The sequence below is a fragment of the Aquimarina algiphila genome, from assembly GCF_947494415.1.
GTDB lineage: Bacteria > Bacteroidota > Bacteroidia > Flavobacteriales > Flavobacteriaceae > Aquimarina > Aquimarina algiphila.
In genome coordinates this window covers 1-180,998 of sequence record NZ_CANLVC010000003.1, presented here as the reverse complement: position 1 = coordinate 180,998, position 180,998 = coordinate 1, and the positions used below count along the sequence as shown (strand labels likewise).

Annotated in this window: 157 protein-coding genes, 1 tRNA gene and 1 pseudogene; 54 read left to right on the top strand and 105 right to left on the bottom strand. The window is 32.3% G+C overall.

Translation table 11 applies throughout. The annotated features are described in order from the left end of the window. Positions 1-2,186, bottom strand: a 2,186-nt coding sequence (locus tag PQF96_RS06650; RefSeq protein ID WP_408629604.1) for a beta strand repeat-containing protein, incomplete at its 3' end; no start/stop codon positions are given. 293 nt (positions 2,187-2,479) lie between these two features. Between PQF96_RS06650 and PQF96_RS06645 the strand changes: the two genes are divergently transcribed. Continuing rightward, positions 2,480-2,552, top strand: a tRNA-Gly gene (locus tag PQF96_RS06645). Positions 2,553-2,610: 58 nt separating this feature from the next. On the opposite strand, the gene PQF96_RS06640 is transcribed toward PQF96_RS06645, so the two are convergent. The 4 genes from PQF96_RS06640 to PQF96_RS06625 all read right to left on the bottom strand — a co-directional run bounded on the left by PQF96_RS06640 (position 2,611) and on the right by PQF96_RS06625 (position 7,946). Further along, on the bottom strand, positions 2,611-3,315 hold the full coding sequence (locus PQF96_RS06640; RefSeq protein WP_160114049.1) for a hypothetical protein: 705 nt from the start codon (positions 3,313-3,315) through the stop codon (positions 2,611-2,613). A gap of 207 nt (positions 3,316-3,522) precedes the next feature. Continuing rightward, positions 3,523-4,239 (bottom strand): polyphosphate polymerase domain-containing protein, encoded by a 717-nt coding sequence (locus tag PQF96_RS06635; RefSeq protein WP_160114050.1) that lies wholly within the window; start codon positions 4,237-4,239, stop codon positions 3,523-3,525. Next, complete coding sequence (locus tag PQF96_RS06630; RefSeq protein ID WP_271765497.1) at positions 4,220-7,234, bottom strand: hypothetical protein; 3,015 nt, start codon at positions 7,232-7,234, stop codon at positions 4,220-4,222. Before PQF96_RS06630 ends, PQF96_RS06635 begins: the two co-directional genes overlap by 20 nt. A 34-nt stretch (positions 7,235-7,268) precedes the next feature. Beyond that, a complete protein-coding gene (locus PQF96_RS06625; protein WP_271765496.1) occupies positions 7,269-7,946 on the bottom strand; it encodes a DUF4956 domain-containing protein in 678 nt (225 codons plus the stop codon). A gap of 120 nt (positions 7,947-8,066) precedes the next feature. Between PQF96_RS06625 and PQF96_RS06620 the strand changes: the two genes are divergently transcribed. The 3 genes from PQF96_RS06620 to PQF96_RS06610 all read left to right on the top strand — a co-directional run bounded on the left by PQF96_RS06620 (position 8,067) and on the right by PQF96_RS06610 (position 10,912). After that, positions 8,067-8,942, top strand: coding sequence for a glycosyltransferase family 2 protein (locus PQF96_RS06620; RefSeq protein WP_109434693.1), 876 nt, complete (start codon positions 8,067-8,069; stop codon positions 8,940-8,942). Positions 8,943-9,040: 98 nt separating this feature from the next. Then, positions 9,041-9,883, top strand: coding sequence for a polysaccharide deacetylase family protein (locus tag PQF96_RS06615; RefSeq protein ID WP_143917795.1), 843 nt, complete (start codon positions 9,041-9,043; stop codon positions 9,881-9,883). Positions 9,884-10,066: 183 nt separating this feature from the next. After that, on the top strand, positions 10,067-10,912 hold the full coding sequence (locus PQF96_RS06610) for a GNAT family N-acetyltransferase (RefSeq protein WP_271765495.1): 846 nt from the start codon (positions 10,067-10,069) through the stop codon (positions 10,910-10,912). Between the two features lie 32 nt (positions 10,913-10,944). Here PQF96_RS06610 and PQF96_RS06605 read toward each other — a convergent pair whose 3' ends face one another. From PQF96_RS06605 to pepE, 3 genes are all read right to left on the bottom strand, one after another. Further along, entirely contained in the window at positions 10,945-13,278 is a 2,334-nt protein-coding gene (locus tag PQF96_RS06605) for a tetratricopeptide repeat protein (protein ID WP_271765494.1), read from the bottom strand. A 70-nt stretch (positions 13,279-13,348) separates the two neighbouring features. Next, positions 13,349-14,263 carry a glutaminase gene (locus PQF96_RS06600; protein ID WP_271765493.1) on the bottom strand — a complete coding sequence of 305 codons (915 nt, stop codon included), beginning with the start codon at positions 14,261-14,263 and terminating at the stop codon, positions 13,349-13,351. A 9-nt stretch (positions 14,264-14,272) separates the two neighbouring features. Continuing rightward, positions 14,273-14,980, bottom strand: coding sequence for a dipeptidase PepE (gene pepE, locus PQF96_RS06595; protein WP_109434698.1), 708 nt, complete (start codon positions 14,978-14,980; stop codon positions 14,273-14,275). A 102-nt stretch (positions 14,981-15,082) separates the two neighbouring features. Here pepE and PQF96_RS06590 point away from each other — a divergent pair, with 102 nt between their 5' ends. The 6 genes from PQF96_RS06590 (at position 15,083) to PQF96_RS06565 (ending at position 22,045) form a co-directional block, all read left to right on the top strand. Continuing rightward, a complete protein-coding gene (locus PQF96_RS06590; protein ID WP_109434699.1) occupies positions 15,083-15,877 on the top strand; it encodes a peptidase associated/transthyretin-like domain-containing protein in 795 nt (264 codons plus the stop codon). Positions 15,878-15,982: 105 nt separating this feature from the next. Continuing rightward, positions 15,983-16,741, top strand: a complete 759-nt coding sequence (locus PQF96_RS06585) for a peptidase associated/transthyretin-like domain-containing protein (RefSeq protein ID WP_271765492.1) — start codon at positions 15,983-15,985, stop codon at positions 16,739-16,741. A gap of 198 nt (positions 16,742-16,939) precedes the next feature. Then, positions 16,940-17,452 carry a DUF6702 family protein gene (locus tag PQF96_RS06580; protein ID WP_109434701.1) on the top strand — a complete coding sequence of 171 codons (513 nt, stop codon included), beginning with the start codon at positions 16,940-16,942 and terminating at the stop codon, positions 17,450-17,452. A gap of 63 nt (positions 17,453-17,515) precedes the next feature. Next, entirely contained in the window at positions 17,516-19,828 is a 2,313-nt protein-coding gene (locus PQF96_RS06575; RefSeq protein WP_109434702.1) for a M1 family metallopeptidase, read from the top strand. Between the two features lie 84 nt (positions 19,829-19,912). After that, on the top strand, positions 19,913-20,206 hold the full coding sequence (locus PQF96_RS06570; RefSeq protein WP_109434703.1) for a Sec-independent protein translocase subunit TatA/TatB: 294 nt from the start codon (positions 19,913-19,915) through the stop codon (positions 20,204-20,206). A gap of 339 nt (positions 20,207-20,545) precedes the next feature. After that, positions 20,546-22,045 carry a S8 family peptidase gene (locus PQF96_RS06565; RefSeq protein ID WP_109434704.1) on the top strand — a complete coding sequence of 500 codons (1,500 nt, stop codon included), beginning with the start codon at positions 20,546-20,548 and terminating at the stop codon, positions 22,043-22,045. Positions 22,046-22,130: 85 nt separating this feature from the next. Here the strand turns inward: PQF96_RS06565 and PQF96_RS06560 are convergent, their stop codons facing one another. After that, positions 22,131-22,772 (bottom strand): O-methyltransferase, encoded by a 642-nt coding sequence (locus PQF96_RS06560; RefSeq protein WP_271765491.1) that lies wholly within the window; start codon positions 22,770-22,772, stop codon positions 22,131-22,133. Positions 22,773-23,373: 601 nt separating this feature from the next. Here PQF96_RS06560 and kynU point away from each other — a divergent pair. Then, positions 23,374-24,660: a kynureninase gene (gene kynU / locus PQF96_RS06555; RefSeq protein WP_271765490.1), complete on the top strand. Its 1,287-nt coding sequence runs from the start codon at positions 23,374-23,376 to the stop codon at positions 24,658-24,660. 11 nt (positions 24,661-24,671) lie between these two features. On the opposite strand, the gene PQF96_RS06550 is transcribed toward kynU, so the two are convergent. Further along, positions 24,672-25,520 (bottom strand): AraC family transcriptional regulator, encoded by an 849-nt coding sequence (locus PQF96_RS06550; protein WP_271765489.1) that lies wholly within the window; start codon positions 25,518-25,520, stop codon positions 24,672-24,674. A gap of 134 nt (positions 25,521-25,654) precedes the next feature. Between PQF96_RS06550 and PQF96_RS06545 the strand changes: the two genes are divergently transcribed. The 10 genes from PQF96_RS06545 (at position 25,655) to PQF96_RS06500 (ending at position 46,922) form a co-directional block, all read left to right on the top strand. Then, entirely contained in the window at positions 25,655-26,821 is a 1,167-nt protein-coding gene (locus PQF96_RS06545) for an MFS transporter (protein WP_271765488.1), read from the top strand. 255 nt (positions 26,822-27,076) lie between these two features. Then, the gene (locus PQF96_RS06540; protein WP_271765487.1) at positions 27,077-28,654 is read left to right on the top strand and encodes a solute:sodium symporter family transporter; all 1,578 of its coding nucleotides are present in this window, start codon (positions 27,077-27,079) and stop codon (positions 28,652-28,654) included. A 1-nt stretch (position 28,655) separates the two neighbouring features. Further along, positions 28,656-31,460 carry a helix-turn-helix and ligand-binding sensor domain-containing protein gene (locus PQF96_RS06535; protein WP_271765486.1) on the top strand — a complete coding sequence of 935 codons (2,805 nt, stop codon included), beginning with the start codon at positions 28,656-28,658 and terminating at the stop codon, positions 31,458-31,460. A gap of 253 nt (positions 31,461-31,713) precedes the next feature. Continuing rightward, positions 31,714-34,731, top strand: a complete 3,018-nt coding sequence (locus PQF96_RS06530; protein WP_271765485.1) for a SusC/RagA family TonB-linked outer membrane protein — start codon at positions 31,714-31,716, stop codon at positions 34,729-34,731. A gap of 3 nt (positions 34,732-34,734) precedes the next feature. Beyond that, positions 34,735-36,192, top strand: a complete 1,458-nt coding sequence (locus PQF96_RS06525; RefSeq protein ID WP_271765484.1) for a RagB/SusD family nutrient uptake outer membrane protein — start codon at positions 34,735-34,737, stop codon at positions 36,190-36,192. A 16-nt stretch (positions 36,193-36,208) separates the two neighbouring features. Continuing rightward, positions 36,209-37,855 (top strand): PKD domain-containing protein, encoded by a 1,647-nt coding sequence (locus tag PQF96_RS06520; RefSeq protein ID WP_271765483.1) that lies wholly within the window; start codon positions 36,209-36,211, stop codon positions 37,853-37,855. Between the two features lie 16 nt (positions 37,856-37,871). After that, complete coding sequence (locus PQF96_RS06515) at positions 37,872-39,479, top strand: glycoside hydrolase family 16 protein (RefSeq protein ID WP_271765482.1); 1,608 nt, start codon at positions 37,872-37,874, stop codon at positions 39,477-39,479. 108 nt (positions 39,480-39,587) lie between these two features. Beyond that, positions 39,588-41,909: a beta-glucosidase BglX gene (gene bglX / locus PQF96_RS06510; RefSeq protein WP_271765481.1), complete on the top strand. Its 2,322-nt coding sequence runs from the start codon at positions 39,588-39,590 to the stop codon at positions 41,907-41,909. Positions 41,910-41,914: 5 nt separating this feature from the next. After that, a complete protein-coding gene (locus PQF96_RS06505) occupies positions 41,915-42,667 on the top strand; it encodes a glycoside hydrolase family 16 protein (RefSeq protein WP_109434715.1) in 753 nt (250 codons plus the stop codon). A gap of 319 nt (positions 42,668-42,986) precedes the next feature. Further along, positions 42,987-46,922: a family 16 glycosylhydrolase gene (locus PQF96_RS06500; protein ID WP_271765480.1), complete on the top strand. Its 3,936-nt coding sequence runs from the start codon at positions 42,987-42,989 to the stop codon at positions 46,920-46,922. 78 nt (positions 46,923-47,000) lie between these two features. On the opposite strand, the gene PQF96_RS06495 is transcribed toward PQF96_RS06500, so the two are convergent. From PQF96_RS06495 to PQF96_RS06450, 10 genes are all read right to left on the bottom strand, one after another. Continuing rightward, complete coding sequence (locus PQF96_RS06495; RefSeq protein ID WP_271765479.1) at positions 47,001-47,726, bottom strand: hypothetical protein; 726 nt, start codon at positions 47,724-47,726, stop codon at positions 47,001-47,003. A gap of 90 nt (positions 47,727-47,816) precedes the next feature. Then, entirely contained in the window at positions 47,817-48,185 is a 369-nt protein-coding gene (locus PQF96_RS06490; protein WP_109434718.1) for a cupredoxin domain-containing protein, read from the bottom strand. Positions 48,186-48,295: 110 nt separating this feature from the next. Then, complete coding sequence (locus PQF96_RS06485; protein ID WP_109434719.1) at positions 48,296-48,844, bottom strand: carboxymuconolactone decarboxylase family protein; 549 nt, start codon at positions 48,842-48,844, stop codon at positions 48,296-48,298. A 159-nt stretch (positions 48,845-49,003) separates the two neighbouring features. After that, positions 49,004-49,159, bottom strand: coding sequence for a hypothetical protein (locus tag PQF96_RS06480; protein WP_160114052.1), 156 nt, complete (start codon positions 49,157-49,159; stop codon positions 49,004-49,006). Positions 49,160-49,386: 227 nt separating this feature from the next. After that, on the bottom strand, positions 49,387-49,758 hold the full coding sequence (locus tag PQF96_RS06475) for a DoxX family membrane protein (RefSeq protein WP_143917964.1): 372 nt from the start codon (positions 49,756-49,758) through the stop codon (positions 49,387-49,389). Between the two features lie 48 nt (positions 49,759-49,806). Continuing rightward, on the bottom strand, positions 49,807-50,280 hold the full coding sequence (locus PQF96_RS06470; RefSeq protein ID WP_109434721.1) for a hypothetical protein: 474 nt from the start codon (positions 50,278-50,280) through the stop codon (positions 49,807-49,809). Positions 50,281-50,388: 108 nt separating this feature from the next. Continuing rightward, entirely contained in the window at positions 50,389-51,240 is an 852-nt protein-coding gene (locus PQF96_RS06465; protein ID WP_271765478.1) for a helix-turn-helix domain-containing protein, read from the bottom strand. Between the two features lie 238 nt (positions 51,241-51,478). Continuing rightward, positions 51,479-52,684 carry a carboxypeptidase-like regulatory domain-containing protein gene (locus PQF96_RS06460; RefSeq protein WP_271765477.1) on the bottom strand — a complete coding sequence of 402 codons (1,206 nt, stop codon included), beginning with the start codon at positions 52,682-52,684 and terminating at the stop codon, positions 51,479-51,481. Positions 52,685-52,795: 111 nt separating this feature from the next. After that, positions 52,796-53,842, bottom strand: a complete 1,047-nt coding sequence (locus PQF96_RS06455) for an alpha/beta hydrolase family protein (protein WP_271765476.1) — start codon at positions 53,840-53,842, stop codon at positions 52,796-52,798. Between the two features lie 80 nt (positions 53,843-53,922). Next, a complete protein-coding gene (locus PQF96_RS06450; protein WP_109434725.1) occupies positions 53,923-55,827 on the bottom strand; it encodes a lipoxygenase family protein in 1,905 nt (634 codons plus the stop codon). 674 nt (positions 55,828-56,501) lie between these two features. Here PQF96_RS06450 and PQF96_RS06445 point away from each other — a divergent pair. The 3 genes from PQF96_RS06445 to PQF96_RS06435 all read left to right on the top strand — a co-directional run bounded on the left by PQF96_RS06445 (position 56,502) and on the right by PQF96_RS06435 (position 60,374). Next, positions 56,502-58,679 (top strand): toxin-antitoxin system YwqK family antitoxin, encoded by a 2,178-nt coding sequence (locus PQF96_RS06445; RefSeq protein ID WP_271765475.1) that lies wholly within the window; start codon positions 56,502-56,504, stop codon positions 58,677-58,679. A gap of 72 nt (positions 58,680-58,751) precedes the next feature. After that, positions 58,752-59,795 carry a T9SS type A sorting domain-containing protein gene (locus PQF96_RS06440; protein WP_271765474.1) on the top strand — a complete coding sequence of 348 codons (1,044 nt, stop codon included), beginning with the start codon at positions 58,752-58,754 and terminating at the stop codon, positions 59,793-59,795. Positions 59,796-59,861: 66 nt separating this feature from the next. Beyond that, positions 59,862-60,374 carry a hypothetical protein gene (locus PQF96_RS06435; protein WP_271765473.1) on the top strand — a complete coding sequence of 171 codons (513 nt, stop codon included), beginning with the start codon at positions 59,862-59,864 and terminating at the stop codon, positions 60,372-60,374. 100 nt (positions 60,375-60,474) lie between these two features. On the opposite strand, the gene PQF96_RS06430 is transcribed toward PQF96_RS06435, so the two are convergent. The 7 genes from PQF96_RS06430 to PQF96_RS06400 all read right to left on the bottom strand — a co-directional run bounded on the left by PQF96_RS06430 (position 60,475) and on the right by PQF96_RS06400 (position 66,909). Continuing rightward, positions 60,475-60,879 (bottom strand): hypothetical protein, encoded by a 405-nt coding sequence (locus tag PQF96_RS06430; RefSeq protein ID WP_109434729.1) that lies wholly within the window; start codon positions 60,877-60,879, stop codon positions 60,475-60,477. 820 nt (positions 60,880-61,699) lie between these two features. Next, the gene (locus PQF96_RS06425; protein WP_271765472.1) at positions 61,700-62,203 is read right to left on the bottom strand and encodes a GNAT family N-acetyltransferase; all 504 of its coding nucleotides are present in this window, start codon (positions 62,201-62,203) and stop codon (positions 61,700-61,702) included. Positions 62,204-62,750: 547 nt separating this feature from the next. Next, entirely contained in the window at positions 62,751-62,963 is a 213-nt protein-coding gene (locus PQF96_RS06420; protein ID WP_271765471.1) for a hypothetical protein, read from the bottom strand. Between the two features lie 227 nt (positions 62,964-63,190). After that, positions 63,191-63,385, bottom strand: a complete 195-nt coding sequence (locus PQF96_RS06415) for a hypothetical protein (protein WP_109434732.1) — start codon at positions 63,383-63,385, stop codon at positions 63,191-63,193. A 430-nt stretch (positions 63,386-63,815) separates the two neighbouring features. Then, positions 63,816-64,118 carry a GIY-YIG nuclease family protein gene (locus tag PQF96_RS06410; RefSeq protein ID WP_143917996.1) on the bottom strand — a complete coding sequence of 101 codons (303 nt, stop codon included), beginning with the start codon at positions 64,116-64,118 and terminating at the stop codon, positions 63,816-63,818. A 239-nt stretch (positions 64,119-64,357) separates the two neighbouring features. Next, positions 64,358-66,061 carry a hypothetical protein gene (locus tag PQF96_RS06405; protein ID WP_271765470.1) on the bottom strand — a complete coding sequence of 568 codons (1,704 nt, stop codon included), beginning with the start codon at positions 66,059-66,061 and terminating at the stop codon, positions 64,358-64,360. A gap of 164 nt (positions 66,062-66,225) precedes the next feature. After that, positions 66,226-66,909 (bottom strand): hypothetical protein, encoded by a 684-nt coding sequence (locus tag PQF96_RS06400; RefSeq protein WP_271765469.1) that lies wholly within the window; start codon positions 66,907-66,909, stop codon positions 66,226-66,228. 948 nt (positions 66,910-67,857) lie between these two features. Between PQF96_RS06400 and PQF96_RS06395 the strand changes: the two genes are divergently transcribed. Continuing rightward, positions 67,858-68,073 (top strand): helix-turn-helix domain-containing protein, encoded by a 216-nt coding sequence (locus PQF96_RS06395; protein WP_271765468.1) that lies wholly within the window; start codon positions 67,858-67,860, stop codon positions 68,071-68,073. Between the two features lie 55 nt (positions 68,074-68,128). Here PQF96_RS06395 and PQF96_RS06390 read toward each other — a convergent pair whose 3' ends face one another. The 18 genes from PQF96_RS06390 to PQF96_RS06305 all read right to left on the bottom strand — a co-directional run bounded on the left by PQF96_RS06390 (position 68,129) and on the right by PQF96_RS06305 (position 89,833). Continuing rightward, the gene (locus PQF96_RS06390) at positions 68,129-68,944 is read right to left on the bottom strand and encodes a hypothetical protein (RefSeq protein WP_271765467.1); all 816 of its coding nucleotides are present in this window, start codon (positions 68,942-68,944) and stop codon (positions 68,129-68,131) included. A gap of 229 nt (positions 68,945-69,173) precedes the next feature. After that, positions 69,174-72,860: a YobI family P-loop NTPase gene (locus PQF96_RS06385; RefSeq protein WP_271765466.1), complete on the bottom strand. Its 3,687-nt coding sequence runs from the start codon at positions 72,858-72,860 to the stop codon at positions 69,174-69,176. Between the two features lie 370 nt (positions 72,861-73,230). Further along, positions 73,231-73,977 carry a hypothetical protein gene (locus PQF96_RS06380; protein ID WP_271765465.1) on the bottom strand — a complete coding sequence of 249 codons (747 nt, stop codon included), beginning with the start codon at positions 73,975-73,977 and terminating at the stop codon, positions 73,231-73,233. Positions 73,978-74,260: 283 nt separating this feature from the next. After that, positions 74,261-76,120: an IPT/TIG domain-containing protein gene (locus PQF96_RS06375; RefSeq protein ID WP_271765464.1), complete on the bottom strand. Its 1,860-nt coding sequence runs from the start codon at positions 76,118-76,120 to the stop codon at positions 74,261-74,263. 269 nt (positions 76,121-76,389) lie between these two features. After that, the gene (locus PQF96_RS06370; RefSeq protein ID WP_109434743.1) at positions 76,390-76,659 is read right to left on the bottom strand and encodes a hypothetical protein; all 270 of its coding nucleotides are present in this window, start codon (positions 76,657-76,659) and stop codon (positions 76,390-76,392) included. A gap of 474 nt (positions 76,660-77,133) precedes the next feature. Beyond that, positions 77,134-77,817, bottom strand: coding sequence for a hypothetical protein (locus tag PQF96_RS06365; RefSeq protein WP_271765463.1), 684 nt, complete (start codon positions 77,815-77,817; stop codon positions 77,134-77,136). 18 nt (positions 77,818-77,835) lie between these two features. Further along, the gene (locus PQF96_RS06360) at positions 77,836-78,972 is read right to left on the bottom strand and encodes an ankyrin repeat domain-containing protein (protein WP_109434746.1); all 1,137 of its coding nucleotides are present in this window, start codon (positions 78,970-78,972) and stop codon (positions 77,836-77,838) included. Positions 78,973-79,053: 81 nt separating this feature from the next. Beyond that, entirely contained in the window at positions 79,054-79,428 is a 375-nt protein-coding gene (locus tag PQF96_RS06355) for a hypothetical protein (RefSeq protein ID WP_271765462.1), read from the bottom strand. A gap of 391 nt (positions 79,429-79,819) precedes the next feature. Next, positions 79,820-80,965 carry an NAD-dependent epimerase/dehydratase family protein gene (locus tag PQF96_RS06350; protein WP_271765461.1) on the bottom strand — a complete coding sequence of 382 codons (1,146 nt, stop codon included), beginning with the start codon at positions 80,963-80,965 and terminating at the stop codon, positions 79,820-79,822. A 155-nt stretch (positions 80,966-81,120) separates the two neighbouring features. Further along, positions 81,121-81,372 carry a hypothetical protein gene (locus tag PQF96_RS06345; RefSeq protein WP_271765460.1) on the bottom strand — a complete coding sequence of 84 codons (252 nt, stop codon included), beginning with the start codon at positions 81,370-81,372 and terminating at the stop codon, positions 81,121-81,123. Between the two features lie 61 nt (positions 81,373-81,433). Further along, positions 81,434-83,941, bottom strand: a complete 2,508-nt coding sequence (locus tag PQF96_RS06340) for a glycoside hydrolase family 3 protein (protein ID WP_271765459.1) — start codon at positions 83,939-83,941, stop codon at positions 81,434-81,436. Between the two features lie 305 nt (positions 83,942-84,246). Then, positions 84,247-85,212 (bottom strand): hypothetical protein, encoded by a 966-nt coding sequence (locus tag PQF96_RS06335; RefSeq protein ID WP_271765458.1) that lies wholly within the window; start codon positions 85,210-85,212, stop codon positions 84,247-84,249. 149 nt (positions 85,213-85,361) lie between these two features. Further along, positions 85,362-86,189 (bottom strand): carboxypeptidase-like regulatory domain-containing protein, encoded by an 828-nt coding sequence (locus PQF96_RS06330; protein ID WP_271765457.1) that lies wholly within the window; start codon positions 86,187-86,189, stop codon positions 85,362-85,364. 152 nt (positions 86,190-86,341) lie between these two features. Beyond that, entirely contained in the window at positions 86,342-87,436 is a 1,095-nt protein-coding gene (locus tag PQF96_RS06325) for a serine hydrolase domain-containing protein (RefSeq protein WP_271765456.1), read from the bottom strand. Between the two features lie 62 nt (positions 87,437-87,498). Beyond that, the gene (locus PQF96_RS06320; protein WP_271765455.1) at positions 87,499-88,272 is read right to left on the bottom strand and encodes a hypothetical protein; all 774 of its coding nucleotides are present in this window, start codon (positions 88,270-88,272) and stop codon (positions 87,499-87,501) included. 16 nt (positions 88,273-88,288) lie between these two features. After that, entirely contained in the window at positions 88,289-88,819 is a 531-nt protein-coding gene (locus tag PQF96_RS06315; RefSeq protein WP_271765454.1) for a DUF1572 family protein, read from the bottom strand. Positions 88,820-88,863: 44 nt separating this feature from the next. Continuing rightward, positions 88,864-89,226 carry a hypothetical protein gene (locus PQF96_RS06310; protein ID WP_271765453.1) on the bottom strand — a complete coding sequence of 121 codons (363 nt, stop codon included), beginning with the start codon at positions 89,224-89,226 and terminating at the stop codon, positions 88,864-88,866. Positions 89,227-89,383: 157 nt separating this feature from the next. Continuing rightward, complete coding sequence (locus PQF96_RS06305) at positions 89,384-89,833, bottom strand: GNAT family N-acetyltransferase (protein WP_271765452.1); 450 nt, start codon at positions 89,831-89,833, stop codon at positions 89,384-89,386. A 143-nt stretch (positions 89,834-89,976) separates the two neighbouring features. On the opposite strand from PQF96_RS06305, the gene PQF96_RS06300 reads away from it, so the two are divergent. Then, on the top strand, positions 89,977-90,318 hold the full coding sequence (locus PQF96_RS06300) for a hypothetical protein (protein ID WP_109434758.1): 342 nt from the start codon (positions 89,977-89,979) through the stop codon (positions 90,316-90,318). 138 nt (positions 90,319-90,456) lie between these two features. Here PQF96_RS06300 and PQF96_RS06295 read toward each other — a convergent pair whose 3' ends face one another. Continuing rightward, positions 90,457-90,891 carry a hypothetical protein gene (locus tag PQF96_RS06295; protein WP_271765451.1) on the bottom strand — a complete coding sequence of 145 codons (435 nt, stop codon included), beginning with the start codon at positions 90,889-90,891 and terminating at the stop codon, positions 90,457-90,459. Between the two features lie 491 nt (positions 90,892-91,382). Beyond that, on the bottom strand, positions 91,383-92,132 hold the full coding sequence (locus tag PQF96_RS06290) for a response regulator transcription factor (RefSeq protein WP_271765450.1): 750 nt from the start codon (positions 92,130-92,132) through the stop codon (positions 91,383-91,385). Positions 92,133-92,398: 266 nt separating this feature from the next. Here PQF96_RS06290 and PQF96_RS06285 point away from each other — a divergent pair, with 266 nt between their 5' ends. Both PQF96_RS06285 and PQF96_RS06280 read left to right on the top strand, forming a co-directional pair. After that, positions 92,399-93,205 carry an RNA polymerase sigma factor gene (locus tag PQF96_RS06285; protein WP_109434761.1) on the top strand — a complete coding sequence of 269 codons (807 nt, stop codon included), beginning with the start codon at positions 92,399-92,401 and terminating at the stop codon, positions 93,203-93,205. Position 93,206: 1 nt separating this feature from the next. Then, positions 93,207-93,650 (top strand): hypothetical protein, encoded by a 444-nt coding sequence (locus PQF96_RS06280; protein WP_109434762.1) that lies wholly within the window; start codon positions 93,207-93,209, stop codon positions 93,648-93,650. Positions 93,651-93,694: 44 nt separating this feature from the next. Here the strand turns inward: PQF96_RS06280 and PQF96_RS06275 are convergent, their stop codons facing one another. The 18 genes from PQF96_RS06275 to PQF96_RS06190 form a co-directional block, all read right to left on the bottom strand. Further along, positions 93,695-94,114 (bottom strand): DUF1801 domain-containing protein, encoded by a 420-nt coding sequence (locus PQF96_RS06275; protein ID WP_271765449.1) that lies wholly within the window; start codon positions 94,112-94,114, stop codon positions 93,695-93,697. A 93-nt stretch (positions 94,115-94,207) separates the two neighbouring features. Continuing rightward, entirely contained in the window at positions 94,208-95,344 is a 1,137-nt protein-coding gene (locus tag PQF96_RS06270) for a sterol desaturase family protein (RefSeq protein ID WP_109434764.1), read from the bottom strand. A gap of 162 nt (positions 95,345-95,506) precedes the next feature. Beyond that, entirely contained in the window at positions 95,507-96,136 is a 630-nt protein-coding gene (locus PQF96_RS06265) for a LysE family translocator (RefSeq protein WP_271765448.1), read from the bottom strand. Between the two features lie 146 nt (positions 96,137-96,282). Further along, positions 96,283-97,002, bottom strand: a complete 720-nt coding sequence (locus tag PQF96_RS06260) for a class I SAM-dependent methyltransferase (protein ID WP_271765447.1) — start codon at positions 97,000-97,002, stop codon at positions 96,283-96,285. Between the two features lies 1 nt (position 97,003). Further along, positions 97,004-97,642: a hypothetical protein gene (locus PQF96_RS06255; protein WP_271765446.1), complete on the bottom strand. Its 639-nt coding sequence runs from the start codon at positions 97,640-97,642 to the stop codon at positions 97,004-97,006. A gap of 77 nt (positions 97,643-97,719) precedes the next feature. Further along, a complete protein-coding gene (locus PQF96_RS06250) occupies positions 97,720-98,286 on the bottom strand; it encodes a Crp/Fnr family transcriptional regulator (protein ID WP_271765445.1) in 567 nt (188 codons plus the stop codon). 58 nt (positions 98,287-98,344) lie between these two features. Then, positions 98,345-99,040: a M949_RS01915 family surface polysaccharide biosynthesis protein gene (locus PQF96_RS06245; protein ID WP_271765444.1), complete on the bottom strand. Its 696-nt coding sequence runs from the start codon at positions 99,038-99,040 to the stop codon at positions 98,345-98,347. 27 nt (positions 99,041-99,067) lie between these two features. Then, positions 99,068-99,592 (bottom strand): hypothetical protein, encoded by a 525-nt coding sequence (locus PQF96_RS06240; protein ID WP_143916464.1) that lies wholly within the window; start codon positions 99,590-99,592, stop codon positions 99,068-99,070. Between the two features lie 92 nt (positions 99,593-99,684). Beyond that, positions 99,685-100,374 carry an SGNH/GDSL hydrolase family protein gene (locus tag PQF96_RS06235; protein ID WP_143916463.1) on the bottom strand — a complete coding sequence of 230 codons (690 nt, stop codon included), beginning with the start codon at positions 100,372-100,374 and terminating at the stop codon, positions 99,685-99,687. Positions 100,375-100,384: 10 nt separating this feature from the next. Next, on the bottom strand, positions 100,385-100,822 hold the full coding sequence (locus tag PQF96_RS06230) for a GNAT family N-acetyltransferase (protein WP_271765443.1): 438 nt from the start codon (positions 100,820-100,822) through the stop codon (positions 100,385-100,387). A 50-nt stretch (positions 100,823-100,872) separates the two neighbouring features. Continuing rightward, entirely contained in the window at positions 100,873-101,418 is a 546-nt protein-coding gene (locus tag PQF96_RS06225; RefSeq protein ID WP_109434772.1) for an NADPH-dependent FMN reductase, read from the bottom strand. A 37-nt stretch (positions 101,419-101,455) separates the two neighbouring features. Beyond that, positions 101,456-101,905: a GNAT family N-acetyltransferase gene (locus tag PQF96_RS06220; RefSeq protein WP_271765442.1), complete on the bottom strand. Its 450-nt coding sequence runs from the start codon at positions 101,903-101,905 to the stop codon at positions 101,456-101,458. Positions 101,906-101,934: 29 nt separating this feature from the next. Then, the gene (locus PQF96_RS06215) at positions 101,935-102,471 is read right to left on the bottom strand and encodes a GNAT family N-acetyltransferase (RefSeq protein ID WP_271765441.1); all 537 of its coding nucleotides are present in this window, start codon (positions 102,469-102,471) and stop codon (positions 101,935-101,937) included. A 77-nt stretch (positions 102,472-102,548) separates the two neighbouring features. After that, positions 102,549-102,836, bottom strand: coding sequence for a UBP-type zinc finger domain-containing protein (locus PQF96_RS06210; RefSeq protein ID WP_109434775.1), 288 nt, complete (start codon positions 102,834-102,836; stop codon positions 102,549-102,551). Then, complete coding sequence (locus tag PQF96_RS06205; RefSeq protein WP_271765440.1) at positions 102,833-104,497, bottom strand: response regulator; 1,665 nt, start codon at positions 104,495-104,497, stop codon at positions 102,833-102,835. The genes PQF96_RS06210 and PQF96_RS06205 overlap by 4 nt, the downstream gene beginning before the upstream one ends. A gap of 16 nt (positions 104,498-104,513) precedes the next feature. Next, positions 104,514-105,350, bottom strand: coding sequence for an aldo/keto reductase (locus PQF96_RS06200; RefSeq protein WP_271765439.1), 837 nt, complete (start codon positions 105,348-105,350; stop codon positions 104,514-104,516). A gap of 10 nt (positions 105,351-105,360) precedes the next feature. Next, the gene (locus PQF96_RS06195) at positions 105,361-106,749 is read right to left on the bottom strand and encodes an ATP-binding protein (RefSeq protein WP_109434778.1); all 1,389 of its coding nucleotides are present in this window, start codon (positions 106,747-106,749) and stop codon (positions 105,361-105,363) included. 73 nt (positions 106,750-106,822) lie between these two features. Then, positions 106,823-107,482 (bottom strand): flavin reductase family protein, encoded by a 660-nt coding sequence (locus PQF96_RS06190; RefSeq protein WP_271765438.1) that lies wholly within the window; start codon positions 107,480-107,482, stop codon positions 106,823-106,825. 53 nt (positions 107,483-107,535) lie between these two features. Here PQF96_RS06190 and PQF96_RS06185 point away from each other — a divergent pair, with 53 nt between their 5' ends. Further along, entirely contained in the window at positions 107,536-108,336 is an 801-nt protein-coding gene (locus tag PQF96_RS06185) for a class I SAM-dependent methyltransferase (protein ID WP_271765437.1), read from the top strand. Between the two features lie 208 nt (positions 108,337-108,544). Next, a complete protein-coding gene (locus PQF96_RS06180; RefSeq protein ID WP_109434781.1) occupies positions 108,545-109,909 on the top strand; it encodes an FAD-dependent oxidoreductase in 1,365 nt (454 codons plus the stop codon). Positions 109,910-110,008: 99 nt separating this feature from the next. Here the strand turns inward: PQF96_RS06180 and PQF96_RS06175 are convergent, their stop codons facing one another. The 12 genes from PQF96_RS06175 to PQF96_RS06120 all read right to left on the bottom strand — a co-directional run bounded on the left by PQF96_RS06175 (position 110,009) and on the right by PQF96_RS06120 (position 120,932). Next, positions 110,009-110,200: a hypothetical protein gene (locus PQF96_RS06175; protein WP_109434782.1), complete on the bottom strand. Its 192-nt coding sequence runs from the start codon at positions 110,198-110,200 to the stop codon at positions 110,009-110,011. A 293-nt stretch (positions 110,201-110,493) separates the two neighbouring features. After that, a complete protein-coding gene (locus tag PQF96_RS06170; RefSeq protein WP_271765436.1) occupies positions 110,494-111,858 on the bottom strand; it encodes an aldehyde dehydrogenase in 1,365 nt (454 codons plus the stop codon). Positions 111,859-111,903: 45 nt separating this feature from the next. Next, positions 111,904-112,830: a sterol desaturase family protein gene (locus tag PQF96_RS06165; protein ID WP_143916453.1), complete on the bottom strand. Its 927-nt coding sequence runs from the start codon at positions 112,828-112,830 to the stop codon at positions 111,904-111,906. Positions 112,831-112,948: 118 nt separating this feature from the next. Then, positions 112,949-113,770: a hypothetical protein gene (locus PQF96_RS06160; protein WP_109434785.1), complete on the bottom strand. Its 822-nt coding sequence runs from the start codon at positions 113,768-113,770 to the stop codon at positions 112,949-112,951. A gap of 128 nt (positions 113,771-113,898) precedes the next feature. Further along, entirely contained in the window at positions 113,899-114,324 is a 426-nt protein-coding gene (locus PQF96_RS06155; RefSeq protein WP_109434786.1) for a VOC family protein, read from the bottom strand. Between the two features lie 46 nt (positions 114,325-114,370). Then, positions 114,371-115,327: a YybH family protein gene (locus PQF96_RS06150; protein ID WP_271765435.1), complete on the bottom strand. Its 957-nt coding sequence runs from the start codon at positions 115,325-115,327 to the stop codon at positions 114,371-114,373. A 100-nt stretch (positions 115,328-115,427) separates the two neighbouring features. Then, a complete protein-coding gene (gene rluF, locus PQF96_RS06145) occupies positions 115,428-116,297 on the bottom strand; it encodes a 23S rRNA pseudouridine(2604) synthase RluF (protein WP_271765434.1) in 870 nt (289 codons plus the stop codon). A 64-nt stretch (positions 116,298-116,361) separates the two neighbouring features. Continuing rightward, positions 116,362-117,375 carry an SIMPL domain-containing protein gene (locus PQF96_RS06140; RefSeq protein ID WP_271765433.1) on the bottom strand — a complete coding sequence of 338 codons (1,014 nt, stop codon included), beginning with the start codon at positions 117,373-117,375 and terminating at the stop codon, positions 116,362-116,364. Positions 117,376-117,575: 200 nt separating this feature from the next. Next, positions 117,576-118,415, bottom strand: coding sequence for an alpha/beta hydrolase (locus PQF96_RS06135; protein ID WP_271765432.1), 840 nt, complete (start codon positions 118,413-118,415; stop codon positions 117,576-117,578). Beyond that, a complete protein-coding gene (locus PQF96_RS06130) occupies positions 118,412-118,780 on the bottom strand; it encodes a cupin domain-containing protein (RefSeq protein WP_271765431.1) in 369 nt (122 codons plus the stop codon). The genes PQF96_RS06135 and PQF96_RS06130 overlap by 4 nt, the downstream gene beginning before the upstream one ends. 11 nt (positions 118,781-118,791) lie before the next feature. Continuing rightward, on the bottom strand, positions 118,792-119,358 hold the full coding sequence (locus PQF96_RS06125) for a hypothetical protein (protein ID WP_109434873.1): 567 nt from the start codon (positions 119,356-119,358) through the stop codon (positions 118,792-118,794). 41 nt (positions 119,359-119,399) lie between these two features. Further along, complete coding sequence (locus PQF96_RS06120; RefSeq protein ID WP_271765498.1) at positions 119,400-120,932, bottom strand: helicase HerA-like domain-containing protein; 1,533 nt, start codon at positions 120,930-120,932, stop codon at positions 119,400-119,402. A 111-nt stretch (positions 120,933-121,043) separates the two neighbouring features. Here PQF96_RS06120 and PQF96_RS06115 point away from each other — a divergent pair, with 111 nt between their 5' ends. Together PQF96_RS06115 and PQF96_RS06110 are read left to right on the top strand one after the other, a co-directional pair. Further along, positions 121,044-121,499: a RidA family protein gene (locus tag PQF96_RS06115; RefSeq protein WP_109434793.1), complete on the top strand. Its 456-nt coding sequence runs from the start codon at positions 121,044-121,046 to the stop codon at positions 121,497-121,499. Positions 121,500-121,549: 50 nt separating this feature from the next. Next, the gene (locus PQF96_RS06110) at positions 121,550-122,197 is read left to right on the top strand and encodes a 7-carboxy-7-deazaguanine synthase QueE (RefSeq protein WP_271765430.1); all 648 of its coding nucleotides are present in this window, start codon (positions 121,550-121,552) and stop codon (positions 122,195-122,197) included. A 1,624-nt stretch (positions 122,198-123,821) separates the two neighbouring features. Here PQF96_RS06110 and PQF96_RS06105 read toward each other — a convergent pair. Beyond that, entirely contained in the window at positions 123,822-124,355 is a 534-nt protein-coding gene (locus tag PQF96_RS06105; RefSeq protein WP_109434795.1) for a DUF2911 domain-containing protein, read from the bottom strand. Positions 124,356-124,614: 259 nt separating this feature from the next. Between PQF96_RS06105 and asnB the strand changes: the two genes are divergently transcribed. From asnB to secDF, 7 genes are all read left to right on the top strand, one after another. Next, positions 124,615-126,300 carry an asparagine synthase B gene (asnB, locus tag PQF96_RS06100; RefSeq protein ID WP_271765429.1) on the top strand — a complete coding sequence of 562 codons (1,686 nt, stop codon included), beginning with the start codon at positions 124,615-124,617 and terminating at the stop codon, positions 126,298-126,300. Positions 126,301-126,705: 405 nt separating this feature from the next. Then, positions 126,706-128,646: a DNA topoisomerase (ATP-hydrolyzing) subunit B gene (gene gyrB, locus PQF96_RS06095; RefSeq protein ID WP_109434797.1), complete on the top strand. Its 1,941-nt coding sequence runs from the start codon at positions 126,706-126,708 to the stop codon at positions 128,644-128,646. Positions 128,647-128,756: 110 nt separating this feature from the next. Further along, positions 128,757-129,755, top strand: coding sequence for a DUF6588 family protein (locus tag PQF96_RS06090; RefSeq protein WP_109434798.1), 999 nt, complete (start codon positions 128,757-128,759; stop codon positions 129,753-129,755). 86 nt (positions 129,756-129,841) lie between these two features. Continuing rightward, positions 129,842-130,768 carry a malate dehydrogenase gene (mdh, locus tag PQF96_RS06085; RefSeq protein ID WP_271765428.1) on the top strand — a complete coding sequence of 309 codons (927 nt, stop codon included), beginning with the start codon at positions 129,842-129,844 and terminating at the stop codon, positions 130,766-130,768. Between the two features lie 76 nt (positions 130,769-130,844). Then, positions 130,845-131,780 (top strand): SecDF P1 head subdomain-containing protein, encoded by a 936-nt coding sequence (locus PQF96_RS06080; protein ID WP_271765427.1) that lies wholly within the window; start codon positions 130,845-130,847, stop codon positions 131,778-131,780. Between the two features lie 53 nt (positions 131,781-131,833). Continuing rightward, positions 131,834-132,454: a hypothetical protein gene (locus PQF96_RS06075; protein WP_271765426.1), complete on the top strand. Its 621-nt coding sequence runs from the start codon at positions 131,834-131,836 to the stop codon at positions 132,452-132,454. A gap of 232 nt (positions 132,455-132,686) precedes the next feature. Further along, entirely contained in the window at positions 132,687-135,728 is a 3,042-nt protein-coding gene (gene secDF, locus PQF96_RS06070) for a protein translocase subunit SecDF (RefSeq protein ID WP_109434802.1), read from the top strand. 78 nt (positions 135,729-135,806) lie between these two features. On the opposite strand, the gene PQF96_RS06065 is transcribed toward secDF, so the two are convergent. The 11 genes from PQF96_RS06065 to PQF96_RS06015 all read right to left on the bottom strand — a co-directional run bounded on the left by PQF96_RS06065 (position 135,807) and on the right by PQF96_RS06015 (position 147,464). Continuing rightward, positions 135,807-137,429 carry a tetratricopeptide repeat protein gene (locus PQF96_RS06065; protein ID WP_271765425.1) on the bottom strand — a complete coding sequence of 541 codons (1,623 nt, stop codon included), beginning with the start codon at positions 137,427-137,429 and terminating at the stop codon, positions 135,807-135,809. A gap of 24 nt (positions 137,430-137,453) precedes the next feature. Continuing rightward, positions 137,454-137,951 carry a DUF192 domain-containing protein gene (locus PQF96_RS06060; RefSeq protein WP_271765424.1) on the bottom strand — a complete coding sequence of 166 codons (498 nt, stop codon included), beginning with the start codon at positions 137,949-137,951 and terminating at the stop codon, positions 137,454-137,456. A 186-nt stretch (positions 137,952-138,137) separates the two neighbouring features. Then, a complete protein-coding gene (gene creD, locus PQF96_RS06055; protein WP_109434805.1) occupies positions 138,138-139,493 on the bottom strand; it encodes a cell envelope integrity protein CreD in 1,356 nt (451 codons plus the stop codon). 26 nt (positions 139,494-139,519) lie between these two features. Further along, on the bottom strand, positions 139,520-140,167 hold the full coding sequence (locus PQF96_RS06050; RefSeq protein ID WP_109434806.1) for a DUF1361 domain-containing protein: 648 nt from the start codon (positions 140,165-140,167) through the stop codon (positions 139,520-139,522). Next, positions 140,164-140,481 (bottom strand): hypothetical protein, encoded by a 318-nt coding sequence (locus tag PQF96_RS06045; protein WP_271765423.1) that lies wholly within the window; start codon positions 140,479-140,481, stop codon positions 140,164-140,166. Before PQF96_RS06045 ends, PQF96_RS06050 begins: the two co-directional genes overlap by 4 nt. Positions 140,482-140,533: 52 nt before the next feature. Next, positions 140,534-140,836: a hypothetical protein gene (locus PQF96_RS06040; protein WP_109434808.1), complete on the bottom strand. Its 303-nt coding sequence runs from the start codon at positions 140,834-140,836 to the stop codon at positions 140,534-140,536. Next, a complete protein-coding gene (locus tag PQF96_RS06035) occupies positions 140,833-141,294 on the bottom strand; it encodes a Coq4 family protein (protein ID WP_109434809.1) in 462 nt (153 codons plus the stop codon). The genes PQF96_RS06040 and PQF96_RS06035 overlap by 4 nt, the downstream gene beginning before the upstream one ends. A gap of 53 nt (positions 141,295-141,347) precedes the next feature. Next, positions 141,348-141,641, bottom strand: a complete 294-nt coding sequence (locus PQF96_RS06030; protein WP_109434810.1) for a winged helix-turn-helix domain-containing protein — start codon at positions 141,639-141,641, stop codon at positions 141,348-141,350. A 107-nt stretch (positions 141,642-141,748) separates the two neighbouring features. Next, positions 141,749-142,363: a hypothetical protein gene (locus tag PQF96_RS06025; protein ID WP_109434811.1), complete on the bottom strand. Its 615-nt coding sequence runs from the start codon at positions 142,361-142,363 to the stop codon at positions 141,749-141,751. Between the two features lie 261 nt (positions 142,364-142,624). Further along, positions 142,625-146,443 carry a M48 family metallopeptidase gene (locus PQF96_RS06020; RefSeq protein WP_271765422.1) on the bottom strand — a complete coding sequence of 1,273 codons (3,819 nt, stop codon included), beginning with the start codon at positions 146,441-146,443 and terminating at the stop codon, positions 142,625-142,627. A gap of 223 nt (positions 146,444-146,666) precedes the next feature. Then, on the bottom strand, positions 146,667-147,464 hold the full coding sequence (locus PQF96_RS06015; protein WP_271765421.1) for a tail fiber protein: 798 nt from the start codon (positions 147,462-147,464) through the stop codon (positions 146,667-146,669). 107 nt (positions 147,465-147,571) lie between these two features. Here PQF96_RS06015 and PQF96_RS06010 point away from each other — a divergent pair, with 107 nt between their 5' ends. Continuing rightward, positions 147,572-147,931 (top strand): DUF1801 domain-containing protein, encoded by a 360-nt coding sequence (locus tag PQF96_RS06010; protein WP_271765420.1) that lies wholly within the window; start codon positions 147,572-147,574, stop codon positions 147,929-147,931. A 12-nt stretch (positions 147,932-147,943) separates the two neighbouring features. Here PQF96_RS06010 and kdsA read toward each other — a convergent pair whose 3' ends face one another. Next, the gene (kdsA, locus tag PQF96_RS06005; protein WP_143916436.1) at positions 147,944-148,762 is read right to left on the bottom strand and encodes a 3-deoxy-8-phosphooctulonate synthase; all 819 of its coding nucleotides are present in this window, start codon (positions 148,760-148,762) and stop codon (positions 147,944-147,946) included. 124 nt (positions 148,763-148,886) lie between these two features. Here kdsA and PQF96_RS06000 point away from each other — a divergent pair, with 124 nt between their 5' ends. Next, a complete protein-coding gene (locus PQF96_RS06000) occupies positions 148,887-149,423 on the top strand; it encodes a DUF3575 domain-containing protein (RefSeq protein ID WP_271765419.1) in 537 nt (178 codons plus the stop codon). 155 nt (positions 149,424-149,578) lie between these two features. Then, positions 149,579-151,378: a translational GTPase TypA gene (gene typA, locus PQF96_RS05995; protein ID WP_109434816.1), complete on the top strand. Its 1,800-nt coding sequence runs from the start codon at positions 149,579-149,581 to the stop codon at positions 151,376-151,378. 679 nt (positions 151,379-152,057) lie between these two features. On the opposite strand, the gene PQF96_RS05990 is transcribed toward typA, so the two are convergent. After that, positions 152,058-152,741 carry a cell division ATP-binding protein FtsE gene (locus PQF96_RS05990; RefSeq protein WP_109434817.1) on the bottom strand — a complete coding sequence of 228 codons (684 nt, stop codon included), beginning with the start codon at positions 152,739-152,741 and terminating at the stop codon, positions 152,058-152,060. A 413-nt stretch (positions 152,742-153,154) separates the two neighbouring features. Between PQF96_RS05990 and PQF96_RS05985 the strand changes: the two genes are divergently transcribed. From PQF96_RS05985 to PQF96_RS05955, 7 genes are all read left to right on the top strand, one after another. Then, entirely contained in the window at positions 153,155-156,172 is a 3,018-nt protein-coding gene (locus PQF96_RS05985; RefSeq protein ID WP_271765418.1) for a tetratricopeptide repeat protein, read from the top strand. Between the two features lie 28 nt (positions 156,173-156,200). Continuing rightward, the gene (locus PQF96_RS05980) at positions 156,201-157,982 is read left to right on the top strand and encodes a TonB-dependent receptor (protein ID WP_271765417.1); all 1,782 of its coding nucleotides are present in this window, start codon (positions 156,201-156,203) and stop codon (positions 157,980-157,982) included. A gap of 152 nt (positions 157,983-158,134) precedes the next feature. Further along, positions 158,135-158,947: a M23 family metallopeptidase gene (locus PQF96_RS05975; RefSeq protein ID WP_143916431.1), complete on the top strand. Its 813-nt coding sequence runs from the start codon at positions 158,135-158,137 to the stop codon at positions 158,945-158,947. A gap of 189 nt (positions 158,948-159,136) precedes the next feature. Continuing rightward, positions 159,137-159,439, top strand: a complete 303-nt coding sequence (locus tag PQF96_RS05970) for a hypothetical protein (RefSeq protein WP_109434821.1) — start codon at positions 159,137-159,139, stop codon at positions 159,437-159,439. A gap of 120 nt (positions 159,440-159,559) precedes the next feature. After that, a complete protein-coding gene (locus PQF96_RS05965) occupies positions 159,560-160,477 on the top strand; it encodes a hypothetical protein (protein WP_271765416.1) in 918 nt (305 codons plus the stop codon). A 165-nt stretch (positions 160,478-160,642) separates the two neighbouring features. Beyond that, positions 160,643-160,954, top strand: coding sequence for a hypothetical protein (locus PQF96_RS05960; RefSeq protein WP_271765415.1), 312 nt, complete (start codon positions 160,643-160,645; stop codon positions 160,952-160,954). 165 nt (positions 160,955-161,119) lie between these two features. Beyond that, positions 161,120-162,913 (top strand): DUF885 domain-containing protein, encoded by a 1,794-nt coding sequence (locus PQF96_RS05955; RefSeq protein ID WP_271765414.1) that lies wholly within the window; start codon positions 161,120-161,122, stop codon positions 162,911-162,913. A gap of 59 nt (positions 162,914-162,972) precedes the next feature. Here PQF96_RS05955 and PQF96_RS05950 read toward each other — a convergent pair whose 3' ends face one another. Further along, positions 162,973-163,704: a hypothetical protein gene (locus tag PQF96_RS05950; protein ID WP_271765413.1), complete on the bottom strand. Its 732-nt coding sequence runs from the start codon at positions 163,702-163,704 to the stop codon at positions 162,973-162,975. A 412-nt stretch (positions 163,705-164,116) separates the two neighbouring features. After that, positions 164,117-164,635 (bottom strand): hypothetical protein, encoded by a 519-nt coding sequence (locus PQF96_RS05945; protein ID WP_109434827.1) that lies wholly within the window; start codon positions 164,633-164,635, stop codon positions 164,117-164,119. 201 nt (positions 164,636-164,836) lie between these two features. Here PQF96_RS05945 and PQF96_RS05940 point away from each other — a divergent pair, with 201 nt between their 5' ends. Continuing rightward, on the top strand, positions 164,837-166,462 hold the full coding sequence (locus PQF96_RS05940) for an amidohydrolase (RefSeq protein WP_271765412.1): 1,626 nt from the start codon (positions 164,837-164,839) through the stop codon (positions 166,460-166,462). Between the two features lie 157 nt (positions 166,463-166,619). Here PQF96_RS05940 and PQF96_RS05935 read toward each other — a convergent pair whose 3' ends face one another. Next, positions 166,620-167,630: an SMP-30/gluconolactonase/LRE family protein gene (locus PQF96_RS05935; RefSeq protein WP_271765411.1), complete on the bottom strand. Its 1,011-nt coding sequence runs from the start codon at positions 167,628-167,630 to the stop codon at positions 166,620-166,622. 222 nt (positions 167,631-167,852) lie between these two features. Here PQF96_RS05935 and PQF96_RS05930 point away from each other — a divergent pair, with 222 nt between their 5' ends. Next, entirely contained in the window at positions 167,853-168,869 is a 1,017-nt protein-coding gene (locus PQF96_RS05930) for a sensor histidine kinase (RefSeq protein WP_271765410.1), read from the top strand. Positions 168,870-168,927: 58 nt separating this feature from the next. Beyond that, entirely contained in the window at positions 168,928-169,617 is a 690-nt protein-coding gene (locus tag PQF96_RS05925) for a LytR/AlgR family response regulator transcription factor (RefSeq protein WP_271765409.1), read from the top strand. A gap of 45 nt (positions 169,618-169,662) precedes the next feature. Here the strand turns inward: PQF96_RS05925 and PQF96_RS05920 are convergent, their stop codons facing one another. After that, the gene (locus tag PQF96_RS05920; protein ID WP_235010910.1) at positions 169,663-170,433 is read right to left on the bottom strand and encodes a hypothetical protein; all 771 of its coding nucleotides are present in this window, start codon (positions 170,431-170,433) and stop codon (positions 169,663-169,665) included. 139 nt (positions 170,434-170,572) lie between these two features. Beyond that, positions 170,573-171,286, bottom strand: a complete 714-nt coding sequence (locus tag PQF96_RS05915) for a class I SAM-dependent methyltransferase (protein WP_271765408.1) — start codon at positions 171,284-171,286, stop codon at positions 170,573-170,575. Between the two features lie 61 nt (positions 171,287-171,347). On the opposite strand from PQF96_RS05915, the gene PQF96_RS05910 reads away from it, so the two are divergent. Then, positions 171,348-171,842: a YkgJ family cysteine cluster protein gene (locus PQF96_RS05910; protein WP_109434833.1), complete on the top strand. Its 495-nt coding sequence runs from the start codon at positions 171,348-171,350 to the stop codon at positions 171,840-171,842. 89 nt (positions 171,843-171,931) lie between these two features. Here PQF96_RS05910 and PQF96_RS05905 read toward each other — a convergent pair whose 3' ends face one another. The 9 genes from PQF96_RS05905 to PQF96_RS05865 all read right to left on the bottom strand — a co-directional run bounded on the left by PQF96_RS05905 (position 171,932) and on the right by PQF96_RS05865 (position 178,415). Beyond that, complete coding sequence (locus PQF96_RS05905; RefSeq protein ID WP_109434834.1) at positions 171,932-172,615, bottom strand: Lipl32 family lipoprotein; 684 nt, start codon at positions 172,613-172,615, stop codon at positions 171,932-171,934. A gap of 323 nt (positions 172,616-172,938) precedes the next feature. Next, positions 172,939-174,018 carry a DUF6620 family protein gene (locus tag PQF96_RS05900; protein WP_109434835.1) on the bottom strand — a complete coding sequence of 360 codons (1,080 nt, stop codon included), beginning with the start codon at positions 174,016-174,018 and terminating at the stop codon, positions 172,939-172,941. A 29-nt stretch (positions 174,019-174,047) separates the two neighbouring features. Further along, positions 174,048-175,097, bottom strand: a complete 1,050-nt coding sequence (locus PQF96_RS05895) for an SPFH domain-containing protein (RefSeq protein ID WP_109434836.1) — start codon at positions 175,095-175,097, stop codon at positions 174,048-174,050. A gap of 21 nt (positions 175,098-175,118) precedes the next feature. Next, positions 175,119-175,883 carry a hypothetical protein gene (locus PQF96_RS05890; RefSeq protein WP_271765407.1) on the bottom strand — a complete coding sequence of 255 codons (765 nt, stop codon included), beginning with the start codon at positions 175,881-175,883 and terminating at the stop codon, positions 175,119-175,121. Positions 175,884-175,909: 26 nt separating this feature from the next. Continuing rightward, entirely contained in the window at positions 175,910-176,110 is a 201-nt protein-coding gene (locus PQF96_RS05885) for a hypothetical protein (protein ID WP_109434838.1), read from the bottom strand. 110 nt (positions 176,111-176,220) lie between these two features. Beyond that, positions 176,221-176,904: a Lipl32 family lipoprotein gene (locus tag PQF96_RS05880; protein WP_271765406.1), complete on the bottom strand. Its 684-nt coding sequence runs from the start codon at positions 176,902-176,904 to the stop codon at positions 176,221-176,223. Positions 176,905-176,945: 41 nt separating this feature from the next. Further along, positions 176,946-177,557, bottom strand: a complete 612-nt coding sequence (locus PQF96_RS05875; protein WP_109434840.1) for an SIMPL domain-containing protein — start codon at positions 177,555-177,557, stop codon at positions 176,946-176,948. Positions 177,558-177,584: 27 nt separating this feature from the next. Beyond that, complete coding sequence (locus PQF96_RS05870; protein ID WP_109434841.1) at positions 177,585-177,929, bottom strand: zinc-ribbon domain-containing protein; 345 nt, start codon at positions 177,927-177,929, stop codon at positions 177,585-177,587. Between the two features lie 63 nt (positions 177,930-177,992). Then, positions 177,993-178,415: a hypothetical protein gene (locus tag PQF96_RS05865; RefSeq protein ID WP_109434842.1), complete on the bottom strand. Its 423-nt coding sequence runs from the start codon at positions 178,413-178,415 to the stop codon at positions 177,993-177,995. 465 nt (positions 178,416-178,880) lie between these two features. On the opposite strand from PQF96_RS05865, the pseudogene PQF96_RS05860 reads away from it, so the two are divergent. Further along, positions 178,881-180,998 (top strand): annotated as a pseudogene (locus PQF96_RS05860) (hypothetical protein); the annotation flags it as partial.

Sequence of the window (180,998 nt, the reverse complement as noted above, 5' to 3'; positions counted from 1 at the left end):
CCAGTAGCACCTGTTGGTCCTTGCGCACCTGTATTTCCTGTCGGTCCTTGTGCACCGGTTGCTCCAGTAGCACCTGTTGGTCCTTGCGCTCCTGTTGCTCCAGTAGCACCTGTTGGTCCCTGTGCTCCAGTAGCACCTGTATTTCCTGTTGGTCCTTGCGCTCCGGTTGCTCCAGTAGCACCTGTTGGTCCTTGTGCACCTGTATTTCCTGTTGGTCCTTGCGCTCCTGTTGCTCCAGTAGCACCTGTCGGCCCTTGCGCTCCGGTTGCTCCAGTAGCACCTGTTGGTCCCTGTGCTCCAGTAGCACCTGTATTTCCTGTTGGTCCTTGCGCTCCTGTTGCTCCAGTAGCACCTGTCGGTCCTTGCGCTCCGGTTGCTCCAGTAGCGCCTGTTGGTCCTTGTGCACCGGTTGCTCCAGTAGCACCTGTTGGTCCTTGCGCACCTGTATTACCTGTAGGTCCTTGTGCCCCGGTTGCTCCAGTAGCACCTGTTGGTCCTTGCGCTCCTGTTGCTCCAGTAGCACCTGTTGGTCCTTGCGCTCCTGTTGCTCCAGTAGCACCTGTTGGTCCTTGCGCACCTGTATTACCTGTAGGTCCTTGTGCCCCGGTTGCTCCAGTAGCACCTGTTGGTCCTTGCGCTCCTGTTGCTCCAGTAGCACCTGTTGGTCCTTGCGCTCCTGTATTACCAGTTGGTCCTTGTGCTCCGGTTGCTCCAGTAGCACCTGTTGGTCCTTGTGCACCTGTATTTCCTGTTGGTCCTTGCGCTCCGGTTGCTCCAGTAGCACCAGTTGGTCCCTGTGCACCGGTTGCTCCAGTAGCACCTGTCGGTCCTTGCGCACCTGTATTACCTGTAGGTCCTTGTGCCCCGGTTGCTCCAGTGGCACCTGTTGGTCCTTGTGCACCTGTATTTCCTGTTGGTCCTTGCGCACCTGCATTACCTGTAGGTCCTTGTGCTCCGGTTGCTCCAGTAGCACCTGTTGGTCCTTGCGCACCTGTATTTCCTGTTGGTCCTTGCGCTCCGGTTGCTCCAGTAGCACCAGTTGGCCCTTGTGCTCCAGTAGCACCTGTAGGTCCTTGCACACCTGTATTTCCTGTAGGTCCTTGCGCACCTGTATTACCTGTAGGTCCTTGTGCTCCTGTTGCTCCAGTAGCACCAGTTGCACCTGTTGGTCCTTGCGCACCTGTATTTCCTGTAGGTCCTTGCGCTCCGGTTGCTCCAGTGGCACCTGTTGGTCCTTGTGCACCTGTATTTCCTGTTGGTCCTTGCGCTCCGGTTGCTCCAGTAGCACCTGTCGGCCCTTGCGCACCTGTATTTCCTGTTGGTCCTTGCGCTCCGGTTGCTCCAGTAGCACCAGTTGGTCCCTGTGCACCGGTTGTTCCAGTAGCACCTGTCGGTCCTTGCGCACCTGTATTCCCTGTCGGTCCTTGCGCACCTGTTGGTCCTTGCGCACCTGTATTTCCTGTAGGTCCTTGTGCTCCGGTTGCTCCAGTAGCACCTGTCGGTCCTTGCGCACCTGTATTTCCTGTTGGTCCTTGTGCTCCGGTTGCTCCAGTAGCACCTGTATTTCCTGTCGGTCCTTGTGCACCTGTATTTCCTGTCGGTCCTTGCGCTCCTGTTGCTCCAGTGGCACCTGTCGGTCCTTGCGCACCTGTATTTCCTGTTGGTCCTTGTGCTCCGGTTGCTCCAGTAGCACCTGTCGGTCCTTGCACACCTGTATTTCCTGTTGGTCCCTGTGCTCCTGTTGCTCCAGTAGCACCTGTCGGTCCTTGGGCACCTGTATTTCCTGTTGGTCCTTGCGCTCCGGTTGCTCCAGTTGGTCCCTGTGGTCCAGCCGATAGCAGAGAAGATAGGTCGACGAATCCGCCGTCCTCAAGGGTTAATATGTTTGTTGTTGAATTGAAAGATAATTGTTGATTATCATTGCCTGAACAAAGACTGCTCCAACTATCATTATTATATTGAAAAATACAATTATCAGTGGTGTTGTATACTAATGCTCCGTTGAAAGGAGTAATAGCATTCATTTGCGATGTAGTAACTCTGGTAAGTACAAATGCTTTATCTGCACTTTCTAATTCTAAAATAGAAAATGCATCGATTTGGTTAGGGTTGTCTCCAACCTTAACTTGCGCTTGTGCAGTTACTAAAGATAAAAATAAGATTATCAGGGGTAATTTTATCTTCATATTTTGGTTTTATTTGAGGCTTATAACTTATTCTATATATGGGTTTACCATAGTTTTTTAATATTTACAGAATCCACGAATTAGATTCTAATATAAATATAATTTGATAAACTATTAAAATTCAATTAACTAAGCAAATATACAATTTTTTCGATAAAAAACAATTTTTACCGATAAAACACACGTTTGTTAAGTTATAACCTTTGATTTTTGTTAAAAAATGAATTATTTATTTTAAAAAAAGTATTTAGTTTTTTTTTTCAAAGAAATCTAATACATTTGCCATCGCAAAAGCGGGAGTAGCTCAGTTGGTAGAGCGTCAGCCTTCCAAGCTGAATGTCGCCGGTTCGAACCCGGTCTCCCGCTCAAAAGCCTCACTATTAAGTGAGGCTTTTTTATTTTTATCATATATCTTATCTAGTAATTAATTGGAAAAAAGGGAATTAATGTATTTTGAGCTTTGATGTTTTATTAAAGTATCTATTGCTATAAATTTGTAATTGATTTCGTTTTTATAATTAGAAAGAAGTAGGAGGTGGTTATTCTTATTCATAAACCAAAAGCCATTCCCTAAGAAAATTACTCCATTCTTATCTACATATTCAAATTTTGAAGCTTTTGCTCCCAGATCACCTCCAATCCAAATGATGTTTTTACCAGATTTTTTGATCTGTAATAGTTTTGGATATATTTCGGATTGAAAATTATTTGAATTATGACAGTAATCGCAAATTCCTTTAGGGCCATTACAGACCTGATTAATTTGACTGTCCATTATAGGGTGTTGATCCATAAAAATTAATTTATGAGAAAGGATGACAACATTTTTGGTCCGTAAAGTATTTAAGATATTAAAAAACTCTTTTTTTTGTTTACCAACTATAGAACTTAAACTGTCTTGAGAATTAATCGTTATAAAAGTAGTTTCATCTTTTACATAATAATGAAACTTATTTTTGTTTGTGAATCTCTTAAAATTTTCATTTGATGTATTGTCATGATTGCCAATACTCCACAACGTATTTTTATTTCTTAAGTCAAAGACTTTATCGAGGTGATGTATTATTGAATCTTTAAATGTTGAAACTCCCAAGTCTCCACCTAATAATGTCATATCGTATAGATTCATATTTATATCATAGATTTTCTTAAATATACTGTCATTTGTTTGTAATCTAGTATGTGACAAGTAAATGTAATTTGATCGGGAATTAAGAATTCCTTTTTTTGGGGCAGCACATGTGATGGTAAAAAAAATACATACTAAAGACAAGATGATGGTCAAAAGACATATTTTGGACTTAACTGGTTTGAAAGACCTTTTATTTTTCATAAGTTAAGAATGAATTATCTCAATACCTCTTACGTATTTTGAGTTTTTAGATAATCGAGAGTTAATTTGTTGAGTTATAGCCCTAGATTCATTATCGTATTCCTTATTGTATTTGAGTTCTAAAATAATCTCATTATCAATCAAATGGTAATCATTATAATTATTGGGATTAAAAAAAATCATATTAAAATCCAAAGTAATCCTAAACTTTTCACAAGAGGAAAGAAAATATCGTCTTTCATATGAGTTGGACAGTGTTGGGAATAGACTATGAAGCTTAAAAATCAATTCTTCGTTTTTTGTTTCTTTTAATGCTTCTATGATTTGGGAATTGATCTGATCTATACTTAATGATTCTATATTACTTTCAAAAGAAGGCATTTTAAGAGAAAACTTATCTCCAACTTCTCCAATTTTCTTTTTTATTTCGATGATTGGTGATTTTATTATTGAAGGAGTACTATTGTACCACCGGAGTCTATATTTTTCTCTTATCCCATCTCCAGAAACGTTCTGTTTATAGAATGTATAATTATTATCATCAAAATATATATTATTGACAGCTCTTTTTGAGTAGATTTCTTCAAAACAAAAATTGTTTGTATAAACAATAGTTTGTATTAGATCATTTAGGTCTATATTTTGAAATATAAATTTTCTTTCATATCTCAGATTGTGAAAGAGTGGTTTATGAAAATTTTCACTTACTGCTTTTTCCATATTTTTTACCATACATTTGATCTATTACTTTATTAGATACCGTTTTGACCGGGGCTTTATCTATTAAAAGCTGAGAACCGTTTTCAACAAGGTAGTCTAATTCATTGTTCTTTAATGTTAACATTGAAATATCAATTGATCCTGTTCCATATTCTGATTTTTTTTGAAAAGATGATAATCCTAATTTTGTATTTGATACGTTAACATTTTGCAATGAAATACTCGATAAATCTTTACTTACAATACCAATTTCTCCTTCAGAAACATTGATGTTCATTCCTGTGATTGTACTTGATTCTCCAGCACTTATTGCTTTGTCGGAAGAATTGTTAATTACTATATCTTTTAAGAAAATACTTGAGCCTGATACATCAATACCATCATTTCCGTTGTTTAAAAATGAACTATTTAGAATTTTTCCTTCTACAAAATCTCCATCGAATGCATCTGATAATGTATTTTTAAAAACTGTAGAATCAATTACAAATTTGGATCTAATAATATTTAACCCATCTTCTGATCTATTATTTTGGAAAACTGAGTTAGATATTTCGACAATAGTTTCATTAAAATTTATTGCCCCAGATAGTGTCCATAACTTTGAGGTTGGATTAGAAAGGCTTGTAAAGTGACAATGGTTTAATGTTGATTTCTCTTTAGTGTTTGTAATAAAAATTCCTCCACTAGAATGATTAGATGAAAAAAAATGGATAGGAAAATCCTTTGTTCCTCTACATATGATTGGTGAATATGAAATGATGGATGCTCCATCTGTCATATCTATAGTGACTCCTTTTTCGATAAAAACTTTATGATCTTTTGGAATGATTAAGGTTTTATTTAATTTATACTTACCTCTAGGTATTGTAAGTATGTTGTTTTTTACTTTTATAAACTCAAAATTAGTGTAGTTGGTAACAAATGATTTTTTATAAGTATTAATAATCTCAAGTGTTTCATCTTGATTTGATCCAAAGGGGATGATATCATTTTTTCTAGAAAAGGAAATACCTGGGAACTTATATTTTATTTTTATTTTTTTCACATCTTTAGGGTAGCGAAATCCCCCTTTTTTATTTTTCTTTGAAACGAAGGCGTTATTAAAGGCATCTTTTATGTTAAAAGTAATGAGCTTCTTTTCGTTTGGATGGATAATTGGATCAGAAGAAAAAGCAGAACTTAATCTTTTTCCATCATTATGTTCTAAACTATTGATAATAACAGGGAAATCAGATAGATTGCTAATGTCTATTTGTATTTTTTTTTGGTCAATATTCAGTAAATTAGAAACAATAATATCTGAAGGGTTTATTTGTTTTTTAATAAAATTACTATTGTAATCAAGAATTGAAAGATCTACTGTTGTTTTTAATTCTGTTTTTAAATTTATAAATACCTTATTAAGATCGTTGTCGAATTTATCAATGAAATTTTTAATAAATTTTTCATTACTAATTATTTCAAACTTTTCTAACAGTTTTTGAGTATAAACCATATCTCCTTCAGAAAAGGGATAGTTGGTAATTTGACCAATTCTTGAGCCTGGATGGGAATCAAAGCAAACAGGTTCTAGTTTGTTTGTAACAGGATTAAAATAAATCCTTAGATTATGATCTATTAATCCATGATGTCCTCCAAATAAATTTGATAAGGCCACAAACGTTGTTAATTTATCAATATCAAATACTTCTGAGATTTTTAATTCTCCTTTTTTAAGACCTTCTAAAAGGTTTTTGGCAACATTAAACTGTTTTAATAATACAGGATCTGAAAGTACTCTGGATTCATCAAAAACTTTGATAGGTAAATTTTGTGTTTCCTGTAGTTTTTTGCTCCATGAATTGATGTTTAGTTTTAGGTCGTAAGATTTTTTTCGATCTTCCCAGAGCAAAGATTCTTCAAAAGATAAAATAATACCTTCTCTTCTCCTGTTGTTCTCTATTAATCTTTTATCAAAAGATTCTTCAATAGCCATAATTCCCAAAGGAATTTTTTGTGTATCATCTTTATCTTTAACTTCTATATCTATATTAACAAAATCATACCGCAACCCAATTAAGTCATTATTTTTAATCACTTTTTGGAACAGCCATTCCCACTCATAATTTCTAACTTTTGGATGCTGGATGGAGAATTTGCTCATTCCTCTTATGGTAGTATTGTCATCTTCAAGGATTACTCTGAAAGACCATTTTTTCTCATCATCCAAATGATCTGTCCAATCTCCTTTTAACCTTATTTTAGATTTTACATTTTTAGTCGTATTGTATGAAACTTCAGATGGAACAAAATCATCTTCTTTCTTTATTAAAATTTTACTTTTTAATGCTTCAATTCGCCTTGATTTTATTTTCTCAAAATTCTTTTGAGTTATAGAGATTGTTATTTTTTCTAATGTGTTAGAAACATTCGCAGAGGATAGATTTTCAAAATTGATTCCATTTACTTGATAGGATCTTCCTTGATTACTTGAAAACCTACCTGTATTGAAGAATTTTACCTTATTAGGTTCTAAAAATTCAGGTAATGTTTTATGAGAAAAAACACCTCTGAAAACAAAATAAGTTTCAGTGTTTGTTTTTATTTTAATTGGATTGAAATCGAAGAAATCAATGTTTATGTAATTATACTTCTGTAATTTCAATAATGCCTGTTCATCTTTTGGGAAAATATGTATGAAAAAGGCGTCATTTAATTGCCTATTTGTTAAACTGTCCTTGTATACATAATATAGTTTTGGGACACCTTGATTTTCTTTATAATAAATTGAAAACTCTGGGTTGGAGTGTATTTTGTTAATACCTTTATTGATCATTTCTACTATTTCTTCTTTGTTAAGGGTAGTAGTAGGGATTTCTGTATTGTGTAAGATTTTTTGATTATCAGGTAAAGTATTCTTTTTTTGGAATATTAAACTGACTATAAATAATGCAAAAAATACAATTGGCATTATGATTAAATCAGATTTTTTATTTTGAACCTTTTTGATATTCATAAAAAAACAAGTTTTATCCCGTCAACACTCTATATTATATTTCATTACTTAGAAATGTAACATCAATACTATTGTCTATTTTGGATAGGCTATCATGTATTGCTTTTATCTTCTCAATAGAGGATATATTTATTGAAAAATTAAAGTTGATTTCCTCATTAGCATATTTTATTCTCTTTAGATCAACTTGATTAGAATGTTCAGAAACTATAGTGCTAATTTGATCTGTGATTTTGGATTTATCGTCATTTTTACATTGTAGACGTATGAGTAAGTTTTGAGAAAAAGAGTTGCCTAATTTATTCTTATTTAGTAAAACCACAATCAAAATAAGTATTCCAAAACCGATAACTGTGGGTAACAATTGATTCGCTCCTAATCCTAATCCAATTGAAATAGCAATAAAGAAATAGCCTAGTTCTTCAGGTTCTTTTATGGCCGTTCGAAACCTAATAATAGAGAGTGCGCCTACCAGGCCTAAAGAAAGAGCTAATGACGATTTTACAATTGAAATAATAATAAAAGTAGTTATACCAACTAAAATCAGAACTTTTGATAATTGAGATCTATTGGATATTGCTGTTCCATATCGCACATAAATAATTTTCAGGAAGAAAAGTAATACTCCACAAATAAGTATATTAATTATATAATTTAGAATAGAAAAGTTTTCGTCAAAATTAAGATTTAGCTGATTAATAAGATCATTCATTCTTTTTAAATTTTACTATGCACAAGGTAAAGAAGTTTTGGGAAAAAATGTCTTTTTTATTCTTATGACCAAGACTAAAGATAAATTTAGTATGTTTATATTGTTTTAAAAATATACTCGATGAGTAAGACATTAACCATTGTAATGCCCGTTTATAATGAAGAAGAATCATTAAAAATATTTTTACCCGAGGTTATTGATCATTGTATTAATAATGAGTATTCACTTATTTTAGTTAATGATGGCTCTAAGGATAAGACTGGTGAAATTTTGAAAACACATGCTGCAACTACTTCGATACTTACAGTAATTACTCATAAAGTAAATAAGGGGTATGGAGGTGCTATTAAAAGTGGTATTGAAAAATGCATTACAGATTATGTTATAACCATAGATGCTGATGGTCAACATTATTTAAGTGATGTGGATAATCTGTTTGCAAAAATATTAGAAACAGATGCGGATTTGGTTATTGGGAGTAGAAAAGGACAAATGTCAGCTTCTGCATTTAGGAAGGTGGGTAAAGGAATTATTCGCTTTGTAGCAAAAATGTTAATGAAATTATCAGTTTATGATATCAACTCGGGAATGAAGATTTATGATACAGAATTGGTCAATAAATATCTAAAACTTACTCCGGATACAATGTCTTTTAGTGATATTATCACCTTAACTTTTGTGAGTAATCGACATTTGGTTATTGAAGAACCAATACAAATTAAGAAACGAATGGGAGGGACTAGTACTATTGGTATAAGGACAGCCTTCGAAACCATTATGGAGATTATTAATATCATTATTTTGTTTAATCCAGCAAGGATTTTCTTACCTATTTCAGCCTTTTTTTTTGTATTTGGTGTTTTTTGGGGAGCTAACTTTTTCTTTCAGGGTAAAGGTATTAGTATCGGAGCAAGTACTTTAATTCTTACCGGGTTATTGATTTTTCTTTTAGGGCTAATAGCGGAACAACTATCTGCTCTTAGAAAAAATCAATAATTTATTTCAAAACAGAAATATTTAAAAAATTAACTTTGAATATAACCAAAAATAGTCGAACTATTTTTTTTGAAAAATATGAGTATAATTGACAAATAATGAAGTTTGATAAAAAAGAAAATATTTTTTTGTTTAGTATTGACTTAGAAGATGTTCGTTTGCGTGTTAATGATGGATTAAAATATAAGCCAAGTGTTGAAAAATTAGTAGAACAATATCTTATCTTTTTAAATTTTTATAAGGCAAAAGCTACATTTTTTACTGTTGGAGATATTCCAAAATATTACCCAGATCTTATTAAAACTATTGTTGCCGAAGGACATGAAATTGCATGTCACTCAAACAAGCATATTCCCGTAACAATTCAAAGTAAAGAAGAGTTTAGAATTGATCTACAGCAAAATATGGAAAATTTATATAAAGCTGGAGCAACAGAATTAATAGGATACAGAGCACCAACGTACTCTATTACTAAAGATGTACAATGGGTCTTTGATGTTTTAACAGATTTGGGATTTAAATATTCTAGTTCGGTACTTCCTGCAAAAAACCCTTTATACGGTTGGAAAGAATTTGGTGAAAATCCAAGAAAAATGAATGATGATTTATGGGAGATACCGGTAAGTTTAAGAAAAGGATCATTCTTTAAAGTACCATTTTCTGGAGGTATATATTTTAGGTTTTTACCTTTTTTTTTAATTAAAAATAGTTTTGATTTTCATTATAAACAAAACAGAGCAGTGACTAGTTATTTTCATCCGTATGACATTGATACAGATCAGGAAAAGTTTATGCATCCTGAGATTAATGATAATTGGATTTATAATAGATTAATGTATTTTAACCGAAAGAAAGTATTTCCAAGACTCCATACAATTATGGATCAATATGATTCAAAAATAATCACATACAAAAGTTATATAGAACGTTTACAACAATAAAAATAAGGAGATGAATAGAGAATGATCTCTATTTTTTTTAATAAAGTAAAATTAAAGATTTTAGTATTTTAATAACGAAAAGAAAATAGACTTCTATATAAGCGAAGCATATAGGGATCAAAAAGTGATAGAAGTACAATTAAAAAACTATCAAGAGGATTTGAAATATAATACAGAAAATAGATGAGCTACAATTTTTTGCCTATTCAAACGGACAAGACATCGATTAAGGAAGTTACAGATCTGTTAAGAATTACTTTTCCTCATGCTAAGAAATACACAGAAGCTTTTATTTCTTGGCAATATATTGATAACCCGGTTGGGGAAATGATGGGTTATAATGCATATGCAGGAACCACATTAGCTGCTCATTATGCCTTGATGCCAATAAAAGCCAAAATTTTTGGTAAAGAAGAGAAAGGATTATTATCATTAAATACAGCAACGCATCCTGAACATAGAGGGAAAAGACTATTTCCCAGGCTTGCAAGTGAGAGTTATAAAGATGCAGCTGATAAGGGGTTTAGTTTTGTAATCGGAGTTGCTAATGCTCAAAGCACGCCAGGTTTTTTAAAGAAATTGGATTTTCAACTTATAAGAATGCTTGATGCTAAACTAGGTTGGGGTAAAATTGTACGTACAAAAGAGGATTGTGATCTAGATTATCAAAGAAGTTGGGATGAAGAGACTGTGCAATGGCGTATATCTAATCCAGAATTACGCTACAATATCAAAAATAATAGAATTTCTGCTTCAACAGACCGTTTTGGCATACAGGCAATTCTTAAAGATTTTGATCAAAGCTATAATATTGCTGATAACTCAACGAATACTTTAAATTTAAGGCCTTTTAAACTATGGATAGGTATTGATAATTCAATTCATTGGAAAAAATCTTTTTATTTTGATATTCCTTTAAAAATGAGACCGTCCCCACTTAATTTAATTTTTAAAGACCTTACTGATAAGGGTAGGAAGTTTGATTTTTCCAAAATACAATTTAATGCTTTAGATTTTGATGCTTATTAAATTCTTATCTATTGTTAGTAAGAGACTCTATGTTATTGTTGTATATTTTTTAAAGCTACCTCGAAGTTATTTTTTAAAAGTTGATTGTCGGGATTAAGAGTTAACCCTTTTTTACCAGCTTCAATAGCCTTGTCCCATTTTTTTAAAGCATTATATCCACTACAAATGTTATTATATAATTTATCAGAATTAGGATGTTGTATGATTCCTTCTTCAGCTACTTTTATACATCTTTCAAACAATCCGTTATTGTAGTATAAAACACTTAAATTTAAATAATTAGCTTCGCTGTTATCTTTTTTTAGAAGTTCGATTTGATACTCAATTTTATTTTTTCGATTAAGAATATCATCAAGATTATTTTTTGCTAGTTGGTAATTTGGAGCTAATTGTATTGCTTTCTTACAAGCTTCAATGGCTTTGTCATAATTCCCAAGGATATTATACGCGCTACAAATATTATTGTAAGCTTCGGCATAATTAGGATTTAAAGCTATAGCTTTTTCAGCGATAGATATGGATTTGAGATATTGCTTTTTTTGGTAATATTTAAAACTAAGATTAAAGTACTTTTCGGGTGTGGGATTATTTATGATCTCTTTTTCTTCTATATCAAGCGCGCCATTTTTTTCGACACTTGCTAATAAAAGGGACTGAACTCTTTTATTATTTTTATCTATTTCCAGAGTGTTAGAAGCCATTATGTTTAAATTTTGCCAATCTTCTAACTTCAGATAGTTTTCCATAAGTAACATTCTTGTTTCTATACTCGAAGGAGATAATTCTAGTGACTTAGATAATTTCTCAATGGACTCTTCATTTCTGGACTTTTCCCATAAAAACTTCCCATAATAAAACCATGAATTATAATAATTGCCTCCATATTCTATAGCTTTTTTAAAATGTTCTTCTGCAATTAAACTGTTTCCTTTGATATTATTTAATATTCCTAGATTTATATGTAAAAAGGGATAATAAGGTTCTATTTGTAGGGATTTTTTAAAGTATTCTTCGGCAATGTCATGCTCTCCTGCCTCCATTTTTATAATCCCATAGTTCATTAACCCTCTTGGGTTTTTTGGACTTTTAATAGTGACATCTTTCCATAGACTTTGATCATTATCCCATACTTCATTTCTTAGGTAAGTTGCAAAGGCATAAATAGGTAGTATTGTTAGTATAGGAATAATCAAATATGAAGATCGAAAATGATATTTATTTCTAAGATATTGAAGAAGTAAATTAAATGACCAACCTACACTAAGCGCTAGTCCTATATAAGGAAAAAACATACGATGATCATTCATAACTTCTGCCAGTGGAATAAGACTGGAGGTTGGAGCAAGTGCTATGAAAAACCATAATAATCCAAAACAAATTGGATGATGTTTTTCTTTTCTAGAAGTAATCCATATAATATATACCGCTATGGATAAAAATAACAGACCTATAAAATATTGGTATGACCAAATTGTTTGTAAAGCTTTCCAATCTGTATCTGCACTGAGATTTGTAGGAAGAAAAATACTCATGAAATAATGAAAAATTACAAACGGTTGCGTAATAAGATAATTGAATGTTTCTGATGACCCAGTAGTAAAAGTATCTGGTGTCATCACATGATGGAAAATATATAGAAGTGTACAGAAAATTATTGATGGGATAGATTTTACTATCGCTCTAGCGGTTTTATTAAAAGATTTTGAAGAAAATAAAGTAAAGAAATTTACTTTTTCTTCAAAAAGTAGTACATAACTTAAAAATAAAGGAGCAAACATGATAGCTGTAGGTTTTGCCAAAGCTCCTATAGCTACAGGAATCAAATACAAATAATATTTTTTTGCAATAGAAGAGTATTGATAAATAACAAATGCCAGTACTACAAAAAAAGTGGATTGTAAATCAGACCTCGCAATAATGTAGTTTATGGTTTCTGCCATTACTGGATGTATCATATACCATAATGTTATTCCAGAAGCGACATAGAAATTATAGGTGTTGTCTAGTGATAAGTTGAGTATTCTATGGATAAATAAAAAGATAAGAATACCTTGTAAAAGGAATAGAATAAATGAAGTAAGGTGAAAATAAAACACATTGTATCCGTTACCGAGCCAATAATCAAAGGCTAGAGATGTAGTTACTACAGGTCTGTAGGTTTGATTTTGAGCTAGAGAACTTATGGTGGTTCCGTCTTTAAAAAATGATGGAATATTTTTTAAGTCTCTTATGTTAGGATTTTCGGTAATAGTATGAATATCATCAAAGTGAAAAGAATTATTAAAATGATTGAGATACGTTATTGTAGTGATAACAATCATTACAATACTAAAATAAAGCGTTTTCTTTTTTTTGGATATATTCAAAAATGTAAGTTTTTAGAAGTTCATTATGTATAAAATTACTTGTTTTAGGAAATACTACAAATTTAGCTCTTTAAAAAATTGATAACCCCGTTAAAGTTGTAAGCCTTTCTAAGGCATACATGCCTAGTTCAGAATTTCCTTTAGGGTTAAGAGGAGGACTCCATACCGTGACAGCATATTGCCCTGGATGCACAGCTGCTATTCCTCCACCAACACCACTCTTGCCAGGTAAACCCACTCTAAAACTAAACTCGCCAGCTTCATCATAAAAACCGCAAGTTTGCATAATAGCATTAATACGTTTTACTTTTCTGGGTGATAATATTTGCTCATTATCAGATATTCGTTTACCGCCATTGGCGTACATCATAAACGCAATTGATAATTCTTTACAAGACATTTCTATAGCACATTGGTAAATATAAAAATCGAGTACAACTTCAATATCATTTTTTATGTTGCCAAAAGACTTCATGAGATTAAGTAAAGAAGCGTTACGATAACTATACTTCTTTTCAGATTCAAAAACTTTTGAATTAATTCCAATATTAGAATTTCCTGTTATATTATGTATAAAATCAAGAAAATCCTTTTTTGGATATTTTAATTGTGAAATTAAAATATCAGAAATAACTAGCGCTCCTGCATTGATAAAAGGATTTCTTGGAATTCCGTTTTCATACTCTAATTGTATTAGAGAATTAAAGGGATCTCCAGACGGTTCTACATCAACTCGCTTAAATAATTCATCATCTAATAAAGACATTGCTCTTGTGAGAGCAAATACTTTTGAAATACTTTGGATAGAGAATCGTTCTTCACTATCTCCTAGATTATAATGTCCTGAATTGATACAGTACAGGTGCATCCCAAATTTTTCATACTCTATTTTTGCTAATTCGGGGATATATGAGGCTACTTTTCCAGTTGATTGTATTGAGGAAAGTTCTGATGCTATGGTATTAAGTATATGTTGATATTCCACAATCTGATTTTAGTTTAATTCTGATAATGAGCTTCCAGAAGTTATTTCATATGGTGTTTTATTCTGTTCAAAAACTCTGGCTTTTAGGTTTCCTTCTAAAGTGATATCGTCATTTTTAACTCTCAACCAACTACCCTCACGCAATCCGACGACTGGCTGGGGGTTCAAGTTGTGAAATTCTTTGATTCTTGTTTCTCTGGTTTCTCCTTTATGTGTAGAGTTAGGATCAGGATCAAGATAGTGAGCATTTATATTAAAAGGAAAGATTCCAAGTGTTTTAAGACTGGGGGGATGAACTATAGGCATATCATTAGTGGTTTGCATGGTAAGTCCACAAATATTGCTTCCAGCACTAGTTCCTAAATAAGGCGTCCCTGATTGTATAGCTTCTGTTAAAGGTTTTATTACGTTGTTTCTATAGAGTTGATCTACTAACAAAAAAGTATTTCCTCCTCCTGTAAAAATTCCTTTAGCACTTTTTAATGCTTCATTAGTATCAGAAAACATATGTATGCTAACAATTCTTTTATTTATTTTTTTAAAAATGTTATTAACTCCAATAGTATATTCATCATGCGAAATTCCGCCTGGACGGGCATACGGAATAAAAAGTATTTCTTCAGTGTCTGAGTATAAGTCAGTTAAAGCTTCTTTTAAATACTCCAAAGGTTCGCTTCCGTAAAGTGTGGAAGTGCTTGCTATGATACAGTTTCTCATTGTTTTTTTTAGTAAAGGTAGTTTAACGTTTTCTTATATTTAAATCTTTGAGGAAGATAAAAAAAATGTAGTATCTTAATAAATAAATTAACCTTGTCTATTATGAAAATAAAGTTGTCTATATTTTTTGTTTGTTTTATTATTAGTGTTTCGAAAGCACAAATTACTACTTCCCGAGTTATGATTGAAGGAAAGATTAGTGCACCTATTGGTGATGATGTAGAAGGTGTGGTTATTTATAATCGTAGTAGTAATAAAGGTACAATTAGTACTAAAAATGGAGAATTTAAGATTAATGTTGGTATTAATGATAGAATTGAAGTAGTAGCTATGCAATATCAACATTTTGTGATATTAGTGGATAAAGGAGTAGTTGATAATAGGAAATTGAACGTGTTTCTTAATGAATCTGTAAACCAACTTGAAGAAGTAGTAGTAACACCATATGACTTATTGGGTAATGTATCGGTTGATGTTAAAAAAATTGGATTTACTAAAAGTGGCATAGGGAAGGTTGCAGATGAAACTTCTTCAAGAATTAATGATATTGACTATGATTTTACTCAAGATCAGCAATCTACATTAGAAAATAAAGTGTTTTTAGAAGACGGGATGATTAATGGATTAAATTTTGTTAATCTTTTTAAACTGGTTTATAACACTAAAGAAAAATCCAAAAAGAAAAAATTACCTTCTGATATTGATGTAAAAGTCAGAGATATGTACAATGATGAGTTTTTTAAAGATTTCTTAGCTCTAGAAATGGATCAAATTAATGATTTTATCTTTTTTGCAGAAGATAATGGGCTAAGCAATAGATATTTTGAGTCAGGAAAAGAACTGGATTTATTACAATTTTTGGTATATCAAAGTAAAATATATCGTGAGAGACAATAATCGTACTAATTTTTTATCTTTTGTAATTTTCTTGAAAATATAACGTCTTTGTATTGTTGATCTTTAGCTTATGTACTTAAGAAAAGATTGTTTTGATAATACAATATGGTTAAATATATACTATCTCTTTTACTACTTACTTCAATTCAAATTTTTGGTCAGTCAGAAACCTTAAAGGGAAAAATCATAGCCGATTCGATTCAAGGGTATGCAATTAATATTGTAAATTATACTAAAGCGATAGGAACTACTAATGATGAAAATGGTTTTTTTGAGATGCCTGCAAGTGTAGGAGATTCTATTGTTTTTTCATCAGTACAGTACCAAACTCGATCTATTGTTGTTACTTTAGAACAACTTGACAAAGAACAAAGAATATCTGTTGTTTTATATCCGGTAGTGCAGTTGCTAGAACAAGTAAAAGTAAGTAATATTGAACTTTCTGGTTATCTTGATAAAGATGTAGGCGCTGTCGAATTACAACCTTTTGTTGATAACCAGATATTGGGACTTCCTTTTAGTGATAAACCACAACCGACAAAAACAGAAAGAAGAATCTATACGGCAAAATCAGGAATTTTGGATAGACCCTTAAATTATTTAAACGGTACACTCAAGAAACTAAAGAAAATTAAAGCCTTAGAAGATTTACAACAGATAGTGCAAAAAGGCACAACTACCTTTAGTACAACATTTTTTGTAGAGGAATTAGCATTACCAGAAGAGTTGATTACTGATTTTGTATACTACTGTGCAAAAGATGATTATTTTAATAATCTCCTTGAAAATTCTAAACGACTTACATTATTAGAATTTTTTCAGAAAAAGGCAAAATCTTACAAAAAACATAAAGAGTTGCATTAGATTAGAAAGCACTTTATTAGATCCTTGTTTTAGAAGATTTTAAGTTTGGCATAATTTTTATATTCAAAACATTAAAATTAATTACATTTATCGTTTTACAAATTTAGATCATAAGAATAGGGGATAATGATTTATGTAAATACATTTATATAGATTCTTTATATAAATTCCACCTTATTTTAAACGTTTATAGAAAAAATGAATAAAATCATAGTATTTCTTTTATTAATGATATCGGTTCCATTGACTTCTTCTTTTACAGATGTACATAAATTTTATGTTAGTGTAACCCAGATAGAATACAATCAAGAACAGAGCTCATTACAAGTGATATCAAGGATTTTTATTGATGATATAGAAGATCTTATTAAAGAAAGATATGACGCATCGGTTATTTTGGATAAAGATAAAGAAGATCCTCAAGTAGATAAATATTTAGATATATATCTTCATAAGAAATTAACTTTTGTAGTAAACCAAAAAGAAGTATCGTTTACTTTTTTAGGGAAAGAATATGAAGATGATCTTATCATTTGTTACTTAGAAATAGAAAATATTACATCTTTAGATACGATTGAAATCACAAATCAAGTCTTAATGGACCTTTTTGAAGAACAACAAAATATTGTTCATGTAAGAAAAGGAAAAAAGAGAAAAAGTCTTATTCTTGAGAAAGAACGGGAGATTGGGATGTTAAAGTTTAGTAAATAAATTACTAAGCTTTTAAAAAACAATTACTTTGCAAATCTTAACATTTAACTCAAAATCATTACAATGAAAAAGATACTTTTAGTCCTTTCAGTGACTTTTTGGATATCGGGTGTATCATACGCTCAAAATCAAGAAGAGACTAAAAATGTTCGAGAATTAGGGCATACTAATGAGAACAAATTCAAACAGATGTACGATGAGTTTGCTACTCCAAATATGTACAGAACTGCTTCAGGAGCTCCTGGTTCTGCATATTATCAGCAGCAAGCCGATTATAAAATGGACATCGAGCTTGATGATAAAAACAAAAAACTTTCTGGTAAAGAAACGATTACGTACACCAATAATTCTCCTGATCATTTAGAATTTCTTTGGGTACAGTTAGATCAGAATATGCGTGCAAAAGACTCTAAAACACCATTAATCAATGGCGGTGGAGTTGATCCCGCAAGTTCGCAAAAGGGTTTTGTAACCCAATATTTTGCAGAACCTTTTGATGGAGGATTTAACATTACCTCTGTAAAAGATGTAAACGGCAATCCACTTAAGTATACGATTAATCGTACTATGATGCGAGTAGAAATGCCAGAACATTTAGCGCCAGGGAGTAAATTTGTGTTTTCAATTGATTGGTGGTATAATATAAATGACCATGTTAATGGAAGAGGTAGATCAGGGTATGAAGAATTTGAAGATGGAAACAGAGCTTATGTAATTGCTCAATTTTATCCTAGAATGGCAGTTTATAATGATGTTGAGGGATGGCAAAATCACCAATTTTGGGGAAGAGGAGAATTTGCATTGCCTTTTGGTGATTTTGAAGTAAATATTACTGTTCCTGCAGATCATATTTTGGACGGAACGGGAGTGTTAGTAAATAGAAAAGAGGTCTTTACAAAAGATATGATGAATCGCTATGAAAAAGCAAAGAAGTCATATAATAAACCTGTAGTTATTGTAACTCAAAAAGAAGCAATAGCAAAAGAAAAAACATTCTCTGAAAAGAAGAATACTTGGAAGTTAAAAGCAGAAAACGTTCGTGATTTTGGGTTCGCTACCTCCAGACGATTCATATGGGATATGATGGCTGTCAAAATTGGTGGAAAAGATATTATGGCAGTTTCGATGTACCCAAAAGAAGGAAACCCTTTATGGGAAGAATGGTCAACAAAAGTAGTTGCCAGTACATTAAAATCATATAGTCGTATGACTTTTGATTACCCATATCATAAAGCTATCTCTGTACATGCAAAGAATCAAGGAATGGAGTATCCAATGATTTGTTGGAACTATGGAAGACCAGATAAAAATGGGAACTATAGTGACCGCACAAAATATGGAATGATGAGTGTTATTATACATGAAGTTGGACATAACTTTTTTCCTATGATCGTGAATAGTGATGAACGTCAATGGACATGGATGGATGAAGGTCTTAATACTTTTGTGCAATATGTTGCAGAACAGGATTTTGGAGAATGGTACCCTGCAGCATTAGGTTCAGACAAAAAATATCCGTCTCGTAGAGGACCAGCGCAAAAAATTATACCTTATATGAGTGGAAATCAAAACCGACTTTCTCCTATAATGTCTCAGTCTAATAATATTCATCAGTTTGGTCCAAATGCTTATGCAAAACCAGCTACAGGATTAAATATATTGAGAGAAACAGTAATGGGAAGAGACCTTTTTGATTATTCATTTAGAACATATTCTCAACGATGGATGTTTAAACATCCAACACCAGAAGACTTCTTTAGAACAATGGAAGATGCTTCGGCAGTAGATTTAGATTGGTTTTGGAGAGGATGGTTTTATACAACAGATTATACCGATATAGGAGTAAGAGATGTAAAGAAATTTGTGGTTTCTAAAGTGCCTACATTAGAATCACAAAAATTTGCCGCAACCAGCAGAAGTTTAAGATTTGCAAACCCTTCAAATCTTGTTGTTATGGTTGAAGAAGGAAGTAGTGATTATAAAAGAATCAAAGAGAATGGAGGCATCATTGAAGATCCGGTTGCATTAAAACAATATGTAATGGATAATTTCTCTCCTGAAGAGCGCAAGAATATGAAAAACCCAAAGTTTTTCTATGAAGTTACCTTTGAAAAACCAGGAGGACTTGTTATGCCATTAATAGTGGAGTATACATACGAAGATGGAACAAAGGAAACAGTTACCTACCCAGCAGAGATATGGAGAAAGAATGATAGTGTAGTAAAACGAGCTATAGCTTCTGAGAAAGAAATTTCTAAAATTGTGGTTGATCCACAACAAGAAACAGCTGATATTGATACTTCTAATAATAGCTGGCCTCAGAGGAATAAGTTAGGGAAGTTCGAACAATTTAAAAATAAAGTAAAAGGACAATAAGTTATTTTACCAAAGAAAAAAAGCCATCTCCGAAGTCTTCAGAGATGGCTTTTTTTACACAATATTGCCTATATTTGCATTGTTATGACAGTATTACCTTTATTTATTAGCGGAACCGAAATAGCCTTTATTATATTTATAGTAGTAATGGTCTTTGGTGCAGATAAGATCCCCGAAATCGCAAGAGGATTAGGTAAGGGAATGCGCGTTGTTAAAGATGCTACAAATGATATTAAGACCGAGATTACTAAGAGTGCAGAAAAGCATGGTCTTGATACAGACATCACATCATCTATTACCACTGATATTAAAAAAGAAATCGATAAAGTAAAAGATGATATCGATGATATTACAGGTCCGATAAAACGTCAACCTTAGATCAAAATTCCTTAAGAACCTGTTTTTTATCTAATTCTCCTTGTATATTCTGATATTTATTCAAAAAAATAAATGTTTTTTTGAATAAATCTTATTGTTCAGCACTATACTTTAAACCCCCCATAAACATTGAATTTTCTTATAGGTTTGTTAATTTTTTTAGTCCTATGCAAGCATAATATTGAGTTTTTTGTTAACTATATGATAATTTAATTATCAAATAATTAGAGATTATTTAATATATTAGCAATGATATTACGTAAATGATAATTATCTGTGGTTTTTGCAGATTTTCCATTTGTATATTTTTAACACACAAACTCATAATCTTATTCTAAAATGAAAAAAATTACATTATTAGTATTGGGGCTGATTTTTATATACTCTTGCTCTAAAGAAGACCCTAGCGAAATTGTAGATTCTAATACAACTTCTCAAGAATTTCAAAAATTACTATCCATAGAAGAAATCAATGCATATATGGAAAGTGAATTAAAACAAAATGGAGATATAGTTTGGAAAAATGCACCTGCAAATGTTCTTTTAAGTGCAATCGCATTAGGAGGCGATATTGCAAGTGTAGGATATGGAAATAAGGGAGAAAGTTTTTCAAATAAAAAATCCGCACGATTAAATAGTGCAAGAACCAAGATATATGATGTTGTTGGAGCTCTAGAAGGTGCAAAACAATCTAATGTAGTGGTGTCTGCTGATGATATACTTAATGTGACTGAAGTAAAAATTACCAGTTTAAAAACTATAGAGGCATTACAAGCCATGGATGATGTTAGGTATATAGATCCAATTGGTTATGGTTTTTATTTAGAAAAAGAAACTTCTAATCAGCAAAAATCTGCTGGGTGCGGTCAAAGCGGTCAAACGATTAATAGCGGAGATTATAGAGTAATTTCTCCCAATGCAAGATTACCTTGGAATTTTGATATTCATAAGGTTCCACAAGCATGGAACTTAAGTACAGGATCTGGTATTACTGTAGGTCTAATTGATACTGGAATTTCTGCAAACCAAAATTTATTAGGTAATGGATTTAACGATGGAGCTTCAAATGGAAGAAGTGTACAACGTTTTGGAACTTTTATCGATTCTCCTTGGTGGTGGTCTAATAATATTGATGGCCCAAATGATAGATGTGGTCATGGTACTCAAATGGCATCTGCTATTGCATCACCTCGTAATAATGATTTTATGCCGGTTGGAGTAGCATATAACTGTAACCTTGTAGCTTATAGAGGAACAGAAGATGTCGTTTTAAATGATTATCATGAGCGTAAAGGAGTTAGTAACGCTTTAAAAGATTTAGGAAATAGGGGGGATGTTAAAATAATTTCTATGTCGGTAGGGTATCCTTGGTCTATTGGAAATGTAAAAGATGCTGTACGCTATGCATATTCTAGAGGAAAAATGATTGTTGCTGCAGGAGGTACTTCTACCACGTTCACTAATTGGTACGGAGTTATATTTCCAGCTAGTATGTCTGAAACCATAGCAGTTACTGGAATTAAAGATAATGGATATAACCGTTGTAATATTTGTCATGATGGAAGTAAAATTGATTTTACTATTGTGATGCAAAGAGCTGGAGATTCTAATAGAAATGTTCCTGTACTTGGTTTTAATACTGGATCACAAGCATATGTTGGAGGTTCTTCTGTTGCCACTGCTATGACTGCAGGTATTGCTGCTTTGGTATGGGCACGCAATCCAAATATGAGCAGAGAGCAAGTGTTAGATAAGCTTAAAAGAGCAGGAGAATTTTATCCTAACCGCAATGGTAAATTTGGTTATGGTAATATTGATGCACTTAAAGCAGTACAGTAAAAAATAGAAATCAAAAATAAAAAGAAAAGGTTAGAGAGATATGTTCTTTCTAACCTTTTCTTTTTTAATAATATTATATTTTAACCTATAAAACCCTGCTAATTGTTAACCCATCTCGTATGGGAAGTAATACGGTCTCTATTCTATGATCTTCAACCAAAAGTGCATTATACTTTAGAAGAGCTTTTGTAGAAAGGTCATCTTCATTCACTTTTTCAACAACCTTGCCGCTCCAAAGGACGTTATCTGATAGAATAACACCTCCAGAATTCATTTTACCAATGATTAATTCAAAATAAGCAGGATAATTTGGTTTATCAGCATCTATAAAGACCAAATCAAATTTCATATCCAGATCAGGAATAATTTTGGTGGCATCACCAATATATTGATAGATTTGTTTTCCGTAAGGAGAAAGGTCAAAATATTTTCTTTGAAAATCTTCTAATTCTTCATTAATATCAATGGTATGTAATTCTCCATTCTGTTGAATTCCTTCCATTAAACATAATGCAGAATATCCAGTGTATGTCCCAATTTCTAATATGTTTTTAGGATGAATAAGTTTTGATAACATACTTAAAACTCTACCTTGATAAGGCCCACTTAACATCCTGGGTTGAAGTATTTTTTGATACGTTTCTCGAGTAAGCTGTTGTAGCAATTCAGGTTCTTTCTGTGTATGATTTACAACATAGGTGTCAAGATCCTCCGGAATAAAATGCATAATTCGAATTTTACTGCAAAGTTATAGTATTCTTGAATTTTGCAGTGGTAAGGTATTATAATTTTGAAACATTTTATGAAAAAGCAGGATTTGTGTTATCATAAATACCCCTACTTCGTTAAAACTATATAAGTCTAGAAACACACGTATTGGTCTCTGCTTGATATCCCGCCGACATAATAAGAATCAGAACCACATTGACCCGGGCCATCACCACAACACTCGATATCATCTCTATCGCCATAACTTGATGCCGGTTTAGGGATTCTACGTCAATAGATGGTTTTGTGTTCCTTTCATTAATTGTTTTACTCCTTCTAGTTTCTAAAAGTTCTTTTTTCATGTAAAAAGGTTTTAAGTATATTTTCTATACCTATTTATACATTCAAGGTTTATACCCTACTAAATACAATTTTTTTAGACATTTGATAATCAGTAGATAATGATATGAGAAGCTTATGAGACTCATTTTGGTTTGAATAGTTTATAAATAAAGAAAAGTCTGTTGATATAGGGCCTAAGATCCAAGATTTGACATTATGTTACTGTACTGTTCTGCAATCTTAATTCTAATATGTATTTTTGACTCAAAATGGCTACTATGCATTTCGAAAATACCCGAGAATTTGCTCTACAACTTGATCAACAAGATAAGTTAAGAGAACATAGAGATCAGTTTCTCTTTCCCAAAATTAACGGCAAGCAAGTGATATACTTTACTGGTAATTCACTTGGACTCCAACCTAAGAATACCCAAAAGTATGTGGATGATATTATGAAAGATTGGGCAGATTTGGCAGTAGAAGGACATTTTTATGCTGAAAAACCATGGTGGGATTATCACGAACGTCTAGCAAAACCGCTAAGTAAAATTGTAGGAGCAAACGAGGCAGAAATTACAGTGATGAATACCTTAACTGTTAATCTTCATTTATTAATGGTTTCTTTTTATCAACCTAAAGGGAAACGGTATAAAATCATTTGCGAAGAAAAAGCTTTTCCGAGTGATCAATATATGCTGAATAGCCAGGTGAGATTTCATGGGTATGATCCAGATGATGCTATTATAGAGATTAAAAAAAGAGCAGGAGAACATAACTTTAGAACAGAAGATATTCTGAAAACTATAGAAGCGGTAGGAGAGGAATGTGCTTTGATTTTGATTGGTGGTGTGAATTATTATACAGGCCAGGTGTTTGATATGAAAACCATTACCAAAGCAGGTCATGATATCGGAGCTTTTGTTGGATGGGATCTTGCTCATGCAGCAGGAAATATAAAGTTAGAATTACATGACTGGAATGTGGATTTTGCAGCTTGGTGTAGTTATAAGTATATGAATAGTGGTCCGGGAAATGCTTCTGGATGCTTTGTTCATGAACGTTTTCATAATAAGAAAGATATTCCTCGATTTGAAGGTTGGTGGGGGACAAGTAAAGAAACTCGTTTTCTTATGAAACCAGAGTTCGAACCCATGCCAAATGCAGATGCATGGCAATTAAGTAATGCTCCGGTATTGTCTTTAGCTCCATATTTAGCTTCTTTAGAATTATTTGATGAGGTAGGTATGGATGCATTAATTGAAAAACGTAATCGTATTGTATCCTACCTGGAGTTTATTTTAAAAGAAATAGATAAAGAAGTTGATAGTACTTTTGAAATTATAACACCTTCAGCCCAAAAAGAGCGTGCAACACAACTTTCTGTTTTTCTTCATGGTGAAGGGAGAGCATTATTTGAATATTTAATGAAGAATGGTGTAATCACAGATTGGCGAGAACCTAATGTAATTCGTTTGGCACCGGCACCCTTCTATTGCTCTTATGAAGATATGTTTGAATTCGGACAAATATTAAAACAAGGAATCCTGGATAAAAAGAATTTATAATTTAAGTGTTTCTATATTTGATTATAATACTGCGATGGTGTCATCCCCGAATATTTTTTGAATTGTTTTGCAAAATATGATGGGTCATTAAAACCACATTGGTACATTACTGAAGATATGGATGTGTCATGATGTTCAAAATATTCCTGAGCTTTTTTTACTCTAAACTCATTTAAGAAGTCAATAAAACTTCTTTGCGTAATAGTTTTAAACATTCTACAGAAAGAATTGGGAGTGAGTCCTAATTCTTTTGCTAAAGCATCAGAGCGTATTTCATCTGCATAATTATCATTTATATGTTGATATACTTTTGAAATTCTTTCAAAAGTATGCTGATTAATATCAAGGGATAATTTCTCTTTTAATACTGTTCGTTGATCAGAAGAAATAGAAAGTAGATGTAGAATAGTAATGAAATTAAGTAGTCGTTCTGTAGCGTTTTGCTTATTGAATTTTAAAAAAAGAGGAGATAATTTTTTATGAGTTTCCGGAGAAAATAAAATTCCGTTGTTAGATTTTTCTATCAATTTTAATACCATATCAAATTCTGGAAAATGCGCTAGTTTTTCATCAATAAAACTTTTTGGAAATTGAATAACTACTTCCACATTACTTTTAAATTGTTTATTCCCAAAGGGCATATGAGGGATGTTTGGGCCTAAAAAAACTAGTAGTCCATCAGAATATTCTTCAAAATGAGAATCTATTTGTATACTTCCTTTTCCACTTTTTATGAACACGAGTTCATATTCTGGGTGTAAATGCCAGCTTACACTATCACATTGCGATTTATGGGTATAGCTTTCAATTTTAACCGAGCTTGATGAGGTAAGATAGATTTGTTCATAAGAAACTTTCATGTAACAAAATTAACATAATATTTTCTTTGATTTTACTGTAAGGAATATTTTGTTTTATAATTTGAATATTTTGTTTTAAAAATAAAATGAGCATGTTGTTTACTTTTGAGTTTGTCAATATTTAATTCAAACAAATGAATTCTCTACAATTGATTCTTACAAAACTGAGATATTTTGGACCCTCATGGGTATTTGCCTCATTAAACATTATCGTAGGTACGTGGGTGCTTTATATACCTGGCATAAAAGATAAGCTTAATATTGATGATGCTCAATTAGGTATTGCCTTGTTTTGTTTTGCTTCAGGGACTTTGACAATGATCCCTTTATCATCAATATTGATAAAAAAAATAGGTGTTGGTAGAGTAACACTATTCGCAATTATAACTTTTTCTATATTATTTTTAGTTCCGGTTATTGTACCTAATTATATTTTACTTTGTATTTCTCTTTTCTTTGTAGGATTATCAGCTTGCCTTACCGATGTCGGAATGAATGCTTTGGTTTCGTGTATAGAACAAGAAGATGAGGTGCATTTTATGTCTGCATCACATGGTTTTTTTAGTTTAGGAGGTGTTATTGGTGCGGGAATAGGTAGTATTATAATCACGTATATTCAAGTACCAATTATACATATGTCATATGCTGTCATTTTTGTTATTATAACTAACCTTTTAACCGCCAGAGCATTTTTTGACATTACAGGAAAACAGAAAAATAAAGAGGTAAAACGGTCATATTCATTTAAACTAATAAAACCACTTTTTGGATTAACTATTATTGCTTTTTTGATCATGGGTAGTGAAGGAGCAATAGAACATTGGAGCAAATTATATCTTCAAGATGTAGTGGCCGTTACCTCAGAGAAAATTTCTGGATTTGGTTTTGTAACATTTTCAGCAATGATGACATTGGGAAGATTCTTTGGTGATGCAATAAGTAAACGTTTTGGATCATTCACCATAATTATAGGAGGTTGTTTGATTAGCATCTTTGGCTTTTTCGCTATTTTAAGTTCTCAATTAGTAGTCACGATTAGTGGATTTGGTTTTGTAGGATTAGGCTTTTCTGTAATTATTCCTGAGTTATTCAGACTTGCCGGAAAAGCAAAAGGAATATCAGCTGCACAAGGGATTTCATTTGTAGCAGGTTTTGGTTACTTAGGTTTTTTGCTTAGTCCTCCTATTTTGGGATTCTTATCAAAAATAGAAAGCTTACGGCTTAGTTTTATAGTATTGTTAATGGCAGCCGTCATTGCAATGATTATCACATTTTTTCTAAACAGAAATAAAAGAGAATAAGGAGAGAGGTTTGCTATTAGAATTTGTTTAGTTTTTCTAATTCAAAGATTATAGTTGCCTATACAAAATTCAATGATAGTGTGTTTTGTGATTAGATTATTTCTAGATTTATGTGGAATAGGATCGTATAGAGATGATCAATAAAACGAAATACCTATACAAAAACTATACAAACTAGTTTTTTGATTTAATTCATAATAGTTTTTAAGTAATATCCAATAGTTTTATCGATTAACTAATCGCTAAAATTTAGATATGGGTATTATTTCGTTTGTAGGATTTACACTGTTAGTTGCAATTGTATCATACATAGCTACCAGAAAAACTGATGAAACATCATCAGATGGGTATTTCCTGGGAGGTCGTAGCCTTACTGCAACAGTAATTGCAGGATCATTACTACTCACCAATCTATCGACAGAACAAATAGTAGGACTTAACGGGCAAGCATTTACAGAAGGTATTCTTGTAATGGCGTGGGAAACCCTGGCGGCTATCGCAATGGTAATAACAGCGGTATTCCTATTGCCAAAATATCTAAAAGGAGGAATTACCACTGTTCCGCAATTTCTTGAGCAACGATATAACACAACAACAAAGGCGCTAACATCAGGGTTATTTTTAACAGGATATGTTGTGGTATTTTTGCCAGTAGTGCTATATACGGGATCACTTGCGATAACAACTATGTTTGATGTACCAACGGTATTAGGAGTTTCAAAAACTGCTTCTATTTGGATTTGTGTATTTGGAATAGGTATTATAGGTGCGATTTATGCAATCTTTGGAGGATTAAAGGCAGTTGCAGTCTCTGATACAATTAATGCGGTTGGACTACTTGTTGGGGGTATTATGATTCCTGTTTTTGGGTTAATTGAGATAGGAGAAGGGAGTGTATTTGATGGGATTAGTACTTTGATAACAACAAATCCAGATAAATTTAAAGTTATAGGTAATAAGGATGCTTCTGTTCCTTTTGCTACTATATTTACAGGAATGATGCTTGTTCAATTATTTTATTGGGGAACTAATCAAGCAATTATTCAGAGAGCATTAGGAGCTAAAAATCTTAAAGAGGGACAAAAAGGTTTATTATTGGGCTCTTTCATTAAGATATTAGGACCAATTATTGTTGTGTTACCTGGGATTATTGCTTTTCATCTTTTTGAAGGAGAATTAGCTACAGCAGATGAAGCTTATCCAAAATTAGTAAGCAAAGTACTTCCCCTTTCACTTGTAGGTTTCTTTGCTGCAGTATTGTTTGGAGCTATATTAAGTTCGTTTAATAGTGCATTAAATAGTTCTGTAACATTATTTGGTATAGATATCTATAAAGAATATTTTAATAAAGAAGCTAATGAAAAACAAATAGTAAAAGCAGGAAAAAGCTTCGGAATTCTACTAGCTGTTTTAGCAATGTTCGTAGCACCTTTTTTAGCTCAAGCAGGAAGTATCTTCGAATACTTACAACAAGTAAATGGTTGTTATAGTATTCCTATTCTTTCCATAATTGTTGTAGGGTATTTAACTAAAAAAGTTCCCGCAATAGCAGCTAACGTTGCTATAGTATTAGGAGCACTACTCTATATAACTTTTATCATATTGAATAGTACAATAATGAAAGATGATTTTCCACACTTCCTTCATGTAATGGCTATTCTTTTTATTCTAAATGTGATTATAATGTTAATAATTGGTAAATTGTATCCGAGAGAAGAGGCATATAAACAAGAGTATACTAAGGAGGTAGATATTACTCCCTGGAGATATACTAAGATAGTAGGTGTGATTGTATGCTTAATCGTAATATCTACTTATATCTATTTTAGGTAACTTGGAATACCAGAAAAATATATTTTTATTCTTTTTAGTTTTATTTTCAGCGCTAATATCTGCACAAGAATTACCGCCGATAGAAAAATATTTACCAGAAACTTATGGTGGAGGAACTCAGAATTGGTCTGTCTCTCAGTCTGATAATAAATACATTTATGTAGGTAATAACAATGGTTTGTTAGAGTTTAATGGTTCGAGCTGGACTTTGTACCCAACCCCTAATGAAACTGTTATGAGGTCTGTAAATGTGATCAATGATCGCATATATACAGGTTTTTATATGAATTTTGGGTATTGGAAAAAAAATAACTTTGGCGGATTAGAATATACCTCCTTAAGCGATGCTATTAAAGAACGTTTGATCGAAGATGAACAATTTTGGAATATAGTAAATCAAGAAAATTGGGTATTGTTTCAATCACTCAATAGGATTTATTTATATAATTCTGATAATGAGGAGATCAGTATTATAGAATCAGAAGTCGGTATCCTTAATCTATTTAATGTTAATGGAGTAATTTATTATCAAGATACGACTCAAGGGATTTTTAAAATAGAGAAAGGAAAACCGAAGCTTATAACAGATTTTTCTATCTCTGGAAATGATAAAGTAGTTAATATTTCAGATACTCCAGACGGAATTCTAATACTTACGAGTACTAATGGTTTTTATAAATATTCTTATGGTAGTATATCTAAATGGAATATCCCAGCAGATGAGGTATTAAAAAATTCAAAAGTATATAGCGGTACACGTTTAAAAGATAAAAGTTTTGTTTTAGGAACAATATCTAAAGGTATTATTTATCTCTCTTCAACAGGAGAAGTAATACATCAGATAAATCAAACTAAAGGATTAAGTAATAACACTGTTTTATCATTGTTTGAAGATAGTGATGAAAACATATGGTTAGGACTTGATAATGGCATTAATTGCGTAAATATAAAATCTCCAATACGTCGGTTTAATGATGATAAAGGAGAGATTGGTACTGTATACACCTCTGTAGTTTTTGAAGATTTTCTCTATTTGGGAACCAATCAGGGATTGTTCTATAAAAAATTAGGTGCAGATGAACAATTTAAATTTGTTGAAGGTACAAATGGACAAGTTTGGTGTCTTTTTGTATATGACAATGCTCTTTTTTGTGGTCATGACTCAGGAACTTATCTTATAAATAATAATACGTCTACATTAATTTCCTCGATGGCAGGAGCCTGGAATTTTAAAACAATCTCTGGACATCAGGATTGGTTATTACAAGGTATGTATAATGGTCTCAGTTTATTAGAGAAGAAAAATAATAGTTGGAGTTTTAAGCATAAGATAAAGGGCTTTGACTATTCAGCCAGATTTGTAGAAATACATGATAAAGAGGTTTGGATAAATCATGAATATAAAGGCCTTTTTAGAGTAAAAATGGATGAGCAATTCTCCAAAATATTAAATATTAATAAAGATACTTTAATAGAAAGAGGAAAAAATTCCAATGTGATTAAATATAAAGGAGATATTCTATATGCACATGAGCAAGGCGTTTTTACATTTGATAAACATATAAAAACATTTGAGAAAGAAAATATTGTAAGCCAGATTTCAGGTAGTGAAAATGACAATACGGGTAAACTTATAAAAGATAATGCACAGGGTTTATGGAGTTTTTCTCAAGATAATATTGGTTACATTTCTCAGAGTCAGTTTTCAGATGATTTAAGAATTACCGAAATACCAATTCCAAGATCTTTACGAAAAGAAATGTATGGATTTGAAAATATAACACATATCAACAATGATAAATATTTGTTAGGAACAACCAATGGGTATATGATTTTAGATTTGTCTAAAATCAATTTTAAAGAGCATCGTATTTTATTAGATAAAGTGTCTGTAAAATACAAAGGAGAAGAATTTAGTGATGTATCCTTATTAGAACAACCTGTTTTTAAATCTAATCTAAATACAATTTCTTTTGCTTATGCTATTCCAGAGTATGACAAATATTTAATTTCCAAATTCCAATATAAGTTAGACGGATTTTACGAAGATTGGAATAATTGGACCACTAATTCGAGTGTTATTTTTGAGAATTTACCATTTGGCAGTTATACTTTCATGGTTAGAGCTAAAACAGGTAATAAATTAACTGTAAATGTAGCGGAGTATAAGTTCATTATCGATAGACCCTGGTATTTTTCAACATCGGCGATTGTAATTTACTCTTTGCTTTTAATAATTATGTTGTTATTAATGCATAGGGCATACAAACATTATTATACCAAACAGAAACAGAAATTAGTCGAAGAAAATAAAAAGCAACTTGAGCTTAAAGAATTAGAGAGTGAAGGAGAAATAATGAAGTTGAATAACGAAAAACTTATTCAGGATATAGAAAGTAAGAACCGCGAACTTGCTTCATCTACTATGAGTATTATCAAAAAGAATGAAATCTTAAATACGATTAAAAAAGAACTCCAGAAATCAGAAACAGGAAGTGGAGGGCTTAAAAATGTAGAAAGGATTATAGATCGGAATTTAAATAATAAAGATGATTGGAAGCATTTTGAAGAGGCTTTCAATAATGTGGATAAAGATTTTTTAAAGAAACTCAAAGCTAAACATAAAGATTTAACTCCGCACGATTTAAGATTTTGTACCTATCTAAGACTTAATTTATCCTCTAAAGAAATAGCACCATTATTAAATATTTCTGTAAGAAGTGTAGAGATAAAGAGATATAGACTTAGAAAAAAGCTTCATTTACAACATGAAGAGAGTTTGGTCAATTACATCCTTGAGATTTAACACTACAACATTCCTTAAAATCACCACAACATTACCTATACTCTAACGTTTGCGTTACATTAAAATTAAGTTTTTTTTAAACGATTTGCTAGAGATTAAATCGTTAATATATCCTGTTATTACAAGGGTTTTCTTTAAAATTTGTCATAATTCTTTAAACTTTATTGATTTCTGTATGTTTTTTGTTGTGGTTGCGAATTAACGTTTTCTTAATGTTTGTCTTTAGATTTGAGTAAATCAAACAAAAACATTTATGAAAATTGCATATTTCTTAATTGCTGTGTTTTTAACTTCGGTTACTCACGCACAAGAAATTCAAATTAGGGGAAAAGTAAAAGATCCTAATGGATTGGAATTACCAGGGGTTAATGTCATTGTAAAAAATACAACAAATGGAGCAGTAACAGATTTTAATGGAGATTACTCTTTAAGCAATGTTGCAGTAGGTAGTGTTATTGTATTTTCTTATGTAGGATTCTCGGTACAGGAGATAACTGTCAAACAAGAGGCTGTCATTAATATTGTAATGGAAGAAGATAGCCAATCATTAGAACAGGTTGTCGTTATCGGTTATGGAACACAAACTAAAAAAGAAATTACAGGAGCGGTTTCTATTATAGGATCAGAAACAATTGAAGAACTTAATATAGTTAGAGTAGAGCAAGCACTACAAGGTCAAGTAGCGGGAGTAAATATAACATCAGAATCTGGTGCACCAGGAAGTAATTCTACAATTGCTATTCGTGGAATAAGTACCAATGGAGATAGTAGACCACTAATCTTAGTGGATGGAAATGTAATCGAAGATTTGAGTGTTATCAATCCTAATGATATAGAAAGTATTAATGTCTTAAAAGATGCTACAGCTGGTATTTATGGTGTTAGGGCAGCAAATGGAGTAATTCTAATTACAACAAAAACCGGAAGAAAAAATCAAGAATTAAAATTTGAATTTGATTCTTATACTGGTTTTCAGGAAACTACAAGAAAAATACCAGTACTTAATGCAACAGAATATGGAGCTATTGTTAATGAAGCATTTGCTGCAGGAGGAAATACACCGCCATTTTCGAATTTATCAAACTTAGGTGAAGGAACAGATTGGCAGGATGAGATTTTTAGAACAGCAGTAATTTCTAATGTTAATTTTAATGCCTCAGGAGGTGGAGAAAATTCTACATATTCTGCAGGAACATCTTATTTAACACAAGATGGAATTGTTGGCAGAAACGAGGCCAATTTTAATCGTTTTACAGGAAGGATAAATTATAATTTAGAATTTCTTAAAAATTTTAAATTATCTACTTCCGCAATCTATACAAAAACCAATAGAAAAGCATTGTCAGAAAATGCATTAGGTTCTGTATTATTTAATGCATTAAATATGGCACCTAATTTAACGGTTAGAGATGGAAATGGAGATTTTACATTAGCAGAAGGGTTAGGGAATGAAGTTATTAATCCTGTAGCTCAAATAGCAAATAACTTTAATACAACCCGAGTAAACAAAATTAGTGGTGTGATAGGGTTAAGCTATAATTTTTTGAAAAATTTTAAAGCAGAGTCAAGATTTCAATTTAACTATTCTGAAGTATCAGAAAAAAGATTTTCTCCAGAAGTTTTCTATGGCTCGGGTAAAGTATTTAACGTTGATCGAAGCAGTGTTACAGAAGATGAAGATATTTTCAGAGATTTTACCTGGGATAATTTTATAACATACGACAAGACATTTTTAGAAGATCATAATATGAAAATACTTTTAGGAATGTCTGTGTTTAAGACCACAGGAAATTTTACAAGTTTGACAGGTTTTGACATACCGGATAATTCTTTTTTTAATGCCAATATTTCACAAGCATCTGATGTTGTAGATAATTTTGTAAATGGAGGGGATACATTTGATGCTAGATTATTATCATATTTTTCTAGACTACAATATGACTTTAAAGGCAAATATCTATTGTCAGCTGTAATCAGACGAGATGGTTCTACTAAATTTGGTCCAGAGAATAAATTTGGATATTTCCCGTCGGCTTCATTGGGATGGGTAATCTCTGATGAATCTTTTTTAGAGAATAATACTTGGTTAGATTTCCTGAAATTAAGAGCTAGTTATGGTATAATCGGTAATGATAGGATAGCAGACTTTAGATTTATTTCTACTCTTGATGGGGAAGGAACATATGTGATTAATGATGAATTAGTTTTTGGAGAAGCTATAGGAGCACTTTCTAACCCAGAAATTAAATGGGAAAAACAAAAGACATTAGATTTTGGCCTCGATACGCGGTTTTGGAAAAATAAAATAGACATTACTTTCGACTATTTTAAAAAACGTACAGAAGATTTATTGGTAGTATCTCCGGTATCAGGTATTCTGGGAGCATCTGCTCCGGGATCAGAACCTCCGGTAATCAATGCAGGTATAGTAGAAAATCAGGGTTTTGAATTTAGAATTAGCTATAATGATAAACTATCTGATAATTTTAGATTTGATATCAGCTATAATTTTACCACACTACAAAACGAAGTAATTTTTGTTGATAGTCAAAATGGATTTATTCCAGGAGGATCTTTTGGGGTGGGCCAGGATTTCCCGGCAAGAATGGAGGTTGGAAAACCTATTGGATATTTCTATGGATTACAGACCAATGGTATTTTTCAAAATCAAGCCGAGGTAGATGCTCATGCAACACAACCAAATGCTGCTCCAGGAGATTTAAGGTATGTAGATGTTAATGAAGATGGACAAATTAATTCTGATGATAGAACAGATATAGGAGACCCTATACCAGACGTAACAATGGGAATAAATATAGGATTTAACTATAAGAATTTTGATTTCTCTTCTTATGCATTTGCTTCTTTGGGTAATGATATTGTTCGAAATTATGAACGTGATCAACCATTAACAAATAGAAGGAATGGTTTTCTGGATCGATGGACAGGAGAAGGAACTACCAATACTTTTCCTAGAGTGAATACAGGTGCTAACTCTAATACTTTATTTTCAAGTTTTTATGTAGAAGATGGTTCATATCTCAGAATCCAAAATATACAATTCGGATACACATTTACTGATGAAGTTATGGATGCAATAGGAGTGGATAAATTAAGGATCTATACATCAATAAATAACCTGTATACTTTTACAGAATATAAAGGTTTTGACCCTTCAGCTTCATCAGGAGAGCCTATTGGAGGAGGAATAGATCAAGGGTTCTATCCCGTACCAAGAACATATTTGTTAGGTGTAAATCTTAAATTTTAAAACATGAAAAAAAATATAAAATCAATACTCTTTTTTGTAGTACTAGGACTGATGATTTCATGCAGTGATGATTTTGTTGATGTAGATTCTGAAGACCCAAACTCAGAAGATTTTTTCAATACAGAAGAAGAATATCAAGATGCTTTAATAGCAGCATATGATTTATTACAATCTACTTATCTAAATGTAATGCTAGGAGAGATTGCATCAGATAACACATTAGCGGGCGGTGAAAGTGCAACAGATTCTCCAGGAATACAAGAAATTGATGATATGATACACACACCAGTCAATCAACAGTTAAGAGATATCTGGAGTTGGATGTATGCAGGTGTTAACAGAACAAATTATATTATGGAATTTCAGGATAAAACTGATTTTTCTGGAAAAGAAGGAGTAATTGCCCAGACTCGTTTTCTAAGAGCATATTATTATTTTGAACTGGTAAAATGGTTTGGAGACGTTCCTTTAGCAATAGATAAGAGAATTCAATTCGGAGAACAATTTGATATAGATAGAACATCAAAAGCAGAAGTATACGCATTGATAGAGGAAGATCTTTTATTTGCTGCAGATAACTTACCTGTTACTCAGGCAGAAGCTGGTCGTATAACTCAGGGAGCTGCTCGTGCATTATTAGGGAAAGTATATTTGTTTCAAGATAAATTTACAGAAGCAGCAGTAATTTTAGATCAAGTAATAGCAGGACCATATGATTTAGTAGTAGATTATAATTCTATTTTCGAACAAGAAGGAGAAAACAATATAGAATCTGTTTTCGAAGTGCAATATACAGACGAAGAAGGGGCAGGATTTGATTGTCTGCAATGTAGCGAAGGGAATGTAGCTGTAGGTTTTAATGGGATACGAAACTATTCAGGAACGGTATTTGACTCTGGTTTTAGTTTTAATGTGCCAACTGAAGAAGTTTTTAATGCTTTTGAAGCTGGAGATATTCGTAGAGATGTTGCTATTTTAGATATCGATGCCTGGGCAGCAACTACAGGAGCCACTTTTTCTACAGGTTTTGAACACACAGGGTATTATAATAGAAAATATATTGCGCGCCAAGGAGATCTAAATACTGGTGATGCTAATCTTACCAATCCTAATAACTACAGAGCAATTCGATTTGCCGATGTATTATTAATGGCAGCAGAAGCTCATAATCGAAAATCAACACCTGATGATATACAGGCACAGATATATCTTAATAGATTAAGAACAAGAGCTCAGTTAGCAGATATTACTGCTACAGGTGCTACATTAACTGATGCAATTTACAATGAGAGAAGAGTAGAATTAGTAGGAGAAGGACATCATTTCTTTGACTTAGTAAGGACAGGTCGTGCAGCACAGGAAATAGAAGGGTTTACTACAGGAAAACATGAAGTTTTTCCGATACCATTGATAGAAATTCAATTGGCAGGAAATAGATGGAATCAAAATCCAGGGTATTAAACAAAAAAATAAGACAATGAAAATTATAAAATCATTAGTGTTTGTAATTGTAGCAACATTTATATTTAGTGGATGTAATGAGGATGAAGACCCTATCGTTTTTCAGGAAATCGCACCACCAACTGAAGTAACTGCGAATTTTAATGTAACACAAGATGATACAGGTCTTGTGACCATCACTCCAAGTGGGGTCTCGGTATCGTCATTTCAGATTTATTTTGGAGATGTCGAAAATGAAGAGCCAACTATAATACTTCCAGGAGGTACTGCTGAGCATATATATTCTGAGGGGACATATACTGTGAAAGTTGTTGGAGTAGGGACAACAGGTCTTATTAGTGAGTTTTTACAGGAAGTAACAGTTTCTTTTAGAGCACCAGAAAATCTTCTTGTAACTATAGATCAAAGTGTTATAAACCCAGCTATAATAACTGTTGGAGCTAGCGCAGATTTTGCTACTTTATTTGATGTGTATTTTGGTGATGTGGTCGATGAAACCCCAACTATAATAATGCCAGGAGAGACTGTAGAACATACTTATCAATCTCCTGGAGATTACACTGTGAGAGTAATTGCTAGAGGAGGAGGAATAGCTACGATTGAGTCAACACAAGTAGTTACAGTGCCAATAGCTAACGATCCTATTGTACTTCCAATTACATTTGATAGCCCTACTGTTAATTATCAATTTGTAACCTTTAATGGAGCTAGTTTCGAAGTATTGGATAATCCAGAACCCTCAGGAGTTAATAGCCAAGCATCAAAAGTAGGAGCAATCACTAATGCAGGAGTGAATTTTGAGGGAGGATCTTTTAATTTAGGAACTCCAGTAGATTTTAGCGGGACCAATAAGACAATTACTATGAAGTTTTGGTCAAATGTTACTGTTCCGATTTTATTAAAATTTGAAGGAGGAGTTAGTGGAGAGCGTCAAAATGAAGTTGTAGCTAACCATGGAGGAACAGGCTGGGAAGAATTAAGTTTTGATTTTGCCACAGATGCTACAAAAAGTTTTATTGACGGAAGCCAAGGAGTAGGAGAGCCTTTTGTGCCAACTGGTCAATATGCTACAATGGTAATTTTTGTAGATGGGCCAGGTACGACTTCAGGGACTTTTTATATAGATGATATAGAACAACCGGGAGGTGAACAAACATTGCTAGAACTTCCAATTACATTTGATAGTAGTTTGGTAACTTATGATTTTGGAACTTTTAATGGAGCCAGTTATGAAGTATTGGATAACCCTGACCTCTCTGGAGTTAATAACCAAGCTTCAAAAGTAGGGGCAATCACCAATGCTGGAGTAAATTTTGAAGGAGGAGCCTTTAATTTAGAGACTCCGGTGGATTTTGGTGGAACCAATAAGACGATTACTATAAAATTTTGGGCAAATGTTGCAGTTCCGATCCTACTAAAATTTGAGGGAGGAGTTAGTGGAGAACGCCAAAATGAAGTAACTGCTAATCACGGAGGAACAGGCTGGGAAGAACTAAGTTTCAATTTTGCTACTGATGCTACAAAAAGTTTTATTGACGGAAGCCAAGGAGTAGGAGAACCTTTTGTGCCAACTGGTCAATATGCTACAATGGTAATTTTTGTAGATGGACCAGGTACGACTTCAGGAGTCTTTTATATAGATGATTTAAAACAGATAGATTAATTAACAATTGTATTGTATGAATAAGTTTAAAAATATATTCTCAGTTATTGCCCTTTTGATATGTATGGGTTGTCAGGATGATGATGCAGTATTAACAGCAATTGTTTCTCCTTCTAATTTGCAAATTGAAGCCGTAATAGAAGATGGGCAAACCGGTAATGTTACAATTACTCCTCAAGCTGATAATGCACTAAATTTCCATATTTTCTTTACTCAAAATAGTGACCCAATAGTAGCAACGCCGGGCGAATCTCAAACATTTAGATTTACACAATCCGGGCAATATACTGTTTTAATTACAGTGGTTGCTTTTGGTACAGGTGGAACTTCTTCCTCACAAACGATAGAATTGGATTTGGATGTAAGGCTGTTTATAGATCAGGAAACACTAGAGATGATTGGCGGTGATGGCAGTAAACGATGGATTTGGGATAGCGGTGTCGGCGGACATTTTGGAGTGGGACCAACAACAAATGATTTCCCCGAATTTTTTAGTGCATCACCAAACGCATTAAACCCTTGTTTGTATGATGACGTATTGGTATTTAGTTATGATGCAAATGATATGTATGGGTTCGAATTAATCACAGGGAATAATAATGAAACGTTTATTAACTGGACAGAAGTCACTGGGTTTTTTCCTAGTGCTACTCCTGCAGAGTTTGTTGATGAGTGCAGGGATATTACTGATCAGATTGCCACTAACTCAAGTTTTGTGATTTTTGAAAATGATGAGGGTAAAAGAGTAATGACTGTAGAAAATAGTACATTGTCCTATTGGTCAGGAGTAGAGGAATACGAGATCATAGAACTTTCTTCAGATAAATTAACAGTTCGTGGAATCCAGGATGTACCAGCAGATTTTGGTGGAGGTCAATTAGCATGGTACCATACTTTTGTTCCAGAAACATCTGGAGATGTTACAGAACCGCCTTTTGATACTCTGGTTTGGTCAGATGAATTCAATACAGATGGAGCCCCGAGTGCTACAAATTGGTCTTATGATTTGGGCACAGGAGATAATGGTTGGGGAAATAATGAATCACAATCATATACTAATGACCCCGGTAATGTCATTGTAGAAGGAGGATTACTTAAAATTACTGCCAAAGCAGAAGGAGGTGGAGCATTTACTTCTGCGAGGATTAAATCTCAGGATTTATTTGAGTTTACCTATGGTAAAGTAGAAGTAAGTGCAAAATTGCCTTCTGGGGGAGGGACATGGCCTGCAATATGGATGTTAGGTGCAGATTTCGAAACTAATATATGGCCCGCAGCTGGTGAGATCGATATTATGGAACATGTTGGGAATCAGCAAAACACAGTATTTTCATCACTGCATTTTCCCGGGAATTCAGGAGGAAATGCAATAACTCAAAATACGATAATTAGTGATGTTTCCAGTGTTTTTCACAAGTATAGCGTAGAATGGTCTTCGACAGAAATTAAGTTTTACGTCGATGATCAACTTTTTCACACGTTTACAAATAATAGCGGATTACCTTTTAATAAGGATTTCTTTTTAATTCTAAATGTTGCCATGGGAGGAAATTTTGGAGGGACTATAGATCCTGCATTTACTTCATCAACTATGGAAATAGATTATGTAAGAGTATATCAATAATGTATTGATGTACACTTTGTTTTTTAATTGTTTTAAGATTGGGAGGCTATTTACCACAGATAGCCTTCCCATAAAATTTGTTATCAGATCAAAATTTTAGCTTCAGAAATGAAAAATGACCATATTATTTTTTTTATAGGAATTGTATCCTTTATGTTTCTAACCAGCTGCAAGCAAACGACAGTAGGTTCAGATATCTTAGCTTCTAATGTTCATTCTGATGTCATCGATAGTACTATTGAAAGTAAAGTAGATTCTCTACTTTCTATCATGACTTTAGAAGAAAAAATAGGGCAGATGAATCAATATAATGGTTTTTGGGATCTCACTGGACCAAGACCAGAAGAAGGAGTTGCTGCAAAAAAATATGAACATCTTCGTAAAGGCTGGGTCGGTTCTATGCTTAATGTAAGAGGAGTTAAAGATGTTAAAGCCGTTCAGAAAATTGCCGTGGAAGAATCAAGGTTAGGAATTCCTTTGATTATTGGTTTTGACGTAATTCATGGATATAAAACAATGAGTCCTATTCCACTTGCAGAATCAGCAAGTTGGGATATGGATGCGATTAGGAAATCAGCAGAAATAGCTGCAAAAGAAGCTTCTGCAGCAGGAATAAATTGGACATTCGCACCAATGGTTGATATCTCTAGAGATGCAAGATGGGGGCGTGTAATGGAAGGAGCAGGAGAAGATCCTTTTTTGGGTTCTAAAATTGCAGAGGCAAGAATAAGAGGCTTTCAAGGAGAAGACCTTTCTGCAGAACATACAATCATTGCTTGCGCAAAACACTTTGCAGGATATGGATTCTCAGAATCAGGAAGAGATTATAATACTGTAGATGTGGGAACATCTACATTGAATAATATTATTTTTCCACCATTTAGAGCAGCAAAAGAGGCAGGAGTACGAACATTTATGAATTCCTTTAATGAGCTTAATGGAGTTCCTGCAACAGGAAATAAAATGCTACAACGGGATATCTTAAAAAACGATTGGAAATTTAATGGATTTATAGTTTCTGATTGGGGATCGATTACAGAGATGATAGCACATGGATATGCAAAAGATGGAAAAAATGCCGCAGAAATAGCAGCTAATGCGGGATCGGATATGGATATGGAATCTTATCTGTATGTAGAACATTTAGCAAATCTGGTAAAAGAAGGTAAAGTTAAAGAGGAGTTGATAAGTGATGCAGCTAGAAGAATTCTAAGAGTAAAATATGAATTAGGGTTATTTGAAGATCCTTACAGATACTGTAATGAAGATAGAGAAAAAAAGGTTATTGGTAGTATATCTAACCAAGAAGCAGTTTTGGATGTGGCTAAGAAATCTATTGTTCTTCTAAAGAATGATAAACAATTACTTCCTCTAAAAAAGGAAGGACAAAAAATAGCTTTGATTGGAGCATTAGCCAGCGATAAAAATAGCCCTTTAGGAAGTTGGAGAATTGCGGCAGATGATAATACAGCAGTATCTGTAATAGAAGGAATGCATCAGTATAAAGGGAATACAGTGGTATATGCCAAAGGAGCTGATGTTTCTATGGGAAAAACAACATTTGTGACCGAGACAAAAATAAATACTACAGATAAAAGCGAGTTTGGGGAAGCGCTAAAAGTAGCACAGCAAGCAGATGTTGTAGTCATGGTTTTAGGTGAAATTGGATTTCAGAGCGGAGAAGGAAGAAGTAGGTCAGAGTTAGGTTTACCAGGTGTTCAACAAGAACTTTTAGAAGAAGTTTTTAAAGTAAATAAGAATATCGTTTTAGTATTAAATAATGGTCGTCCATTAACAATTACTTGGGCAGATAAACATATCCCTGCTATTGTAGAAGCTTGGCATTTAGGAACACAAAGCGGTAATGCAATCGCCCAAGTTTTATATGGGGATTATAATCCAAGTGGAAAATTACCAATGTCTTTTCCTAGAAATGTTGGACAAATCCCAATATATTATAATCATAAGAATACAGGAAGACCAACTGAACCAGATCCGGATATTGTATTTTGGTCACACTACTCAGATCAGAAGAATACACCATTATATGCTTTTGGTCATGGACTAAGTTATACTACTTTCAAATATGAAAATCTAAAAATAAATGAAGTAAACCCGTCACATGGAGCCCCAAAAATCGAAGTTTCTGTAGACATAACAAATTCAGGAGATATTGAGGGTAAAGAAGTAATACAATTGTACATAAGAGATCTTTTTGCCAGTATAACCAGACCTGTAAAAGAATTAAAAGATTTTAAAATAACTTCTCTACAACCCGGAGAAACCAAAACAGTAAATTTTGTTTTGGATAATACAAATTTAGGATTTTATGACAATAGCAATCAGTGGGTTGTAGAACCTGGTGAATTCGAAGTGTTTGTTGGAGGAAGTTCTGATAAGACCATTAAAACTAATTTTGAAATACGATAGAATTTATGAAAAAACTCATGTATATATTGTTCTTAATTTTTATTTCCTGTGGAAATTCTGATACGATTATTTGGGAGGAAAATTTTGATGGGGAACAATTGGATGAATCCTATTGGAATTATGAATTAGGAGATGGATGTCCAAACCTTTGTGGTTGGGGAAATAATGAAAGACAAATTTATACACAAGAAAATATAAAACTTAATGATGGTAATCTAATTATTACAGCAACAAAAGATAAAGAAATATACCAATCGGGAAGGATAACTACCAAAGATAAGATAGAATTTCAATACGGAACTATTGAGGTAAGGGCCAAATTACCAACGGGGCATGGTCTATGGCCAGCAATATGGATGTTAGGATCTGATATAGATGAAAAAGGATGGCCCAATTGTGGTGAAATAGATATTATGGAATATGTGGGTAAAGAACCTCATACAATTTATACCTCATTACACACAAAAGAAAGTTTTGGTAATACTATTAATTCTAAAAAAACAATACATAAGACTATAGAAGAAGGTTTTCATGTTTATAAATCGATTTGGACAGAAGATGAAATTCAATTTTATATCGATAGTAAACTGGTTTATACATTTTCGCCAGAAATAAAAAATGACAAAACATGGCCTTTTAATAAACCTTTTTATTTACTAGTAAACCTTGCGATTGGTGGAAATTTTGGAGGACCAGAAGTAGACGATACAATATTTCCAAAACAATTTGAGATTGATTATATCAAAATCTGGAAATAACACTAAAGTGAGAATAAATATAAAATAACTCTACATCGTGATTTAATAAAAATATATGAAACGTCATATATGGCTTAAGTTACATCAAGGACATATGCTTTTTACAAGTGTAAATACGGGGCAACTTTTTTGAGGGGATAAACAAAAAAGGTTTCAATACAATTAATTGGGAAAATTAGGGATGCAATTCATTTATGATATCTATGATTGATGATATCATAGGCTTAAATATGAACATATCTTTTCTATATGAGAAAGAGGTTTTCATGTCAAAATTTAAACGAATTAAACTTAATAATACACACAAACAAATCCAATTATGAAAAGAAACACTTTTTTTAAAACAATGATAACCTTAATTACTCTGATCTTTTTCACGAGTAAAACATATACGCAATGCTCAGAGCTTATATTTAGTGATGAGTTCTCTGGTAATTCTGTAGATCTTAGTAAATGGAGTTTTGATAATGGAGATGGATGTCCTACTCTTTGTGGTTGGGGAAATGCAGAAGAACAATGGTATAGACCTGAAAATACAACTGTTCAGAATGGTAATTTGGTAATTACTACAAAAAATGAAGCCTTTGGAGGAAAACAATATACTTCTTCAAAACTAATTACTTCAGGTAAGTTTAATTCTAAATATGGAAGGTATGAAGCAAGCATTAAGTTACCTTCTGCAGGTGGAATATGGCCTGCATTTTGGATGCTTCCCGAGCAAAGTAATTGGCCATTTACTGGCGAGATTGATATTATGGAAGCCGAACATAAAAATCCTACGACCATAGGAGGAACAGTACACTACTCTAATGGAGGATGGCAATATAATGGTAGAGAATATAATGCAGGCTTAGATCTTTCTGCAGGATTTCATGAATACGCAGTAGAGTGGGAACCTAATGAGATAAGATGGTATGTAGATGATCAGTTATATCATACGGTTACTCCTGCGAATACAGTAGATCCATGGCCTTTTGCAGATGGAGATTGGTATATTATTCTAAATGTAGCAGTAGGAGGAGTAGGAACACCTTTTACAGGTAATATTCCACCCACTCCAGCAGATTACCCTACACAGATGGAAGTCGATTATGTACGTGTATATTCTGGAGCTTTTAATACTCAACTTACAGGAGACAATAGAGTTTATGAAGGTGAAATAAACAAAACATATAGTATAACAGCAATAAACGGAGCATCATATAATTGGTTAGTGCCTAACGGAGCTTCAATTATTTCAGGACAGGGTACTAACTCTATTTTGGTGAACTGGGGAACTACAGGAGGAGATGTCAAAGTCAATGTAAATGTTCCGAATTGTGGAGAGAACGAATATAAAATGAGTGTCTCTGTAAATCCAGAACAAATTTTAGAATTTGTGTATGATGATTTCGAGGGAAATCGAAAATTAACATATACCTCAAAAACAGATGGAATACTAACCCAATCAGTAGCCAACCCAGAACCAAATTCAGTAAATAATTCTTCAACAGTGGGTAAATATGTGAGAGCTACAGGAGCTCAGTATGATGGGGTATATATGACTACTTCAGATATAGGGAATGCTTTAGAATATACTTCCAAAGAAAAAACTATTTGGATGGATGTGTATAGTGATGCCCCAATCGGAACAGAGTTTATGTTACAAATAGAAAACGGGACGCTTTCTGCTGGAGATTGGCCCTCTGGGAGACATAGTAGATATAGAGCAAAGACAACTACTAAAAATCAATGGGAAACGCTAGAATTTGAATTGGTTGATAGACCAGATACTAGTGTTGGAGCATTAGAAGTAGATCAACTTGTGCTATTAATAGATCCCGATAGCTATACAGGACATACCGTTTATATTGATAACATAAGAAAAATGGATGCACCTGATGCGGTGTTGTTAGAAGAAGTTATTATAGCAAATTATGATGGAATAAATCAATTGACGAATTTTTTTCAAAATGGAGTGTATACAGAAAATGTAACAAACCCGGGAAGCAATAGCATTAATAATAGTACAAATGCAGCAAAATATGTTAGAGGTTCGACAGAAACCTATGACGTGGTAAGTTTTAATACAGCAGCGATTGAGAATAGTGGTCCTTTTGTAAGAGGAGAACATATTTTCTTTATGGATGTGTATACAGCTGCTCCTGCCGGAACTGAAATTTCTCTAAGCTTAGAAAACCAGGCAAATTCTGAAAATGATTTTCCTGCAGGGAGAAATAGTCAATTTAGTGGAGTTGTTAAAGAACAAAATACATGGCATACAATAGCATTTAGTTATTCTTCAGCCCCAGATGCAGGAACGTCTAATTTTTCTATTAACGAAATCTCGATACTTTTTGATCCAGGTTCGAATACAAGTGAGACATATTACTTCGATAACTTTAGATATGGTATAACCAAATTACCACCTTCCTATAAATTCTCTGAAATGATTCAGGATTATAATGGTAGTGACAACCTAGCCCTTAATTCAACCACTACAGGTGCTTATACAGCTAATATAGGGAATCCAGAAGCTAATACAATTAATGGATCTTCTCAAGCAGGTCGTTATGAGAGAGATTCTTCTGAATTGTATGATGTATTATTTTTTGATACGAATTTTATTAATGATGCAAGCGCATATGTTTCTGAAGAAAAGAGGTTTGCCATGGATGTATATACAAGTGCCCCTGTTGGAACTATTATTAGTTGGCAATTAGAAGCCAGCTCTTTGTCAAATCCTTCAAACTATCCAGCTGGTAGACATAGTGTATATCAGGCTGCTGTAAAAGAACAAAATAGCTGGCATAGTTTAGAGTTCGTATTAACCAGCACTCCAGATCTAATCGTTACAGATGCACAGATAGATACTGTTGTGTTTTTGTTTGGACCTAATACTAGTCGTGGAGACGTTTTTTATATAGATAATTTAAGATCATTGACAAAAGAAATAGCTTCTCAAACACCAATTTTGACTTCTATAGTTGTTAATCCCCAGAACGCAATAATAAACCAGGGACAAATGGAACAATTTGATGCGCAGGGATTTGATCAAAATGGAGATACTTATGAGACCAGTTTTACTTGGACTACTACAGGAGGATCAATAGATAGTAATGGTATATATACAGGATCAACTACGGGAATACATACCATTATTGCTACTAGTGGTTCTGTTTCTGGTTCTACATCTATTAGTGTAAATGAAAACACAGGATCTTATGTAACAATACCCGGTGTTATAGAAGCAGAAGATTATAAAGAAGGCGGAGCAGGTGTGGGATATTATGATACGAGTACAGGAAATACTGGCGGAGCCTATAGACAGGAAGATGTAGATATAGAGAATACTGGAGATACAACAGGAATGTATAATGTTGGATGGGTCGAATCAGGAGAGTGGTTAGCATATACTATTGATGCTTCAGCTTCTTCAGATATTTATGATGTTAACTTCCGTATTGCCTCCCCCAATGGCAATGGTAAATTTCATCTAGAACTAGATGGGGTTTCCATTACGGAAGTTATATCTGTACCTAATACAAACGGATGGCAGAATTATGAAACAATAACGATAAATAACATTTTAATTAGTGCAGGAATACACGAACTGCGAATTGTATTTGATGCTGCAGGGTTAAATATAAACTATACTGAATTTAAAGCTTCTTCAGACACAACAGGAGGAGGAACTGGTTGTTCAGGTAGTGCAGATAATGGCGATTATGCTTATGAAGTTTCAGTAGAAACTGTAAACCCAACGCTTACTTTTGTTCCCGAAATAACAGGAATGGGATCTACCGTATGTATTTTATATTATAGTACTTCAGAAACTGGGCCATACCCTGGGTACATAGTTACTCCTAATGTTCCTTTTCAAATCAATGCTAATCAAGGAGAACAGATTTATTTCTACTACACGTATAGCTTGCCGACAGGAGGAGAGAATAATACCGCAACTGCCAAGCATAACTTTACTGTCGGTAATTGCAATACGTCTCGATTAACAAATTTTGGGGGTGATAATTTAGAAAGTGAAATATTAGTATTTCCAAATCCAGTATTAAATACGATGCAAATAAAGTTATCACACACACATGATTATTATCAAATGAGAATTTTTGATATACAAGGAAAAACCATTGTTGATCAGCCAATTTCTATAAAAGATTTAAGTATAAACCTAGATATGAGTTCATATGAAACAGGTTTGTATTTCTTAAAGTTTTATGGAGTATCAACAGTTCAAAATATTAAGTTTTTGAAAAAGTAGATAGTAATTGTTCATATAAAAGAAACCTCTCAAGTACGTCATAACTTGAGAGGTTTTAATAAATTTAATGTTGTTGCTTTATTCCATAATAACTGCTACATCTGTAAAGTAAAGTTTCCAATTTCCATCTTTACGATTATGAGTTTTAGCAATTTTAATTCCATTAAAATTTTGATAATCTTCCCATGAAGTAATCAAAGAAGGTTCTGCTGTATTTCCTTGTCTGAAGACCCATTCTTTAATAATAAAATCTCCTTTAAAATAAAAGTCATAGGCATCACCAGGTGTATATCCTCCTTTATCTTTATATACAATGGTTAACTTTTGCATTTCGGTGTTACTGATAGGAGCAATTGCTTTTACTTCGTGTTTTGAGGTAAAGCTAGCAGCATCCCATACCAAATTATAAGGGGCTAATAACCAATATTTATCATTTATAAATCCTTGATCTGCCTTTATAGAAGTGCTATCTAACTGAGTTCTGTTATATGTAATGGTATCTTGAGCAGAAGTTAAAGTCACCATATCATTTTTTGGTTTCCAACTCCATGAACGTGCATAATGGCTACTGTCACGATCGATGTTAAAAGTAAATTTTAGTTCTTTTACTTTGTCCCATTTTTGTAGACCATTAGCATCAGCAATGGCCTCTGCTGTTGTACGAATTTTTTCTCTATCACTTTCTTTTGCCAATTCTGGATCTCTTACTTCTACGTTATCATCATAAGATTTTTCTTTTTTGACTTCTGTTTTACAAGAGGATAAAAACAAAATTAACAATCCCAATACAAATATATTTTTCATTCTGATTGATTTTTGGCAAAAATATAAAAAGAAAAACCTTGCTAATCTAGATTAACAAGGTTTTAAGTATTTATAAAAAAATTAGAATATTTACTCTACAACTAATTTATATTGTGGAGTTTTATTTAAAGGACAAAAGTATGTGTACGTTCCTTTTTCTAATTTTACCGTTTTAGAACTTTCTGTTTTACCTTCAGCAACTACTTTAGTTACATATGCTGCAGCAATATGATTTTTAGCATCAGAAACATCTTTTCCTTCAGGAACTAAAACAAAACCAACATCTGTACCTGCTTGGTTATTAGTAATGTTAAATACATAACTTCCTTCAGATAATTTTACTTCTTTCTGAGTGAATTCTCCCTTAGTTTGCTCTAAAGCAACTGTTTTTACTTGTTGTGCTTGTGCACTAAAAGTGATGGCTAAAATAAATGTGAATGCTGTGATTAACTTTTTCATGATTTTACTTATTTATTTAAATTATTTACTGATTTTAAAATTATTCTTAAAAAAGGAGGGTAGTATATATGCCCTCCTTTTTGTGGAGTATCTATCTTAGGTGGTTACACTTATACCGAAGCGGTTTCTAGTGGTTGAGCAACTGGAAAATCTACAGGAACCTTAGTTGTACTGTGTAAGTAGTTAGAAACAGTTTTGTCTCCTACTAATACGATAGTATCTATTAAATTTCCTTTGGTATATCCTGCTGCTAATAAATTATCTACTACATCTTGATCTGCTTTTCCTCTGTTTTCTGTAATGTTTTTTGCAAATTTAGCCAGTGCATCAAGCTTTGTATCAAAAGAAGCTCCTCCTGCTCTAAGTTCTAATATTTGTTCATCTGTAAATCCATTCATTTTTCCGATAGCTGTGTGTGCAGATAAACAGTAGATACAATCATTAACTTGACTAACTGCAAGATTTACTACTTCTTTTTCTTTAGCAGAAAGTGATGTTTTTGCATTTGAAAAAGTTAAATAGTTTTCTAATGCTGTATCACTATGTGCATAGGTTGCATATAAGTTAGGTACAAAACCTAATCCCTTATTAAGGTTGTCAAATATTGCCTGGTTATTGGCGCTTACTTCATCTCTTGTTGGTACATTAAATGTGCTCATAATTTTTGTGTTTTTTGATCCCAAAATTTTTTCGGGGTTTATTATTATTTATTTTATTATTTTAATTTAACACTGCAAAGATCTGGCAGAAATAAAGGGTGTAAAATGAATGTTTTTCCCGATCACTTGTCAAATCTTCCCGAGTTACTTTTTTATCATCTATTTTTGAATAAAAGGCCGTTCTGCATCACAATAGAAATCATGAATACCTTTTTGTTCGCAATGTGTTTTGGCGTGAATAGAATTGATTACTTTTCTTTTTCCCTGACGAAAAATTTCGATTAAATTGAAAATTGATTTATTCTGAATGTTCATATACTTTATTTTAAAATTTTGATTCCAAATTAGCTTGGGATCTATTATTTAATGTTTAATTTCTGGTACAAAGATGCATTACAAAAGAGAGGAAAGAAATGAATGTTTTTCCCGAGGACTTGTCAATTTTTCCTAAAAAAGAAATACCCCCACGATTGTGGAGGTATGCTTAATTTTTTGAGGTTAGGATTGTAGTACTATATAACCCTATACCCTATAATATATGATTAAAAGAATTTAACTTCTTTTCTTTTTGTCCATAAGATAACTGCACTTAAGAGAAAAGTTACCACAGCAGTGATAAAAAGAACCCCACCATCATTATTAACTTCAAGCCCAAGTTTTGTAATGTGCATCATAATGGCCCCTCCTATAATACCAAGTGTTAACATGGCACCTACCCATGCAGTTTTTGGTATTAAAAGCAAAATTCCGGCAATAAGTTCAGTTATTCCGGTTCCTATTCTACCATAAGGCTCTAGTCCAACTTTTGTAAAAATATAAACACTGTCTGGGTGAGCTGTAAATTTAAATCTGAGGGTTTGAATCAAAATTATTGCTACGAGGATTCGTAGTAATAGGGGTAATTTTTTTTTCATTTTTGTTTGTGGTTGTTGTTTAATTAGCTTGTTTAGTATAATCTTATACTACAAAACACTCGGCAAAGCGTCTATTTTCCCATTAAATGTATTCTTTCTTGAGTACATATACAATTCTTCAAGGTTATTGTCTTTTTTAAATTGGTGCATTAATTCGGGTAATCTATCGTTAAGGAATTTTGCAAATGCTTCTGCATCAGAACTTCTATTCGCTCCTTTACGTATCGTTTTTAGATAAGCAGATGCCAATATTTCAAGATTACTTCTTTCAGAAAGAAACAGCAAATAATCTTTATCTTGTTTTGCTCTTTGTATTTCTATTCTAAAATTGATCTGGTTTGTAGCAATTAGTCGACCATTAAAGTTGCTAAAATTATTTGTGTATACCACTTCTTCAGCATTTTTACTGAGGTATACAGTTTCTAGCTCATCTTCATAAATTATCTGTGCGTTGCTTACAGAAGCTGACAGAAATAAGATACTAAACAGTGCTATTTTGATAGTGTGAATCGAAGTTTTCATATCTATATATTTTACCCGAATATATTTCGGAGATTTTACGTTGTTTTTATAGTACAAAGTTGGGGCAAAAACAAATATGATATAATGGCACTTTTTCCTTAAAGCTGGTCAATATTTCCCTGCAGGTTCTGGTTTTAATTGTTTTTTGAACTCTGAAGGAGAAAAGGACGTATGCTTTTTAAACATTCTGCTAAGATGAGAAGCGTCTTCGAATCCTATTTCGTAGGCGATCTCTTTAGCAGTTTTGTCTGTATAGATAAGTAGGCGTTTGGCTTCTAAAATTACGCGATCGTGAATAATCTGCAAAGGACTTTTCTTAAGTTTAACAAAATTATTAGATAATGTCTTGGGTGACTTAAATAATTTCTCAGCATAAAACGCTACAGAATGTTCCTTTCTAAAATGTGTATCTACAAGAATATTAAAACTTCTGATAAGATCAACTTGATCATCTAATGCCTCAAAATTATGCTGTTGTTTAATAAGTCGTGTTGTTGTAATGATAAATCTAGCCATTAACATGCGCAACATTTCTGCCTGTATAGTATCTACCGTATCTAACTCATCCAAAAATACACTGTGTAACTGGTCTAGTTTATTGCGTTCTGTAACATTGAGCTTAACGATTGGAGTAACCGCACTATTACCATAAAAAAGTACACCCATACAGCTTACTTCTTTATCATGATCTTTAATACAGTAAAACTCTCTATTAAACTGATATGTGATTAGATCAGATCCGCTAATAAATTTAAAATATTGATCTGGTGTTAATACAACAATAGTATCTTTTTCGACCGTAGTCAAAATTCCGTCAATCTCCATAATTGCATCACCTTCTCTAGCCCAAATAAAAGTATATAAAACTATAATTTCTGATTTGGTATACGATTGTAATAATTCTTCGTTACCAACTTTTAGTATAGCTTCGGTCGAAAATTCTTTAAACTCCTTGATCATGTTTACTAAGTCGGTTTTTGTGTGATTTCATTACATGGATAAAGGTCGTAATTTTTTAAATTTTATTAAACATAGATAAGAGATAGATTTTTAAGATTTTACTAGGAATAATGTATGGGAATCTATTGTGTATTTTGAAGGTATAAATAAAACATCAAAATTTATAATAAGTCAAATATTGTATGATTTTAAATTGTGAGTATACGGATAACAATTATTAATTATTATATAAAGACAATTAATTAATCTTTTTTAGCTCTTCAATAATTTTGCTCTCTTTTTCGGTTTGTTGAGGTGCATTATATGTTGACCAAAATTCCTGGTTATAGGGTCTTGCCTGATTTTCTATGCTAGTACTAATCTTCATATTTCTTGTAAAAGGATATTGGGCTACGTTATCAGTAATAATCTTATTGATAAAAAGCTCTTTTTTAGGCTTTTTTATAAATAAGAGTTTTTGTGATTCTAACCCTTTAAATATTTTCCAGGTATCTTCTTCCTTTTGATATTTTAGATACATTTTACCTTTATACTCCTGGTATTCAAAAATTACATTATAATACACTTGTAGTGCTCCGTTTGTAAATTTTCTTCTCCAGGATCTGTTATTGATAGCCGACCTTGTTAATTCCATTTTCACAAAGGCAAAGGTTTCTGTATCAATATACAGTATGGCTTTTTGAAATGGTTTATCGATCCCGATAATTTTATAGACATATCTTTTGTTATAGGGCAGAATACTTTCAATTTCATAATTCCAACCTTTTTTTGCTCTAATAGGACCATAATCAAAGCGAATGAAATCATCTTCGATCAAGTCCATAATCGAATTCTTACGCTCTTCATTCGCATTCCATGGATGTTTTTCTGCAATCTGACTTGTTCGTACTTCCACCAATTCTACAGAAGGTTCAATTTGTTTGGTGTAACCTTTATAATACAATTTTGCCGCACACTCCAGGTACTCCACATACTGATCATCTTCATTTTGAAGATCTCTCACAAAACCTTCTAAGATATAAGGTTGATTGGGGTAATTATTCTTTATACTCTTATATGCTTTTTTAATAATATCCTTTGCAGTAAGCGCTTTCTTTTTGGTAGAAGTGATCACTACTTCGTCCAGGCTATTAACTTTAGAACTCAATATGATTTTTTGATGATCAGAAAATGTATGTGCTTTTTTCTCAATAGACTCATATCCAATCATAGATACTATTATTGAAGCATCTTCTTGCCCTTTGGGAACATAAAAAGTAAAATAACCTTCTTCATTTGAGGTTGTTCCTATAGCTAGATCTTTAATATAAATAGAGGCATAAACAATGGGTTCATTGGTTTCCTTATCCAAAATCTGTCCCGAAATAGTTGTAGTGCTTTGCTGCGCAAAAGCCGATGCCGAAACTATACAAAGAATACAATACCAATATAATGTTCTGTTCATATGCTCAAGACGAATGTGTTTCTTTTTTGTTACAAGATACACCAAACTATAGTTATACCGTTTCTTATAAGAAACGATATAGGAAACTCAAAAATATGAACATATCTTTATTTACAGGTTCTTTTCAAAAAAATCAAGAGCGAGTTGCATGGTTTGTTGATGTATTTCCTTGCGATTTACCTCAGGATGATCGATAGTAATTTCTGGAGCTACTTTTTTTCCAAATTCTGTGGCTTCGTTTAAGAAAATATAGTGATCGACATGTTCTCCAAAAAGATGAATTTTACTTGTAGGGATTAAATTGTGATAATGTATTGCATTATGCTTAACAGGCGTATTAGTATCTCCTTTTCCTGCAACAATGTATACCGGTGCAGTGATGGTTTCGGTTTGTTTTTTAGAATGAAAACCAAACCCTATAGCAGGAGCCATTACAAAAAAGGCTTTTATACGATCATCTTTTACATGATCTTTATGGGTGTTATAGGATGCTACAATCAAACTATCAGTATCAAAATCTATAATCTCATCGGTTTGGGGAAACTCTGGAGGCATCTCACGATCCGTATCAGACTCATCACTATCTTTCACCTCTCTATCTACATAACCACCTGCTAATGCAATATTAGTATATCCTCCCAAAGAAAAACCAACTCCACCAATTTTAGACCGATCTATTTTAGGTCCAATTTCTGTATCTTCTAGAATTGTAGTAAGTGTATATTTGATATCAATAGCACGTTCCCACCATTTTACAAATTCTCTGGGCAGTTTATTAAAAGTAGAATTACCGTAGTGATCTACAGAGACTACGATATATCCTTTTTTGACAATGTCTTCTATAAACCAGGTAAGAGAAAAACGATTGCCCCCTGTACCGTGAGAAACAAGTAATAGTGGAAATTTTCCCTCTGGCATTGATGCATTAGGAATTGTCTTGATGTTTTTAAAAAGTTCTTTACGGGTGCTTTTAGTTTCTTTTGTGATTAAAGAATCATAGGTAGGATACCATATTTCTGTAACTATTGGGCGATCCCTGGATTCGTCGACAATAGTAGTTGATTGTTGTCCTATATTAAATGTTTTTTCTTTTTCTTTCTCCTTGGCACAAGAAAATAATAAGACCAAAGTAAATGATAGTAGAAGTACTTTTTGCATGAATATTAGGTTAGTTGTTTACAGAAAGATAGATCAAAACAAGATTTGTTACACTTGATACGATTATGTTGTGATTTTTTTTAGGTTTCAATATTTCTAGGCCACTGATATAGTTGTGCGGCTCCGGGTTTTTCATAAGAATGTATAAAACCTTCCAGGAATTCCCTAAAATTAATAAGAGCTGCATTACGAGGTTCTTTAGGATCATTACCCCAGATTAGTTCTGTTTGATTACCAGCAACGGGTAGAAAAGGAATGTAAGGAGAAGAGAACACAAATGTGAATAAAAAGGTAATCATTTCTCCAATAGTCCCTGTTTTTGGCAGATAGGTTAACAAATCTTCAGTAGGAAGGTCGTTAGTTGGTAGAGGAATATCGGTCCGTTGTAAACAAGGCGGGGAGTTAGGAACAAATGAAAGCACGGGATTAGCGGTTGCATTTAATCTAGAAGCTCCATGTGCTGTAAGTCTAAAAACAAGACTTTGTAAGGTTGTAATCAGATTTTTACGACTATCAGGTGTTGGAATCCCAGCTACATTTCCATCAGAAGGGTCAGAAGAAGCGGCAATCCAGGCCTGAATTTGTTTGTCGGCAACTACCTCTTGGTCATTAGACCACGTCTGATTTACAAATGCAGTTACATAGGTTTCAACCGCATTAAAAACGGATAGCAATTCTCCTGCAATAGGATATTGATCCCAATCGGTTTTATTTGAAAAGTCTTCCTTTTTAATACCATTGTTTTGCAAGGTAGTATTAGGGTCATCTTGCAGAAAAGATCTTCCCTTAGCAAAAGTATCTGTCATGTTAAGAAACTCAGAGGCACTGCTTACCGAGGTTGGCGGTGCGATTCTTTTCCATAGCAGGAGCAGAGTATCGTTAAAAGGAATAATAAACTCGCTTTGAGGAGCCATAAATACCCGTAAAGGATGTGTTTCCTCGACGTGATTATGTAAAGTCATTAATAATGCAGCAGAAACAATATGCCAATGATATACATGTCCCATCCATATTCCGTATAAGGTGATCGAAGTTTTGGCGGCCATTAGAGCATACAACCATGTTCCATTTGTACAGACTCCAAAAGAGTAGATCGTGTTTCCTTTATTTTCGGGATTGATGATCAATACTACAATAGGTCGCAAGGATTTATCAGGATTTTGCGCTAATAGCGTAAGAGTAGCAGGAGTATATCTGGGGTTACCTTTTACATGGCTTATAGGAAGCGTAGCGTACATACGAAGATCGATGGCATATAGTAATTGATCGCTTAGTAAAGTTTCAATTTCTGATGTCCAGGCATCTCCAAATACATTTTTATAATCAGTAGCTCTGGTATCATTTACTTTTTCAAGAATTAGTAAATTATAGGCAAATCCATACTTTGCAATAGTAGGCCAGAAAACACGGTTAGCAATGGCCACATCGGTCATCGTACCCATCATGTCGGGCAGAAATTTCTGAGCATTATGATACACACTATTAAAAGTAGTCCATGACATTGTAAATTGCTCAGGTTTGGTAAGAGAAAGCATAGTGATTGGATCTTCATCATTACTAGCCCTTAGATGTTCACTCGCATTCATTCGGTTTTTCAATTTAGCTGGGTTAAGCTCTACTTTAACCGATGATTTTTCGAGATCAGCTTTTAGCGATAGACGATCTGCATGTGCTTCTGCTTCAACATCTTTACCTCGCCCATATTGATATGAGTATCCATTAGCATTGTATTCATCAATTTGATATGTATTATTCATGCCCCATTTGGCCTGGGTAGTAGCATTAGCCCGTAACCCCAGTCTTACCAGGGTGCCGGGAATTTCACCTAATTGATAAGGTACTGCAGGGATATTTTTATATCCCAATTCTTGTAACGGAAGTTTGTGAATAAACGAACCGTATTTTTTACGACGTTTTAAGAAATAAAAGATTGCTCCGGCGATTAGCAATATGCCAACAATAAGTAAGATGATTTTTAAGCCCATGGTTATAAATTAGTGGTTAAAGAATAATTTTATGATATCGTTAATCTTTATTGTATCCTAATGTAATTGCCGGGGCCATGTATAATAACGACTGCTATTATTTTCCTTCTGTTTTTGTCTTACTAATTTACCAAAAGATTTGTTATCAGTTATATAGAAAATCAAAATAAAAGAAAAAATGTACAGGAGATAATATAAAAAGGTGAGAGGGTCTATAGAATTAGATAATAGTATTGTTGGTCACAAAAGTAAACCTGGATTTGCAAGTAAAAGGCAGTTTTTTTTAAATTATCAGCTCAAATGACTTCTTTTGTTGATTTTAAAAAATTATAGGGTGTTTGGCAAATATATATTAAAGAAATGCAAATATACATTACAAATAATCTGATTTTTCCAAATCAGGTATATTAGGGTTAAAATTATAATTGGGATTCTGGTAACTGCGTAATTTTTATAACTCATTTGATTGATGCATTAGTAAAAAGATAAGAAACAACAATTTCATAAACAACTTTGGCATTATGTGATTATTTATTTCAATTAACAATACTTCTTATGCACAAGAACTACATTCAAGAGTACCTTCGCTGAAAGAGTTTGAGAGTAAAAAAAATGAATTGACAATTGATGAACAAAAGAAAGTGATGGATTTTAGATATTTAAGTTTTTTTTTCATGTTTGCGCTAAGTTTTTTACAAAGCTATGCCCAAGAAAAAAGTGTTATTTATTTTGATGAGGAATGGAATAAAACCACAAAGGATAAAGCGACGTATTATCGAAACATACCTCTGGAAATAAAAGATGATAAAGTTCTCATTAAAGATTATTATATATCAGGTCAACCTCAAATGATAGGTTGGGCAGATAAGGATAATGAAGATGATTTTATTGGAGAAGTACGATGGTTTTATGAAAATGGAAACGTTAATATTATAAGTAATTATCATTATGGAAATCTAGATGGCGAGCATAAAGAGTTTTATGAAAATGGAAATAAAAAATTTACAGTTAATTATGAAGGCCAACTAAAAGAGGGAGAAGGGAAATTTTTTAATAAACAAGGAATTTTGACTTCTAGTGTAATGTATAAAAATGATAGACCCTACGAGGGAACAACAAATTGCTTTGCTACTTACAAAGAAGGAAAGAATATTGAGAGAAAATTATATTATGAAAACACTACACAATTAGCGTATGAAAAACATACTGCTAAGACTATAGTGACAGAACTGTACTATAGAAAAAACGGGAAAAAGATAAGAGAGGTGATCACTGATCTGGAATTAAAAACACAAGATCGTTTTAAAGGAAGTTATTACCCAGGAAGTAAATGCGGTTATGTAGTAGGAATGCGTCATTTTCAGAATATAAAAAACGGTAAATTAGAAGGCGAAGAAGAATTTTATAATCTAGATGGTAGTGTCCTTTATCATGGTATAAATAGAGATAATAATCCTTATGATGGAACTTTTTATAGAAAGAAAAGAGGTGTCATACATGTGACTACATATAAAAAAGGGATAAAGACAAAAGAAAAAATACTATATAATAGTAAGACAATAGCTATAGGAACCTATGTAAATGGTAAAAAACATTCAGGAACCTTTATTAGTGAAGCAGAAATACACGGTTGGGTATGCAGTAAAATCTCTACTCTTAAAGAAGGAAAAGAGGAAGGTAAACAGGTGTTTAAGCGTTTAAAAAATGAAGAACTATTAGCATATTATTATGCTAAAAATGGAGTAAAAGATGGGGAGAGTTATGATTATGATCGCGATAATGATACTGCTTATATCTTAAGTTATACAAAAGGGATTCCGACGGAAGGCAAACTTCTGAAAGATAATGGAGATGTTTTAATTTATAAAGAAGGTAAATTAGACAAGAGGAAAGTCAAAGCAAAAACCAAAGGGATTACGTTTTTCGAAATTTATAAAAATGATCAAAAAATAGGAGTTGAGTATACTGTATTTGAGATCGACGGACAAATAACACAAACAGGTACCTATCAAAACAATCAACCATATCAAGGTTATTTTTTAAGAACAATTTCAGACGTCGTAGTACTTCTTGATTATTATGAAAAAGGAATTAGAAAGTATCAATATGCTATATCAAATATTAAAGAAAATACAGAGTTAATTGATATTCCTTTTAAATCAATTTATAAAAACAACAAGATACATACTGGAGCCAAGTATGAAATGATTAATGATGGTATTCGTATTAAAATCTTAGAAAAAGGAAAAATAAACGCCATTAGTATTTGGGTATTTGCAATGCACTATGCAAATAATCTTATTTTAAAGAAAACAGATGAGGGTATGGAGATTGTCGAGATACAGAACCCAGACTTGAAAATAGTTGTTGGTAAAGAATTTATCTCGTTAACCTATAAAGAAGAAATAGTAGATCAAAGAAAGAGAAATACAACCAACAATTTCATTAACAAAGGAATTGCATTCTATTTAGAAAAAGGAGTTTTAAAATCAGATATTTCCTGGAGCTTCTCTTCAGAGACCTTAGAAAAAATACAAAGCAAGAGACATGAATGGTTTAGGAGTGACTTTGTATTAGATATGTATTCGGGATTACCACCAAAAAATACAATTGAGTCAACTTTTAAAAAATTTAGCAGAGGCAATCTCGGGAGAGATAACAAGAGAGATTATATATCACATATTTTTTATGATGAAGTTGGTCAACCTGCCAAAGGGATTCTTATAGAAGAAAAAAAAGAGCTGTTTAATGCCAAACTATATCTTCAAAACAAAGTAAAAGAATCAAAGAAAAGTTTAACGATTGATGTGCTGAAAGAGCAGATTAGCATCTGGCACAAAAAATATAATTAATAATGTAGAAGGAGAGTGCTCTTCAAAAATTAGACGAACACAACAGTAGTATAAATCACCTCATAAAGAACAATGAAAAAATATCTAATGCTAGTATGTTTTATTGGGACACATTCGTTTTCTCAAATCACCCTGGAGCATAATGATTTTGTATCTGTAGGAGACACCATTGTAGAATACTACGAAAGATTTCCCACCAGTACTATTGATGTAGGTGAGCCAGGACCAAATAAAGTATGGGATTTTTCTAATTTAAAATCTACTGCACGAGATACCTTAGTTTTTGTTGATCCTCAAGACACTCCATTTGGTGAAGATTTTCCTAATTCTAACATAGCACTCTATTCAAATAATGGCTATTATGAAGCATGGATGTTTATGAACCATTCTAGTTCTAAATTAGTAGGCAACGGCTCTGGTGTATATGTTAATGAAAAAAAACGTGTTGATATTAGACAGGAAACAGTTATAAAGTATCCTTTAAATTATCAAGATACTTCATCAAACACCACAGAAGAAGATAAGATTGTAGAGAAAACAAAAAAAGGCGCAGATTCTATTAAAAGAACTCGAGTCTTTGAGCATCAAACAGTAGTGGATTCATGGGGTGATATTATTTTACCTAAAGGAACTTTCTTATCACTCAGATTAAAACATGTAATAAGTGTTACCGATTTTTTTTATAAGAAAGAATTAGATCAATGGGTACTTTTAAATCAATCCAAAAAAAACACAGGTATCTTTTATCAATGGTGGACACAAGATAAAAAGGTCAAACATCCAGTTGCCCAAATTTCTATGGATGAGCATCATAAAAAACCAATAATCGCTAAGTTTTTACCGACTAAACCTTTTTTAGAAATTATGAAAAGCGTACCCCTACAAACTTTAAAAATATATCCTAATCCAGCAATAAGAAGTACAATCATAGATGTAGGAGTAGAGGTGTCTTATATTTCTATATACTCTTTTAATGGACAACTCATAAAAAATATAAAAACTAATATTTCAAAAACAGAAATCAATGTTGAGGATTTTGCTAGCGCAACTTACTTTGTAGTAGTTAGAGACGAAGAAGGAAAGATAATAGGAAAAGGTCAGCTTATAAAAAAGTAAACTAGTGTATATGCGATTGGAGAAGGAAAATATAATGCTTTTGGGTATTTGATAAAAAAAATGATAATGAACATAAATAAACCACATTATAAATTAGTTGCATTGTTTGTACTCTTAAGTATAAAAATGATAGGACAATCAAAGGAAGAAAAAAGTACTATAGAAAATCTATTACAGAAAAATACATGGTTTATTACTACATTGTTTTTAGAAGATAAATCGATTACAGAATATGAATTGACACCTATAAATAATAAACAGCAATATAAAGATTCACTAGGAGCAAGCATTGTAGAGTTTTATAAAAAATCAACAACTTTAGACAAAACAATGCGTTTTGCAAGCTTTGAAAACCTTCCTCGTTGTGGTAATGATGAAAGTGAAGATTATACTATTTACGGAGTGTATACTATTTTAAAAAACAATACACTACAAGTAGAAGTAATCGAAGCTATAGGGAATGAGGCTGTACTAGTAGGTGGTGTTTTTGAACCAATAAAAACAAAGAAACAGACATATTTATTTGAAATAATAAAAAAAGAAAACAAAGTTTTTTTAAAAAAAATCGCAAAAAAATAATTTAATAATTAAAGTAGTTTGATCTTTTTGATGTAAATAATCTCAGCAGTTTTTCCATCGCTCTCTTTGGTGAGAGATACATTGATGGTATTTTTGTTTACTAGTCTATTTTTTGTAAATACACCTTCCCGCTTTGATTGACTATAATCAAGGTATTTCCATCATCTTCAAGCGAGAAATCTCCTTGGTAATTAATTTTTTCAAAGTGTTTCCATACTTTATCATCACAACAGGCCTCTGTACAATGTGCGAATGCACCAATAATGGTGTTCTTAATCGTTTTTGCTGCATACCCACAGGTGTTTACGCCCACAGAAAAACTAAATGTAGTATCAGATATAATAAGGTCATAATTAGCAGTTTTAGGAGGAGATATGGTATCCAGGCTATCTTCTATTTTGATTAGGCTCCATTTACCTATCAATTTTGCATCTATCTGTGCATGTATATGACAAGACATAAAAACAGTGGCAAAAATAATAGTGATGATTCTAATGCCTCCCATAGCTTTTTAATGTTTATCAATGTTTGCAATATTGTTTTTTAACCGTTATTACTAAGATAATAAAAGAAACTCATATACTGAAACGATATAAGCATATGCTCAGGTAAAATGATTTAAAAAAAGTTACCATTACTTTGGATTCCAGCCTACGCTGGAATGACAAAACACTCAAAATCTGTCATTCCAGCGTAGGCTGGAATCCATCTTTATTACTTATTGGAGTACTGAATGTATGGTAGAATTGTTTTAATGAGTCATTAACAAGGTTTGGTTTTTTTCTACAGAGAGTTTGTTTCATACCTATTTTGACTAAAACCACAACGTATATAAGTGGAATATTTTAAAGATAAACTTTTTTAGCAAAAGGATTTCAAAATGATAAAAGATAGTATACTTAAAACTTTTTAATTTTTGGTGAGGATTTCCGTAACGGGGTGATTAAAAGATGGTTGTATCTTGCTTATAGAAAAAAATAACATAACATATATACCCTATACTAGAGTTGTATTGTGATTAATTAATATTTGTGTGAATGGGAGCGTGAATGTTTAAGTTGGTTTTTAAGAGTTGATATTTGCGCTCTCTATTTTAAGTGTATAAAAATATATGAAGCCCCCAGTAATTATGGAGCGTAGGTACTAAGTTGGTTGAGAAGATGGTACTTACGCTCTTTTTTTATCACTTTATAAAATCAATCGAACAACAGGAGTACTACGTTTTATGTGTTTTTATGCACATTATTTTCCCATTGTTTCTAAAACTTCTTTTTAGTTAAATACCAAAACCCGTATTAATTATTGCCATTGTTCTCGTGCCGTTTTTACTTCAATTCTTTTTGATAAAGATTATTTGTAGAAAGAGGTAATTCTTTTACTCCAACTTTATCAAAACCTTGTTTTTCATAATAGGAGCAAAGCTTTGGATTATTAGAATCAGCATCAAGCCTTAAATATTTACAATTGCTTTTTTTTGCCTCATTTTTAATCTGTTCAAGTATAGATTTACCTACTCCTTTACCTCCATATTTGTCTTTAACAACCAATGAATGAATATAAAGAGACTTTTCCTTTTGTTTGCCCCAATACAGTAAATCTTCCTTTAAAATCCTAACCATTCCGATAGTTGTAGAATCAGTATTTTTTATAAAATAAAATTCCTTTTTTCTTATTCCTTCTTCTAGCCATTCTATCCTTTCTAAAGGTGGGTTTTTCCAATATTGCCAATGGTCAATATTCATTTTTGCTATTTTTATAGCCGCTTCTTTAAATAAGTCTAAAACTATTTCCTTTTCGGTAATTTCTATTTGAGAAAACTTTATGTTCATTAATGTATATTCTCTTATTCAGTTTTATTTGTTCAAATTATTGTCAACAATTATATAATAACCATTGCTATTGTTTTACAGATACCATCACAAGACTAATGTACCAAAAGATTTTTATAGTGTATGTGTTTTTTGAAACGGTTGAGGCCGATTTTTATAAACAATAAGTAACATTATGATCGTGTTCTGCGAGTACTTGACTTTTTTTTTAATCAGTGTACCCTCAGAAACTCAAAGACTAAAGACTTGCCAATGTGAATTTTGTTTTTTTTATCAATTGAGATTACAAACCTAAACCGATGAAGACTTAATTTATATTTAAAACTTTTTAATTTTCAAAATGGATTTCCGTAATCGAGTGATTAAAAGTTGGTCGTATATTGCTAATAGAAAAGATAGAAATACAATATCATTTTTTGAGATACTATATACAATTGAAGAATTGGGAATAATTGGTGTTTACATGAACAGAGCGTAGATACATTGGCTTATTATAGCATGTATTTACGCTTTCTATTTTACAATAGCTTTAAAAATAAGTATAATTTTATTTGTTAGCTTTTTTCTTAGGGCTAAAAGCATTTGCGAAAAAAAAGATACCGACTAATGTATACGTTATAAGTTCTGCAAGAAAACGATACGAGAAAAATATATCTACAAAGCTTCGATGATCTGCTAACTTAAACAGATTAGTGAGTATTGCAGTCAGTATTCCCCAGGTTCCACCAATTTTTACTCTGTATTTCCATTTTTCACTCATTCTTGTCCCTTTTTTACAAATATATTAATTTCAATCAGATTGCCAAGAAGAGTTTATTCTGCTGGTCAACAGAAAGAAAAGTAATGTATTTTATATCGTTGATCAGATCAGGAAAGAGTTGTAATACCAAGTGATTTTGATTAAACTATGATCAAGGTGATCCATTGATCATTAAAAATAGGTAGCATATATAAAGCGAACCGAAGTTCGCTTTATTTAAAAATCTATTAAAAATTACAAGCGCCATGCGTAGGTAAAACGCATAATCCATTGCAACAAATATGACCAGGTACACCACAAAAAAATGAATTAGGAGTTGGACAGTACCCATACTCATCTGGATCAGTAAATCCACCAGTAATTGTTTTTTGTACTGATTTGTTTAGTCTCTTAATTCCATTAATGTTCACAATGTTTTTCATAATACTACGGTTTTAAAAGTTATCTCCTAAAGGTATATAATAACACTTGTAATGTTTAGCTCCCACAGTTAAATTTAAATTAAAACTTACTTAAATAGTGTTACTGTTTTATCTCTTCTTTCTTGTAAGGATAGGTAAATCCCGCGATGCAAAGGCAATCTCGTTATACCTAAGTTTGCTTTGTCGTTCTTGAGTTTGCTTCGTCATTCTTCCTCGCAAAGGCGTTCGTTCTCACTCGGTATTGGGAGGTTACAAGGCATTGCAACACATGAATCCATCTCGGTGTTGTCAGGGTTTACTTCGTCGTTCCTGAGTTTGCTTCGTCATTCTTCCTCGCAAAGGCGTTTGTTTCTATTTGGCATTGCAAGTTCATCAGGCATTACGGGGTCACTAGGCATTGCGAGGAGGTACGACGAAGTAATCCCTACCATCAATCAAACACAAACAACCATCCATCAGAGAGATCTTTCCATTCTGGATTCTCCATGTTGATTAGCGCTTCCTTTCGTTTTCTATTTCCTGCTTTAAGTTGTTTTTCTCTGGCGATTGCAAGACCCATACTATTAAGCTCCTCAAAATACACAAGTTTATTACAGTTATATCTTGCAGAAAATGCTCCTTTATAAAATTTTGTTTTATGTTGATATACTCTTCTTACGATATTACTGGTAACACCAGTATAAATAACAGTATTGTTTTTATTGGTAATCAAGTATACGCATGGTTTTTTTATCATCTTCTTATTGTTGGTATTGCGAGACATAAAGCAATCTCGGCGTTCCTGAGTTTGCTTCGTCATTCTTCCTCGCAAAAGCGTTTGTTTCTATTTGGCATTACAAGTTCATCAGGCATTACGGGGTCACTCGGCATTGCAAGGAGGTACAACGAAGCAATCCCAGCTTTCTTAGTGGGATTACTTCGTTATTCTTCCTTATTATCATACGGTATTTGTCAATCTTACTGATATTATGCTTACGGTGCAGGATTTAGCGTATATGTATCTGTTGTTGCATCATATACATATATCTGATAAATATCACCGGTTCTATAACTATTAATATGTTTTGACGAATCAGATAGATTAATATAGGCTTTATAAATACTAGAATAACCATTACCATTAAAAAATGTGAATACTGCAGCATTACTAAAAGAGCCATTGATCTGAAAATCCATTATAGAATTTTTGGCAGCATTTATGATCCCGTACTCATATTTTCCATTAATGGTTCCAGAAAAATTACTATCCATCCCAGAAATAGCATTATAAATTGCGGTATAATCTATAGTAGTTATACCAGACGAGATGTTGATATCTTTATAAACAGAATTTTTAGCATTGTTATCTATCCCATACATGAAATTTCCGCTAATTGATAATCGGTTAAACCTCGTGTTTTTTATGAAATTCCAAATTGCACGTTTAAAAGTACCATTAACTTTAATATTGCTAAAGTTTAATTCATTACTAAGAGAAGCAGATGGACCAACACCAACGATAGCATCTGTTTGATTTGAAACACCAGTTATCTCTATATCATTTAAATTAATAACATCAGGAAACTGAATATTTATTCCTCTATGTTCGACATTTTGAATTTGAACGTTTGAAATGTTTGCCTTAACTCCTTTTAATTCAAAACCTTGATAGATATCATCTAACACTACATTAGAGATCGTTAAATTTTTTATTCTTAAATGATCTCCATTAGAACTAATTCTAAAAGAAGCTTCTTTATCCAGGATATGAGCTTGAGGGTTGATCTCATTAATGCTCGAAGCAATGATGTTATCGACTACAATATTTTTTGCTATTCCGTTATTGATATCGATATTAATAGCATTTACTCCTCCTGTCTGAATCACATTTTCTATAATTACATTTTCTATAGCAGGATTACTAGAAATTGTAGAATTTGGGTTTTGCATTGCTATTCCTCTTAGGCTATTCTCTCCCTTAATGGTTACATTAGAAATCTTAATGTTTTTGGCATGTAGAATACCCAAAGAATTATCATGATTAAATTTTGGAATATATGTTCCTCCTATAAGAGTAACATCTTCTACAGAGTGTTTGTCATTTATGCTAAAATCACGACCTCCGATAGTAATTAAACCTCCATTATCTGTTCCTGTGGTTACTCCAATAAAAGTACTACCATTAAAATCATAGTGTCTACCATCGACACTTAATAGAATCTCTTTATTAACAAGAAAACTTCCTGATGCCACAAATTTCTTTATACAAGGAAATGCATCTATAGCAGCCCTAAATATATCTGATACCGGATTTGTTCCTGTATCGTCTACGCCCCACCAATGAGGAGTAATATATTCTATTTGCGGACAACCATTTACTTTTCCTCCCGCTGCGATTTCAAATATTTGAAATTTCCCAGCCGAAATAATTCCGTTTATGGTTACGGTTACTCCAGCATTAATGATCATCCTGTCCCGTACATTAAAGTTAAGAATTACATTTTCTGGTATCGTGAGGTCTTCAGTAAAAGTAACCGTGTTTTCTGCAATGATTACCCCAGTTTTATCTTCCAGATTAGCAATAGCCTCTGTAAATGATATTGAATTAGGGTTGATAGATTCGTCTAAGTCATTTTCTTCTGTAGTACAGCTATAGAAAATAACCAATAATAAAAGTGACCAAATTTTTAGTTTCATGTTGTTTGTTTTAATGTGATTCAATATTTATAGTTAGTATTTAAAAACTTATTTCTTCGTACCTGGGTTTACTTCGTTGTACCTCCTCGTAAAGGCGTTCGTTCTTACTCGGCATTGTGAGGTCACTAGGCATTGCGAGGAGGAACGACGAAGCTCCCAAAGAACTATTCTTCCTCATCTATGATCACAGGAGTCCCATTACGGCCAGGGGAGCGATACAACTCTCGTTTGGTGGGTTGCTCCTCGAATACATTATCGGCAGCTGCATTAACCTTTTGCAGGATGGCATATAACTCATTAAGTTGCTCTACCCGTGCAGCAGTATCTACAGTACGAGTTCCTTTTTTCTGTTCTTGCTCTTTATTGGCAGTGCGCAAGGCACGGGACAGGGCAGTGGATTGATTTAATAGATCGACAGGTGTTCCTACTGCTTCGAGTGTAGCGCGATGCTCATTGATAGTATCGGTGATCCCTTCCATATACTGGATCATTTTGGTTTGGCTACCACTTATGTTTCTAAACTTACCAATACCAAACTGCTTTTGTATGGCCTTTTTACCGGGGAATGCATCGAGTACCCAATATTTTAATCGTTTAAAGTAGGTACGACAATCCTGCATGGCAATGTCTACAGCCTCTGTTTTTTGTTGCAATTGTGCAACGTTAACATCATCTCCTCCTTCTTTATACGCCAAAGATATTTTCTGCTCCAGATCGGTGATAAAAGCAGCATTAAGCTTACTATCAAAACTTACAAACTCCTCAAGGTCTGTTTTTAATCGATCCAGAATAGTGTCCCCCCATTCTAATAATAGTGTGTCTTTAAAGTTAAAATTACGTTCTGCCATGTTTTTCTGTTTTTAATTTATATTACTATTTCTTTTGAATTTGGTACATATACAGAAATAGCAAATACTCATGACAGCGCAGCTAAGCATCTTGACAACACAGCTAAGATTCTTGAGGACTACGCTAAGTATCATGACAAGAAAGCTAACTCTGTTGACAACTAAGCTGAATGCCTTGACAATACAGCTAAGGCTCTTGACGACTAAGCTAAACGTCTTACAGAAAAGCTAAAGCTCTTGACAACTAAGCTGATGGTCTTGACAAGAAAGCTAACGCTCTCGACAAAAATTATGTATTACTATACTATATATGTAATCTGCAATCGTAAAGATTGCTTTGGGTAGGACATACCATTGGTATATAACGAAGATAGAAAATCTTTTTATGCTATGATGGGTTTTATGTTTTTCTTAAGATATGGTTGCCAGTAGTACAGTAAATCAAGTATCGTCACACTTCGACTACGCTCAGTGTGCAACTATTCTGCAAGCTTAGTGTGACAACTATATATACTATCCTTTCCTACAACTCCACCAAATACTTTAACCTATGATAGCAGTCTCTTGCCAGGGGACGTAGTGATTCGCCCAGGGGTGTGATCTCATACTCGGTGGCCATACTCATAAACGCAGCATAGGTCTCTGCGAGGTAATCGTTTTTTTTCTCGCGAGGGATTTGCATCAACTGGTATATGATCTCGAGGATATCCAGATGATGTATACTCGATCCCTGCAACCCCAATTGCTCTAACCCATAGACCAATTGGCAATGTTTAAGATCCTGCTGTATCAAATCAATAATTAACTGCTCGTTTTTGGAGTGCATGGTGCTATTGTGTTTCACTTTACGAATACGTCGTATAATTATATGACAAACTTAACACTTTTATCGGTTTTGTCAAACTTTAGTATGACAAGAATGTCACATGATTGATTGACATTTGTTTTGTGACTAAAGATGAGCTAAAAAGAAATATAGGAAAAAGAATTGTTGAGCTAAGAACTCAAAAGGGATGGAGCCAATCTGATCTAGCTAGAGCCTGTAATAAAGATAGACAAGCACTGGAAAAATTAGAAAATGGCAAAGTGAATCCTACGATTTATTCTTTATATGAAATTTCAAAAGCACTAGAGGTGTCGTTGCAGCAGTTGGTTAAGTTTTGAGTTTTTTACAGACACGGATTGTAAATCTGTGCCATCGGACTTGTGTTAACAATAGTTATTCTTTCTTGCTTTCCAAATTTATTAATAGGTTTGGAATTAGAGTTTCACTAAATCCAGCAACAACTCCAAATACGATATATCCATAAATTGGCTTTTCTAAATTCTTAACTATTCCAAATATTAAATCACTTTGAATAGCAAAGTAAATTACAACTCCAGCCATTAATGCAATAATCATTCTTTCCAATGAATAAAAAATATATATTAATGGATGTACATCTTTTTCAAAATTCATTTGTTTCAATCTTCTCGTTATGGATATGAAACCTCCAATACTTGCTGCTGTTGAAATATATATTAAGTAGCGAATATGTACTAATTCTTGGAATAAATTATTAGAATAAATTACTATTGATAGAATGATTTCTAGAACTAAAAATACAACTGTAGTTACCAAGTATTTGATTCTGTGTTTATATTGATTTTTGTATTCAGTTTCAATTTCGTCAATAAGTGAGTCAAATTGAGTTTTTGCTTCTTCTGGATTTCCTGTTATTGCATGAGATAAAATATGTCCAATTCTAGCTTTTATCGAAGTGTCATCAGTAACTTTATAAAGTAGTCCTTTCAATTTTGTGAATTTTTCTCTTACTTTATAAAACCTTTCAAGTGGTTCAGTATCATCTTCAATAATAGTATCAATAGATAATTTTATTGAATCGGAAAGATCATTGGTCTTTATTTCATAAACCACATATTCGCTGCCTTTTGAAAATATTTTGGTTATTGTATTTCCAATTCGATCTTTAGAGCCAACTTGATGACTAACCATTCTAGCGATTTGAGCCTCTTTATATTCTTCTTTTGTCATATTATTTGATTCAACTTTAATTATTACCAACGGTCTTGTGTATGAAATGTAGAGTGTAAAAAGACGTTAATGTTTCGAATTAAACACAAAGCCGAATTTTTATATTTTGTTTTAAATTTATCCTTTTTTAAAAGCTAAATTTAAAAAATGGTGTTTCTCGTAAATAAGCACGAACCTTTAAGTTTAGTACTTATTGGTTATGTTTTATAAACGATGTTAGCAGCTGGCATTATTTCCTTTTATGATTAACTCTTAAACCAAATATGCCTTTGGAAAAACTTGATATATAATTTTTGTATTTCAAAATATTCAATAATTCTCTGTTATCAGAATTATCCTGAACTTTTGCCTTTTTATTCTTGTCTGTAATTTTTTCATAATTACTGCCTAAACTTTTTAGAAATTTTTCTATTAATGCTTCATCAGTTTTAAAAAGATTTTTATTGAATATTTTAATTCTATTGGCAATCGAGACACTATTATTTAAGACTAAATTTTTAAGAAGTAACTCATTTATTTTAAATGAATTATCATCTAATAAATGCTGACTGATCAATTTGAGATTTTCAGTGTTCTCTTCTATTGTATCATTAGAACAAGTTTCTAAAAATTTGATTTTTTCTACATTATTTAGAACTTTTGATTTTAAAATTGACTCCAAATCATTAGTGTTTAAAACAAGTTCTTCAATTAGTTCGATAAATTTGGATTTATGTTTTTCTAATAACTCAATGTGTATATTATTGTAGTTTTCCTTTAGACTCTCAAAACTTTCGATTGTTGGACTTATAATTCTATTCTTAATTAATGAGTGAATTTTCTCCTCATTAAGAATATCAATATTTAAGTCGCTATACCACCATGGAATTGAATTAGTAATTAAATCATAAGATTTATTTTCGATTTTGTTTATTTGGATTAAGGCCTTACTGAATACGCTATAAATGTTTTCTTCATTAACCTTAGTTGGAATTTTTACCTTAGATAAATCTGTAGCATTGTCAACATTATTAAGAAAACTAATTGTATAGTCTAAAATTTTATCTTCTGAATTTTGAAAAGAATACAATAGATTCTCCCATTTAGCTTCTATCCTGTTGTTTTCGAATAAGTCTGATAACAAATTATCATCCTCAATAAGCGAAACATCTGAAATTTTGGTTACTACTTTTCTAATGAGTTCCTTCTTGAGTTTTAAACTTAAATCCGAATGATTTAATAATTCTAAGTACGTTTTTTGTTCCTCATTAATATTGGTGTCAATTGTTAAGAATAGGTTTTTTATGTAGTTATCTATGTTGGCTTCAACATAACTAATTAAATTATCAGTTTTTGAATTTTTAAGAGATGAATAATTTGAATTGTCAAAACTTACTTGTTCAAATTCACCATATTTTTTTACAAATTGCTTGACTATTTTTTCGTTAAATTGATAGTGGTTATTATTATAAACAAAGTCTAATATTTTTTCTGGGGAATTGTCAAAGTCTAAATCAATAAATTTTAATTGTAAATCTGTGATAACATTTTTTAGTTTGTCACTATTAGACGTTATATTTAAAAATTCAGGATCTTTTAATAGATAATTTTTTAGATTAGATTGTTTATCTATTTTCTTAATAGATTCTATATCTGTGTATTCTATGATATATTGTAATATTTTATTTAGTTGTTTATCTGAACAAGTAATATCGTTTACATAATATCCCCAAAGATTAAACCAATAACTACTTAATGTTTTAATAAATAGATTTAAATATTCTGTTCTTTCGATAAACTCATTGATGAACTGAATTGAATTAGAGGATTCATCTTTTAATTTTGTAAAAATATATTCTAATTGTCTCTTATTTGTTTTCGCATTTTTAAGTAGAAAATCTAATAAATCATAGTTTAGGATAAATTCTGAGTTAAAATCAATAGGATTAATCTTTTGAATTACTTTATCAACTTTTGAAAGTTTATAGTCAAAATTAAGTTTTTGCCTATTTCTTATACTGATAATAAATTTATGGTCATTCCTTGTTATACTACCTTCGTGAAACAAAGAAATGTAATCAAGATAATCTTCTGATATATAACTATTCCTAAGTAGAATGGTTATAAAATCCTTATTTAAATTTTCGCTAATTTTTAAATCAATATTTTCATTTGATTGTAATAGTTTCGCGATTTTTTGGTTTCTGACTTTTACCTTTTGTTCTTCGAGAATCTGAATTTCTTGTCTTAAAGAATTAACCTTATTTGATTTAATATCAAGAATTTCTTGTTCTTGTTCATCATAGGGTTTCAGCGGATTAACTAATTTTTCAATTTTTGAAAAAGAATCAGGCACTTTTTTCTCTTGATAAGAAAAATTATTATTATTTCTATTATTTACAGGTGTTCTATAAAATAACTCATCACTTTTTAAATACTCAAAGTTTTCGTCATTTACTAATTCGTCAAGTGAAACAGGTTCATTGTTAATTATAAAATAATTGAAGTTGTTTAATAATTCTATTGTTCGAAGAACATATAATTGGCGCAGTTCCTTCGTGTTTTTGAAATTTACTAAACCGAGAGTCCTAATTTCGTCTTTCAAAATTGATATTTCTTCTTCTATTCGGTTTATCTCTTGATTAGAATAATTTGATTTGGCGTTTAGGATATTATACAAGTCACCTTCATTTTTACTTAAAGAAACAAAGTCATTAGGATAAATATTTTTATAAGTTATTATAGCGAATAATTTGTCTTGATTTAATGGAGTTTCTCCTTGTTTTACCTTATATAAATAAAATTCATTTGTTATATTATGAAGTAACCGCATATCATCTATAAAAAAGGATATGTCTTCAATAAAAGTATCTGTTAAATTATAATTATACTTTTTCTTTTTGAAACGTAAAATTTCACTCGAATTGGATGAATTAATTACAGGAATAACAGGAATTATAAAATCAAAAAACTTAATTCTCTCATTGTCAGAAAACATATCATCTCTTACGGCATATATAAATACAGTATTTTTCTTTTTGGTTTTCTCAGAGTTATTTAATAAATGGTTTATTTCCCTAAGTTTTGTGAAAATTTCAGTTTCTTGAAAACGGTCAAGATCTTCAATTATTACTACATTGTATGGTCTTATAGAAAAGAAATAAAGGATTTCATCTAAATGGTGATTTAAAATAGATTTATTAATGCTTTCCCCAATACCTATCTCAGCATTTTGAAATTTAAGTTTATTAATAGTTATCGAGCTAATAATTCTGATTGATTTATATACGAAAAAGAAAATTCCAATTAGCATGACCAATACACTCCCATAATGTAAACCGTCGCAAATAAAAACACTTAATGGACTATCTTTAAAAATACTTTGTATGAAATAAGGGTAAAAATAATTTAGTAATGCTATTACAAAAAGCAAAATGCCTAATGAACTAAAAAAAAGCTTTTTCCCACTATAACTTTTGATTTTTTTAAACCTTGAATCGGGAATGTTTTTGTCCTCTTCATGATAAAATATTTGTTGTAAAATACTTGTTTCAATTAACCTTAAAAGTTCATCTTTTTCTTTTTCAATAGGATTACCATTTTCATCTAACTTAACTTTTTCTTCTTTAAATGTTGCTAGAGAAATGTTTAAAAACCTTAAATCTGTTCCTTTATAATTTTTTTGAAAAGTTTTAAGAATAGTACTTTTACCTGAGCCGTACGGACCTGTAAGTGCAATGTTTTTTATATCTTCATCTTCACGATTTTCAATAGCCCATTGTAATGCTCTTGAATAATGACCTTTTTCGTCACCATTATCAATTGGTGAAAGAGATGAATAGTCCAGTTCCACTGAATTTCTTTCAGATAGTTTGAAATGTAATTTTTCTATTTTTTTTGAAACAATTAATAAGAAATTAAGTAGTCTTTTTTTCATAGGTATATTTTTCTCATAATTGTGGCTAACAACAATATATAGTTGCCCTAATAACTAATACATTCATTTGTTATCCCCTAAAATACAGCAGTACATTTTATAAATTTTACGGTTATCCACAGTGTGGTGTAAAAAGTTTGTTAAAGTAAAAAAGAAGGGTTAGAAAAAATATTTCATTGTATTTCATGAGAGGGGAGTCGGGGGTCGGAAGTCAGAAGTCAGAAGTTAGAAGCCGGAAGACAGAAGATTGAGGTTAAAAGTCATCAGACATCGGGCCTCCATCTTCGGACATTAAGGTTGGAGTCAGAATGTGGAGGTAGGTATGAGTTGTATAGGCACAGATTGTAAATCTGCGTATCGGGTGATGAGGTTATTCATTCACAAATACTGGTTTTTCCTCGTTGTCATGTTCATATAAATATACTACACCATTATTTTCGAACCCCTTTTGTTTTAACGTATTTTTTATGTCTTCAGAGTCGAGCACAGTATGTAAAGCAAGAGCTGCAATAGAGTAAACGGTTTCTTGTATTTTAAGAAAGATATCTAATTCAAAATCAAATGCCCAAGCAATTTCGTCAAATTCTTCGCTTAAAATTGATCCAAGCGCTTCTTCTAATTCAAAATCTATTGGATGATCAGATGCATAGCTTCCATCCTGAAATTCTAAGTATTTTGGTTTCTCCAGATTGATTTCGAATTTTGGTTCTTTAAAGGCAATACCAGAAAAACTTAGATTTGAATTATATTCGAATAGAAGACCATTGAATGATTTATATTCTTCTTTAAGTTCAAAACTTGTTAATGAAGATTCGATTTGTTCTTTAATAGACTCAGTAATTTGCTTTAAATCTATTGTATTCAGGTTTTTAATTGCCGTATGTATACAACTATTCATCTCATCTCCACCTTCTTTTAATGTAGCAATTGATTCGCTGTAAAATGAATTTATAAAATTTTGGTTATGAGTTTTATGACTTTCTAATTCGAGTTTAGCTGTTTCTTCTATAAGATTGGTTTTATATTCTTCTATACTTGATTTTATAGTAGCACTTTTGAGATACTCTAGATTTGTACGTATAAGTTCTCGGTAATGTTCTAGAATTTTTGAATTCATATTTCTCTATTTTTTCACATATAATGTTATGAGTATGTGTCGTAATAGGAGAAAATGTTACTTCGAAAGTTTGAGAAATTCATAAGGCGAACATTTATTGCTCTCTCTTAGACATTGATTTAGATTATATCTACTACTGTCACCCACTAGTCTAAGACTAGCGGTATTGGATAGTAGTTAGCTAAGTTTTGAGATTTTGATGGAGTTCACAGATTACAAATCCGTACCATCAGGTGTTATTGGATTACATACAAATGTATTATATACTATGTTGTTAAATAGTTTAGGCAGGCGTGGGTACAATATCGACCCATACCACTAGATAAGCATTTGGGTCAGATGCCGTATTCATTGTTAGCAGGTTATGACCTAATCGATCCTGAAGAGGAAAACCATAACCACTAGTCAATTGACTAATGCTGCCAGCATAAGAATTATAATTTTTGCTATCACTTTGCGCTCCGCCAAAATAAATGTTGTTTCCACCAGGTGTGGATGAAAAAGAAATCACTGTTCCATCAGGCATAATACCTCCCCACCATTCTGTACTTGATAAGGATCCTATGGGTACGTTATTGCTTTTTGCTGTACTACCAACATAGCCAAAGTTGAGCCCAGCTAATAGATCACCTACTACTTGTCCGTAGACATCGTTAGTTATTCCTGTAGTTTTTGGATTAGAACCTAATGTATAAGGGGAGTTGCAGCCGTAAATTCCTGTTTTATCATTTAGGTCATCAAAAGTAATGACAATATTTCCACCGGTTGTTCCAACTCCGGGGCCTTGTTGTACATTAGGAACACCTGGAGCGCAACCATTTCCAGAATCTGCATTGGGAACTAAGGTTACATTGCCTTGAGTATCAAAACTTGCTGTATAATCATAGCTTTGAGCCTGTGTAGAAGGAGTTCCTGATGGTTGATGTCCTGTACCGACATACGTTCCTGCGATTCTCACTTTTTTATTTACTAATACGGTTTTGAGATAGTTTGTAAAGTCGTGATATAAACCATCATTTCCTAATTGCGGACTGATCACACGAGCAAATGCTGCATTGGGTAATTGGTCCGCAGGTTTGGGAAGAACCGAACCATTTTTGGTTGAAGCGACTGCTCCTGTAGCTGTGGCCATATCAAAACTACTACTGCTAATCTGATTTTTATTAGTAGCATGAGGGGCATTGAATGTATTTAGTGATAATGAAATGGCAGTAAAATCTATATAAGATAAATCTACATCCATTTGTGAATCTTTGATCGTGGGTTCAAAGTATTGATACCTTAGATCAAGATTAGGGTTCTTGTTTGCATCTGGAGTGTAATTAGCGCTCATACCAGTGATTGGACCGCCCATACTGATATAAATCCTGCCAGAAAAGGTTTTGATTAATACTGCTGGGACTCCATTTGGCAAGCCATCTCCAAATCTTGTTCCACTAGTGATCTCTTGCAAACTGTAGGCGGTGTTTGGAGCCAAAGACTTTAAAGTACCCGAATTATCGTAATATTTTCCATCCATGCTTTGATCACCGATGAATTGAATGTAAGTGTCCCTTGGAGTTTCTGAAGAAAACAATAATGGTACGCCATTATTAGCAGCCTGATGATATGTGAATTGAGCGGCATTGACCTTTGGCGAATTATTACCTTGCACAACTACTTGCACATCTACAGTTTCAGCATTTGGAGCTATAGGGTTAGTGACCGTGATCTTATTGTCAGATAGTACATGAATTTGGGTTGCACCAAGAGCTTTAAAATTTACAGCAGAAGCTCCCGTAAAAAATTTTCCTTCGATAGTGATGGTTTCACCCCCTTGAACTGAAGATGCACTAGGGTGAATTCCTGTTATCTCTGGTAAATTATAGTTAAATTTTTTAGGTGCGATTATAGGAGTACTTCCATCAATTAATGTCACCGAAACCGAACCTGGTACTCCAGTATTAGGATTGACCATGGTCATGATAGTATCAGATACAATTTTGATCTTGGTAGCTCCTGCATTCCCAAAATTCACGGCAGGGCTGTTAATACTATTGAAACCTGTTCCGGTGAGTGTGATTAAATTATTTCCTATCAACGAACCTTCTGTTGGACTGATAGAAGAAATTGTAACATTAGTTATTGTAGTTTTCTTTTCCATATTTTGCATGTTTTTTGTGCTGATTTAATCGAGAGCATTACTTATAAAATGATATAAACGATATATATCCTTTTATTTATTTTTATAATCGTATACTAGTCGAGTAGTATTCATATAGTTGCTTCTAGAATTTTGATATTTCCTGAAATTCATACAATTGTTAGATTTTGGAAATACCTTGTATGTAAACTTTTCTGGATTTAAGGTAATTGAGAGTGATGTAAGACATCACCCTCAGTAGTAATTTAATAGGTTATATTTTTTTAATTTCAGTCACCAACCGCTAGAAAAGCGAATCCACTATCAATCAGATTTCCTTGTAAGTCGGTAACCAAAACCTCGCATGTATTTTCGGCCAGAACATTTACAGAGCATAGTACTCCGGTTCCCCAAGGAGTAGCGCTTACGCCTGGTGATTGAGAAAATGGTTTCTCATAATTCACAAAGTAATTTCCTTTTCCTTCTCGTGAAGTTGAAGAAATACCAGAACCCCCTTGATTGGTTCCATCATTATTGACAAGTACATAAACAGATCTCATATTTAAAATTTTATTGGTTAATAATTTTTAAGAATTTTATGGGTAGATTTCATCCTTGCAATACCTATTGGGAAAAAAACTACAATGACTTTTATTTCAATTGCATCCCTTTATAAGCTGAATTTTTAATAGCCGAATTATAGATTTTAGGTTCATGATCTAATGCATTTTGATTTAATTTATGGGCGTGCTTTAATAATTGATTTTTCACTTTTTTATAATTTATAAACCTATACTAGATGGATAGTATCTGTTCATTTTTTTATAAAAACTGATCTGATTAAAAATAGGAAAGAAGTGTATGAGAAAATATTTCATTGTATTTCATGGGAGATAGAAGTCAGAGGTCAGGAGACGGAGGTCGGGAGTGAGGTTTGAGGAGTTAGGAATTTGGTTTGAGGAGTTTGGAGTGAGGAATGAGTTTTATAGACACGGATTGCAAATCTGGGTTGGGCTACTTTGTTGGTTGCAGGTTTATTCTTTGGTTAGATCTTTTGCTGTTCCTCCTATAAAATAATTTTTAGTCTGTAGGTTCCCTTGTTTTATATAAAACATTTGGTTTAAATAAACTACTTGAGAAAATAATTCTTTTTTTGTGAGTAATCCTTGTTCATAATACTCAAAAATGGTAAAAAATTCTTTTTCATAAGATGTTACAGGATTATCATTTGAAGTTTCAACTTCTTTATGTTCAACATGATCTTTTTGATCAGGAATAGGGGCTTTGGAGGAACTGTTTTTTTCTTTTTTTAGTTTATCTTCAGATGATGAAGTAATTTTTAGCTTCTCATTTAAGAATTCAATAAATTTAGCTAGTTCTTGAGCTCTGTTAGTATCTCTATAGTTAAACTCAATTTTTCCGTTTTCGACCCAAACAGATTCAAAATAACCATGACATTTCTTCCCTATTAATTCAAGTTGTTTTTCTTGCGAAATTAAGTCAATATCAAATACATAAATATAAAAGTCTTTTACTTCGGATCTATCTATTAACTTCAGAATTGAATTTCCGTGTATTATGGAGTGTCCACTCCAATTAGCATGAAACGAAAGTATACCTTTATTTACTTTTGTTATATCAAATTTATTAGGATCTGTGACATATATTATTCTTGAAGAAGTATCTTCTTTTATCCCTTTATAAAAATGCTTATTCATACAAATTGTTATGATCTTTTATTTTTCTAATAGATTTATAATCTCTTTATTTTTCATAGCTATGGCTAATGATAAGGGCGTATGACTTTCTGCTTCTACATTTTTATCGGCTCCATTTTCTAATAAAATGCGAACGATTTCTTGATGTCCCATTTCTGAGGCTCTGTGCAAAGCAGTAAAACCTCTATTGTCCTTAGCATTTAGATCAGCTTTATTTTCAATCAAAATATTGAGATGTTCAACTTTATTTGATTGTACAGCATTCATTATTGGGGTTGCTCCTTCAGTTGATTTTGTATTTGGATTAGCTCCTTTGTCAAGCAACAAACTTAATACATTTGAGTCAGCGGTTATTGCCCATTGTAACGTTGAAAGGCCATCTCCCGCCAAACAATTAATATTAGTATTTCGATCTAACTCTAGGTTTATTTTATCTAGTTCACCTCTTGCAATTGCAATATGTAATAAAGAGTGGGTTCTTAGTTTTAACGCTGTTTTATAGTTAAAGTCCTCTCCAAAATATCCGAAATGAGCCATGTTTCCATAAGTAGAAAAAGCCCACATTCCTGCCTGATCTGTATTGCTTGATAAGTCTTTTGGAATAGGAGCGGGGACTGTTTCATTTAAAGAATGACTATATAGTAAAAACATCAAAATGGATTCAGTCATTTTGGATGATTCATTATCAGTGAATTCGCCTGTTATTTCAGTTATTCTTAATTGGTTTTTTTCTTGAGTCGTTTTTGCAACTACAAAAGCTTCTCTCAACCAACTTCTAATAAATAGTAAACGATCATTAATAAAATAAATCGCCCATTTGTTTTCCATTGTTGATGGATTAAACAAAACACCCTCCTCAAGTTTTTCATCTGTTGAAATCGTTAAATCACTGGAAAATGTTCTTTTGGATTTGGGTGAATACTCTGTAAAAGCTGTTCCGTCTTCTTGACCATAAGAAATAGCATTAGTAGCCATTTTAGGATCTTTTGAAGTTGAAAGCATATTTTGAGAAATTGGTCTTAAATCTAAAATTTTCAAACCCCAAGGGTTTTGTTCTGGATTAATCCATTTCAAATTGTATTCACTGGTTTTCTTTTCTTCTTGCTCAGAACTTTTTTTTTGATTCCCTCCAAATAGTTTTTTAAAAAATCCCATAAATTTTATTGATTGTTTATAACGTTCTGTGAATAATATTTTAGTTACCTCAAAGAATAGCTATGCTGTTTCTGTAAGTTTTTATTTAGTTTTATAAAAATCTCCATCTTTCCAGATTCTCCTGCCTTTATACTTTCCACAAAAATCATAAAGTTCGATAAATTGATTTTGATAATCCCTACTATGTCGGAAAACCTGTATTTCTCTATCAACAATCTTAATCCTTCTAAATATTTTGTCTTCTGAAGAATCCATAGATACAAGAAATACAGATTTACGTTTTAATATAACTTTTCCGTTAGAGTTTACCAGCTTATCTATCAATATAACTTTTTTGTGTGGTAATTTCCAAAACAAGAATTTCCGTTCTCTTTCGATTGTTTCTGTTTTGAGCACTAGATTTTCTGTTTCACAACCTATATGTTCGGTTAAATGATCAATTTGATTGTTAAACAAAAACAAGTGAAATACTAAGGTGAATAATGTGATATTGATGTCTACTACTTTTTAATTAGTGCTAGCGATTTGTGAATGAAACGTAGCGAGTAAAAAGATACTATATTTTGGATTAAGCACAGCGTCTAATTTTATATTTTGTTTTACTTATTTATAGACATGGATTATGAATTAGTGTCATCTGGGTGGAGAAGACCGAAGACAAAGATTACAAAAACATCGGGCATCGAGCTTCGTACTTTGAGCGTTAAAATGAGGGGCAGAAGTCAGGTGTTGGGTGTTGGAAATTAGATGTTTAGAGATTACAAAATCATTGGATATCAGGTTACTGTAAATTATGTTTACAATTTAGTTCAATAGTTTTTCAAACATTAGGCGATTTTGTAAAAAACTACCTCTGTCTAGAAACCCACTTTTTGATTATTTCTTTCTCATGTTCTAATGAATAGTATTTCACCTGACCATCTGATTGTTTTCCAAAAATGATATCGTTTTTTGGATATCTGTATTTATATCCCTCTATCTGGTCCTTTATCATATCAACTAATGGTCTATGTACAAATCCTGCTTCTACGGCCTTTTGTACATTAAAATAATATGAGCCTTCTGGTTTTGGCTTCCAGAAAGGGACTACTTTATATGGTATAAGTCCGTTTTTAATTAAAAATTCACCATCGATCCAATATAATTTCTCTGGCATTGCAGTAGCATGAATAAGACTAGAAACATAATCTTTAAATGGCGTTGGTTCGCAGGCAATATTAAATTCTCCAAAAGTATTTTGATGAGAACAAAGCACAATAAAACTCACCAAGCTTTTAACATCAACAGCTTGTATATGATGATTTTTTACATGAGGTAATAATATTTCGCCTCCTCTGTAAAAGCGTATAGGCCAAAAAGGTTCGTCTATGATATTGCTTGGATCTACACTTCTAAAATCTCGCATTCCATGAGATCTGTATATTGTATAATTATCTATTTGTTCTCGTATGGCTTCTTCGGCAAACGTTTTACGAAGTGCATAACGATGTTTCATTCCTTCTGCAATAGATTCAGGACGTTTAGGCAAAGATTTTAAAGGGTCATTTTCAGTAATAAATTTTTTGTTCCAATTACCATAAACAGAAATTGATGATATGTAGTGATAATGACCTATTCTACCTTTAAATTCATCCAAAAAGTCGGATATCGCCTTTGGTGATTTTTGCCAGGTATCTACAACAATATCCCAATAGGTGTCTTTGTATTTTTTGTCGATTGCTTTTAAACCTGCTTTATTTTCCTTTTCCCTATCACAGATTATGATGGGTAAATTGTTGAATAAATGTGTATTTGTCTTTCCCCTATTTAAAAGTGTGACCTCATAGCCAGAGGTTAAAAATTCCTTTACTATACTAGGCCCAAGAAATCCTCTTCCACCTAAAATCAGCACTTTTTTGGAATTGTCATTGTGTATTCCAAAAACATCAGAAGGACTTAGGAAGGTAAGTATTGAAGCAGCTCCTACAGTCTTTAAGAAATCTCTTTTATTCATGTTTTATTGCTTTTAAAGCAAAAAAAGGGATTTAAAAGTGGATATGGGAAGTCCTTAATTAATCTGTACTGATTTCTTTTTATATTTTTCGGGCGTTTCTATCTGTTTTCTTCTTAAGGTTATTGAAGAAGGCAGATTTAGAACTAAAGCCACACTCATAACCCAACCCTTCCAATATTAAGTTGTTGTTTTCTCTTTTTCATTTTGGCTAATGCAGTAACGCTTTTTTTAAAATTAGGTATTTGATAGGTTCTGGCCACCCTCATAATATGGTCATATAATTCTGATAAAGACCATCTACCTTGAGAAGGGCTTATAGATATTTGTTCACTGTCTGTTTTTTCTAACACTATTAGACATTCACTAGCTTTTTTATTGAACTTATCTATCGCCCTTAATTTCTTCATATTATCATGAATTACAAATAAATCGCCTTGCCTGTGACATTTTTATGGTAAAGCAAAAAAACTATTTACCATCGCACCCGGGCTTAGCATCAAGATCTGATGCCAGGCGAATATTGCTTAGCCCAATCTCGACACCTTCTCCAGCGGTAATCATTAATGCAGAGCTAATTTTGGTCATATCAAGACCAAGATTATCAAAGCAACTTAGGCTTATTCGATATTCTTTCCAATCATTGGGAGCGACGATGATATTAAGCGTTTTATCACACGGAGCGTCTGGACCACACATACCAATTTGTAGGGCTGCGTCGCTGGCTGTAAATGATTTTGCTGAGAACGCAAGTTCCATAGCACCATTGGATTGGCGAGACATATCACTTGGTGACGCCGCACTAACCCGTATTTGGTCACGATCTGATTTTGTCCATTGTATTCTTAATGCATCTTCTTGCGCATTGTGGTCGGTTTTACTAATTATCAACCCGCCTACAGATGTAGGGAAACTACCAATTTGTTTGACTAAATCGCCTGAACTTAACCATAATCCCCAAGGTGCAACAGGAGCTCCTTTGCTAAAAAACTCACCTGTAGAGACTACTTGACTATCTTCTAAGCCTGAATCTTCTGAAAGCTGATCAACTGTTGCAGTATCGGTATAAGAAAGACCATAACCCAGGGTAAACAATGGTTTAGCGTCTTCTGATACTACAGCACTCGACGGCCATGAGAATGATAAACGACCTGTGAAATTATAAGAAGGGTCTGTTTGAAATAACAGATCTGAGATACCTCCTCCTTCACTACCAGGCAACCATGCTGCGATAAATGCATCTGACTGGTTGATTTCTGGGTTAGTCCATAACGGACGACCAGATAGAAAAACGGATACAACAGGAATGCCTTTACTTTTAAATTCTGTCAATGTATTTACGTCAAAATCATTAGGAACAAAGTCGAGATTTTCACGGTCCCCCTGAAACTCTGCATATGGATTTTCTCCATAAATGGCAATTACAAGATCGGCAGTTACGCTTGTGTCTGCATTGGCAGAATAAATTACTTTACCACCTGCTTTGTTAACGACTTCTTTTATACCCTCTAGTATTGATTCACCATTAGGGAACTCATTGTTGGTATGACCTGTACCTTGCCATGACAATGTCCAACCACCACATGCCTTGGAGATGCTTTCTGCTCCGTCGCCAACAACCATAATCGTTTTTGTAGCGTCTATTGGTAAAACGCTATTATTATTTTTAAGCAAAACCATGGACTCACGAACAGCTTGTCGTGCTATGGCTCTGTTTTTAGGAAGCCCCAGAAGGCTTTCATCTCCTGCATTTTTACGAGTACTTGGTGCACCTTTGGTAAATATACCCGAGGCAATTTTTACTCTAAGAATACGGCGTACTGCATCATCCAAACGAGTCATAGGAATTGTTCCGCTCTTTACATGTTTCAAAGTGCTTTCATATAAACCTTTCCAACTATCGGGAGCCATATACATATCCAGACCTGCATTAAGTGATTGTGGACAATCTGTATTGGTACAGCCAGGAACTTGACCATGACCGTTCCAGTCACCAACCACAAAGCCATTAAAACCGAGTTGACCCTTTAAGACGTCTGTTAACAGTTCTTTGTCACCATGAAGTTTTCTGCCTTGCCAGCTAGAGAAAGAAGCCATTACGGTTTGTACCCCTGCAGGTATTGCACTATAATATCCTGCTGCGTGCACGTCACGTAATTCTGTTTCACTAATAAGAGCATCTCCCTGATCGACACCTTTTTCTGTAGCGCCATCAGCAAGAAAGTGTTTAGCGCTTGATATAACGCGACCAGCTCCCATAAAACCTTCTTCACCAACACGGCCTTGTAGTCCATAGACAATGCGACTTCCATAGGATTTTACTATTTTAGGGTCTTCAGAGAATCCTTCATAACTTCTACCCCAACGTGTATCTTGCGGTATGGCCAAAGTTGGAGCAAAGGTCCAATCGTGACCAGATACAGTAAGTTCGTGAGCAGTTACTGATGCAATTTGCTCAATTAAGTCAGGGTTGTTCATCGCACCAAGTCCAATGTTATGTGGAAAAACAATAGCTCCACTAAGATTTGTATGACCATGTACTGCGTCTATTCCCCATATACAAGGTATAGCAATCTCAACACCTTCTTTATCAATCGATGCGTTGTAATATTCATCAGCCATTGCCAACCAGGTTTTGGTATCAGCATATGGTAAAGGTCCTGGTGCCGAATTACCACCACTTAATACAGAGCCTAATCGATATTGCTTAACCTCTTCTGGAGTAATAGATCCATTATCTGCCTGGATGACCTGACCAACTTTTTGTTCTAACGTTAGTTTTGGCAGTATTTCATCAATTTGTGCTTCTATCGATGGGTCTAGCGGCAGGGCTTTGATGGTTGGCCAATCTTTTGGATTTACAAGGTTGGCTGATTTTTCTACATCTGTAGTATTCTTTTTTTGAGTACAGCTTAAAACTAAAATAGAGAGCATAACTAATAGTGAGATAGATGAGGTCGAAGACTTGATAGTACGCATATTAAAAATTGGTATTGGTTGTGGTTAACATAAAATAAATGTGTAAGTTACATTTTTTCTTAGTGTATGTAAAAAAGTATGATGGAGTTATTTTGAAATGTTTTTTTTGGATTTTGTATAATGTTCTTGCTATGATTGACATTGGGTTTAAAGGCATATCTGTTGGTTAAAAATTAATCTACTATATTTTACTACGATTGGGTATTATAGATACGGGTTATAAATAGGTGTTGTCTAAGAATAGAGATCATATGTAGTTAAACATAGACATATGAATTACAAATTTAAGAGATATTCATTATTCTTTATTCTTTTTTAGGGCTTGTATACAGTCTATTCCTTTTATAATTCTTGAGCTTATCATTTTTTAAATCTATCCCAATAAGTGATGCCCAAAAGGCGTCTGTATCAGGAATAAACTCATATGCAATATATAAATTTTCGGTTTCCATAGATATAGGTACAGGAAGCATTTTGGATATTGAATATTCATTAATTATAGAATCAATAGGATTCTTATTTTTAAATAAGTAAAAACATTCTTTCTGAATTTTGTTATTGTAAATACCAAATGACACAAAAGAAATGGTATCAGTATTCTTTATCATTTTATAATGAGCGTAAACATTGGAGGGATGAAAAGAATTTTTAATAAGTGTTTTTGCTAAGTATGTAGAATCTTTTTTAAATACAGAGGTTTTACTTAAAACAATATCATTATTAGACATACATAAGTAGTCTTCATCTTTATTAACAATCTTGGTTTTTTCATATGTAGCAATCACTTGACTTTCTAATTGATCAGAGAAATACTCATAATTTTTTCTAAATAATGTATCTATTCTTTCTTGATTATCATTTAATATTATGATTGTATCCAAACCCCTTACATCAAAATATTTTTGAGCTACTGATTTTTTAATTTTATACCTTTCGTGATCCTCAGTTTTTGATATTAACTCTCCTATATAGTCTTCTGTATTTCTATGAAATGTATTGTGGAATGAATCAGGTACAGCTTCATTAAATGCTATAGAGATGTAATAGTCATCTTCTCCATACATCTTCTGCAACATCCCAATATAGATGGATTCTTCTTGTTTATACTCTGAATTTATTATATCGCTAGTTCTTTCTGGAGTTTCAACAGTTTTATCCTCTTTTGTTATAACAATTGAATTATCCTTATTTTGGTTTTTAATTTCCTTAGTACAAGAAATGCCTAAAAAAGATAGAATTATTAAAAGGTATTTTAATGTATTTGTACTCACGATTTGTGTTTGGTTTATTGTAGAGTTTTCTAAAGGAAATATTCTGTATAATCCAAGATAATAAATTGTAATGAATTAGAAATTAAGAATTCATAATTTGAGATTCTGAGATAAGTTCAAAGTGATAAGTAAATTATGATATATGTTTATCAGTTCAGACCATTCGATTTTTTATATGTGTTGCTTTTACCCTTAATATACTCCCAGATCTGTAATGGATTTTTGGTATCTGATGGTTTAGGGAAATCTGTTTGATGAATACAGAAACTAAGAAAATCTTCAATGTGAGTTTGTGGTATTCCTAGTTCTTTAGAATAGGCAACCGTTGGAAACATATTGGCTATTTGCTTTTCTATTTTGATATGTTCATCCAATACCAACCGGTTTTTAAGTGCTTTTGTTTTTCCCGAAATCCTATTCATGATTTTGTGAGTATTTACTGTGATTCCGACTCCAAAAGGACTGCCTTGTAGTTTTACAAATTTCCCGTCATCTGCTTCAAAAAGCAATCGTTCGTTTTTGGTTTTTACCTTCACTTTTGCTTGGGGTAATCCTAAAGAAGAAGAGTTGATAACAGGTTTGCTGTCAAACCGTTGAGCATCGAGATGTATGTTGCCGGTTAAATTGTGTGGTTGTATTGTAACTTCATCCAGATCGATAACTTTTTCTTGTAGATCGATAAAAATCATCTTTTGATGTAGCATAGCCTTTGTTACCATAATTTCTTTTGTTGAGTAATGGACTGCAGAAAACTGTAAGGTGTCGTTTACGTTAACTTCTAGTTTAAAAAGTCCTTTTGCATTGGTAATCGTGGTTTTTTTGTTGTTAAGGTTAATGATCAAAACATTGGAGATGTCATGATTAAGGCTTTGAACCTTACCTATTAGCTCTTCGACATGTTCCTGGGCACATCCAATAGATGAGGTCAATGAAACAAGTAATAATCCAAAAATCTTAAATAAGCGATCATTGCTCACATTTTGGGTATTAAGGTTTTATAAAAAACCTTAAAATTTTGGAGATGTTGCAATGATGATATTAGGTGAGAGATAGGGTTTGGGGTATGAAATGCAACATAAAAAGATACAAAATGTTGGTTTGACAGGTGCTAGCTAAAGTATGTACAACGTTATTTTTTTTTCACAAATGTTGGCAAGAATATATCTTTCATTATTGCAAATGGTAATTTATCTTCTTGTGAATTATATGCACCCCCTGTAAATACAGCCACCATATCTAATGTAGGAAAGATCATAATATACTGTCCGCCGTTACCCGTTGCGGTTTTAGAAATAACTATTTTCTCTTCTATTTTAAACGGAATATTCCACCAGAAATATCCATAGTCAATTCCTGTTATTTTTGTTTTCGGAGTGGTGGATTCCTCAATCCACTTTTGAGAAACAATTTGTTTTTCATTCCATAGACCGTTGTTGAGTATCAATTGCCCAATTTTTGCCATATCGCGAGAGGTCATATATAACCTTTTTCCTGAAGGGATAATCTCCTTATCTGAAGTATGCCCCCAATGTACATTGGTAATACCTAAATCATTAAATACATATTGATCTGCGAATTTGTCAATTGTCATTCCAGAAGCTTGACTTATTATTTCTGCAATCAGAATTGCACCCATAGAACAATAATTGGATACCGCTTCTGGCTCATTGATCATAGGTAAATTAAGTGTATATTGAAGCCAATCTTTTTTTCTGGAAACTTTATCTTCTTGCCCTTTTGATTTTTTATTCCAATCGTTACAATCAAGTCCGCTAGACATAGTTAAAAGGTGTTTGATTGTAATTTTTTCTTTTCTGTCGTCAATATTTTTGGTGACAATCGGGCTTTTAAGATATTTTGATATTGGGTCATCCACACTAGCTATAAATCCCTTATCGATAGCAATTCCCATTAGTATGGATCGTATACTTTTTGTTGTAGAACGAAGATCGTGTGGTTGGTCTGCAGAGGTTGTATTGAAATACTCCTCAATAATTAGCTGATCATTTTTTATCAATAAAACACTATGTAGTTTGTTTTTTTGATTGAGTATTTGGCTGAATAATTTATATATCCTTGTTGTATCTATTTTTTGAGACTGTAAATTGTTCGTTTTCCATCCATCATTAAGTTCTTTTGGTTGAGAATATAGGTAGGTGTTTTGTCCATAGCATAGTGTACTTATCAATAAGGTGAAAAATGTTAGTGTTGCTATGTTTCTCATAATAAATGGGTAATGATCTTGATCCAGGAATCAAGATCGGTTTCTATATTTAATTTTATGTATTAAAGAATACCACTTATAAAAATGGGTTCTATCATTAAACCTTCATATCCTGGTCTCATACCATAGGCTATAATTATTATCTTGTTCTCACTATAAAAATAGACGCTACCCACAAAATAATCTCTGTAACATTGATTGAATTTTAATTGGTTTTCAAAATCAAAGGCTGATTTATCAGATTCGTCAGTGATTTTTAAACCAAATTTTTTAATACATTCAGAACAACCCAATCCATCTTCATTAATAGTTAATTCATCCACAATCATTGTGGAGAAATTAATATTAAATTGTTGGGAATCTGCCGTATTTGTAGTTCTAAATCTTTCACTACTTATAGGAATACTTAATTTACTATATGATTCTGGATTACTTACGCAGTCATTGTTTTTTAATATGTACTCGTGAATAGGTTGATAATATGCCAAATAACCGGTATTGCCTCTTATTATATTGTACTTATCAAGAAACTGGTTATTAATAGCAATCATACTTTTTAGTAGATCATTAACAACGAGTTTATTTGAGGCACCAGGAGTTACGGGTTTGTATTCTTTTTCTAATTCGAACGCATCTATTATTTTGTTTTTTTTGACATCAACAATAACAAATCTTCCTTTCCAAGTATAACTTTCACTGTATGGGGTATAGGTATATATGGCTAGAAAATTACCTGAATCTGAAAAACCAATCAATCTTGCATTAATAATATTTTCTGCATTGCAATTTATTTGAAATAGTACAATGATGATAAAGGAATATATAATTTTTTGCATGTTGATATAATTGAATTTATTTAGAATTTTTCTCAAATTCTAATCGGATATATTCGTTCGATTTTCCTTTTGGTATTGAGGGTGAATTCCATTTTTCATTTAAAACCATTTTCCCAATAAAAGCAATTTGACCGATATGATATGGGTAATGAGCAATTTGTCTAGTTATGCTTTCAATTAATTTGACTTTTTTATTTCTTATGAGAATTGGTTTGTGAAAATTACTTTCATTAATAGAACCTAAAGCATCATAAAGACAATTCCATCCTTTCTCCCATTTTTCAATTAATTCTGAATATGTTAAGTTCTGAGTCTTAAATTCACTTTCTCGATCTCTCCACTCTTTTTCTCCGTCACTCTCAAAAAAATCTGTCCATCGGGATAACATATTTTCTGATACATGGATCATTATACATGCAATATCATTACTTCCCTCATTATATTTCCAATACAAATCTTTCTCTGTTAATTGTGAAATTGTTTTATCTGCAACTTCCTTATAGGATTCGAATTGCTTATTTATATTGTTTAGATATTCTTCTATCATTAGTCCTTACTTTATTTCTGTTTTTTATATAATGTTAGACTTTATTACTGATTTTTCATCGCATCCAGATAATAATTATAACCTTCTAGCTCTTCTTTAGACACTTTTTCTACTTTCAACAATACGGGTTTATCCATTAAGAATCCTTCTTTTGCCATAGGAGCATGCCCGATTAGGAAATTTAAATCTGCAGAGTTTAAGTCGTTTGGTTTGGTTTTAAATTCATCAGAATACATTCTTATATGCACTGCAAATTCATCTAATGCTAATATTTTTGATATACTATAAAATCCATTATCATTTTGGGTTATATAAAGTCCGCCCACTACTAAATCATTAGATTTTTCGGAACAACCTGTCATCACGAATACTCCAATAATTAATATTAGTTTTGAAATAATTCTCATACTACTTCTTTTTCTTAAGTCTACCGTTTAAATAAACTCAATTGGATTATTTTTTATTGATTTTATATAGCTAATCTACCGTAAGATTTACTATAATCCTAATGAAGAATTATAATCAATTTGCAATGTTTTTCTAGTGAAGGATAAGAATACTTTATTATAGAGATTTCTTAAAACCTTTATGCGTTGAAGAATCAAAGCCTAATTTTTCGTAAAATTTAATAGTATCGCTTCTATCAGATTCGGTTAAGAAGATCATTTGCGAGCACTCTCTTTTTTTTGCGTTATTTTCTAATTCGCTCAAAAGGCTTTTTCCTATTCCTTTTCCTCTATGTTCTTTACTCACAACAAAATTTTCCATAACGAGAAATGGTTTACATGCTCCGTACAATTCTTCACATATAACACCTTGTATGGTCCCGATTATTTCTCCGTTCATTTCTGCACCTAAAAAAATGTATTGAGAATCTTTTGAAACCCTCTTAAAGACTTCTTTCATTTTTGTGAGGTTCATCGCATCATCCCAAAATAGCGAATAGAGTTCTGCTACTTGATGTAAATCAGTTTCTTTGAGCCTTCTTATGGAGTAATCTAATTTGGTATTCATAGATATAAGTCTTGATAGTCTTAGAAGAGTGATTTTTCCTTCAAAATTAGGATAAAAACCCCATGTAAATTAGGTAAAAGACGGTTGTTTTTGTTTGGTTATAGATTTTATTTTATATCAAACAAAAACTAAATATATTTATTATGACAACAATTGAATACATCAAAAAGTATGACATCGCCTATTATGGAGGAGGAAATAATAGTAAAAATTATGCATATAGAGCAATAATAGGACTAAGAAGAGATAACGGCAGCTTAATCGGTGCTGCTTATTTTCATAGAGATGCATCTACTCTTCCTAATACAGATTCGATGAGTGGTTCGGGATACATTTATGTACATTATAGCGAATCAGATCTTGAACGAATTGTAGATTTACTTCGTAACGAAGAACCTGTTTATGTGCGATATGTACCAGGTTGGGAGATGGCTTCTATTAATACATCATTAGAACCCATAGGAGAAGAAGAGTTTAACGGGTAAAAGTCAGAGATTTTAATAAGCGCGGATGTTGAAGTCCGCGCTGTTATTAAATGGTATTTTATTTAGTAGCAATTTCTATTCTTAAATCTAACAATAAAAAAGTTATTGTTTTTGTATAATATTGGGTTAGTAAGAGTTTTATTTCTTTTCTTCTAAACAGAACATTTGTTGAAGTTCTTTTGCGCCACTTTTTACATTTTTAGTTTCTCCAAAGTACCAACCTCTTTCAATTATGCATTGACCTGCAGGGGCTTGGTCAGCAAGAGGATAACGCCCAATACCTGGATGAGTGTCAGATTTTGCAATAATAGCCATATTAATTCTTTCAACACATTTAGTGTCCGAATTCGATTTCCAAATAATACTTGAGCCTCTATAAACTCTACCTAATTTGTTATCTTGATACGTACTACCATCAGAATAAACAAATTCGCAAGCTCCATAAATGTAAACATTATAGCTAGCTGGTGATACGTTTGCTATTTCAACAGTGGCAAGCATACCACTTGTGTTAAAATCTTTGGGTTCAATTACAAGGTTTTCTAGTTCATCAAACATTTTTTGATTTTCCATTTTTACTCATTTTTAGTTTTATACCTACTCCTGTTTAAAGTGTGTTTTCGGTTTATTCCCACTTTTGTCATACACTACCTAAAAATGAAATAAAGAATATGTATAACCTGTTGTGCATTTAGGAAAATAATTATAAAAAAAAACGTCAATTCGAGTGTTTTGTCGTAATGACCTCTCGACTGAGCTCGAGGTGACGGAAGACAAAATGTATCGAGAATAGCTTTTTTAAACCAAAATCCTATTCTCGATACACTTCTCCTAAAGTCGAAGCACTCGAATTGGAGGTTTGATTAAAAAAACATCTAAATGCACAGCGGGTTATGTATACTTTTATCTTATCCATACACATTTACTTATTTTTAAATACAGAATATTGTAGGATATGTTTATTTTAAAACAAACATGGTATACAAATGACTAATTCATTTTTAAATACTTGAATCAAAAGAAGTTATTATACCAGGGTTTATCAATACCCGATATTGGGTATTTTAGTTTTTAAAAGCTTTAAGAAAGGCTAAGAAGTTACTTTTATTCTGGATTTTTAATTTAGCTTTTGTATTTTTCCAATGGGTTCTTACCGTATGAAGAGAGATAAATAACTTTTCGGCTATTTGTTGATGCTTTTTGCCTTCTGCAATTAGAGATAAGATTTGTTTTTCTCGCTGAGTTAGTAAATGATATTTGTATTCATTTTCCAGGATAAATTGTTCTTGTTCTATAGATTCAATAAGGAATTTTAAGGTAGATTTTATGTTTTGACAAGGCAGCTTGATGATCATATTTCCTTCTTGATCTACTCCTTCATAAATAATTTTACTTTTTTTATAACCTCGGGTATTTTCAACTGAATTAGTAAGCCATTGTCTTGCTTCTTGCTCTGTAGTAAAATGTCTTGGAACAATGCAGGACTTTGTTTTTTCGAAAGAATTGATTACACTAACATGCGCTAAAATATCTTTACTAACTACAAAAGCACATTTCTTGTTACCGTATGTATAGCAAGGTTTATTAACCATTTCTTCAATCCACATCTGTATAGTTTGATCTAAGTGCAAGGTGAATTTTTGTTGTAACCATAATGTATACATTGGTCTAAACTCCTCATAAAATAAAGTATAGGCTAGCATTTCTTTTTTAAAATCATTGATACAGTCTGGTGAATTATACCAATATTGTATAAATAGACTGTTTTGGACTTCATAGGTAATCGCTAGATATTTCCCCTTGTAGATTTTCATTTAATTTTAACTAACAAAATGATATAGTACAATATGTTAGCATTATATCTATTTTGCGTTTGTAACCCCTTGTAAATGTGTTGTATAAAGATACACTGCTATTTTTTCTTTTTTTTACGGGATTCCATATTGAAGAATGAAAAATTTAAAGACACGAACTGAGCGTACCAAATTACTTTGATGTTATAGGTTTATTCTTATACATTACTTTTTTCTATACTATTTGTCACACTTCGTATCTTTTGAATGTCTAACTTATAGAAGATATGAATGAACATCTAAAAAAACGTATTGAAAAAGCTAATTTGGGTGATAGAAAAGCACTTGAATCGGTTATTATTGAGGTTAAAGATTTGGTTTATAATCTTTCTTTGAAAATGTTACTATTTCCAGAAGATGCAAAAGATGCCACACAAGAAATACTAATCAAAATAGTAACTCATTTAAGTACTTTTAACCATAAAAGTCAATTTAGAACTTGGGTGTACAGAGTGGCTACCAATTATTTACTATCCTACAAAGGAAAACAGGCGAGAGAATTTGCAATGCCATTCGAAGACTATTCTGATTTAATCGATTTGGGGCAGTCTGATATCGTTAAATATTCTAAAAACGATGGTGAACTTTTACTGTTGGAAGAAGAGGTTAAAGTGAGTTGTACACAAGGACTTCTTTTGTGCCTGAATGAGTTGGATAGGATTGTTTACATATTGTCAGATATTCTTGAGTTTAATAGTATTGAAGGCTCAGCAATAGTTGCAATTACAGCCGAAAATTTTAGAAAAAAATTATCTAGGTCAAGAGCTAAAATCAGAAATTTCATGAACAATAAATGTGGTTTGGCAAATCCTGATAATCCTTGTCGTTGCAAAAAGAAAATAGATTTTTTAATAGACAAAAATATGATTAATCCTAAAGATCTGAGGTTTGCAAAAAGTTCAAATCGCAGTATTGATTTGGTACAGAAGATAGGTGTTTTAGAAAAATCAGTTGCCATTTATCGTTCAACTCCAGATTTTCCAACTCCTCAAGCCATATTAGAAGAAATTAAACAAACATTAAATATTAATTGAAGTGAGTAACACTAATTTTAACCTAAAACAATTCATCATTATTACGTTGATAACAAGTATTTGGATAAATGCTTCTGAAGTATTTCGATACTTCGTTTTAGTTATGTCCAGAATAAAATCATTTTTTGAAAACAAAGCTGGTATTGCAGAAATGGATGTCGGTATTTTTTCAATTTGGGGGTTATGGGATACGCTCTTGACTGCCGTTTTGGTATTTACATTTTGGCTTTATACACAAACATTTGAGAATACTTTAAAATCTGTTTTGATTGCCGGTACCATAGTATGGTTGGCTGTGTTTGTGATTTTTTGGGTTGCAACTGCAAATATGGGTTTATCTGATTGGAATATTCTGCTAATTACTCTTCCTTTAAGCTGGTTAGAAATGGTTGTTGGTGCCTGGATTGCTTTCAGGTTATATGCTACAGGTCGCTGGGTGAATTAGTTTGTGTATGTTGTGGGTAGCTTTTAGAAAGAAATGACTCATTATTATGCGCCCAATAGCGGGAGATGTTTTATTTTATGATATGTCAATGCCATTGCAATACACTGCTTTAATTCTTGCTCTGGTATTGTGTGTTTTAGTTTAAACACAATAGCTCTGTTGTTTTCAAATTCAAAAACACCTTTATAAATTGTTTTGAAAGTGGGAACTAGTTTTGAAGTGCATTTAAAATATATGGCATATTGTTCGGGGTTTTTAGATTTCCAATCTATTCTTAAAGTGCTTCCATGTTTAGTAAGATAACTGGGTTCACCCCATTTAAGAGTTTCTTCAAGTGTATTAAGTCCTTCAATATTGGATGCTGTCTTTAAAATCAATTCTCTTAGATAAAGTAATTGTTGTTGTACTGATGTAGGGTAATTATTAAAAACGTCATTGACCTTAGGGTTGCTGATTAGTTCCATTGGGCTTTATTTATAATGATATATACCAATTTATATGTGAAAATACCGTTTTTAATTCTTGATTTTAAATCACAAATAAATTTTCATTTTATTCTAACGTTCACTAGGGTTATCCAAATTGTTATCATTAGCGGGATTTTTATAAAAAGGAAAAATAAATTGTTTTATAAATCCTTTAGGAAATTGAACATCACCCAATCCAGTACCTTCTGGCCATTCTTTTCCCATAGGATAATACGTTCCAAAAATCATATCAATGAAGGGGAAATGAATAGCAAAATTTTTATCATAAGCTTTTGGATCATCAGAATGATGCCAATGATGATATTGTGGAGTTACAAAAACATAACGTAAAAACCCAAAATTAATCCTTGTATTCGAATGGGCTAAAACGGCTTGAATTGCTGCTATTACAATATATGTTGTAAAAACAGAAGAACTAAATCCACAAATGTAAAGAGGTATAAATGTAACGGCTCTTACAGCAATAAGATCAACAAAGTGAGTTCGAGAGCCTGCTAACCAATCAATATCTTTAGTTGAATGATGTACAGCATGAAATCTCCATAAAAATGGAATTTTGTGAAAGAAATAATGACCAGACCATTGAAAAAGATCTGATACAAAAAGGGCCAATAATAATTGTGGTAAAAACCAAATACTCTGTACCCATTCATGAATACCAGATAGACCTAATCCAGAAAAGGCAACAACAGCAGGTAATTGTACTAAAACACCTGTGACTTGAATCAGTAGATGGCCAATTACAAAATATACAAGATCAGTTCTCCATTCGGGATGAAACTTTGTCTGCTCTAACCTCTTAGGTAAAAATAATTCAATAGGAATGAAAATAACGGCAGAAAGAAGGATATCCAGTAATAACCAATCTAGACCTATTGTAAATGATTTTGATTCTATTTCTTTAATTTCAGGAAGTCCCGATGCTAAAAAAATGGCAATGGCTAAAATAATGATGGCAAGAAAACCTAGTTTGGTTTTTTTACTCAATAAAAAACTAGTTAGACTGAATAAAAATGAAAGTACAAGTACACTTAAAAATACCCATTTAATAAAATTTGGGGTATATAATTCTCTAAATTCACTGGTGGTAAGATACTCGGGAAAATAAGCGCAAATTGTTGCTCCCAGACAAATGATTGCCAAAAAGATGGCTAGATAACCGCTTATTTTTCCTTCTCCAATTTTTAAACGTTTGTTTGTATTCATAAATAATTAAGTATAATAGTTTTATATGAAAAATATAAACCTTTCAGATTAGATAAATGTATTAAAAAAGAATGAGTTTTAATTGTCATGCTTCTTGTCGGTTATTTTTTAGTGCGCTAAGTGATGTGAATTTATTTTTCTTTCTTGATTAGAAGTTTCAAATTAAGTGTTTGTACGTTTTACCATAGACAATAGTAAACCACTACATATTAGTAGTGTTCCGATAATTTTATTCTGTAAATGAATTTTCTCTTGATCTTCGAGATATTTCTTCAATCTTGATGCAAATTTGACATAAACAAATAAGCAAATTCCATCAATGATCAAATACGTGATTCCAAGAATAATAACTTGAGGAGCAAATGCTAGGTTTTGGTCAATAAATAATGGAAAAAGAGCAGCAAAAAATACAATTGCTTTTGGATTTGAAGCAGACATAAAAAAACCTTCACTATATAGTTTTAAAAAGCTTTTATTTTGATTGTTTTTTTTAAACTCTCCATATTTGGGAGCAGATATGATTTTCATCACTCCCATATAGATTAAATACCCAACACCTACCCATTTTATAAGACTAAAAACTTCTCCTGAAGAAATTACTATGGATGCTAAACCTAAAGACGATAAGACTATTTGTATAGCATTTGCAGATAAATCACCCAATATAGTACCTGTTGTTTTTTGTGCTCCATGGCTCATACTATTTGCTGATGCCAAAAGAACACTTGGGCCTGGAGTCACTCCAATAATTAAGACCGTACCGATAAAAGAAATCCAAAGTGTTGTATTCATATTACTATGGCTTTTGTACAAAATATTTGTATGCTCTAAAATACAACAACTAATTTTATGTTCAATAGACAAAAAATGGTTGATGTTATACACCCCAACCACTATCGTTTAAAAAATTATTACAATGTTTGTATACTATCTATTATTTATGTCTTCGGTTTTTTGATGGCCCTAATGCACATAAAAGCAGGGAATTCATTGAGCTCTTTATAATGTTTTGGATCGAGTTTTTCGAATTCTTTTAGAGGTTTAGGTTCAATTAACTTGTCAATATAAAAACCATTATTGGTTAAAGGCATAATACATTCATGAAGAGATCGTCTATAACTATGAATTTCAATTGGGTTGCCAAAACCAGACCATGTGCATTGTACAGGTTCAATATCAAAATACCTTGTTGATTTAAAATAAATATATTCAAAAAAAGGATGCTCAATAGAAATGACTAAGTGACCATTTGGTTTTAAAACTCTATAAAATTCTTGGATGGTTGTATTCCAATCTTCAATATAATGCATAGCTAATGCACATAACACAATATCAAAAGACTCGTCATTAAGTGTTTTAAGAGGTTTTGTTAGGTCATGCACAAAGAATGTTGCAGAATTATGGTTTCTTTCTTTGGCATATTTTATCATTTGAGGACTTATATCAAATCCAACTACATTGGCCTCTTTTGATATTAATATTTGAGTATATTTTCCTGGCCCGCAGGCAGCATCAAGAATTGATTTTCCTTTTACATCAGTAAGTAAACTAAGTGTATTTGGCCTGTCATAATATGCATTATGCGGTTTATGATCGATTAGAGCATTATAATTTTTAGCTAATTCTTCATAAGCTTGTTTGATTTTTTTCTTACTCATATTAGTGTTCTTTAGATAATGTTAATGATAGGCCAGATGACAGTATCCAACCTGCCAAACTAAAAACGAATACTCTGAAACCGATTAAACTCGTAAAGACAAATCCTGTAATGGCTCCAATAATAGATAAAAATATTAGTAAAACACCAAAATAGCCAATCCACTTTGGAAACTTATGTGAACGAATAATTATCCATGAATAAAGCATTATTGCTAAACAGCACCCTACAATAAATATATAATCTAAAGGCTTGTTTATAGCAAAACTATATGCCATTATAGGTTTTAAAACAGAAGAATTCTGTGAGATTTTATCAGCATATTGACCAAGAAAATAGGGGAGAGTTAGTCCATTAACCAGAGCGGCAAACATCGCAGCAATAAGACCAAATACCATAATGATAAAGGCCAGTATTGATGTCCTCCACGGATTTAAAAGTTTATGTGTAAGACCATAAAACCCAAATAAAATAACAGGAAGACTGAGTATAGCTAATGAGTGAGTGATTGTTATTGAGTTTGAAATCGAAATAATTTTTTCTATACTACCTCCAGATGGATGTAATACCATCGTTATGATAATTAAAATAGAACCTGTGATAAGAGAGATTCCTGTGCTTTTGTAAAATTGATGTTTCATTGACTTGATATTTATTTTGAACGTCAAATATCAAATGTTTTTAAAGGAATAGCACTTGATCGAAATCAAGAAATGAATTATGGTTTTAAAAACCGTTTTCTAACTCTGCTTAATGTTTCAGGAGTAATTTTAAGGTAAGAAGCAATTAGTTTTTGTGGAAACCTTTGAATTAATTCTGGTTTGTTTTTTAGTATGTATTGATATTTCTCATCAGGGGTATAATAATTGTCGAAAAGATCAACACGAGATGTAGCTTCTTCTAAAATCTTACCCATCTGAAGAAATGATTGTGATTTTGCAATTAGTTTATGAATAGCATCAATAGAAATTTCATAAACAGAACTATTTTCAAAGGCTTGTATGAAAAATTGAGATGGTTTTCGAGATGTAAAGCTTTTGTGATTAATAACCCAATCATCCGCTACATTCAAATCAATTATATTTTTATCGAGATTAGCATCTATATTATATTGATAAAAACTTCCTGTGATGATAAAACAAAAGGATGAGCAAACATCTCCTTTTTTTAATAATATTTCATCTTTTTTTAAAGTTCGAAATTGAAGTTCTTCTTTAAGAAGTGCTACTTCTTTTTCAGAATATGTTCCTGTATTATTAAGAAACTTTAAAAGTGAATTATTCATTTCGTATGTGGTTTATCTTTAAAAGTTTCAATACATATTTTGAGGTCAAAATATAATACTAATTTTCATCAAACCATAGTTCTTTATTTTTTATAGCGGTTTCCCATCCATAAGGAAAAATACCATGATTATTTTTTGTAATGAGCTCCATGATGTTTGTTGCTCTATTTTGAATAGGAATAGGTAAGGCATAAAATTCTTTATCTACCTGAGTATTGCGCTCATCGTCATGTACTCCATTTTTATGTCGGATTGCTCTTTTCTTACCTTTATAAAAAATAAGTATTTTAATTCTTCCGTCGTCATACTCATTCATTGCAAGTGTTCCATAAGTAAGAATCGGATCTACTAATCCATCTCCATCATAATCTTTTATTTCAAAATATTTTGTCCAAAAAGAGATATAATACTCTTCAGAATAGTTGTCTTCGAGGAAAAAATCTCGTATCATCCATTGTTGGGTGTAATTTCCATTTTCAACTTTAAAATTGAAAGCTTTAATGGCATCAAAGTATTTTTTTTTACCTTCAATTTTGTATTCTTTTTCAGTCATTACAATCATATAAATCCCAGACTTGTCCTGATACTCGTATACACGAAAAATACCATAATCGATATTTAATTTATCTTTTAAGGTATTTGTGAAAATTGAATCGACCTCATTTTTTGATAGTTGTTTGCTTGTAATTTCAAAGGTTTGTCCAAAACAAAAAACACTAGTTGTTATACATATTATGATTAGAATACTTTTCATTTCTTATTGTCTTGTTCTTGCAAAAAATTAATTCTTTATTGTATGTAAAAGACTTAGAATATTTTCCTTTTTATCGATACTATCATAGGCTCCTTGTACAACGTATTCAAAAACTTTATCTTCTTCCTGATAGGTTATATAAATAATAGCTTGATTTACAGTAGTGATATCCATTTCTTTTTCATAATGATAGGTATATATCGATTTCCTCATTTTTCTTAAATGATACATTTTATGCCTTCTAAGATGAGTGCGAAAATTCGCTCTACGAACACTTATATCTTGTCCTATATTAATTTGATTAGCTTCATTACCTTTATATAAAATCTCTTCTACTTTATAATGATGTATGGGATGTATAAAATTGGGTCCGGACATTAATCCTTTTTTAACTTTTTCTTCTTGTTGTACAGAGAATGGATTGTTCTTTTTTACTTTAACTACAATGGTGGATGGACGTTGTAGAATATCATGTAATGATACAGATACTCTTCTATCTCTGGACATAGGTAGACATAATATTAGAGTGAATACTAATGATATAAGTTTCATATAATGAATTTATTACATATAAATAGTCAAATATACTTCTTGAATATGAGGTATGTTATACTGTTTTCAGTGAAAAGGAAGTATCTATAATTTTATTGATTGACTAATTTGATCATCAAATGGAAAGATTTTTTATCCTTTACCCACTTTTTATACTTTTTAAATTGTAGTTTGCTAAGGTTTTTGTCTGGATAAAGCCCATGAAAAATAGTTAATGCGGCCAAAAAACTACCAGCTGTTGAAGGATGAAAATTATCATAGTCGTATAGATTTTGGAAATTGTTATGTTTCTCATACTCCTTCCAGAGCACTCCAACTGGAAATAGGAGGGATTGATTAACTTTTGCAGCCTCTTTATGATTAGCGATTACTCCATCAAATGTGTAATAGTGCTGTTTGGAGGGCCAGACCATAAAAAAGCCAAATTTTGTATTTTTTTCTTGACAGACAGATTTGATTTTTGCTCCGTAGGTCAATAACATTTTCTTTCCAAGAGGTTGAGAAGAAGGACCTTGTTGTGCAATGACATAATCAAAAGATTTTTTGCTCATTATTTTTTGAAAAGTACCATCGATCCAATGGTCTTCTAAAGCATAATTGGGAAAACATAATGTCGTACTTTTTATCGATTCGTCGCAGTTTTTTGCCATATATTCTAAGATCTTAGGGAGATTATTAGAATATGTAAGGCTGTTACCCAAAAACAATATTTTTTTAGTTTCGGTTTGTGAATTAATTGAAAGTGCCCATAAAAGAGTAAAAATGATGTGTAACGGTCTCATACTTTTAATGCTATAGCTCTCGTTCCATCAAATATAAATCTAACCCTTTTCCCCAGTAATCATTTTCGATTTGAATAAGTCTGTAATCAAACTTTTCAAAGAATCGATAGGCCAATTGAGAAGTGGTTACTACGAGTTTTTTTAGTGTAGAATCAGATTTTAATTGAGTTATTGCATATTCTACCGCTTTTCTTCCTAACCCTAGTCCAGAATAATCAGGATGAAAAAATATCCATGTAATTCGTCCAGAATGGTCACTTTCTTTTATGTAATACCCAACTCCTCCGACAATCTTATTTTTATATTCTATGGTTAGATAAGTATGTCCATATTGATGTAGGTATTTTTTAAAATCATCTACTTCTTTTGGATCAAAATATTGAGGTGTATTAAGCTTAAAAATCGATATTAATTCTTCGTTGTCTGATAGGGTATATGGGCGTATCATGTTATGCTTTTTAAAGAATGATTAACAAGAATATTCTGATTGGTATTAAGTTAAGAATTTGTGTTTCCTATTAACTCATGAAATGAAATTACAAAATTTTCTATTTCGATTTTTGTTTTTTCATCCAAAATGTTCCCTTTCTGATCTATTTTGCCTTTAATTCCTTGTATTAATAAAGTGGTGTCGTCAATAAAAATAGCTTCAATACTCTCCATTATTAATTTAAGCTCTTCGTGACCTTTTAATCCACTGGCAGAAGCAGTAATAAGTCCAACAGGTTTGTTAGAGAAAGCGGTTGTGGAGATACACCATTCAATGGCATTTTTTAAACGACTTGGAATGCTAAAAACATATTCTGGAGTACAGATTAAAATTCCGTGAGCATTGGATATAACATTTCTAAATTGGGTTATACGTTCTGGCGTATTATGATCTGTCAGTTCTGTTTTAAAATGTGGTAATTTTGTTAGATCATTAAAAAAGATAAAGTTAAACTCATTTTTCATTAATTCTGCAACGTGCTTAATCAACTTTAAATTGGAAGAGTTATCACTTGCACTGCCATTAATTGCAACGATGTTTTTCCTTTTTGACATTTTTTATCTTTTTTATTAATGAACGGATTACTGATTTTTACTTTATTGTGTCTAATTGCATATATAATATTGGATATGGTTTACCTGAAGCATCCAGTGCAGATCGGTCAAAGATTTTAAACCCATGATGTTCATAAAATTTGAGAGCTTGTTGATTGTCTTCGTTTACATCTACCTTGGTTACATTTAATTTCTTGATAGCATATTGCAATAAAGTTTTTCCTACTCCTTTTCCTATGAAGTTAGGATGTATAAACAACATTTCGAGATTTTGTTCATCAACACCCAGAAATCCGATTATTTTCATGTCGTTATTCCTAACACATTTTAGATTCACAGCTTTGAGATATTCATTTAAGATCAATGGTTTAAAATATAATATATCTTCTTCTTTTAAAAAATGATGTGTAGCTCTTACCGAAGCTTCCCAAATATCAACAAGCTCTTTATATTCTGATTCTTCTACGTTGTAGATTTTATATCCCATTTGATTGCTGTATTGTTTTTATAATTGATTTAGCTCATATTGTGTTTTTTCACAGCATTTTCATTTAGAATAAAGTATCGATGTTCATCCCAGATTTGATTATTCTTAAATACTGCTTTTTGGAATATAGCTTCTTTTTTGTAACCATTTTTCTCAAGTACATGCATTGAAGCTGTATTATATTCAAAAATCCCAGCATAAATTCTAATTAAATTTAATTTTTTGAATCCGTAATGAGTTATTAGGGCTACCGCTTTAGTTGCAATTCCCTTACCCCAGTATGGCTCTCCTATCCAATATCCAATTTCTGCAGATCGTTTATAAATATCATCCTGAACAATAAGACTAATAACACCACATAGTTCGTCATTAAATACAATGGCTAAAGCTTGCCTTGGAAGCTTTTCTTTTGTGCCTAATATAAATGTTTCTGCATCATTTTGATCATAGGGATAAGGGATGTAATCTCTTACATTATCCCATATTTTTTTATTATTGATAAGCTTTGCTACTTTTGGTTTATCTGATACTATAAGTTCTCTTAATCTAACGTTATTATCTTCCAAATTTGATTTAATCTTTTGCGGTCAGTTGATACTTGTTCTTTTAATACCTAATAGTAATTTAAAGACTATAGGTTCTCCTATTCATACTCCAAAAATGATTTATGCTCATAGCACCAGGCCCATTTTTCTTTTGGTTCTGCTGAGATGATAACAGAATGATTTTTATATGTCTGGTAGTGATGACTTGCGTGTTTATTTGGGGAGGAATCACAACAAAGAGTTACTCCACATTCTTGACAAGTTCTTAGATGTACCCAATTATCTCCTGTCTTGATGCATTCTACACATTGATAACGATCATCTTTTTTGATGTTAGCTGTATTAAAATCCTCTAGATGCTCACATATTTTGGTTCGTAGTTTCATATCTCTGCTAAGTATTCATGTACAAATTTAATAGCCATTGCGCCTTCTCCAACAGCAGAAGCGACTCTATTCATAGCTCCTGCACGTACATCTCCTGATGCAAATATGCCTGGGTTACATGTTTCTAATAAAAAAGGTTCTCTGTTCTTTTTCCAGATTTGTTTAAAGTTGTTATATCGAGTAAGATCTCTACCGGTTTCAATAAATCCTCTTTCATTTTTGATAATATCTAATGCTAACCAATCTGTGTAAGGTCTAGCTCCAATAAAAATAAATAAAGCATCAGCTTTTACCTTTTTTGTTTCAGAAGTTGCACTGTTTGAAAGCTCTAACTCTGTTAGTCTTCCATCTGTTCCTGTAGCTTCTGTAATATTAGTATGACCTAATAATGTAATATTATCAATGGCATCAATTTGGTCGATAAGATAGCTAGACATACTACTTGTTAAATCTTTTTTACGGACAGCTATGTATACATTCTTTGCAAACTTAGAAAGATATACCGCCGATTGCCCTGCAGAATTTCCTCCGCCTACTATAAAAACTTCTTTATTGTTACAGGCCTGGGCTTCGGTCATTGATGAGCCATAATAGATTCCTGCTCCGGTATATTCATCAATACCTTTTGCTTCCAGTTTTCTATAATTTACTCCAGTTGTAATTACTACACTTTTGGTACTAATACATTGTCCATTACCCAATGTTATGTTTTTATATCCATCTTTTTCTGAAATAGAAGTTACTTCCTGCGGAGATAAGAATTCTATACCAAATCGTTTAGCCTGTGTAATGGCTCGATGTGTAAGTTCCTGTCCACTTAATCCATTGGGAAATCCAAGATAGTTCTCTATTCTAGAACTGGTGCCAGCCTGTCCACCTGGTGCGTGTTTTTCAATTAATAATGTTTTTAGTCCTTCTGAGCCACCATATACAGCTGCGGCTAAGCCAGATGGTCCTGCTCCAATAATAACCACATCATAAAGCGTATCTTTTGGGTGTGCATTAAGCCCAAGAGCGGTTGCAAGTTCTACAATATTGGGGTTTTTATAACACTCTCCATCAGCTAATGAAACAACAGGCAAATCTGAAGTTGTGAGCTTATGAAGCTCTATAATTTCTTTGGCTTTATCACTGGTTTCTACATCTAACCACTGAAAAGGAAATAAATTAGCAGATAAGAAATCTTTAATATCATGAGATTTTGGAGAAAACTGATACCCTAAAACTTTAATTCCTTCAAATTCTGGTTGAAAATCTAACTGCCAAACATCTAATAAATCATTAAGTGTTGGATATAGTTTTTCTTCGGGAGGATTCCAGGGTTTTGTTAGATAATAGTCTAACTGCACATCATTTATAGCTTTGATTGCAGCATCGGTATCAGAATATGCTGTAAGTAATACTTTTTTTGCGCTAGGATAAAATTTCTTGGCTTTGGTCAAAAATTCCACGCCTAACATTTCGGGCATCCTTTGATCAACTAAAAATAACGCTATAGTTTCATTTTTCTTTTTCAGATCTTCTAATGCTTCTAAAGCATCATTTGCCGAATCTGTACTCATAATTCGATACGTCGCACGATACTCTGACTTAAGGTCCCTCGTAACCGCTCTTAATACTTGAGGATCATCATCTAGTGCAAATATGATTGGCTTTTTCATATGCTTTTATACTTTTTTAGAAATTAAAATTATCAGGATCCGGCCCGGTTCTTTGGTTTTTGTCCAATGCATCGATAAAATTCATATCAGTATTTGATATTTCAAAATCAAAAAGAGCAGCATTAGAGATGATTCGTTTTTGCTTAACCGATTTAGGAATAGTAATCACTCCTTTTTGAAGGTTCCATCTTAAAACAATTTGAGCAACAGTTTTGTTATATTTTTTTGCCAAGTCATCTAATATAGATAATTCAAAAATTTTCCCTTGCATCATTGGAGACCATGCTTCGTATTGGATTTGAGTCTTCGTACAAAAATCAATTAAATCCTGTTGTATCAAGTGCGGATGAAATTCCATTTGATTTACCATAGGTACTATTTCAGTCTTCGATATAAGATCTTCTAAATGATGTTTCATAAAGTTACTGACTCCAATAGCTCGTATTCGTTTTTCTTGATATAACTTTTCAAGAGCTTTCCAGGTTTCTACATATTTATCCTTGACAGGCCAGTGTATTAGATAAAGATCCAGGTAATCTAATTGTAATCTATCCAGGCTTTCTTCAAAAGCTTTTAGAGTAGTATCATACCCTTGATCTGCATTCCATACTTTACTAACGACAAAGATTTCTTCTCTGGGAACAGAAGAGCTTTGTATTGCTTTACCAACACCCTCTTCATTTTTATATATGCTTGCTGTGTCAATATGGCGATATCCCGTATCTAGGGCCCAATGAATAGCATCAATGACTTCGTTGTTATTATCCGCCAGATAAACACCTAATCCTAAATAAGGCATTTCTACACCGTTATGTAATGTAAAAGCCCCTTTTATGTCTGTGATTTTTTTCATCTATATATGATTATTGAATGGGTAAACATACGGTAAAAGTAGTGGTTCCTTGTTGCGAGCTTACTTTGATATCTCCATTATGTTGATTAATAATTCGTTGTACTACTTCTAAGCCCATTCCTGTGCCTTGTCCTATGCTTTTGGTAGTAAAAAAGGGATCAAAAATCTTACTAAGATGCTCCTCGGGAATTCCTTTACCATCATCTGTAATGTCTATTTTTATAAAACGATTGTCTTGATTTGTTTTAATATGCAAAGTGCCAGAATGTTCCATAGCATCAATGGCATTGTCAATAAGGTTAGTCCAAACCTGATTGATATCACTTACAAATATCTTTGGATGCGGGAGATCTTTTTGAAAGTCTTTTTCTAATTGTATGTTTTTCTTTTTTAATTTATGATTTAACATGGTGAGCGTACTTTTTATACCAGTATGGATATTCGTTGCAATTTTCTCTGGAGCTTGATCCATATGGGTATAACTCTTAACGGACTGTACGAGATTAGAAATTCTGTCTGACGCTTCTTCTATTTCATCGACCATTTTTTCTGTGGTCAAAACATTCTCTATCCATTCTATTGCATTCGGAAAATTATGATCACCTGTGATTTGATGAATCTCTTTCATTGCCGGGATCTCCATACAAAAATCCAGCAGAGTTTCAGTTAATTCGAACGCATTTTCTACACCATGATCTTCCAACCATTCTTCTAATTGATCTTCTTTTTCATTACGCTCTATTAGTTTCATGTTGTTCTCAGGGCGATTACTAATTTTGTTAAAAAGTATTGTATTTAAGGCATCTACTTCTTTTTCTGAAATTTTAATTGAAGTAATTCTTTTAAATTTTTCTGGAACATGACTTAAATGCTTTTTTAGTTCTTTGGCACTTCGTAACATGGCAGAAGCAGGATTATTAAGTTCATGAGCTAACCCGGCAGAAAGTTTACCTAATGCCATCATTTTTTCTGATTGAACATTGTTTTTGGTGAATTCTCGCACTCGAGAGGTCATATTATGAACCAAGCTTTCTGTAAGTTCATAATGATCAGAAATCATTTCTTTAAAGAATGATTTTTTAAGAACGAGTATTTCAGTTTCTTCAATAGCCTCTCCATATCCCAAAGCAGAACTAGCTCTTGAAAAAGGAAGTAGCCCACCAATACCATGTTCTTCAATAAACCCTACAAATTTATAATTACCATTTTGTTCGATTTTGATTTCCACTTTTCCTTTTAGCATAATTAAAAGCGTATCAATAGGGTCTCCTTTCTTAAAAACATATTCACCTGCTTTAAAGATTTCGGTTTGAGATTTATCAATCAGCCATTGTAATTGTTTATGGGGAACATGTATAAAATCCGGAATTTGTTGAAGATGCTTTGTGGTGAATTTCATTTTCTAAAATTAATCAATAAAAAAACCCTTTGCAATACTTGTCAAAGGGTTAATTCTTAAGGTTTTTATAAAATTAAGAATCTTTATTTTTAGATTCAATATGTAGCGATTTTGTTTCTTGATCTGGTTTGGCATATTGAAAACGTTCTAATAGCTTTGGTAAAGCATATCCATCTAGTCCAATGCAAGATACGGTTTTAGCTTTATCTAATTGAACCCATCCATCAGGATGTATGATATCTTCATTAAGATAAATATGCTCAATAGCACCTATGATTAGAATAGTATCATTTTCTTTTATGAAATATTCATTAACATACTTACATCCTAGTTGTATAGGGCTGTCTTTTACATAAGGAGCATAAAAATTGTCAAGATATACAGGGTCAAGGTTTGTTTTGTCAAATTCAGAAATACTTTCGTCATATTTGGCAGAAGTATGGTGCGCATCAGCAATGATATCCTGTTGCACTTGATTCACTGTAAAAAAACCACTTTCTTTTAAGTTTCTATATGTGTTTCTAGGAACAGTTGTTGGCCTAAGTATAAAACCTAACATTGGAGGATTACTTCCGATATGCACAATAGAATTAAAAATTGCCACATTCGTGATTTGGTTTTTGCCTTTGGTAGCAATTAAATTGCATGATTTATAACCTGTACAACTATTTATAAGGTTAGCTCTATGCCGAGAAGGCATTTCTGTAAGATTTTGTAATGTATAGTGATTCATTATATTTATAAAGAAATAAAATTACCATTCAAATCTAATTAAACTCATAAGTAATGTCTAAAGAATTCGATGAATATTTTGAAACCAATAAACAGACATGGAATGAAAAAGTGGCTGTTCATGCTGCAAGTGATTTTTATAATATCGAGGATTTCAAAAATGGAAAAACTTCATTACAATATTATGAAATAGAAGCATTAGGAGATGTGTCGGGAAAATCTTTATTACATCTTCAATGTCATTTTGGTCAAGATACCCTTAGTTGGAGTAGGATGGGGGCAAAATGTACTGGTATTGATTTATCCGAAAAAGGAATAGAATTGGCAAAGAACTTAAATTCTGAGTTAAATCTTAATGCAGAATTTGTGAGTTGTAACGTACTGGATACTTCTTTATATATTAAGGATAAATTTGACATTGTTTTTACAAGTTATGGTGTTATAGGTTGGTTGCCGGATTTGAAACCCTGGGGTAAAATGATTGCCGAACGTCTAAAACCTGGAGGAACTTTTTATATGGTAGAATTTCACCCTATTGTATGGATGTTTGATTACTTAGAGGAAAAACCTGTTATGAAATATGGTTATCATCAAAAAGAGGTTATTTATGAAGAATATCAAGGCACTTATGCGGATGAGAATTCTAAAATGGTTAGTAAAGAATTTGGGTGGAATCATGGATTGGGAGAGGTAATCTCTTCTCTTTCTGAAGCAGGATTGACTATCCAATCCTTAAATGAGCATGATGGATCACCTTATGAAATATTTCCTGGTTTGGTTAAAAATGAAAAGGGAATGTATGTAACAAAAGATAAATTATATCCTTTGATTTTTGAAATTAAGGCAACGTTGTAAATTTTGATGGCAAGAACAGTAGGGTATCTGGTAACTTATACCTTATGATCATGTCCTTAATTCACTAATAATCGTTACATTTACCGAAGGTTTTGATGCTTGCATATACTTTTATAAAAGTAAAGTAGACCCTGTTGGATGCATTAAAACTCGAATCTTCTTCAGGATTGTATGTACTATTCCAACGGTTGTTAATAGCAATTAATGTATGCAAACAAAAAATATTGCAATAGTAGGGAGTGGACTTGTAGGTTCATTACTCGCTATATACTTAAGAAAACGCAAGTATGAAGTTACAGTTTTTGATAGAAGACCTGATATAAGAACTATAGAGTTTAGTGGTCGTTCTATTAATTTGGCTATGTCAGTACGAGGATGGAAAACTTTGGATAAAATTGGAATTGGCGATACTGTAAGAGAATTATCTATACCAATGCATAAACGTACAATGCATTTAACAGGGGAGCCAATTTATCATCAACATTATGGTAATGATGGAGAAGCTATCTATTCTATTCCACGAGGAATTTTAAATAGAAAAATGATTACCCTTGCCGAAGATGCTGGAGTGGTTTTTAAGTTTAACGAGAAAGTCTGGGATATAAATTTACCCGAAGCAAAGATTTATACTGGAGAAACAGAAAAAAGTGAATGGAAAGAATATCAATATGATATTGTTTTTGGTTGCGATGGTGCTTTTTCCAGGGTTAGACATAAGATGCAACGAAGAAGTAGATTTAATTATTCTCAAAAATTTCTGGATACAGGATATAAAGAACTTGGTATTCCCGCATATTTAGATGGAACCCATAGACTAGATAAAAATTCACTTCATATATGGCCACGAGGTAAATTTATGCTCATCGCTTTACCAAATTTGGATGGTAGTTTTACATGTACTTTATTTATGCCACATGAAGGAGAAGACTCTTTCGAAATGTTAACCAATGATAATGAAGTTAAGAAATTTTGGGAAATTAATTTTCCCGATACTCTTGATTTGATGCCTGGATTATTAGAAGATTTTAGAAATAATCCAACTAGTGCCTTAGTAACTACAAAATGTTATCCTTGGTCATATTGGGATAAAGTCGCTTTGGTAGGAGATTCGGCTCATGCAATTGTTCCTTTTTATGGACAAGGAATGAATGCTGGTTTTGAGGATATTTCTGTCTTAGATGATATTATAGAAGAATTGGGAGATGACAATTGGCAAGATATTTTTGAAACCTATCAAGAATCCCGAAAGTCTAATGCCGATGCTATTGCAGAGCTGTCATATCGCAATTTTATAGAAATGAGTAGTAAAACGGCAGATCCGGATTTTCTTCTACGAAAGAAAATTGAGAAGCGATTTTCTCAAAAATATCCAGAAAAATGGTTGCCACTTTACTCCAGAGTCACATTTAGTCATAGACCATATGCAGAAGCTCTTAAGATTGGAGATCAGCAGGCAGAAATTATGAGTAAAGTCATGCAGATGAATAATATCGAAACTATTTGGGATACAGAAGAGGTAGAACAATATATACTGAATCTCTTAGAGGTTAAAGACTTCAAATTACAGAGTTAAAGTTAAAATAATAAAAAAGGAGTCATAATTTCATAAAACTATGACTCTTTTTTTATTTCAGATCAGAGATACTATATAATTCCTCAGAAACGTATGGATCTAAGCATAACACCCTGCATTAGCAAGACATGGAATAAAACAATCAAAAAACTCTGGCCTCGATGGAGAGGCACATGATTGTCTACAAGCATCTCTAACTTCAAAACAATTTGTTCCTCCAATAATACTAGTGGTCTCCTTACGTTCTAATCGGCGATAATTAGATTGCTTTAATTGCTCAAATTTTTTCATGGTTTTAAGTTTTAAAAGTGGATACTCAATATTAAATTTCTATATTTTTTTAGATAAATCTTAAGAAAAATAGGTTAGAATTGAATGATATACAGAATGATAAAAGAACAAAGTAAATTTTTAGTATAAGATTGTTAAAATAAAAATTAAAAATACAGAATTGTGTATTCTAATATACAATATTTTGGACCTCTATTCTTTATTTGTTTTTAAGAAATTCTATGTTTAACAAAAGTTTAAAAGCTTGATTTTAATTTTGTTAAATAATTGTGAGTCGTTTTATTGACGTTGTATTATCCAATAATTCGTTTTAACCATTTAAGTTTTTTGTCACTATATGGAGAATATTTTAAATTGAGTTCTATCCAAAATGGTTTTTGCAGAATACTTTTATAATGAGAGAATGTTTCGAATCCATATTTTCCATGATAATTTCCAATTCCACTATCACCAACTCCTCCAAAAGGAAGTGACTGCTCTGTAAAATGCATTACGGCATCATTTACTGCTCCTCCTCCAAAAGAAATTTCATTTAGGATTTTATTTTTTATGGTCTTATTTTTGGTGAATACATAACAAGAAAGAGGCTTGGATAATGTTTTTACCTTTTCGATTGCTTCTTCTATGGTTTTGAAAGATAGTATAGGAAGAATAGGTCCAAAAATTTCATCTTTCATTATTTTATCAGAGAATTCTACGTTTTTCATAATTGTAGGCGATATAACACGTTCTTCTGTGTTACATTCTCCACCAACATAGATTTTTTCTTTATCTATTAAATCTTTAAGTCGATCAAAATTTTTGTCATTAATGATTTGAGTATAGTTATGGTGATCAACATGATAAGCTGCTTTTTCGATCTCCGCTTTCATTGCGGTTAATAAGGAGTCATGAATACTAGAATCAACAAGAACATAATCTGGAGCGATACAGGTTTGCCCAGCGTTTAAATATTTGGCCCAAACCAAACGTTTTGCAGTCATATTAATATTTACATCTTTGGTAATAATAGCTGGACTTTTACCTCCCAATTCTAAAGTTACAGGAGTAAGATGTTTTGCAGCTGCTTGATACACAATTTTTCCTACAGGTAAACTTCCGGTAAAGAATATTTTGTCGAATCTAATTTGTAATAATTCGGTTGTTTGTTGCACTCCGCCTTCTATTACTTTAAAAAAAGAAGGATCAAAATTCTGATTAATAAGTTGAGCCATTGCAGCCGCAGTATTGGACGGAAGTTCACTAGGTTTAAGAATAACAGTACAACCGGCAGCAATTGCTGCTATGGCAGGACAAAGAGACAATTGGTATGGGTAATTCCATGCTCCAATGACTAGTACAGTACCATATGGTTCTGGTATGATATAACTTTTTCCAGGAAGATTAGTTAATCCTGTAGAAGCTTTCTTTTTTTTTGCCCATTTCCTAACGTTTACTAAAGCAAGATCAATTTCATGATAAATTATAGATAGCTCAGTCACATAAGTTTCAAATTTAGATTTTTTGAAATCTTTGTAAATAGATGAATAAAGCAATGCTTCATTTTTCTTTAAAACATTTTTTAATCGTTTTAATTCATTGATTCTAAATTGAATATCTTTCGTAGTATTCGTATCAAAAAAACGACGCTGCTCATCTATAATAGGCTGAAAATTCATAACTATAATTGTAAGTATTCTTGAGAACTTTAAATATAGTTATTTTTATAACGCTTTTTGTTTTTTAAGTTCTCTTTGCATTTGTTTTACGGTAAGTGTACTTCCATCATGACTCCATCCAGGAGGGCCAAATATGTACATGAATTTGTGATACCAGTTTTTGGATTTTTTGGTATCATTCCAAATGTCTTTATATTCATGAGTAAGGATTACCCAGGGATTATATGAGTTTGGGGCATGAGTAACACCATATTGTATTTCAATATTTTCATCTAATGGTTTCCAGGTACCAAATATTCTATCAAAAATATTTAAAAATCCACCATGATTTTTATCCATGTATTCTACATTTTTGGCATGATGTACCTGATGCATGGTATGCGTATTAAATATTGTTTCTATAAAACCCATTTTTGGAATATAGACAGAATGAAGTTGAAATTGCCATAATGCTTCAATTCCTAGGCATACCACTACCATTTCTGGAGGGAAACCTATCGCAGGCATCCACATATAGAATAGGGGTTTATATAAAAGAGTAAACCATCCATTACGTACTGCGGTACCAAGGTTAAAGTTATCAGAGGAATGATGTACAATATGTGCTGCCCATAAAGCCCTTACCATGTGATTTTGTCGATGGAACCAATAATATGTATAATCATCAGCAAGCTGACATAGAAGCCAAACATACCATGCATATCCAAAAGATTTCCATCCCATAATGTTAGTTCGGACTCCGTCGATTTCGGGATTGAAAAACTCATAAACAAAATGAAAAAGGACAATTGAAAAAACGGTTTTGATCAGAGGACCTAATATAGCAGATCCAACACCCATAGTGAGACTTGCTGTTAAATCTTTCCAATTGTATAAATTCTTATGGTCATGAGTTTTGCTATAGGTTAATTCCAATAAAATTAGACCTAAAAAACAAGGTACTCCGTAGACCAAGGGGCTAGTAAAATCCATCTTTCTTTTTCTATTTATTCCGGGGGCGGAATATAGTGAGAATTTCTTAGTAAACCTTTAACAAAGTACCTGTAATTACAGAAAAACTAAACTTTTAACGATTGTCTAAGGAAAAAGATTATTTTACATTTAATAAGGCATTATATGCATCAAGAACATTTTGTATTGCTTTTTTTTCAGCTTTACTTATCGTTTTTGTGTTTAAATCGTCTTTACCAACAAATTTTATCTTAGCTACTTTACTAGAAGCAATAGCTTTAATCATTGGCATATCCAATTCTTTAATTACTCGATCTAACCACTCTCTTTTTCCGCCAGATTCTTCTTTTGAATTAAATTCTCCTGGAGTAGCCTCTTCTATTTCAAAAGTTTTCCCGTCCACATCTATTTCCATTCGTTGTATGAATAACCAATCTTTTTTGGTAAAATGATTTATAGATAACCCTAACCAAGGTTTGCGCTTTTCTTTTTTACCAATATATGTCTGAATGTAACTCTTATCATTTGATTGAGTAGAAGAATTATCAGAATACCAAGTTACTTCATTAGCTACATCATATTTCTTTTTCATATTAGAAAGTGCCTTTTGGTAGGCTTCATTATTGCCTTCTTTCTGATCTTCTTTTTCTAAAGCTTCAGCATTTGCAAGAATTTCTTTTTCTACTTTTTTTAATAATTTTTTACCTTTTTTACCTTCACTCGAATTAGGAAATTTTTCAACCAAAGCTTTTAATCGATCTCTACTTTTGGTATAATCCAAATTGTCATAATATTCATTTGCTTGCTCAAGAATTTGATGGGGTGTGAGTTGGCATTCTGCAATCTTTTGTTTTAAATTTTCGTTTTCCTTCTTTAGTCTATCAAATTCCTCTTGAGGGACGCCACAACTAACAGCAAATAGTAATGATAGTGTATAGATTATTAAACTTGTATTTTTCATAGATGGAGAGTATTTTATAGTCTATATTAGTGTTGTTTTTATATTAAGAATTATCATCAATATACTAAAAAAGTCCAAAAACTCATAATTTTATGTTAAACGGATTTTTTTGTTATTCGTTTAATAGATTATTTTTGGAATATTAAGGAACTGTCTTTAAAAGATTTAAATTCTAAAGCATTGCCACAGGGGTCATAAAAAAACATTGTAGCTTGTTCTCCAGTTTCTCCTTTAAATCTAATATAAGGCTCAATTACAAATTGCACTTTTTTTTCGATAAGTTTTTCTGCGAGACTTTCCCAGGTTTCCCACTCGAGAATAATTCCAAAATGGGGAACAGGAACATCTTTACCATCTACAGGGTTACTATAGTTATCTTCAGAACTGAGTTTGGGTTTATAATGAATCACGAGTTGGTGACCAAAAAAATTAAAATCTACCCAATGATCACTACTTCGACCTTCTTCAAGTTCTAGAATGGTATTGTAAAAATTTCTGGCTGCTTGTAAATCATGTACCGGAATTGCAAGATGAAATGGAGATAATATGCTCATTGTAAAGGTAGAATTAGTAAGTATTTATTAAAAAAATGAATTCTGATTAATCTTTTATTCTGTTCCATATATCCAGATACATTTTCCATTCGTTGTTTCTTTTTTTCCAGATGACTACGTATTTTCCTTTATATGATATTTCGGTACCATCATCATTTTTATTCTTCCCCTTATATATTCCATAATCATGGGCTGTATCACCAAGAATTACAATTTCCTCAGGGATGATCTCATGTTCTATAGGAGTATATCCTGATGATCCTGACCATCGTTTTTTAATGGCTTCATATCCTTCTATGATAGGAGCATTTGTAGGGAAAATTTTGCCATTATTGGTATAGGCTTTTGCTAAAGCTTCGTAATCTTTTTTTAGGTAGGATGCAGAAAACGCTTTTGCCGCGGCTTTAATTTGTTCTTCATCAGAAAGTTTTTGAGTATTTTTTCTTTTTTTACAGTCAATTTTCCATGTTGGAAAAGAAATAGTTTCTTTTGTGTCTACCCATTCACCTATCCACTTATAGCTATCATTATTAATATCATAAAAGCTAAGTTTATAGAAGCCATCTATACCATTGGGAGCTTTTTGTTTTTTATATAAAACAATTTTCCCTTCTTTTTTATTTCCTTCCCAGACAGATAAAACGGTCGTAGGTTTTGCAGAGGAGTAATAATGTACGTACCATTTACTACTATCCGCAATAAACTGCCGGATACTTCCAGAATGCTTACCATCTGCTTTATTGGTTTGATCCTGAACCGCCATTCCGTTCATGATATATTTAAATTCCCAGGTCATTTTAACGGGCTCTGCCCATGTTTGATCTTGATTGCGAGTTTGGGATAAGCAGTCACATAACCCGATAAGAGGAGCAAAATCCAGAATTTCTTTAGGAGCATTTGGATTAGGTTGTCCAAAGGGATATGCTTCAGAAGGTTCATATTCAGTTTGACCCCATGCGGTGATGTTAAATAAAAAAAACAGAAAGAAAACAGACCTTACCATTTGGTTTATAGATTGATTAGTAAGGTAATTTACTTATTTTGAGAAAGTGATAAACTTTAAGAAGACGAAATTAGGATATAATTAACAACAATAATAAGATTTAATTTCTTCGATCTCTACGTCTTCTGCTTCTTGGTTTAGAAGTATCTTTTTCAGGAAATGTTTTTCTTTTGGAATTATTTCTGAAATTTTGTTTTGACTGATTATTGTGACGTGATGGTTTTGATTCTTTTATCACTGAAGCCTCTTCTGTTTTGCTAGAATCCCCTACATCGGTATTAATGATACGTAACTCTTCTTCGGTTAAATCTCTCCATTCTCCAACAGGAATATCCAACATTACGTTCATAATCCGAATTCGTTTTAGCCGTACTACATCATACCCTAAATATTCACACATTCTACGAATCTGCCGATTAAGTCCTTGTGTTAATACAATTCTAAAATCATATTTATTAATCTGTTCTACTTCGCACTTTCGGGTTACTGTATTAAGAATTGGAATTCCGTTCCCCATTCTTTTTATAAATTCTGGACTGATCAACTTATTTACAGTGACCAGATATTCTTTTTCATGATTATTTCTAGCCCTAAGAATTTTATTCACAATATCTCCATCACTAGTTAAAAAGATGAGGCCTTCACTAGGTTTATCCAATCTTCCTATTGGGAAAATACGTTTGGGGTAATTAATATAATCAATAATATTATCTTTTTCTTCCTGCGATGTAGTACAAACAATACCTACGGGTTTATTAAAAGCGAGATAAACATGTTTTTCCTTGGGACCATTAATTAATTCTCCATCAACATGCACGATATCATCTGATGAAACTTTGGTTCCCATTAAAGGAACTTCTCCATTAATGGTTACTCTTTTTTGATCTATTAGCTTATCTGCCTCGCGACGAGAGCAATACCCTGCCTCGCTAAGATATTTATTAAGTCTTGTGAACGTTTTTTCAGACATATAATTTAAATAATATACAAAGATAGTATTTAAAGATGATGGTTGTCATAAAATCATGATGCTATTAGTTCAATTGTAATTCTTTGATGTTAACATTTCCATCTGGTGAAATTAAAAAGTATTTTGGTTTTATAATTTCTTTCTCGACTGACTTTTGTTCCTTTGGTTTTGGAGTATATTGTAGTTTTATTTCCATACCTATTTGTATAACAGGTTCTACTATTGAAGAATTTATGACCATATCATAATCTTTATATGTGATAGGATCATAATAGTATGTAGTTTGTTTTTTTGCTGTTACAATTCCTTGTTTTTTATTAAATGTTTCTAAAGAAGTGCTATTAAAAGCCTGATAATTCTTATAAAACTCCTTGGGGAAATGGCAATACTTGGTGTCTGCAATTATTGGTTCATATGATGTTAAGTCAAAACCTAAATCTGTATAAAATTGTTGTTTTTCTTTTAAAGTTTTCAGAATTTCTGCTCGTAGTTGTTTGTATACGGCTTGGATATCATTTATAAAGTAATCTACTTTGACAAGATTGTAAATCTCATTATTTGCACAGGCAGAAAGTATTTTTTCAAACTGATTTACATTAGTGAATTTTATATGAAGGTTTTGTTGTAATTCAAAACCTTTAGGTACTTCATTGTATTTTTTGCTGAATAGTTTTTTTTCTACAACCGTTTCATATATAGGAACAAATGATATTACATCGATAATAACATCTTCTCCTAAAACACCTTTACTTTGTAGTTCCTTTTTTACTTTTGCGACTCTCTCTTTCATAAGTGTATTAGTTTCTTGTGAAGTTTTTCCAATTTGCACGATGTTAAAAATCGCAGTATAAGAATCAGCAACGATATTGTTTAATACTTTGGTGTCGATTGTTATTATAGGGTTTGGTACTAGGTTTTTTTGCCTGAATTGCTGTATTTGACCTCCGTAAATATCAGCATTTGCTAATTCTGCAGGAACCATTACATTTTGCCTGGAAATAATTGTTGCATTTCCTCTGATTTGAGCTGTTACAAAAGAACTAGAGAAGACTAATAAGATATAAATTATATTTTTCATGATTTCAATTTATTGTAAATCTATATTGAAGATAGTTTTGAAGAAAACAATAATGAGTGAACAATAGATATCAATTAGGGAAATGTTCTTTTGAAAAAGATATTTTTATAATTGTTTATTTTAATAGCAAATATGAACGAGTAGGAAGGTATAGAACAAGTAGGAAGACAATATAGCTATACTATTAAATTTATTAAAACTTAGACTTTTAAAAAGTCAATAATCATAGTGTCTACTTCATCAAAGAATAACGAATGACCAAAATCTTCTGTAGAGATAAATTGAACTCCATTCCAGTTTTTATTAATACTTTGAGCTTCTGTATATGGTGCAATTTGATCATTGATGTCATGAATAAGCAAACCTGGAGCTTTTAAGCTTTTTGCAAAATCAGAAGCAGAAAATTCTTCAAAATAGTAACCGTGTTTATCCTTAAAATATTGATTTAGGGCAGTCATAAACTTAGAAGAGAGCCTTAATATTTTTTGATAATCTTGCATAATTCTGGATAACTCTGATGGAGGGGCAAGTACAATTAATTTTTCTATTTCCTGATCTGGATACAGATATTGCTGAAATATGGTTGTCATTCCTCCTACAGAATGGCCTAAAATATGATTGGGGCGATATAATTCTATAATCTTTTGAAGGCATTCTGTATATAGTGGTACATTTAATAATTTACCAGAAGAATTTCCGTGTGCTGGTGCATCAAAGGCAACGACATTGTAACCTTCTTCCTGTAATTTTAGAATAAGTGTTTTCCAACGATGTGTATTACTTTCCCACCCATGAACCATCAATATGGTTTCTCCAAGATTAGACCATCTATAGGTTTGGATATAGGTGTCATCAACTACTACGACCTCATCTTCTGCTTCTTCTAAAAAGTACTCTTGTTCTGGTAAAACTTTTCCTTTTCTGGGAGTGCAAAATAGGATATACGCTTTGTGAATAGCTTTTTTTGGATTAAAAAAGAACAGGAGTTGGAGTTGTTTTCCAATAAGTAGCGGAAGGTATTTTTTAAATTTTTCTTTCATTCATCTTCGCGATGTACAGCTTCCATTGTAAATGCCGGAAGACAAATGGCAAGATACTCACATTCTTCATCAAAAGGGTTAGCGTATTGAATCCTTGTGTTTTTTTTAATCTTTATAGATTGTCCGGATTCTAATATTATTTTTTCTCCTTCGATTGTAAATTGTTTTTTGCCTTTTATAATATAGGTGTATTCATCAAATTCGGGTGTTTGAAAAGGTTCACTCCAATGAGGAGGAGCAATCATATGGGCAATGCTAATTTGAGAGTTTTGATCTGTTGCATTACCAAAATGTTCCTCAATTAATTTTCCATCAGTAGTAGGTACAACAAATGGTGATTTTTGGATACTATATTTTTTTTGCATTCTTCTATCCTTTAATTGTTATCCCAACTTATCCAGAAATTCTTGATTTTTGAAGAATCAGGTATATCTGCTTCTTTTATTTCGATATCTGTGGTGCCACGAAACTTTTGAGGTAATTCTTTTTTATCTATAGTAAAATATGCCTGAATACTATCTACAAATATCACAGCAGTGCTTAATGTGTTATTGATTTTTGAGACTTTATAATGATCCTTAATGTCCTTAAAAACTCCATTAGAAGATAACCCAGCTGGGGTTTTATATCTCGGGTCAATTATTTCAATACTTTTGATAATAGAACTAGGACTTGATTTTTCATCAGTTTCCAGAATTAAGAGTTTAGTACCTCCTTTTTCATAGATTTCTATTTCGTTTGCATAACCGATAGACTGATCTCCTGGAGTTCTTTTTGCAATAGAGTCTTTTGCAAAAATAGAGTCCAACTCTTTAACTTGTATTTCATTAGTTAATAGTCCTATTCTATTAGTAGTGATTTCAAAAGGGTCTTGCTTTTTGTCATTCTGACAACTAAAAACAACTAATGAAATAGCAAAGACTTGAATAATTTTTTTTATCATGATAAGTTGATTAAATAATTTCATTTTAATAGTAACGTAAATTATTTCAATAACTTATTAAGTACACCCAAAGCGCCTCTAATAAAAGTAGCGCTAGTCAATACTTTTATAATAGCTTTTTCTGTAGTACTGGTTCTTTTGCTTCTAGAGCTGGAAGAAGAACTTCTTTTTAGTTTTTCTCTTTCTTTTTTGGCAACAGCTTTTGCTTCTTCGGCTTCTGCACTTTCTATTTTTTCATTTAAAAGCTCATAAGCACTTTCTCTATCAATTTCTTCGTTATACTTAGGTATAAGTTTTGATTTTTTTAATAATGTCTTTAATTCATTATCCGTTAATATATCCATGCGACTCATAGGAGCCCTAAGCATTGTAGCTGCTAATGGAGTAGGGCGCCCTTTTTCATCAAGAGCGGATATTAATGCTTCTCCAATTCCTAAAGAGGTCAATATTTCTTTGGTATCATAATATTCAGAAATAGGATAATTCTCAGCAGTGAGTTTGATGGCTTTTCTATCTTTGGCAGTAAATGCTCTAAGTGCATGTTGTACTTTTAATCCCAATTGGCTTAAAATTCCGTCAGGAACATCTGTAGGATTCTGCGTAACAAAATAAAGCCCAACTCCTTTGGATCGGATTAATTTGACAATACTTTCTATTTGATCCATTAATGCATTAGAAGCTTCTTTAAAAATTAAATGTGCTTCGTCAAGAAATATGATTAGCTCTGGTCGTCCGCTATCTCCTTGTTCAGGAAATGTGCCATATATCTCAGCAAGAAGACTTAACATAAATGTTGAGAATAATTTAGGTTTATCTTGGATGTCGGTTAGTCTAATAATATTGATTATCCCTCTGCCATTTTCATCTATTCTACATAAATCCTGAACCTCAAAAGAGCGTTCGCCAAAAAACTGATCTGCACCTTGTTGCTCCAGTTCGACAATCTTTCTTAGAATAGCACCTGTCGATGCGGTAGAAATTCTTCCGTAATCTTTTTCTAGTTCTTTTTTACCTTCTTGCGTAGCATATTGTAATACCTTTTTTAGATCTTTTAGGTCCAAAAGGGGTAATTTATTATCATCACAGTATTTAAATATAATCGATATGATTCCCGCTTGAGTTGTAGTAACATCAAGAATTCTTGAAAGTAAAACAGGTCCAAACTCACTTACAGTTGCACGAAGACGAACACCATCTTGTTCAGAAAGAGAAAGAATCTCTACAGGAAATTCTTTAGCTTCAAAAGGAATGCCTATTTTTTCATGACGTTCATCAATTTTGGGATGCCCTGAGCTTGCTGCTGCAATTCCGCTAAGATCTCCTTTGATATCCATTAAAAGTACTGGTATTCCTTGTTCACTTAGATTTTCTGCAATTACCTGAAGAGTTTTGGTTTTACCTGTTCCCGTTGCCCCTGCAATTAAACCATGGCGATTTAGCGTTTTTAGAGGTACTTTTACGTGTGCATTTGTAATGGTCTCTCCATTATATATTGCTGCTCCCATAGTAAGAAAATCTCCCTTGGTAGTATACCCTTTGTTAATGTGATCTAAAAATGCTTGATTGTCACTCATGATTTGATTGTAATTTTTCATAAAAATAGGAATCTTAACTTTTCTATTAAAATTATAAGTTACTTTTAATGAAAGTAAATCGTATTACTAAACTTTATTATACTTTAATTCATGAAAAAAATAATAGCAATTACCTGCCTCTTTGTATTCTTAGTAGGTTGTGGTACTGATTCTTCAACATCTTCAGATACTGTAATTTTTCATAAAACCCATGAGCCTAAAAAATCAAATGCTCCTTTTTCTGATGCTGTTCAGGTAGGGAACTTGTTTTTTCTTTCAGGACAAGTCGGTATGGATCATGGTGTAAGAAAGTTAGTAGAGGGGGGAGTGACGGCAGAAACCAAACAAACTTTAGAAAATATTAAAGCGGTTCTAAAAGAACACGGTATGAAAATGGAAGATGTTGTGAAGTGTACTGTGATATTAGCAGACATTGAAGATTTTTCTTCCTTTAATGAAGTATATAAAACATATTTTCCGCAGAAACCTGCACGAACTACTTTTGCTGCAAAAGGTTTAGCTGTTGGCGCCAAAATAGAAATAGAATGCATAGCAGTAAAGCAATAATTTTGTTATAATATTCGATTTATAGTTTTGTCTTATAATTCTTTTATCTTATGTACCTTTGCAGCCTTATGCAAGAGAGTGTACAAAAATTGGTGAATGATGGTAAGATGCTTCCTTTAATGGAAGAGTTTTATACCATACAAGGGGAAGGTTTTCATAAAGGAACAGCAGCATATTTTGTTAGAATAGGCGGTTGTGATGTTGGATGTCATTGGTGTGATGTAAAAGAGAGTTGGAACGCTGACCTGCATCCTCCTACAGATACAGGCTTAATTATAGAAAATTCTTTGAAATATAGTGATGTAGTAGTTGTTACCGGTGGTGAACCTTTAACATGGGATATGAGTTTGTTAACCCAGGGCCTTAGAGATAGAGGAGCAAAAACTCATATTGAAACTTCTGGAGCTTATACTTTGACAGGAGAATGGGATTGGATTTGTCTTTCTCCCAAGAAAGTAAAACTTCCTAAAGAAGAGATTTATCAAAAAGCCCATGAATTAAAGTGCATTGTCTATAATAAAAGTGATTTTGCTTTTGCAGAAGAACAAGCTGCTAAGGTTTCTGATCACTGTATATTATATCTTCAACCAGAATGGAGCGTTCGCGAAAAAATGATTCCAATGATAGTGGATTATGTTATGAAAAACCCAAAATGGAAGGTTTCTCTGCAGACCCATAAGTATCTTAATATTCCATAATCAAGTATATGTGTTATACAAAACATCATGACTTAATTAAATAATAAAAAAGACGAAATTACCTTTCGTCGAAAGTAAATGCCGGTTTAATCTGCCTTTTTGATTAACCAGCGATTTTTTGCGGTTACAAGAGTGTATATCCTATAAATTTGTAAGTGTAATTAAAAATCAGGATGTTATGAAATATTTTACTACTATTTTCGGATTAAACTTTAATGTTGTCATTAGTTTTTTAAAAGAACTACCAGGAGCTTCACGATACGCGATGTATAAATAATAAGAAATTAATATGAGTATGTTTTCATATTATGCATTGTCATATGTTTTGAACCTTTAATAAGAGATTGTTTAAATAAAACAATCTCTTATTTGTTTGAAAAGTAAAAAACCTGTTTAGGTTTATTTTTTTGAAGTACTTATTCTTGTATGTCCCTGGAAATCTGTTAATTATTTAACAAAAATCTTGTATTTTTTAATGTCTTTAATTAAATTGATTGAGAATTAATATTTAATGAATCACATATGGGGACATTTTTTACTTTTAAAGGGCTTATTTTTAAAAACATTATTAAATTCTTGAAAGATCTTCCAAGAGCATCTGCTTATGTGATGCGAAAGTGATGAAGACTACTTTTTAGACATTGAAATATTTGTTAAAAACATAAAAAAAAGAGACTGTCCCCCAGCGGTGTATAGTCTCTTTTTTTATATTTGCAATGAAGGGGAAATAATAGTATTTAGAAATAGCTGACCGGTATTGATATATCATATGGCTTTTTTGTAAATCTGAGGGGGTTTAATTACTAGTTTTAAAGAATCAAAAAGGGGGAGAAAACCCCTTAAATACAACTTTTATGTGTGGGAAATTTCTTTAAAATAAAGCGGTTGATAGTTCATTTTTATACCTCACGTCGTTTCTAAAATGCTTTATATCTAAAAACCTTGTTTGAGAAGTGTTAATTTTTTTATCTCAAATGAGATGAGTGTTATCTTTGTACAACAAATTATAAATCAAAAGATTATGAGGCTATTTTACGGTATTTTGGTTATAGATGTAAAGGCATTAAAAGCTTTTTTAAAGCAATTGCCATCGGCTTGCAGTAATGCAATCCACAGATAATTTTTTTAAAATTGTTGAGGGACAATTTTTGGAAATTAAAAAGAATAGTTTGTTAATTACAAAATGAAATTAGGGGGAAATTACCCCATTTTCCTAGTAAAAAATAACAAGCTGATTAGAATGGAAAGTACTAGAATTGAGATTTTTGTGTTTGTTATCGATAAAATCTTGATTTATATCTAAAATGCATAAATAATTATTGAAATCACATCATATTGGTGTTATATTTATGTAGTATTTAATTAATTTAAAAATAACATATGGGGCTATTTTACACGAAATTTAGATTAACTTTTAGAGTCGTAATGGATTTTCTAAAAGAGTTACCTGGAGCGTCTGGTCACGCTATCCACAGATAACTAAAAAAAGAGAGGAGATAATATCTAATCTCTGTTGGGGGAATCATTAGTATCAACAAATACTATATGAGGTAAAAAATAGCATGAAACGTCCGAAGTTTCATGCTATTTTTTTATTGGTTTTTTTAAACTCTAAGTTTCTTGTTTATAGGTAAAAAGGAACTTCTACCCGAGCTTTGTCCCATCCCATAACCATATGGTACCCTTTGTCAACTTTTTTGAAAGCTATAGAAAATACTTCTAATTCCTCTCCACTTGCAGCCGGAACCTTAATTCTTGCAACATCTTTGCTTTCATCATAAGTATATGCTCCCCAGCTGTCTAGGTCAGAATTTAGAATTATAGTCCATTCCTTCTCTCCAGGTATTGTAAATAATGAATATGTACCTGCCTTAACAGTTTTATCTCCCATTTTTACATCCTGAAAGAATTTAATTTCTGTAGCTTCATCAGCACCAGTTCTCCAAACCTTGTCGTAAGCGGCTAAATTACCAAAAATTTGACGACCTTTTTTTTGTGGGCGACTATATACAACTTTGATTTCTGGTTTAGCACTTCGGTCTTTCTTTGCATAAGAAATGTCGGTAGGGCTTTTTTGTAACCCAGCAAATTTTTGAGCATTTACAGTTGATAATGTTCCTATCAACATAATTGCAACTAATAAGATTGATTTTTTCATAAGAGTGATTTTTGTTTTTATGACAGACGTAAAGATATACTCGAACTTACAAGCGAAATGTTAATCGTATCTATAAATTGTGTTAAATGTTGTTTGTGACAGTTTGATAGTATTTATAAAGGTATTGCTTAATATTTGTTTCATTTTTATGGTTATAGTGTTTTTTTAGTTATAATTTGTAGTCTATTTAAGCTTTATTGTTTTTATAATGTAACTATAAGTACATCTTTGACTTCTCAAATCATAGAAAAAGAAGAATATGTGTGGAATTGTTTGTGCTTTTGATTTAAAGCAAGATTCAGAGGTTTTAAGACCTCAATTACTGGAGATGTCAAAAAAAATTCGTCATAGAGGTCCGGATTGGAGTGGGATATATTCAAATGAACATGCGATATTGGCGCATGAGAGATTGGCAATTGTTGATCCGGTGTCTGGTAAACAACCTCTTTTTAGTGAAGATAAGAAGTTAGTGCTTGCTGCTAATGGAGAAATTTATAATCATAGAGAGATTCGTAAGCAATTCGAAGGAAAATATAATTTTCAGACAGAGTCAGATTGTGAAGTGATATTAGCTTTATATAAGGAAAAAGGTGCTGATTTTTTAGATGATCTGAACGGTATTTTTGCATTTGCTTTGTATGATGTGGAGAAAAACACATACCTTATATCAAGAGATCATATGGGTATTATTCCTTTATATATGGGATGGGACCAAAATGGTAGCTTTTATATAGGTTCAGAATTAAAAGCTCTAGAAGGAGTATGTACAAAAATAGAATTGTTTCCTCCTGGGCATTACTTGTCTGGTGAAGAGGGGGAATTGAAAAAATGGTATGTAAGAGACTGGGAAGACTATGAAGCTGTAAAGGAAAATCAAACAAGTATTGATGAGCTTAGAGATGCGCTTGAAGCAGCTGTTCATAGACAATTAATGTCTGATGTTCCTTATGGAGTATTGTTGTCTGGTGGATTAGATTCTTCGGTTACTTCAGCTATTGCAAAAAAATATGCAGAAAAACGAATAGAATCAGATGATGTAAAAGATGCCTGGTGGCCAAAATTACATTCTTTTTCTGTTGGATTAGAAGGATCTCCAGATCTTGAGGCAGCACAAAAAGTGGCAGATCATATTGGTACCGTTCATCACGAAATTAAATTTACAATACAAGAAGGCCTTGACGCTATAAAAGATGTTATTTATAATTTAGAAACCTACGATATAACAACAATTAGGGCGTCGACTCCAATGTATTTGATGGCTAGAGTTATTAAGTCAATGGGGGTGAAAATGGTACTTTCTGGAGAAGGAGCTGATGAGATTTTTGGAGGATATCTTTATTTTCATAAAGCACCAAATGCTAGAGAATTTCATGAGGAGACTGTGCGTAAACTTGATAAACTTCATATGTATGATTGCTTGCGTGCAAATAAATCACTTGCCGCATGGGGGATCGAAGGACGTGTACCATTTTTAGATAAAGAATTCATGGATGTGGCCATGAGAATTAATCCAAAAAATAAAATGATTAATGGAGAACGAATGGAGAAATGGGTTATTCGTAAGGCTTTTGAGTCATATTTACCAGAAAGTGTGGCTTGGAGACAAAAAGAACAGTTTTCTGATGGGGTTGGATATAGTTGGATAGATACTTTAAAAGAAGTAGTTGAAACAGAAGTAACGGATGAACAAATGGCAAATGCACACTTTAGGTTCCCGATTCAAACTCCCCAGAATAAAGAAGAATTCTATTATCGTTCAATTTTTGAAGGGCATTTTCCTAGTGATGCTGCAGCTATGAGTGTGCCTCAGGAGCCATCGGTAGCATGTAGTACAAAAATAGCATTAGAGTGGGATGAAGCTTTTAAAAATATGAATGATCCAAGTGGCCGAGCAGTAGCTAACGTACACGAAGAGGCCTATGAAGCCGAAGAAGTCGTGCAATAAACATACAATTTATTTTTATTACTAACTAGAAGTTGAGTTAATTGAGATGTAAAGCCCTGAGAAGAATTTCTTGGGGCTTTATTATTTAAAAGGAAATTTACTTAGAATTATCTTTTATGTCTTTTCTTTGAGTTTTGTAGGCGTAATAGTGAATTAATGTATTGTATTCATTTTGAAGTGTCTAGGTTATTAAATCAGAAAAGGCTTTAAAATGTTATTATAATCTTAAATTCAATTTAAGGCTGTTTTTATCAGTTTTAAGAGCATTTTTTATTTTTCTGGTACTATTCTTAACTAATTGTTGATAACTCTTTAAATCATCTTTGATAAAACCCTTTTATCCTTTTACTGTTTTTTTATCTTTGTTTGTTGTCAAAAAAATAAAATAATTAATTAAGGGATTTTATGAGCGAAGAAGCTAATAAGAAGAATTACTCGGCAGATAGTATTCAAGCACTCGAGGGAATGGAGCATGTTAGAATGCGACCATCCATGTATATTGGTGATGTAGGGTCTCGAGGATTACATCATTTAGTATATGAAGTTGTTGATAATTCTATCGATGAAGCATTAGCTGGGTACTGTGATTCTATACAGGTAACCATAAATGAAGATAATTCTATTACGACAAGAGATAATGGTCGTGGTATTCCTGTTGGAATTCATAAAAAAGAAGGAGTTTCTGCCTTAGAGGTTGTAATGACCAAGATTGGTGCAGGAGGGAAATTCGATAAAGATTCTTATAAGGTATCTGGAGGACTTCATGGAGTAGGAGTTTCTTGTGTTAACGCTTTATCAGATCATTTGCATGCTATTGTTCATAAAGATGGAAAAGTTTGGGAGCAGGAATATGAGAAAGGAAAGCCTCTTTATCCGGTTAAATCAACAGGAGATACAGATTTTAATGGTACAGTAGTTACTTTTAGACCTGATCCAACAATTTTTCAGCAAACATTAGAGTATAATTATGATACTTTGGCGAGTCGTATGCGAGAATTGGCATACCTTAATAAAGGGATAACTATTACTTTAACCGATAAGCGTCACCAAGATGAAGAAGGGAATAATGTTTCAGAAACTTTTCACTCTGAAGAAGGATTAAAAGAGTTTGTTAGGTTTTTGGATACAAGCCGCAGTTCTATTATTGCTGATGTGATTTCTATGGAGGGAGAAAAGAATAACATCCCAGTAGAAGTTGCGATGATTTATAACGACTCATATGCAGAGAATCTACATTCTTATGTAAATAATATAAATACCCATGAAGGAGGAACTCATCTTTCAGGGTTTAGAAGAGGTCTTACTTCTACACTTAAAAAGTATGCAGATGCCTCTGGGTTATTAGATAAGCTAAAGTTTGAAATTGCAGGAGATGATTTTCGTGAAGGATTAACTGCAATTGTATCGGTAAAAGTTCAGGAACCACAATTTGAAGGTCAGACAAAAACCAAGTTGGGGAATAGAGAGGTGACTTCTGCGGTGTCACAAGCTGTTTCTGAGATGTTAGAAAATTATCTTGAAGAAAATCCTAATGATGCAAAAACCATTGTACAGAAGGTAATTCTTGCTGCGCAAGCACGTCACGCTGCTAAAAAAGCACGTGAGATGGTACAGCGTAAGTCGGTGATGAGTATAGGAGGGTTGCCTGGTAAACTTTCAGATTGCTCAGAGCAAGATCCTGCATTGTGTGAGGTGTTTCTAGTCGAGGGAGATTCTGCAGGAGGAACGGCAAAACAAGGACGTGATCGTATGTTTCAGGCTATTCTTCCGTTACGTGGAAAAATATTGAATGTAGAAAAAGCAATGCACCATAAAGTTTTTGAAAATGAAGAAATCAAAAATATATTTACAGCATTAGGAGTAACGATAGGTACAGAAGAAGATAGTAAAGCATTAAATCTTTCAAAATTACGTTATCATAAGATCGTGATTATGTGTGATGCAGATGTCGATGGTAGTCATATCTCTACATTAATTTTGACATTCTTTTTCCGTTATATGAAAGAATTAATTGAAGCAGGACATATTTATATTGCTGCGCCACCTTTATACTTGGTGAAAAAAGGAGCCAAAAAGCAATATGCCTGGAATGATGATCAGCGTGATATGATTGTAAAAGAATTTGGAGAAAATTCAAAAATACAACGTTATAAAGGTCTTGGGGAGATGAATGCAGAACAGTTATGGGATACGACGATGAACCCAGAATATAGAACTATGAGACAAGTAACCATTGATAATCTTACAGAAGCAGATAGAATTTTCTCTATGCTTATGGGAGATGAGGTTCCACCGCGTAGAGAGTTTATAGAAAAGAACGCTGTTTATGCAAATATTGATGCATAATTAGTGTTTTGATATGATATTAAAAAACCGCCATATATTTGTATGGCGGTTTTTTTTATGGATTTATTAACGTTTTTTCTATATTGCAGAGCCTATTAAACCCAAATCTTATGAAAAAATGTGCTTTACTACTAGCATTACTTCTCGGTCATACAGCTACTTCACAAACAGATATTGATCAAATTCTCGAGATAGGAATAGAGAATGCACAACGCTTTAGTGATGATTATTTTGCTTCGGCAGGAGAGTCACTCATAAATGCAACATCGAATGGATGGTATAATACTGCAAAAGTCAAAAAATTATGGCATTTTGAAGTAGGTATAGTAGGTAATCTGTCTTTTGTCAGAGAAGAGAAACAATCTTTTATTTTAAATGTATTGGATTATGAGAATCTGGCCTTTAGTTCAGGACAAGTAAGTCAGGTAGTGGCTAATGCGTTGGGAACAAATCAAGAAGATATTGTCGTCATAGTAAACCCTGGTCAGGCTTCTGCTTTAGAAGTTGTTTTACCTGATGGTATTGGGAATGCAGAAATTAATTCTTTACCAAGTGGTTTTATTCAAGGATCTTTGGGGTTAATAAAAAGTACAGAAATTAAATTGCGGTTTTTACCAAGAATAAAAGCGGTAGAAGACGCAGAGATACAGTTATATGGAGTTGGTTTTCAACATGAATTTACTGATTGGGTTTATCCATTAAAAAGATGGCCTGTGCGACTTTCGGCTTTATTGGGGTATACAAATATTAAAGGCTTTTATGATATAGTGGATAGTGGTATTGACGGAGTAGATCAGGAAGTTCGGTTAAATACAAATTCTTGGTTACTTACAAGTATTGTTTCTACCAAATTACCTGTTTTAAATTTTTATGGTGGTTTAGGGTATTATTTTGGCTCCAGTGATGCCGATTTATTAGGGACATACCAGATACAAAATGGCCCCTTAGCTTCTGAAACCGTTACGGATCCTATAAGTGTTAAAAGTAGAACAAACGGAATTAAAGCAACTATTGGTGCAAAAGTCCAATATGGTGTTTTTAAGGCTAATTTAGATTACACATTACAGAACTATAATAACCTTTCTCTAGGGCTTAATTTTGGCTGGTAATTAACATACTATTTGTTAATGAATTCGTTAAAGAATTCGTATTTTCGCGAAACAAATATGTTTAATTACAATCAAAAAAAAATACCATGAAAGTTACAGTAGTAGGTGCTGGTGCAGTGGGTGCAAGTTGTGCCGAATATATAGCAATTAAAGATTTTGCTTCAGAAGTAGTATTGTTAGATATTAAAGAAGGATATGCAGAAGGTAAAGCAATGGATCTTATGCAAACCGCATCTTTAAACGGATTTGATACTAAAATCACAGGTACTACAGGAGATTATTCTAAAACTGCAGGAAGTGATATTGTTGTGATAACTTCAGGAATCCCACGTAAACCGGGAATGACTCGTGAAGAATTAATTGGTATTAATGCAGGAATTGTTAAATCAGTATCTTCTAGCTTAATAGAACACTCTCCAAATACAATTATTATCGTTGTAAGTAACCCAATGGATACGATGACATATTTAGTGCATAAAACTACTAATCTTCCTAAAAATAGAATTATAGGAATGGGTGGGGCATTGGATAGCGCTCGTTTCAAATATAGATTAGCAGAAGCACTTGGTGCTCCTATCTCTGATGTTGATGGAATGGTAATTGGCGGACATAGTGATAAAGGAATGGTGCCGTTAACAAGATTGGCAACTAGAAATAGTGTTCCTGTTTCAGAGTTTATTGCAGAAGATAGATTAGAGCAAGTAGCAGCAGATACCAAAGTTGGTGGAGCAACACTTACTAAATTATTAGGCACATCTGCATGGTATGCTCCTGGAGCTGCTGTATCAGGACTAGTTCAAGCAATTGCTTGTGATCAAAAGAAAATTTTCCCTTGCTCAACGTTGTTAGAAGGAGAGTATGGATTAAACGATCTTTGTATTGGTGTACCTGTAGTATTAGGTAGAAATGGTATAGAAAACATCGTAGAGATCGATTTGAGTGATGCAGAAAAAAGCAAAATGGTAGAAAGTGCAGAAGGTGTTAAGAAAACTAATGGATTGTTAGAACTTTAATAACCCATGTAATATAAAATTTGATAAGAGCTGCTTTATGCAGCTCTTATTGTTTAATATAATAGTACTTATGTATATGACATTTTTAAAAGGAATACTTGTGAGTCTTTTATCTATAAGTGTGAGCTCTTGTAATTTTGGACCACAACCAGATAAAGTGATTAAGATAACCTTAGAATTTGATAGTAATCAGCAATCTGATATAGAAACTAATGCTATTGTCGAAGTGCTAAAGAAAAGAATTAGTAAGGTTTCTAGAGATTTTAATGTAGAGAAAGTGACTAATGGCCATCAGATTGCTATTGATTTGAAAACTCATCATGATTCAGAACGAATTAAGAATTTAGTAACCAACCAGGGTAGGCTGGATTTTTATGAAACGTATCAGATGGAAGAAATGATGAGTTTTATGATGAATGTAAATGATATATTGAAAAAAGATAAAGAAGATGAAAACCCATTGTTTGATTTAGTTAAAAGTCAAGGCTATGAAGGAGGTTCAGTACTTTTTAATGTGTCAGAAAAAGATACGGCTTTAGTACGAACCTATTTGTCTGTAAAAGGAGCAGAATCCTCTCTTCCCGCGCAAAGACGATTTGTTAAATTTTTATGGGGAAGAAAAGAAAAAGGTATAGAAGAATTGCCTCTTTATGCCCTGAAGTTAAATAAGCAAGTTAAACCTGCTTTAACCGGAAAAGTTATTAATCAGGCACGTCAGGAATTTGATCAATTGGCAAGACCAACGGTTACTATAGCAATGAACGAAGAAGGGGCTAGAGTATGGGAAAATCTAACCGGTAGAGCCTTTCAGGAAAGGTTTCAGATAGCCATAGTTATTAATGATTTGGTATATAGTGCTCCAGGGGTTATGTCAGGACCAATAATAGGGGGTATGTCGCAAATTACAGGAAACTTTACGGTTGAAGAAGCACAGGATTTTGCTGCTGTTTTAGAGTCAGGATCCATTCCTATGATGACAGTAGTTAATATGGATGTAGAAAAATTAAAATAGATATTTATTTAAAGACTTAAGAAATGAAGTTTTAATTTTTTTATATTTGCCGAATGAAGAAAAAATGGTACTTCGCGATTTTAATCACTGCATTGGCAACACTTGTTGTTATTCAGCAGCAAACCGTAGTACCTAATCAGGAAATTGTATTAGAATTTGTTGATATTGAGGTTACTTCTAAAGAAGCTCAAAATGCGATAACAATTGTAAAGAAACAATTGCAATCCATTGGAGTGAAAAATACCAGAATTTCTAAGGGACTAAAAGATGGTAAGCTCAAAATCGCATATTATAGCGATGCAGATGTAGAGTATATAAAGAGAATACTTTCAGAAGAACAAAATGTAGCGTTGGATCATGTTTTTTATGATCAAAATGAAAATGACAAGCAATTTCCTTTAGATCAAAATTCAAAAGACTATAACCTCGATGTTTATGAAATCCAAAAAAGTACAGATTCTAATGCTGACTTTAATGGTAAATATGTTTTAGAAATAAAACATGAACGTGATGGATATTCTGGTGATAATACATATAGTTTTATTGCAATAATTGATATTGATCATATCAATAGGCTTGTAAAAGTAGCCCAAAAGGTCAATGCAAATATTGCAATAGCAATAGATAATACTTCTCGTAACACTCCTGAAGTAAGAGCTGGACCAATTTCTTAATTGGAGTTTAGCATTTTAAAAACTCCTGAAGACTACCCGTATTTTTAAAAGTTAAAAATGAAGAGTAATTCATAGCTCTTAGAAGTTATTTTAATTTTTAAGTATAGCTTATCACTAGTGTGATAAAGCTTAATCACATCATATTTTAAATCATTAAAAACAATTGTCAGATCGCAGGAGGTGAATTTTATAATTCCCTAATTTTAAAAGGTTTGACCTAAATAAATAAATAATGCAAAATAAAGGACTTGTTAGAGCATTTGCAATTTTATTCGGATTGGTATGTGTATACCAATTATCGTATACGTATTTGAGCTACACAAAAGAAAAAGAAGCTGAGGTTTATGCACAGCAAAAGTATCCCGATGATGGAGAAGGCTATTCTGAGTTAAGAGAAGCTGCAGAACGTAATTATTTAGATTCTATTGGTAAAGAAGAAATTTTTGCTGGTATTACGTATAATGATGCAAAGGATAAAGAACTTAATAAAGGGCTTGACCTTGAGGGAGGTATAAATGTTATCCTTCAAATTTCTGTAAAAGATATTTTAAGTGGACTTGCTAATAAAACTAAAGATCCATCATTTAATCAGGCATTACTGGCTACAGATGAATTGCAAAAAAATAGTCAGAATACATACATAGAGGATTTCTTTTCAGAGTTTGAAAAAATCCCAGATGCTAAATTAGCATCTCCTGATATTTTTGCGAATAAAAACCTAAGTGATGATATCACTTATGACATGACCAATGATCAGGTTAAACCGGTTTTAAGAAAAAAAATAGATGAATCTGTAGCATCTGCTTTCGAAGTATTACGTAAACGTATTGATAAATTTGGGGTAACACAACCCAATATTCAACGTTTAGGAGAGTCTGGTCGTATCTTAGTTGAGCTTCCTGGTGCCAGAGATATTGATAGAGTTAGAAGTTTAGTGACAAGTACTGCTCAACTTGAGTTTTGGGATGTATATAAGTCAGAAGAAATATTTCCTTTCTTATTTTCTGCCAATAACCTTTTAAAGGAAGAAGCAGATAAAGTAGAAAAAGCAAAAGCTGGAGTTGAAGAAACAAACGAAGTAGTTGCCGATACTACAGAAGTAGATACTACTCAGGTAGATTCTACAAAAACAGATGCAGATGCAGCTATTGATGAATTATTAGAGGATGCAGAGGATTCGACTGACATTGCAGCACAGGTTAACCCATTATTTGATTTAATTGCAGTACAAGGAAGACAAGGTGGTCCGGTTATCGTATCAGTAGAGCAAAAGAATGCTGATCAATTTATGGCCTATCTTAACGATTCAAAAGTTAGAGCGTTATTGCCTGTAGAACAACGTTATGCAAAATTTGCATGGGGAAAGCCTTCTAAAGATTCAGAACTTTTAGATTTATATGTAATTAAAGGAAATCGTGATAATGATCCTGAGTTAAGCGGTGGTGTTATTACAGATGCAAGACAAGAATATAACCAACTTGGAGCAGTAACGGTAACTATGCAGATGGATGGTAAAGGTGCTAAGAAGTGGGAAGAAATGACTGGTCGGGCATTTAGTCAACAAAGTCAGATTGCCGTTGTACTTGATGATGTTGTATATTCTGCGCCGGGAGTAACTTCTGGAGCAATTAGTGGAGGTAGAAGTGAGATTACAGGTGATTTCTCTATCGAAGAAGGTCAGGATTTAGCCAATGTGCTAAGAGCTGGTAAATTACCAGCTTCTGCAGATATTATTCAGTCAGAAATAGTTGGACCTTCTCTTGGGCAGGAAGCTATTGATAGTGGGATCATGTCTTTTGCAATTGCATTAGTGCTTATTCTGATCTGGATGATATTCTATTATGGTAAAGCAGGTGCTTTTGCAGATGTAGCGTTAGTCGTAAATATCTTATTTATCTTCGGAGTTCTTGCAGGATTAAAAGCAGTGTTAACACTTCCTGGTATCGCTGGTATTGTATTAACTATTGGTATGTCGGTTGATGCAAACGTACTTATATTCGAAAGAATCAGGGAAGAATTAGCTAAAGGAAAATCTCAGGCAGATGCCATAAAAGATGGTTTTAGTAATGCATTATCATCAATACTAGATGCTAATATTACTACTGGTCTTACAGGTTTGATTTTATTAGTAATAGGTACAGGGCCAATAAAAGGATTTGCTACCACCTTACTAATAGGTATTTTAACTTCTTTGTTTACTGCAATTTTTGTAACTCGATTATTTATTAATGGATACGGTAAAAATGGTAAAGAATTAGCATTCTCTACAGGGGCTACAAAGAACCTATTTAAAAATATTAATATCGATTTCTTGAAGAAACGTAAGATTGCTTATGTAATATCAGGAATTATGATTTTAGTAGGTATTGGGTCTTTAGTGACTCAAAGTTTGGATTACGGAGTTGATTTTGTAGGAGGAAGAACGTATACAGTTCGTTTTGCTAATGATGTAGTTCCTACAGATGTAGAGAAAGATCTTGTAGCAACATTCGAAAGTGCACAAGCAAAAACATACGGATCAAACAACCAATTGAAAATCACAACAAAATATAAAGTAGATGAAACTGGTGAAGAAATAGACGCCGAAATTGCAAATAAGCTTTACGAATCTTTAAAGCCATATTTAACAGATGGTTTGACGTATGATCAATTTGCTAATGGAGATAAGGATAAACAAGTAGGTATAATGTCTTCTATGAAAGTTGGACCTACTATTGCTGATGATATTAAGCAAGCTGCTTTTTGGTCTGTTTTAGGATCATTGATCGTAGTATTCTTATATATCTTATTAAGATTTAGAAGATGGCAGTTTAGTTTAGGTGCCGTAGCAGCAGTATTCCATGATGTATTAATCGTACTTGGTATCTTCTCGCTTACGTATAAGTTTATGCCGTTTAATATGGAAATTGACCAGGCATTTATTGCAGCTATACTAACAGTAATTGGGTATTCATTAAATGATACGGTGGTTGTGTTTGATAGAATTAGAGAATTCTTCAATGAACATACTACCTGGCCATTAAATAAAAATGTAAACGGAGCTTTGAATAGTACATTGAGTCGTACGCTTAATACATCGTTAACGACTTTATTAGTACTTGTGGCAATCTTTATATTTGCAGTACCATTAAGAGGGTTTATGTTCTCTCTTATTATTGGGGTACTGGTTGGTACGTATTCCTCTTTATTTATAGCAACACCAATAATGTTTGATACGGTAAGTAAAGTTGGTTTAAAAACAAAAGAACCAAAAGAAGAAGAAAAGAAAAAGTAATCTTTTGTTATTATAATTTAAAAAATCCGTTTTGAGTAATCAGAACGGATTTTTTATTTTTAAAAGAAGGGGAATTCTTTATAATGTAAGATCTTTTAAGGATTTCTCGCGATATTCTGATGGAGTTTTGCCAACTAATTGTTTAAAAGCTCTGTTAAATGATGTCTTACTATTAAAGCCTGCATCGTATGCGATTGCAAGGATTTTATAGTTTTCATATTTATTTTTCTTCATTAAGCTTTTCGCTTCATTAATTCGATATAGATTAATAAAGTTATTAAAGTTCTTTTTTAGACAAACGTTCAATACCTCAGAAAATTGATGAACACTCATTGAAAGCTCTTTTGCTAAATCGGATTGCTTAATCTCAAAATTAAGATATGGTTTTTCTTTTTCCATATAATCCAGAATTTTCTGTAGATATTTCTCTCGATCTTCTTGAGTTAAAGAAGAGTTTTGATATGCGTGTGTGTTAGTGTTTTTTTGGACTAAAGAAGAAATGTTTTGTTGTGCCAGTTTATAGATTTTGATCTTAAGAGTTTCGTTTTCATTTTTCAAAAGCATTCTGTCTTCCTTTAATTCTCGTGTTTCTTGTTTAAATTTTCTACTCTTTTTTAAATAGTAAAACAAGACTCCGGATAATAGCAGAAAGACAATAATACCTGATATGATGAAGAAATTCTTTTCTTCTGATAGACCAGCTAAATCTTCTTCTAACTTCTTAAGTTCTATTTCTAATTCTAACTGTTTTGCTTCAGATAATGATGATAGATATAATCCTTTTTTATGATCATAACCTTTTTGATGATTAATTGCCTTTTCAAGTTTTCCTAACTTAGTATAAATGTATGCTAATTTTTGATGAACATACATTTCGGTTTTTCTGTATTCATAAGTAAAAGCTAAGCCTAAGGCGATTTGGAGAGGTTGTTCTGCGTCCTCTAAACGATTAAGTTTTATTAGGGCACTACCTATATTATAGTGAGTTGATGCTATAAGTTCCTTGGATATATTGTTGTCATTAAGCGCTAGTGCGTCTTGACTATTTTTTAGTGATAGTTCATATTCTTTTAGTTGGTAATAATTATCTGCTATGCTATTAAGAGCAGAAATGATGATATCATTACGTTTAAGTTCTTCTCCAATTTTTTTGGATTTTTCAAAATATTCTAATGACTTTTTATAGTTGTTGTTTGCTGCAGATAACTCTCCCAGACCTACATAAATTGCCATTCTATATATACTAGGGCCTCCATGATTATTGACATAGTCAAGAGCTTCTTTAAATGCTTTTTTTGCCTTTTCGCGGTTTCCTATTTCGTTATAGGTATTACCTAAATTAATCAAAATAACAGTGCGTCTTTTGTAGCTTTCTGGTATTAAATTAACTAGTTTTAGGGATTCTAAGTAGTATATTAATGCCTTGTCATATTCAGCTTTCTTTTTATGGTAAATTCCTAACCTTGTAATAGCATCGATTTCAATTTCTTGTAAATTGTTTTTCTTTGCAATATGTAAAATTGAATCTGTATATAGCTTAAATCGTTCATATTCTCCTTTATCATAATAGTAGCTTTGATTCTTTGTAAGCCTCTCAATATTTTCTCTAATTAAAGTTTCTGTATTTGTCTTTTTTTCTTGAGCACGAGTGTGCATAACAATACATAGAATAATGATTATTTTGAGAGCGATTTTAAACATAGGATAATAAAAAAGATTATGTTTTTAGAATTTTTTAAAAGAAATAGAGTCTCCTTTTTTAAGATTCCAGGTATCGGTTAGTTTTGCATTTACTTCAAGTACGTATTGCGCAGGACCTTCAGAAGGTAATGAAGATTCATTCAATGGTTGTGCATTTTTTTGAATACTCACTACTTTGTTGTTGCTATCGATAAAAATAATATCCAGCGAAAATTTAGTGTTTTTCATATAGAAAGATCTTGGAGCTTCTTCAGGAAATATAAATAGCATTCCTTGTTTGTCTTCCATAGATTTACGATACATCAACCCTGTTTGAATTTGGTATTCATTTTCTGCAAATTCGATGTCTAATTTTACAATAGGGCTTGGTATAGAATCTTTGAGGTCAAATAAAGAAAGTTCTCCTTCTTTAGTAAAAGGGATTTCTTTAACAAGGTTTTGATTATTTTCAGTATCTGTTTTGCACGAAAATATACTTAGTGTAGCACATGCGAAACTTAGAATATAAATGCTTTTTCTCATCTGTTTTGAATTTGTGTTTAAAAAGTCAAATGCGTTCTAAAACTAAGTTCATTCATAAATTGGATACTGATTGTTTTTGGAACGATTCTTTTACAAGAGCTAAAAGTAGATAAAAAAGCCGCACCTCAAAAATTTGAAGTACGACTTTTTACAACTAACTAAAATCGGGTATTCATATTTTAATTACTAATCATTACCCCAATCGATTTTTCGAGATACCATCATTATTGTCCCCAAAATCAGGAATAACCCAATACTTCCTACAAGTAGAGCATAGTTTTCTAACTGTATGATAACAAATATGAAAGTATACAATGCGATTAATGAAGCGGCTATGAATCCCATAAACTTAAAACTTTTGAGTATTGCCTTAGAATACATAGAAATAAGGAGGATTACAGAAACGCCTCCTATCGCATATGCTTGTAGAAAACTCGAATGTTCTGAAATCGAAATTAATAGCGTGTAGAACATAGATAGCGCTAATCCAATCATAAGGTATTGAAAAGGATGTATATGGATTTTACTTATCGTCTGAATTAGAAAAAATACTAAAAAGGTTAGTGCAATAACCAGGTATCCATATTTGGTAGCACGCTCACTTTTTTGATATTCATCGACAGGGATAAGTAATTTTACTCCAAAAGCAGAGGAATTAATCTGTGGTAATTCTCCAAAAAACTCTTGTTCAAACTCCCGATTAATTTGTAGTACTTTCCAATTTGCATTAAACCCGCTCTGTGAAATTTCTTTGGTTTTTGGATTTGGCAAATAGTTACCGTTAAAACTTGGAGAAGCCCAATTTGAAGTCATGGAAACATTAGTTTCTCTACCAACAGGAATAAATCGTAATTGTTCACTACCATTAATGATTAGATCGAGACTAAAGTCAATTGCATTTTCTTTTGGTAATGAATTTTCTTTTAAGAATTTAGTTTCTAGAGTATTGGTGTATGAATTTTGGGTATATCTGGATCTTAAAGGATAGCTTTCGACTCCTAGTTTTAATTCCAGGTTACTTTTAATTCCTTTTAGATTTGTAGAGTTAATAATCACTGTAGTTTTATTCCAGAGGATATCAGATTCAGCAATATCTTGTGTTTCAAAATTAGGAGTGGTAAAAGAGCCTTTTATTTTCATATCAGCAGTATATACAACAGATTCATAAATGCTTCTTCCAAGAGTTTCCGACTCTATATTGCTTTCTATATTTAATGTGTTTGGGAAAAAAAATGCATGCTGTATAGTGATGATATCTTCTTCTGAATACGATTTAGTTTTATCATCCCAGGTTTTTTTAAGGGTGTGTATTTGATATGGTACTTTAAGTACCGGGCCATATAATAACACCTCATTTCCCCATTTTTGATTAATTTCCTTAACCACTTCTTCTTGTCTATAGGCTCGTTCCTGAATTAAGTTTTTGATGTAGGATAGTGGAATTAATAATACTAGTATTAGTATTCCAACCATTAACATTCTAACCGTTATTGAAGTTTTGAGCCATTGCCCAAAAGACTTTTTTTGTTTTTGATTTTCCATAAGTATAAAATTTATAGTGTTTGTTTTTAATTATTTTTTTCTTGATAGTATTGTATACATCGATATGTGATGATTAAAAAACCGCCAAAACCAATTGTAAATGCCCAGGTATTAATATGTTGAGATGGGAATATAATTCGTTTTAAAACATCAGATAAAATTCCGGTAGGATCCTGTAATACATCCCAGCTATTCCATCTTAAAACTCTTCCCAGGTAAATTCCGAAACCGCAAAGCAGTAAAATCAGATAGGTAATAATATTGGTAGTTGTTTTTGAAAACTTTTCCCTAAGTAATGTCTGCATCATCCATAATGAAGCGAAACCAATAATTAACCCGTTAATGGCAAAAGAAAGTATCAATAAAACATCGAACCATACTGATTGCAAAGTGCTTAATCTAATATGCTGTAGATCGGTAAGTATATATGGTGAATTAGGCAAAAAGAGTAACCAGATTATAAAACCTAACCAGAACACAAAACGGTTTGTTTTGCCTAAACTAATGAGGATTGTGATACCATAAGGGATACAAGCCAAAAAGAGATTCCAAACCAGGAAAAGATAGAACGAAGAATCGGTTTTTATAATTCTGGTAAGTAAGAGTACAAAACTGAAGGTTACTGCAGTTATAAAACCTTTAATAAAAGGTAGTTCTTTATAAATAGTATTCATGATGCAAAAAAGTTTTGTAAAGGATTATTGATAGCAATAGTGATATATCCCAACGTGACTGGGATATTGAGAATGACTAAAATGATTGTGGTCAGGTTCTCTCTATAATATTGATAATTAATCATAGCATTGGTAATTAGTCCTATAAAAGTGATGCTGTTTAAGACGGTTGCTATGATAACATAGAAGAACCCTATGTCTGCAACTATGCTGGATTGTGAAATCAGGTAGAATAGTAATAAGATAGTCCCTAAAAGAAAACTTATCGTTGCTATTGCCAATGCTTTTTTATTAATAGGTTGTATAATTCTCATAGTACTGATATTAAAATGTGATTTATAAATTTTGAATATGTTGATGTGATTGTTAGCCAAAATAGATAACCTCTGCAATCATTATATATACATATACAATCGGAATGTTTAAAGAGATTAATAATATTGTTATTAGGTTTTCTTTATAGCGTTTGTAGTTGATTATAGCATTTAAAATAAGTGTGATGAGTACTATTGCGTTTATGACAAATGTGATCTGAACATAGAGCATGCCTATTTCTATGGTTTCACGATGTTGAGTGATACTATAGTATAATAAGAGTATGGTTCCTAAAATAAAGCTTGTAATAGCTATGATGATTGCAATTTTATTAATACGCTGTGCTATTTTCATACTTTCGATATTAAAAACGTGGTTTGTAAGTTTTGTATAGGTTGATGTAAAAGTTTTTTATAATCAAGTTGGTAAAAAGTATATGCAGCTTTCCCTTTTTTATATGCTTTACTAAACAATTGGAATTTATCTGGATAGAGTAGAGTACCAAGAAAAATTACAGAAATAAGATATATGCTCCTTTTTCCATTTCCTAAAAGATAATATTGCATTGAAATCTCTTCTGGGACAGACACTCCTGTATTGGTTAATACATGAAAAACATCATGATTCTCTAATTTTGGTTGTGGACTAAAATCATGTTGCAGCATAAAACAACCCAGATGAAACCCCAAGCTTTCTTTAGGATATTGGATTAAAGCTTTTATAGGAATATCCCATGAAGGTTGGTTTTTAAACCATTTTTGATACGGTTTTTTACTCCACTCGTATATTGTTTCTAAAATAAATGCTCTCATTATAATATTTTAAAGTACTTTGAAATTCAAAGTTAATTGATAAAAAAATATAGCTATTGCTTTAATAACTTTTCAATAGCTTCTACATGTTTTTTAAAAGCTTCACGACCTTTCTTTGTTGCGTTGTATCTTGTGTTAGGTTTTCTTCCAATAAAGGATTTCTCCACTTTTATATAGTCTTCTTTTTCCAAAGCTTTAGTATGACTCGCTAAATTACCATCAGTAGCACCGAGAAGTTCTTTCAGCATTTTGAAATCAGCATATTCATTCACCATTAAAACCGACATAATCCCTAATCGAATTCGATGATCAAAAGCTTTGTTTATATTGTTAATTATACTTCCCATTTTTCATTCTTACAAAGGCAAGAATCTTTTCAGATTACATTCTGGCTAGTTTAATATATAATTTAATAACATCAGAGTTAATTCAAATACACCCATTTAATTTTCTGTCATGAAGATTTTGAATTTTCATTAAAATATATCAAACTTCCGTATATAATATGCATAACTCCAAAACCAAGTACCCAAAACCAAAAACCATATCCTGGATATATTGCACAGATCAAACCTAATACAATTTCTATATATCCCAAATATTTTACATTCCCAATTGTGTACTTTGATGCGTTGACAAGAGCAAGACCATAGAAAATTAGCATTAGTGAACCGGTAAGTCCATAATGGTGACTAGAAATTTTTATGATAATGTATATCCCGCCCGTAATTAACGGGATCAGAAATGCAGTAAGCAATCTTTTGGAAGCACTATTCCATAAGGTTTCATTATTTTTTTTAGCTTTTCTAACGCTTAAAATAATAGCAGTTAGAATACTAAGTAATGCTATGATAACTAAATCAATCAGGATATAATAAAAAAGTTTACTGTTTAAAATCAGATATCCTCTACCAATGATGCTGTCTAAATAAAAAGCTACCGCAGCGCCAATAAGTGCGTAGATTCCTGCCATTATCCCTGATAAACCGCTAAGAGAGAAAAAACGAGATGATTTGTTCATCATGTCTTTAATCTCTGTAATGTCTTTTAAGTATTCTTCTGTGCTCATATTAAAAGTACTTTGAAATACAAAGTAAATTTAAAATATTGAATTATGCAAGTTTTAGTATGAATTAAGTTATTCAGGATGTTCTTGCATTTGTAAGAATAGCTTTTAAATGATTTCATAATACTGAATGAAAATAGCGATTGAGGGATGTAAAAAAAGAACCCAATTAGATTGGGTTCTTTCAGTAATACGTTAGAGTATGTCTTAGTATAAAATTGGATCTTGTTGTGGTTTTATGACAAGATTATATTTCTTTTGAATTTACTCGAAATATGGTCGTTCATTTAAAAATAAGAGTCCTTTTGCATTAGCTCTCCATCGTTTTGGAGCTTTATCTCTTAAAATGATAGTACCTAAAGAATAAAAAGATCCTATTTCTAGGGGTCTCATGTCTTTTATTATTGCCTCTGCAGCTGCCATGTTATTGTTTTTAACTAAGTCAACAAAATCAAATATTATGGTTTCTCTTTCGGGATAGAGTTCTTTAATTTTAGTTTTATAAGGCTGGAGGTTTTGTCCTTCTCTAACAGCAAGACCAATTGCAGACCAAATCGTATAATCATTTATTCCTTTTTCAAGACTTAACGATAATGCGGATTCTATAACTTTTGGTTCTGCTCCATCAGAAACAGCTGCTTGTCTTAGGATAACATATTGTAAGTCGTCATTTTTTACTTGTTCAATAGCCGCTTTAATCTTTCCTTTATTTAATAAAGTATACGCATAATCTGGAGAATCTTTAATTTTAAATTCATTTTTCTCCAGATTTTCTATATAATCCAAATACTCTATTTTGATATCTGATCTAAATGCTCCTTTGTCATTTTTCCCAAGTACATTTTGAATTCTTTTTAAATCAATACTTATATAATAGCTCAATGCAGGTTCGTTTTTTATAGCCGTTTTCATGCATTTTTCTGCATTTCTCCAGTTTTGAGAGTTGGCGTATGTATATCCAGCAGCAAAAGCTAGCCATGGGTTATCGGGCCATTTCTTATTTCCTTGTTTAAAGGCGTTGTCTTGTGCTGGCCCATCCCCCATACAACGGGTCTTGAGGTAAAAATAATTTCCATTATTTGGGTGAGAAGCTGCTAGTTTACTATGTTTTTCACATACTTTGGATTTAGCATCTCCTACAGCACTTTCTTGTTGCATTCTTAGAAAAAGTGGATCATCCGGGGTTTTACCTAATCGATCTTTAAGAATGTCGTTAAAACCTTCAAAATTTTGTGCAACACTTAACCAAGTCATAATATGTGGAGACTCACGACTATCCCATTTGGCATGAGAAAGGACCATTGCTGTCATATCTTCTTTAGACTCTACCATACTTAATAAATTTCCCGGAGCAATATTGGCATAAGCGTCCAGAACATCTCTGGTGGTAGATGATCCACTTGTTGACATAGAAGAAGGAGGCTCTTCCATGACATAATCTGCATTAGTAGTACTCCAACGTGCTGCTCCAAGATATTTATCGTTATTGTAAGGTGTGCCTCCATAGAAAATAGTCCATTTTAATAAGGCGGCAGCATTTCCAATATTATAAATATACATCTCAGAAGTAGATTCTGTTTCTGGAGTAAAAGATTCAATTTCTGTTTGATCATCAGCAGAAATTGTTCTTACAGAAATTCCATCAGTAGTACTTAAGGCTATTTTCTTTGAAGTATAAGGATCTAATTCGAGTTCTTTTCCATCAATTTGAACAATAACTTGTTTTCCGAGCCCATTGTAAATAGCAAGGGAGGAAGTGCCGACATAACTTCCGGCAAAAACAGTAATACTTATAATAGCAGCAGCAACAGCTAATTTTGCTATAGAAGGTAGTACTCCATCCGAGGTTTGGAAACGATCCCACCATCCAAGTTTTTTCTGAATAGGTCTTTCTGAACCAGGGATAAGTAAATTATATTTTTCTGGTAAAGATGATGGCATGGGAGCTGGTTGCTCTGAAACTTGTTCATTAAGAACCAGATTGTTTACATATTCTTCGCTTTTAAGAAGGCTTTCGAGTGCAATAGAACGAAGTTTTGATAGGGCAGATTTAATTGTATTAGTCCAACTCTCAATAACTTCCATCCATTTATTGATATTGTCTCGATTGGCATATACCAAATCAAATTTACCTGTATATTCTTGCCAGCTTTTGGTGTCTAGTTGATCGAGAAGTTCTTTGGTAAGTTGTATACTTTCACCATTTACATATACTTTTTGTAAAACTCCGTGAAGATCATTAGCTACTCTAAGTAATCTGTCTAGTTCTGAAGAGGTAACCTTTCCATCTGCCATGACTACATTAAGTACGTTATACAGTACATTTTCGGCATCTTCTATATTTGCGCGACTATGTTCTGCATAATGTAGAATACAAGATAAATTGTTTAAATACTTTTCCCACCCATTGCCAATTTGTTTAGCCGAGGCTAGAGAAACAGAACGACTTAATTGATCATGAGATCGAACTTTACTTTGAGCTTCGACTAACTCTTTATCTACATTTTTAATTACCGCAGGAAGATCTTTTCTTGAGATTTGTTCTCCTCGATACATAATTACTCCTCCCGGTGCTGTAAGTATTTTTTCTTTTAAGGCTGTAAGTAATACATGTTCTTCATTTATAGTTTTAAGAATTTCTAAATCTTCATTTAGTGATTCTGGATATAGGGATGTGATTTCTTTTTTTAAGTCAGCAAAAGAAGTGTCTTTTAAATAAATTTCGGAAGCATTTTCATACGTCCTAAAAAAATCACGATCTAGATAAACACCTCTATATTTTGGATCATAGTATACTTTATCAAATATTTTATTTTGTTCTGCAATACTTTCCTCGGTAGAAAGGGGAGTGGTTTTTATTTTTGCGGTTTCAACTAATGCTGCAGTAATACTTCTTTTTATCTCTTCAGGGTTTTTAAATAGAACCCAGGCTGGTCGATTATCAATAGGAGCACTTACATATATTTTTTTTGCATTGTTTTCTCTATCATGGTCGGCCGGATGGGTTGCCCACATTTTTGGTGGGTTTGCCAATTTTGAGGTAAAAATTCTATTTTTTTCAGGAGATTCTTTTGGGATAATAGGTGAAACGCCATATTCTTTTTCGTTAAGAATATAGCCCATTCGCTCGATAGCATTAGTTTGTAGAGCAAACATATCGACTACTGCTTTTTCTTTATTAAGAGCATGATTAACCATGTTTAATGATTTGTCATAGGCATCATCTGCAGCTTGTAACCTATGTAATGCATGTATAAGAGCATCACTTCCTGTTAAGGATACAGCAATAAGATCTGCATGAAATTCCATTTCTCTAGAAAGTGCTCTGTGCGCAATAACTACTATTTTAAAGCATATTTCTACAAGAGCTCTAATTGACCAAACGATTAGAGATAAAATCCATCCTATCCATGCTATTCTTAGATCTAGATATGAGATGGTTTGAAGGAATTTATCAAGAGCATCTCGCTTTCCGATAATATGAGCTGCGATCTGATGGGACATATATACCCATCTACCAACCAACATAGATCGTTGCGCAAAATGACCAAATTCATGAGCAAGTACGGCTTTAAATTCACCCAAGTTAAGTACATTAATAAGGCCGATACCAATTTCTAAATTTTTCTTTGATGGAAAGAAAAAATTAAGCACCGATAGGTCATAAGATACACTGGCATTTACTCTGCTGGATAAAAACACTTTATGAGGGCGTGGAGCACCTGCATCATCTGCAAGTTGATATAAATAACTAAATAATGTAGGTTCTTCTTTTTCGGTAATTTCTTTTTGATTTGGGTCACCACCTCTTTTTATAAAGAATAATGCTTTGATCATGAAAATAAAAAGGAATAGATTTGGTAATGCAATTACAAAATCCATAAATGCATCTTTGCCTCCAGAAAATGAATCAGAAAATAATCGGTACGCCGTATGCCCAAACCACCATGTTAAAGTAGCATAAGCTGCAACAAATAGTATTAACCCTCCCATGGCAAGCCATACATGTCTCCTAAAAGAAGAGGTAGGTTTTGTTAAATTGTCTGGAACTTTAGCAGAGGTTTTTTCGTAAAGATTTTCCATAAATAATTGTAGATTATCGTATTATTGGGGTGGTTTAAATACAGTTAGGTTGATAAAGTTTTTTTGTTTAGTCCTTGTCGAAGTTAATTTTTTTTAGGAAAAAGACAAATTAAACATTAACAATGCTTTAAGATTTAACAATTCGTAAATGCAATTGCATAGTATTTTAATTGTTCAAGTAAAAAATCGTTTTATTGTTTTTTATTTTTGTGTTATAGCCTTTCTACTTTTTGGAATCAAATATTTTTTTAACCAAAGATTTTAATTCTTCAATCTCATCAGACTGCTTGTCCAATTGTTTTTCTTGTTGAATGGTATACAACGTCAATTCTTCAATTTTTTTAAGTAGATTCATGTCCATTTGGGCCTGCATTACTCCATTTTGTTCAAACTCTTTTGCAGATGGGATTTCTGGTAAATGACTATTTTCTTTAATAAAAGTTTCTACTTCTTCTATACTTCTCAAATTATAATCACTTTTGAATACGTAATCTGGAGCGGGAACATTAAGATCAATTTTTACTTCTTCAGCATGAATATTTCCTTTTACGGTAAGTTTCATATCTGGATTAGTAGTTCCAATTCCTATATTTCCATTTGCTTTAACAATCATTTTTGTAGAATTACTACCAGCTCTAATACTTAAATCATGATTTGACATAGTCGAAATAATTCCTCCGTTAATGTCTGCTCCAATTAAGAATTCGTGCCCATTGTTAGTTTTTAGATTTAGGTAAGAACTTTCGGCACTCCATATACTTAAGTTTTTATCTGGATAAGCGGTTCCAATTCCAAAATTACCATTACGATCAAAGTGAAATTCTGAATCTATACTCCTAATTCTAACATCTCCAATTTTATTCCAAAACAATGTTCCGGTCCAATTACTATCTGTATAACCTAAAAGGGCAGTAATACTAGCTGTAGTATTTCTTTTGATATTTAAAAAAGAAGTCACTTCTTGTGCATTAATATTGAGAATAATCATGACCAAGACTATTGTAAAAATATTTTTTTTCATTTCTTTGATTTATGTAGTTTCCTAGTTTATTATATATGTCTTAATAATTGTAATTGTTACTTAAGTTTTGAGAGAAATTGCTTGTAACCTTAAAATATGTTTAATATATGAACCCTGCAGAACATTATATCCTTACTCAATCAGAACCTTTTAAAACAATTTTATTGCATCTTCAAGTGTTGATCGAGAATACTATTCCTTCTGTAGAATTACTATATAAATATAAGATTCCTTTTTATTACATAGACAATAAACCCTTTTGTTATCTAAATGCTAACAAAGGCTATGTGGATGTAGGGTTTTGGAATGCAGGCCATATCACAGTACATCTTGAGCATATGACTACTGCGGGACGTAAAGTAATGAAATCACTGCGCTATAAAAGCATAGATGAGATCAATGAAACTGTTTTAATTGAAGTTTTACAAAATGCTTATCTCGTTAAAGATAAAAAGTTCTACAAATAGAATGAAGTTTACTTATAAACTGTTTACCGTTTGTCTTATAGCAACCAAATTGCTTAATAGCTTTTCTAAATAGTCTAAGTGAAGCATATTTGCTCCATCACTTTTGGCATTAGCAGGATCAAAATGAGTTTCCATAAATAAACCGTCAACACCTGTAACAATTCCGGCACGAGCTATGGTTTCTATCATGTCTGGTCTTCCTCCCGTAACGCCACTGGATTGATTAGGTTGTTGTAGAGAATGTGTAACATCAAGAACAGTAGTTCCATATTGTTTCATAGTAGGTATTCCTCTAAAATCTACAATCATATCCTGGTAACCAAACATGGTTCCACGATCTGTAATCATAGCTTTATTGTTACCACTATCTTTAACCTTTCTTACTGCATGCTGCATGGCTTCAGGACTCATAAATTGCCCTTTCTTTAAGTTAACCGTTTTTCCTGTATTAGCGGCAGCTACTACAAGATCCGTCTGGCGTACTAAAAATGCAGGAATTTGTAAAATGTCAACATATTCTGCTGCAAGTGCAGCATCTTCATTTTCATGAATATCAGTAACCGTTGGGACTTCAAATGTTTCACCTACTTTACGTAAGATTTTTAAGGCTTTTTCATTACCTATCCCTGTAAAACTATCAATTCTACTGCGATTAGCTTTTTTAAAAGATCCTTTGAAAACATATGGTATTTTAAGTTTTGAAGTAATACCAACTACTTTTTCTGCAATGCGTAATGCCATTTCTTCTCCTTCGATGGCACATGGTCCAGCCAAAAGAAAAAAATTGTTAGCATCTAGATTTTTTATGTTTTTGATTTCAGAAAGATCCATTTTACTTTTTTTGAGGCAGTAAAGATAATCCTTTTAGAATTTGAAGGGAAAGAATTATTAATAAAAGTAATCATGGCAAGAAGTTTGATTAAAACCAAACCATTTACATTAAACACGCAAAATCATGAAGAAAATACTCACAGCAATTTTCCTTTTTAGTACATTATTATTATCAGCACAAAACCAGACAAATAAAGTAGAAAAACAAATGTTTAAAGCCAACTTATTGCTTACTCCAGGGGTAGAGTATGAAGTCGGGGTAAGTGAGAATGCTACCTTAGATTTTAGGTTAGGAACCGGATTGGCCTATGTGAAATCGAATAATGATGAGGATTATGGGGTGTTTCTTACGTTTGAAGGGGCTTACAGGTATTACTATAATTTTGAAAAACGAGCGAATAAAGGAAAGAATACTTCAGGCAATTCTGCAAATTATTTGGCTATGACTACCTATATTGCACATGGAGATCCTATACTAGGAGATTTAGATACAGATATAGATTATGTAGGACAAGTAGGGCCAGTTTGGGGATTTCAGCGCACCTATAATTCGGGATTTAACCTAGGTTTGGAACTTGGAGTGGGGTATGCTTTTAATGATAATGATCAATCTATGGCTCCAATTGTCAACTTTAGATTAGGTTGGGCATTTGGGAAATAATTGATTTTATTAAATTATATACCATTTCTTAATATTAAACAAGCTTTATATGAAGGTTTTGTAAGCTAGATTTTAAAGCTTTTTTAATAATTGAGTTTTCATATACAACCTGTCAAAATAACTCGTACCTTTGCAGCCTTAAAAATGAGGCGTTTATGACAGCTATAAAGAACATTGCAATAATTGCTCACGTAGATCACGGTAAGACTACGTTGGTAGATAAGATTATGTACCATTGTCAATTATTTCGTGAAAATGAGAATACGGGCGATTTGATTTTGGATAATAACGACCTGGAACGTGAAAGAGGAATAACGATTACTTCAAAAAATGTTTCGGTTATTTATAAAGGAACCAAAATTAATATTATAGATACTCCTGGTCACGCCGATTTTGGTGGTGAGGTAGAGCGTGTTTTAAATATGGCAGATGGAGTATTACTTCTTGTTGATGCTTTTGAAGGGCCAATGCCTCAGACACGTTTTGTGTTGCAAAAAGCAATTGATCTGGGATTAAAACCTTGTGTAGTTGTTAATAAAGTTGACAAAGAAAATTGTACTCCTGACGAAGTTCATGAAAAAGTTTTTGATTTGATGTTTGAACTTGGCGCAGAAGAATGGCAGTTGGATTTTCCAACAGTATACGGTTCTGCTAAGAATAACTGGATGAGTGAGGACTGGAAGAATGAAACTGATAATATCGAACCATTATTAGATATGGTTATAGAGCATATTCCTGCACCAAAAATCGAGGAAGGTACTACACAGATGTTAATTACATCTTTGGATTTCTCTTCATTTACAGGACGTATTGCTATTGGGCGTTTACAAAGAGGAACATTGACAGAAGGGATGCAGGTTTCTTTGGTAAAACGTGATGGAACTATTAAAAAATCAAAAATCAAAGAACTCCATACTTTTGAAGGTTTAGGGAGAATGAAAGTAGATAAAGTAGAAGCTGGTGATATCTGTGCATTGGTTGGACTAGAAGGTTTTGAGATTGGAGATACAGTAGCAGATATAGAAAACCCCGAAGGGTTAAAAACAATTGCTATTGATGAACCAACAATGAGTATGTTGTTTACCATCAATGATTCACCTTTCTTTGGTAAGGATGGAAAGTTTGTAACCTCAAGACATATTAAGGAGAGACTAGCTAAAGAATTAGAGAAGAACCTTGCATTACGAGTTAATGATACCGATAGTGCTGATAAATTTTTAGTATTTGGTAGAGGAGTATTGCACTTATCTGTATTGATCGAAACGATGAGACGTGAAGGTTATGAGTTACAGATAGGGCAACCACAAGTAATTATCAAAGAAATTGATGGTAAAAAATGTGAGCCTATAGAAGAATTAACCATTGATTTACCAGAAAATGTTTCTGGAAAAGCTGTGGAAATGGTGACATTGCGTAAAGGCGAGATGCTTAGCATGGAAGCCAAAGGAGATCGCATGGTTTGTGAATTTATGATACCATCAAGGGGGATTATTGGTTTGCGTAACCAATTATTGACAGCTACAGCAGGAGAGGCAATTATGGCGCACCGTTTTAAAGAGTATCAACCCCTAAAAGGAGATATTCCGGGACGTATTAATGGATCATTAGTATCTATGGAAAAAGGATCAGCAATTCCTTATTCTATTGATAAGCTTCAGGATAGAGGTAAGTTTTTTGTAGATCCGGGAGAAGATATCTATGAAGGACAAGTAATTGGTGAAAATTCTCGTGGAGATGATATGACCGTTAATATTACGAAGACTAAAAAATTATCAAATGTACGTTCTTCTGGTGCTGATGATAAAGCTAAGATCGTACCTGCGATTAAATTTTCTTTGGAAGAAGCTTTAGAATATATTCAAAAAGATGAGTATGTTGAGGTAACTCCGAATCATTTAAGATTACGAAAAATCTTCCTTACCGAGGTTGAACGTAAACGAAATAAGATTGTGTAAACGATATAATGAAGTTTAAAATTAAAACCCCAGATTTTTGTCTGGGGTTTTTTTATACCAAATCAAAAACAGATATTCTTGATCTTTTTTTAAATACAACCTGAAAAACTTTACTTTCTCATAGCATATCTACTAGCCCCAGGTAATTGTTTCAAAAAATTCTTTAATGCTTTGATATCAATAATCATAATCCCATAGAATAATTTCATAACCTTACTTTTTATGTGATACAATAATTTTTAAAAAGAGATAATAGAGTACTCTTTTATAGGATAGATTACAGGAATTGGGCCAAACTAATTAATGTTTAGATTTTTATAAAAACTTTAAGAATTTGGAGAGTGTACTAAAAACATCAATACTATAAAAACGAAAAAACCCGAGCTAACTCGGGTTTTTCTTTCGATATTTTGGGGTTTTGGTTTGGGGCGAATTAAATGTTTGGGGGCTTATTCGATATTTGGGGCGAATTGCCGTATTTAATTTCTTTATTTTTTGACATTACAAATGTAATAAGAAAAACCGGAGTGGAACTTGTAAAAAACGTTAAATATTCGGTAAAACACATTTTTTTTACGACAAAAAACACAAATTACTGTATTTCATCAGTTTTAGTACTCGTTTTCGGGAAGTTTTTAAACTCAAATGTTTTCGAATTGATTAAAGTTGATGTTTTGTGCTATCCTTTTCTTTGTACAACTTCAAAAACTTTATTTCCATCGCACTTTAAGGTTTTAGAAGGGTATTTAAGAAGTAAAGCATAATCATGAGTAGCCATAAGAATGGTATTACCATTTTTATTAATATCTTGTAATACTTCCATAACTTCAACAGAGGTTTGTGGATCAAGATTCCCAGTAGGCTCATCTGCTAATATTAATTCTGGATCGTTTAATAGTGCTCTTGCAATCGCAATGCGTTGTTGTTCTCCACCAGATAATTGATAAGGAAATTTAAAATCTTTAGTTTTCATTCCTACCTTATCCAAAACATCATCAATTTTACTATCCATTGCTTTTTCATCTGTCCATCCAGTAGCCTTAAGCACAAATACAAGATTACCTTTTACAGTTCGGTCATTTAATAATTTGAAATCTTGAAATACAATACCCAGTTTTCTTCTCAGAAAAGGAATTTGATTTTCTTGTAATGAAGGAAGATCAAAGTCAACAATACTTCCTTCGCCTTCTAATAATGGAAGGTCACCATATAAGGTTTTCATAAAACTACTTTTTCCTGTACCGGTTTTACCAATAAGATATACAAAATCACCTTTGTTTACTTCTACATTGACATCAGATAGAATTAAGCTTTCACGTTGATAGATTGAAGCATTTTTAAGGCTTAATACCGTATTGGACATAGTTTATGATTCAGAATTAATAGTATTTGGTAAAAGTAAAAAGTTTTCTGTTAAAAAAAATTAGGTATACTAATAGTTTTCAACCAACTTATATAATTAACCAAAATTTAGAATAAATATTTTAGATTTCTAACAGTAAAACAAGAAAGGAATGAATACTTAGAGATGATCACAAGGTAAACTCTGTAGTGATTTAATATTTTTTTGCTAAGTGCAAGACTGTGTTTTCTTAATAAAAGCTTTCTAAATGCAGTGTTTTCAATAGATGACATTCATAAAGAATTCATAATTATAAATTAAGAATGTAATTATCTCGAAAATCTTTCGTTATTAAAATGAAGATTAGGCTATCTTTAACATAAAATTTATCCACGGGAAACGATATTTACTTTTTTATTGTAATACTTAGTTAAATGAACAAATACATCACCTCGATGCTTTTTGTGATTTGCCTGTCTGCACATATATCTGCACAGCAATCCGCAATTTATACCAATGAATTAGTGCAATATAATCAGGCACTAGAATTGTATAACAATAAGCAGTTTCTGGCAGCTCAAACTCTTTTTGATAAAGTGCGTGAAGCTTCAGGAGATGAAAATATTGACGCCAATTGTAGTTATTATATTGCTAATTGTGCTGTCTGGTTAAATCAAAAAGATGCAGATCAACTTTTAGAAGAATTTGTAGTACAATATCCAACAAGTATTAAGCGTAATGCTGCTTATCTTGATGCAGCTACATATTATTTTGATAATGGGAAATATGCATATGCCCGTAAATGGTACGATAAGGTAGATGAAGGAAATTTAAGCCGAACAGAAAAAGAAAAGTATGACTTTAATAATGGGTATGCTTATTTCAAAATCCAACGATTTAACGAAGCTAAAAAATTCCTTAATCAGGTAGAAGATTCACCAGAGTATGGAGCAAAGGCAAAATACTATTTGGGCTTTATTGCATATGAAGGAGATAATTATAAGGAAGCAGATAAATTATTTGATGAAGTTAAGGATTTAGATCAATATAATAAGAACCTATCTTATTTTCAAAGTGACATGAATTTTAAGTCGGGTAATTTTCAAGAAGCTATTAACGAAGGCTTGACTCAGCTACCAAAATCAAAACCTTCAGAAAAATCTGAATTGAATAAGATTATTGGAGAGAGTTATTTCAACCTTGGCGAATATCAAAAAGCGATTCCATATCTTAAAGAATATAGAGGTCGAAAAGGAAAATGGAATAATACAGATCATTATTTCTTAGGATATGCATATTATAAGCAAGGTGAGTATCAAAATGCAATTTCTCAATTCAATAAAATTGTAGACGGCCGCAATGCTACTGCTCAAAATGCATATTATCACTTGGCAGAATCGTATTTAAAAACTGACCAAAAACAACAAGCATTAAATGCTTTTAAGAATGCTTCAGAAATGGATTTTGAAGCTAAAATAAAAGAAGATGCTACATATAATTATGCAAAACTTAGTTATGAGATAGGAAATTCTTTTGAGAGTGCTCCAAAAGTATTATTATCATATCTGGATCAATATCCTAATACCGAATTTGAAGAAGAGATTAAGGAACTTTTAATCAGTTCGTATATCACCTCAAAAAATTATAAAGAAGCAATGGATTTGCTTGAAGGTAGTCGAAACTTTGCAGATAAGGAAGTATATCAAAAAGTTGCTTTTTATCGAGGGATCGAATTGTATAATGAAAATAAATATACAGAAGCCATCTTATATTTTGATAAATCCTTAAAAGAGCAAGTTGATCCTAAGTTTACGGCTAAGGCAACGTATTGGAAGGCAGAAAGTGATTATTTACTTACTAATTTTGATGATGCGTTAATTGGGTTTAAAGATTTTCAAGGTAGTGCAGGAGCTTCTACCACGAATGAATATCAACAGATTGATTATAATTTGGGATATACGTATTTTAAATTAAAACAATATCCTCAAGCTGCAACGTATTTTGATACGTTTTCTAAAAAGGATAATATAGATGAAGCAAGGCAGGTTGATACTTATTTAAGACTAGGAGATAGTCATTTTATATCTAGTAAATATTGGCCGGCTATGGAAGCATATAACCAGGCAATTGATAAAAACGGACCTGATTCTGATTATGCACATTATCAGAAAGCAATTAGTTATGGTTTTGTAAATAAACATAATAAAAAGATTCAGGATCTTGAGATGTTCTTAAAAAAATATCCTAGATCTACGTATCGTGATGATGCTATGTTTGCTCTAGGTGATGTGTATGTGTCTGAAAATAAGGTGCAACGAGGGATTGATGCCTATGATCGTCTTATCCGTGACTTACCCAGAAGTTCATATGTGCCAAAAGCTCTATTAAAACAAGGCTTGATCTATTACAATGGAGATAAAGGAGATCAGGCATTATCAAAATTTAAAAAGGTAGTAGCAGAATATCCAGGTACCGATGAAGCTATTCAAGCAGTAAATACAGCTAGGTTGATTTATGTAGATCTGGGTAGAACAGAAGAATACGCTACTTGGGTTAAAGGACTGAGTTTTGTTGATGTGAGTGATGCAGATTTGGATAACACTTCGTTTGAAGCTGCAGAGAAACAATTTTTGGAGAATAATGATAATGCAGCAATTAATGGTTTTGAAAAATATTTAAATGAATTTCCAAATGGATTACACGCCTTAAAAAGTAATTTTCATCTGGCACAATTATATTTCAAAAAAGGACAAAAAGAAACTGCTGTACCCCATTATGAATATGTATTACAACAGGATCGCACAGAGTATACAGAACAATCTCTTGCAAGATTATCCCAGATACACCTAGAGAATCGCAATTATGAAAAAGCAATTCCGGTATTAGAACGTCTAGAAAGTGATGCAGATTATCCTCAGAACATAATCTTTGCACAATCTAATTTGATGAAATCATATTATCAGTTACTAAAGTATCAAAAGACTATTGAATATGCGGATAAAGTGTTGGCTAATCCAAAAATCCAAAACGATGTAAAAAGTGATGCTAAAATTTTTACAGCACGGGCAGCTTTCCAAACTGTCGATATGGAGAGGGCAAAACGAGCATATGCCGAAGTACAGAAAATTGCAACAGGAGAACTGGCTGCAGAGGCTTTATATTATGAAGCTTACTTTAAAAACCAAGAAGGAAATTATAAAAGCTCTAATGAAACTGTTCAAAAACTATCTAAAGATTTCCCCGGATATCGATTGTATGGGTCTAAAGGATTAGTACTTATGGCAAAAAATTTCTATGGCCTTAAGGATGCATATCAGGCAACCTATATTTTGGAAAGTGTGATTAAAAACTTTACAGATTACCCAGAGGTAATTGATGAGGCAACTATCGAACTTAAAAAAATCAAAGCCGAAGAGGCAAAAACAAATTCATCTATCCAAACCGAACAATAATAATCAGTTATTAAACGAGTTGTATCATATGCTTACATATTTTAAAAAAATGAATAGCCCTTGTAGTTTTTCAAAACCAATTGGGTCTGGAGTATTACTTCTTATAAGTACTTTTATAAGTACAGTAACTTTTTCACAGGAAAAAGAAAAAGAAACGCTTGAAACTGAAAGGGTAGTTATTGTTAAGGCATATACTCCAACAATTAGTGATGCGTTTAAAATTAAATCTACGCCAATTCTTAATGATTCGGTGACACAACAAAAAAAAGAAATTCGATATAGTATATTTTCGGTACCTGTAGCATCAACATATACTCCAGCCAAAGGTCGCGCAGCTAATATTGATAGACCTAAACCCATTGAGATCTATGATAATTATGCAACATTAGGATTTGGAAATTTCACATCGGTTCTTGCAGAATTTTATAGTAACTTTCAGATCAATAGATCAGATAATATAGGATTGTATTTGCATCATAATTCTTCACAAGGTGGTATTGAAGATGTGCAACTGGATGATAAGTTTTATAATACTTTTCTGGATCTTAATTATACTTCTCGAACAAGGGATTATACATACGGAATAGAAGTTGGAGTAGAACATCAGTTGTATAATTGGTATGGACTTCCAGAAATTCCTGAGCTAACGCAAGTACAAATTGATGCCATCGATCCACAACAAAGTTATTTTGGTGCCAAAATTGGAGGGAAGCTTCAATTTGATGATTTATATTTTAAGAAAGCATCATTAAATTATAGATTTTTTGGTGATGCTATAAGCTCTGTAGAACATCATGTCGTTGCAAAACCGACTTTTGAGTTTGAAATAGGAGATAATTTGATTACCACTAATTTTATTGTTGATTATCTAAGTGGTAATTTTGAGAGAGATCTTGACTTTGCTTCGCAAACTCCCAATAAATATGGTATTCTAAATTTGGGAGTAAATCCAAGCCTGGTGATTCTTAGGGATAATCTTACGGTAAACCTGGGAGCAGCTGTATATTACAGTATTGATACAGAAAATAGCGATAATGATTTCTTTATTTATCCAAAAGTTACTGCTTCTTATAGATTACTAGAGGAAGCTGTTATCGCGTATGGTGGTTTAGAAGGAGAATTAGAACAGAATAGCTATAGAGATGCAGTACAACAAAACCCTTTTGTTTCTCCTACATTAATTATAGAACCTACAAATACTTTATATGATGCATATATAGGATTAAAAGGAAAGATATCTGATGTAGTAAGTTATAATTTTAGAGGAAGTTATGTTTCTGAAGATGAAAAACCATTATTTGTAAACAATGCTAGACCAACATTACAACTAGAAGGTTTTGATTATGGAAATTCATTTTCGTATCGTTATGATGATATCAATACTCTAGTAGGATACGGGGAGTTAAATTTTGAAATTAATAAGAAATTTAAACTGGGAGCTTCTGCAGAATATTTTAATTATAGTACAGAAGACGAACAAGAAGCATGGAATTTACCTGAAATCAAAGCTTCAGTGCTTATGGATTATCAAATTAATAAACAATGGTATTTTGGAGCTCAACTATTTTATGTAGGTGAAAGAAAGGATATAAACAATCAAGTTATTGCTCTTCCTTCACTTCCAGAGTCTATAGTTACTTTGGATAGCTATTTTGATGCTAATGTTAATTTGGGGTATCGTTTAAGTGATCAGCTTTCATTTTTTGTAAAAGGAAATAATCTGGCTGGAGAGAATTATGAACGCTGGGTCAATTTCCCAGTTCAAGGGATACAGGTTTTAGGAGGAGTTACTTATAAGTTTAATTATTAGACTAGGTTTCTTAAAAACTAGATTTATTTTTTTTTGTAACTTATAGAGGTTATAGTACCCAATATAAAAGGGAAATATACTCGGTATAGTTTTTGGTACTAATTAAAATAAAAGTATAAAACCTCTAGACAATCATTAAAAACTAAAAAAATATGAAAACCAGTACTCTTCTTATTTTAAGTTTATTTTCGATATCTCTGTTTTCTCAGGATAACTTTAAACTTTATTATGAAGAAACTGAGAATGGTTTTGCTATCCTTGCAGATAATGATGAGTATAGTCCGGTTTCAGCTAAGATAGATTTCAGATTAGAGAATTTAAACTCTACTAATGGAAATAATAAGGTGTTTGTTGTGCCCGCAAAAACCAAGAAACACATCATTACAGATCTAACCGTAATTGATAGAAAAAAACGTATAAAATTAGGGTATGAGTCTACCTATAATCATGGGAATCATAACCTGAAGAAGTATGATACTAACTTTAAGTATTATTTACCGTTTCCAAAAGGAAAAGAATATTGGTTATCCCAAGGATATAATGGCGCTGTCTCCCACAAAAATGAAAATGCGCTAGATTTTAAAATGCCCGTAGGAACTAAAATATATGCCGCTAGAGATGGAGTTGTAGTAGATATAGAAGAAAGTTTTAGTAAAAGTTGTACAACATCAGAATGTGCAAAATATAATAATTTTATTCTTATATATCATAGTGATGGTACTTTTGCTGAATATACTCATATCAAAAAGAATGGAGCAGAAGTAAAGATTGGAGATCAAATAAAAATAGGTCAGTTTATAGGATATAGTGGAGATGTAGGTTGGGCTACCGGGCCACATTTGCATTTTATTGTATTTTTTCAAAGGTTAAAAGAAAGAGTAACGCTAAAAACAAAATTTCTTACAGGTAATGGTAAACAGGCAATTGCTCTTGTCGAAAAAGAAAAGTACACGCGTGGTTATTAACTCCTTTTTTTATTGAACCTCTTTTATAAATTGGATATAAGAAATTCCAACCCCTTTTTTCCTTATTAATAATCCCCTGTTTTCAGGGCACTAATTTTCATTGTTTATGGTGTTTGGTATACTTCCAAACGACTATATCTTGCACAGTATTAAGAATAATTCATTTTAACTTTTAATACGCAACTACAGATGAAAAAGATTAATATACATACGTACATTGTAACCTTTATTTTACTTTTTGTTTTAGCAGCAATCTGCAGCATATTAGGGAATGCCAATGATAGGGGAACACTAGTTTTTACTCCCACGACAGAGTTTTTAATGAAACTAAATACGATATTTAAATTACCTACAGATGCTATTGGATATTCTGGAGTTGTAAAAGGGATATATGGTCTAATAGGAGGACTAATTCTTAATGTTCTGTTATATTCGTTTGCATTTGAACGTTTTGTTTTTTGTTTGAAAAGTTTAAAAAGAAAATTGATTTAAAATCAAAAAATAGATTACCAACTTGACCAAAAACATTATCTTAGAATCGTTCAAATCATTGGTGTGATGCTGTGTGCTCTTGAAAAAAATACAAATACGTTAAAATTCATTTTATTTTTTTTGATACTAAGTAATTTTACTTTTGCTCAAGAAAATATTTCATTTAAAAAACTTATCTCCAAAACCAATAAATACCTCGAATTCTACGGGGAGATTTCAATTTATGGAAAAAATTCATATTCGTTTAATGAAATAGGGATATCTAAAAAAGATCAAAAAGACATACTTAAAAATAAAAAAGACTATGAATTTGTAGTCAGAGACTCCATTGGTAAATATGATTTAATTCTCTTTTTACAGAAAAAAATAATGTATAACTTAAATAGAGTTGTTACTAATGCCGAGTTTGGTAAAAATGATATTACTCAATTACTTAATTCATCTGAATTAGATATCATAAAATCAGATGATGGTAAACTTTATAATTTTTCTATTGATGAAAAAACAGGAGGTACATATAAAAGTAGAGTTTCATTGATGCACTATACAGAATTAAACAATAGTGTACAAAAAGAAGAAGATTCAATGAATGCCCAAAAATCAAAAGTTTATGAAGTTTTTGATGGTGATGGCTTTACTGGTATTTTTTCGATACCAACAACAGAGGGAACTAAATACGTGCTAACACAACAAGTCAGAGGATGCTCGTTTTGTTTTGTAACTAGTGCAATGTTGGTAAATTACAAAGACGGAATATTTCAACAAGACTTTTCATACTCTCTTGTTTTGAGGGATTGGGATGGAGGTGTTAAATATGAGCCTAAAACAAGAATGATATCGGTAGATTATAAAACAGATGACTTAACAACCGATTGTAATTGTAAAAATTACATTGAAAGTGAATCTAATAATAATGACCAAGACTATTTTCAAAATGTGAATCAATCAAATACTTTCAAATGTCAATGTGTTTTTATGTTTAACGGATTGAATTTTGAATTAGTAAAAGAGTGTAAGGAAAAAATAATTGAAGACTAGTTTTTAATGTATTGCTATATTCTTTTGCATTCGAGCATTTTGCTTTTTGTTTGAAGCGTTTAAAAAGTAAGTCAATTTAAAAGCATGATCAGAAACTAAACTGATATAGGATACCTGACTTTCTTTTTTAGAATTATATAGAGCATATCATAAATATTTAAGTTGATGACAAGAATTAATTTCCACATTTTTAGTCTATCAGTAATTGTACTTTCTGTTTTAATGACCTATAGTGTTATGGCTGAGTACGCCAGTGAAGAAGGTACACTAAGTTCTAATGCAACATCTATAGTTTTGAGAAAAACGTATACGGTGCTTATGTATCCAACACAAACATTGTTTAATTTGATTAGTGTCAAAGGACAAGGTTTTTCCATTTTTATTATTCGTTTTATTTTTAATATTTTATTATATGGATTAATAATAGAACGTCTCATTTTTTTATTTACTTTTTTAAAAAAGAGAAAGACTAAGTAATAACTAATAAAAAAGTAGAAAAAAGTTTAGAATATTAGATGTGTCTACAAATCTGATTTTTTTACAGATTAAGAGTGATTAACTTCATTATAGGTTCTATAAGAAACATTTCTTTTCTTGTGAATTTTCCTATCTTTCCTTCCTAAAACAAAAACACATCACATCATGATTAAAAAGACACTTGCCATGGTTTGTCTCACCTTGATTTTTACAGCTTGTAAAAATGAAACAACCACGACAAAAGAGCCCACAGAAGAAATTAATGTTAGCGCTAAATTTAATGAGATGCTGGACAACTACTATGAAGAAGGTTTACAGCTCAACCCTGTGCAAGCAACTTTTGCAGGAGATAATAGATTTAACGATCAATTCCCAAATCCTTTGGCCGACGAAACCGTAAATAAATCTAAAGCGTATTTTCAAAAATATAAAGAACAATTAGCACAGTTTGATGATGCTACATTATCTGAAAGCGAAAAAATGACCAAAGCAATTCTCAATTGGGAATGTGACATGAGTTTAGAGGCGTTTAATTTTAAACAAGACTATTTTCCAATAGATCAAATGTGGTCTATTAACCTTGTCGCTGGGCAGTTAGCTAGTGGTTCTAGTGCTCAGCCATTTAAAACTGTAGAAGATTATAACAATTGGTTAAAGCGTCTTGAAGGATATATTGCATGGATGACCTCGGCTGAAGCAAAAATGAAAGAGGGGATGACAGCAGGATATGTGTTGCCAAAATCTCTAATTGTAAAAGTACTTCCGCAATTAGAGGCATTGACTGTAGAAGATTTGGATAAACATCTTTTTTATACTCCCGTTAAAAATTTCCCCGAAGGTTTTACAGAGGAGGATAAAAAACAATTAACTGAAGCATATAGTAAAATGGTATCTGAGAAAATCATTCCCGCTTACAAAAGTTTACATCAATTTATGAGTACAACTTATATGGAAGCAGGAAGAACCAGTTCTGGGATTTCTGAAATCCCCAACGGAAAAGAATTTTATCAATATCAAATCAAGTTGTATACCACGACAACAATGACGGCTGATGCAATTCATGAATTAGGGCTTGCTGAAGTGGCAAGAATTTCTTCTGAAATGGAAAAAATCAAGGAAGAAGTAGGATATACAGGTGATCTAAAATCTTTCTTTGATCATGTACGTAATAAGAAAGAGTTAATGCCATTTACAGAACCTCAACAAGTTATAGATAATTTTAATGCGATTCATGATCGTATGAAACCACAAATTGAAAAATTATTTGATGTAAAACCAAAAACACCATTCGAAGTACGTCGCACAGAAGCATTTCGTGAAAATTCTGCAAGCGCAGAGTATAATCCAGGATCTTTGGATGGAACACGACCAGGTATTTTTTATACACCAATTCCCGAGGTAACAAAGTATAATACATATAGCGATGAGTCACTGTTTTTACATGAAGCTATTCCAGGACATCATTATCAGATTTCACTTACCCAGGAAAGTGAAGAATTACCAAAATTTAGAAAAACATTATGGTATAGTGGATACGGAGAAGGATGGGCGTTATATAGCGAATCTTTAGGTAAAGAACTTGGGTTGTATACAGATCCATATCAGTATTTTGGAATGTTAGGTGCAGAAATGCATCGCGCTATACGTTTGGTGGTAGATACTGGATTACATTCAAAAGGATGGACTCGCGAACAAGCAATACAATATTCGTTGGATAACGAGGCTGAATCAGAAGCTGGAATTACTTCAGAGATCGAACGTTATATGGCGAATCCCGGGCAAGCGCTGTCATATAAGATTGGTCAGTTAAAAATAAGAGAGTTAAGAGCTAATGCAGAAAAAGAATTAGGAGACAAATTCGATATTCGTCAATTTCATAATCAAGTATTAGAGACTGGGTGTGTTCCATTAGCATTGCTGGAAGATAAAATCAATACCTGGATTGCAAATAACAAGTAATTATTATTCTATATCGTTAAAAGAGGTTGTTTAAAAGCTTTTAAACAACCTCTTTTTTTTTATTTCTTTTTAAGCCACTGTTCAAAATATAAATTCTCAATTTTCTTTCGCAGTCCAGAGTTTATAATTTCTATGGGTTTTACATCTGAACTTAGATTTATCAAATACCATATTTTTTCATCATCGGGTTTAAATTCTAAATCAGAATTTGTATCTCGTATGGTTTCTATCATAATTTGATCACTTTTAGGTATTAGTGTATATGATATTAAGTCTTCGTTTTTAGGAGATAACCTTTTAAATTCAGTGCCGTCTGTCCTTGATATAAATAAATGTTCAGGATCATTATGATTAAGCTTTTTATCTTTATTATAATCAATATCTCCAATTTTATATAAAATACTTTTAGATAAGATTGCCCCGGTTTCTTTAATATTTACTATATAATCAGTAATCCTCATCTTAGATTCAGTTAATAGTCTAGTCTGATTAGAGTTTTTGTCATAAAAAAGAATATTCCAATATCTTGGATAATCTGCCCAGGAATATTCATCACCACTATATCTGCTAAATGTTTTTTTTCTTTCTGAATGTTGTGTAGTAATAGGTAATAAAACCTGAGAGGTGCTATCTATAAAAACAGGTTTGTCGTATTCAAATTTAAAATTGGTTAATATAGAATCAATCTGATGTTGAGTAAGGTTTTCATTTTCTATTATTTCAATCTTAGGATGATCTCTATCACAAGAATACATGATAATAATTAATAGTAAAAAGAGTAGTTTTTTCATGATTTAAAGTTTTACTAAAAGGTGTGAAAATTGTAAGATTTATTGTCCTAAATTTATTTCTTGATGATTAAGGAAATTAGACAACCAAAATAAAGAAAACCTATGACATTTTAATTGTACTTTTTATATTCATAGTAGTATATTATGATATACAAAAAACCGCCTTAAGACGGTTTTTATAGTAAAGTGGGTAGACACTATGACGATCACGCTACAGTTTCTTCTTCTATAGTGATATAAATGATAGCGCCAATACTAATATTGAGTGACAAACCTAAAGCAAATATTTTTTGAAAATTAGGGGATAACCTCCCTTTTTGTTAAGGGGTGTTTTTTGGAATTATACCCGTTGTTACTGCTGGGTATTGGTCAGATAGGAATAAAAATTTAATGAGGTGAAATCAAAAATGTATTATTGTAATTTAAAATAATGCTCAGATACAAAAGGACATTTTTCTACTTTTTCTATATTCATAGACCAGGTTACACTTGTTATTTTCCAGGAATTATTGACTAGCATGAGTGACCAGTACTCTGTACCCCAGTTTTGAACTGTAGAATTAACAGCCAAAGTATAATCAAAAGATATCGTTGCAAACTGATCTCTTACATCCATTTTGATATTATAGAATTTTTCTTCAGATCCATCTGCTAGATTGTTATAAAATGTTTTGTAATCACTAGAAGTAAAAACAAAATCAGGCATTTTCTTCGCTACCATTTCTTTTGATTTATTGGTGAAAATAGCAGCCCAGGTAATAGAATCATGTAAAAATAAATTAGAGAATTTTTCGAAATTATTGTGTTCTATAATTGAGGTTCTAAAATCCTCGATGACTTGTTCTAATTTATGATTAGTAACATCACTGCTTTGTGCATTTGAGAAAAATGATAAGAAAGTTAAGCCGATTACTATAATTTTAAATTTCATAGAAAATGTATTTGTTAAGATATATTTACGACGAATCCGTTTCAATTTTGTTACCAATACATTAGAATCTATGAAGCAGAAGTGACTGTTTTTTTAATAATCTAGATGTAATTATTTGATGTTTGAATTCTTATATTAAGAAAATCTTAACCACTTCACTACTAAGATATATTTACATTTAGGCCTTTAAACTCAACTATAATGAAAAAATTTCCTTTATTATTTATCATCGCACTATCTGTTGTTTCATGTCAACAACACAAAGAGAAAGTAGATTTACTTGTGCTAAATGCCAATGTATATACAGTCGATGATGCATATCCAAAAGCTGAAGCCTTTGTGATAAAAGATGGTAAATTCTTAGATGTTGGTAGTAATGATGAGTTGTTAAATGGATATGACGCAGGTGATACTTTGGATGCTAAAGGAAAAACAATTGTGCCAGGATTGATTGATGCTCATTGTCATTTTTATGGACTTGGATTACAACAACAAAAAGTTGACTTAGTTGGTACTAAAAGTTATAAGGAAGTATTGGATCGTATTGTTGGATTTCAAAAGGAAAAAAATGTGCCATTTATAACCGGAAGAGGTTGGGATCAAAATGATTGGGAGGTAAAAGAATTTCCAACAAAAGAAAAGTTAGATAGTTTGTTTCCTGATACCCCGGTGGCTATTACAAGGGTTGATGGTCATGCGATGATTGTAAATCAGAAAGCCTTAGATCTTGCCAAAATTACAATTGATACAAAGATAGAAGGTGGAGAAATTGTTCAAAAAGAAGGAAAACTCACAGGGGTACTTATTGATAACCCTATGGGATTGATTAGGTCGGTTATCCCTCAACCAACGATAAAGGAGCAGATACAAGCACTAAAGGATGCAGAAGCGATTAACTTTAGTTATGGATTGACTACAGTAGATGATGCTGGATTAAGCCCAGAAGTAATTGCTTTAATTGATAGTTTGCAAAAAAACGATGAGTTGAAGATTAGAATGTATACTATGGTGAGTAATGTGTCAGAATACGTAGATTATTATTTAGAAAAAGGAGTGTATAAAACAGATAAACTGAATGTTTCTTCTTTTAAGGTATACGCAGATGGAGCATTAGGATCTCGAGGGGCTACATTAAAAGAGCCATATTCAGATAAAGAAAACCATCATGGAGCAATGGTAATAGGGAATGCTGATTTTAAAACGTTAGCAAAACGACTAGCAGGATCTCCATTTCAGATGAATACACATGCTATTGGTGATTCTGCAAATGCAGTAGTGATGAAAACATATTATGAAGTATTACAGAATAAATCAGATAGAAGATGGCGTGTAGAGCATGCTCAGGTAGTAGCTCCAGAAGAATTTGATATTCTTAATGATAACTTGGTAATGAGTGTGCAACCCACCCATGCTACCAGTGATATGTATTGGGCTGATGAGCGATTAGGAGAAGATCGTATTAAAGGAGCATATGCATATAAAAAATTACTGGAAAAAACGGGTAAAGTTGCTTTAGGAACTGATTATCCTGTAGAACATGTAAGTCCTTTTTATACTTTTTATGCCGCAGTAGCACGAAAAGATTTAAAACAATATCCAGAAGGAGGCTTTCAAAAAGAAAATGCGCTTACAAGAGAAGAAACGCTAAAAGGGATGACTATTTGGGCAGCATATAGTAATTTTGAGGAATTAGAAAAAGGAAGTATAACCACAGGGAAATTTGCTGATTTTGTAATTCTTGAAGACAATATCATGGAAGTCGAAGAAGATCAAATTCCAAAAATAAAGGTAAAAACTACATATTTAGCAGGAAAGAAGGTATATTAATTTGTTGTACAAATCATAATATACTGATCAACATAAAATATTAAAAAAAATAGACCTCATTCGATTGTCTGTTCGATTTTTGATTGTTTTTTGATTGTTTTTGAAAGAGGCCTATTTAATTTTCTTTATCTATGTTTCGGTTTTAAGTGTTCTTTTATTAATTCTGATCATCCAATTTTACTTTTAGGATTGTAGGTTCGTATAATTTTTCCATAGGAAAAAGAGATCCATCTTTATTGAAACTTCCAAACTGAGCATTTGCGATATAGTACAACTCATCTTCTATCAAAACACCAGTTGATGGATTATTCATCATTGGATGATTATATTCTATTAGTATCGTTTTAATGATTGTATTCTGTTCTGTATTAAGTACTAATTTTCTAACCGAATTCTCATCAGGTTGAATACCAATTAGAGAGTTTTTATAAAAATATAGCCCATCAACGCTTTTTTCTTCTGTTACTTTAATACCTTCAAAACATTGTAATATTTCTTTTTTACCAGTTTTGATATGTACACGGGCAATTCCTTCAGTACAAGCAATAAACAAATATGTATTATCATTAGAAATCGTTATTCCATTAGGATATCTTAATTCAGAGAGGTCAGATAAGACTTTTAATCGACCTTCATCTTTTTGTATAGTATATAGTTTAGGTTTAGAAAACATATGGGTAGCATATATATTTCCAGATGCATCCAAAGTAATATCATTAAAGAAATGAACTTCTCCAGGGATATCTACCCAATATTTTTTAATAAGTTTCCCGGTTGTCAGGTCGTACTTAAAAATTCCAGAAGGGCGACCTTCTATCGTGTCGTTTTTGGTATATCCAATAAGGTTATTTCCTCCAGAACTACATACCCATAGATGTTTTCTTACCGGATCAACTTTCATCCCAATAATCATATGTAAACCATCTTGTTTAGGTTTTATAAAGTCCTGATATAGTCCATCTTTTGTTCGTTTTATAATTTTTCCTTTTCGGGTACTTCCAATATAAAAAGTTCCATCATTGTTGTCATATGCAACATTTTCGGGTAGCAAATCTTTTTCAGGAATTGTAAAAGCTATAAAACTTTTATTAAATTGTTCTATTGGTTCTTGAGCGATTCCTGAAAAACTAAATCCAGCAAAAAATAAGATGTAAATAACCTTCTTCATTGGTGTTCTTTTAAAAATGCGAATTACATAAAGTGTTTTCCAGCATAACTAATGTATTTCATAAAGAAATCGAAAAGATTAATTTTATATAAATCTTCATTTTTTTGATGTGTGCTTACTCTTTACTTATGTAAATTCATTACACATAAATAAATTATGGGTTTACATAAATTATAGGTTTAAGTGAGTGTCAAATCCGAAAATCCTATAGCTTTGTTATCAATGAAAATTAAAAGCATCTGGTTTCATATAGGATTTTGGATTATATATACTGCTATATTTACTGTAGTTGAAGCTAGTTATAAAGGAAAATATACAGAGGCATTAGCTTTTGAGCTTATGAATATGCCCATGCGGCTTATTGTTGTTTATTTTAATTACTTTGTTTTACTTCCTAGATTTTTATTGCAAGGAAAAACAGCAAAATATTTTACATATACACTATTAACATTAATTGTTGCAGGGTTTATCCAACGACTAGCCAATTACAAGATACTATCCATGTTTTACTCTGATTTGTATGATTTTGGAGTGTGGCTACCGTATAAATTTCTGCAGACTTCTATGATTATTGCGTCCCCTTTAATTCTCATTATTGGAATTTCTGTGATATGGAAGGTAGCAGAACTGCAAAAGCGAGCTAAAACCCTTGAAAACGAAAAATTACAATCAGAGTTAAAATACCTGAAATCGCAGATCAATCCTCATTTTCTTTTTAATACATTAAATAACATTTATGGATTGTCACTGGAAAACTCGAAAAAGACTCCTGAATTGATTCTCAAATTATCTGATTTTCTTAGTTTCTCTCTATATGAGAGTACTCAAAAATTTATTCTTTTAGAGAAGGAAATCAATTTATTAAATGATTTTATTGATCTTGAGAAATCTCGATTCGACGATAGAGTAGCAGTAGAAGTATCCATCCCAGAAAATATCAATCAGATATCTATACCTCCTTTGATTTTGGTACCATTTGTTGAAAATGCTTTCAAACATAGTTTAAAAAATGAAACAAGAATTGCCCATATATTTGTTAAATTAGAAGTTGTCGATGGTCAATTGATCTATGAGGTTAAAAATTCTAAACCGGATCAAACTATTGAGGATTCCTCTCCCAAAGGTATCGGATTAGAAAATATCAAGAAAAGATTAAATATTTTGTATGATGATCAATACGAATTGCAAATTGAAGATGAGGATAAATTATACTCTATTGTATTGAAAATTAATGTATAAAGATGTGATTGTGTTTGAAAAATAACTGTGAAATGACTCAGACTAATAAAATAAACAGATGAAACTTCAATGTATTATAGTAGATGACGAGCAGACTGCTAGAAATATTTTAAAAAAGTATATCGGTGATGTTTCAAACTTAGAACTAATTGCAGAATTTAAGAATGCCCTGGAGGTTCTTGATTATCTTCAGAATAATCCAGTAGACCTGGTTTTTCTGGATATAGAAATGCCTAAACTTTCTGGTTTGAACCTAGCAAAAATTATAGAAAATAAAGTCAAAATAGTTTTTACCACTGCACATCGAGAATTTGCTTTAGAGGGATTTGATCTTAGTGCTGTTGATTATTTATTAAAACCTTTTTCTTTTGACCGTTTTCTAAAAGCGATTCAGAAAATGACACCTCAATTTTCTAATATTGTTATTCCTCCTGTTACGGATCATATTTTTATCAAAGCTGATAAAAAAATGGTAAAAGTCAATTTTTCAGAATTACTTTATATCGAAGGTTTAAGTAACTATGTAAAAATTCATACTATAGAAGATACATTGGTTGTGTATGAAAAAATGAGCGATCTTATATTAAGGTTACCATCACAATCTTTTATGCGTATACATAAATCCTATATCGTAAATACCAGAAAAATAAAAACATATACAAAAGAGTATGTAGAAATTAAAAAAATGCATATTCCTATAAGTTTAACCTATAGAAATACTTTGTTGTCATTTTTAAGTGGTTCTTAATTGTCTTTACAAAAGGTGTATACGAATGATTTGGTTATATTCATTTTATCTTCCACCGTTAGCTTGTAAATCTGCAATGCATTGAGGGTCCAGTTCTGGAATTACATCTCCCATACCCATCATACCACTGCCAAATTGTATAGCCGCTTCCATTAGACAATTAGAAACATTACAGTGACCTTCAGCTTCTTCATCTTCATGTTGGGATTGTAAAGGACTTCCTAGGTCGACTAATCCCATTAGGTGAGCAAATTCATGATTAAGTGTAGCAATTTCTACTGTGCTAAGAGCAGGGGAGTTAGGCCTTGCGTTTAATGCCAGCAATGTACCTTGATAAATAACCATAGAAGTGTTGAGATAAGCAGAGCCCAAAGTTACTTGTTCAGTTGTGTCATCTTCTCTACTTCCATCTGCAAAATATACATATACAGTGATATTACCATCTTCATTGAATAATGTTCTGGTATCATTTTCTATTTCTGCAATTTCTTCGATAGTAAAAGGAGCTTTACCAGAAGAAGGAACAGAACGTTGAGTAATGGTAATTCCATCGGGCTTAAATAATCTTTCCTGCAAAAAATCTCTAAATCCATTTACAGCAGTAGCTGATGGTTCAAACCCTTGTACAGATACCATTTCTATAGTGATACTGGTAAAATTTGTAGCGCTTAGAAGGTCATTCGCAGAACTACCAAGTGGTTGTTTATTGTTTACCTGTAAGGCATTAGTTGAAGGAGTATTATCATCATCATTAGAACACCCAATGAGAATAAATGAAGAGATCAATAAGTAGGTTAAAAATTTTGTTATTTGCACAGGAGTATTTTTAAGGATTAGTTAGTGTTGGTAAATAAACGAATTTACACAGTATCTTATTTTTACTTTAACATTGTTTTTGTATGTACTTCTGTGCTACAAAGATTGTACCATCAATTTTAGTGTAAGAAGTATTTTTTTAAATTGCTAAAGTAAGTCTGGCTAAGTAGTCGTTGTTTTCTCCTTCAAATAACAATTCGGTTAAAAAACCATTAGTATTAGCTGCATTTTGTAATGTATTATAGTCAATATATAACCAGTCAAATTTTTCTGATTCTTGATTTTTATATTGTAATGAGTACCTCATTTCGCCATAATATCCAGCAGATGCATCTACCCAAAAACCCCCATCATCATCTTGAAAAAGATATGAAATGTCTGAAGAATCCATAAGAATTTGCCCACCAGGAATTAAGAGTCTTTTTATATGTGTGAAGAACATATCAATATTACTCAAAGTACCTATAATGCCACTCCCATTCATTAAGAATAGTATAGTGTCAAATGATGTGTGATTATATTGAAAAATATCCTGAGTCAGCGCATTTTGAATCCCTCTTTTTTTACAGATTTCTACGGCACCTTCCGAAATATCAATTGCAGTCACATAGAGTTTTTTTTTGTCCTGAAGAAATAGACTATGACTACCTGCACCGCATCCAACATCAAGTACTTTTCCGTAAGAAATATCTAATGCTTTTTGTTCTATTTTAGGCATTTCTGGATAAGATCTGAAAAGATAAGGTATAGGTATATGATCATCATCAAAATCATCAGCTTTCACGACAATATCTTCTGTATATTCCTTATTATAAAAATCTTTGATAGCCTTTCCAAAGACATCTGTATTCATCCTTTTTGGGTTTATGATTTTGATGGTTATGATTAGTGCTTAAAAATCTTATTTTTGCAGTATGCAAGAATTTATAGATCAATTACCACGACTGGCCAAAGATAAACATAACGAGAATAAAAAGTTCTTTGCTAAACTTAAAAAAAAACCGCCCAAAAAGTTGGATCATATCATGCAGGATTTGCACGACGAAGAGTTTAGTGTTACCGACTGTTTGTCTTGCGGAAATTGTTGTAAAACTACCGGGCCATTGTTTACAGATAAAGATGTAGAACGAATTGCAAAATTCTTAAAGATGAAACCCAGGCAATTTGAAGAACAATACTTGCAAATAGATGAGGATGGAGATTTGATTTTACAAGGAACGCCTTGTACTTTTCTTGGAGCAGATAATTATTGTAGTATTTATGAAGTAAGGCCAAAAGCTTGCCGTGAATATCCTCATACAGATCGTAAAAAATTTCAGCAAATATCCAATTTAACACTAAAGAATGTGGCTATATGTCCTGCAGCATTTAATATTGTCGAAAAGATGAAAGCCAGGTTACCTTTGTAAATATTATTACAAAACAAATCTCCCTATATTTTCTTTTATAGAAAACATAGGGAGATTGTATTTATCGTGTGTCTGTTATTTAGAACTTATTATAGTCCTTTTTTTAAATCTTCAATAGTTTTAGCCATTACTACTCCAGGTAATTTTATTGGAGCTGCAACTTGTGCTAAAAATGTACCTTTTACTTCACCAGTTTTGTATGTAGTAAAACCAATACGGTATAACCCAACAGTTAATGCTTTAAGAGGATCACTTACTTCACTTTTATATCTTAATAGTGAGTTGTATTTACTTCCACTAGGTTGTTTTGGCATTTCACTACTATCATCATTACGTTCTAAGGTAGTCCAATTTGCATTTTTTGCACCTTCTTCTGTAATATTATCTTTACTAATAATATCAGAACGCTCTAATGTAATATATGTATCAAAGAAATCTTTAGATCCAGCATTTTCTGTATACGCAGCAGATGAAGTAGCTCCCTTTACTTTAGTTTTACCTACAGGAGACATCATTCTTACTCCTAGTTCTGGTGCTACAGCAGGTATCCATACATAGATATAATAAAATTTCTTCCCATCTTTTACTTCATCTTCGTTACCAGGAGCTGCATATCCCATGTAAGATACAATATCAGTATATGGTACTTTTATAGTTTTAGGACCTATTTTTTTTTCAGTTAAACCACCAAATTTACCAAGTTTTTGAGCTTGAGTCTCGACAGATGTTCCCAAAGCAAAGATGGCTAGTAGAATTAAGATTTTTGTTTTCATAATAATTGATTTAGTTATAGTTATTAATGATTAGTTGGTTAGACACACGCATTATTTCTATTTAATATTTTGTTAAATATATTGAAATAATTATTTACGCAAATATGAACTTTTCTAACGAGAATGATACTCATAATGAAATATTATATTTTTAATCAATTTAAGATTTTGATTTTCAGTGATTTGCATCGATGTTTCTCAAAAGTTTAATGTGTGTTTGTAATTTGTTTTTGATGTATAGAACAAGATGACCCGGTTTCACAGTATTCGTAGTGTAGTGTTATGGGGATTCAACAAACCCCGGGTCATCTTTTAAATTGATTTTAGAAATCTATATCATCACCTGCTTTTGCCGATGCAAATTCTGCATTGTATTTCTCCATAAGTTCACCCATTTGGAGTGCCATACGTGTATCTGTAGCCATTTTTGGAGACCAGTGCGCCCCTACAGAACTCCAATCGGTAACTGTAAGCCCATATTCTTGTAAAATTGAAGCAGCATCTTTTCCTTGTGTAGCTCCCATGTTTTGATGACACATAATTTTGATATATAGCTCAAAATCTTCCATTACTTCATTTAAACCACCACTACCATTAGAGCTGCTTGATGCTGAACCTTGATTAGTTTCTTCACTTGCAAATTTTCCAATATTTGAATTCATAAATGCATCACCATACACCTTTGATATTGCAAATGTAGTATCTTGGGACATTCTTGCCGTCCACTCTGCAGAGACTTCATCCCAGATAGGTTTTTCGGTTCCAACTACTTTTAGTACTTCTTCTAGATCCATACCTCCTGCAATCTTCGCATTAGCAGCAGCCCAGGTTTCCATATCAATCCCCGAAATAGGATCTAATAAACCACCTGCTTCTGCCGCTTCTACATGAGCATCCATTTGAGCATCTAATTTAGCTTTTTGTTCTTTTAAGAAATCATCTGCAGCATCATATGCTTTCTCTTCTGCATCATCTAATAAAGCTATTCCCCATAAAAAATGTTTTTCATCAGAGAATCCATATTCATTGATCTGATCATTAAACTCTTCTGCATTATTGTCTTTGAGGTCTTTAATATCGTTTAGTATATCTGTAGCATCATCATGAGAAAGTTCACGAACTTGCTCAGGCATTACAAATTTATTTACATATCCGTACCTTCTTATGCCAGAAGGAAATTGATTATTAAGGTCAACCCAATGAGGCTCGTTTAAATTTGGTTTAAATGGCCAGACATCATAGTTCTCGTTAGTATCAAGATCCTGAAAAGAAAGATCTGCACATGGCCATGTAGTATAATCATAACTATGCCAATCCATGCGATCTAGTACTAATAAATAGTCTCTATATTCATCTTTGTTTTTTCCTGAAACATTTTGATATAATTCATTTATAGTGCTCATAGTCTTTAATTTTTAAGATTGATTTTGTATTAAAATTGAGATAATATTTCTTGTTTTTTTTGTTTGTACTCCTGCTCATCGATAAATCCAGCATCAAACATTTTTTTTAATTTTTCTAATTTTTGCATTGGATCATCATTTTGTGGAGGAGTGTTTTGTTGTTGTGGAGATTGTTGTTGCGAAGCCTGCTGTCCTTGGTTTTGGTTATTCTGATTATTCATCATGTTCCCTAACATTTGCCCCATTCCTAATCCAGCTCCCATTTGCATACCAATGTTACCTCCTCCTTCATTTTTTGCCATATTTTTTAAGGCTTCAAGTTGTTGATAATCTTGATAACTAACGCCTAACTCTTTCATTGCTTGAGCTTCTGCACTCATATCTGCAATTCTTCCTATTCTAGTTTTGGTTTCTTCGTCAAAACTGGTGCCTTCTATTCTAAAATCAAGCAATTCAAATCCAAGCTCGTCAAAAATCTGAGTGCATGAATTCTTAGAAAATGATGCAATTTCATTACGATGTTTATCAATTTCTGTATAACTAAAAGAAGCATTGGCAAGAAAATCACTTATTGGCTGAGTAATTCTGGATAAGATAACTTTTTGTATGGCCTTTACAGGATAATAATCATCACCAGCGATCACATTTCTAAAAAAATCAACAGGTTTTGTGATTTTAAAAGAGAAATTTCCAAAGGCGCCAAGTCCCACAGGAAAATTATAAACAGGATCTTTATATGTAATTGGAGAAGGAGTTCCCCAACGTATATTTTGCATTTCAGCCTTTCTGTAAAAGAAGATACCTACTTTATGAGCAGATTCAAACTTGTACATAATGTTTTTGATCGTTGTCCAAAAAGGAATATTTCCTGTTTTAAGGTCATATAGGCCCTCTTCTTCAAAAAAGCCTTCCACTTTTCCTTCGTATACAAAAAGACACCCTTGCCCTGGACCTACAATCAACTTTGATGCGTTTTTTATTTCATCTCCGTCTTCTGTCCATTTTTCAAAAAGAGTTTCAGGTTTTGGATCTTGCCATTCGATTACCGAACGTAATTGATTACTAAATGAATTTGACATAGCTGTTCCTTTTTAGAATTACTAATAGTTAGTTAAAAATGCTGTTTTAGCTTTAAAATCTTTTTCGTAGCGATCTTTATAATCTGGGATAATTTCAATTCTTTTTTTAAGATAAGTCTCTACATATTTTTGATATATAGCATCTAATTCTTCTTTTTTGTGGATTTCTTTACTTTTAAGATAATTTTGAAACTTAAGCTCCTCGTGGTGTAGGTAATGTTCTAGTGCAGCTTCTTCACCTAAAGCATGAACAGCAAAATGTTCTATATTTCTAGCTTTGGTTCCAGGTTCAAAAGTGTTTACAGTCTGACAATACTCACATGTACTGTAATAGGATCTAAAAAAATTATCTTTTACAGGAAGTTTTGCCTGACATTGTGTACAACAAAAATCTTTGGATAATGTATCTTTTACTTCCTGAACTAATTTTTTTGCTGCATCTGCAAAAATTTTAACTTCGTATGATTTTAGTTTTTGTTCCAAATCAAATCTGGTGTGGAACCCTTTGTCTCTTTCTTTATTAAATTGATCTGAACCAAAATCGACACCTGCGTTTTCAAAAGCTTCTTCAACTTTTTCATCCCAGGTATCATCTATTTTATAAATCAAATCACTAGCTTGAGAATAAATTCCTTGCCAGGCATTACTAAAGGTAGTGGTCTCAAAATCTGTAGCTTCGAATAATACAGGTAATGCAGCTTCGGTTTTTTCTAGTACTTCTTGAAATCGTTCTTTAATTTTTTTGAGAAAACCATCCCATCTATTTTGTGTTTCAGTGAAAGACATAGTTGTAAGGAGTTGTTAGTTGTATTTTAATAGAATTGACCTCCGCAGAAATCACAATACTGAAGATCTGTATCATCAGGTCTGGCTGCTCCGCAACCTTTACATTTCTTAGTTTCCAGACCAGCATTTGTTTCTTCATATTTTTTGGTAGAAGAGATTGCATTGGCTAGAATATCATCCAAAAGATTTTTTTCTTTTTTTGGTTTTTCGTTATCGTTTTCTTGCATTTCGAATCGTGGGTTTTAGAAAAAAAAGAATTTGACAAAAGTGGTTATCCCCATATTTTTGTATTAAAAAATATAGGAATAACCATTGGGATTAATATTCCAATTTTATATTATAACCCTTTTTTTAAGTCTGCAATAGTCTTTGCCATAACTACTCCAGGAAGTTTTATCGGAGCTGCAACTTCAGCTAAGAATGTACCTTTTACTTCACCAGTCTTATAGGTTGTAAAACCAATACGGTATAATCCAACAGTTAATGCTTTAAGAGGATCGCTTACTTCACTTTTATATCTTAATAATGAGTTGTATCCGCTTCCGCTTGGTTGCTTAGGCATTTCACCACTATCGTCATTACGTTCCAGGGTTACCCAGTTAGCAGCTTTTGCAGCCTCTTCGCTAATGTTATCTTTACTTATAATATCAGAACGTTCTAGAGTAATGTAAGTATCAAAATAATCACTAGAACCAGCATTTTCTGTATATGCTGCAGATTTTGTAGCCTTTTTGATTTTGGTTTTACCAACAGGAGACATCATTCTTACTCCTAGTTCTGGAGCAACAGCAGGTATCCAAACATAGATGTAATAAAATTTCTTTCCGTCTTTTACTTCATCTTCATTTCCAGGAGCAGCATATCCCATATAGGATACGACATCTGTATATGGTACTTTTATAGTTTTAGGACCAATCTTTTTTTCAATAGAACTACCAAATTTCTTTAGTTTTTGTGCGTTAGCGTTAAAAGTGCTTCCAAAAGCTAGTATTGCTGCTACAATTAGAATTTTTGTTTTCATTTTTTGGTTTTTATGATTTATTAAATGTGTTTAAAAGTTTTTTACTCTATGGTAAAGGTTACCGTTACAAGATGTTTTTGAATTTCGTCTGGCTTGTACATGTTTATGTATTGTGCTTTGGTATCAGAATTCACAACCTTTGTGATTTCACCTAATTTTTTACCAAGTCCTTCGGCTGCTTTTTGCGCCTTTGTTTTAGCATCTTCTACAGCAGTAAGGGTTAAGTCAGCCCATTCTTTATTTGTTTTTTCCTTTGCATCTGCTTGTACTTGTACTACAGTTAAACCGTTCATTTTCTGTTTGATAATTTTCATTATCTCTTCTTCAGAAGTTGAGGTGTAATTGTAGTATGCAACATCATTTACTTCTGAGTAAGATGCATACAATTGATAAAGAATATTTTTGCTGTATTTGCTAAAATCAACACCTATAGCTTTTAATTTGTCACTATACATTTGTTGTACCTCTGCCAAACTTTTGGGTTCTAGCTGCTGGTACCCATCTGCAACGATTTGTTTTAATGAAATAGTGAGAAAATAACTGCTAACTTCTACTTGCTTATTAGCTTCTCCAACTACGGTTAATGTTTTACCATTTTCTTGTGCTATACTTGGTGTAATAGCTAATAGTAGTATAAAAACGAGTTTTTTCATGATAAAAAGATTTTGATACACTTATTTTTATTTACCCAGTAGAGGTAGTATGGCAATTAGCATAACGGCTGCTGCAAAAATGATCAAGCCTATAAAGTGATACCAAGGAGTTTTGATGTGGTTATTTTTGAAATCAGTAAAACTTGTTATCAACTCTTGGTTTTGAATTTCTCTTTTTTCAAAAGCACCTTTACAATGACCACAGACGGTGTATACTTTTTTTCCGATAGGAAAGAATGGTATCCAAAATACGTGGAAGTATTTTTTATACCCTTGTATCCACATATTATTTTGTGTATTACAATGCGGGCAACTTCCTCCTTCTAATTGTTTAGGTTGTATTGTAGAAGAACCTGTTCCGAATATGATCATGATGTATTACTTTATAGGTTTAGATACTTGTTATTCTAGAATTTTAATTTTGGTTACTTTCAATTATATAAAGAATAAGAAAGAAGCAACGATCATCCAACAACCAACTATGATTCCTAAGATTCCTAGTTTACCTTGTTTTGGAGCTAATTTTTCTCTAAGCTGATTAGCTTTTTCTTTAGCTGCCTCGTTTTTGGATAAAAAGAGTTTATTGATTAGACCAAAACCTAACATAAATCCTAAAATAGCTTCGATAATGTTTCCAGCTAATAGCGTTATCCACCAGATAGGATATGTTGTAAGCCATCCTAGGTTAAGAACTGCAGAGATAATTCCCCACACTCCCCAGAAACAGAATACAAGTCCGATCCAGCCTTGATAAGGTTCGATTTTTTCTAATAGTTCTTTTGCATTTGGTTTTTTAGATAGCAATAATGATGGTACTGCTATAATACTCAATAGAATTAAAGTGATTCCCCAAGTCATAATTTTAGTTTTTAAGGGTTAGTACTTGTTTTTTACTTTATATGTTTTTTAAAATGCCTCTATATCTATTATTTGTATATATCAAGATGTGATATAGAGACTAAAAAATCACAGTACAAAGATGAGATAGAAGCATGGTGAGGAAAACACCTTTTCTAGTGAAAAACAATACCCTGAAAACAGGGGGGTATGTTGAATGGGTATCTAATTTTAAATTCTACTAATACTGATAATCATGAATAGTTTTATTCTAAATAAACTGTTTTTTTTTAAGTATTAAATGATTTTGAGTATGATCTATAAAAGGAAGTAGTAATTAATGTAAGAATTGAAGAGGTGTTTTGTTTTGAAATTAAAAACCCCCTGAAAACAGGGGGGTGTATATTATGGTAAAACCCCATTTATGGTGATAGATGTCGATAAGATCATGAATAGTTTTGTGGCAAACGAATTATTTTTTGAAGTATGGGAAGTATAAAAGGAAATATTCAGATAGTTAAGCTTATAATGTTAATTATTGCATTTAATTTAACTTATAGTGGTGTCAAAGCTCAACAGCTTTATCCAGCAAGTTTTGATGTGGGTACTTTAAATGGTACAAATGGATTTAGAATACCAGGGATTAATCCAGCATCTCAGTTTGGAGCAGAAACCAAATTTATAGGAGATATCAATAATGATGGTTTGGAGGATATTGCTATTACTGTAAGTCGCGCTGAACGCAGAGGGGTAATCGGTGCGGGAGTAGCATATGTTATTTTTGGTTCAGATACAGGGTTTCCAGCTTCAGTTGATGTTACTGCTCTTAACGGCACAAATGGTTTCGTTTTTGAAGGAATTGTTGAAACTGAAGCAATTGGATTGGTAATAGAAGGAGTTGGAGATATTAATGGGGATACTATTGATGATGTTATCATTGGAGCAAGTAGATTTTCTGAAGGAACTATTGTTTTGTATGGTAAAGATACAGCGTTTAATGCGGTTATGAATAGGAATGATATCAATGTTTCTACCGGATTTGTTATCGCCACAACTAGTATTTCAACCCAAGTAAATGACATTGGTTCTTTGGGAGATGTAAATGGAGATGGCCATAATGATTTTATACTAGGAAAAGGAATTGGAGGAGATACCTGGATCTTTTTTGGGCGTGATTCCAATTTTCCGGTAAGTGTTGATGCATCTTGGTTAGACGGTACAAATGGTTTTAGAACTTCTAGATATAATAGTTCAAGGGCAGGATATTTAGTAGGAGGGGCTGGAGATATCAATCAAGATGGCTTTAATGATATCATAATAGGAGAATGGTCTCGGAGTGGGACTCTGGGAACTGGAGGACAAAGGACACGTTTACTTTATGGTCGAGCATCTTTTGATCCATTGGTAGATTTGGAAGCTCTTGATGGTACAAATGGTTTTACTATTGATAATTCTGGAGGTGGTTTTTTAGTATTTACAGGGACTTTGGGAGATATTAATGATGATGGAGTCGATGATTTTTTCTCAGAACAAAGTGCAGTTTTTGGTAAAAGACGAACTGATCCACCTTTTCCTTCTCATATACCATTAAGTAGTATTGAAGATAATACTCTTGGGTTTAGAATCCCTGGATTTTTGACTTCGGCTTCAATAGGTGATGTAAATCAGGATGGAATTAATGACTTTATTGCTTGTTATGGAGGAAGAGGGTCAGACCGTGATGCCTATGTCATATTTGGAAGTACTACTGGATTTCCTGATCCTATAGATGAAAGTACTCTTGATGGAACTAATGGATTTGTTATTCCTGGTTTTAGAGTATCTAATATAGGAAGGCCCATAAGTGGTGATGGTGATGTTAATGGGGACGGGATTGCTGACTTTATTATAGGGAGCCCAGGTGAAATACCGGAAGGAAGTACAGAACGAACAGGAGAGGCCTATGTTGTTTTTGGAGGAGATCATTATGCTATACCATTAAATACTGGGTACCCTCAAGCAATTGATGAGACTTTATCAGGATTTACATTGGTTGTTAATGGACCAGAAACAGGAATAATACACTATGCCATTTATCCAGGTAATTTTTCTGGAACTCCAGATCATGACGATATTCTAAATGGAACTGGAGCAACTACTAACGATAATTTTTTAATGGACTTGGCTAATTCTGATATTGAGGAAATTATCTCTTCTCTTATGTCTGATACGGTTTATGATGTATATTTATTTCTAGAAGACGGAGTTGGTAATCAAGGGGAAATTTATCATATAGATAATGTAAGAACACTCAGTCCTTCCTCTTCAGTAAATCTTTCGGTTTCACCAAATACAGGTACAGAAGCTGCAGGTACAGTAATCACGGTTACGGCTACTTCTTCGACAGCTGTAGTGGGTGATCAAACTATTGATCTTGCTACTACAGGAACTGGAATTACAGCCACAGATTTTACTTTAAGTGGTACTACGATTACTATTGCTGATGGTATGACCACAGGTACTGTAACTTTTACTATTGTTGATGATACTGATGTAGAAGGTACAGAAACGGCAACACTAACGATTAGTACCCCATCATCAGGTATTACTCTTGGAACGATTACA

Coding starts and splice junctions, on each gene's coding strand:
- PQF96_RS06640 (WP_160114049.1), bottom strand. CDS start 3,315: ATGAATCTATACGATATGACATTATTAGGTGGAGACTTGGGAGTTTCA.
- PQF96_RS06635 (WP_160114050.1), bottom strand. CDS start 4,239: ATGGAAAAAGCAGTAAGTGAAAATTTTCATAAACCACTCTTTCACAAT.
- PQF96_RS06630 (WP_271765497.1), bottom strand. CDS start 7,234: ATGAATATCAAAAAGGTTCAAAATAAAAAATCTGATTTAATCATAATG.
- PQF96_RS06625 (WP_271765496.1), bottom strand. CDS start 7,946: ATGAATGATCTTATTAATCAGCTAAATCTTAATTTTGACGAAAACTTT.
- PQF96_RS06620 (WP_109434693.1), top strand. CDS start 8,067: ATGAGTAAGACATTAACCATTGTAATGCCCGTTTATAATGAAGAAGAA.
- PQF96_RS06615 (WP_143917795.1), top strand. CDS start 9,041: ATGAAGTTTGATAAAAAAGAAAATATTTTTTTGTTTAGTATTGACTTA.
- PQF96_RS06610 (WP_271765495.1), top strand. CDS start 10,067: ATGAGCTACAATTTTTTGCCTATTCAAACGGACAAGACATCGATTAAG.
- pepE (WP_109434698.1), bottom strand. CDS start 14,980: ATGAGAAACTGTATCATAGCAAGCACTTCCACACTTTACGGAAGCGAA.
- PQF96_RS06590 (WP_109434699.1), top strand. CDS start 15,083: ATGAAAATAAAGTTGTCTATATTTTTTGTTTGTTTTATTATTAGTGTT.
- PQF96_RS06585 (WP_271765492.1), top strand. CDS start 15,983: ATGGTTAAATATATACTATCTCTTTTACTACTTACTTCAATTCAAATT.
- PQF96_RS06580 (WP_109434701.1), top strand. CDS start 16,940: ATGAATAAAATCATAGTATTTCTTTTATTAATGATATCGGTTCCATTG.
- PQF96_RS06575 (WP_109434702.1), top strand. CDS start 17,516: ATGAAAAAGATACTTTTAGTCCTTTCAGTGACTTTTTGGATATCGGGT.
- PQF96_RS06570 (WP_109434703.1), top strand. CDS start 19,913: ATGACAGTATTACCTTTATTTATTAGCGGAACCGAAATAGCCTTTATT.
- PQF96_RS06565 (WP_109434704.1), top strand. CDS start 20,546: ATGAAAAAAATTACATTATTAGTATTGGGGCTGATTTTTATATACTCT.
- PQF96_RS06560 (WP_271765491.1), bottom strand. CDS start 22,772: ATGCATTTTATTCCGGAGGATCTTGACACCTATGTTGTAAATCATACA.
- kynU (WP_271765490.1), top strand. CDS start 23,374: ATGCATTTCGAAAATACCCGAGAATTTGCTCTACAACTTGATCAACAA.
- PQF96_RS06550 (WP_271765489.1), bottom strand. CDS start 25,520: ATGAAAGTTTCTTATGAACAAATCTATCTTACCTCATCAAGCTCGGTT.
- PQF96_RS06545 (WP_271765488.1), top strand. CDS start 25,655: ATGAATTCTCTACAATTGATTCTTACAAAACTGAGATATTTTGGACCC.
- PQF96_RS06540 (WP_271765487.1), top strand. CDS start 27,077: ATGGGTATTATTTCGTTTGTAGGATTTACACTGTTAGTTGCAATTGTA.
- PQF96_RS06530 (WP_271765485.1), top strand. CDS start 31,714: ATGAAAATTGCATATTTCTTAATTGCTGTGTTTTTAACTTCGGTTACT.
- PQF96_RS06525 (WP_271765484.1), top strand. CDS start 34,735: ATGAAAAAAAATATAAAATCAATACTCTTTTTTGTAGTACTAGGACTG.
- PQF96_RS06520 (WP_271765483.1), top strand. CDS start 36,209: ATGAAAATTATAAAATCATTAGTGTTTGTAATTGTAGCAACATTTATA.
- PQF96_RS06515 (WP_271765482.1), top strand. CDS start 37,872: ATGAATAAGTTTAAAAATATATTCTCAGTTATTGCCCTTTTGATATGT.
- bglX (WP_271765481.1), top strand. CDS start 39,588: ATGAAAAATGACCATATTATTTTTTTTATAGGAATTGTATCCTTTATG.
- PQF96_RS06505 (WP_109434715.1), top strand. CDS start 41,915: ATGAAAAAACTCATGTATATATTGTTCTTAATTTTTATTTCCTGTGGA.
- PQF96_RS06500 (WP_271765480.1), top strand. CDS start 42,987: ATGAAAAGAAACACTTTTTTTAAAACAATGATAACCTTAATTACTCTG.
- PQF96_RS06495 (WP_271765479.1), bottom strand. CDS start 47,726: ATGAAAAATATATTTGTATTGGGATTGTTAATTTTGTTTTTATCCTCT.
- PQF96_RS06490 (WP_109434718.1), bottom strand. CDS start 48,185: ATGAAAAAGTTAATCACAGCATTCACATTTATTTTAGCCATCACTTTT.
- PQF96_RS06485 (WP_109434719.1), bottom strand. CDS start 48,844: ATGAGCACATTTAATGTACCAACAAGAGATGAAGTAAGCGCCAATAAC.
- PQF96_RS06480 (WP_160114052.1), bottom strand. CDS start 49,159: ATGAACATTCAGAATAAATCAATTTTCAATTTAATCGAAATTTTTCGT.
- PQF96_RS06475 (WP_143917964.1), bottom strand. CDS start 49,758: ATGAAAAAAAAATTACCCCTATTACTACGAATCCTCGTAGCAATAATT.
- PQF96_RS06470 (WP_109434721.1), bottom strand. CDS start 50,280: ATGAAAACTTCGATTCACACTATCAAAATAGCACTGTTTAGTATCTTA.
- PQF96_RS06465 (WP_271765478.1), bottom strand. CDS start 51,240: ATGATCAAGGAGTTTAAAGAATTTTCGACCGAAGCTATACTAAAAGTT.
- PQF96_RS06460 (WP_271765477.1), bottom strand. CDS start 52,684: ATGAACAGAACATTATATTGGTATTGTATTCTTTGTATAGTTTCGGCA.
- PQF96_RS06455 (WP_271765476.1), bottom strand. CDS start 53,842: ATGCAAAAAGTACTTCTACTATCATTTACTTTGGTCTTATTATTTTCT.
- PQF96_RS06450 (WP_109434725.1), bottom strand. CDS start 55,827: ATGGGCTTAAAAATCATCTTACTTATTGTTGGCATATTGCTAATCGCC.
- PQF96_RS06445 (WP_271765475.1), top strand. CDS start 56,502: ATGTTTGCGCTAAGTTTTTTACAAAGCTATGCCCAAGAAAAAAGTGTT.
- PQF96_RS06440 (WP_271765474.1), top strand. CDS start 58,752: ATGAAAAAATATCTAATGCTAGTATGTTTTATTGGGACACATTCGTTT.
- PQF96_RS06435 (WP_271765473.1), top strand. CDS start 59,862: ATGAACATAAATAAACCACATTATAAATTAGTTGCATTGTTTGTACTC.
- PQF96_RS06430 (WP_109434729.1), bottom strand. CDS start 60,879: ATGGGAGGCATTAGAATCATCACTATTATTTTTGCCACTGTTTTTATG.
- PQF96_RS06425 (WP_271765472.1), bottom strand. CDS start 62,203: ATGAACATAAAGTTTTCTCAAATAGAAATTACCGAAAAGGAAATAGTT.
- PQF96_RS06420 (WP_271765471.1), bottom strand. CDS start 62,963: ATGAGTGAAAAATGGAAATACAGAGTAAAAATTGGTGGAACCTGGGGA.
- PQF96_RS06415 (WP_109434732.1), bottom strand. CDS start 63,385: ATGAAAAACATTGTGAACATTAATGGAATTAAGAGACTAAACAAATCA.
- PQF96_RS06405 (WP_271765470.1), bottom strand. CDS start 66,061: ATGAAACTAAAAATTTGGTCACTTTTATTATTGGTTATTTTCTATAGC.
- PQF96_RS06400 (WP_271765469.1), bottom strand. CDS start 66,909: ATGGCAGAACGTAATTTTAACTTTAAAGACACACTATTATTAGAATGG.
- PQF96_RS06390 (WP_271765467.1), bottom strand. CDS start 68,944: ATGACAAAAGAAGAATATAAAGAGGCTCAAATCGCTAGAATGGTTAGT.
- PQF96_RS06385 (WP_271765466.1), bottom strand. CDS start 72,860: ATGAAAAAAAGACTACTTAATTTCTTATTAATTGTTTCAAAAAAAATA.
- PQF96_RS06380 (WP_271765465.1), bottom strand. CDS start 73,977: ATGAATTCAAAAATTCTAGAACATTACCGAGAACTTATACGTACAAAT.
- PQF96_RS06375 (WP_271765464.1), bottom strand. CDS start 76,120: ATGGAAAAGAAAACTACAATAACTAATGTTACAATTTCTTCTATCAGT.
- PQF96_RS06370 (WP_109434743.1), bottom strand. CDS start 76,659: ATGAGATCTGTTTATGTACTTGTCAATAATGATGGAACCAATCAAGGG.
- PQF96_RS06365 (WP_271765463.1), bottom strand. CDS start 77,817: ATGAATAAGCATTTTTATAAAGGGATAAAAGAAGATACTTCTTCAAGA.
- PQF96_RS06360 (WP_109434746.1), bottom strand. CDS start 78,972: ATGGGATTTTTTAAAAAACTATTTGGAGGGAATCAAAAAAAAAGTTCT.
- PQF96_RS06350 (WP_271765461.1), bottom strand. CDS start 80,965: ATGAATAAAAGAGATTTCTTAAAGACTGTAGGAGCTGCTTCAATACTT.
- PQF96_RS06345 (WP_271765460.1), bottom strand. CDS start 81,372: ATGAAGAAATTAAGGGCGATAGATAAGTTCAATAAAAAAGCTAGTGAA.
- PQF96_RS06340 (WP_271765459.1), bottom strand. CDS start 83,941: ATGCGTACTATCAAGTCTTCGACCTCATCTATCTCACTATTAGTTATG.
- PQF96_RS06325 (WP_271765456.1), bottom strand. CDS start 87,436: ATGAGAAACATAGCAACACTAACATTTTTCACCTTATTGATAAGTACA.
- PQF96_RS06320 (WP_271765455.1), bottom strand. CDS start 88,272: ATGCAAAAAATTATATATTCCTTTATCATCATTGTACTATTTCAAATA.
- PQF96_RS06315 (WP_271765454.1), bottom strand. CDS start 88,819: ATGATAGAAGAATATCTAAACAATATAAATAAGCAATTCGAATCCTAT.
- PQF96_RS06310 (WP_271765453.1), bottom strand. CDS start 89,226: ATGAGAATTATTTCAAAACTAATATTAATTATTGGAGTATTCGTGATG.
- PQF96_RS06305 (WP_271765452.1), bottom strand. CDS start 89,833: ATGAATACCAAATTAGATTACTCCATAAGAAGGCTCAAAGAAACTGAT.
- PQF96_RS06300 (WP_109434758.1), top strand. CDS start 89,977: ATGACAACAATTGAATACATCAAAAAGTATGACATCGCCTATTATGGA.
- PQF96_RS06295 (WP_271765451.1), bottom strand. CDS start 90,891: ATGGAAAATCAAAAAATGTTTGATGAACTAGAAAACCTTGTAATTGAA.
- PQF96_RS06290 (WP_271765450.1), bottom strand. CDS start 92,132: ATGAAAATCTACAAGGGGAAATATCTAGCGATTACCTATGAAGTCCAA.
- PQF96_RS06285 (WP_109434761.1), top strand. CDS start 92,399: ATGAATGAACATCTAAAAAAACGTATTGAAAAAGCTAATTTGGGTGAT.
- PQF96_RS06275 (WP_271765449.1), bottom strand. CDS start 94,114: ATGGAACTAATCAGCAACCCTAAGGTCAATGACGTTTTTAATAATTAC.
- PQF96_RS06270 (WP_109434764.1), bottom strand. CDS start 95,344: ATGAATACAAACAAACGTTTAAAAATTGGAGAAGGAAAAATAAGCGGT.
- PQF96_RS06265 (WP_271765448.1), bottom strand. CDS start 96,136: ATGAATACAACACTTTGGATTTCTTTTATCGGTACGGTCTTAATTATT.
- PQF96_RS06260 (WP_271765447.1), bottom strand. CDS start 97,002: ATGAGTAAGAAAAAAATCAAACAAGCTTATGAAGAATTAGCTAAAAAT.
- PQF96_RS06255 (WP_271765446.1), bottom strand. CDS start 97,642: ATGAAACATCAATTTTACAAAAGCACAGGAATCTCTCTTATCACAGGT.
- PQF96_RS06250 (WP_271765445.1), bottom strand. CDS start 98,286: ATGAATAATTCACTTTTAAAGTTTCTTAATAATACAGGAACATATTCT.
- PQF96_RS06245 (WP_271765444.1), bottom strand. CDS start 99,040: ATGAAAAGTATTCTAATCATAATATGTATAACAACTAGTGTTTTTTGT.
- PQF96_RS06240 (WP_143916464.1), bottom strand. CDS start 99,592: ATGAAACTTATATCATTAGTATTCACTCTAATATTATGTCTACCTATG.
- PQF96_RS06235 (WP_143916463.1), bottom strand. CDS start 100,374: ATGAGACCGTTACACATCATTTTTACTCTTTTATGGGCACTTTCAATT.
- PQF96_RS06230 (WP_271765443.1), bottom strand. CDS start 100,822: ATGATACGCCCATATACCCTATCAGACAACGAAGAATTAATATCGATT.
- PQF96_RS06225 (WP_109434772.1), bottom strand. CDS start 101,418: ATGTCAAAAAGGAAAAACATCGTTGCAATTAATGGCAGTGCAAGTGAT.
- PQF96_RS06220 (WP_271765442.1), bottom strand. CDS start 101,905: ATGGGATATAAAATCTACAACGTAGAAGAATCAGAATATAAAGAGCTT.
- PQF96_RS06210 (WP_109434775.1), bottom strand. CDS start 102,836: ATGAAACTACGAACCAAAATATGTGAGCATCTAGAGGATTTTAATACA.
- PQF96_RS06205 (WP_271765440.1), bottom strand. CDS start 104,497: ATGAAAAAGCCAATCATATTTGCACTAGATGATGATCCTCAAGTATTA.
- PQF96_RS06200 (WP_271765439.1), bottom strand. CDS start 105,350: ATGAAAAAAATCACAGACATAAAAGGGGCTTTTACATTACATAACGGT.
- PQF96_RS06195 (WP_109434778.1), bottom strand. CDS start 106,749: ATGAAATTCACCACAAAGCATCTTCAACAAATTCCGGATTTTATACAT.
- PQF96_RS06190 (WP_271765438.1), bottom strand. CDS start 107,482: ATGAATCACTATACATTACAAAATCTTACAGAAATGCCTTCTCGGCAT.
- PQF96_RS06185 (WP_271765437.1), top strand. CDS start 107,536: ATGTCTAAAGAATTCGATGAATATTTTGAAACCAATAAACAGACATGG.
- PQF96_RS06180 (WP_109434781.1), top strand. CDS start 108,545: ATGCAAACAAAAAATATTGCAATAGTAGGGAGTGGACTTGTAGGTTCA.
- PQF96_RS06175 (WP_109434782.1), bottom strand. CDS start 110,200: ATGAAAAAATTTGAGCAATTAAAGCAATCTAATTATCGCCGATTAGAA.
- PQF96_RS06170 (WP_271765436.1), bottom strand. CDS start 111,858: ATGAATTTTCAGCCTATTATAGATGAGCAGCGTCGTTTTTTTGATACG.
- PQF96_RS06165 (WP_143916453.1), bottom strand. CDS start 112,830: ATGGATTTTACTAGCCCCTTGGTCTACGGAGTACCTTGTTTTTTAGGT.
- PQF96_RS06160 (WP_109434785.1), bottom strand. CDS start 113,770: ATGAAAAATACAAGTTTAATAATCTATACACTATCATTACTATTTGCT.
- PQF96_RS06155 (WP_109434786.1), bottom strand. CDS start 114,324: ATGAGCATATTATCTCCATTTCATCTTGCAATTCCGGTACATGATTTA.
- PQF96_RS06150 (WP_271765435.1), bottom strand. CDS start 115,327: ATGGTAAGGTCTGTTTTCTTTCTGTTTTTTTTATTTAACATCACCGCA.
- rluF (WP_271765434.1), bottom strand. CDS start 116,297: ATGTCTGAAAAAACGTTCACAAGACTTAATAAATATCTTAGCGAGGCA.
- PQF96_RS06140 (WP_271765433.1), bottom strand. CDS start 117,375: ATGAAAAATATAATTTATATCTTATTAGTCTTCTCTAGTTCTTTTGTA.
- PQF96_RS06135 (WP_271765432.1), bottom strand. CDS start 118,415: ATGAAAGAAAAATTTAAAAAATACCTTCCGCTACTTATTGGAAAACAA.
- PQF96_RS06130 (WP_271765431.1), bottom strand. CDS start 118,780: ATGCAAAAAAAATATAGTATCCAAAAATCACCATTTGTTGTACCTACT.
- PQF96_RS06125 (WP_109434873.1), bottom strand. CDS start 119,358: ATGATAAAAAAAATTATTCAAGTCTTTGCTATTTCATTAGTTGTTTTT.
- PQF96_RS06120 (WP_271765498.1), bottom strand. CDS start 120,932: ATGAGTGACAATCAAGCATTTTTAGATCACATTAACAAAGGGTATACT.
- PQF96_RS06115 (WP_109434793.1), top strand. CDS start 121,044: ATGAAAAAAATAATAGCAATTACCTGCCTCTTTGTATTCTTAGTAGGT.
- PQF96_RS06110 (WP_271765430.1), top strand. CDS start 121,550: ATGTACCTTTGCAGCCTTATGCAAGAGAGTGTACAAAAATTGGTGAAT.
- PQF96_RS06105 (WP_109434795.1), bottom strand. CDS start 124,355: ATGAAAAAATCAATCTTATTAGTTGCAATTATGTTGATAGGAACATTA.
- asnB (WP_271765429.1), top strand. CDS start 124,615: ATGTGTGGAATTGTTTGTGCTTTTGATTTAAAGCAAGATTCAGAGGTT.
- gyrB (WP_109434797.1), top strand. CDS start 126,706: ATGAGCGAAGAAGCTAATAAGAAGAATTACTCGGCAGATAGTATTCAA.
- PQF96_RS06090 (WP_109434798.1), top strand. CDS start 128,757: ATGAAAAAATGTGCTTTACTACTAGCATTACTTCTCGGTCATACAGCT.
- mdh (WP_271765428.1), top strand. CDS start 129,842: ATGAAAGTTACAGTAGTAGGTGCTGGTGCAGTGGGTGCAAGTTGTGCC.
- PQF96_RS06080 (WP_271765427.1), top strand. CDS start 130,845: ATGACATTTTTAAAAGGAATACTTGTGAGTCTTTTATCTATAAGTGTG.
- PQF96_RS06075 (WP_271765426.1), top strand. CDS start 131,834: ATGAAGAAAAAATGGTACTTCGCGATTTTAATCACTGCATTGGCAACA.
- secDF (WP_109434802.1), top strand. CDS start 132,687: ATGCAAAATAAAGGACTTGTTAGAGCATTTGCAATTTTATTCGGATTG.
- PQF96_RS06065 (WP_271765425.1), bottom strand. CDS start 137,429: ATGTTTAAAATCGCTCTCAAAATAATCATTATTCTATGTATTGTTATG.
- PQF96_RS06060 (WP_271765424.1), bottom strand. CDS start 137,951: ATGAGAAAAAGCATTTATATTCTAAGTTTCGCATGTGCTACACTAAGT.
- creD (WP_109434805.1), bottom strand. CDS start 139,493: ATGGAAAATCAAAAACAAAAAAAGTCTTTTGGGCAATGGCTCAAAACT.
- PQF96_RS06050 (WP_109434806.1), bottom strand. CDS start 140,167: ATGAATACTATTTATAAAGAACTACCTTTTATTAAAGGTTTTATAACT.
- PQF96_RS06045 (WP_271765423.1), bottom strand. CDS start 140,481: ATGAGAATTATACAACCTATTAATAAAAAAGCATTGGCAATAGCAACG.
- PQF96_RS06040 (WP_109434808.1), bottom strand. CDS start 140,836: ATGAAAATAGCACAGCGTATTAATAAAATTGCAATCATCATAGCTATT.
- PQF96_RS06035 (WP_109434809.1), bottom strand. CDS start 141,294: ATGAGAGCATTTATTTTAGAAACAATATACGAGTGGAGTAAAAAACCG.
- PQF96_RS06030 (WP_109434810.1), bottom strand. CDS start 141,641: ATGGGAAGTATAATTAACAATATAAACAAAGCTTTTGATCATCGAATT.
- PQF96_RS06025 (WP_109434811.1), bottom strand. CDS start 142,363: ATGAGCACAGAAGAATACTTAAAAGACATTACAGAGATTAAAGACATG.
- PQF96_RS06020 (WP_271765422.1), bottom strand. CDS start 146,443: ATGGAAAATCTTTACGAAAAAACCTCTGCTAAAGTTCCAGACAATTTA.
- PQF96_RS06015 (WP_271765421.1), bottom strand. CDS start 147,464: ATGAAAAAAAATATTTTTACAATAGTCTTGGTCATGATTATTCTCAAT.
- PQF96_RS06010 (WP_271765420.1), top strand. CDS start 147,572: ATGAACCCTGCAGAACATTATATCCTTACTCAATCAGAACCTTTTAAA.
- kdsA (WP_143916436.1), bottom strand. CDS start 148,762: ATGGATCTTTCTGAAATCAAAAACATAAAAAATCTAGATGCTAACAAT.
- PQF96_RS06000 (WP_271765419.1), top strand. CDS start 148,887: ATGAAGAAAATACTCACAGCAATTTTCCTTTTTAGTACATTATTATTA.
- typA (WP_109434816.1), top strand. CDS start 149,579: ATGACAGCTATAAAGAACATTGCAATAATTGCTCACGTAGATCACGGT.
- PQF96_RS05990 (WP_109434817.1), bottom strand. CDS start 152,741: ATGTCCAATACGGTATTAAGCCTTAAAAATGCTTCAATCTATCAACGT.
- PQF96_RS05985 (WP_271765418.1), top strand. CDS start 153,155: ATGAACAAATACATCACCTCGATGCTTTTTGTGATTTGCCTGTCTGCA.
- PQF96_RS05980 (WP_271765417.1), top strand. CDS start 156,201: ATGCTTACATATTTTAAAAAAATGAATAGCCCTTGTAGTTTTTCAAAA.
- PQF96_RS05975 (WP_143916431.1), top strand. CDS start 158,135: ATGAAAACCAGTACTCTTCTTATTTTAAGTTTATTTTCGATATCTCTG.
- PQF96_RS05970 (WP_109434821.1), top strand. CDS start 159,137: ATGAAAAAGATTAATATACATACGTACATTGTAACCTTTATTTTACTT.
- PQF96_RS05960 (WP_271765415.1), top strand. CDS start 160,643: ATGACAAGAATTAATTTCCACATTTTTAGTCTATCAGTAATTGTACTT.
- PQF96_RS05955 (WP_271765414.1), top strand. CDS start 161,120: ATGATTAAAAAGACACTTGCCATGGTTTGTCTCACCTTGATTTTTACA.
- PQF96_RS05950 (WP_271765413.1), bottom strand. CDS start 163,704: ATGAAAAAACTACTCTTTTTACTATTAATTATTATCATGTATTCTTGT.
- PQF96_RS05945 (WP_109434827.1), bottom strand. CDS start 164,635: ATGAAATTTAAAATTATAGTAATCGGCTTAACTTTCTTATCATTTTTC.
- PQF96_RS05940 (WP_271765412.1), top strand. CDS start 164,837: ATGAAAAAATTTCCTTTATTATTTATCATCGCACTATCTGTTGTTTCA.
- PQF96_RS05935 (WP_271765411.1), bottom strand. CDS start 167,630: ATGAAGAAGGTTATTTACATCTTATTTTTTGCTGGATTTAGTTTTTCA.
- PQF96_RS05930 (WP_271765410.1), top strand. CDS start 167,853: ATGAAAATTAAAAGCATCTGGTTTCATATAGGATTTTGGATTATATAT.
- PQF96_RS05925 (WP_271765409.1), top strand. CDS start 168,928: ATGAAACTTCAATGTATTATAGTAGATGACGAGCAGACTGCTAGAAAT.
- PQF96_RS05915 (WP_271765408.1), bottom strand. CDS start 171,286: ATGAATACAGATGTCTTTGGAAAGGCTATCAAAGATTTTTATAATAAG.
- PQF96_RS05910 (WP_109434833.1), top strand. CDS start 171,348: ATGCAAGAATTTATAGATCAATTACCACGACTGGCCAAAGATAAACAT.
- PQF96_RS05905 (WP_109434834.1), bottom strand. CDS start 172,615: ATGAAAACAAAAATCTTAATTCTACTAGCCATCTTTGCTTTGGGAACA.
- PQF96_RS05900 (WP_109434835.1), bottom strand. CDS start 174,018: ATGAGCACTATAAATGAATTATATCAAAATGTTTCAGGAAAAAACAAA.
- PQF96_RS05895 (WP_109434836.1), bottom strand. CDS start 175,097: ATGTCAAATTCATTTAGTAATCAATTACGTTCGGTAATCGAATGGCAA.
- PQF96_RS05890 (WP_271765407.1), bottom strand. CDS start 175,883: ATGTCTTTCACTGAAACACAAAATAGATGGGATGGTTTTCTCAAAAAA.
- PQF96_RS05885 (WP_109434838.1), bottom strand. CDS start 176,110: ATGCAAGAAAACGATAACGAAAAACCAAAAAAAGAAAAAAATCTTTTG.
- PQF96_RS05880 (WP_271765406.1), bottom strand. CDS start 176,904: ATGAAAACAAAAATTCTAATTGTAGCAGCAATACTAGCTTTTGGAAGC.
- PQF96_RS05875 (WP_109434840.1), bottom strand. CDS start 177,557: ATGAAAAAACTCGTTTTTATACTACTATTAGCTATTACACCAAGTATA.
- PQF96_RS05870 (WP_109434841.1), bottom strand. CDS start 177,929: ATGATCATATTCGGAACAGGTTCTTCTACAATACAACCTAAACAATTA.
- PQF96_RS05865 (WP_109434842.1), bottom strand. CDS start 178,415: ATGACTTGGGGAATCACTTTAATTCTATTGAGTATTATAGCAGTACCA.